This is a genomic window from uncultured Polaribacter sp. (genome assembly GCF_947497125.1).
Classification (GTDB): Bacteria; Bacteroidota; Bacteroidia; order Flavobacteriales; family Flavobacteriaceae; genus Polaribacter.
Genome location: NZ_CANMFI010000003.1, coordinates 173,015 through 351,677, shown reverse-complemented (window position 1 = coordinate 351,677; position 178,663 = coordinate 173,015). Strand labels below are relative to the sequence as shown.

Here is a 178,663-nt window from a genome sequence, read left to right as displayed (position 1 = left end):
AAGGATTGAAACGGCATCCTTTTTTTTGTAATTATAACCTGCTAAATGGAAATACATCCCTAAAACAAACTATAAATCTTAACTGATAACTTACAAATCCAACAAAAAAAAGATACAGTGGAAAGCCTGACGCAACCTTTTTGGGGGGCGGAACTCTAAAAAAACAAGATTATTTCTTGTTCTTTCTTTTCGATTTATATTTAGAAAACATTTGCTTGTACTCTTCTACGTTTATTTGTGACTTGTTATTTGTAGAGATTTCTAGAAAATCGAAATTAAGTTTTGTGTCTTGTGCTTTTAAATATCCGTCTAAAAAAGCAGTTTGTAATATTTGCTCTATTAAAAAATCTTCGTTTACAGTTGCTGGGTTGTAAGTTGTTTTAAGGGATAGCTTAAATACGTTTGCAGTGGTATTGTACCAAAAAGCTTTCCAGCCGCTTCTTAAACTCTTTATATTGTTAAAAGCTGTTTTACCTGTTTGACGGTGAATTAATTTGATAAGAATACGACCTTCGGTTGTGGTCATTTTTTTAATTTGATCTGTAAATTCTCCTTCTATGTAACTCTGAATCAACCTTGTATATTTCCTTTTCTTACTTTTAGATTGTATTTTAGCTAACCTTGTATTTAAAGAATCTAATCTTTCGGAAGCTAATTTTGCAAACGGATAGGTTTTAAACACCTTTTTTTTAAACCATAAATAGTAGCGTATATCTTCTCTTGAGTTGAATTTTGGTTTTGGCAGTAGTTTAATTTCTTGCAATTGAATTACTACAGAATCGCCAGGCTTTACAAATATATAGTCGTTTATGTTTTTTGGCAACGAATCTGTTTCTCGCTTTTGAGAAAAAGTAAGCAACGAAATAGACATTATATATAGGTATACAATTTTTCTCAAAAAAATGATTGGTTTGTTATTAAATATAGGACTTATTTATACTTTGTTTTCTTAAAAACAGCAGCTATTATTAAAATAGAACTGTCTTATTTATTGTATTTTTTCAATAAAATCTTGTTCCGTTATTATAGGTATTTCTAAATCTTGTGCTTTTGTTAGTTTTGAAGGCCCCATATTATCGCCAGCAACTATAAAATTTGTTTTTTTAGAGATTGATGAGCTTACCTTACCTCCGTTATCTTCTATGGCTTTTTTAAGTTCGTTTCTAGACATTTGATAAAACACACCCGAAACTACAAAAACTTGACCAGCCAACTTGTTGGTCTGGTTTTCTAAACTTTCTGCAGACACTTCTAATTGCAAACCGTAAGACTTTAATCTTTCTATTAATTGAATATTACTTAGATCTGAAGAAAAATCGATGATACTTTGCGCTATTCGATCGCCAATTTCATCTACATTAATTAACTCTTCGAAAGAGGCAGTCATTAATTTGTCTATTGTTTTAAAATGTTTTGCTAGCTTTTTTGCAACTGTTTCTCCTACAAAACGAATACCAAGCGCAAATAAGACTTTTTCGAACGGAATTTCTTTGGATTTTTCGATACCTGAAATTACATTCTGTGCAGATTTCTCTGCCATTCTTTCTAACGGAATTATCTGTGCCACTTTTAAATCGTACAAATCTGCATAATTTTGCACCAAACCTTCTTTACGCAATAAATCTACCGTTTCGCCACCCAAACCATCAATATCCATTGCTTTTCTGCTGATAAAATGTTGAATTCTACCCGTTATTTGAGGTGCACAACCAAATTCATTTGGGCAATAGTGTTTTGCATCGCCAGTTGTTCTTACCAGTTTGGCATTGCATTCTGGACAATTGGCAGCATATAATGTAGGTTGAGAACTGTCTGGACGTTTTGTAAAATCTACCGCAATAATTTTCGGAATAATTTCACCACCTTTTTCAACAAAAACAGTATCGTTTATTCTAATATCTAATTTTTCTATTTGATCTGCGTTGTGCAACGAAGCTCTTTTTACTGTTGTGCCTGCTAATTGTACCGGTGCCAAATTTGCAACCGGAGTTATTGCACCAGTTCTACCCACTTGATAGGTAATTTCATTTAAAACAGTAGCTACTTGTTCTGCCTTAAATTTATAAGCAATTGCCCAACGCGGCGCTTTTGCCGTATAACCTAACTCTTCTTGTTGCTGTAAATTGTTTACTTTAATAACAATTCCGTCTGTTTCGTAAGGTAAATTGTGTCGATTTGTATCCCAATAATTCACAAACTGAAAAACTTCATCAATCGATTTTGCTAATTTTATGGTTTCTGGCACTTTAAAACCAGTATTTCTAGCCGCTTCTAAACTCTTAAAATGAGTCTTGTATTTTCTTTCTGATGTTACCACCTGATACAACAAACAGTCTAAAGGACGCTTAGCAACCTCTGCACTGTCTTGTAATTTTAAACTTCCGCTTGCGGTATTTCTTGGGTTTCTATACTCTTCTTCTCCGTTTAAAACCCGCTCTTCGTTCATTTTATAAAAACCTGCCAAAGGCAAAATAATTTCTCCTCGCATTTCAAAATTTTCTAAAAAATCTTGTTTTAAAGTTAACGGAATAGACTTTATTGTTCTTATATTGTTTGTAACCTCATCGCCCTGAAAACCATCTCCTCTTGTTACAGCTTTTACAAATTGACCGTTTTCATAAGTTAAATTTATAGACGCTCCGTCGTATTTTAACTCACAGGTATACTCTATCTCTGTAGTTCCTAAAACTTTTTGAATGCGTTTTTCCCAATCTAACAAATCTTCTTTAGAATAAGAATTGTCTAAAGAATACATTCTATTTAAATGAGTAATGGTGTCAAAATTTTTGGTAATGGCACCTCCTACTCTTTGGGTTGGTGAGTTGGCATCAAAAAATAATGGATTTTCTTCTTCTAATTTTGCTAATTCTTTTAGTTTGATATCAAACTCAAAATCTGAAATTGAAGCATTGTCAAGCACATAATAATTGTAATTATGACTGTTTAATTCGTCTCTAAGATTTTGTATTTTTTGTTGAATTGTCATAGTATTAAAATAGAAAAAACTTGGTTTTGATCTTAAAATTTTGTATTTTTAATTGAACATCAAAAATGATTTAAAAAAATGAAATACGCTATAAAAATACATAAAATTTCTACAGTTGACGAACTAGAAAATTCTTGGAATATTGACGACTATAAAGAACTTTTAACTCTTTTTGAACTGCCGGATACAGAAACTACCGACATACCAGAACTAAGAGAATTACTTTTTATGGCAATAGCCGACAAAGAACCAAGTGAGGCCGCAAGAATTGTTTTAGAATATAAATTGTCTGATACGTTAAATAAAGGTCAGTTAGATTCGCTTTCGTACGAAATGTTGGTAGATAAAATTTCTGAAGAATACCCAAAAATTGAACTGCATTGCAGTCTTTTTAAAATTAATCAACTATTATACAAAGCTTTTAATGGTACTTTTCCGAGTGCAAAAGCAACAATTGTAGATTTTGAAATAACACCTTTGTTAAATTCTGATGCCAATATTACAAAAGAAATTGTTTTAAAGTCTTTTGCTAAAAACTTAGACAGTCATAATATTATACTTCGCTTGTTTAATAAACAACTAACTGCTGAAGAAGCTTTTGAAGAAGCGGATGATATTATATGGAGTTTGCAAAAAAAAGAAACAGGTTACAGGCTAATTACTTCTGATTATTTTATGAGTAAAGACGAGTTTTTACAACCAGAATTTGATGCTAAAATACTCCTTTTTGAGGAGGAATAAACTCTAAAATTCTTTCTTACTACTTAATAAAGTTGGTTTAAGACAACAATATTTTGCTCAGAACGATCGTGAGAAATCTCATAACAGTGATGAAATAAGATTACTAACTTTATGTGATTTCTCCCAAAAAGTCGAAATGACAAAAGTGTGTGGTTATTCTGGAATTAGACATTAACATTGTCACTTCGAACGATAGTGAGAAGTCTCATAGCAGTGATAAAATGAGATTACTAACTTTATGTTATTTCTCCCAAAGAGTCGAAATGACAAAAGCTAATGAATAAATTAAGTTTTACTAATAATAAGTAAACCTTCTAACTTTCGCAATGTGCTTTGCCAAACGCATTACTTGATGCGAGTATCCGTATTCATTATCATACCAAATATAAATTACAATCGTTTCTTTGTCTGTTATAGTCGCTTTACTATCAAAAATAGAAGGTGCTGTTGCACCAATAATATCCGAAGAAACAAGTTCTGAATTTAATGAATACTTAATTTGCTCTACCAAATCGCCCTCTAAAGCATGCTGTTTTATAATGTCGTTTATATTTTTTGTAGAAACAGATGTTCTTAATTGCAAGTTTAAAATTGCTAAAGAACCATTTGGTACCGGAACTCTAATTGCATTTGAAGTTAACTTGCCTTCTAATGCAGGTATGGCCTTAGAAACTGCTGCACCAGCACCTGTTTCTGTAATTACCATATTTAAAGCTGCTGCCCTACCTCGCCTATATTTAGAGTGCATGTTATCTACCAAGTTCTGATCGTTTGTGTATGCATGAATGGTTTCTAAATGTCCTTTTTTGATGCCAAAATTATCTTCTAACACTTTTAATACTGGTGTAATTGCGTTTGTGGTACAAGAGGCCGCAGAAAAAATTGACACAGTATCTGGATTGTAGTTTTTATGATTAACACCATGTACAATATTAGGTACTCCTTTTGCAGGTGCCGTTAATAAAACTTTACTAGCACCTTTAGATGTAAGGTGTCTTGCTAGCTCTTTATCATCTCTAAATGCTCCTGTATTATCGATTATCAATGCATTGTTAATGCCATATTTTGTGTAATCGATATCTTCTGGTTTGTTAGCTGATATAAGATAAACAGTTGTTCCGTTTATAATAAGCGCTTTATTTTCTACATCAATTTGTACAGTTCCTAAAAAGTCTCCGTGCACAGAATCTATCTGTAATAAAGAGGCTCTTTTTGCTAAAACAGTTGCATTAATTTCACCTCTAGTTACGATGGCTCTTAGTCTTAATTGCGAACCTTTACCCATTTTAGACATTAACTCTCTTGCCAGCAAACGGCCAATTCTACCAAAACCATACAATACAACATCTTTTGGATGAATAGGTGCTGCTTCTTGTACATTTTGAAGTTGTTTTTTTACGAAAGCTACTTTATCATCACAATTTGATACACTTAAATAGCATTCGTAAGCCAATTTACCAATGTCTAGTTTAGCGGCTGGCAAGTCTATTTGTTGAATTGCTTTTGCAATCTCTAAAGCATCTTTAATAGTGATTGGTTTGCTAACAAATTCTCTTGCATACTCAAGTAAGTTTAATACCTCACTGGCTCTTTTATCTACCAAAGGGTTTCTAAAAAAAACCAATTCTATAGATTTATCGTACCATAAATCGTTTACGATAGTAATAAACTGAACTGTTTCTCTTCTAATTTGAGCCTGAGTTAAGACTTCTTCGTTGTAATTTATTGTTGCTGACATAATTTGTAAAAATTGATTTGGCTACTAATTATTTTAAAATTTTCGGCAAAAGTATTTAATTATTTCCAAATACGAAATCGATTTCGTAAAAAGTTTTAGAAATAAGAAAATCCTGATGAAAACATCAGGATTTAATCACAAATAATATAAACTGCTTATTATCTATAAATATATTTTTCTATTTCTCCGTCTAAATTCATCATTTCTATAATAACTCTATATCTATTAGACACTAGCTTGTCTAATAACAATGCTGTATCTTTTGCTGTTTTGGCTTTTTTACCATTCACACTAAGTATTATAAAATTCTGCAAACTAGTTCCTTTTTCATCTGCTAGCGTTTTGTAAATTTTAACCCCTTCAGTAATACTTTTTTGTTTCTTTTCTTTTTTTGTTAGGTCTTTTAATTCCCAATCAAAAACAGATGAAATATATCTTTCTACTGTTTTAGAAAGTTGCACCTTTTTAACAAGAACCTCTCCATCTCTATCAATGGTAACATCAACAAACTCACCCGGTCTTTTTGCTGTTAATTGCCCTTTTAAGTCAGAAAATTTAGCAATCTTAATATTGTTTATTTTTTTGATGACATCACCAGATTTCAATCCAGATTTTTTAGCATTTTCAGTTTCTTCTAAAACGGCAGCTACTTTTACCCCTTCTTCTTTAAAACTTATGTCTACATTTATTCCTAAAATAGCCTGTTCTACTTTTCCAAATTCTAAAATATCGTCTATAATTTTTTTAGCAATATTAGATGGCACCGCAAAAGAATAGCCTATAAAAGATCCTGTTTTAGAAGAAATTGCAGTATTAATACCAATCAACTCTCCTCTTGTATTCACCAAAGCGCCACCACTATTTCCTGGGTTTACAGCCGCATCTGTTTGTATAAAAGACTCTATGTTTCTATTGCCTTCTAAATCTCTACCTTTTGCCGAAACAATACCAGCTGTAACAGTAGATGTTAAGTTGTATGGATTACCAACAGCCAAAACCCACTCGCCTATTTTAACTGCGTCTGAATTTGCAAAGGGCGTGTAAGGCAAATCTGTATCTGCATTAATTTTTAACAATGCAATATCATTTGTAGGATCTGTACCTATTAATTCTGCAGGGTATTTTTTCTGATTATTTAATGTAATTTCAATATTGGTAGCATTGTCAATTACATGGTTGTTGGTTACAATGTAACCATCCGCAGAAATTATAACACCACTACCTGTGCCAACTTGCTCGTATTGACGCTGACCATTTCCGCCTCCGAAAAAAATGTCTAACGGATTTACTTGCGTTCGAATTGCTGTATTTTTTACGTGTACAACAGCATGGACTGTTTTTTCTGCAGCTAATGTAAAATCTGTTGTAGACTCTACAGAATTCACATGCTTATAAGTAGGTGTGTAATTTGTTTGAACTGTTTCTATAGGATTTGTAACAGTTCTTTCGATGACTATCTGATCTTTAAAAAGCATTTTATAACCACCCAATGTAAGTGCTCCTCCTAAAATAGCCATTCCTAGAAAACTGATTGATTTTTTCATTTTGATATAATTTTTTCTACTCAAAGATATAATTTTAACAAATAAAAAAAATCTGTTTAACTTGTTTTTAACGATTTTTAACCCACTTTTAACAACTTTAAAATAGTCATATAATATGTATCTTTGTACTATGAATTTGAAATTTTACAAATACCAAGGCACTGGGAACGACTTTGTGATGATAGACAATAGAAACGCTATCTTTAACAAAGAAAACACCGCTGTAATCTCTAAACTTTGCGATAGAAATTTTGGAATTGGCGCAGATGGTATTATTCTTATTGAAAATGATACCAACTTTGATTTTAAAATGGTTTACCTAAATGCAGATGGTAGCGAAACATTTTGTGGAAATGGTGGCAGATGTGCTGTTGCTTTCGCAAAAAAACTAGAGATCATTTCAAATAAAACAACTTTTATTGCTTTTGATGGACCACATGTTGCTGAAATTGAAAATGATATTGTTGCCCTAAAAATGATCGATGTTAGTGAAATTGAAGTAAAACAAAATTCAGTTTTTGCTTATACAGGCACGCAACATCACGTAGAATTGGTAGATCAACTAGAAAACTACCCTGTATTTGATCACGGAAAAGAAATTAGAAATTCATATGCTGCGCCGGGTAGTAATGTAAATTTTGCACAACAAATAGGTCCTGCTACTTTTAGAGTAAGAACCTACGAAAAAGGAGTAGAAAATGAAACTCTTGCCTGCGGAACCGGTGTTACAGCAGTTGCAATTGCCATGCATAAAACAGGAAAAACAAAAAGCAATACCATCTCTTTACCTGTTGAAGGCGGAAATCTAGAAGTTTCTTTTACCGAAGAAAATGGTATGTATAAAAATGTGTTTTTAAAAGGACCTGCAACATTTGTTTTTCATGGCGAACTAACAATTTCATAAACGCCCTCTAAAAAAATAAAAATGTTATTAAGTGGTACAACTATAAACCTGAGAGCACTAGAACCGGAAGATTTAGATTTTTTATATGCTATAGAAAATAATGAGATTTTCTGGGAAGTGAGTCATACTCAAGCCCCGTTTTCTAAATACACCCTAAAAAATTATTTAGAAAATGCCCATCTAGATATTTATGAAGCCAAACAATTACGACTAATTATAGAGGAAGTATCTACCAAAAACCCTGTCGGAATGATTGATTTGTTTGATTTTAATCCGCAACACAAAAGAGCTGGTGTTGGTATTTTAATTGCTCCAGAATTTCAAGAAAAAGGTTACGCTAACAAAGCGTTGATGTTGTTGATCAAATATAGTTTTACCTACTTAAATTTACATCAACTGTATGCAAACATCTCATCTGAAAACAAAAAAAGCATTGCTTTATTCGAAAAAAACAGCTTTGTACAAGCAGGTATAAAAAAAGAATGGCTTTTTAGTGAAGAAAAGTTTAAAGATGAAATTTTGTATCAACTCATAAAATCTTAACTTTACACACTTAAACATATAAATTTGAACAAGAAAAAACTTTACATTTTAGGCTTTTTTATAATTCTTGGCGGAATTTTAGCTTTCAATTATTATCAAAAAATATTTGGAGAAAATATTACAAAAGAAACGGTACTCTATGTTTATAATGGAGATAATTTAGTAACCATAAAAGAAAAAATTAAAGACGTATCTAAAAATCCGAACACTCTTCTTTGGGTAGCAGCTAAAAAAGATTTTAATAAACCAAAAGCCGGTAGCTATGTTCTTAAAAAAGGTATGTCTAATAATGATTTGATAAACTTGCTTAGAAGCGGAAATCAGACTCCTATAAAAGTTTCTTTTAACAATCAAGATACCTTAGAAAAATTTGCAGATAGAATTGCCGAACAATTAGAAACAGATGCTACATCACTTTTAACAGCTTTTACCGATGCAACGTTTCTACTAGATAACAAATTGACAAAAAAATCTGTTTTACAAATTTTTATACCTAATAGTTATGAGTTTTACTGGACAACTTCTGCCGAAAACTTTAGAAATAAAATGCTAAAGGAATACAAGAGATTTTGGACCGAAAACAGGTTGCAAAAAGCAAAAAACTTAAAACTATCAAAAGAAGAAGTAATTACACTAGCCTCTATTGTACAAAAAGAAACTGCTAAAAACACTGAAAGACCTGTTGTAGCAGGTTTGTATTTAAACCGTCTAAAAAAAGGATGGCCTTTACAAGCAGATCCTACTGTAATTTACAGTATTAAAGAACAAAAAGGGCAAGACTATGTTGTAAAGAGAGTTTTAACAGCAGATTTAAAAATAAATTCGCCCTACAATACCTACAAAAGAAAAGGATTGCCGCCTACTTTGATTTCAATGCCCGATATTTCTGCCATTGATGCTGTTTTAAATCCTGCAAAACACGATTACTTTTATATGTGCGCCAGTATCGATAAAATTGGGTATCATGAGTTTGCTACTAACTTAGCTCAGCACAATAGAAATGCGGTAAAATACCAACAATGGATTCAGAAAAAAGGAATACATCGTTAATGAAAAAAAGACTGTTATTTTTAATTACTTTTCTTATTCCTTTCTTTTTAATTGGACAGAATTTATCAACTTTTTTAAAGAAATCAGACAGTTTACATAAGAAACGAAGAAATGCACTTATTGTATCAGAAAGCATCATAGCAACAGGCGCACTAATTGGTTTAAACGAGTTATGGTATAAAGACTATCCTAGATCAAAATTTCATTTTAAAAATGATAATAATGATTGGAAACAGATGGATAAAGTAGGTCATTTTATGACTTCTTACTATTTAGGAACCTTAGGAATAAAAACTCTAGATTGGGCTGGTGTATCTAAAAAAGAGCAACTTATCTATGGCGCAACAATTGGTGTTTCTTTTTTAACTGCTATAGAAGTATTAGACGGTTTTTCTGAACAATGGGGCGCCTCTACCGGAGATGTACTTGCAAATGCTGCTGGCGCTGGGTTTGCTATTGGTCAAGAATTACTTTGGAAAGAACAGCGTATAAGTGTAAAATATTCATTTCATCAAACAAAATATGCACAATTAAGAACGAACACGTTTGGGGATAATTACTTACAACAAAGCTTAAAAGATTACAACGGACAAACTTACTGGCTGTCTGCAAATATTTGGTCTTTTTCTAAAAAAAGTAAAATTCCTAAATGGGTGAATATTGCACTAGGTTACGGTGCAGAAGGAATGCTTTCTGGCAATGAAAACAATATAAATAATATAGACGAAAAGCCATACAGACAGTTTTATTTAAGTTTAGATGTCGATTTAACCAAAATAAAAACTTCTTCTAAATTATTAAAATCTGTGTTTTCTGTTGTTAATTTCATAAAAATACCAGCACCAACCCTAGAAATAAACACAAAAAACGGATTAAAGTTTCATTTTATCTACTTTTAAGAACTTTAACAACTAATTGCTGCTTATATTGTTTTTTTGATACTACCTTTGTAGCAGCTAAACGGAAAATCTAATTTATCAAAGAGCTATTCATATTAAATTTTGTGTTGTGTTTCTTTATCAATGACTTACCCATTGAAACAAAGAAATCTAAAAAGGTAGAGAATATTATTTCTTTTCCCAAAAACATAGATTATAACATTCCGTACCTTAAAAAGAACTTTGTTGGTTTTAAAGAAGCGCTTGCTTTTAAAGAATCGCAAGGAAAATATACAGCAGTTAACACCTTAGGCTATTTAGGTAAATATCAATTTGGACGAACTACTTTACATCGTTTTAAGATATACAATACCAATGCTTTTTTAAAAAACCCAGAATTACAAGAGAAGGCTTTTTTAGCACTATGTAAAGTAAATAAATGGATTTTAAGAAAAGACATTAAACGTAGTGTAGGAAAGACTATCAATGGTGTAAAAATTACAACTTCTGGCATTTTAGCAGCTGCACATTTAAGTGGTGCTGGTAATGTAAAAAAATACTTACGAAGTAATGGTACCGAACGTTTTTCTGATGCTTATGGCGCAACCATAAAATCTTACCTTAAAAGATTTAGCGGATACGATGTTTCTTCTATCGTAGGAGATAAAAATGCAACTATATAGTTATTTTTGAAGTATAAAAATTGCTGGTTTTTTGTGTAAATCTGGCTTTTGAAAATTCCAATCTTTAATAGAAAGCGTTTTTATATATTCTGATGGTAAAGTGATATCCGAGGCTATACAAAGGTTTGTATTTGGAGACAACAAAGCTTTTAAATCGGCAAATAATTTATCATTTCGATATGGAGTTTCGATAAAAATTTGAGATTGATCTTTATCTAACGACAACTTCTCTAACTCTTTAATTGCTTTTTTTCTAGCACTTTTTTCTATTGGTAAATATCCATTAAAGGCAAAACTTTGTCCATTCATTCCAGAACTCATCATTGCCATTAAAATAGAACTAGGACCAACTAAAGGAACAACTCTAATATTATTTTCATGTGCCATTTTAACGATACTTGCTCCTGGATCTGCAATTGCTGGAACACCTGCTTCAGAAAGCAAACCAACATTTACACCTTGTTTACAAACATCTAAATAAGTAGTAGTTTCTATTTCTTCTGCATATTTATCTAACAACATTAATTTAAGAGAAGATTGCTGTTTTTTAGGGGTGATTTTTTTTATAAATCTACGGGCAGACTTTTCATTTTCTACAATAAAATAATCAATATGTTCAATTACTTTTTTTACAGATAAAGGCATTACCTCTAAAGGTTCTGTTTCGCCTAGTGTAGTAGGTATTAAATAAAGTTTACCAATCATTTTTATAAGTTTAAATATAATTTTAAGGGGGAATACTAATAAGAAATAGGTTACTTAAGTTTACTGCAATTGTTTTGCTATTACATCACAAGCCTCGTCTAACATATTGTATACATTTTTAAAACCTTGATCTCCGCCATAATAAGGGTCTGGAACTTCTAAATTTTTATTTGGATGCAATTCGTTTAAGATCATTTTAACTTTTAAAACGTCATTTTTATCTCTTGCTAATTCTAGAACGTTTTGATAATTGCTTTTATCCATCACATAAATATGATCAAAAGTATCAAAATTTCTTACTTCAAAAGTTCTGGCTTTTTGCTTATGGATGTCTAAACCAAACTTAGCTGCAATTTCTATAGAACGTATGTCGGGCTGTTTACCAGTATGATAATCTGCTGTACCTGCAGAATCTACAACAATTTCTTTTGAATTAACTTTAGATTGTAAAATAGCTTCAGCTAATGGAGAACGACAAATGTTGCCCAAACAAACCATTAATACTTTTTTCATCCGCTAAAAATTTAAAATACTTAAAAGGTTAACTTCTTTGTCAAATCGTCTACGTATTTTCTAAATTGCTTGTCTGTCTCTGTTAAGTTATCTACTGTTTTACAAGCATGTAATACCGTAGCATGATCTCTTTGACCAATTTGATTACCAATACTTGCCAAAGAGGTTTTTGTTAACCTTTTTGCAAAAAACATGGCCAACTGTCTTGCTTGTACAATATGGCGCTTACGTGTTTTAGATTGTAAAGTAGCCACATCCATATCAAAGTATTTAGATACTTCTTTTTGTATGTAATCTATAGATACTTCTTTTTTGGTGTTTTTTACAAATTTATCAACGATCTGTTTTGCCAATTCTAAAGAAAATTCTCTTCTATTAAAAGAAGCTTGGGCTATCATAGAAATAATAACACCTTCTAATTCTCTTACATTCGACTTTATATTTTTAGCAATATACTCTACAATTTCTTCTGGCATTTCTACCCCATCTCTAAATAATTTATTTTGAAGTATAGAGATTCTTGTTTCGTAATCTGGTGCTTGTAATTCTGCAGACAATCCCCATTTAAAACGAGATAACAAACGCTGTTCTATGTCTTGCATATCTACAGGTGCTTTATCCGAAGTTAAAATTACCTGCTTACCGTTTTGATGTAAGTGATTAAAAATATGAAAGAATACATCTTGTGTACCTGCTTTACCTGATAAAAACTGTACATCGTCTATTATTAAGACGTCTATCATTTGATAAAAATGAATAAAATCATTTCTAGTATTCGACTTCACAGAATCTATAAACTGCTGTGTAAATTTCTCTGAAGAAATGTATAAAACTGTTTTGTCTGGATATTTATCTTTTATATCTACACCAATAGCATGTGCTAAGTGTGTTTTACCTAAACCAACACCACCATAAATTAATAATGGATTGAATGATGTACCACCTGGTTTATTTGCAACTGCCATACCTGCAGAGCGTGCTAAACGGTTAGAATCTCCTTCTATAAAATTTGTAAAGCTATAATTGGCATTTAATTGAGATTCTATTTTTACTTTTTGTAATCCTGGTATTACAAAAGGATTTCTTAATTCTCTTTTACCAGCATCTGATGGTACTGTAAGTTTTTGTGGTTTTAAAGGGTCTCTGTTAGAGCTAGGTATTTTTACAATTTGTGGTCTGTTACTACTATAATTATTTTCCATTTTAACATCGTAAACCAATTTGGCATCATTGCCTAATTGTCTTACTAATGCAACACGAAGTAATTTTATATAATGTTCTTCTAACCATTCATAAAAAAATTTACTAGGCACTTGTATTGTTAATGCTTCTCCTGAAATTTTTACTGGCTTAATAGGCTCGAACCATGTTTTATATGCTTGTGGCTTTATGTTGTCTTTTATAAAAGACAGACATTCATTCCAAACTGAGTCAGCAGTTAAAGTCATTATTATTTAAAAAATATATAGTTAATATTGGGGGCTAAAAATGTGGTATAATATCCTTATTTTTATTTGATACAAAAGTGTGAATAAATTTTATTATAAAAAAATGTATTTGCTATTGATTATTAACTATTTTTTACGTAACATGTAAAAATTAAATAGCATTATTAGAATTGAAAAAATCATCTACAAAAACAAGAATCAGGTATTCTGAAACTGACCAAATGGGCGTTGTATACCATGGTAATTATGCACAATTTTTTGAACTTGGACGAACAGAATGGCTAAGATCTATAGGCATTACCTACAAAAGCATGGAAAGCAGTGGCATTATGCTTCCGGTAATTTCTATCAATTTTAAATTTATTAAATCTGCTTTGTATGATGATGTTTTAACCATTACAACATTTCTTAAAAAAAAACCAATGGTTAAAATTGAATTTGATTATGAAATAACAAATCAAAATAACGAATTAATTTGTACAGGAAATTCTGTTTTAGCATTCATAAACTCTAAAACCAACAAACCCATAAAGTGCCCAGATTATTTATTAGAAAGTTTAGGGTATTAACTTACTGGCCGAATTGATACTTTGTACAAGTTTTTAAAAATGTTAAAAACAACTTCAGACTCTTTTTTTCTTACTGAAATAATATACAAACAAGCAACCTCTAATTGTTGTTTAACAATTTCTATATTTTTCTCTTTAATAATTCTTTGAACCGCATTCATTAGATCGTAATCAAATTCAAGTTTATATTGTATATTAATTGTTTTAACTAATACATTTGAAGCTTCTAATGTTATTTGTGCAGATGTTTTATAAGCAGTTATAAGACCGCCAACACCTAGTTTGGTTCCGCCAAAATAACGGACAGAAACAAGTAGAATATTTGTTACTTCGAAAGACTGTATTTGCCCATAAATAGGCAATCCTGCAGAATTATTAGGCTCTCCGTCATCATTAGCTCTAAACTGAATCTCTTCAATACCTATTTGATATGCATAGCAAAAATGCCTTGCAGAATGATGTTTTTTCTTTAAACCTTCTAAACACTCTTTTACATCACTTTCTGATAATACAGGAAAAGCATACCCAAAAAACTTAGAACCCTTTTCTTTAAAAAGAGTTTCTTTACTAGGTTTTAAAATTGTTTTATAAGTGTCTTTTAACTCCATTATTTATGCAAAAGAAACAAAAAGAATACTAATAATTGCAATAGCAATACCGATCCAATTTTTTTTAATTAATTTTTCTTTAAAAAATAGTAGCGCAAAAAAGGTTGTTAAAATTACTATTCCTACATTATTAATAGTAAACAGCGTAGAACTTTCTATATCCATTTTAAAAGCTTTTAACAAAAACTCCATCGAGTAATAGTTAGGAACCCCCAAAAGAATACCTCCTAAAATATTTTTCCATTGAAACGTAAAAGTTCCTTTTATCATTTGATAGGCAATCATAAAAAGCCCTAATACAAGAGCACAACTAAAAATGGTTGCTAAAAAAAAAGGTTCATCTCCGTTAGCAACAGAGGTAGTTTCTACATATTTTAAGCCTGCATCTAATATGCCAGAACCTAAAAAGAGTAATAACGGAAATAATAAATTTTTAAACTGTACTGGGTTAACATCACTTTTTGCCGAAGACAAATAAACAGCTATTAAAGCTAAGATTATACCTGTAATTTTAATAAACCCAACACTTTCTTGATATACTAAAATACCAAATAGAACAGGAATTACAACCGACATTTTACCTGCAACAGAAGCTACAGACAACCCGTTTTTTTGGGCAGTAATTGCCATAATATTAAAAATAGAGATGAACAAAAAGCCCAAACAAAAAGCACCAAAAAACCATTTTTGCTGTGGTACACTAGAAATTGTAACAGAAGTGTTTGATGAGAAAACACCAAAAGAAATGGCTACTACATAATTAACTAAAATTGCTTGTAAAGTATTTATATTAAAGGCATCAAAAAGCTTAAAAATCACAAAAATACTAGTTGAAAAAAGAATACTTAATACTAAATAAATCAAAATATGTTTTTGTTTTTTATGAATAAATCCGTCACATCATCTTCTCCTGGCACCAAATTCCAAGTAGAAATACCTAGCTTACTAGCGGCATCTGTATTTTCTTTTAAATCATCTACAAACAAAGTTTCATGAGCCTTTAAATTGTTTTTATCTAACACAAATTGATAAATAGCAGAATTTGGCTTACTTAAATGTATTTCATGAGACAAATAAAATTGCTCAAAACAATTTTTAAATTCATCATACAAAACTGATCCCCATTTTTCTTTAATATTTGCAATATGTAAATCATTGGTATTGCTTAATAAAAACAACCTAAATTGATTACTAGCAGCTAAATCTTTAAGAAATTTTAATCGGTGTTTTGGGAAATTTAACAAAATAGCGTTCCAAGCAAAAACTACTTCTTTTGCTGTTACCTTATAATTATACTCAAAGAAAGCAATAAAATCATCTGTAGAAATAGTGCCTTCTTCATATTGATTTAAAATTGATTTCAGTTCACTAGAAACTTCAGTAATTCCTAATTTTTGAAATTCTTTTGATGTTGCTTTTTTATCTAAATTGATAAAAATATCACCAAAATCGAAAATTATATTTTTAATCATTTGTATATTTTTTTAAAATATCATTTTTAATCGATATTTCTTGATCAGAAGTTTTATTAAAAACAGGAGCTTTTATGCCAGATAGAAATTCATTTTCTCCTGTAAAAACAACTGCTTCATCCCATAAATTTTCATCTATAAACGTCTGAAGCGTTTGAGCACCACCCTCAATTATAATTGATTGAATTTGATTTTTTTGCAATGCCTGACAAATAGCAGCTGCTAAATTTTTAGTAAAATCAATTGCAACATACTTTTTATTTAAAGTACTATCTAAGGGTACTTTCTTTGTGCAAGAATCAGCATATAAAATTATTGTAGGCTCGCTTCCGTCTAAAACAGCAGCTTCGTTAGAAATTTTTAAATCACGATCAATTACAACTCTTATCGGGCTATTACCAGACCAAGTTCTTACATTTAACCTAGGGTTATCTTTAAGAACAGTATTTGTACCTACAAGAATGGCTTGCACCTCTGAACGCATTTTATGAACTAATTGTTGTGAGTATTGATTTGAAATAAAAACAGGCGCTTGTTTTTCTTGATGCAAAGGAGCTATAAAGCCATTCTTTGTCTCTGCCCATTTTAAAATAATGTAAGGTCTCTTTTTTTCTTGTGATAAAAGAAATCGCTGATGATGTTGAAGACATTCTTTTTCTAATACCCCAACAACAACTTCTATACCTGCATTTTTAAGAGCAGCAACCCCTTTACCTGCTACCAAACTATTAGAATCTAAACAACCAATAACTACTTTTTTAAACTGATGCTTAATAATTAAATTTACACAAGGTGGTGTTTTACCAAAATGGCTACAGGGTTCTAAAGTAACATATAAGGTTGCTTGTTTAAGGCTGGCAATATCTTTTACAGCTTTAATTGCATTTACTTCTGCATGGTTACCACCAAATTTAGACGTAAAACCTTCTCCAATAATTTTACCATCAAAAACAACAACAGCACCCACAGATGGATTTGGCATTGCCAAAGAAGTTCCGTTTTTAGCTATCTGTAAACAACGTTTTATGAAAAACTGATTGGTTTCTGTCATCTATACAATAATAAAAGGTAGTTATAATTTTATTTTCTGAGTAGCATCAATTTGATAAACACTAGAAAAACCTAAAATTTTATATTCTAAAACTCCTTTAAACTGCACATCTATTGTTTTGCTTAAAATAGAGTTTAACAAACCACCTATAATTCCGTTTTTATTATTTTCGAAAACCCTTTTTGTAGGAACCACAAAAAACAAAGGAACCGTAAAATTATTTCTGGCAGGCACTTTAAATTCTGAAGATGAAACCTGCGCCAACTCTGCACCATTAAAAATAACACTTATTTTATCTGTAAATATTTTGCCGCCAATATCATTAGGATTCTTAAAAATAGCAGCTGCTTTAAAACGAATCGTATCAGACTTAAAAGAAACCACTTCTACAGTATCTAACTTTACAAAAACAGGTTTTTTATTTACTGCACAACCAGTAATTATCAAAAAAATAATGCTAAAATATAGTGTTTTTTTCATCTTAATTATTTTAAAAAAAGCTAACTTGCTGCTGCAAAAATAAGGTATTAAATGACAAAATCAGATTTTATCATTAGAGAAATTAAACCAGAAGACAATTTACAAATAGCCCAAGTAATTAGAAGTGTTTTAATAGAATTTGGTGCTCCAAAAGTAGGTACAGCATATGAAGATAAAGCAACAGATACTATGTTCGAAAATTACAACATACCCACCTCTGCTTATTATGTTGTTACCTATAAAAACAAAATTGTTGGTGGTGCAGGTTTTGCAAAATTAGACAACTACAAGGGCAATACTTGCGAGTTACAAAAAATGTACTTTTTACCTATTGCAAGAAATTTAGGCCTTGGATCTTTGTTAATAAACACTTGTTTAAATGAAGCAAAAAAAACGAACCTATAAAAATTGCTACCTAGAAACAATGCCTTATATGGAAGCTGCGCAAAAATTGTACAAAAAAAATGGTTTTACAAATCTTGAGGGTCCTATTGGAAATACAGGACATTATTCTTGTAACGTATGGATGCTAAAAAAATTATGACTTTAAAAAACTTTAAACTTTTTTTTACCGAAGCTTTATCAGAAACTTATCCGAAGACAGAAATAGACTCATTCTTTTTTATTCTGATAGAAGAAAAACTTAATTTACAAAGAATTGATACAGTTGTTCAACCTAATTTTTTAATTGAACCAAATTTAGTAATTGAGTTAAAAGAAATTACAAACAGGCTATTAAAAGAAGAACCCATACAATACCTATTAAAAAAGACTGAATTTTATGGATTACCTTTTACAGTTAATAAGCATACACTAATACCAAGACCAGAAACAGAAGAATTAGTAACATGGTGTTTAAGTGAAATTAAAGAATTAAAACTACCACAATTAAGTAGAAAATTAAGCATTTTAGATATTGGTACAGGTAGTGGTTGCATACCCATCTCAATAGCTAAAAACACAGAAAATACAGCCATTTCTGCAATAGATATTTCTACAAAAGCATTAAAAATTGCCCAAGAAAACGCAGCTCTAAATAAGGTTGTTATTAATTTTATTGAGCTAGACATTTTAAAAGCTAAAACCCTAAATTTAAACTCAAAAGAAGGTCTACAAGAGCAGTCTATTAATGTAAAAATCGATATGATAATTTCTAATCCGCCCTATGTTAGAAACTTAGAAAAAAAAGAAATACAAAACAATGTTCTACAAAACGAACCGCATTTGGCATTGTTTGTTGAAGATGACAATCCGCTAATATTTTACACAAAAATTGCAGAATTAGCAAAAAAACACCTTCACAAAAACGGACTCTTATTTTTTGAAATCAACCAATATTTAGGGGAAGAAACAGTAAGTATGTTAGCACAAAAAGGGTTTAAAAATATTGTTTTAAGAAAAGATTTTATGGGAAATGATAGAATGATAAAAGCAAATCTTTAATGTATTCTTTAAATAAAAACAGTAAACTTATTTTTTGACTCTCAGACTCCAATGAAACTGAAATTTAGAAACCACAATTCCCTCTTTATTTTTACCTTCAGAAGTTAAAACAATTACTTCTCCCTCGCCTGTTTCAATTGTTTTTTCAATTGCTTGTGCAATTTCTTTACCACTATTGCAGGTAAAATCTATGTTACCCGTTGCTTTTTTAAAAAATTGTGCTTCTTGGTGTGTAACAAGCATAGATATTTTATGTTTAGAAGCTGCTATTGCTTTCATAACCAAAACACCTGTTGCCATTTCGGCTGCCATACCTTGTGCAGCCCAAAACATGCTTTTAAATGGATTTTGATTAATCCAACGGTGCTTTATAGAAACATGTACAGAAGAATCTGATACTGAACGGACTCTTACACCAGCAAAAAAAGCCAGAGGAAGTTTTAAAAAATTAAAAAAATTGACTTTTCTCGGAGTAAATTCCATCTACTTAAAATTAAATTATTAGTACTATTTGCTGTTTAATTACAGAGCAATATATAAATAATACAAGACTTTTATACTGTATTATTCATTTTTAAAACAACTTCTCTAAATGTTAATTAAATGTTAAAACAGTACTATGTATTGCATAATACCTTTTTAAGAACATATATTTGCATAAGCAAGTAGTAAAAATCTATATAAATGAAACAAAATAACGAAAACACAAATGCGTTTTTAATACACATCTCTTCCTTTCTAGGATTTGTATTTCCTTTCGGGGGCATCATAAGTCCTTTAATAGCATGGCAAACATTAAAAGATAGAAGTGCATTTTTAGACGATCAAGGTAAAGAAGCGGTCAACTTTAATATTAGTTATTCTTTATACATTTTTATAGCATCTGCATCAATATTACCCTTTTTAATTGGTAACATTATAAACAATAGTCACTTCAATATAATAAACGATCATAGTGTTTTTAGTTTTTTTGGAATAGCTTCAATTGCAGGTTTTCTGATGATTTTAAAAATAGCACTCATATTTATAGCAGCTATAAAAGCAAAAGAAGGAGAGAATTACCACTACCCTTTTACCATAAAATTTATAAAATAAGTAGTTAAAACAACCATAAATGAAAATCGAAAATACAAAAGCACAAATGCGAAAAGGTGTTTTAGAATACTGTATTTTATCTATCCTAAAAAAAGGAGATGCTTATACTTCAGAGATTCTTAGCACTTTAAAAACCGCAGAAATGATTGTGGTAGAGGGCACTATTTATCCACTATTAACCCGTTTAAAAAATGCAGGATTATTAACATACAGATGGGAAGAATCTACTTCTGGCCCACCCAGAAAGTATTATGTTTTAACAGAAAACGGAAGCATGTTTTTAAAAGAACTAGATAAAACATGGAGTAATTTAGTAAACGCAGTAAACCAAGTAATTAGCATAAAACCAACTACAAATGAATAAGACAATTAATATAAATTTAGGCGGATTTTTCTTTCATATAGATGAAGTTGCATATCAAACATTAAAAAGATATTTAGCATCTATTTCTAAGTCTTTAAGTGATGATCCACAAGGTAAAGATGAAATTATAGCAGATATCGAAGCTAGAATAAGCGAACTTTTATCTGAGAAAATTACAGATGCTAGGCAAGTTGTAAATGAAAGTGATATCGAAAATATTATTGTAATTATGGGGCAACCCGAAGACTATGCAGAAAACGAAGAAAACTATTCGAACAGCGAATATAACTTCAAAAAAAATTCAACTACCGGAAAAAAATTGTTTAGAGATGGTGATGATAAGTTTTTAGGAGGAGTAGCTGCAGGTATTGCTCATTATGTTAACATTGATACTATTTGGGTTCGACTGACTTTATTGGCCTTGTTTTTTGGAGGCGGTTTTGGTTTTATCATTTACATAATTCTATGGATTTTATTGCCAGAAGCAAAAACAACCGCAGAAAAACTACAAATGGAGGGCGAACCCGTAAATATTGATAATATTGAAAAGAAAATTAGAGAAGAATTTAACAACGTTTCTGAAAATGTAAGTGAATTTGCCTCTAAAGCATCAGAAAAAATTAAAGATAGCGCCCAAGATTTATCTGAAAAAATGAATGCAACTTTTTCGGGAAAGGGTTCAAAAAATAACGGATTACAAGATTTTATAGACACAATTGCTCGTATTTTTCTTGTCTTTTTTAAAGTTATCGGAAAAATTATAGGAGTGTTCTTCATATTTCTTGGTGCAACCGTTATTTTATCTCTACTTATTGGAGGGTTTTCTATAGGAAGTTTAGAGTGGTTTAATATTAATGGAGAGTTTTTAACATACCCACCATTCTTTTATGAAGCTACAATTCCTAAATGGATATTAACAATACTGATGTTCTTTTTAGTGGGTATTCCTTTTTTAATTTTGCTTGTTTTAGGCTTAAGAATACTCTCTAGTAATGTCAAAAAATTTACAAAAGCAACTTCATTAACGCTTTTAGGCATCTGGATTATAGCCCTTTTAGGAATTATTTTTACTGGCATAGAGCACGGAGTTACACATGCTAAAGAAGGTAGAAATGTAATAACAGAAACAATAAATTTAACTCAAAAGGACACCTTATTTATTGCTATGAAAAATAACAACAACCTTTACTATGAGCATAATTTAAAAAGAAGCTCTAACAAACACAAAGTAGAAGTAAATAATATTGAAAAAACTTACTCTAACTATGTGCATGTAGATGTAAAAAAGAGCGCTACAAATGAAGCTTATTTTATTGTTGAAAAAGAATCTAGAGGTAAAAATATAAACCTTGCCAATAAAAATGCTAAAAGAATAGAATACAACTATAGTAAAGAAGGAAACAGGATACTTTTTAACACCTTTTTCTTATCTGACATAAAAAATATATGGAAAGATGAACAGATAAACATAACGGTATTTGTACCAGAAAATAATTATGTGTTTTTCGATAATTCTGCTAAAAACTTCTTGTATGATGTTGACAATACTGAAAACATTTTAGATAGAAAAATGGCAAATCATTATTTTATAATGACAGAAAGTGTTTTAAAATGTACCGATTGCGTTGAAAATGATATTCAATAAACAGTTCATCTATAAAATTAGACAGTTCGGTAATTAAATTCTAACCATGTAAAACAATCACGGTATTTTTAACAAAATATAAATAACTATGAAAAATAAAGCCTCGAAAATCAGCATTCTAATTGCAACTTTTTTTATACTAACTTCTTGCAGTGCAGACCTATTTAATAGTGTTACTGGCAATAGAAATGTGCTTAAACAAGTTCGAAAAACTTCAGAAAATTTTACAGGTATTAAAGTAAGTTCTGGCATCGATTTATACATCACACAAGGTTCTAGAAATAATATAATAATTGAAGCAGACGAAAATTTACACGATATAATTAAGACTGAAATTGATGATGACGTTTTAAAAATATATACCGAAAAAAATATCTGGAGATCTAAAGCTAAAAAAGTTTTTGTAACCATACAAGATCTTCAATTTATTAAAGCTTCTAGTGGTAGCGATGTAAAAAATGATGAATCCATAACTGTAGATAACATTTTAATATCTGCTTCAAGTGGCGCTAATGTTAACTTGCAGTTGGTTGCTAAAACTGTTGAAACAAATGCAAGTAGCGGAGCAGACATAAAGCTAACAGGTACATCAATAAGTCATGATAGTAATGCTTCTAGTGGTGCTGCTATCAATTCATTTAAGTTAGAAAGTACAATGGGAGTTGCAAGAGCTTCTAGTGGCGCAAACATAAAAATTTATGCTTCAAAAACAGTAAAAGCAAATGCCTCTAGTGGTGGTAATATAAATGTAAAAGGAATGCCACAAGAGATTGATAAAAATACTTCTTCTGGCGGTAACATTTCTATCAATTAGAAACAAAATAAAAAAGAAGAAACAAATAATTAGAAAGCTAACTTCTAATTTGGTTACTAATACTTGGTTTTATTAGTTTACTTTGTAAGTGTCATTTTTGTAATAAAAATGACACTTATTTTTTTTAAAATAATATCTATTTAAATTTTAACCAACTCTTTCTCTTCAATAGCATTTTCTATTTGAACAGTTATAAATTTGTGGCTATTAAAAAAATATTTATTAGACTGTAATGATAATGTTGCAACTTTTGTACCATTCGATTTCTCTTTAATTTTAGTTACAACAACTTTTTTGCCTTTTACATTTTTATAATTCGGAATGCCTCCTTTTTTAATAATAAAATTATCTTTTGGAAAATTAATATGCTGATAGCTATTGTTTTCAACCTCAGAGATTAAAAAAACATCACCAACTTTATAAGTAGATTCCTGACCAAATGACATTACAGATGTCAATAAAAACACAAACGAAATAAAAATAGCTTTTCTCATCTTTATAGAATTTTAAGTTATACAATCAAATATAATAAAAAGCATCTAAAAGTTAAAGGAGCAAAAAATAGTAAATATTTATCATTTTATAAGTTAAAATGATAGTACTAAAAGGCAGTTTAATTTTTATTTAAATGCTCTTCAATATCAGAAATATGGTGCTGCAATGCTTGTGCAGATATTTGAATTTCTTTGATTAACAATGCGAGAGAAACAATTAATAGAATTAAAGCAACACCAAAAACCCAAACAGCAATTTCATTAAAATTTATATAAATTAAAAACATCGTAAGCACACAGAACAGAAGGCTTGAAATTCCGAAAATCTGCATCCATCTTGTTAAATTTAAACGTGTTTTTAAATTTTTAATTTGCCTTAATAAAGAAGACTCTTTCTTTTCTAAATACACAGCATGTAAATTTCTAATAACTGCTGCATAAGCTAAAAAGCGATTTGTATATGCTAACATAATTAATGATATTGCAGAAAATAAAAGTGCTGGTGTGGTTAAAGTTAATTGCTCCATAAGATCACAAAGTTAAAACAAGCTATTATTGATTGGTAAAAATTAGAGATTATTTTTGTTGATATAAAAATCTTGTGTTTTATACCCCACAAAAATACTACATTTGTAAACATGCGAATAGATATTATTTCAGTAGTCCCAAATTTATTAGAAAGTCCGTTTAACCATTCTATTGTAAAACGAGCAAAAGAGAAAGGTTTGGCCCAAATTATAATTCACGATTTAAGAGCATACGGTCTTGGTAACTACAAACAAATAGACGACACTCAGTTTGGCGGTGGTGCCGGTATGGTAATGATGATAGAACCAATTTCTAATTGCATTAAAAAATTACAAAGCGAACGGTCTTATGATGAAATAATTTACATGACACCCGATGCCGAAACATTAAACCAAGGCACAGCAAATACACTTTCTTTAAAAAAGAATATCTTAATTTTAACTGGTCATTACAAAGGCGTAGACCAACGAATTAGAGACAAATACATTACTAAAGAAATTTCTATTGGAGATTACGTATTAACTGGCGGTGAATTAGCTGCAGCTGTTTTAGTAGATGCCATTGTTCGATTAATACCAGGTGTTATCGGAGATGAACAATCTGCACTAACAGACTCTTTTCAAGACAACTTATTATCTCCACCAGTATATACAAGACCTTCTGAATTTGAAGGTATGAAAGTGCCAGAAATTTTATTGTCAGGTAATTTTCCAAAAATTGAAGACTGGAGAAGTGAAAAAGCCTATGAAAGAACACAACAAATAAGACCCGACCTGCTTGATGACTAAATTGCTAAATACCCTAAAAAAAAATAAAGTTATATCTTGGATTTTAGGGTTTCAACTTTTTAGACTCTTACTACTTCCGTTTATGGGCTTAATGCCCCAAGATGCTTATTATTATTTATACGGACAAAATTTATCTCTTTCTTATTTTGACCATCCGGGAATGATAGGATACTTACTAAGAATATTTACAAGCATTTTAGGAGATACTGTTTTTGTAATAAAGCTTACAGACTTTGTTATAACCTCTTTAACAATATTCAGTTTTTACAAATTAGCGTCCTATTTTTTATCAAAGCAGAAATTACAAAGAGTAATTTTACTTTTAATATCTACAATTTTTGTTTCAATACTCTCTTTTAACTCAACACCAGATGTACCTTTATTACTTTTCTGGACTTTGAGTTTGATATGCCTTTACAAAGCTATTTTTGAAGAAAAAAAATGGTACTGGATTTTTGCAGGCATTGCAATGGGTCTTGCTTTTAATAGTAAATACACCGCTTTATTATTACAAATTGGCCTCTTTTTATTTGTTATTTTCTCTAATAAATACAGAAAACTACTAATATCTCCTTGGTTTTGGACGGCTATTGTAATTTCTGCATTAGTTACCACCCCAGTTTGGTATTGGAATTATCAGAATGATTTTGCTTCTTTTGTTTTTCAATCTTCACAAAGAACTAGTTCTATTTCAGAATTTAAGATATCTCCTACAAAATTTCTTGGCGCCGTTGGTCATCAAATGCTATTATTACTTCCTGTTTTATTTATAATTCTTATAACCTTAACCTACAAATATGTAAAAAGAGTTGTTTTAAAATTTAAATTCCCAAACGCAAAAACCCTTTTCTTGTGCGCATTCTTTATTCCTACTTTTTTAGGTTTTTTTAGCCTTACACCTATCTATTGGGTAAAACTAAACTGGATGATGCCTTCTTACATTACCGGAATTATCTTAGCTGCAATGTTTATAAATAGTAAGTTGATAAAAACTCAACTAATTTTTTCAATTGTATTTCACTTGCTAATTAGCCTTCAAATTTTATTTTACCTAGTTCCAATAAAAAGTGATGATACTTGGGTTGGATGGGAAGAATTATCTAAAAAAACAATAGAACTACAAAAAGAATACCCAAATACGTTTGTTTTTTCTAATGATAACTACAAAACCACTGCTTGCTTAAACTTTTTTATGGATCAAAAAATATATGCACAAAACATTATTGGTTTGCCTGCTTTACATTTTGATTATCTTAGAGATGATTTATCTATGCTAAAATCTAAAAACGCCTTGTTTATAGACTCTGACAAACGTTTTAAAAACAAAGACAAAAAGGGGAATTACAGACCAGAATTAGATAAGTATTTTAAGAATATAACAGAACTACAACCTTTAATAATTAAAATTAATAACAAAGAGGTCCGTAAATTTTGGGTGTTTTACTGCACCGATTATCAACCAAAAAAATAATTACTTTTAATTTTACAGATTAAAAATAATCATTACTTTTGCAAACGCTAAATTAACCTCTGACGAAAAAATCGTGAATGTTGTTTTACAAAATCAATTAAATTAAAAGATATGGAATCTTTAGTAAAATTTGTTCAAGACGAATTTGTAGCAAAAAAAGAATTTGCAGAATTTGCAGCAGGTGATACAATCACTGTTTATTACGAAATTAAAGAAGGAGAAAAAGTACGTACTCAGTTTTTTAGAGGTGTTGTTATTCAAAGAAGAGGTGTTGCCGCTTCAGAAACATTTACAATTAGAAAAATGTCTGGTACTGTAGGTGTAGAAAGAATTTTCCCTGTAAACTTACCTTCTATTCAAAAAATTGAAGTTAACAAAAGAGGTAAAGTTAGAAGAGCAAGAATCTTTTACTTTAGAGGTCTTACTGGTAAAAAAGCTAGAATTACTGAAAAAAGAAGATAATTTATCTCACATAAAGTTTTAAAAAAGCGTTGTATTTATTTACAACGCTTTTTTTATGGGCTAAAAAAAACGCTTTTACTAAAGACTTAAAAATAGTATTTACAAATTGTATTAAATGCAATAAAACCCATTAATTTATAACATTTTACCAATTAAAATATCAACTTTAATTCTTAAATTTGCTAACTTTCTAAAACAAGATTTCTATGTTTTAAAAAGTTATTTATTGATACAATTACAAAAAAACAAATTATATGAGTAAAATAGCTAAAATTATATACACTAAAACAGATGAAGCACCTGCTTTAGCAACACGTTCGTTTTTACCAATTGTAAAAGCTTTTACCAAAACATCTAACATAGAAATAGAAGTAAAAGACATCTCTTTAGCTGCTAGAATTTTAGCAAATTTTTCTGACTATCTTTCAGAAGATCAAAAAGTAGAAGATGCATTGGCTGTATTAGGTAAACTGGCAAAACAGCCAGAAGCAAACATCATAAAACTACCAAATATTAGTGCTTCTGTACCTCAATTAAAAGAAGCCATTTCTGAATTACAAGAAAAAGGTTTTGCTTTACCAAATTACCCTGAAGAAATTAACACAGAAGAAGATAAAACCATCTTAGCTTTATATAATAAAGTAAAAGGTTCTGCTGTAAACCCTGTTTTAAGAGAGGGTAATTCTGATAGAAGAGCACCAAAGGCAATTAAGAATTATGCTCGTAAAAACCCACATTCTATGGGTGTTTGGAGTGCCGATTCTAAAACTCATGTTGCTACTATGAGTGCTGGCGATTTTGCACATAATGAAAAATCTGTTACAGTAAAAAAGGCAAGCTCTGTAAGCATTCATCACATTTCTGAAAGCGGTAAAAAAACAATATTAAAAGAAGATTTATCGCTTTTAGAGGGCGAAATTATCGATGCAACTGTCATGAGTAAAAAAGCTTTAATAGCCTTTTTAGAAGAACAATATGAAGATGCTTTAGATAAAAATGTATTGTATTCTTTGCACATGAAAGCAACCATGATGAAAGTTAGTGACCCTATTATTTTTGGTCATGCTGTTCGTGTTTTCTTTAGTGATTTATTTAAAAAACACGACAAAACATTCAAAAAGATTGGAGCTGATGTTAATAACGGTCTAGGGAATCTTTTAGGGAAATTAAATGAACTTCCAAAAGAGAAAAGAGACGAAATTAGAAATGAAATTAGATACGCTTTAGACCATGGACCAGAGTTGGCAATGGTTAATTCTGATAAAGGTATTACTAATTTACACGTACCTTCTGATGTTATTATAGACGCTTCTATGCCTGCAATGATTAGAACTTCTGGTAGAATGTGGAACTCTCAAGGAAAACTACAAGATACAAAGGCAATTATTCCAGACAGCTCTTATGCTGGTATTTATGCAGCAACCATCGATTTTTGTAAGAAAAATGGCGCTTTTGATCCTACAACAATGGGAACAGTTCCTAATATTGGTTTGATGGCTCAAAAAGCAGAAGAATATGGTTCGCATGATAAAACCTTTGAAATAGCATCAAAAGGAAAAGTTGTAGTAGTAAATAATGACGGCAAGACAATAATTTCTCATGAAGTAGAAGAAGGTGACATCTGGAGAATGTGCCAAACAAAAGATTTACCAATTCAAGATTGGGTAAAATTGGCAGTAACAAGAGCAAGGGCTTCTAACACACCAGCAGTTTTTTGGTTGGATAAAAACAGATCTCATGATGCAGAAATCATTAAAAAAGTAAACACGTACTTACCAAACCATGATACGGATGGTTTAGATATCAGAATTTTATCACCTATAAAAGCTACAGAATTCACCTTAGCAAGAATTGTAAAAGGAGAAGACACTATTTCTGTTTCTGGTAATGTGTTAAGAGATTATTTAACAGATTTATTTCCTATTTTAGAAGTAGGAACTTCTGCAAAAATGCTTTCTATTGTACCATTGATGAATGGTGGTGGTTTGTTTGAAACTGGTGCAGGAGGATCTGCACCTAAACATGTACAACAATTTTTAGAAGAAAATCATTTACGATGGGATTCTTTAGGAGAATTTTTAGCATTAGCAGTATCTTTAGAACATTTAGGTACCAATAACAATAATGAAAAAGCTTTAATACTAGCTGAAACATTAGACAATGCTACCGATAAATTTTTAGAGAACGACAAATCTCCGTCTAGAAAAGTTGGCGAACTAGACAATAGAGGTAGTCATTTTTATTTGGCGATGTATTGGGCAGAAGAATTGGCCAATCAAAATAAAAACGAAGCCTTAAAAGTAGAATTTTCAAAAATATTTAAGCAGTTAAAAGAAAATGAAACACAAATAATTGGCGAGTTAAATGCAGTACAAGGAAAAAGCTTAGATATTAAAGGATACTATAAGCCAAATTCAGCACTTGCAGCCTCAGCAATGAGGCCTGTAGCAATCTTCAATAAAATTTTAAATGCATAAAAATTAAAACTTTATAAAGATATTAACATAATGAGAGTCAATTGACTCTCATTTTTATTTAGATTTGATTACTAAATCTTACTTTAAACATGACTAAGAAAAAAATAGCCATAATAATTGCTATTGCTGCTATAGTAATTTATGCAGGATACAGTTATTTATCTCCAGTATCTGACGGCAACATTTATTTAACTTCAAAAGTAGTAAAAGGTAATTTTAGAAGTGAAGTTGTAACTTCTGGAGAAGCACAATCTACTAGCTTAAAAAAAATTACGGGTCCAGAAAATTTAAGAAAATTTAGACTTAGAGAAATTAAAATACAAGATCTAGTTCCAGAAGGAACAGTTGTTAAAAAAGGAGATTACGTAGGTAAACTAGATCCTTCTGGGGTTAATGAATTAATTTTAGATGCCAGATTAAACCTAGAAGCAGAAGAATCTAAATATACGCAACAGCAACTAGACACTACCTTATCTCTAAAACAAGAGAGGAATTCTTTAAAAGATTTGCGTTTTAATATGGAAGAAACAAAAATAGAATTAAAACAATCTATATATGAACCCCCTGCAACTATTAAAAAATTAGAGAATCAACTAGAAAAATTAAATAGAGATTTTAGAGAAAAAAAAGAAAACTATAAAATAAAAAAAAGACAAGCAAATGCAAAAATGATTATTGTGGGAACAAGAGTTTCTAAAATAAAAAAAGAACTTGGCAACCTATTAGACCTATTGAATTCTTTTACAATATACTCTTCTGGAAATGGAATGATAACTTATGAAAGAGAATGGAATGGGACTAAGAAAAAAGTAGGTTCTTCTATTAGCCCTTGGCAAACTTCTATTGCTACTTTACCAGATTTAACTAAAATGGAATCTAAAACCTACGCAAATGAAGTTGATATTAGAAAAATAAAAAAAGGATTGTCTGTAAAAATTGGTTTTGATGCATTTCCTGATCTTGAATTAGATGGAATTGTTACAGATGTTGCAAATGTAGGAGAAAACAAAAGAGGTTCTGATATTAAAGTTTTTCAGGTTTTAATTCAACTAAAAGAATACAATAATAGTGTAAGGCCAGGAATGACAACTTCTAACAGAATTTTAACTTTTGAAAAAAAAGGGGTATTAAGTGTTCCTTTAGAAGCAATATTTACACAAGATTCTATTACCTACGTCTATAAGAAAAATGGATTCTCTATAGATAAAAAAGAAGTAAAACTTGGAGATACTAACAACGATGCCGTTATTATAGAAAAAGGATTGATAGAGGCAGATGAAATATATCTTAACAAACCTGATGGTTTAGAAAAAGCCAAAATATCAACTTTAAACTAATTGCTCTATGTTTGACGAAATCTACATAGAAAAATTAAAAGCTAATTTTAGTGAAGCAATTCGAGTAATTTTAACAAATAAAATTAGAACACTACTAACCTCTTTAGGAATTATTTTTGGGGTTGCTGCGGTAATTACAATGCTTGCAATTGGGAATGGTGCGGAAAAAGAAATTTTAGCACAACTAGAATTAGTCGGTGTAAACAATATTGTTATTACACCAATACCTGACAAAAAAGATAAAAATTCTAGAGAAGAAGTAGAAGATGGTGCTACAGAATCTAAACGATTCTCTAAAGGTTTAGATCTTTTAGATGTAGAAAGCATAAAAAAAACCATACCATTTATAAAAAATCTAAGTCCCGAAATCATTTTAGAAACCTTTGTCATTAAAAAAGGAAAACAAAACCCTGTTAAATTAATTGGTGTTTCAGAAAAATATTTTAGCACGGCTAACATAGAAATAGAAAGCGGAAAAAACTTTTCTATTGCACAAGAAGAAAATGCCTTGCCAGTTTGTATCATTGGAAAAAAAATAGAAAAAAAATTATTTACAGGAGAAAGTGCAATTGGTAAACGTATTAAAGTAAAAGATATTTGGCTTCAAGTTGTTGGTGTTATCGAAGAAAAATTTATCTCTGAGTCTGCGCAAGAAAACCTTGGAATAAGAGACTTAAACCAAGATATTTACATACCACTAAAAACTTTTTTAGTGCGTTTTAGAGACCGAAAAAATGTAATAGACAAACAAAATGACAACAACGGTGGAATGGTTTATTATAGTTCAGGAAATCAACAAGGTCCAAAAGAAAGGATTCCAAGAGGCAATTACCATCAACTAGACAAATTGGTCGTTCAGGTAACAAACTCTAACCAGTTAAATGCAACTGCAGATGTTTTAAGTAGAATGCTTAAAAGAAGACATAATGATGTCTTAGATTTTGAAATCTCTATACCTATTCAACTCCTAAAGCAACAACAGAAAACAAAACAAATATTTAATATCGTTTTAAGTATAATTGCTGGTATTTCTCTATTAATTGGAGGAATAGGAATTATGAATATTATGTTGGCTTCTGTTTTAGAAAGAACCAAAGAAATAGGTATTATTAGAGCTATTGGAGCCACACAGGAAGATGTAATTCTTCAATTCTTAACAGAATCTGTTTTGGTGAGTATTGGTGGTGGAATTATAGGAATTGTTTTAGGTGTTTTTGCCTCCTTTATCTTAGAAATCACAACAGGTATAGAAACCATACTCTCTTTAAGTTCTATTTTGTTATCATTTTTTGTTGCTACTTTAATTGGTTTAATTTTTGGAATAGCACCCGCAAAATCTGCAGCAAATAAAAGTCCTATTGAAGCTATTAGACATGAATAATATTATGAAAAGACATCTTACCTTTTTCTTGTTTATTATAATGGGAATTACATTTGCTCAAGAAAAACAATTTATAACCTTACAACAAGCCATTGCAACGGCTCAAGAAAAATCACCCGACTATAAAACACTTTTAAATCAAAACGAATCTAGTTATTGGCGTTTTAGAAATTTTAAAGCGAGTTTTTTACCCCAGTTAAGATTGGATGCTACTTTACCATCGTACTCAAATTCAATAAATAGAATTACAAATGACAGTGGTGAAGATATTTTTGTACAAACAAACCAATCTAGGTTAGAAGGTATACTGTCTTTAAATCAGAATGTTGCATTAACAGGTGGTACAATTTCATTAAGTTCTCAAGTAGAAAGGGTAGACTTGTATGCAAACGATGCTTCTAGATTTGCAATAATTCCGTTTTCTTTAAACTACAGACAAAACTCTTTATTTTACAATCCTTTTAAATGGGATAAAAAAATAGAACCTTTACTATATGAGGAAGCAAAAAGAGCTTTTATAGAAAGCATGGAGCAAATAGCTTTAAATACCTCTAGAAGATATTTTGCATTGTTAAAAGCACAGATGCAAACAAAAATCGCAATTCAAAATTTATCTAATCAAGATACGTTATTTCAAATATCTAAAGGAAGGTTTAAAATGGGAAAAATTGCAGAAAACGATCTCTTACAAATAGAATTGTCTGTATTAAACTCAAAAAACAATGTAACTACTAATGAAATTTCATTAAAACAGAGCTCACAGAATTTAGCAAGATATCTAGAGTTAGATACAGAAAATATTATTTTAGACATCCCAAAAGAACTATCTACCTTTACTGTTACTGTAGAAAAAGCTTTAGAAGAAGCGAATTCTAATAGAAAGGCAGTAATAGAGTTTAGAAGAAAAAGACTGCAAGCGGAACAAAATTTAGCTGAAGTAAAAGGAGACAATAGACTAAGTGTTCGTTTGAATGCAAACTTTGGTATTTCACAACAAGGTGCTGTATTTAATAATTTATTTGAAGATTACAACCAGCAACAAAGAGTAACTGTTTCTGTAGGTATACCAATACTAGATTGGGGTGTTTCTAAATCTAGAAGAAGACTTGCAGAAGCAAATAAAGATTTGGTAAATAACAATGTAGAGCAAGATGAACAAGAGTTTGAGCAAGAAATATATTTACACGTTTTAAATTGGCAAAACCAACGCAACTTTTTAGAAACTGCAAAAAAAGCACAAGAAATTGCTGTAAAGAGATATGAAATCACTAAAAAGAGATTTATTTTAGGTAAAATAACGATCACAGATCTAAACATTGCATTACAAGAACAAGACAGATCTGTTTTAACTTTCTTAAACTCATTAGAAAAATTCTGGACAGATTATTATACGTTAAGAAGATTAACTTTGTTTGATTTTGTCAAAAATAAAAAAATAGAAGTAAATGATATTTTATACGATTAAAATTAAATCCTAAATCTACATTTTTTAACATTTTCTTATCATAATTCTATTGTACTTTTGTTTCAAATAACACAAAAATAATTAAACAAAAATGCAGCATCCAAAAAGATTCCTATATTTCTTTTTTTTAATTACTATTTCTGCCTTCAGTCAAGAAAAAACTACCATTAGTGGTACAATTTATGACAATTCTAACAATGAAACCTTAATTGGAGTTTCAGTATATTTTCCGGAGTTAAATGCAGGAACCACCACAAATGAATATGGTTTTTACTCTTTAACAATTCCCGAAGGAACGTATAAAATACAGATTAGCTATCTCGGTTTTAATACAATTATAGAAACGATTAGACTTTTAGAAAAAACGACTAAAAACTACAAACTAGATGAAGTTTCAGAGAGTTTAGACGAAATTATTATTGAGAGCAACATAGAAAAACTAAGCATTAAAACGCCACAAATGAGCGTTAACAAATTAACTTCTGCTACCATTAAGCAAATACCCGTAGTTTTAGGTGAAGCAGACATTATAAAATCTTTAATTTTATTACCTGGTGTAACCAGTGCCGGCGAGGGCGCTTCTGGTTTTAATGTAAGAGGTGGTGCTGCAGATCAAAATTTAATCTTATTAGACGAAGCTATTGTTTTTAACTCCTCGCATTTGTTTGGATTTTTCTCTGTTTTTAACCCTGATGTAATTAAAGATGTAAAACTTTACAAAGGTGGAATTCCTGCAAAATATGGCGGTAGACTTTCTTCTGTATTAGATATTTATCAAAAGGAAGGAAATAGTAAAAATTTTAAAGCTACAGGTGGTATTGGTTTAATTTCTTCTAGATTGTTGTTAGAAGGACCTTTAGAGAAAGAAAAAAGCTCTTTTTTAATTGGTGGTAGATCTTCGTATGCACATTTATTCTTACCGCTTTTTAACAATGACAATACTGCATATTTTTACGATTTAAATACGAAAGTAAATTATCGCTTTAACGAAAAAAACAATGTATTCTTTTCGGGTTATTTTGGTAAAGATGTATTTGGTGTAAGTGACAATTTTGTAAACACCTACGGAAATACGGTAGCCAATCTTCGTTGGAATCACCTTTTTACTGATAAATTATTTTCTAATTTATCTTTAATCTATTCTGATTATTTTTATGGATTAACATTAGACTTTGTTGGTTTCGAATGGGATTCTGGCATTACCAACTTTAATTTTAAATACGATTTTAACCATTATGTAAATCAAAACATAAAATTAAGTTATGGTGTAAATAACATCTACACTAAGTTTAATCCTGGAAAAATTATACCGAATAGAGAAGATTCTGGTATTGTTGCAGAAAAACTGATAGACAAATACGCCAATGAATTTGGCGCATACATAGATGCAGAACACAAGCTTAATAATAATTTACGATTGCAATATGGCATGCGTTTTAGCAATTTTACGCGCTTAGGGCAAGACGAATTAAATACTTACCAAAACAACCAAGCAGTTATTTACAACAATCAATTTAAGAAATACGAATCTGCAGTAGCAACCGGAACAGAAAATTACAAAAGAAGCGATGTACTGGCAAGTTTTAACAATTTTGAACCAAGAGTATCTATGTCTTATGTTTTAGATGACCAAAGTTCTATAAAAGCAAGCTACAATAGAATGGTACAATATTTACATTTACTTTCTAATACGGCCTCTCCTACTCCTCTAGATGTTTGGGCACCAAGTGGTAAGTTTATAAAACCACAATTGCTAGACCAATATGCAGTAGGTTATTTTAGGTCTTTTAACGACGGAGATTATACTTTAGAAACAGAAGCTTTTTATAAAGACATTCAAAATAGAATAGATTATATAAACGGTGCAAATTTAGTTGCGAACAACGAAATTGAAACCGTTATTTTAAACGGACAGGCTAGAGCATATGGTTTAGAAGTTTTATTTAAAAAAAATGCAGGTGATTTTCAAGGATGGGTTTCTTACACACTTTCTAGATCTGAACAATTAACACCTGGAAGAACAGATACTGAACCAGGAATTAACAACGGAGAGTGGTACAAAACACCTTTTGATAAAACCCATGATTTCTCTATCAATGCGAGCTACAAACTAAGCAAAAAATGGAAATTTAATGGAAACTTTGTTTTTCAAACAGGGCAACCAACTAATTACCCAGTTGGCCAGTACGAAGTACAAGGCTTAAATGTACCAATTTATAATGACAATAGAAGAAATGCAGATAGATTGCCTAGCTATCATAGATTAGATATTGCCGCAACACTTACCCCAGATAAAAACAAAAATAGACAATGGCAAGGAGAATGGGTTTTTGGTATTTACAATTTATATGGCAGACAAAACGCTGCCTCTTTGGCTTTTAGACAAAACCAAGAAACACGTAGAAATGAAGCTGTACAAACCTCTATTTTTGGTATTGTACCTTCTGTAACGTATAATTTTAATTTCTAAAATTTAAAAAACACATACATACATATCTTATGAAAAATTTAAAAATATTTATCATTGCAACCGCTCTTGCTTTTTTTAGTTGTGAAAAAGTAGTCGATATAGAAGTACCATCTATAGCACCAAAATTAGTAATAGATGCAAATTTTAATGTCTTTTTTGATGAAACTCCTGTAACAGCAAATACAGATATAAAACTTAGCCTGTCTTCAGATTATTTTGATGAAGAAATACCTACTGTTGCAGATGCCACTGTCTTTATTACCAATACAACAGACAATACAGTAATAAACTACAATCATAGTAACAATGGTACTTACAGTGCAATAAACGCTTTTATACCCGAAGACAATGCGTCATATGAATTGACTGTTGTATATAATGGCGAAACCTATAAAGGCAATGCTACCAAAATAAAATCTACACCGTTTATAGATGCTTTTCAGGGTGATGAAACCTTGTTTTCTGGAGAAGAAACCGAAGTAAAAATATCTTTTAACGATGATATAAATGTAGAAAACTATTATTTATTTAATTTTACAAATAACTTATACAGTACCTTAGAAGATCGTTTTTTTAATGGTACAGAATATAATTTTTCTTTCTTTTATGGGGAAGACGATATAGAACTACCTACGAATGCTACGATACAAATGGCGGGTATTTCAAAAGATTATTATACCTATTTTAGAATACTATCTACACAAAGCGGACAAAATGGTGGTGGTCCTTTTGAGGCTGTACCGTCTGCATTACTAGGTAATATTGTTAATACCACAGATGATGCAAATTATCCTCTTGGCTATTTTCATATTTCTGAAACAGATACTTTTAATCTTGATTTAATAGAAAAATAGTTATTTAAAAATTAGGGTTTTGCGTTCGGGATTGAAGCGGCATCCTTTTTTTATTTAAAAAAAGATATAGTGAAAAGCCCTTTAAAACGCCCAAAAAAATAAAGATAGTTCTATATAATTCATTATTTTTGGTTGATGAATTTTATAAAAACTACAGAACAAGATTCTAATTACACGCATCTAGAAAAGATGTCTGCACTAGAATTACTTACCAATATTAACCAAGAAGACCAAACGGTTGCTTTGGCTGTTGAAAAATCTTTGCCACAAATTGAAAAACTTACGGTTGCTATAGTTGCAAAATTAAAAGCTGGTGGAAGACTTTTTTATATTGGAGCTGGAACTTCGGGAAGACTCGGTATTTTAGATGCCTCTGAATGTCCGCCAACCTTTGGCGTACCTCATGATTTAGTGCTAGGTTTAATTGCCGGTGGAGACATTGCGATTAGAAAAGCTGTAGAAAATGCAGAAGATTCATTAGACCAAGGCTGGCAAGATTTAGAGGCTCATGATATCTCTAATAAAGACGTAGTAGTTGGCATTGCAGCCTCTGGCACAACACCTTATGTAATTGCTGCTCTAGAAAAATGCAATGCAAAAAATATTATAACTGGTTGTATTACCTGTAACAAAATGAGTCCTTTGGCAAAGGTTGCTAAATATCCTATAGAAGTTGTGGTTGGCCCTGAGTTTGTTACTGGAAGCTCTAGAATGAAAGCTGGCACTGCACAAAAAATGGTTTTAAATATGCTTTCTACCTCCACCATGATACTATTAGGGAAAGTACAGGGTAATAAAATGGTAGATATGCAGCTCTCTAATGAAAAATTAAAAAAAAGAGCCGAAAAAATGTTAGTTTCTGAACTAAATGTAGACTTAACTATTGCCAAAGAACTTTTAAGCAAATATGGCAATGTAAGAAATGCAATTATAAATTATAAAAAATGAGTACAGACACCAACTTATTAGGCAAAGGATTAAAGCAATTAGGTATTTTAATTTTCTTATTCATACTATCGCCAGTATTACTTACTATTTCTTTTAAAGCTTTAAATAAATTTACTGAAAGCCCAAAAATACTAATAGCCTATGGTTTAATAGTTGTAAGTTTTTTATTAATACTATTTACAATCTACTTTGCTGTTAAGACATTTAAACTGCTTTTAGATGCGTTATTTTTAAACGGAAATGATAAATAATGAACTTTTCTGACGGAATAGTTGTCATACTATCTTACCCAGATACCATTGTAAGACCGGCATATTGGGAGCGTTCTAGTAAAATATGGCCAAAAATTGGTATTGGTAGTAAACACGGTGTACAAGCAGGTCATGCTGCTTTATTGTTGATTAAAAAGAACAACCCAGAAATTTTATATTTTGATTTTGGACGCTATATAACCTCTTACGGTAATGGTAGAGTTCGATCTGCTAAAACAGACCCAGAATTAAAAGTGCCCATCAAAGCAATTTTTAAAAGTGAACAATTAGTAAATATTGAAGAAATTTTACTTTGGATAGAAAATAATCCTAAAAAAACACATGGTGATGGAAGGTTAATTGCTGGTTTTAATGTGAATATAAATTATGCCAATGCTTTAAATTATATAGAATCTATTATAGAAACTAAAGAAATACCCTATGGTGCTTTTGTTAAAAATGGTAGTAATTGTGCGCGGTTTGTTACAGATACTATTATAAATTCTTGCAACAACAAAAAAACAATCTTAAAACTAAAAAGTTCTTACTTATTAACCCCAAGTCCGATTGGTAACGTACTTAAAGGAAGTTCTGAAAAGGAAATTCATCTAGTAGAAAAACAACAAATTAAGAGATATACTAATAAATCTATATTGATAGAGTATAAAAAATGTTTCTTTAACAAATGTGAAACTAACTTAAACTTAATTGGGAGTGAAACCCCAGATTTAGCTGTTTTTAATCTACAAAAAGGTACTTGGTTAGGTGGTATAGGTAGTGGTGCTTGGTTTGGTATTGATACAAATATAACTAAAAATACTTACCGTATAAAACGATATACAAGCGATGGTTTAAATGATTTTGAAGGGGATTTTAGGGTAAATAAAGAAACATTTAACATTAACAAAGAACATATATTTGTATACCCAACAAATTGTATTGAAGCATTTGTTTTGCAAAACAATACAATGTATGCGTTTAAAATTATCGATTAATTCTTATTCGAAAACGTTTTTATTGGTGTCGTCGGATTAAATCCAAAATCTGCATCTGGTAACTGAATATTTAACTGATAGATTAAAAATCCTAAACTAGCATAATGGTGAATGGCATGGGAATGCGCATAGGCCAACACGCTCTCTAAAGTATAATTTACCTCTACAACACCAGAGCCTAAATCATCTTTTACAATCATAATTTTCTGAAAATCATTGGCATCTAACTGCTTTAACTTAGTTATAATTGTATTAAAATAACTTATACCTGCTGCAGTTGTTTGCTCGCACAAAACATTCCTTTTTCTGTCTGTAAAATCTATGTAACCCTCATCTAACCCATTAAAAATAGACGAAAAAGCATCTAAAACATGCCTCATATTACAGCCTATACTAGAAAAATAAGGTGGTATGGTAGTGTTCGAATACTGTTCATCTGAAATAGAATTTAATAATTTAATTCCTCTGTATAAATTTTGCTCAATAGCATTAATCATAAAATATTTTTAATAATTGGTCGTAAAAAATTGGTTCAATTTACAAGTTCTTTTTCATTTATTAAAATTGTAATCAAAAGTTTACAATCATTTAAAAATCAACAATTTAATTCTCACAAACATAAGTAGTTTTAAAGACCTTATTTTTTTTGGCACGTTTCTTGAAATTATGTTGATAAATGCGGAAGCCGAAAAGTAATTAGAGTAGGCGAAATCCTTAAACCACAATATCATGAAAAAAGGTGTATTTATTTTATTTGCAATGTTAATTTCATTTGCTACAAGTAATGCTAAAGAAAATAACACATTATTAAACAACTCTTACACAAACTATTCTTATAACAATGCTGTTAATTTTGAAGAACGTGGAATTGAATATTTTGTTTTTACAAACGGAGAATTTGATTTTAATAGTAACTATAGCAACATTCGTATTACAAGAAATTATAAAGGTCTAATTACAAGAATTGGAAACTCGTTTATAAATTATGACCGATTTGATAATGTAACTAGAATTGGAAACGTATTTATGAACTACCATAGAGGTCGTTTAACAAATGTTGGTCAATTAAGAGTTCGTTATAATCTGTGGGGAAATCCTACTTTTTACGGATCTGTAAAAAACAATTATTTTAATTATAATGGTTTGCAAATTAACTTGAATGTTGGCACTATTTTTAATTATAACGATGCCTACTTTTATAGAAATGATTTTAGAAGAAACTATACTCAAATTAGAGAAGATGCTAATTACTATTACTACAGAGCAAACACAAAAGCAAACTCTAACAATCATAGAAATGACATTGTTAGAAGAAGAAAACAAGTTCAATCAAACAGAAATAAAACGTATAGAAAACCAACATCTTTAAATTCAAAAAAAACCATTAATAATGGAGTTCGTAAAAATTCTTATGAAAAAACCTGGCCTTACAAGGCAACCAAAAAAAGAATACAACCAGAAAACAAGAAAAAGAATATGGCTGTTTCTAAAGAAAAAAGTAAAACAAATAAAGTTGAACGCGCAACAAACAAAAGAACAGCATCAGAAAGTACAAGAAGAAGGAGTAAGTAAACTAAAAAGCCTCATTTCTTAATTGAAATGAGGCTTTTTTTTGTTTTGATAATAATACAATTATCTAATTAACTTTTTATATTTAATTCGTTTTGGCATTAAATCTCCACCCAAACGTTTTTTCTTATTTTCTTCGTAATCAGAAAAAGATCCTTCAAAGAAATAAACTTCACTATTTCCTTCAAAGGCTAAAATATGTGTACAAACTCTATCTAAAAACCATCTATCGTGACTAATTACTACAGCACAACCCGCAAAGTTTTCTAACCCTTCTTCTAGAGCTCTTAGTGTGTTAACATCTAAATCATTAGTTGGCTCATCTAATAAAAGTACGTTTCCTTCTTCTTTTAATGTCATTGCCAAATGCAAACGGTTTCTTTCTCCACCAGAAAGGGTATTTACTTTTTTATTTTGTTCGCTTCCAGAGAAATTAAATCGACTTAAATAAGCACGAGAGTTTACTTGTTTCCCTCCCATCATTACTAAATCTTGACCATCAGAAAAGTTTTCCCATATAGTTTTTTCTGGATCAATATTAGAGTGAGACTGATCTACGTAGGCTATCTGAGCTGTTTCACCAACATTAAAACTACCCGCATCTGGCTTTTCTTCGCCCATTATCATTTTAAAAATAGTAGTTTTACCAGCACCGTTTGGACCAATAATTCCCACAATACCAGCCTGTGGTAAATTAAAAGCTAGATTTTCATACAATAATTTATCATCAAAAGCTTTAGAAACGCCACTAGCTTCAATAACATTGGTTCCTAATCTTGGACCATTCGGAATGTATATTTCTAATTTTTCGTCAACCTGTTTTTGGTCCTGACTCATTAACTTATCGTAATTCTTTAAACGCGCTTTTTGTTTGGTTTGACGACCTTTTGCTCCTTGTCTTACCCAATCTAACTCTCGTTCTAAAGTTTTTTGTCTTTTAGAAGCCGTTTTGCTTTCTTGTGCCATTCTGTTAGATTTCTGATCTAACCAAGAAGAATAATTTCCTTTCCAAGGAATGCCTTCTCCTCTGTCTAACTCTAAAATCCAGCCAGCAACATTGTCTAAGAAATATCTATCATGCGTTACCGCAATTACAGTTCCTTTATATTGTGCCAAATGATGCTCTAACCAATGTACAGATTCTGCATCTAAATGGTTGGTAGGTTCATCTAACAACAAAATTTCTGGTTCTTGTAATAACAATCTACAAAGGGCAACTCTTCTTTTTTCACCACCAGAAAGCACACCAACCTTTTTGTCTGAGTCTGGTGTACGCAATGCATCCATTGCAATTTCTAATTTTGTATCTAATTCCCAGGCATTAGCAGCATCAATTTTATCTTGTAAATCAGCTTGCTGTGCCATTAATTTCTCCATCTTATCAGCATCAGAATATACTTCTTCTAGGCCGAACATGTCGTTTATTTTATTGTATTCGTCTAAGATAGCAACAGTTTCTGCAACACCTTCTTTTACAATTTCTAAAACTGTTTTTTCTGGATCTAATTGAGGCTCTTGCTCTAAATAACCTACTTTATAACCAGGTGAAAAAGTAACATCTCCTTGGTAGTTTTTTTCTACACCAGCAATAATTTTTAGCAAGGTAGATTTACCAGATCCATTCAATCCTAAAATACCAATTTTAGCTCCGTAAAAGAAACTTAAATAGATATCCTTTAACACTTGTTTGCCTGTAGATTGATAAGTTTTAGACAACTTATTCATCGAAAAGATTACTTTCTTATCGTCGCTCATTGTATGTATTTTATTTAAAAATTTATTTTTGTTGAAGTAATTTTTCTTCTAAAAGAAAAAAAATATAAATATGGACTTATACTCTACCTTTTAAGGCGTTAAAAACCCATGCAATTGCAAAAAAACCAATACCAACAGAAGCAAAACCCCAACCTGCAACTTCATTATACCTAAAAGCACCTAATGCAATTAAAGTAAAACCTACAAATATCATTATAAATGTAGCCCAAGTAAGTACTGTATTTTTATTCATTCCCATAATTAGTGTGTAGTTTGTAAAAGGCAAATATCGTTAATTTATCTGCGTTTGCAAAACTATTTTATAACATCAGCAACATAAAAAAGGGTTTAAAAACCTCTTCCTCCCATTCCTCTGCCTCCCATTCCTCCTCTTTGGTTATTCATGTTAGAAGGTGGCGCAGCATTATTTCTACTTTTAGGTCTTTCGGGTAGTAGTTTTCTTTTTTCTAATTTTTGATATTTCAACCATTTTTTAAACTGTTTCTTAGACAAAAATGTGTTTAAGCTATCGTTTAATGTTGTTTCATAAACGGCAATACTATCTCTTAGCGGAAGAATTAAAGTTTCTACTTGTTTCTGCACACGCTCTGCCAAATCTCTATTGTTAAATAATTGTTTACCCAATGTGTTAATTGTGTGCTCTAAATCTGTAAGTTCTGGTGTATTTAAAAAAGATATTATTTTAACTTTAGAGTTGTAATCTCTTAATACCTTTAAAGTTTTATTTTCTATGGCTTCTTTTTTAATCTTTATACTTTCCGGTACTTCAGATAAATTATAGTAAAATATATTGGCTGCATTTTTAGCATTATATTTAGGCATTTTAGGAGCTTCTTGCGCATTCAAATTAGCAATCCAAAAAAACACAAACAATAGGGTATAATTTTTCATCTTAAAAATTTTGAAATACAAAAATAAGGAAACTATTACAATTCTGCTGCCAATCTTGCCCCTTGATTAATGGCTCTCTTTGCATCTAATTCTCCAGCAAAGTCTGCACCACCAATTACATGTACCTTTTTTCCTAAATCTAGTAAAGGTTGGTATAATTCTTTAAACGGAGTTTGTCCGGCACAGATAACAATATTGTCAACTTTTAAAACTTTAGGCTCTTCATTCTGAATGTAATGCAAGCCTTCATCATCTATCTTTGTGTAAGAAACTTCACTTATAAATTGCACTTTTTTCTTTTTCAAAGCAGCTCTATGAATCCAACCAGTAGTTTTACCCAATTTACCACCAAATTTACCTTTGCTTCTTTTAAACATAAAAATCTCTCTAGGCGATGCATGAAACTCAGGTTTAACACCTTCTATTCCACTTCTAGCTTGCATAGATTTGTCTATACCCCATTCTTTTAACCAAGCATTAATATGCAATGAAGATGATGCTCCTTCATGAGATAAATATTCTGAAACATCAAAACCAATTCCGCCTGCACCAATAACTGCCACTCGTTTTCCTACCGGCTTTTGATGCTTTAAAACGTCAATATAACTCAATACTTTTTTATGGTTAATTCCTGTTATCTTAAGCTCACGCGGTTTTATTCCGGTAGCAATTACAATTTCATCAAAATCAGATGCTTGCAAATCATTTACAGAAACCAATGTGTTCAGTTTTAAAGTTACTTGATGCAGCTCAATTTGTTTCTTAAAATAACGTAAGGTTTCATAAAACTCTTCTTTACCAGGTATTTGTTTCGCCATGTTAAATTGACCACCTATTTCTGAAGCCGCATCAAACAAGGTTACAAAATGCCCTCTTTGGGCTGCTATAGTTGCTGCAGCCAAACCAGCGGGACCTGCACCAACGACAGCTATTTTCTTTTGATTCTTTGTTGGCGTATAATTTAATTCCGTTTCATGGCAAGCTCTCGGATTTACCAAACAACTGGCAACTTTTTGCTGAAAAACATGATCTAAACAAGCCTGATTACATCCAATACAAGTATTAATTTCATCACTTTTATCTTCAGATGCCTTCTGTACCCAATTAGGATCCGCCAAAAACGGACGTGCCATAGAAATCATATCTGCATCTCCGGCTGCCAAAATTTTCTCTGCAGTCTCTGGCATGTTTATTCGGTTAGATGTAATTAACGGAATAGACACCTCTTCTTTCATTTTTTTTGTTACCCAAGTAAAAGCGGCCCTTGGCACAGAGGTTGCAATAGTTGGTATTCTAGCTTCATGCCAACCAATACCTGTATTTATAATTGTAGCGCCGGCTTTTTCGATTGCTTTCCCTAATTGTACAACTTCTTCCCAAGAACTTCCATTTTCTACCAAATCTAACATAGAAAGTCTGTATATAATTATAAAGTTTGTACCAACTGCTTGCCTTATTTGCTGAACAATCTCTATAGGCAATCGCATTCTATTTTCATATGTTGCTCCCCAAGCATCATTTCTTTTATTGGTTTTCTTTGCAATAAATTGATTGATTAAATAACCTTCAGAACCCATAATTTCTACACCATCATAACCAGCTTCTTTAGATAATTTTGCACTGTTTACAAAATCTCTAATGGTTCTTTGTATGCCCGATTCTTTTAATTTAAAAGGAGTAAACCTGTTAATTGGTGCTTTTATTTTAGAAGGTGCAACATTAAAAGGATGGTAACCATAACGACCCGCATGCAAAATTTGCATACAAATTTTACCACCTTCTTTATGCACAGCATTGGTTATTATTGAGTGTTCTTTTACATGTTTTTTAGAAGACATTCTTGCAGAAAACGGTGCAGTCCATCCTTGTCTATTTGGCGCAATACCACCAGTAACAATTAAACCAATACCTCCTTTTGCTCTCTCTGCATAATAGGCTGCAATTCTATGGATGCCGTTTTTTTCTTCTTCTAAACCAGTATGCATAGAACCCATTAAAATTCGGTTTTTTAAGGTAGTAAACCCTAAATCTAATGGCTCAAAAATGTGCTTATATTTCATAACATTAAAATTTAATTTATTATGCATGCATAATACTTTGCAAGATATGTTTATTTTTTTAAACTAAAAAGCCAAAGAAATTACTTCTTTGGCTTTTTAATTCATGGAAATAGTGGGTTACTTATGACATCGGAACATCAATAATTAATAATTTACTATTTGTTTCTGCTTCTAAAGTTATATTTTTCACATCTTCTAAACCTATTGCATCTCTTTTTTCTAACTTTTCTCCTGCAATAGTTACTGAGCCGTCAATTAAAAAAAAGTAAGCTCCATTTTTCAGATTATAATCTATTGTAAAACCCGCGTCTAAATCAATCATAGAAATATAGCCTTGTTGGTGTATTGGCAAACTACCTGCAACCAATTTATCTTTAGGAGAAACTACTACCTGAAATTTATTTTTTCTTTCTGAAGCATCAAACTTTTTTTGATTGTAATAAGGTGTTACTTCTGTTTGTTCTGGAAGTACCCAAAGTTGTAAAAAGTTAACCTCATCGGTTTTACTATCATTAAATTCTGAATGTGTTAAACCAGTTCCTGCACTCATTACTTGCACCTCTCCTACCTCAATCGCTCGCTTATTATCCATACTATCTTTGTGAGAAAGTGCTCCTGAAATTGGAATCGAAATAATTTCCATGTTTTTATGTGGATGGGTACCAAAACCCATTTTAGGCTGCACAACATCATCATTTAAAACTCGTAACATTCCAAAATTCATTCTTTCTGAGTTTTGATAACTTGCAAAACTAAATGTATGGTACGATTTTAACCAACCATGATTGGCATATCCTCTACTTGCTGCTTTGTGAATTGTTTTTTTCATAATAAATTTGTTTGTTACCCTTACTTGTTTTAGCGTGGTTTATTTTTTTTGATTAGATAATTTAACGACTTTATTCAAAATAACAATCTGGTAAATTTTAAAACTTAAATTAATACAAATACCCCATTTTTCCTTGCTGAAAATCTCGCATTGCCTCCAAAATTTCAGTTTGTGTATTCATTACATAAGGGCCGTATTGTGTAACCTTTTCTTTAATAGGTTGGCCAGATACTATTAAAATTGTGCTCTTTTCTTTTGCTTTTAAAGTAATAGTATTTCCGTCTTGATTAAAAACAACCATTTGATCTGCTCCTTTTTCTAACACTTCTGTACCATTTACCACAATAGCTCCTTCTAACAAATAGAGTAACGATTGATGCGTTTCTGGAAGTTCAACTTTCATTTCGCCATCTTTATCTGCATAAACCGTAAAAACATTGACCGAAGTTTGTGTGGTTATTGGCCCTTGTTTTTCTTGTTGATTTCCTGCAATGATGTGTAACTCAACTTTACTGTCTTCAGAAGAAACCCTCGGAATATTTGCTGCTTCTAAATGCTGATACTTGGGTGTCATCATTTTATGCTTAGCAGGTAAATTCAGCCATAGTTGTATGCCCTCTAAATCGCCTCCTTTTTTTACAAACTCTTTTGTAGGTGCTTCTGCATGTATAATTCCTCTACCAGCAGTTGTCCATTGTACATCACCTGCTTTAACTACCATCTCATTTCCAAGAGAATCTCTATGCAACTGTTCTCCTTTAAAAAGCAACGTTATAGGTTCGAAACCTCTATGCGGATGTGCTCCTAAATCGAACGGATTGTTAAATTCGGAAATTGCATACGGACCATAATGATGTAAAAGCAAAAAAGGATCTACATTTTCTACACCCTCTGATGGTAGTGGCTGACGCAATTTTATAGCGCCCATATTTACAAACGGACTGGCTACTTTATGTTGTATTGTTTTTAGTTGTTTCATACGAACTATCTTATTTTATCTAAAATATCACTCAATACAATTGCTTCATTTTCAGATAAATTATTTAAAAATGATAAATTATTATTATCATCAATCTTATTTAAAAGCATTAGACCTTCTTCGGTTATTTTAACAAACACAACTCTTCTATCGTGCTCACAACGAGATCTTTCTATAAAATTCTTATCACATAGCTTGTCCATTAAACGCGTGGCATTAGGTGCACGTTCAATCATTCTATCTTTAACAAGTTGTACTTTTATAGCTTCTTTTGCACCTCTTAAAATTCTTAAAATATTAAACTGCTGTGGAGAAATACCATAAGGTTTAAAAAAATCATTTTCTTTACTATTTAACCAATTTGCAGTATATTTTATGTTTATCAGTGCTTTTACTTTGTTATTGATAAAATTAGAATTAATATCTTTAGAAATATCGCCCATGTTTTGAGTTATTTTATATTGTTAACTTTATTTTCAAAAAGTTGAACTTTGGTTTTAAAATCAAATAATAAATCTTGATTTATAATTTTAAACTCCTTAAAATTGTCATAAAAATTTGGGAAAGAAAAAGTAGTTATACTAGTTGCTCCTTGCCTAGGAAATCTTTGTGAGGCTGCTTCTAATACAAATTTACCACCCATTCCACCAGGACTAGCAGCCATTAATAAAAGTGGTTTATCTCTAAACACTTTTACATTTAAACGAGAAACCCAATCGAAAATATTTTTAAAAGCAGCCGTATATGTGCCGTTGTGCTCTGCTAGTGAAACTATAAAACCATCATAAGTATCTAAAGAGTTCGAAAACTGAAGAATATCTTCTGGAAAACCATTCTCCTTTTCTTCATCTTCACTATAGATTGGAAGTGTAAGGTCTTTTAAATCTATGATATCAAAAGTTGTTTGTTGCAAACTTTTAGCTGCAAAAGATGCCAATTGTTTGTTTATGGAAGTAGAACTTGTGCTTCCTGCAAATGCTAATATTTTTTTCATTTTGTGTTTATTAAAGTTTGTAAAATTACTTTTTAAGTGAGTTAAAAAGAATTAGTAGATGTTATTATCAATTTTTAACAACATTAAAAATTAGTATTAATTGATAAAAGGTACGAAACTAATCGAACTAGTTAGTTTTTATTTTTTTACTATAAAAATAAGAAACCAACACTAAAACTATTGCAATTACAGCTCCTATATGCTCTCCATCAGAAATCATGTAATGTGCAAAAAAGGCTAAAACAAAATTGAAAAAGAAACCAGCGTATGCCCATTCTTTTAAAGATCTATTAGAAATAAACCAAATGGTTACAAGCCCTGCTATTTTTAAAAATGCTAAAGGGTAAATTAAATAGGTAGGAAATCCGAAACTTATAAATCCTTTGGTAATTTCTGCATTGTTAAAAAGATACATGCCCACAGAAAAAAACATTAACAAGGTTAACAAACTGGTAGCGATGTAATAAATTATTTTATTTGTTTTCATCATATTTTATTTAAATTGAATACAAAATTACAAAATATTTATTTATTTTCCAAGGAAAATATTTCTATGGAATATGGTACCTATCAAAAATAAAATAATTGTTTGTCATAAAGAATCGGTAATAAATTAAAAAATAATTAATTTGTTAGAATTTCTTTGGTATTTTTAGCAATAAATTTTCTAATTAGGATTCTCCAATGTTTAAAAATATAATAATATTTAACAAACTCTTTTTTTTAGTGTGTTTGCTGTGTATACAAAATATAGCGGCTCAATTGAGCAAAAAACACTTCTTGCCTCCCCTAACTTATGCAGAAAATGGGAATGCGAATCCAGAAAATCAATATCTTTATATCTCTACACCCAGCAGCAGTAACATATCGTATACTATTAAACAAATTGGCAATCCTACCAATATTTCTGGAGTAGTTTCTAGCACTTCACCTCAAGAAATATTTATAGGAACTGGCGATAGTCAGTTATTTGTTGCTGCTACAACAACAAGTACAATACACAATGACAAAGGATTTATCATAGAAGCAGATAGCCCAATCTATGTATCTGTAAGAGTACTTGCCGGCGGAAACGGCAGTGGAGACAGCCCACAAGCTGGTGCACTGGTTAGCAAAGGAAGCTCTGGTTTAGGAAAAGTCTTTAGAGCAGGTATGTTTACCAATGAAAACCCGCAAAGTAATTATTTAAATTTTATTGCTGTAATGGCAACAGAAAACAATACAATTGTAAATTTTGACAACTTACCTGCAGGCATCAGTCTAAAAAATTATACAGGAAGTTTTCCGATCTCTCCCGTTCTATTAAATGAAGGAGAAAGCTATCTACTTGCAACAAATGCTGAAGAAAACGCGATTAATAGAGATGGCTTAATTGGAACTTTAATAACCTCAGACAAACCAATTGTTGTAAATGTAGGCTCTGCCAATGGTAGTTTTCATAATGGTGGTGGTAGAGATTATGGAATAGATCAAATAGTAGGTTTGGATAAAATTGGTAGTGAATATATTTTTGTAAAAGGAGATGGAGAAAACGGTTGGGAAAATGTTTTACTAGTTGCACATGAAAACAATACAACTGTAAATATTAATGGAAACGGAGTTACAAATACGATTAATGCAGGTGAATACCTTTTGATAGAAGGAAATGCTTTTAATACAAATGGAAATATGTTTGTAGAAACGTCTAAACCTGTTTTTGCATACCAAGGTATTGGTGCAACCACCAGTGAAGCAAATCAGGGTCTGTTTTTTGTACCGCCGCTAAGTTGCGAAAATAGAGGTAAAGTAGACAATATTCCTACTATAGAAAGCATAGGAAATGTTGTTTTTAGTGGTGGCGTTACCATTGTTACCAATACAGGTGCGGCAGTAACTGTTAATTCGCAACCTATCGCAAACTTTAACACTTTAGGGCCTTTTTCTGTAGATGGAAATACGAATTATGTAACGTATAAAATCACAAACTTAATAGGAAATATTTCTATAGAAAGTAGTGAAGAACTGTATTGTGCTTATTTTAATCAAAACAACGCCGCTAGTTCTGGTAGTTTTTATTCAGGCTTTCCCTCTGCACCAGAAATTAATTTTAATGCATCGGTAAGTACTTTAGGAAATTGCTTACCAAATGTTACACTAGAAGCGGCAAATACAGATTTATTTGATTCTTTTGAATGGTTTTTTGACGCGGGCTCTGGAGCTGGATTTGTACCAACAGGAATTTTAACTCCTACTTTTAAACCTACTCTACCTGGTAATTACCAGCTAAAAGCAACTATTAACTGTACCAACTCTAATTTTAATTCAGTAATTGTGCCTGTAAGTATTTGTCCTGATGATTTTGATGGAGATTTAATTATCGATAATTTAGACATCGACCTAGATAATGATGGTATTTTAAATTGTGAGGAATCTATAGGTGATGCTACTTTAAATTTTGCTAACACGAATACTCCTAGCATCATTTTTAATGACGGTAGCACTACAAATAGTATTGTAACTTCTAACTACACCACTACTATTGCTTCAAATTCTATTACTGGAACTAACAACGGAAACTTCACAAGTACAATTACTCCAGGTAAAGACTCTAAATTAAACTACAAATTAAATTTCACACAACCCATCAATTTTAAATTTATTCAAAACGAAACCACAGACCATAGTATTTCTGAAGGTGAGTTTTTTATCATTAAAATTGGTCCTAACAACAAAAATGTAACGTTGTTAGATCCAGACGACCAACTTTTAATTGATACTAATTTTGATGACATTTATGAGAGCGGAATTACACAAATATCCTCTTCAGAAATAAAATTCAAATACAAAAACAACCTGAATGGTGCAGATGCTACTTTTCAATTTGTAGCAAATCAAGTAACTCAATTAGATTTTAAACACCAATCTTCTGGTCTTACAACCAACTCAATTTTTAATGGATCGCTACAACTAACTTGTTTTTCTTTAGATTCTGATGCAGATGGAATCGAAAACATGTTTGATCTAGATTCTGATAATGATGGCATACCAGACATTATAGAAGCATTTGGGCAAGAAATTACTGTTAGCGGAATAGACAGCAATCTAGACGGTTTAGATGATGTTTTTTCATCGAACATGAATCTAGATATTGATGGTGATGGGGTTAAAAACTATATAGATTTAGACAGTGATAATGATGGCATTTTTGATACAACAGAAGCGGGACATAATTTAGATTTAAATCTAGATGGTATTATAGACAATGCAAATGCTTTAATAGGTAGTAATGGTTTGGTAGATACTTTAGAAACTATTCCAGATGCCAAAATACTCTCTTTAAACTATACAATAGCAAACACAGATAACGATTTAGATTTTAACTTTACAGAAATAGATTCTGACAATGACAATTGTTTTGATGTTAATGAGGCAGGTTTTACAGATCTAAATAGAGATGGAATTCTAGACACCAACCCTTTCGCAATAGATGCAACTGGAAAATTAATAAACAACTCAGACGGATATACCAACCCGAACGCAAATTATACAATTGCTGCACCTATAATTATAACAACTCCTTTTACAGATGTTATTTTTTGTGAAAGTGAAACCAACACCATTTCTATAGCAACCACTGCAGATGGTTTTCAATGGGAAGTTTCTACAGATAACGGAACCTCATTTACTACAATTACAAATAACGCAGTATATTCTGGAGCAACTACAAAAGAGTTACAGATTAGCAATACAACTTTAAGTTATCACAACAACCAATACAGAGTTTTGTTAACTAGAACTGGCAACAGTTGTAGTTTCACTTCTAATGAAATAACACTAACTGTTAACCCTTTACCTACAATAGTACCAAGCCCAACTTTATATCATTGTATCGCTGCTGGTACTTCTAATCCAACAGTTAATTTAACCTTGGCAGAAGGTAGTATTTCTAGTACTCCTAATGTTACATTTCTGTACTTTACAGATGCACTCGCAACCAATCAAATTACAGACCCAACTGCTTATCCTGTGCAACCCAATCTTATACAGTCTGTTTTTGTAAAAGTTGTTACAGACCAAAATTGTTCTAGAGATGTGGTAGAACTTCTAATTAATGTCGGAGAAACTCCAGACAATGCTTATGCAGATTTGCAACCTCCTGTTTGTGACGATTTTTTAGATGCTAATGGTAACAATACTCTGGGTAGTAATAGCGATACTGATGGTATTGCTAATTTTAATTTGGATAAAAACAGCATCATCAATAGCATCAATCCACCACCAAATACAAAAGTTCTTTTTTATGAAAGTGCTACAGATAGAAACAACACCTTAAACGATATTGATATTACAAACTACAGAAACGATCTCTCTAAAATTGATATTTCAACCAATGCCAACGGAATTCAGTTTCCTATTTACTATAAAATTCTTAGTACAGTAAACAACAACTGTCAAGGTTTGGGGCAGTTTTATGTGCAAGTAAACTCAGTGCCAACAGCTACTCTAGTTCCTGATTTAGAATTGTGTGATGATGTTCTAGACGGAAACAATACCAATGGCACTGTGCAGGGCTTCGATTTAGAGTCGCAAACTCCTTTTATTCTTGGCCCCAATCAATCTGCTGCAAATTTTACAGTAACCTATCATATTTCTGCTACAGATGCAAATACCGCAAACGCAGCCTTACCATCTCCTTTTACCAATACTGTAGCCAATACTCAAGAAATATTTGTAAGAGTTACAAATAATGCAACAGGATGTTTTACAGACCATACTTCTTTCAACTTGATTGTAAATCCAGTGCCAATTGCTAATTTTGTATCAGACTTAGAGGTTTGTGATGACAATTCTGACGGCTCAGCTAGAAATGGTTTTTCACAGACAATCGACTTAGAATCGCAAACAGCCACCATACTAGGAACCCAAGACCCAACTTCCTATACTGTTTCTTATCATAGAAGTTTAGCAGATGCGCAAAATGGAAATATTCCCTTAAGTTCGCCTTATTCTAATTTAACTCCCAATAGAGAAACTATTTTTGTGCGCATTGTTAACACTGCAACTGGTTGTGCAAATAACATTTCTAATTTTGATGTTCTTATCAATTCAGAACCTATTTTTGTGCCTGTTTCCAATCTTTCCTATTGTGATGATGACTTAGATGGAGACGATACCAATGGCATCATTCAAAACATCGATTTAGACAGTCAGATTCCGTCTCTTTTAGGAGCAACTCAAGATCCTGATGATTTCATAGTAACTTTTCATACTTCTAAAGCAGATGCAAGTATTGGTAATGCAGCTATTGCTTCTCCATACACCAATACAAATACTACAGAAACATTTTTTGTACGCATACAAAACAAAGCAACGGCTTGTGTAAATGATGATGCTTCTTTTCAGGTACTTGTCAATTCACTTCCTAATTTTTATACCACATCGCCACAAATTGTCTGTTTAAACAATACACCTTTAACAATTGCTGCAGAGAGTCCTGCTGAAATTTATAGTTACCAATGGACCGATGCTGCTGGAAACCTAATTAGTACTGCACAAGATGCTGCTATTTTTGTAGGTGGAAGCTATACTGTTACAGCAACCACTACAAATGGTACCAATTGCAGTAGAAGTGAAACCATTGTGGTAGAAGAATCCAACCCAGCTATTTTACAACAAGATTTTGTAACTATTGTAGACGATGGAAATGCGATTGGAGCAACAGACAAAATCTCTATCTCTATAGATACAATTCAAAATAATATAGGCATCGGAGACTATCAGTTTGCACTTCAAAATGATGATACAAATACCACAACAGCTTTTCAAGATGCACCTATTTTTGACAATTTAGAAGGTGGTATTTACACCATTATCGTAAATGATAAAAACGGATGTGCTCCAGACACAACCTTGCAAGTTTCTGTTATTCAATTCCCAAAGTTCTTTACCCCAAACGCAGATGGGGTAAATGATACTTGGATCGTAAAAGGCGCTAACAAAACTTTTTACCCAAATACCAGCATACATATCTTTAATAGATTTGGAAAGCTAGTCGCACAAATACCTGTAGATGCAAATGGATGGAACGGAACCTACAACGGAAAAATGCTGCCTTCTGATGATTATTGGTTCAACATAACACTTATTCCTGCAGATACAAACAAACAAATCATCCGAAAAAAAGGACACTTCTCGCTGATAAGGAGGTAGTTAAAAATTTACAAATATTTATAAAACTCTATAAATTGTATCAAAGAAAATAACAACTATATTTCTTAATTTAGCAGAAACTAAGAAATAAATTTCTATGGACATCAACTTCAACAAAAACGAAGATTACAACAAACTATTAGTATCCGACTTACGCAGACGTTTTGCAAAAGTAAAATTGGGTGGTGGACAAAAAAGAATCGATAAGCACAAAGCAAAAGGTAAAATGACTGCGCGAGAACGCGTAGATTATTTATTAGACACAAATGCAAAATCTATAGAAATTGGTGCTTTTGCAGGCGAAGAAATGTATGCAGAACATGGCGGCTGCCCTTCGGGAGGTGTTGTTGTAAAAATAGGTTACATAAAAGGTAAACAATGCATTGTGGTGGCAAACGACGCAACTGTTAAAGCAGGCGCTTGGTTTCCTATTACAGGTAAAAAGAATTTAAGAGCACAAGAAATATCCATAGAAAACAAATTACCAATTATTTATTTGGTAGATTCTGCAGGTGTTTACTTACCAATGCAAGATGAAATTTTTCCTGACAAAGAACACTTTGGACGTATTTTTAGAAACAATGCCGTAATGAGTGCTATGGGCATTACACAAATTTCTGCTGTCATGGGAAGCTGTGTTGCTGGTGGTGCATACCTACCAATTATGAGTGATGAAGCTCTAATTGTAGACAAAACTGCAAGTATTTTTTTAGCAGGTAGTTATTTGGTAAAAGCTGCTATTGGCGAATCTATAGACAATGAAACTTTGGGAGGTGCAACTACACATTGCGAAATTTCTGGAGTAACAGATTACAAAGCCAAAGACGATAAGGATGCACTAGACAAAATAAAATTTATTATTGATAAAATTGGTGATTATGACAAGGCCGGTTTTAGCAAAACAGCCACTTTTCCTCCGAAAGAAAAAGAAGAAGAAATTTTTGGAATTTTACCGAAAGAGAGAAACGCTCAATATGATATGTTAGAAATCATAAAACGTTTGGTAGACAATTCTGAATTTGAGCAATACAAAGAAGGTTATGGGCAAACCATACTAACAGGATATGCAAGAATAGAAGGTTGGGCAGTTGGTATTGTAGCCAATCAGCGTAAATTGGTAAAAACAACCGCCTCTAAAACCAAACCCACAGAAATGCAATTTGGAGGTGTAATTTATAATGACTCTGCAGACAAGGCAACAAGATTTATAGCCAATTGCAATCAAAAGAAAATACCTTTGGTTTTTTTACAAGATGTAACAGGATTTATGGTGGGCTCTAAATCTGAACATGGTGGTATTATAAAAGACGGTGCAAAAATGGTAAACGCAGTTAGTAATTCTGTAGTCCCTAAATTTACAATTGTAATAGGTAACTCTTATGGCGCAGGTAATTATGCGATGTGTGGTAAAGCCTATGACCCAAGATTAATTGTTGCATGGCCAAGTGCAGAATTGGCAGTAATGAGTGGTAATTCTGCCGCAAAAGTTTTATTGCAAATAGAAACTGCCTCACTTAAAAAGAAAGGTGAAGAAATTACACCTGAAAAAGAAGCCGAATTATTTGATAAAATAAAATCGCGCTATGATAAGCAAATTTCACCTTATTACGCAGCTGCCAGAATCTGGACAGACGCAGTAATTAACCCGTTAGAAACTAGAACTTGGATTTCTATGGGAATTGAAGCTGCCAACCACGCTCCTATTGAAAAACAATTTAACATGGGCGTTTTACAGGTTTAACCAGCATTAGCAGATTAATCACACAAAAATATAATCGAAAACAACAATTATGATTGTATGAAACCAAGGTGTTTTTTACATTTGTAACTCTTAAATTAAAACAGAAACTAGAAATGGGTAGAGCATTCGAATTTAGAAAAGCAAGAAAAATGAAGCGCTGGTCTGCAATGGCAAAAACATTTACCAGAATTGGTAAAGACATTGTAATGGCTGTAAAAGAAAGTGGCCCAAACCCAGAAACGAACTCTCGTTTGCGAGCTGTAATTCAGAATGCAAAAGCTGCTAACATGCCAAAAGACAATGTTGAGCGTGCTATAAAAAAAGCTACAGATAAAGATACTGCAAATTATAAAGAAGTACTTTTTGAAGGATATGCACCACACGGTGTTGCTGTTTTATTAGAAACAGCAACTGATAACAACAATAGAACTGTTGCCAACGTAAGAGCTGCATTTAACAAATGTGATGGTAATTTAGGTACCTCTGGCTCTGTGGTTTTTATGTTTGATCATACCTGTAACTTTACATTAAAGAAAGAGGATATTACGATGGATATGGAAGAGCTTGAGCTAGAGTTGATAGACTTTGAAGTTGAAGAAGTTTTTGATGATGAAGAAGGCGTTATCATCTATGCTCCTTTTGAACAATTTGGTGCGTTACAATCTTATTTTGAAACCCAAGAAATAGAAATAATTTCATCTGGTTTTGAGCGTATTCCTGCTACAACTACAAAGTTAAATGAAGAGCAACAAGCAGATGTAGAAAAGCTTTTAGAAAAATTAGAAGAAGATGATGATGTACAAAACGTGTATCATTCAATGGAAATGTAAAAAGATAACAAACAGCTTAAAGTATATATGAGTTGTGACCTTTTAAAAAAAATGGGGTCTTACATAAAGAAGTGTATTTAAAAAGTGCTTCTAACAAAAATCAAAAAAAAGCCAGTGTCTAACAACACTGGTTTTATTGTATACTCCTTTTTACAATTGCATTAAACTCATTTTCTCTATCAACAAAAGAAGTTTGAATGCCGAGATAAGAAATATTTTCTATGCTATCCTTTAAACGAACATAATCTTTTTCTGTAGTCAATAATATTTTTTTTGAAGTTTTAATGTTAGAAAACTCACTTTTAATTGCTGTAATTTCTTTTTTAGTAAAATGATGATGATCTGCATATTCTAAATGTTTGAAATTAACATTTTTTTCATTTAAAAAATTAAGAAGTGGTTTAGGGTTTGCGATACCTGTTATCAATAAAACTTCATAATTTGCCAACTCATCAACTACAAGCGTTGTATAACCTTCCGTTTTTTTGTTGTAAGAAATACTTGTAAAAAAAACCTCTTTTTTATATTTTTTTAATTTATTTAAAATACTACTTTTCTGGTCTTCGGAAATAGTATCTGGGCATTTAGTAACTATAATAACATCAGCCCTATTAGCACCAAGTTTACTCTCTCTTAAATTACCTGTCGGAAGCAGAAAATCATCTGTAAATAAAGCATCAAACTTTGTCAATAAAATGTAGAAACTTCCTTTTACTTTTCTGTGCTGATAAGCGTCATCTAATAAAATAAGATCTGATGCTGTTTGATTGATTAACTTAGAAATACCAGAAGCTCTATCTGCATCAACAGCAACATTTATATCATTAAATTTTTTAAAAAACTGCAGAGGTTCATCTCCAACATCTAAAGCGGTATGATGCTTATTTAATAATACAAATCCTTCTGATTTACGTTTATAACCTCTACTTAAAACAGCTGTTTTATAAGAATCTTTAAACAACCTTATCAAATACTCTATTTGGGGTGTTTTGCCAGTACCACCAACACTTAAATTACCAACTACTATGATGGGTGTTTTAAATGTTTGATGCCTAAAAATACCAATATCAAAAAAATAGTTTCTAACTCTTGTAACCAAGTCATAGATGATTGCAAAGGGGAATAATAAAAATCGTATAAATTTCATCAACACGAAAATAAGTCATTTTTATGAATTGATACTCGGAAAATGTTAACTTTGGGTTTTTAACAGAATTTTGATTTATGGTTATAAGAGACATTACAAATTATATTGAAGAATTGGCACCTTTAAGCTATGCCGAAAATTTTGACAACGTTGGTTTGTTAGTGGGTAATTATAACACTAACGTAACTGGTGTGTTAGTTACTTTAGACACATTAGAAGAAACTGTAGACGAAGCTATTGCTAAAAAATGCAATTTAATTGTTAGTTTTCATCCAATAATTTTTAGTGGTTTAAAAAAAATAACTGGCAACTCTTATGTAGAACGTGTGGTTTTAAAAGCCATTAAAAATGATATTGCTATTTATGCAACCCACACTGCCCTAGACAATTCTAAACAAGGGGTATCTGCAAAAATGTGTGAAGCTCTTGGGTTAAAAAACACTAAAATTCTTATTCCTAAAAAAGGAATCATAAAAAAATTAACCACTTTTGCACCTACTAAAAATGCGATATCTATAAGAAATGCTTTATTTAATGCTGGTGCTGGTAATATTGGCAATTATGAATCTTGTGCTTTTGAAACCACAGGTAAAAGTACTTTTAAGGCAACGGAAAACACAAACCCTACAATTGGTGAAAAAGGAATTTTACACACAGAAAATGAGACTAGCATTAGTGTTATTTTTGAAAGTAAAGACGAAACTAATATCTTAAAAACGTTATTTTTAGCGCATCCTTATGAAGAAGTAGCCCATCAAATAACTACTTTAGACAACCTACATCAAGATATTGGAATGGGAATGTTAGGGGAATTAGATGAAGCAATGAATGAGAAGGAATTTTTATTATTTTTAAAGAAAACAATGCAAACAGACTGCATAAGACATTCTAACTTTATCAACAAGAAAATAAAAAAAGTAGCGGTATTGGGCGGATCTGGAAGTTTTGCTATTTCAAATGCAAAAAAAGCAGGTGCTGATGCGTATGTAAGTGCAGATTTTAAATATCATGAGTTTTTTAAAGCTGAAAACAGCATTCTTTTAGCCGATATTGGGCATTATGAGAGCGAACAGTTTACAAAAAACCTTTTGGTTGATTATCTTACAAAAAAATTTAGTAATTTTGCAGTCATTTTATCAGAAAAAAGTACAAATCCTATATATTATATATAATCATGGCAAAGAAGAAAGAAATTTCGGTTGAAGAAAAACTAAGAGCGTTATACGACTTACAATTAATCGATTCTAGAATTGATGAAATTAGAAATGTTAGAGGTGAACTGCCTTTAGAAGTAGAAGATTTAGAAGATGAAGTTGCCGGATTAAATACGCGTATTTCAAACTTAAATCAAGATGCAGCAAACTTAGAAACAGATATTAGCAACAAAAAATTAGCTATTGAAGAATCTAACGGTTTGATGAAAAAATACGATGAGCAGCAAAAAAAGGTAAGAAACAACAGAGAATTTGATTCTTTATCTAAAGAAATTGAATATCAAGAGTTAGAAATTCAATTAGCTGAAAAAAGAATTAATGAGTTTAAAGCAAAAATTGCTCAAAAAACAGAAATCATTAATTCTACAAAAGAAAAGTTAGAAAAACAAGAAAAGCATTTAGGTCATAAAAAAGCTGAATTAGATGCTATTCTTAAAGAAACTGAAAAAGAAGAAGCGTTATTGCTTAAAAAATCTGATGAGTTTTCTAAGTCTTTAGATCCTCACTTATTTTCTGCATACACAAGAATTAGAACTAAGGTTAAAAATGGTTTGGCTGTAGTTGCTATAGAACGTGGTGCCTCTGGTGGGTCTTACTTTACTATACCGCCTCAGGTTCAATTAGAAATTGCAAACAGAAAAAAAATTACTATAGACGAACATAGTGGTCGAATTTTGGTTGATGCTGCTTTGGCAGATGAAGAAAAAGAGAAAATGGATAAATTTTTCTCATAATCTTTAAATCAAATCATATAAAAAAAAACTCGAAGTAAATACTTCGAGTTTTTTTATGCATCCTATTTTATAAAGAATAGGATTATTATAAGACTTTTTAGTAATCTAACTTTTTGATATAACTTAGTTTTTGTTTCCAAAGTGCTAAATCTTCTTTAAAAGCAGCAACTCGGTTTTTAACATTCAAAACTAATGGGTTATCGTCTTTTGCATTTGAAAAGAATCCTAAATTATTTTCTAATTGCTGAATTTCTTTTACAACCTCATCCATCTTTTTTCTAACAAACAATTGTTCAGAATCTAACTTTCGAACATCTTTATCAGCAAAATAACCATCTACAACATGTGTAAATTTAAGCATCGCTACTTCTTGCTTATCTAAATCTAACGTTTCTAAAAGCCTGTCTATTAATTTATGAAACTTACCATCTAAATGTCTTGCATTTCTTGGTAAAGCACCAAGGTTACGCCAATTGTTAATCGTAACTAAAACAGCTTCTTTGGTAGTGTCTGTAATTGTTTTTACAGTCTCTAACATTTCTTTTTTAGCTTCTACAACAGCTTGTTGCTCTAAATTTAAACTATTCTTTTGGTCATGATACCTATCAAAATAATGATTACATGCAGTTTTAAAACGTTTCCAGATATCATCAGAAAACTTACGTGGTACATGTCCAATTTTTTTCCAATCTGCTTGAATCTTTTTCAACGTATTGGTGGCATTTTCCCAATCTTCACTTTCTCTTAAAGACTCTGCTTGTTCTATTAAGGCAATTTTCTTTTGAAGGTTTTCTTGCTGACCGCTTTTTTCTTGTTTGTAAAAAACATTTTTAGCGCTATTAAATTTCTTGGTAGCACTTTTAAATTTTTGCCATACATCTTCACTTTTTGAATAAGGTAACTTACCGGCATTAAAATATTCTTGCCTAAGTGCCTCTACTTCTTTAATACTTTTTTGCCAATCATTATGTACTTTATTGTTAGAAGTATCATACGCATTTAACTTTGCAACTACTGCTAACTTATTTTCTATAATTTCTTGATATTTAGAGCGCATTTCTCTAAAATGATCATGCCTTTTATCATGTATTTTTTTAGTAGCAGCACTAAAATTTTCCCACACTACTTCTCTCATTTCTTGAGAAACAGGGCCAATATCTTCTTTCCAAATTTTATGCAACTCTTGCAGCTCTTTAAAAGCAACATTAATGTCTGGCTCTTTTTCTAACGCTTCTGCTTTTAAGATAATTTTTAATTTTTCTTCTAAATTATGCTTAAAATCTAAATCTCTAAAGTCATTACTTAAGTGTAATAAATCATAAAAACGCTCTACATGATGGTGATATGTTTTCCAAGTATCATTGTAATGGTTTTTAGAAACCGGACCAATTGCTCTCCATTGATCTTGCAAGTCTTTAAAAGACTTATACATAGTAGCTGTATCTGCATTTTCAATCAAGTCTTTTAATTGATCAATAACAGCATTTCGTTTTTCTAAATTTACAGATAGCTGCTTTTCTAAATCATTGTAATAAGCGTCTCTTTGCTTTTTATATTCAGATAATAATTTGTTGTATTCAGATTTTATAGGACTTGTAAATTGAAAATCGAGAGAATTTCCTCCTTCTTCTAAAAAAGCCGCTTTCTTTTCAGCTAATAAAGCACCAAATTTTTGATTGAAAGCACTTTTTAAACCATCTACTTTAATCTTAATTTTTTGAACAGGATTATTCGCTATTGTTGTTTTTAAGTCTGCAACTAATTGCTCTAAAGAATACGATGAATAATCTACCACTAAAGAATCTTCTTCTTTAGAGCCTTCATTTTTTTCTGCATCTTCTGCCATCGAATCCTCAATCTCTTTAACAGCATCATTAGCTACATCTTTCTCTAAATTGGCAACCTCTTTATTTTTAGCTGTATTTAAATCTTCTACAGCAGCTTCGTTTTTTTTATTTTCTAAAGTATCTGTAATAATTTTAACATCATCTTTTGATGAGTTATCAACGTTTTTTTCATTATTTTCTAACATATATACAATGTTTAAGGTTCCAAAAAATTAATAGTTTATAAAGATACAGACATCTTACACAATCTACAAATCATTCATATCTAAATGACTTATTTACACCAAATTCGCCAAGATTCTTCTGCTTGCAGTTCTAACATTTCGTAACCATTTTTTATAACAGCACCTTTTTCTTTTCCTTTTGATAAAAAAGTGGTTATTTCTGGGTTGTAAATTAAATCGTACAACAAATGTTTATCTGTTAAAAATTGATATGGTATGTTTGGTGACAATGCTGTTTTAGGCGAAGTACCAACGGGTGTAGAATTGATAATAATATGATATTTATCAAGTATTTCTTCTGTTAGTTGATGATAAGAAATTTGATTTTTCTTTGAAGCATTTCTGGAAACAAAAAGATATGTAATACCTCGTTGTTTTAATGCATAAGCAATTGCTTTAGAAGCACCACCTGTCCCTAAAATTAATGCTTTTTTATGATGCTTTTTTAATAAAGGAGCTATTGATTTATCAAACCCAACAACATCAGAATTATAGCCTTTTAAGTTGCCTTTTTTAGTAATCTTAATGGTATTAACAGCACCTATTTTTTTAGCAGTTTTATCTACCTTATCTAAGTATTGCATAACAGATTCTTTGTAAGGTATGGTAACATTTACACCTCCTAAATTTTCTTTTTCTTTGGTGATGATAGATAAAAAATCTTGAATATCTTGTATGTCAAAATTTACATAACGATATCGTTCTAACAGAAGTTTTTTAAATTTTTCTGTAAAATAAGCTCGTGAAAAAGAATACTCAATATCTTTCCCTAACAAACCAAAAACTTTATTCTTTTTTTCTTCCATAAAAATCGATTCCTAAAATTAAAACAATACCTAGAATAATGTAAAAAACAGCTATCCAAGTTTCTGTATGATTCATATTTGGCATAAAACGATCGTAATTTTCTACAATCTTATGTCCTTTTTTATCAATTAAAAATTGACCTTGTTCTTTTAAGTAAATTGTTCTTTTCCAAGGCCAAACAATCCCTAAAGAACCTATAATAAAGCCAATAATTACAGCATTTACTATTTGATGCCACTTTTTTAATACATACCCTAAGATGTGAGAAAACGTGACTAACCCGAAAACAGAACCTAAAGTAAAAACACTAATAATTTTTAAATACCGCATTTTTATTGGGTCTAAAAACACCTCAAAATTACCCATTATTACATTTCGAATAATAGTAGACAATTCGTTTACAGAATCTACCAACAACAATACATAATTACCTAATAAAATTAGAATAAAAGAACCCGACAAACCAGGTAAAGTCATACCAGAAACCCCAATAACACCACAAATAAAAACAAACCAAAGGTTGTCATTTTCTGTTGCAGGTTTTAAAAAGCTAATGCCTACACCGATAGCAACACCAATAATTATTGACACAATTGTTTTGGCATTCCATTCTCTAAAATCTTTACCAATAGAATAGACCGAACCTATGATCATTCCGAAAAAAGCACTCCACACATACAATTCGTAATGCAATAAAAAGTAATCTAAAACAAGTGAGACTGTAAAATAACTAAAAATACTGCCAGACATTATTAAAAATAAAAATGGACCGTTTATATAGTTATAAAAACTTTTAAAATGACCATTTATCAATAATTTAAAAGCACTTGCATTTACTTTTTTAAAAGAATAAATTAATTCTTCATAAAATTTAAAAACAAAGGCAACGGTACCACCAGAGACACCCGGAACTTTATTTGCAGCACCCATTGCAACCCCTTTAAAAAAAAGGACAACCTTATTAAAAAAGGGTGTATTTAATTGCATTTTATTTCTTTTTAGAAGCAAATTTTTCCATTCCTAAAATAAGAACAAATCCTAATACAGCCAACAAAGTAGCCACTGCTAATTGAGAATCTTGATGATAAGAAAACGGACTAACACTTTCTTGATTAAACGGCACTTTTATACCATGAGAATTTATACGCCAAGTTAAAGTTTGTTTCCAAGGCCAAATTTTATTTAAAGAACCAATAATAAAACCCGTTAATGCAGCAAGTGTATAATTTTTAAAATTATTAAAAAGCCATTTTAAAATTTTAGAAAAACTTAGTAAACCGATAATTGCACCAAGACCAACTGCTGCAATCGTTTTTATATCTCTATCATTTACCGCTGTTAAAACAGGTTTATAAGCACCTAATAAAACAAGAATAAATGCACCTGAAATTCCGGGTAATATCATTGCACAAATAGCAATTGCTCCTGCAAAAAAGAGGTACAATAAAGAGGTGTTTTCTGAAACTAACGGATTTAAAGTGGTAATATAATAAGCTAAAAAAGACGATGCCATTACAATTAAAAAAGTAACAATGTTCCATTTAGAAATTTGCTTTGCAATGTAAATAATACTTGCTAACACCAATCCAAAGAAAAAAGACCATAATAAAATTGGCTCATTTTCTAACAAATGCTTTATTAGTTTCGCTAGAGAAATAATACTTATAAAAATTCCTACAAAAAGTGCTGCTAAAAAATTACCATTTATTTTTTGCCAAGCAGCTTTAAAACCATCGTTTTTTAAAACTTTTAGCAATCCTAAATTTATATTGCTAATAGCGCCTAACAACTCTTCATAAATACCTGATATAAATGCAATTGTTCCTCCAGAAACCCCAGGAACAACATCTGCTGCACCCATAGCAACCCCTTTTAAAACTATTGATAGATATTCTTTAACTCCTCTACTCATTTAATTTTATTTTAAAAAAACGAAGATAGCAGAATTTAAATAAAGTTAATAGTTTTTATCTGAATTGAAAATGAAAGAAATAAAATAAGAATTAGAAATTATTATTTTTAAAATCAACTAAAATTTCTTGTACTTTTTTGCTCTCAAAAACTATTGGGTATAATTCTTTTAAAACAATATTGTAATCATAATCTATTTTTAAAGCGGTAACCAAGTGATTAAGACCATACTTTTCTTTGTTAAGTATACAAAATAAGCCAGCTAACCTATATTGGACTTCTGCAGAATCGTGATATTTTTTTTGAGCTTTAAAAATAATTTTCATTGCGGTATTATAATCTCCTAAAAAAGATAAAACATCAATAATACCGATATAAACTAGTAAATCATCATCTTCTAATGCTAAGCATTTTTCGAAGCCAATTAATGCCTGATCTAAGAAATTCAACTTCAAATTAATTTCAGAATATCTTTTCCAGTAAGAAGTATTTTCTTCGTCTATTTTAAGTGCTTTTGCTATAAAATATGCTGCCTTTTGATAATTATCATCTTGGTAATATGTATCTGCTAAAAGTGCCCAAGCTTTATCTAACAAAGGGTCTTCGTGAGTTGCTTTCTTATAAAAAGAAATGGCTTTATTAAAGTTTTCTAACTTTTGATAACATTCCCCTACTCTTACGTATACAAAAGCAGTTGCATCATCTAACTCTAAGGTAATTAAATAATTATCTATAGCCTCTTTGTAGCGTTTTAATGCCTCCAAAGTCTTTGCTTTTTCTAGGTAACCACCAATAAAAGATTCGTCAATTAAAACCGCATAATCAAATGCTTTTAGTGCCTCTGTATAGTTTTCTAAAATAAAATACTGCCTGCCTAATTGATGCCAAGCTACCTCACAATATGGATTTACATTTACATAATTATCTAAATATACAATTGCCTGTTTGTGCTTCTTTTCCATATCAAAACAATACACAACGTTGTATAATGCAGCATAATCTTCAAAATCTGCAGCAACACATTTTATAAAAGTTAAACGTGCATTATTATAGTCTTCTAGGTATAAATACTCCATACCCAAAAGAGACCAAACATCTACTTTATCATCTGTATATGCTAGTGCTTTTTTAAAAAATTCTATGGCTTGTTTATGGTTTCCTTTTTTAGAACTGATACTTCCTTTCTGAATAAAAACCTCATCGTTAGTTGGCTCTAATCGTTCTATTATTTTTAAAAGCACAGAAGCTTTATCTAACTCATCTTCAATAACATATACCTCTACCTGTAAAAGTTTTAAATCTACAGAGGCAGGATGTTGTTGCAACCCAAGTTTTACTGCTTTTTTTGCTAAAGCGTGCTTACCAGCATCTAAATAATGAATAATAATTTCTTCAAACTCAACCAAATCAAAAAAATAAACAGCGTTGGTTTTAAGCATTGATTCAAACTTTACTATAGACATAAATACGCGTTTACAATTAATGTAATAAAGGTACTACAACTCTATACAGCCTTTAAATTTGAAGAATTTTCTTTTTAACAATTTAGTTAACATAAAATAGAATCTTTATTTTAGTTGTAATTAAAAAGAATGTTATTACACCTCTTTTTGAGATAAATAGAATTAGAAGGTCATTTTATTTTGTGCATACATATATTTACGTTAATTTTGATTTTCAATAACTATCATGCTAAATTGATAGCTTTCTTATGAGCAAAAAAACCTTACTTAACTCTAAAGATATTGAAATAATTCTTCATCGATTAGCCTGTCAGCTAATTGAAAACCACAACGATTTTTCGAACACTGTTTTAATTGGTTTACAACCAAGAGGCAGCTACTTTGCAAATCGATTGGCAGAACTGCTTAAAAATGAATATCAAATAAAAAACTTACAATTAGGTTTTTTAGACATTACTTTTTTTAGAGATGATTTTAGAAGAAGAGATGCTCCGTTGGCTGCCACAGCTACTGAAATAGATTTTTTAGTTGAAGGTAAAAATGTGGTAATTATTGATGATGTTTTGTATTCTGGGCGAAGTATAAGAGCCGCATTAACTGCAATGCAATCCTATGGTAGACCAGAAAAAATAGAGTTACTAGTTTTAATAGATAGGCGCTTTAGCAGACACCTACCTATACAACCCAATTATAGAGGTAGACAGGTAGATGCTATTAACGAAGAAAAAGTTTTGGTTAATTGGAAAGGAATTCACAAAAAAGATGCAGTTTATATAGAATATAAGTAATTATGTCAGAATTAAGTGTAGAAAATTTATTGGGAATAAAATATCTTAAGACTGCTGATATTGATCTTATTTTTAAAACAGCAGATCACTTTAAAGAGGTTATTAACAGGCCTATTAAAAAAGTGCCTTCTTTAAGAGATATTACCATTGCAAATCTATTTTTTGAAAACAGTACAAGAACTAAACTGAGTTTTGAATTGGCAGAAAAAAGACTTTCTGCAGATGTTATTAACTTTTCTGCAGCACAATCTTCTGTTAAAAAAGGTGAAACTCTTATCGATACTGTTAACAATATTTTAGCCATGAAGGTTGATATTGTGGTACTTAGACATGCAAGTGTTGGTGCTGGTGTTTTTTTATCGAAGCATGTAAATGCTAAAATTATAAATGCCGGAGATGGAACGCACGAACATCCAACGCAAGCCTTATTAGACTCATACTCTATTCGTGAAAAATTAGGAAGTGTAAAAGGCAAAAAAATAGTAATTGTTGGAGACATATTACACTCTAGAGTTGCGTTGTCTAATATTTTTGCACTTCAACTTCAAGGAGCTGAAGTAAAAGTTTGTGGCCCTACAACTCTAATTCCTAAATACATTTCAAGTTTAGGAGTAACCGTAGAAACAAATTTAAAAAAAGCGCTAGAATGGTGCGATGTAGCAAATGTTTTAAGAGTACAAAATGAAAGAATGGATGTGAATTATTTCCCTTCTACAAGAGAGTACACACAACTTTTTGGCATCAATCAAGAAATTTTAGACAACCTTGGTAAAAAAATTGTAATCATGCATCCAGGTCCAATAAATCGTGGAGTAGAAATTACAAGTGATGTGGCTGACTCTAATAATTCTATCATATTAAATCAAGTAGAAAATGGCGTTGCTGTTAGAATGGCTGTTATTTACTTACTTGCACAACAAGTTAAAAGATAACAAATGATTATAGAAAAAAAAACCGATTTCTCTATTTTTACTTCTGATGAAAACGTATTTGAAGACTTTTTTAATTCGTTTTTAACGGAAGAAAAAAATTACGAAGAAGCACATTTAATCATTCATATCTTAAATACAATAAAAACTACTTCAAAAGATATTTTACAATTCTTAGAGTTTGCTAAAAACAGAAAAGAAAACAATACTTCTTTTGTAATTGTTAACACAGCAGTTGATGTAGATGATTTTCCAGAAGAATTAAATATCGTACCTACGCTACAAGAAGCAGTAGACATTATCGAAATGGAAAACATAGAAAGAGAATTAGGATTTTAAAATAATAAGAAGCAATCTAATGAGTATTTTACTAACAATTTTAGGTTGTCATTCTGCAACACCTCGCATCAATGCGTTTCCTACATCGCAATACTTAGAAATTAACAACAGACATTTTTTAATAGATTGCGGCGAAGGCACACAACGCCAGATGCGAAAATATAAAGTAGGGTTTAGCAAAATAAATCATATATTTATTTCTCACTTACATGGAGACCATTTTTATGGTTTGGTAGGCTTATTGGCAACTTTCGGAATTTTAAATAGAGAAAAAGAGTTGCACGTATATGGTCCAAAAGGAATTAAGGATGTTACATTACTTCAATTAAAAATTTCTCAATCTCATGTAAAATACACGATTATTTTCCATGAATTAGTATCAAAAGAAAGTGAACTAATTTTTGAAGATGACAAAGTATCTGTTAGAACTATACCATTAAATCATAGAGTTTATACCAACGGATATCTATTTACAGAAAAAGAAAAACCAAGAAAATTAAACATGCTAAATATTTCTGGATACCCAGAGATTAGCAAAGCAGACTATTTAAATTTAAAAGCAGGCAAAGATATTTTACTAGATAACGGTAAAACAATAAAAAACAGTGCTCTTACAATAGATCCGCCAAAACCATTAAGTTTTGCCTTTTGTAGTGACACTTGCTACAAACCAGATATTGTACCTATTATAAAAAAAGTAGATTTACTATACCACGAAGCCACATTTTTAGAGGACAAAAAAGAGTTGGCAAAAAAAACAAAACATGCTACGGCAAAAGAGGCTGCTTTAATTGCAAAAGAAGCCAATGCAAAACAACTTATTATTGGCCATTATTCTGGCAGATACAAAGACATTTCTCTGTTTAAAAATGAAGCTGAAACCGAATTTACAAATGTAGAATTGGCAAATCCGGGAGCTGTTTTCTCAGTGGAGTAATACCTGTTAATATTGATTTGTTGCCAATAAAACCAACGTACAAGCAACTTCACTTTGGATGTTATTTTTCTGCAATAAGTCTACAAAATCATTATTTTCTGTACCCGGATTAAAAATAACCCGTCTTGGATTCAAGCTTATGATATAATCGTAATACGCTTCTTGCCTTTTTGGGTTTAGATACAAAGTAACAGTATCAATATTCTTAAAAGCAATTCTTTCAGTTTCAATAGATACTCCGTAAGCAATTCCTGCTCGTAAGCCTAAAGCCAAAACTTCAATATCTTTTTCACTTAAACTTTTAATAGCTTTATTAGAATATCTTTCCTCTTTTAATGAGGCACCAATTACCAATGTTCTTTTATTCATTTTAAAAGTTATTTATTTTCAGTAGCATCAAAAGAAGCTCTTAAAGCAATTAATATATTTACCAAGCATAAGGCAAAAATTAATAAACCATTTACCCAAGATTTTGCAAACACAATAAAAGATACAAAAACGTTTAAAATGAATACTAACAAGAAAATATTAGAGATTAATAATAATAATTTATACTTTTTTTTCATCTTTAAATTTAAAATGCAAATATCTACAAAAAAAGTTTATCCTCTTCTTCTTCCTCTGCTATTTCTCATATCTAACATTTTTGCTTTTATAGTTTTATTATAGGCAGTCTTTGTTATCTCTAAACCTTTTTCTGGTGCTTTTATTTGTAGATTTTCATCTTTAGTAATAGAAATCTCTGTACATAAAAGTGTGGTGTTTTCTGCTCTAACCTCTAAAATAAAACCGGGCAACCCCCAAAACTCTGCTGGACCATGGGCTAATGGAATTTGAGGTGTATACCAAGCTTCTACAATTACCATTTTTTCTACTACTTCTTCACCTTCTTTAGATTCTGAAGTTCTTAAATCTGCCCAAGAAAAATTATACCAATTTAATTCTGCGTATGGCACAAAGGCTTTTGCTTTATAACACGTATAATCTCCTATTTTCTTTGTTTCAGAACCCATTACCCACCCAATTTTATACAAATTATCTTTTACTAAAAAACGTTTGCCATAAAACTCTTGACTCTGAACAATTTCTGCATTTTTTATATTTTTATATTGATCTCCTCTAGAGAAATAACCTCCCCAAGAATCTGTTGCTCCTGAAATTGCATCTATTTTTTCTTCTTCTAAAAAAGTAGCCTCTTGTTTGTTAAAGGTTAAAAAATAGGTTTTTTCTAATCTGTTTTTTAAACGTTCTGCCACTTGTTTTTTTCGAGCTTCACTAAATTTAGAACCCCAATTGCCTAAATCCATTTTTGTTTTAGAAATATACGTTGCTTTTCCACTAAAGTTTTGCGCATTTACAATTGAAGAGATAAACACGAGTATGCATAGAACCCATAATTTGTTTGTAGTAAATGTCATATAATAGTGATTTGTTTTTTTTGTTTAATTAATTTATAAAAATAATAAACAAAATGAATTAACACTGTTAATTTTAACACAATATTTAAAATTAAAAAAGAACATCAAAAAAAAAGAAAGACCCGTAAAAACGAGTCTTTCTTAATATAAAATAGCTTTAAACTATTTTACCATTTTATAATAACAGAGCCCCAAGTAAATCCGCTACCAAAAGCAGCCAAAACAACTAAATCGTTCTCTTTTATTTTACCCAATTCCCATGCTTCTGTTAATGCAATAATAACAGATGCAGCTGTTGTATTTCCGTACTTCATAATGTTGTTATACACATTATCATCAGAAAGTTGAAACTTTTTCTGTATAAACTGTGCAATACGTAAATTCGCTTGATGCGGTATCAACATATCTATGTCTTCTTTCTCTAAATTATTTGCTTTAAGACCTTCTACAATTGCCTCTGAAAAACGACCAACAGCGTGTTTAAAAACAAATTGTCCATTCATGTATGGATAATAAGAAGTATCATCTGGATCATTATTTTCTAAAATTTCTGGCACCCATCTTTGAGTAGAAGGACCTTCTAAAACCAATTCTTTAGCATGTTTTCCTTCCGAATGTAAATGAGAAGATAAGATTCCCTTCCCTTTTTCTTCTGTTCTAGACAATACTGCAGCTCCTGCACCATCACCAAAAATTACAGAAACATTTCTACCTCTAGTAGATTTTTCTAAACCTCCAGAATGATTTTCAGACCCAATCACCAGAATATTTTTATACATTCCTGTTTTTATAAATTGATCTGCAACAGACATTGCATATATAAAACCAGAACATTGGTTTCTAACATCTAAAGCGCCAATGGTTGGCATCTCTAACATATCTTGTATCTGAACACCACCGCCAGGGAAATACATATCTGGACTTAAAGTTGCAAACACAATAAAATCGATTTCATCTTTAGACAACCCTGCTCTTTCAATCGCAATTCTAGCAGCTTTTGCTCCCATAACTGCGGTAGTATCTCCTGTTTTTGGATCTATCCAACGTCTTTCTTTAATACCTGTTCGCTCTTGTATCCACTCGTCTGAGGTTTCCATAAACTCCTTTAAATCGTTGTTAGTCACAACATTTTCTGGAACATAATATCCTAAGCCTGTAATTTTTGAATTGTACATTCTGTGTGTTTTTATATTAGCAATATGCAAAGGCTAAAATAATACTTTTATTTCTCTTAAAAAGAACCAAAGCCTATAAAATAACGCCATAAATTGACGCTCTACGGCTAAATTCTGTCATCTTGTCAGAATCTTACTTTTGGTATTTTTTTTGAGTATTAGAAGTCATACTTAATACAAATCTAAATAAATATATAAATTATGAGTAAAGGAAACATTAACGTATCTGTAGAAAATATTTTTCCGCTGATTAAAAAGTTCTTGTATTCAGATCACGAAATTTTTCTACGTGAACTAATTTCTAACGGTACAGATGCTACCACAAAATTAAAACATTTAATTTCTATTGGTGAAGCTAAAACTGAATTAGGAGATGCTAAGATTGAAATTAGTATTGACGAAAAAGCAAAAACCATTACAATTAAAGATCAAGGTCTTGGTATGACTGCAGACGAGGTTGAAAAATACATCAATCAGATTGCATTTTCTGGCGCCGAAGAGTTTCTAGAAAAATACAAAGACGACAAAAATGACACCGGTGTTATTGGGCATTTTGGTCTTGGTTTTTACTCTGCTTTTATGGTTGCAGAAAAGGTAGATTTAATTACTAAATCTTTTAAAGACGAGCCTGCTGCGCATTGGTCTTGTGACGGTTCTCCGGAATATACTTTAGTTGAACATGATAAAAAAGACAGAGGAACCGAAATTATTTTACACGTTGCAGAAGATTCTTTAGACTTCTTAAAGGAAGATAAAATTAGAGGATTGTTAACCAAATACAATCGTTTTAACCAAGTGCCAATTAAATTTGGAACTAAAGAAATTAACGATCCTGAGTTTACACCAAAAACAACAAAAGATAAAGACGGTAAAGAAACTACAGAACCACATAAACAAATTACTGTAGACAACATTATAAACAACACAGATCCTGCTTGGACAAAAGCTCCTGCAGATTTAAGTGAAGAAGATTATACTAATTTTTATAGAGAATTGTATCCAATGCAATTTGAAGAGTCTCTATTTCACATTCACTTAAATGTAGATTATCCTTTTAACTTAACAGGTATTTTATTCTTTCCAAAGCTTAGCCAGTCTATGGATATGCAGAAAGATAAAATTCAACTATATCAAAATCAAGTATACGTTACAGACAATGTAGAAGGAATTGTACCAGACTTCTTACAAATGTTAAAAGGTGTAATTGATTCTCCAGACATTCCTTTAAATGTATCGCGTTCTTACTTACAGGCAGATGGCGCTGTAAAAAAGATTTCTGGATACATTACTAAAAAAGTAGGTGATAAATTGGCTTCTTTATTCAAAAAAGATAGAGCAGATTTTGAAACAAAATGGAATGATATCAAAGTAATTATCGAATACGGAATGCTTTCTGAAGACAAATTCTTTGACAAAGCTAAGAAATTTGCTTTGTACCCTACTGTAGCAGATACGTTTTTTACGTTTGATGAGCTTATTGAAAAAACAAAAGAGGCACAAACCGATAAAGATGGCAACCACGTAATTTTATACACTTCTAACAAAGAAGCGCAACACAGTTACATACAAGGTGCAACTGCAAAAGGATACGAAGTATTGGTATTAGATTCGCCAATAATTTCGCACTTGATGCAAAAGCTAGAAGGTGGTGATGCAAAAGTGAAGTTTACAAGAGTAGATGCTGACTTTATTGACAACTTAATCAAAAAAGACGATGCTGTAATTTCTAAATTGTCAGACAAAGAAAAAGAAACTTTAAAGCCAATTATAGAAGGTGCTGTAAACTCTAAATCTTACACTGTTCAACTAGAAGCTATGGATTCTGATGCTTCTCCGTTTTTAATTACAGTGCCAGAATTTATGCGTAGAATGAAAGAAATGCAAGCTTCTGGTGGTGGCGGAATGATGGGAATGGGTAATTTTCCAGATATGTACAATTTGGTTGTAAACACAAACAGCCCTTTAGTATCAGATATATTAAATTCTAAAGATGAAGCTACACAGAAACACTTAATTTCTCAGGCCTTCGATTTGGCTAAACTATCTCAAAACCTTTTACATGGTGAAGAGTTAACCAAATTCATAAAACGTTCTTACGAATTAATTAAATAGTAGTTGTAATTCTTACTAATAAAGAAAAGCCTTTTTGATTATATCAAAAAGGCTTTTTAATTATGCTGTATTTTTAAAAGTTTAAAAATCTTGATTTACATCCCAAGCTTCTAAAATATCTTTTAGGGTTTTGATAAACATTCCGCCCAAAGCACCATTTACAACCCTATGATCATAAGAATGTGAAACAAACATTTTTTGTCTAATTCCTATAAAATCTCCTTCAGAAGTTTCTATTACTGCTGGCACTTTTCTTATAGCACCAAGAGCTAAAATTGCTACCTGAGGTTGGTTTATAATTGGGGTTCCCATAATAGATCCAAAAGTACCTACATTGGTAACTGTATATGTACCACCTTGAATTTCATCTGGTTTTAAAGCATTGTTTCTTGCTCTATTTGCCAAATCATTAACTGCAGAAGTCATGCCTACTAAATTCAATTGATCTGCATTTTTAATCACAGGCACTATTAAGTTTCCATCTGGTAAAGCAGCAGCCATTCCTAAGTTAATATTTTTCTTTTTAAGAATAGTATCTCCTTGTAGTGCAATATTAATTAAAGGATATTTTTTAATTGTAGTTGCAATTGCTTGCATAAAAATAGGTGTAAAAGTTAGCTTCTCTCCTTCTCTCTTCAAAAAAGCATCTTTTACTTTATTTCTCCAATTCACAATATTGGTAACATCTATTTCTATAAAAGATTGAACATGCGCAGAGGTTTTAAGAGAATCTACCATGTGCTTGGCTACCAATTTCCCCATTCTACTCATTTCTATAATTTCATCTTCACCGCTTACAGAAATAGGTGTGGATTTTGGTACTGATTTTTCTTCCTTAATAACTGATACTTTTTCTACTTTATTAGAAGTATCAGCAGAGTTACCTCTATTTTCAATAAATGATAAAATATCGTCTTTAGTAACTCTACCATCTTTTCCAGAACCTTTAATTGCTTCTAACTCGTTCATAGAAACATTTTCTGTCTGTGCAATATTTCTAACTAAAGGTGAATAAAATTTCCCTGAATCTGAGTTTTTAACAATAGGTGCAGCTATTATTTCTTCTGCTTTTTTAATGGTAGAAACTACCTCTTCTACATCTATATTCTCTTCTACATTACTAGTATTGCTAGCTGTTTGAATCTCTTCTTGATTGGTCTCTATAATTGCTATGGTTTCTCCTACAGCAACAATATCATCTTTCTGATATAAGACTTCAATTAAAGTACCTTCTACTTCAGATGGCACTTCAGAATCAACCTTATCTGTTGCAATTTCTACAACAGCATCATCGAGTTCAACTACATCTCCAACTTCTTTTAACCATGAGGTAATGGTTGCCTCGGCAACGCTTTCACCCATCTTAGGTAACTTTAATTCAAATCTTGCCATTTGTATTTTCTTTTAACGGTTACAAAAATACATAAAAACATCTTTTTAAGTACTATTTTATAGTAAAAATGCTAAATATACATTTATAAAATTTTATATTATTTATAAAATTTTACGCAATAAAAGATAATTTGTTGTGTATAAAATAATAAATTAATTAAATAGATGAAAATAATGCAACAAGTAATGGTTTTTAAGATTTTTATGCAAAAGAAAAAATGTTTAACCATAAAAGCTAAATAGTTTACAACTTTAAAAAGGGAGTTCACAACATTCATTTTTTCAAAAAGTACTACGAGCGTAAATTGCACCAGATTTCAAAAACAATTATTAATTAAACAACTTATATCATGAAAAATTTTAAATCAGTATTCGCATTAATTTTATTACTAACAATTTTTAATGTTCAAGGTCAAAAAATGGTAATGACCAATTACTCTCACAATTTAATAGAACATTTCTTTTTTAAGAAAGCGACAGAAAATTTAAGTACACCAAATGTGCCACCTATTATTAATAACAGAAAGTATACTTATAGATACAATGGAAAAGATGTTTTAGTGCATTTTAACAGAGACAAGCACATAGAATACTTTAACAATAAAGAAAACTATATTGTTTCTAAATTAAATTATAGTTCTAATAAAGAATTTACATTAACTATAATAGAGTCTAACTTACCAAACTTCCCTTTTGGAAAAGGCACCAAACTAGACATTAAAATTACAAAAATTAAGAGAGGATGGATATATTATGAATCTACTCTAAAAGGATATACCTGGGAAGGTAAAATGAAAGAAGTTTTTTAAAACCCCCAAAAAACTAAGATTCCCCCAAAGAAGACAGCCAACTTTTAGGTGTAGATAATACCTCTAAAAGCTTGGCTTCTTCACTATTTTTACTAGGTTCGTTATTATACACCCATTGAACTGTTGGTGGCAAACTCATTAAAATACTTTCGATTCGTCCGTTTGTTTTTAAACCAAATAAAGTACCTCTGTCATGTACTAAATTGAATTCTACATAACGACCTCTTCTAATTTCTTGCCAATCTTTATGCTTTTTAGTAAACGGAATTTCTTTTCTTTTTTGAACTATGGGAACATAACTTTCTAAAAAACTATCTCCCACTTGAGTCACAAAATTATAACGATCTTCTATTGCAAACTCTTCATTTTCTTTTAAGTAATCGAAAAACAAACCACCAATTCCTCTTGCTTCATTTCTGTGGGTATTCCAAAAATATTCATCACATGCTTTTTTAAACTTCGGATAAAATTCTGGATGGTGTTTATCGCAAGCATTTTTACAAGTTTGATGAAAATGAATGGCGTCTTCATCAAACAAATAATAAGGTGTTAAATCTTGACCACCACCAAACCACTGTGTTACAATATTACCTGTAGAATCATACATTTCGAAATAACGCCAATTTGCATGCACAGTTGGTATAAAAGGATTTGTTGGATGTAATACCAAACTTAATCCGCATGCAAAAAAATTACCCTCTTTTACTCCAAATTGCTTGCGCAAAGCTTCTGGCAATTCCCCAAAAACTTTTGAAATATTTACACCGCCTTTTTCAAAAACAGCACCATTTTCAATTACTCGTGTTCTACCGCCGCCACCTTCTGCTCGCTGCCAATTGTCTTCTTTAAAAGTGGCTTTACCATCTACTTTTTCTAAAGTTGATGTGATAGTATCTTGTAATTCTTGAATGTATTTAAAAAATTGTTCTTTCATTTTTTTTGATAACGAGTGCTTGCGTTAGCGATTGAAATGGCATCCTTTTTGCTTTTTTAAGCAAAAAGATATAATGGAAAGCGCGACCTTTAGGGAACGCCCAAATTTAACTTCTTTTAATTAGGACTTTTATACTCTTTTACGGCGTCTATAAAAGCTTTGGCATTGTCTAAACCTATGTTTGGCAAAATACCATGACCTAAATTAACGATGTATTTGTCTTTTCCGAAATCATTGATCATTTGTGTGACCATTTTTTTAATTTCTGCTGGCGGAGAAAACAGTCTTGTAGGATCGAAATTACCTTGTAAAGTAATGTTACCGCCTGTTAAATAACGGGCATTTCTAGCAGAACACGTCCAATCTACACCTAAAGCTGCAGCGCCAGATTTTGCCATTGTATCTAGGGCAAACCAACATCCTTTTCCGAATGCAATTACGGGTGCATGCTCTTTTAAAGCATCTATAATTTGCTGAATATATTGCCAAGAAAACTCTTGATAATCTACCGGAGACAACATACCGCCCCAAGAATCAAAAACCTGAACTGCATTGACACCTGCTGCCACTTTTGCTTTTAAATAGGCAATCGTTGTATCGGTAATTTTTTGTAATAATTGGTGCGCTGCAATCGGATTTGTAAAACAAAACTCTTTTGCTTTGTCGAAGTTTTTAGAACCTTGCCCTTGAACACAGTAACATAAAATTGTCCACGGAGAACCTGCAAAACCGATTAACGGAATTTCATCATTTAGTTTTTCTTTGGTTGCTTTTATGGCTTGGTACACATAATCTAACGCCACATTTACATCTGGGACAATTACATTGTCTACATCTTTTTGTGTACGAACTGGGTTTGGCAAATAAGGCCCAAAATTAGGTTTCATTTCCACATCGATATTCATGGCTTGTGGGATGACCAAGATATCTGAAAACAAAATAGCAGCATCCATACCGTATCTTCGAATAGGCTGCACTGTAATTTCAGAAGCTAATTCTGGTGTTTGACAACGTGTAAAGAAATCGTACTTCTTTTTTATCTCTTGAAATTCTGGTAAATATCTACCTGCCTGACGCATCATCCAAACGGGTGGTCTGTCTACCGTTTCTCCTTTTAAGGCTCTTAAAAATAAATCGTTTTTTATCATAATATTTTATTAACCGCGAAGACACAAAAGTTCGCAAAGGTTTTATAAGTTGTTCACTATTCTTTTGATCCCATATTTAATTAGACTTACATTAAAATTTATTAACAAACCTAGTTTACAGTCTGATAATCTTAAATATGTTATCATTTGTGCAGTATGCACATCTTCTAATTTTTTAACTGATTTTAATTCTATAATAACTTTATTTTCAACCAATAAATCTATCCTATAACCTGCTTCCAATTTCAAATTATCATAAACTACTGGTAGTACTTTTTGTTTCTGAATAACCAAATTACTCTTGTCCAATTCATAAAACAAACATGCCTCGTATGTACTTTCTAATAAACCAGGCCCTAATGATTTGTGAACTTTATATGCACAGTCTACTATAATTTTAGAAATCTCATTTTCAGACATAATATGAATTCATAGTTGTTACTTCTAAAACTTTGCGCCCTTTGTTTCTTTGCGGTTATTTTATAAATAATAGCATTAAGAACTAGTAGCTACTTTTTGCATCGCTTTATCTACTGCAATACTAATTTTTTTAATATCCTTCTCTGATAGTGCTGAATTTAAAAACCATGCTTCAAACTGACTTGGCGGTAAGAAAACTCCGTTTTTAATCATTTCCCAAAAGAATACAGCAAATTTTTTGGTGTCTGAAGTTTGTGCTTCTTCAAAATTTGTCACTTTTGATTTGGTGAAAAATGGATTCATCATAGAACCAAAACGATTTACCACTACATCTACATTGTGCTTTTTTGCAGCCTCTAATAAAATGACTTCTAAAATAGCGCCAACTTCTTCAAACTTCTGATATGGATTTTGCCTCTTTAACTCTGTTAAGGTTGCAATTCCACCTGCCATTGCAATTGGATTTCCGCTTAAAGTACCTGCTTGGTACATACCGCCCAAAGGAGCAACTTGTTCCATTATTTCGTTTCTTGCTCCGTAAGCTCCTACCGGAAAACCACCACCAATTACTTTTCCTAAACAAGTTATATCTGCAGTAACACCTAATACTTCTTGTGCGCCACCAAACATAGATCTAAAACCTGTCATTACCTCATCTGCAATTAACAAAGCCCCTTTAGTTTCTAAAAATTCTTTTAGCTCTTTTAAAAAGTTGTTTTGCGGAATTACAACGCCCATATTACCACCAATTGGCTCTATAATTACACCTGCAATATCATCATGGGTTTCAAAATGCGCTTTTACACTTTCTAAATTATTGTATTCTGCAATTAAAGTATTTTTTACAGCTCCTTCTGGCACTCCTTTAGAGCCCGGTAAACTTAATGTTGCCAAACCAGAACCAGCTGCTACCAATAATGCATCTTGATGCCCGTGATAACAACCCGAAAATTTAATAATTTTATCTTTTCCAGTAAAAGCTCTTGCCAAACGAATTCCGCTTAAAACCGCTTCTGTACCTGAATTTACAAAACGAACTTTATCCATTTCTGGAAAAGCATCACAAACAATTTTTGCTAACTTTATTTCAGCTTCTGTAGATGCACCAAAAGAATAGCCTTTTTTTAATGCTTTTTTGGCTGCTTTTTCAACTGCTTTGTGTCTGTGACCTAAAATCATAGGTCCGTAAGAAACTACTAAATCTACATACTCATTGTCATCAACATCTACAATTTTACTTCCTTTTGCTTTTTTGATAAACAACGGATTTCCGCCAACAGATGAAAATGCTCTAACAGGAGAGTTTACTGCTCCTACAAGGTTTTTCAATCCTTTTTCGTATAATTCTTGTGATTTTTTAAACATCTTTATTGTATAATTGTTTAGTTTTTGAATCGTGTAATTGTTCAGTTACACAATTAAACAGTTTAACGCTTCAACAGCAATCTAGCTGCTTCCTTAGCAAAATAGGTAATAATAATATCTGCTCCTGCTCTTTTCATAGATAGCAAACTTTCTAACATTACTTTTTCGCCATCAATCCAGCCTTTTTCTGCGGCTGCTTTTACCATCGCATATTCTCCACTTACATTGTAACATGCAATCGGGCGATCGAAATTATTTTTTAAATCTCTGATAATATCTAAATAAGACAATGCTGGCTTTACCATTAAAATATCTGCTCCTTCTTGATCATCAAAAGTTGCTTCTCGCAACCCTTCATCTCTATTTGCAGGATCCATTTGATAGGTTCTTCGATCTCCAAAAGTAGGTGCAGAATCTGCTGCATCTCTAAAAGGGCCATAAAATGCTGAGGCATATTTTACAGCATACGCCATAATTGGCAAGTTTACAAAACCGGAATTGTCTAAAGATTGACGAATCATATCTATCGTGCCATCCATCATTCCTGACGGCGCTACCATATCTACACCCGCTTTTGCATGCGAAATTACTTGTTTTGCTATATTTACCAAAGTTGCATCATTATCTACATCATTGTCATGAATAATTCCGCAATGTCCGTGAGAAGTATATTCACAAAAACAAACATCTGTAATAACGTATAAACTCGGATAGTTCTTTTTGATAAAACGAATTGCTTGTTGCATAATTCCGTTATCATTCCAAGTTTCTGTTCCTTCATCATCTTTTTCAGAAGGAATACCAAATAACAATACTGCTGGAATATTTAAAGCAACAACCTCGTCTAATTCTTTAGAAATAGTATCCAAAGAAAAACGTTTGATACCAGGCATTGAAACAATTTCTTTTTCAATATTTGTACCTTCTTCAATAAAAAGTGGATATACAAAATCGTCTACCGAAAGTTTTGTTTCTTGCACCAATCTTCTAATTCCTTGGTGTTTTCTTAATCTTCTTGTTCTAAACATTTACAAAAACTTTTTATCAGTTCGAGCGCAGTCGAGAACTACTTATATCTCTTACAAGCTGCGCTGCTATTTCAATCTAAAATAATATAGACATCAATACTGCTAGAGATTACTTTTTTATTTTGAATAATATGTATTTACCAACTCTAGAAGACTTTCTACATCTGGCATATTTGCTACTTCTACTTTTTCGAAATGTTTTCTAGCAACCGCAGCAGTAGTTTCACCTATACAAAAAGCAACTTTGTTTGTATGGTTCATTTCTAAATAGCTTTCTATACCAGACGGACTATAAAATAAAACACCGTTAAAAGTATCTGCTATTGTAACCGGACTCAACATTGTTTTATAAGCCTCTACTTCATCAACAACTATATCGTTCGCTTTTAAATACGTTGGTAAAACATCCATTTTAATATTGCTACAAAAATAAGTTGCATTTTTTGTAGTCGTCTTTTTAGAGATGTATTCTGCTAATTTTAACGCATTTTTAGCAACATGTTGCACCTTACCAATCTTACGTTCTATTAATTTTTTGGTTCTTCTACCAACACAAAAAATATTTTTAAAATTCATTTCATCTTTTGTAAATGAATTTAAAAGTGACTCTACACCATTCTGACTGGTAATAATTACGTTCTCTATTTCTTTTTGAACTACTTTAGCAGAAAGCCTATTGAAACGTATTTTAATAAAATCGCTATCATCTACTCCTAAAGATTCTGATAAAACTTCTTTTTGAAGTTCAGATAATTTCTTGGTAGAATAAACAGAAGCCAACTTTGTAGCTGCCTCTTCATCTGCCAACATAAGCTCTTTACCGCCTTTATTGATAATATAATCTGCACAATCTTTTGCCAAGTAGTGATGACTTCCTAGCTTTATTGCTTTTTCTACTTTAATTTTTTTAGAGCCGTCTTTACTTAACAAAACTCCTTTAAAATTTACCTCTTCTGTTTTAGAATTCACATACGCTAACGCACCTATTGGCGCAGTACAACCACCTTCTAGCAAGCGTAAAAACTCACGTTCTACACCTACACATACTTTTGTTTCATGATGATTTAATTGCTCACAGGCATCTAAAACATAGGTGTCTTTTTCTAATGCAGCAATCATAATTGCACCTTGTCCCGGTGCAGAAACCATCCAAGAAAGATCTATTGTGCCTTCTGGCATTTTGCCCAATCTTTCTAAACCAGCAGCAGCAAAAACAGCTCCATCCCATGTTTCACTATTTTTTAGCTTTTCTAATCGAGTATTTACATTTCCTCTTAAATCTTCAATTTTATGAGTTGGATACCTGTTTAACCACATGGCTTTTCTTCGCAAACTACCTGTTGCAATTACTCCATTTGGCTGCCCAAAAAATTCTTCATTCCCTTTTAAAACAAGCACATCATTGTAATTACCACGCTTTAAAACAGCAGCCTGCACAATACCTTCTGGCAAAGCAGTTGGCACATCTTTTAAAGAATGTACAGCAATATCAATATCGCCGTTTAACATGGCAACATCTAAACTTTTTGTAAAAACACCGGTTACACCTAACTCATACAAAGGTTTGTCTAAAACAATATCTCCTAAAGATTTTATAGGCACTAAAACAGTTTCATACCCTAATGCTTCTAATTCTTTTTTTACTGTATTGGCTTGCCAAAGCGCTAATTCACTTTCACGAGTTCCTATTCTAATTACTTTCTGCATGTCTTTGGGTTATGATTGAAATACTTTCTGAATTACATCTATGCTTTCTGAGACAGCAGTGTCTTCATTTTTAAGATGCTTTACAAATTGTGTTGTAATTTTCTGAATGAATCGTGACGTTAAGATTTCTGCTTGCTGCTCATCGAAATTAGAAATTTTCTTTTTCTGAAAATTAATTTCATCATTCTTAATATTTTCTAGAGATTTTTTTAACGCTGTAATTGCAGGCGTAAATCTTCTATGGTTTAACCAATCGTTAAACTCTGATTTGTTAGCCTCTATAATTTTTTCTGCAGTGGGTACTTCTGCTAAACGAACAGCCAACGTTTCGTCTGTTATTTTTGATAATGCATCTACATTAACCAATGTTACCTTGTTGTGATCATTTACATTGTGCGCAACATTTTCTGGCATCGATAAATCTAAAATTAAAAGCTCTTTACCTTCTGCAATCTGTGCCTTTGTAACTGTTGGTTTTTCGGCTCCGGTAGAAACAATTAAAATATCTGCATTTGCAATTTCTTCTGTTAGGTTCTCTATGGAAGCGTTTCGGATAGCCTGAAAATCTTTTGCAAATTCTTCTGCCTTTTCTTCAGTTCTATTAATTAAGCAAACTTGCTTATTATTGGTATATTCAGCAAGGTTTTTACAGGTATGTTTCCCCATTTTTCCCAAACCAAAAACCACGATGTTTTTAGCATCAAAATCTACAACATTTTTTATAATGTACTGCACAGCAGCATACGAAACAGAAGTAGTTCCTGAACTTAATTTTGTCTTATTTTTTACTTTTTTACTAGCTTGTAAAACACTGTTTACCAAACGCTCTGTGTATGCATTTGTTGTTTTTACTTTTTTAGCAAGTTTAAAAGATTGTTTTAACTGACCAACAATTTCATAATCGCCTAATATCTGGCTATCTAAACCTGTACCAATTCTGTACAAGTGATTAATGGCAAGTTGATCTTGGTATATGTGAGAAAAATCTGAAAATTCTGCTGCATTTCCTTCAGAGAAATCACACAGCAACTCTATTAACAAACAAGGCCTATTTGCAAAACCAAATATTTCTGTTCTGTTGCAGGTAGAAATTATAAATGCGCCAGAAATACCTTTATTTTTTGCCGCTTTTAAAAGTGCAATTTGGTTTTCTTTAGACACAGAAAACTTACCACGCGTTTCTGCATCTGCTTTTTTATAACTTACTCCAATATTGTAAAAGCGCTCTTGCCCTAATTCTTTCATAAATTGTTAAGATGCCACAAAAATAAAAACTTCAATAAGATAAAAATGTCGCAAAAAGTATTTTTAATAACGTTAGATGTTTTTTTAATGTTTTTTTTGAGTTAAAAAACATAAAAACCCTTATTTTTGTACTTGTAAGAAGAATTTACAGATGCTTTATATAGAATAATTCTAAATAAACAAAAATTCAAAAACAAAGTTGCACATGTTTAAAAATGTCGGAGAAAGTTCTTTTGATGAAATCACCTTAGAAAAAGGGTTTTATGTTCTTCATTTTCAGAATGAAAATGACAAGGTTCAGAATTTTGTAAGAGAAATAGACAATACTTTTATACAAATGCATTTTTGTTTAAGAGGAAACTCTAAATTTCTGTTTAATGATGGCGCATATACTTTTGATGTTTTAGATAATAGATCTATTTTGTTGTACAATCCGCAGAGAGTATTGCCTATAAATTTAGAGATTCAACCCAAAACAACATTGGTTTCTCTATTAATTTCTATAGAAAAATTTCATTCTCTATTTTCAAAAGAATCAGGATACATTCCTTTTTTAAGTGATGAAAATAGCAATCGAAAGTTTTATGACGACCAAGAGATCAAACCGACAATTGCTATTGTGTTGCAGCAAATTATAAATTCTAACATTAACAGTTCTATTAGAGAACTATATGTAAAAGGAAAAATTTACGAATTGTTGAGTTTGCACTTTCAAAAAGATGAAACTACAAATGCAGAATATTGTCCTTTTTTGGTTGATGAACAAAATGTATTAAAAATTAGAAGAGCCAAAGAAATCATTATATCTAGAATGTCTGAACCACCAAGTCTGCAAGAATTGGCATCAGAAACGGGCTTAACGTTAAAAAAACTTAAAGAAGGTTTTAAACAAATTTACGGAGACACTGTGTTTAGTTTTTTGTTTGATTATAAGATGGAGCATGCCAGAAAATTACTAGAGAGTAATCTTTACAATGTAAACGAAGTCGGACTGCAAGTTGGTTACAGCACTGCAAGTCATTTTATAGCTGCTTTTAAAAAGAAGTTTGGCACCACTCCAAAAAAGTATGTAATGAGCATCAATAAATAATATTAAATTAAAAGGAATTGAAACAATTAACGCATTACGACATCGAAAACACACAAAAAGAGTTTCCTATAACAATTGTTTGTGATGCGATTAGAACCCCTGAAAATATTGGCATGTGTTTTCGGATTTCAGAGAGTTTTGGGGTAAAAAAAATATATTTTCATGAAAGCTCGCCTACTATTGAAAATAGAAAAGTAGTAAATACAGCCAGAAACACAATCAACCAAGTAGCGCATTCGTTTTATGATGATTTTGAAGTGTTAATTGCGCAATTAAAAAGTGAAGGAAATACAATTATAGGCATAGAAATTACTGATAAAAGTATCGATATTCAAGATTTTAATTTTAAAAATCATCAGAAAATCGTCTTACTTTTGGGTAGCGAAAGAAACGGAATAAAAAATATAAATACTGTTGATGCAACAATTGCAATACCGATGTATGGCAGAAATTCATCAATGAACGTAATTCATAGTTTGGCTATTACACTCTATGAAATTACAAATCAGTTGAAATAGTTAGTAGTTAGAAAAAAAAATAAAAATAGTTGTAGGTTTCAACTATAAAAATTTGAAACTTTCAATTTTGAAACTTAAATAAATGAAAGGAGTTTTATTAGTAAATTTAGGATCGCCAGCAAGTACATCTACCAAAGATGTTAGAAAGTATTTGGATGAATTTTTAATGGATGAGCGCGTTATAGACGCTCCAAAATGGTTAAGAACCATATTAGTAAGAGGAATTATCTTAAACACCAGACCAAAAAAATCTGCTAAAGCATACAAAAAAATATGGTGGGACGAAGGTTCTCCTTTAATTGTATTATCAGAAAGATTGTTGGCTAAAGTGCAAGATAAAACAGAATTACCTGTTGCTTTGGCAATGCGTTACGGAACGCCTTCTATAAAAATGGGCTTGCAAGAATTGCATGACAAAGGGGTAACAGATGTACTTATTGTACCGCTATACCCGCAACATGCAATGGCAACCACAGATACCATTTTAGTATTAGCAGAAGAATTAAGAGCTGAGTTTTTCCCGGCAATGAAGTTCAATCATATTCCTGCTTTTTATCATAAAAAAGACTATATAAAAGTTTTGGGTGATAGTATAAAAAATCACCTAGAAGGTAAAGAATGGGATAAGATTTTATTTTCGTATCACGGAATTCCAGAACGTCATGTAAGAAAATCAGACATTACAAAATCTCATTGTAAGCCAAACGATAGTGTTAATTTTGAGTGCTGTAAAACAAGTTCTGCTGCGCATGAATTTTGCTACAAACACCAATGCTACGAAACAACAAAACAAGTGGTAGAATATTTAGACTTGCAACCACACCAATACTTTGTATCGTTTCAATCTAGATTAGCTGGCGACCCATGGCTACAACCTTACACAGACAAAATGCTAGAGAAATATCCAGAAGAAGGGGTTAAAAAATTAGCTGTTGTTACACCTGCTTTTGTTTCTGATTGTCTAGAAACTTTAGAGGAGATTGCCATGGAAGGTAAAGAAGAATTTTTAGAAGCTGGCGGAGAGGCATTTTACGCAATACCTTGTATTAATGACAATGACGATTGGGTAGATGTTTTGGTTAATTGGATTGAAGAGTAGATGTTAGATGTTAGATGTTAGATGTTAGATGAAATTTCAAAAATAAATTAAAAAACGTCAAAAAACTTTTTAACTTTATAACTCTAAAACATTTTAACTTTACAACCATAAAACTTAAATAAAATATGGATTTTTTATACATAAAAGCTTTACACATTATATTTATAGTCACTTGGTTTGCTGGCTTATTCTACATTGTTCGTTTATTTATCTATCATGTAGAAGCTGAAAAAAAACCTGAGCCTGCAAAAGAAATTTTGCAGACTCAGTATAAATTAATGAGCAAGAGATTGTGGTACATTATCAGTTGGCCTTCTGCAATTTTAGCAAGTATTTTTGGCTTTTGGATGTTGGTTAAAAATCCGTATTATTTAGAAATGCCTTGGATGCATATCAAGCTAAGCTTTGTATTCGCGCTATACTTTTACCATGGGTTTTGTCATAAAATATACAGACAACTTCAAAAAGATGTTGTAAAATACTCTCCTTTTAAATTAAGAATTATTAACGAAGCACCAACAATCATACTTTTTGCTGTTGTTTTTTTAGTGGTATTACAAAACAGTATCAATTGGATTTGGGGAGTTGTAGGAATTCTACTTTTTGGTATTCTGCTAATGCTTGGCATTCGACTTTACAAAAATATTCGTGCAAAAAAATCTTGGGACAAAGCAGAAAAAGAAGCTTTAAAATAGCAGCACTTACAAATATTAACTTTTTATACTCTGTTCAAAAGGAATTCTATTTACAATACTTCGCCCTAAAGTAACCTCATCGGCATACTCTAACTCATCACCCACAGAAATTCCACGAGCAATAGTAGAAGTTGTAATATTAAATTTCTCTATCTGTTTAAAAATATAAAAGTTAGTGGTATCGCCTTCCATCGTAGAACTTAAGGCAAAAATAATCTCTTTTATTTCTCCTTTTTCAATCTTAGCTATTAAAGAATCTATTTCTAAATTTTGAGGACCAATCCCTTCTATAGGAGAAATTTTACCGCCTAAAACATGATACAATCCATTAAACTGAGAGGTACTTTCTATAGCCATTACATCTCTAATATCTTCTACCACACAAACAATTTCTGGTTTTCTTTTTGTATTACTACAAATATCACATAAATTAGTATCAGAAATATTATGACATTTCTGGCATGTTTTTACATCATTTCTTAAATGCAAAAGTGCTTCAGACAAAAAAGTAGTATTACTTGCAGGCTGTTTTAACAAATGCAACACCAAACGCAAAGCTGTTCTTTTACCAATTCCCGGCAAACGACTTACTTCATTTACTGCGTTTTCTAATAATTTTGACGAAAAATCCATGAGTGCAAAATTACTAATTATGGATTACGAATTATTAATTTTTATATAAAATTTTAAAAAGAGTATATTCGTAATTTACAACCCATAATTCTAAATAAATCCATGCAACCCATTCACATTATTTTATTAATTGTTGCTTACTTTTCTGTATTAATTTTCATTTCATACATCACCGGAAAATCTGCAGACAACAACACTTTTTTTAAAGCAAACAATTCTTCGCCTTGGTATTTAGTTGCTTTTGGTATGATTGGCGCTTCGTTATCTGGTGTTACATTTATTTCTGTTCCGGGTTGGGTAGAAGCGCAAAATATGAGTTATTTTCAAATGGTATTAGGCTATGTTTTGGGCTATGCAGTAATTGGTTTGGTATTACTACCGTTGTATTATAAATTAAACCTTACCTCTATTTACACTTATTTAGAAGACAGGTTCGGAAAATACTCATACAAAACCGGCGCAAGTTTCTTTTTACTATCTAGAACTATTGGTGCTGCTTTTAGACTGTTTTTAGTCGCAAATGTGTTACAAGCCATTTTATTTGATGCTTACGGAGTTCCGTTTTGGGTAACCGTATCAATAACCATCTTGCTAATTTGGTTGTACACCTTTAAAGGAGGAATAAAAACCATTGTTTGGACAGATACTTTGCAAACACTATTCATGTTAATTGCTGTAGGTGTTTGTATTTACAACGTAACCAACGAATTGCAAATAGAGAACTTAGCAACCTATGTATCTAAAAGTAAATTTTCAAAAATATTTTATTTTGATGACATACATACTGGAAATTATTTCTGGAAACAATTTTTATCAGGTGCTTTTATTGCAGTTGTAATGACTGGTTTAGACCAAGACATGATGCAGAAAAACCTAACCTGTAAAAACTTAAAAGATGCACAAAAAAATATGTTTTGGTTTACTATCGTGTTGGTTATAGTAAATTTTTTCTTTTTAGCATTAGGTGTTTTACTTACAGATTATGCGTATCAAAACGGAATTAATGCCAGCAAAGACCAGCTATTTCCTATCATTGCCACAAGTGGGAATTTAGGCATTGCTACTGCACTTTTCTTTTTATTAGGTTTGATAGCCGCAGCATACTCAAGTGCAGATTCTGCACTAACCTCTTTAACAACCTCTTTTAGTATCGATATTTTAGAGATTGATAAAAACAAAGATGAAAAAGAACAGGTAAAAACACGTAAGAAAATTCATGTTATTTTTTCTATTGTATTAATCATCATCATCTTAATTTTTAAGTATTTTATTGCCAACCAAAGTGTGATTGCTAATATTTTTAAAGCAGCAGGTTATACCTACGGACCTTTATTAGGCTTGTATGCTTTTGGCTTGTTTACAAAACACCAACTAAAAGACAAAATGGTGCCCATTGTTTGTTTAATAGCACCCATTGTAACATTTATAATTAGTACTTACAGTTTACAATATTTTAATTTCGATTTTGGATTTTTTGTATTGGTCTTAAATGGTTTTTTAACTTTTGTTGGTTTATATTTGTTTAAAAGATCGTCATAATGAAAAACAACTTTCTGTTATTTTTATTTTTTACTACTTGCATTGGTTTTAGCCAAATAAAAGCAACAGGATATTTTAATTCAGAAATAGGAATGAGTTATGAGTTTTCTGAAAAAATTCAGGCAGAATTAAAAATTGACGATGCTGTAGACAAATCATTTAGCAGTAAATTAAGTGTTTTGTATAAAATTAAAAACAAAGAAACTTACAACCTAAATTTAGGATTAGGTGTAAATGTTTTTCTTTTTGAAGAATTAGATCAACTAGAAAGTTTTTACATACCATTTCAATTAGAAATTTTACCTTTTAAAAATTACAAAAACATCGGTTTCGTTCTTGAAACGGCCTATCATATTGCTGAAAATGAAAACGGATTAAGAAACTCAGTTGGAATTAGATATCTATTTTAAAACATGCAAAAAGACTTAAGTAACTATCGTAAATCTTACGAAAAACAAGAACTATTAGAAAATAATTGTCCAGAAAACCCAATGGAATTATTTAGAACTTGGTTTGCAAATGCAGAAGAATCAGAATCTGTAGAAGAAACCAATGCTATGAATATTAGTACTATTGGTAAAGACGGATTTCCAAAAAACAGAATTGTATTGTTAAAGAAATTTACTTGGGAAGGTTTTGTTTTCTTTACAAATTACGCTTCAGAGAAAGGAAATGCCATCGCAAATAACAATAATATTTGTCTATCTTTTTTCTGGCCAGCTTTAGAACAACAAATAATTATAAAAGGTAGAGCAGAAAAGTTAGCTGAAAATTTATCTGATGGATATTTTGATTCTAGACCAGATGGAAGCAAGTTAGGTGCCTGGGCATCAAACCAAAGTTCAGTTATAAAATCTAGAGCAATTTTAGAGGAAAATTTAGCAAGCCTAGAAAAAGAATACGAAACCAAAGAAATACCAAGACCAGAACATTGGGGTGGTTATTTGGTTAAACCAATTTCTATAGAATTTTGGCAAGGACGTCCAAACAGATTACACGACAGAATTAGATATTCTTTAGCAGAAGATTTTTCTTGGATATTAGAAAGATTAGCTCCATAATTTTTATATTTACATTAAGATAATTTAAGAAATTGAATGAAAACAATTTACATAGTTAGACACGCAAAATCTTCTTGGGAGTACGAGGGAATAGAAGATATTGATAGGCCTTTAAAGAAAAGAGGTATCAAAGATGCGCATTTAATGTCTAAATTTTTAGCTCAAGAAATTAACAGACCAGATGTTTTTGTGTCTAGCAGTGCAAATAGAGCTTTGCATACAGGAGTTATTTTTTGTGACAATTTTGAATATCCTTTATCTAATCTGCAAATTAAAAAACAACTCTACAGTTTTAGCGATGGATATTTGGTAAAAACGGTAAAAGCACTAGATGATGGTTTTAATTCTGCCATTATTTTTAGTCATGACCACGGCATCAACTCTTTTGTAAATAAATTTGGAAGCACACCAATCTCTCATGTTACTACCTGTGGTGTGGTTGGTATTCAATTTGAAGAAAAACATTGGAAAAACATAAAAAAAGGAAAAACAATTTTAATTGAATTCCCCAAAAACCATAAATAAATTTAAGTGTTAGAAATAAAAAAATACGGTGCAATCGATATTGGTTCTAATGCCATAAGACTGCTTATTGCAAACGTAATTGTTTCCGAAGACAAAGAACCTCAATTTAAAAAATCTTCTTTAGTACGTGTGCCTATTAGACTAGGTGCAGATGCTTTTACAGGAGATGGCATCATAAGCAAAGCCAATACAAACCGAATGGTAGAAGCCATGGAGGCTTTTAAACTACTTATGAAAGTGCACAATGTAGAACGCTACAAAGCCTGCGCTACCTCTGCAATGAGAGAGGCTGTAAATGGTACAGAAGTGGCTACAGAAATTTTAAATAAAACAGGCGTACAGATAGATATTATTGGTGGTAAAGAAGAAGCTAAAATTATATCTTCTACAGATTTAAACACCTTAATTCAGGGCGATAATTCTTATCTGTATGTAGATGTAGGTGGCGGTAGTACAGAGTTTACTCTTTTTTCAAAAGGAAAAATTATTACTTCAAAATCTTTTAAAATGGGTACAGTTCGTTTATTGAACAATAAAAAAGCTGTGAATAAAGAGATTTTTGCCAATGTAGAAAAGTGGATTAAAAAAAACACAAAAGACCTAAAAAAAGTGACACTCATTGGGTCTGGCGGTAACATTAACAAGCTATTTAAAATGTCTGGGAGAACAGAAGGAAAACCGATTTCTTACATCTATTTAAATGCACAATATCAGTTTTTAAAACAGATGTCTTTTGAAGATAGAATATCAGAATTAAGCTTAAACCCAGATAGAGCAGATGTTATTATTCCAGCAACTAAAATTTACTTATCTGCAATGAAATGGAGTGGCGCAAGAAAAATCTATGTACCAAAAATTGGTTTGTCTGATGGTATTATTAAAAGTTTATTTTATAATAAAATTTAACACCTATCTTTTAAGTAATTCTAATGTTTTGTTACGTTGGATTTTTTTTGTGCCCGTTTCTATAAATTGATCCATAAAATAAATCTCTTTTGGAATTTCAAATTTAGAAAGTGTTCTTAAATTTTGTATTTCAGAGAATAATTTATTTTTATATAATTGATGATCAATAGGCGCCTCTACAACCAAAATAAGTTTGTTCCCTAACAATTCGTCTTCTATACCCGTAACAAAAAAGCGCTGTTTTATAAGTGTTGATAGCTGTTCTTCTATTTTTTCTGGATATAATTTTATACCACCAGAATTTATCACATTGTCTATACGACCTAACCACTCGAATTGAGTATCAGAAATTAACTGAACCACATCATTTGTAAATACAATTTCGTTGGCAACATTATTATTTTTAAGCACCAAACAGTTTCTTTGATCTATATAAATTGTTGTGTTTGGTAACGTTTTATAATAGGCAATCGTTACTGAATTTGAAATAGCTCCCTTAAAATGATTTAGCTTTTTTATAGCGATATGTGTAATGGTTTCTGTCATGCCATATGTAGCAAAAACGTTTGTAGAAATAGACTGCAATTTGTCTTGTAGTTTTTTTGAAACCACTCCTCCACCAATAATTAAGGTCTCTAATAAATGTATTTTATCTAAAGAATTTTCTACTTGCAAAGGTACCATTGCAGAAAAATCATATTTTTTTGAAATGGTTTTTAAAGGTGAAGCATTAGAGGATACAATATCTATATGCCACCCCAAAGTAAGCGCTCTTACCAACATCATTTTACCAGCAATATATTTTGATGGCAAACACATTAAAGCTGTAGTTTTTGGTTTTAAATTGAAAAATTGCCCAGTTGCAAGGGCAGAATTTATCATTTTTTGTTTTAATAACTGAATGTCTTTTGGAGTGCCTGTAGAGCCTGAAGTTTGCACAATAACATACTCTTTCTTTGAAAACCAGTCTTGTAGAAATTGATAAATTTCTTCAGAAAAATCTTTCGAATAAGACAAAATTTCATCGACACTTGTAAATGAAAAACCGTTCAGTTTAAAATCTTTATGTAGGTTATTTTGCAACAATATTTTTAGTGTTATAAATTGTCTTCTTGAATAGTTTTAGGAACTAAAACAGCACCTGTTAATTTTTCTTTCCAGTTTGACCAAGCATACTTTTTAGAAAAAATCTGCAACATCAAAGGATATAAAAGAAAAACAGGAATAAACATTTGCCACGTTACAGAAGGCTCTGAAGTATCTATATACAAAGCATCTGTTTGAAAAACAGTCCAATCTGTTGTTACTAAAAAAGCAGCAGTGATATTATTAACAGCATGTAAACCTAAGGCAATTTCAGTGCCTTCGTCCATTAAAGTTGTAATTCCGTATAGAAAACCTGTACCAATATAAAATACCATAGCAATCTGTCCTAGTTTTGCAACTTCTGGATTTGCGCCATGTAATAACCCAAAAACTACCGATGTAATAAGCAAAGGAACCCATCTGTTTCCTACTAAAACACCGAGACCTTGCATCAAGTAGCCTCTAAAAAGTAATTCTTCTAAACTTGTTTGAAAAGGAATGCATACCAATGAAATAGCAACTAGAATGAAAAAAGGAGTCGCATTAAAGTTCCATGTATAATTTTCTGGAGCTAGATAAATTCCGATAAACGTCATTACAACCGCCAAACTACCCCACACAAAAAACGCATAAAAAAAACGATTCCAATCTATTTTTTCTCGGCTGGTTATTAAAGAAGTAATACTTCTTTTATGAACATATTTAACACCTACAAAAAGAAAAATCAAACCTATAAAAAAAGATAAGATCATTAAAAACAGAAAAAGATTTTTATCAATACCTGCCGTCATAAAACTTGCTTGTGCAAATTCTGTAAATTGGGCTAAATTTTCTGACACATTAAATACTGCTACCACCAAAGGAATAACACCCAAAATTTGCCACCCAAAAAACACCAATAGTATCGTTACTAACCAATGGTACCATTCATTTTTACCTTTGTATGCTTGCTGTATAAAATTCATCTTAAAAGCTTATAGTTTAAAGTCCCATTGTATAGCGTTATTATAGTGTAACGCTCCATTTGCAACAGTTAACGGACTTGTAAAATTGTTTGTAAACAAACCACCAGTTCCTAATCCTTGAGGCAATTTATTTTGTAAATCATAGGTAAATTGTGCAATTACATTTAAACCAATATTGCTCTCTAATGCAGAGGTAATCCACCAGTCTATGTTGTTGTTTTCTGCAATAGAAATCCACTCTTTACTTCCTGCGATTCCACCAACCAAACTGGGTTTTAAAATAATATATTGTGGTTGTATGGTTTCTAAAAGTGTCTTTTTATCAGACTCTGTAAACACACCAATCAACTCTTCATCTAACGCAATTGGCAAAGGTGTTTTTTCGCATAAAAAAGCCATTTCTTCTAACTGACCTTGTTTAATTGGTTGCTCTATAGAATGTAAATCTAACGCTGATAAAACACTTAGTTTTTCTAAAGCATTTTCTTTGGTAAATGCACCATTTGCATCTACTCTTAATTCAATTTCATTTGAAGAAAATTCATTTCTAATCGATTTTAACAACGCTATTTCTGTATCAAAATCAATTGCACCAATTTTCATTTTTATACATGAAAAACCCGTTTTTAATTTTTCTTTAATCTGAGTTTTCATAAACTCTTTGTCTCCCATCCAAACCAAACCGTTTATAGAAATAGATTCGTTTCCTTTGGTAAATTCTGATGGAAACAACTCGAAAGAATCCTTACTTCGTAAAGATAAAAAAGCTTGCTCTAATCCAAATTGAATAGAAGGAAACTCAAAAAGCTCTTTAAGCAACAACTCTTCTCCTTTATCTATATTACTACAAACCCAAATTAATTTTTCTTCATAATTAGGAACATCATCTATACTTAAACCTCTAAACAAACCCGTTTCTCCAATACCTGATTTGCCGTTTTCTTCTAACAGAATAAACCAAGTTTCTTTAGTTCTTAAAACACCACGAGATGTTCCGCTTGGGTTTTTAAAATTGAGAATGTATTTTTTGTAAGTTGCTTTTATCAATGTTGTATGAATGGTATGTATAATTTAATTTTTGCTTTCTATAAACTCCTTAAAATTATTTAAGTAAGATTGATCTTGTGCTTTAAATGTACCCTTAAAATACGGAAAAATACACGCCATAATATAAGAATCACTTTGGCAACTTGCATTTAAAGTTACAGTTGAAACACCATCTGTCTCTGAAAAAGTATAATCGTCCTTTTTTAACATATTCTCTGCATCAAAAAACAATGTAATTTTTTCGTTTGGAATGTATGCCATAATCTTTTCTGTCATTGTTATTTCTTGTCCCTTATTTTCTATAACAATTTTATACACACTACCTGTTTTGGCTATATTTTCTTCTAAAACATCAATAGAAATAATTTCTGGAATCCAATTTTTAACATTTTTTACGTTTGTAAAGGTCTCAAATACAACTTCAAGAGGCTTATTAATTGAAACTTGAACACTATAATCAGTTTTTTTTACAAACAAGCCTGTAAGTAAAAACACCACAATTATTAATGAGATACTACTTAAAATAATTTTTATTGCTTTCATGAAATATAATGTGTTTTAATCAAGAATTAAAAAAAATGACTCACTGAAAAAAGAATTGCAAATAAAAAAGTACTTAAAGCTACTTTTTTTAATTCACCATCTAGCTCTCTTGGATTATCATTTAAAGCTACTTTTTTAACATTTTTTAGTAACGGAATAAAAGCAATTAAATAAATAAATTGATAAATTGATGAAAACCTAAAAAATGAAAATAAAATTGCACAAAAAAGCGCTCCGAATATTAAAAAGTAATGATATTTTTTTGCCTTTAAAACACCTAGTTTTACTACCAGAGTATTTTTATTATTTTTTGCATCTTCTTCTCTATCACGTAAATTGTTTAAGTTTAAAACCGCAGTACTTAAAAACCCAATAGAAATTGCTGGCAAAAACACTATTAAATCTAGTTGCTTTGTAAACAGAAAATAACTGCCAACTACACTTAACAATCCGAAAAACAAAAAAACAAATAGGTCTCCAAAACCACTGTAACCATAGGCAGAGTTACCAACTGTATATTTTATTGCGGCTATAATTGCTGTGATTCCTAAGAAAAAAAATAAGATTGAATATTTAAAGTTTTGACTACCAAAAGAAAAAAATATTAAAAATAACGCAGATATTAACGTTAAGGTCGTAGCTATAACAATAGCTCTTTTCATTTGCCTGGGTGTAATTGCACCTGATGAAACCATGCGAGCCTCACCTAACCTATTTTTATCTGTCCCTTTTACACCATCTCCGTAATCATTTGCAAAGTTAGAAATTACTTGAAAACCAATAGTCGTTAAAATTGCAAACCAAAAAATTGGAGAAGAAAAAATAGATAGTGAATCATTGCTAAGTGCAACATTATAAAAATGATAATTACCTAAAACAGCACCAACTATAACGCCTGAAATAGATAAAGGTAAAGTTCTTAATCGAGCTGCTTTTATATAATTTTGTGTCATTAAAAGGATGTAATTCTAAAATATTAAAAATTCGGAATATAAGTACTGTTATTTATTTACAAATTATTTGCTTCTGCAATCAATTCTGCAATATCTTTTACAATAACACTATCTTCTTTTTCTTTAAATTTTATACCATCAGTCATCATTGTATTGCAATAAGGACAACCTGTTGCAATAATATCTGGTTTGGTTTCTAAAGCGTCTTCTGTTCTTAATACATTTATTTCTTTGTCTCCACGCTCTGCATCTTTAAACATTTGAGCACCTCCAGCACCACAACACAAAGCTGTTTGTTTGCTACGCTTCATCTCTGTTAAATTTACACCTAATCTTCTTATTAGGTCTCTTGGAGATTCATATACATCATTTGCTCTTCCTAAATAACAAGGATCATGAAAAGTAACTCTTTTTCCTTGAAGGTTTTTATCGTCTATTTTTAAACGTCCTTCTGCGATAAGGTTTTGTATGAATTGTGTGTGATGCAACACCTCATAATTACCACCTAAATTAGTGTATTCATTTTTTAAGGTATTGAAAGAATGAGGATCGCAGGTTACAATTTTTTTAATATTGTATCCATTTAAAACCTCGATGTTCATCATTGCTTGCATCTGAAACAAGAATTCGTTTCCAGCTCTTTTAGCAGCATCTCCTGTAGAAGATTCTTCGGTACCTAAAACAGCAAAATCTACATTTGCATGCTGTAATATTTTTACAAATGCTCTTGTTATTTTTTTTGCTCTATCATCATAACTTCCTGCAGCTCCAACCCAAAATAAAACTTCTGGTTGTTTTCCTTGAGCCATCATTTCTGCCATTGTTTGTACAATCATAGTTTATAGTTTTTGTATTAGAATTTAATTTTTGGTTAGCGAAGTATTGCTAAAATTAAACACATAAAATTAATTTTATTCTTCTTTTGCCCAGTTTAAACGGTCTTGCTGGTTGTATTGCCATGGAGCACCATTGTTTTCAATATTACTCATCATCGCATTTAACTCTTGTGGTGCAGCACTTTGCTCCATTACCAAATACCTACGCATGTCTAAAATAATAGAAAGCGGATCTATATTTACAGGGCATTCTTCTACACAAGCATTACAACTTGTACAAGCCCATAATTCTTCTGGAGTTATGTAATCGTTCAAAAGCTGTTTTCCGTCATCTTTAAAAACACCTTTATTAGCATCTATATTTCTACCAACCTCTTCTAAACGATCTCTTGTATCCATCATAATTTTACGAGGAGATAGTTTTTTTCCTGTTAAGTTTGCAGGACATGCAGAAGTACATCTACCACATTCTGTACAAGTATAAGCATTCATTAACTGAACCCAGTTTAAATCTGTAACTTCAGATGCACCAAATTTTTCTGGGATAGCTTCTTCTTCTGAAGATTCTGGAGTAGCATAAGGATCTGCACTTGGATCCATCATTATTTTTACTTCATTTGTAACCGCTTCTAAATTATTAAATTGCCCTTTTGGATTTAAATTGGCATAATAAGTGTTTGGAAACGCTAATAAAATATGTAAATGTTTAGAATAGTATAAATAATTTAGAAAAACTAAAATACCTAAAATATGTATCCACCAAGCAGTTCTCTCTATTAAATGCAAGCTATCAGCAGAAAAACCATCAAATAGAGGTGTTATAAATTGACTCATTGGATTTCCTATTCCTGCTTGTTGAAATGAAGCATCCGCAGCATTCATCAATAAGAAAAGACTCATTAAAACCATTTCGAAATATAAAATAAGATTTCCGTCTTTTTTAGGCCATCCTTTCATTTCGCTACTTAAAAAACGTTTGATATTTGATAAGTTTCTTCGGATCCAAAAAATAATTACTGCGATAAAAACCAATGCTGCAAGAACCTCGAAAGTTCCTATTAAAAAACCATAGATTTGAGTGCCTAAAAAGTCCTTAAAAATTCTATGAGTACCAAATAGACCATCAATTATTATTTCTAATACCTCAATATTTATAATAATAAAGCCAACATAAACAACAATGTGTAAAAAGCCAGAAAACGGTCTTTTAATCATTTTTGATTGCCCTAAAGCAATCATTATCATATTCTTTAGCCTCTCAGATTTTTTATCATTTCTATTAAGATCTTTCCCGAGGTTTATATTTCTAGATATTTTTCTAATATTTATAGTAAAAAAACCAATACCTAATAATAATGTTAAGGCAAAAACGATGTTTGGTAAGTATTGCATATTTTTATGATTTAATTATTAGAATTTTCTTTAACATCTTCGTTTGTTGGCTGATATGCTGCTGCTTTTTTACCAAACAATGAAAAATGAACGAATCTTTTTGGGTGTAATTTTAACTCTCTAAGTAAGTTTTCTAATTCTTTAGACATTTCAGCTAAATTGGTATACAAAACATCATCGGTAACCAACTTACCTATAGTTCCTTTTCCGTTATTAATACCAGCTAACATAAAATTAGCTGAATTAAGTGTGGTTTCTGCTTTTCGCATAATCTCACCAATATTTGCATTTGCTAATGTGTCTGAAACTTTAGAAAAATTAGCTGTAATCAATTTTGTATTGGCAATACTTTCTTTTAAATCGTTTGTTGATTCATCCATAAAATCATTAACAATTACGATTGTTTTTTTCACTTCGTTTAAAGTAAACTCTAAACTTTTAACAGAAGTTTTTATACTATTTTGCGTTGGTATATCTAAAATATTATTTACGTTCTTAAATAAAGAGTCTGCACTAATAATAACATGTTCTAGTTTTGCTTGTAAAGGATCTAAACGCTCGCCAATTGAGGTAAACAAGCTAGACTCTATTTCTCCTTTTAAATAATCTCCAGAAATGGCATCTTCGCCTTCATAACTTGGTACTATGGCTAAATTTGAACCTCCTAAAGGACTAGGAGAATATATTTTAACAATACTATTTTTAGAAAAAAGAAAATCATTATTTACAACAAAACTTACAATAAGTCCGCCTTTTTTTGAAACCTCTTTATTAAATTCTATTTGAGTGATTTTACCTACTTTTAGTCCGTTAATAGTTACTAAACTCGACTTGCTTAAGCCTGCAATATTTGAATACTCTACTTTAAAATATCGAGAATTTGAATCGAAAAGGTTTTCTCCTTTTAAAAAATTATAACCCCATATAAAAATAGCTATGATAATAATAGCAACAATTCCTATTTTAAACTCTTTTGTCATTTATCTACAATTTATCACAAAATTACTAATAATATTTGGGAGAGTACTAGAATTTAGTTGGTTTTAATAACCTCTGCCACCGAGACCTTTTTACCCTCTTTAAAAGCAACCACAAATGCTGATGAAAATCCTTTCTTTTTAGCTATTTCTAGAGATTTTTTTACATCGGTATAGCTAGAAGTAATTCCATAATAATACTTGTAACTATTACCTACCTTAACTCTGTCAATATTTTTTAATCCTTTAAAATTATATGCTTTTGTAGTAACTTTACGACTACTAGATGCAATTTGCACCTTAAACTCTACATTACTATTTGATGTTTCGGGTGTTGTATTAAGCTGTACAGTATTCTTCTTTAAATTATCTACATAACTTAAAACAGCATCTGAAATTGCTGAACTCATTTGCGCTTGACCAGCTTTAGAATTTAAAAATTTCCCTTCTTTTTTATTGGTTAAAAACCCCAATTCTACCAAAACACTTGGCATAACGGTTTCTCTTAAAACCTGAAAATTATCTTGCTTTACTTTACGGTCATTTCTTTTTAACTTAAAAGCAAAGTTGTGCTGAATTAAACCTGCAATGGCCAAGCTTTTATCTAAATTTTCTTCCTGTAAAAGAGACAATCCTATGACAGACTCTGCAGAGTTTTTATCAAAACCTACATACCTTTCTTTATAATCTTCTTCAAAGAAAATAGAAGCATTTTCTCTTTTAGCTATTTCTAAGTTTTTCTTATTTCCTCTTAATCCTAATACAAAAGTACCAGCACCATAGGCATTAGATGTATGAGAGTCGCAATGAATAGAAATAAATAAGTCTGCTTTTGCATTGTTTGCAATTTCTCCTCTTTTCCATAAAGGCGGGTAAGTATCGCCTTTTCTGGTGTAAATTACTTTAATGTCTTTATTTTTATTTAACCTATCTCCAACAGCCAAAGCTACTTTTAAAGCTATATTTTTCTCTTTATAACCATTCCCTAGGTTACCAGGATCTTTACCTCCATGACCAGCATCTATAACTATTACGTATTTTTTTTGTGCCTCTGTTTTTAAAGAAGTCGCTAAAAAAGCAAATACAAAGAGAAATTTAACGATAATTTTTACTTTGGTACTAAATTTGTGATTTTGTTTAAATAGCATCAATAAATTTTAACTAATTTTGGCAATGTAAATTTTGTACTCCAAAAATAGAGCCATAATTTTACCTTAATACAAAAATAGCATTTATAGCATTGCAAACAAAAATATCATACATTCTTTTATTTTGCTGTCTTTTATTTATAAATAAAGGGTTTTCTCAAAACGAAAAACCTAAAAATGAGGCTGTAAAAAAAAGTATATCTCTCTTAAAAAACACTAAAGATTCTTTAGCGATTCAAAAAAAAGATACTACCGCTAAAGATAGTATTAAAGTTAAAGAAACCATCGAAGATATTATCATTCATGATGCCAAAGATTACACCATACAAAATACCAAAAATAAAACTGTAGAACTCTACAATGAGGCGCATATTACCTATACAGATATAGACCTAAAAGCAGGTATTATTATTGTTGATTACAAAAAAAACACCCTATTTGCTAAAGGCTTAATAGACAGTACAGGCTATGTACAAAGACCTGTTTTTATTCAAGGTAGTCAAGAATCTGAACAAGACTCTATTATTTACAACTTTAAAAGCAAACGCGCTTTAATTTATGGCTTAAAAACAAAACAAGGTGAAATGTTTACCTATGGCGAAAAAACTAAGCGTGTTAACGACTCTACAATCTATGTAAGAAATATTAGATTTACTACTTCTGATAAAAAAGTACCCGATTACTATATTGCTACCAACAAAGCTAAGTTAGTGCCTGGTAAAAAAATTATTGTAGGTACTAGTAACTTAGTATTAGCAGATATACCAACACCGCTGTTTTTACCTTTTGCTTATTTTCCGCTAAGCGAAACAAGCGTTTCTGGATTTTTAATACCTGCTTTTGATACCGGAAGTAGCACAAGAGGTATTGGTTTTCAAAATGGAGGATATTACTTCGCTTTAAGTGACTATATGGATTTAACTGTTTTGGCAGATGCATATTCTAATGGTAGTTGGGGAAGCAGAATATCATCAAACTATAGAAAAAGGTATCGCTTTAGTGGTAGTTTTAGCTTTAATTTCGAAAATAACATCAATGGCATTAGAGGTTTTGACACTTACAGCAAAGCAAATAATTTTAATATTAGATGGTCTCACAGTCAAGACTCTAAAGCTAGCCCTAACTCTAGATTTTCTGCCTCAGTAAATTTAGGAAGTAGTCGATTTTTTAGAGAATCTCAAAATCAATTTAATGTTGCACAAACTCAAACAAACACTCTAAATTCTTCTATTAATTATAGTAAAACTTTTGTTGGTACACCTTTTAATATGAATTTGACTGCCACGCATCAACAAAATACAAACACGCAAAACATAACAATGACTCTGCCGTCATTAACTGTAAATATGGATCGTATTTATCCGTTTGCAGGTAAAGGAGATATTCAAAAAACACCCATTCAAAAAATGGGATTTAATTACACCCTACAAGGTCAGTACTTAATTAATACAACAGACACAGAATTTCTTACTTCTAAAATGTTTGAAACCGCTAGAGCAGGAATGCAACATAGAACGGGTACAAACACCAATATTAAAGCATTTAAATACTTTACTTTATCGCCAAGTGTAAACTATGAAGAAACCTGGCAATTCGATTACATTCAAAAAAAATATGACATTACAGAAGATGTTGTAGTAACAGATACTTTAAGAGGATTTAAAAGCTATAGAGAATATAATGCTGGTGTTAGTTTATCTACCAATATATATGGAACTTTTAATTTTAAAAAAGGTCGATTAAAAACAATAAGACATACTTTTAGACCATCTATTTCTTACTCATACAGACCCGACTTTAAAGACAAATACACACAACAAGTACAAAGAAGTGCAGATGCCACAGACTTATTAGACTATACCCTTTATGATCAAGGTATATATGGTGCTCCTTCTGCTGGCTTAAGTAATGCAATCGGAATTACTTTAAACAATGTGCTTGAGGCTAAGGTTGCCCCTAAAAATTCGGAGAGTGAAGACGAAGAAGACGAGAAAATAACTATTTTAAATAATTTAAACTTTAGCAGCTCTTACAATATTGCTGCCGATAGCTTGCGTTGGTCTCCGGTAAGTTTTTCTGCTGGTACAAGATTGTTTAAAGACAAATTAGCTGTTAACTTAAATGGCTCTTTTGACCCTTACAAAGTGAATGCTGCAGGTGTTAGAATTAATGAATTTAACCCGAATATTTTAAGACTAACCAACGCAAACATAACTGCAAATTATAGTATTTCTAGTACAGATTTTGATAAATCTAAAAAAGACGAAGTTGACAACAGAAATGGTAATGGCGCCCAAAATGGTATTGACGTTATTGGCGCAGATATTAACCCGACCGATAGATTTGGACAAAGGAACAATGTTAACACAGAAGAAGACAATAATAAAGAAGCAAAACTTTACCATGCAGACATACCTTGGTCTATTAATTTAGCATACTCTACAAATTACAGAAATGATGGTATTAATGGCGGAGAAATTGGTGTGCATAGTTTAATGTTTAGTGGTAATATAGAATTAACACCAAAATGGCAAATGGGCTATTCTTCTGGTTATGACATTAAAAATGGAGGATTTACATTCTCTAGATTCAATTTTACAAGAGATTTAGACAGTTGGCAGTTTAATTTTAACTGGGTTCCGTTTGGCACCAACTCTTCTTACACATTTTTTATTGGTGTTAAATCTTCTGTTTTAGCCGATTTAAAATGGGATAAAAACAAGCCACCAGATAGAAGACTATTTTAAGTTTTATGTAAAAACCACAACCTTGAAACGTATCAAAAAATGAAAAAAATAATAAAAACTACAAATGCACCTGCACCGATAGGCCCATACAATCAAGCTGTATTGTCTGGTAACACACTTTATACCTCAGGTCAAATTGCGATTAATCCTAAAACAGGTGATTTAGTTTTAGACTCTATTGAAGAAGAAACAAAACAAGTTATGGAAAACATGAAGGCTGTTTTAAATGCTGCTGATATGACTTTTGAAAACGTAATTAAAACTTCTATTTTTGTTTCTGATATGAATAATTTTAGTGAAATCAACAATATTTACGCTACTTATTTTAATGAAGAAACAGCACCTGCAAGAGAAACGGTAGAAGTTGCTAATTTGCCAAAATTTGTGAATGTAGAAATTAGCGCTATTGCAGTAAAATAGTATTTTGTATTTATCTAAAATAAAAACTTAGATACCTTAAAATAAAGCATAAAAAAACCTGATAGATTTGTTTCTATCAGGTTTTTTTTTAGTTTTTAAAACTCTTTCTATAATGAAGCAGCATATTCGATTAAATCAACGATTTTAGTTGAATAACCAATTTCATTATCATACCAAGAAACAATTTTTACAAAATTATCGTTTAACGCAATACCAGCATTCGCATCAAAAATAGAAGTACGAGTATCACCAACAAAGTCTTGAGAAACTACTAAGTCTTCAGTATATCCTAAAACACCTTTCATTGGTCCGCTTTCAGAAGCAGCTTTCATTGCAGCACAAATTTCTTTATAGGTAGCTGGTTTGTCTAATTTTACAGTTAAATCTACTACAGAAACATCCATTGTAGGAACTCTAAAAGCCATACCCGTTAACTTACCGTTTAAAGCAGGTATTACTTTACCTACTGCTTTAGCTGCACCGGTAGATGAAGGAATGATGTTATGAATAGCAGAACGTCCACCTCTCCAATCTTTCATAGAAGGTCCGTCTACAGTTTTTTGAGTTGCCGTAGCTGCATGAACGGTTGTCATTAACCCTTCTGAGATACCCCAGTTGTCATTTAATACTTTCGCTATTGGTGACAAACAGTTAGTTGTACAAGAAGCGTTTGAAAATATTTTTTGATCTGCTTTTAATTCTGTGTTGTTTACACCCATTACAAACATTGGTGTATGGTCTTTAGATGGTGCAGATAATACTACTTTTTTTGCACCAGCTTCTAAATGCTTACCTGCAGTTTCTTCTGTTAAGAAAAATCCAGTAGATTCAATTACATATTCTGCAGACACTTCATTCCATTTAAGGTTTGCAGGGTCTCTTTCGGCTGTAATTCTAATTGAATTACCGTTTACAACTAACATACCGTCTTTTACATCTACAGTTCCTTCAAAATTACCATGAACAGAGTCATATTTTAACATGTAAGCTAAATAATCTACATCTAATAAATCATTAATAGCTACTACTTGTACATCTTTTCTATTTACTGTAGATCTAAAAGCTAATCTTCCTATTCTTCCAAAACCGTTAATTCCTATTTTAATCATTTTACTAATTTTAAATTAATTATTTTTATGTGGTCATTATATCAGAAACTCTTAAGAGTTCGTGGTTGATAGAATGCCCTCCTTTTATTGCTTCTAAAATACTAGAGCTTATTACTTCGTTATCTTTTAAACCTACCATTAGATTTGTTTTACCATCTAGCAGTAACTCAACAGATTTCACACCTAATCTACTTGCTAAAACACGGTCGAAACAAGAAGGTGAACCTCCTCTTTGCATGTGTCCAAGAATTGATACTCGAACATCATATTCTGGTAAATTTTCTTCTACGTACTTTGCTAATTCATAAACGTTTTTACCCGATTTATCGCCTTCTGCAACTACAACAATACTAGATGATTTACCAGTTCTTCTACTCTTTTTAAGAGATTCTAACATTCTGTCTAAACCTAAATTTTCTTCTGGTATTAAAATTTCTTCTGCACCTGCACCTACACCTGCATTAAGAGCAATAAAACCAGCATCTCGCCCCATTACTTCTACAAAGAAAAGCCTGTTATGAGAAGAGGCGGTATCTCTAATTTTATCAATTGCTTCGACAGCTGTATTTAAGGCTGTATCATACCCAATGGTATGCGAAGTACCAAAAATATCGTTATCTATAGTACCTGGTATTCCTATCACAGGAAAATTATACTCTTCATTAAAAAGAACTGCTCCTGTAAAAGAACCATCACCACCAATAACAATTAACCCTTCAATGTTTTGTTCTTTTAAATTCTCAAAAGCAATCTTTCTACCTTCTTTTGTTCTAAATTCTTTAGATCTAGCAGATTTAAGAATGGTACCTCCTTTGTTTATAATATTATTTACACTTCTAGCTGTTAACTCAATAAAGTCTGCATCTATAAGGCCTTCATAACCTCTATAAATACCAACACAACTAACTCTGTAGTAAGCACATGCTCTAACTACAGATCTTATTGCAGCGTTCATTCCTGGGGCATCGCCTCCAGATGTCATTACCGCTATTTTTTTTATTTTTTTCATATATTCTACCGTAAAATTAAGGCTTTAATGTGGTTTAAAATAATAAAACTACGAAATCGTTTTAGAGCAAAAAGAGGCTATTTACAAAGAAAAAAAGCGATTTATTTTACAGAATAAATCGACCTAAAAAAATATACATGCACTATAAAAACATCTTTAAGATTGTTTTAATTTCCTTCAAAATCTAACAACTCTTTTTGTTTTAACTTTAGAGAATCTGAAACAACTGTAGCGCTTTCTTTTTTTCTTTTTCTCTTTATTTTCTTTAATAGTTCTGACAAGCTATTAAAGTTTACTTGATATGACAACCCAACACCCTGTGTATAGCCTTCTTCTTCTGTAGAATACTGAATCTCGTTTTGTCTATTAAAAATAACCCCTCTAAAATTTCCATCTTTATTTAACAAAACTTCTACTTTTACCTCTCCTACTACACTAGATTGAGTTTGAGCACCCACTGGCACACCAACTTTACCATTAATAATAATTTTATCACCTAACTGTGTACTTACAGAAACATCTACTTGATTGTCTATATTTAAACGATCTATATCATTACCGCTATTACCTTGCTGATAATCGAGCCCTAATTGAAACTTACCCTCTGGATTATTTAACAGACTAGAAAATGCTGCCGCAACTGCACTTGATGCTGTGCTAGAAATTGTTTCACCTGCATTAAAATCTACTTTATCTGGGTTCGCAAAATTACCTAACGCCAATAACGATATAAATTGTGTGGTTTTTTCGTTTACATTATTATCGTTTAATATAAATTCTAATTCACTTGCAATAGAAGGATCTACATTAGTCAACTGAATATCTAAATCTTGCTTAGAACTAAAAAGGCCGCCAGTAATTTTGGTTACTAAATCTACCTCAATCTTTCGATTTGAATTAAAGTTTTGAAGTAAAACACCCGGATTTGCCTTTGCTTTATAAATTGCAGTTACATCTAAATTTGCTTCATAAGGACTTCCATTCCAAGAAACGCTTCCTCCTTTTTGAATTAAAAAAGGTTTGTTTACAATACCACCGTATTTAAAATCGTACACACCATTGTTAATATTATAATCGCCAAACATATTAAACTTTCCTCGGGTATTTATTTCTATACGCAAATTACCATCTCCGTTACCAGTTAACTGACTTCCGTTAACCTCATCTATAACCACTTGTGCAGTAGCATTTTTATTTACTTCTAAATCTATATTTAAAGAAAGACCTTTAAGCGCTTCTAAAGCCACTTCTTGCTGCCTTTCTTTTACTTTTTTTTCTGTTGATTTAAAATGGATTAAACTAAAACTATCAACAGTTTCAATATCTTTAAGTGGTAAAACAAAAGAAGTTCCCGGCATTGTTTTTGCGTTAATATCGATGGTTAATTGATCTGTTAAACCTGTAATACTTGCGGTACCATCAATAAAAGCTGTACCGTAATACAAAGCTTCTTCAGAATTTTCAGTATCTAAAACCAATAAATTATCGCTTTCAATCTCGATGTTTAAAAACCAGTTTTCGAAATTTAAATGAGTAATATCTCCAATTAATCTTCCATTCGTTTTGTGTTTAGTATCTCTTAGGGCTATACTTTCAAATATAAAAGATTGCTCTTGCATTGTAATTATTGAAGTTCCTAAAAAATCGTAATCTACATTTAAATAAGGAAAACTTAAACCAGCATTTTCAAGTGTTAATGTTCCTTCCATCTCAGGATTTCCCAAAAAACCTTTTAAAGAAAAATTACCAGAGGCACTACCTCTTATAGAAGAAAAAACATCTTTGCCTAAAGGACTAAAAGCGTCTAAACCAAAATTCTCTAAATACATTTCTAAGTCTATTAATGGTCTTTTTTCTGAAAAATCTAACGATCCAATTGCTGCAATACTTTTTACTTTATCGTTATTTATTGATAATTGAACCCCGTATTTTTCATAAGAATTATCTCCTTTGATATTTAAAGATAAATCTCCTTGCTTAAAATCATTAACTTCAAAATCTTTAATAAATAAAACACCTTCCGGACTGTATACACCCTCTTGCTGAACAAAATCTAAATTCCCCGAAAGAGCACCTTTTAAACTAAGACTGTCTATTTTTGGCAAAAAACTCTCTAGTTTAACATTTTTAAAATCGGCCAAAAGCACCTTTTCTGTATCTCCTTTTAAATTTCCAGAAAATGCAAGTTCTTGAACCCCAGAAACAAGTTTAAACTGACTAAAATTAAAGTCGTTTTCTTTTAAGTTAAAAGTAACCTTGTCGGTATTTAGGTTGTCTGGGGCTATATGCCAAATATTTTCTTTAAACTCAAAAGAAGATTTTTCGAACCCTATTACCGAGTTCCCTTCTGGATTAAATGTGTAATAAAAATCTAAATTAAACTTCTCATTTTCTTTTTTACCACCTGCAAAAACAGACTTAAAATAAAGAGTGTCTTTTTGATTTAAACTCAATAAGTTTAACTTAGACACTTCATAATACTTTGTTGCAACATTCGCGGCTGTTAAATGAGAGTTATATAACGGATTCTGATTATCTGTTCGTAATAACAAATCTGTTATTACGTTACCATAAAAGTCTATTTTCGGTGATGAAAAAGTAACTTTAAGCTGATTTTTATCAGACTTTATTTTTCCTTTAATTTTAGTGTTATTATCAATAGAAACTTCCGGAAAAAAAACCGTTACTATTTGATTGTAAATTGTAAAATTAAAATCTAAAAATTGATGTGGTGCAACAGTATATGGTGTATAATTTGCATAAATACTACCCAATGCATTTTGTGCTACTGGTAAAAGTTCTGAAAAAGAAAAATTACCTGTTAAACTTCCGTTTGCTATATCTTTAGAAATAACTTCGATGTTTTTAATACTATCTTTTACAGAAGAAACTAACTGAAATTCTTTAAAATTAAATACTTTTTTTTCGTTGGTATAAAAAACATCATTAAAGGTTGCTTTACCAGTAATATCGTCAAAAGTGTTGCCTGCAACATCTAATTCTATACTTCCTTTTAAAATAGCAATACTATCTCTTTTAAAAAGATTGGTTTCTTTTAGGTTTAAATAACGAATATCAGACTTAAAATCGAATCTATTTTCTGCTGATGATAAATCTGCAAGACCTTTAAAATTCATTTTAAAATTCTGATCATCAACTTTTAATTCACCATCAAACTTATTGTTTTGATATTGACCGTTTGCTGTAATATTTTTGTACGTATAATTTTTAAAACTCAACATAGACACTACGCCATCAAAAGAGGTATCTATGTTTGATAATTTAAAACCACTACCAATAACAGCTCCTTTTAAAGAGACCTCACCAAATAACGGGTCGTTAAAAAAGTTACCTAAATGAAACTTATCTAACACAATGTTTCCTTCATACTTTGCGTTATCTATGGTTACAATATTAGAAATTTGCAAATCTGTGTTCAGTGCACCAATATCAGATTTTAAATCTAAGGTTGCCTTAACTTCATCTTGGGTTACAGATACATTTCCAACAACGTCAAAATCGCCAAATTTTTCAAGCTCAGAAGGCATGGTTTTCCCTAAAACGTTAGGCAACAAGTGTTTTAGTTTTAAATAATTTGCGGTTAGTTTTCTAAAATTTCCGTTAAATTCAAATCCTCTTTCAACATTAACAGCATTTGCAAAGTTTAAATCTCCATAAATTTGTAGCCCTTTTTTTGATACTAATGAAAATTGTTTTAGAGAAAAACGATTCATCTTTCCTTTCAAATTTCCTTTCATTTTAAAAACATCAAAACCGTTTAATTCGTTGTAATATTTTTTTAAATCTGTATTCGAAATTATTGAGTTATCAAATTCTGCATTTATTAAAACTTTATCATTAAAATTAGCTAAATCTTCTCTTGTGTAACTAAAATCTATTGTTGCTTTAATATCTGACCCTTTCGTTTTTAAAACAGTATTCTTAAAATGCATAGCTGTTTTAGAGTAGGTAAAATCTGTAGTTAAATTAGCAACCTCTACCCCTCTGTTATCAGTAAAATAAAGCCCTCTAATTTTTGATGAAAAATCGGCACCATTTACCAATAAATCTTGTAAGTTCCCTCCAATATTTTTAGCAGAAAAAGAAATCGGGTTTGTTTTGTTGTAATTTTTTAAGATATAATTTAAGTTACTTACATACACGTTAGAAGTTCTTAATATAAATTTTTTATCTAACGAATCTATTGGTTTATTGCTTCTAAAACCTTCAATAAAAGCGCTTAAAGAATCATCAAACTCATCTTTATAAGTTTGCATATAAACATGGGCATCACTAATGGTAACACTTCCTAAATTAATTTCACTCTCCATTGCACTTTGCAAACTTAAAAGTGAGGTAGAAAGAGATTTCACAAATATCAAAGTATCTTTATGATGATCTTTTACCTGAACACCTTTTAGCTTTATATTCCCTAAAAAAGAAAGATCTATTTTTTGAATGCTAATATTTGTATGGTACTCTTCATTTATTTTTTGAGTAGCATAATTACCTAATTTTGTTTGTATAGCAGGTATTGAAAGCAGTATGCTAACAAGCAATAAAAAGAGTGAAAAGTACCCTAAAGACTTTAGTATTTTTTTTATCGCGTTTTTGATAATTACTGATATTTAATTGATTCGAATTGTTTAATTTATTACAACAAAAATATTGCCAAGTTGTACAAAGAACGTTCAAATTTAACAAAGAATTAAATTTCTATTCTTAAAAAAGAAATACAACCTAAAATTATCCTTAATTTTGTGCAAAATTATCAATTTTAATGAACAAAGATGTTTACATATTAGGGATAGAATCTTCTTGTGATGATACAAGCGCATCTGTAATTTACAACGGCAAAGTATTAAGCAATGTAGTTGCCAATCAAGAGATACATGCTAAATATGGTGGTGTGGTTCCTGAACTGGCTTCGAGAGCTCATCAACAAAACATTTTACCTGTAATACAGCAAGCCATCGAGCAAGCAAGTATTACTAAAGAAAACCTATCTGCCATTGCTTTTACCCGCGGTCCTGGTTTAATGGGCTCTTTATTAGTAGGTACCTCTTTTGCAAAATCTTTGGCCATTGGTTTAAAAATACCATTGATAGATGTTAACCATATGCAAGCACATATTTTAGCTCACTTTATAAAAGAAGAAAATGCTAAAATACCAAGCTTTCCATTTATTTGCCTAACAATTAGTGGTGGTCATACGCAGATTGTTAAAATTACAGACCACTTTGAAATGGAAGTTTTAGGAGAAACAATTGATGATGCTGTTGGAGAGGCTTTTGATAAATCTGCAAAAATACTTGGGCTACCTTATCCTGGCGGTCCTTTAATTGATAAGTATGCCAAACTAGGCAACCCAAAAGCGTATCCATTTACAAAACCTAAAGTTGGCGATTTAGACTTTAGTTTTAGTGGTTTAAAGACCGGAATCCTTTACTTTATTCAAAAACAAGTAAGAATAAACCCAAACTTTATAGAAGAAAATTTGCGTGATATTTGCGCATCAATTCAGTACACTATTACAGAAATATTAATGGATAAATTAAAGAATGCTGTAAAACAAACTGGTATTAAAAATATTGCGATTGCTGGTGGTGTTTCTGCAAACTCTGAAATTAGAAACAGACTAAAACAAGCAGAAAAACATTTTGGATGGACTACCTACATTCCTAAATTTGAATACACAACTGACAATGCTGCAATGGTAGCAATTACAGGCTACTTAAAATACTTAAACAACGATTATTCTGAGGTCTCAATTACTGCAAAAGCACGTTTAAAAGTAACTGACTAGAAAACTATTCATGAAAAACTTAAAAAACAAACTTCTTTTTAACTGCTTTTATTTCCTTTTATGGATTGGCTACTTTGTATTTGCCCGTTTATTTTTTTTACTTTTTTATTTTGATAAAACAACAGAATTAAACGTTACAACCTTTGTAAATACATTTGTTTATGGCCTTCGATTAGACATTTCTTTTACAGCGTATCTCAGTTTTATACCCTTTATTCTTATTTCATTAACTTTTTTTATTCAACCTAAAAAAATAACAACAATTATCATTCGATATTCTCAGTTATTAATTGCATTCTTAAGTTTATTGCTAATAATTGATGCTACTTTATATGCTTCTTGGGGCACAAGATTAGACGCTACATTTCTTAATTATTTAAATACTCCAGCTGTAATGATTGCATCTGCAACAACTTTTCAGCTCATTTCAGGCGTCTGTATTTGGTTGCTTATTTCTTATGTTTTTATACAACTGTTTACAAAACAAATTCATAAAAATAGTCTCTATTTAACGCAAAGCCATTGGTCGCATACCAGTGTATTGTTTTTAGCATCTGCTTTATTAATTGTTCCTTTAAGAGGTGGTTTACAAACAATACCTGTCAATCAAAGTAATGTTTATTTTTCGAGTAACATGTTTGCCAATCATGCTGCCATTAATTATATATGGAATTTTTTTAACGCAATAACACACTCATCAAACAGTAAAAATAACTACGTTCATTTTGATGAAATAACAGCCGAAAACATTATCAATAAAACAAAAAACAAGCTTTTAATTGCCAATACAGATCAAATTTTAAATACCGAAAAACCGAATATTATTTTAATTATTTGGGAAAGCTTAACTGCCAAAGTAGTAGGTGTTTTAGATGGAGAACCAACTGTTACAGCAAACTTAAATGAACTATCTAAAGAAGGTTTATTGTTTACCAACTTTTATGCAAACGGCGATAGAACCGACAAAGGAATACCTGCAATATTAAGCGGTTATTATCCGCAGCCAACAAAAAGCATTATGAAAATGCCTAATAAGACAAGAAGTTTACCAATGTTGCCCAAAAAAATGAACGATTTAGGTTACAAAACTTCTTTTTATTATGGTGGCGATTTAAACTTCGGAAACATGAATACCTATCTTCGAAATGCTGGGATTATCGATTTTGTAGATGGTAACGAATTTGATAAACAAGATTGGAACTCTAAATGGGGTGTTCATGACCATGTTTTTATGCAGCGTTTTTTAGAAGACATCAATAAAGAAAAAAACACACCTTTCTTTAAAATTGCACTTACACTTACTAGTCATGAGCCTTTTGAATTCCCAGACACTTATAAATTTGGCAAAAATACAGAAGAAAATAAATTTAGAAGTGCACATGCTTATACAGATAAAGCAATTGGTAATTTTATTGCTGATGCAAAAAAACAACCTTGGTATAAAAATACGTTAATTGTTATTGTATCAGACCATGGTCATCGAACACCAGAACATGAAGGCCTTTTTAATTCTCCTAAAAAATTTAAAATACCAATGTTATGGCTTGGTGGCGCACTTCAAAAAAAGGGCATTGTCAACAATATTTCTAGTCAAGTAGATTTGTCTTACACCTTATTAAGTATTTTAAAAGGTAATAATTCTGACTTTAAATTCGGTAAAAATATTTTTAACAACTCGCAAGATCAATACGCACATTATGTGTTTAATAATGGTTTTGGGTTGGTTACTAAAAATAATACTTTTGTGTTTGATAACATTCAGAAAAAACCAATTTTAACTACAGGCAACAACATTAAACAATTAGACTCTCTTAGCAAAGCTGTGATGCAAAATGCTTATCAAGACTTTTTAGATAGAAAATAGAGCAAAAAAAAGTCTTATCAATATGATAAGACTTTAACTATTTTTATAGCGCAAAATAGCGATGCTATTTACTTAAAAATATCGTTTAAAATACTTGCCAAACGAATACCGCCTTTTTGTAATTGAGTTCTTACCGTTGCCAAATGATCATAAGAATATCTGTATTTTAAATTTTCGCCAACCTTAACAGAAGCATACACCTCTTTGGTTATTTCATGAATTTCATCTACCCAAGAAACAACAGAACCTTTTTCTATTTCTTTTATTTCATTTTTAGTAAGTTGTTTTGCATTTTCTGCCAATTCAACATAACTCATATTCCACTCTTCAATCATCTTAGAATCCCATACAGCATGTAAATTGGTACCTTTACCAAACCACTGAACTTGTATGGTATTACCACCTTTATCTTCTCTTTGCCCAATGTGCATTGGCTGATGTAAATCGCCCACAAAGTGCACCAATAGTTTTAAATGAAACACTTTATCTGCCTCACTGCTATTTTTATCTTTTAAAACCTTAATACAGGTATCTATTCCGGTAACAATATCTCCTTTCGGATTTTTCTCTGTAGTTGCATACGTTTCGTTTAAACCCATATTTACGTAATGCCAAGGGTAATATTTACTAAAGCTTCTGTCCGATTTTATTTCATCTGCATACGTAGAAACAAAAGCCAAACTCTGCCCTTGTAACAATTTATCAATTTTTCTTTTTGCTTTATTTGTAAGATGCATTTCTGCAATTTTACCTGTTGTTCTATGACCTGTTGGCCCCCAAAAAAAAGTCTCTTCATTTTTTGTGTTAGCAATAAATAGAAAAGAAAGCAGTACAATTAATTTAATTTTCATTTTTAGTCTTTAAGATTAATTTTAACAAATTTATAAAAATATTAGTCATAAAATTTGTTAAAATCAAAAAAAATAATATATCTTTATGATATCAATTTAATATCACTTAAAAACACAATATGAAATCAGAAAAAATTATTAAACCTGCAAACGGTTACTTAATGTTATTAATCGTTTTAGTTCTTTTCTTTGGAGGAATTATAGCAAGTATCATCAAACAAACTCCTATCTTCTTACCTGTAAGCCTCATTGGCTTTATCGGTTTTTTTGGCTTTATCCTTGTAAATCCAAACACTTCTAAAGTAATCTTACTATTTGGTAAATACGTTGGCACCATAAAAGAGAATGGCTTGTATTGGGCGAATCCATTATTTAGAAAAAAAGCAATTTCTTTAAGAGCGAGTAATTTTGACAGCGAGCGTTTAAAAGTAAACGACAAACTAGGCAACCCAATTATGATATCTACCATTTTAGTTTGGCGAGTTACAGACACGTACAAAGCAGCTTTTGATGTAGATAATTATGAAAATTTTGTGCGTGTACAAACCGATGCAGCAGTTAGAAAGCTGGCTAGCATGTATCCTTACGACAACTTTGCAGATGAAGGACATACCGAAGACATTACACTTCGATCAAGTGTAAATGAAGTTTCTGAAGCGCTTGAAAAAGAAATTGACGAACGCTTGGCAATAGCAGGTATAGAGGTTTTAGAGGCAAGAATTGGCTATTTAGCCTATGCGCAAGAAATTGCATCTGCGATGTTAAAAAGACAACAAGCAACAGCTATAGTTGCTGCAAGACATAAAATAGTGCAAGGTGCTGTAGAAATGGTAGAGATGGCATTAGAAGAATTGAATAAAAAACAAATTGTAGCTCTAGATGAAGAACGAAAAGCTGCTATGGTAAGTAATTTATTGGTTATTTTATGTGGAGATAAAGAAGCAAGCCCTGTTGTAAATACAGGAACATTAAGTCATTAAACAAATAAAAATGAAAGAATACAAAGTAGTCACTTTAAAGTTAGGTTTTAGAAATAGAGTACAAAATTTTGAAGACTTGTTAAATCAATATGCAAGAGAAGGATGGACTCTAAAAGAAATGCCACAAAACTGGAATGCAATTGTTTTAGAAAGAGATAAAAACAGGTAAAATGAAAATCTTTATAGAAGAACAACGTTTTACACAAATTTGGCTATTTATAGTTCTAGGTTTTAGTTTAGTTGTGCCCATTTATGTTATGGGAAAAGAATTTTTAAACGAGAATTCTAAAATGTCTGTTCAAGAATTTACTATAACCTTACTTGGTATTTTAGCTTCTGTAGGTATTATTTTTATATTCAAACTAAAAACTAGAATCGATGAAATTGGCATTCATTATCAATTTTTTCCTATTCATTTTAGTTACAAAACCATTCCGTGGCAAGAAATTGAAAATGCCCATGTAAGAACCTACGACCCAATAGGAGAATATGGCGGTTGGGGTTTTAAAGGCGGAGCTTTCTGGAATAAAAAGAAAGGAAAATGCATCAATATTTCTGGTGATATTGGTATTCAATTAAAATTAAATAATGGTAAAAAATTATTAATTGGCACTCAGAAAAAAGAGGAAGCAATGCAGGTTTTAAAAAGATACACAGAGAAAGTTAATTTAAACGAACCTATCGGGTAATTGGATGCTAGTTGAAAATTTTATAAAACTTAATAACATGAATAAACTTATTACACATATTATAATTTCAATATTCGGAATTTCAATAGCAGTAGCACAAATAAATTCTGAAGAAATAACAATTTACAATCAACAAATAGAATTGCCAGGTACGTTAACCTATCAACAAGAAAAAACACCATTAATTATTTGGGTGCATGGTTCTGGTAATGTAGACAGAAATGGAAACCAAGAAGGCACACCTGTAAAAGCAAATTATATAAAACAGTTTAGAGATGCCATAAACAAAGAGAATATTGCTTTTTTTAGTTTTGATAAAAGGACTGCAAATAAAAACAATAAAGATTTTTTAAATGGTACTTTAATTACAGATTTTGCTCTAGATATTAATGAAATCGTTCATCACTTTAAAAAAGAAAATCGTTTTTCTGAAATTATTTTGGCAGGTCATAGCCAAGGTTCTTTAATTGCAATGTTAGCGATAAATGATGTAGATAAATACATTTCTATTGCTGGCGCTGGCGAGAGTGTAGACAAAGTAATTATTGATCAAATTGGTAAAAACAACCCTACTTTGGGCGAAGCTGCACAAGAACAGTTCGATTCTCTTAGAATTCATGGTAAAATTACAGCTATAAATCCGTTTTTAATAAGTGTTTTTGCAAAACAGAATCAAGCTTTTTTATATTCTTGGATGCAAATCAATCCAACAGAAGAAATTAAAAAAATTAAAGTTCCTGTTCTAATCCTTCAAGGGAATAAAGACTTACAAGTAAAAATGGAAGATGCTACAAACCTATTATCTGCAAGTAAAAATGGAGAACTGGTAAGTATTGGTGGTATGAATCATGTATTAAAAAACATAGAAAAAGAGGAAGACAATATGAAATCTTATTTTTCTGATGAATATCAAATTTCAGAAAAACTAATTGAAACCGTTGTTCAATTTGTAAAAAAATAAAATGTCAAAAAAGAAAGCTTTCGCGTTGCGAGTAAATGAAGATATGATAAAAGCTATTGAAAAGTGGGCTGCAGACGAATTTCGTTCTACAAACGGACAAATAGAATGGATGTTGATGCAATCTTTAAAAGAGGCAAAACGTGCACCTAAAAAGAAAGAAGAATAATCTTATTAAAGTTATATCTAAAAGGATGCAACTTCTCAATAAAATTTAAAGATTGCTTTGTAATTTTTCTAACAATTACAAACTCGAAAATATGTTAAAAAAACGCTCCTTATTTTGGGAGCGTTTTCTATTTTGTATCTTGTCACAGTTATACAAAAAATCAACTAATAAATACAAATGAAAAAAATAATCACCTTCGTTTTTTTATGTGCTAGTTCATTATTATTTGCACAAGAGTTTTCAATGGATTTAGTAAAAAACATGAACCCCAGAAACATAGGTCCTGGCGGTATGTCTGGCCGAGTAACTTCTATAGATGTTGTAGAAAGTAACCCCGAAATAATGTACGTAGGAACTGCTTCTGGGGGTATTTGGAAATCTACTTCTGGGGGTATTAAATGGCAACCCATATTCGAAAAAGAAGCAACGGCCTCTATTGGTGCTGTTGCCATTCAGCAATCGAATCCGAGTGTAATTTGGGCAGGAACCGGAGAAGGAAACCCAAGAAACAGTTTAAATGGTGGTTTTGGTATTTACAAATCTTTAGATGCCGGAAAAACTTGGAAATTAATGGGGCTTGAAAAAACAAGACACATACACAGAGTTGTAATAGATCCTATAAACCCGAATACTGTTTATGTAGGCGCAATAGGATCTCCATGGGGAGAACATGCAGAACGTGGTGTTTATAAAACAACAGATGGCGGAAAAACTTGGAAGCAAATTTTATTCACAAACATAAAATCTGGAACTGCAGATTTAATTATGGATCCAAAAAATCCGAACAAACTAATTGCTGCCATGTGGGAACACAAAAGGGATCCATGGTTTTTTAAATCTGGTGGCCAAGGAAGTGGTTTATACATTACACATGATGGTGGAGATAACTGGAAAAAAATTACAGAAAAAGAAGGTTTTCCGAAAGGTGAATTGGGTAGAATTGGAGTTGCAATTGCACCAAACAATCCTGATGTAATTTATGCTTTGGTAGAAGCAAAAAAGAATGCCTTGTACAAAAGTGAAGATGGAGGTTTTAAATGGAAAAAAATAAATGACAAACCTGGTATTGGAAATCGTCCTTTTTACTATTCAGAAATCTATGTAGATCCTCAGAATGAAAACAGAGTATATACAGTGTTTACCTATGTAAATGTATCGCAAGATGGTGGTAAAAATTTTACAGAATTAATGCCTGCGTATGGTGTAGATAATGGTGTGCATCCAGATCATCATGCCTGGTGGATACATCCAACCAATGGTAAATTTATGATTGACGGTAATGATGGCGGGTTAAACATCACAAAAGACGGTGGTAAATCTTGGCGTTTTATTGGCAATATTCCTGTAGCGCAATTTTATCATATCAATGTAGATAATGAGTTTCCGTACAATGTGTATGGCGGCATGCAAGACAATGGTTCTTGGAGAGGACCTGCATATGTATGGAAATCGCAAGGTATCCGAAATTCTTATTGGCAAGAAATTTCTTTTGGTGATGGTTTTGATGTAGTACCAGATAAAGATGATTCTAGATACGGATGGTCTATGAGTCAACAGGGTTCTGTAGTAAGATACGACTACATTACAGGAAACAATTACTCTGTAAAACCTACGCACAAAGATGCTAATGTTAAATTACGTTTCAATTGGAATGCTGCCATAAATATGGATCCTTTTGATAATAACACCTTGTATTTTGGAAGTCAGTTTGTTCATAAATCTACAGACAAAGGGTTAACTTGGGAAGTAATTTCGCCAGACTTATCTACCAACAATCCAGAAAAATTAAAACAAGCAGAAAGTGGTGGTTTAACTATGGATGCAACAGGTGCAGAAAATCATTGTACCATTTTAGTAATAGAACCTACCTCTTTAGAAAAAGATGTTTTATGGGCTGCTACAGATGATGGACAAGTACACATTACTAAAAACGGAGGTGAAACATGGACAAATGTTGCTAAAAACATAAAAGGCTTGCCAGAAAATAGTTGGATAACTCAAATAAAAGCATCTAACAAAAAGAAAGGAGAAGCACTATTGATAGCCAATGATTACAGACGTTTTAATTACACGCCTTATGCATACAGAACAAAAAATTATGGTAAATCTTGGGAACGTATTGTAGATGAAAAAGACGTAGCTTCTTACACATTGTGTATTCTTGAAGATCCAAAAAATGAAAACTTACTGTTTTTAGGTACAGATGATGGTTTGTACATCTCTTTAAATGCTGGAGATACTTGGACTAAATGGACCAACGGTTTCCCTACAGTGCCAGTAAAAGATTTGGTAATTCAAGAAAGAGAAGACGATCTAGTAATTGGTACATTTGGTCGTGCAGCTTGGGTGCTAGATGATATTAAACCACTAAGAGCTTTGGCTAGCAAAAATACAGCTAAAACAAAATTACAATTGTTTGAACCACCAACTGCTTATCAAGCGGCAAACCAACAACCTACAGGAAGTAGATTTGGCGCAGATGCACTATACCAGGGAGAAAACAGAAAAGGTGGTGCTATAATTTCTTATTATGTTGAAGTTGCTAAAAAAGAGGAAAATAACAAGCTGAGTAACAAAAAAGATGATGTTATTTCTAGCGATATCGCAAAAACTAAAAAGGTTAAATACGATTCTATAAAACTAGAAGTTTTTGACGGTACAAGACAAATTAGAACTTTAAAATTCAAAACTCCAGAAGAAAGTGGGGTTCATAAAACAACTTGGTATTTAAGAGAAAAAGGCGTTGAAAGAGCATCTAGAACCATAAGAAAATCTACACGTGAACCAAGTGGTGTAGAAGTAAAACCTGGAGTTTATAGACTAAAAATGTCTTATGGAGACCAAGTTGCAGAGCAAACTATAAAAGTTGATTTTGATCCTAGGCTAAAAATTTCTCAAGCAGCAATCAATCAAAAATACAATGCTGGTAAGTTGTTGGAAGGGTATCAAAAAGAAATTACAGAGATTATAAAAAAACTAGTAGAAAACAAAGAATCTGCTGTCAGAATAAAAGAACAAATAAAGGATGAAAAGGATAAGACTTATACAGATGCGATAAAAGCATCAAACAAAATAGTTAAAGAAATTGATTCTATCATCAATATTTATATGGGTAGCATTGATAAAAGGCAAGGCATCACTAGAAATACTAAACCAACTGTAAATAGTCGTTTATATACTGCTAAAAGATATATTAGTAGTAGATTTGGGCCACAAACAGAGACTGAAACAATTTTGACAAAACAATTTATAGAGGCTTTTAAAAAAGCCGAAAAACAAACGGTTGATTTTTTAAATACCAGCTGGAAAAAGTATCGTGAAAATATAGAAAAAATAACAATACCTACTTTTAGAGGCCCTATCGTATATGTTAAAAAATAATCAACCAAAAAAAATAATAAAACTTATATACCTGTTTCTATTTATTTTTTCATCTGTTCATTTGAACGCTCAAAATTCTGGAGAAAATAAAATGGGAGCATGGTATATGTACAATGGCTCACACAAATTATCTAACAAATTTGCCCTTAAAACAATGGCGCATTTTAGATATTTTGAAACAAGTTCAGAATTTCAACAAGAAATTTATAGACTTGGAGCCAACTACTCATTTAATAAAAAAACCAATCTTACGCTAGGTGTAAGCTATTCTACTGGAGATTTAGCATACAATGAACCCTCTATACATTTATATGAATTTCGCTTTTATGAAGATTTAAATACAACTTCAATTTGGGGTGATTTTACAGCAAATCATCGCTTTAGACTAGAACATCGTTTTATACATAAAAATATTTTTGAAGATGTAACACAGAATTGGTTTCGTTACAATTTAAATGTGTCCTACCCTATTTCTAAAAATTTGAGCGTATATATTTTTAACGAACTTTTTTTAAATATTGATAGAGCTAAAAGGTTTGCTCAAAACTGGACTGGCGGTGGTTTGTTATATAAAATGAACCAAAATCTAAAAATAAAAATGGGCTATTTTCAAATAAAACTACCTACTAAAGTTTATAGAAGATTGCAATTAGGGGTTATTGTAAATACCGATTTTAGAAAAAAATAATATAATTATGCGCATATCAGAAATAAATAACGACATCCCTTTATTTGCAAACGATACTATAATATTCGGATTACTATGTGCTATTTTAGCGGGAATTTTTTACACTTCTAAACATGCATCATTTCAAAAATTTTATAAAGTAGTACCTGCTTTATTACTGTGTTATTTTATTCCTTCTATTTTTAGTTCATTAGGGATTATTGCAGACAAATGGATTGATGTACAAGCAACAATTAATCATTTTAATAGTATTTACGGAAATTTAGAAAATGTAATAGATCTGCCTTCACTAAAAGCATATATAGCAACCAACAATATTGATAGTAGCCTTTATGCTCAATTTACAGGAGGTAGTAAAATTTATTATATATCTTCTCGCTTTTTACTACCTGCATCTCTGGTATTACTAACCCTAAGTATCGATTTAAAAGGCGTTTTTAAACTTGGCCCAAAGGCATTAATTATGTTTTTAACAGCCACAATAGGTGTAATGATTGGTGGCCCGTTAGCCATTTTATTTTTTAAATTTATTGCGCCAGATATATTGGTTCAGGTAGAAGGCACAGAACTTTGGAAAGGTTTATCAACCGTTGCAGGAAGTTGGATTGGCGGAGGCGCAAATCAATTAGCAATGAAAGAACAATGGCAAGTATCTGATAGCCTATTTAGTATTATGGCAGTAGTAGATGTTTTAGTTGCAGAAGTATGGATGGCTTTTCTTTTAATTGGTGTTGCAAAATCTGACGCGATAGACAAATGGTTTAAAGCAGACAACTCTTCTATTGTAACTCTAAAAAATAAGATGGAAAAATTTACATTAGAATCTGCTAGAATACCATCATTTAATGACCTAATTATACTTTTAGGAATTGCTTTCGGTGTTACTTCTATTGGGCATATTATTGGCGATAATTTAGGAAGTTATATTAAAGAAAACGTTCCTTTTTTAGTTGATTTCGGACTAGGTAGTTCTTTCTTTTGGCTAATTATTTCAGCAACAACTCTAGGAATATTTTTATCTTTTACAAAAGCAAAGAGTTATGAAGGTGCTGGCGCAAGTAAAATTGGAACTATTTTTATTTATATTTTGGTAGCATCTATTGGTATGAAAATGAATTTAAATGCTATTGTAGAAAATCTTAGTTTATTTGCAATAGGTTTCGTTTGGATGATTATACACGTTGGACTCTTATTTTTAGTAGCTAAAATAATTAAAGCTCCTTATTTCTTTTTAGCGGTCGGTTCTAAAGCAAATATTGGCGGTGCAGCTTCTGCACCTGTGGTTGCCGGTGCCTTTCATCCATCGTTAGCACCTGTAGGTGTTTTATTGGCTGTTTTAGGATATGCACTTGGCACTTATGGCGCGTTCTTTTGTGCAATAATGATGAAATGGGTAAGTTAAATTATATGTTTTTTTAGTAGCCTTTATGTCAATAAAAATGCATATTTGCAATTGAAATTTTAGAAATATGAAGAAAATTATTACACTTTTAGTGGTTGCAGTTTTAATAAGTGCATGTTCCTCTAAAAAAGAGGGAAACATGGTTGTTAAAGGTAAAATTAAAGGCCTTAAAAAAGGAACACTTTACCTTCAAAAAATGAAAGATACAGTTTTAATATCTGTAGACTCTATTACCTTGTTAGGAAACGATGATTTTAAACTTACAGATAATGTAGAATCTCCAGTTTTATATTATGTAACTTTTGATGGTAATACAACAGATAAAAGAATCTTGTTTTTTGGTGAAGCAGGAGAAATAACAATCAATGATAAGTTAGAACAATTTGGCTATAATCCAGAAATTTTAGGATCTAAAAATCAGACAATTTTAGACAAATACAATAAAGTAAAATCTAAATTTCAGGAAAATCGTTTAGATTTTATCAAAAAAGACTTTGAAGCTAAAAAAGCAAATGACAAAGAAGAAATAAGTAGGTTAGAACAAGAATATCTTAAACTTACAAAAAGAAAAGTATTGTTTACTACCAATTTTGCTATCTCTAATGCAGATACAGAAGTAGCACCTTACATTGCTCTAACAGATATGTATGATGCAAGTATAAAGATGTTAGACACAGTAAACAATTCTTTTACAGATAAAATAAAAGCCTCTGATTACGGAAAACGTTTTCAAGAGTATTTGAATAATTTAAAAAAAGAAGAATAAATTAAATTCATTATTTTTTTAAAGCAAAAAACCAAGTAATAAAATTACTTGGTTTTTTTATGAGTTTAAAAAAGCTTAATCTCTTACTAACGGCATGGTAGAACAGCGTAATAAGCCTTCTTGTTTGGCAATTTCTGCATAAGGCACTTCTTCAACTATAAAACCATTATTTCTTAACCATCCATTTAGTCTTGTAAAATTTTTCTCAGAAACAATTACATTTTCAGAAATTGAAAACACATTACTATTCATGTTATACATTTCTTCTTTAGTAATTTCGAAAACATTTTGCTCGCCAAAATAAGCAACCAACCAATTATATTCATTTTGGTTTAAAAAACCATTTTTATGAATGATTGCTTTGTCTTTACCAATGGGTTGAAAACAACAATCTAAATGGAGTGCATTTTCTTTAGCATTGGTATTTGATTTTCTTAACTCGAAAGATTTAACTTTTTTATCCGGAAAAAGTTTCTGAATCTCTTTTACTGCTGCTAAATTTGTTCTTGCAGTAATAAAATCGGCATAATCAGCACCAGAATAAGTTCCGATAAAAATGTACTCATTCCATGGCATTACATCTCCACCTTCAATATGACATTCTTCTGGAAGCACAACTACCTTAGCCGGGTTAATCTGATTGACAACCTCTTGAATAGCCTTGTACTCTAACTCTCTATCTGGCAATATATTTGCTCTAATAAGGGTATCTTCTATAACAAAAGCAATATCTCTAGAAAATATTTGATTGTAATTTTCAATGATATTTGGTCTATAAACTTGCACTTCATATTTTTTAAAAACGGTAGCTACAGCTTCCATTTCTAAAAACATATCTTCTTCTTTTGGATACGTCCCTGCTAATACATGAAGTTTACTTTTAGGATCATAACAATCTTCAACTTTTGGGACAGGTCCATTGCTTTTAGCAGTCCCTAATATAACAGCTCTAAGCCTAGAAGTTTCGTTTTGTATATTAAGTTTTAACATTTATCTATGGATAAAAAAAGCTTCATAAAAATGAAGCTTTGAATTTTAAATTTAAAAATTTTATCTTTTTTCGATACTTTTAAAATTTCTATGATTTTCACCAGTATATATTTGACGAGGACGACCTATTGGCTCTTTATTTAATCTCATCTCTTTCCATTGAGCAATCCAACCAGGTAAACGTCCTAAAGCAAACATTACTGTAAACATTTCTACAGGAATACCCATAGCTCTATAAATAATACCTGAATAAAAATCTACGTTAGGGTATAATTTTCTATCAACAAAATAAGGATCATTAAGTGCTTCTTGCTCTAAACCTCTTGCAATTTCTAAGATAGGATCTACAATACCTAAGTCTTTTAAAACTTCATCTGCAGCTAGTTTAATAATTTTAGCTCTTGGATCGAAATTTTTGTAAACTCTATGACCAAAACCCATTAATCTAAAAGGGTCATTTTTATCTTTAGCTTTAGCCATGTACTTTTTAGTATCACCACCATCTTCTTTTATTGCTTCTAGCATTTCTAAAACAGCCTGATTTGCACCACCATGTAATGGTCCCCAAAGAGCAGATATACCCGCAGAAAGAGAAGCAAACAAACCTGCATGAGAAGAACCTACTATTCTTACTGTTGATGTAGAACAATTTTGCTCATGATCTGCATGTAAAATTAATAACTTATCTAAAGCATCTTTTAAAATAGGGCTCATTACATAATCTTCATTTGGCTGCTCAAACATCATTTTTAAGATGTTTTCTACATAACCAAGAGATTTAGAACCATAATTTAAAGGCAAACCTTGTTTTTTACGCATAGTCCATGCTACTAAAACAGGGAACTTACCCATAATTTTAACAACAGACTTATACATATCTTCTTCAGAATCTACATTTACAGAACCTGGATTAAATGCTGTTAAAGCACTTGTTAATGAAGACAAAACACCCATTGGATGCGCAGACTTTGGAAAAGCATCTAAAATCTTTTTTACATCATCATCTACAACAGAATTTTCTTTAATATCTGAATGAAATTTCTCTAACTGTTCTTTTGAAGGTAAATCTCCAAAAATTAAAGCATAGGCAACTTCTAAAAAGTCTGCTTTTTCAGCTAACTCTTCAATAGAATACCCTCTATAACGTAAAATTCCTTTTTCTCCATCAAGAAAAGTTATAGCACTTTCACAAGAACCTGTATTTTTAAAACCCGGGTCTATTGTAATTACTCCATCTGTTGCACCTCTTAAGGTTTTAATATTAATTGCAACTTCATTTTCTGTTCCTTTTACAAGTGGAAATTCATATGAATTATCACCAATCTGTAATTTTGCTATATCTGACATTTGTAAATATTTTAGATCCCTGTTTATACTGGCACGAAGATACCAAATATAAAAGAAATTAGAAAACAAGAATTGATAGATTTTTGGAATTTTATAATAGTATTAACTTATTAAAATAACGGCATAAAAAAGCCTCATAATTAAATATGAGGCTTGTATTTAGTAAGAAAATTATCTTTATTATAATTTAAATGCTTTTTCTTTTGGAAAATAAGCAGTGCTTCCTAACTCTTCTTCTATACGTAATAATTGATTATACTTTGCCATTCTGTCTGAACGAGAAGCAGAACCTGTTTTTATTTGTCCGCAATTTAACGCAACCGCTAAATCTGCAATTGTATTATCTTCAGTTTCACCAGATCTATGAGACATTACAGAGGTATAACCTGCATTTTTAGCCATATTAACAGCAGCAATTGTTTCTGTTAGTGTACCAATCTGATTTACTTTAATTAAGATTGAATTCGCAATATTTTGTTCAATTCCTCTAGACAAACGCTCTACGTTAGTCACAAATAAATCATCACCAACTAATTGAACTTTATCTCCAACTTTTTCAGTTAAATATTTCCATCCTTCCCAATCATTTTCATCCATACCATCTTCTATAGAAATAATAGGATATTTAGCGGCTAAATCTGCTAAATAATCAGCTTGTTCTTGGCTAGATCTTACTTTACCAGTTTCACCTTCAAACTTAGAATAGTCATACTTACCATTTACATAAAACTCTGCAGCAGCACAATCTAAAGCAATCATAATTTCATCGCCTAATTTATAACCCGCATTTTTTACTGCTAATGCAATTGTTTCTAATGCATCTTCTGTTCCGCCCGCTAAATTTGGTGCAAAACCACCTTCATCACCTACAGCTGTAGATAAGTTTCTATCGTGTAAAACTTTCTTTAGGTTATGAAAAATTTCTGACCCCATTTGCATTGCATGAGAGAAATTAGTTGCTTTTACTGGCATTACCATAAATTCTTGAAAAGCAATAGGTGCATCTGAATGAGAACCTCCATTGATAATATTCATCATTGGTACTGGTAATGTGTTCGCAGAAACACCACCAACATATCTATATAATGGCAAACCAAGCTCATTTGCTGCAGCTTTAGCAACCGCTAAAGAAACACCTAAAATTGCATTAGCACCTAATTTAGACTTGTTAGGTGTACCATCTAAATCAATCATTAATTGATCTATAGTATTTTGTTCAAAAACAGAAGTTCCTAATAACTCTTCTGCAATTATACTGTTTACATTATTTACAGCTTTTAAAACACCTTTACCCATATAATCTTTGCCACCATCTCTTAACTCTACTGCTTCATGCTCTCCTGTTGAAGCTCCTGAAGGTACAGCTGCTCTACCTAAAAAACCACTATCTGTAGTTACATCTACTTCTACTGTTGGGTTTCCTCTTGAATCAAAAATTTGACGTGCGTGAACGCTTATTATAATGCTCATATTGTTTTATTTATTTAATTTATTACTGTAAAATATAATGCTAATTTACAAATTACAGTAGGTTTAATAATGGTTTAAAACGCTTACTTACGAAAACGTTTTCAAAAAATTAATATTTTTAATTAAGAATTAGAAACCAATTTAGCTTCTTTAATGTTTGCTATAAATTGATCAAACAGATACTCAGAATCATGAGGTCCTGGACTTGCTTCTGGATGATATTGCACAGAAAAAGTGTTTTTGTTTTTCATACGAACACCTGCAACTGTATGATCATTTAAATGTACGTGTGTAATTTCTACAGCATCATTAGCTTCTGTTTCTTCTCTATTGATTGCAAAACCATGGTTTTGTGAAGTAATTTCTCCTTTACCAGTTAATAAATTTTTAACAGGATGATTGATACCTCTATGACCATTGTGCATTTTATAGGTAGAAATACCATTTGCAAGCGCAATTACTTGATGCCCTAAACAGATACCAAATAATGGTAAATCTCTTTTAATAATTTCTGATGCAACTACTTGTGCTTCTGTTAAAGGTTCTGGATCTCCAGGCCCGTTAGAAATAAAATACCCATCTGGGTTAAAGCTTGACAAATCATTAAAAGTAGCATTGTAAGGAAATACTTTAACATAAGCACCTCTCTTTACTAAATTTCTTATAATGTTCTTTTTAATACCAATATCTAAAATAGAAATTTTAATTTCTGCATTCTCATCACCAACATAATAAGGTGCTGTAGTAGAAACTTTAGATGCTAATTCTAAACCTTCCATAGAAGGCACCTTTGACAATTGGGCTTTTAACGCATCAATATTATCTACATCTGTAGAGATGATTGCGTTCATAGCACCATTATCTCTAATATAAGAAACCAAAGCTCTGGTATCAACATCTGAGATTGCAACCAAATTATGTTTTACAAACCAATCTTTTAAATTACCAGAAGAATCTACTCTAGAATGAGTAAAACTAAAGTTTCTACAAATTAAGCCAGATATTTTAATCCCATCAGATTCTACTTCTGCATCGTTTACCCCATAATTACCAATATGTGCATTGGTTGCTACCATGAGTTGACCGAAATAAGAAGGATCTGTAAAAATCTCTTGATAACCAGTCATTCCAGTATTAAAACAAATTTCTCCTGTAGATGTTCCTTCTATTCCGACAGATTTACCGTAAAAAATGGTTCCGTCTGCTAATAAAACTAAAGCTTTTTTGCGTGTTTGATATTTCATTGGTGTGTGTTGTGTTTGCAATTGTAATTGTTGGTGTAAAAATATAAAAAAAGGGATAAACGTAAACGCTTATCCCTTTTAAATATGATTAAAAAATTTTCATTTTCTATTCTTCAGATTTTTCTTCTGTTGCCGTCGTTTCTACTTGAGGAGTTTCAACTTTTTTGCTTTTCCCTCTACGAGTAGTTTTCTTAGCTTTTTTACCATTTGGATTGTAGATTTCGTTGTAATCAACTAATTCTACCATTGCCATTGGTGCGTTATCTCCTTGACGATTACCTAATTTGATAATACGAATATAACCACCTGGTCTGTCTGCAACTTTTACAGAAATTTCTTTAAATAATTCTGTTACTGCAAACTTATCACGTAAATAAGAAAAAACAACACGTCTATTGTGAGTTGTATCTGACTTAGACTTTGTAATTAATGGCTCTACAAATACTCTTAAAGCTTTTGCTTTAGCAACTGTAGTATTAATACGTTTGTGTGTTATTAATGAACAACTCATGTTTGCTAACATGGCTTTTCTATGCGAAGTTGTTCTTCCTAAATGATTGTGTTTTTTTCCGTGTCTCATTACGTTTGTTTATGAATTTCATCTTGCATCTACTCATTTTGAGGAGCAAAATATGAAAAGTTAATCTCTATCTAATTTATATTTTGTTAAATCCATTCCAAAACTAAGGCCTTTAACAATCACTAACTCTTCTAATTCTGTTAATGATTTTTTACCAAAGTTTCTAAACTTCATTAAATCGCTCTTGTTAAAAGAAACTAAATCTCCTAATGTATCTACTTCTGCAGCCTTTAAACAATTTAAAGCTCTTACAGATAAATCCATATCTATCAATCTAGTTTTTAATAACTGACGCATGTGTAATGACTCTTCATCATAAGTTTCTGTTTGTGCAATTTCATCAGCCTCTAAAGTAATACGCTCATCAGAGAATAACATAAAGTGGTGAATTAAAATCTTTGCAGCTTCAGTTAAAGCATCTTTAGGGTTGATTGATCCATCAGTATCGATATCGAAAACTAATTTTTCATAATCTGTTTTTTGCTCTACACGAAAATTTTCGATTGCATACTTTACATTCTTAATAGGTGTGTAAATAGAGTCTGTAAAGATAGTTCCTATTGGTGCAGTCGCTTTTTTATTTTCTTCTGCAGGTACAAATCCTCTACCTTTTTCAATTGTAATTTCTGCATTTAACTTTACAGATTTATCCATGTTACAGATTACTAAATCTGGATTCAATACTTGAAAACCAGAGATAAATTTCTGTAAATCTCCTGCAGTAAACTGCTCTTGACCAGATAATGAAATTGAAACAGTTTCTCTATCAGTTTCATCTATTTGTTTCTTAAAACGTACTTGCTTTAAGTTTAAAATTATTTCTGTAACATCTTCTACAATACCAGGTACTGTTGAAAACTCGTGTTCTACACCGTCTACTCTTAAAGATGTAATTGCAAATCCCTCTAAAGAAGATAAAAGTACTCTTCTTAATGCGTTACCTACAGTTAAACCAAAACCTGGTTCTAAAGGTCTAAATTCAAATCTACCAGAAAAATCTGTAGATTCAATCATGATTACTTTATCAGGTTTTTGAAAATTTAAAATTGCCATTGTTCTTCTTTTTAATTGTTATTTAGTTGCGCGGTTTGTAAGTCTGAAGAAGTACAAACAAACCCTTTGGCTAAATGTCAATATGATTAATTTATTACTTAGAATATAATTCTACGATTAATTGTTCTTTGATGTTCTCTGGAATTTGTAATCTTTCTGGTGCTTTCACAAAAGAACCTTCTTTTTTATCAGAATTCCAAGTCAACCATTCATACACATTGCTGTTAGATGCTAATGCATGATCAATTGCTACTAAAGATTTAGATTTTTCTCTTACAGCAACCACATCACCATCTTGTAAACTATAAGAAGGAATGTTTACTATTTCTCCGTTTACTGTAATATGTCTGTGAGATACTAATTGACGAGCACCACTTCTAGAATTGGAGATTCCCATTCTATAAACTACGTTGTCTAAACGAGACTCACATAATTGTAATAAAACTTCACCTGTAATACCACCTGCTGATTGTGCTTTTTTAAATAAATTACTAAACTGACGCTCTAAAATACCATACGTATATTTAGCTTTCTGCTTCTCCATTAACTGAGTTGCATATTCAGATTTTTTTCCTCTTCTTCTAGCATTACCATGCTGTCCTGGAGGATAGTTTCTTTTTTCAAAATTTTTGTCGTCTCCAAAAATTGCTTCTCCAAACTTACGAGCAATTTTAGTTTTTGGTCCTGTATATCTTGCCATTTCTTTTTGTGTTATAGATAGGGATTATGAATTAAGGCTTACTCCTTCGATAATCTAGTTCCTATCAAGTTAAAATATTTAATTATACTCTTCTTCTCTTTGGAGGTCTACATCCGTTATGAGGAATAGGCGTAACATCGATAATTTCTGTTACTTCTATACCTGCGTTATGAATAGATCTGATAGCAGATTCTCTACCATTACCAGGTCCTTTAACATACACTTTTACTTTACGTAAACCAGCTTCTTTTGCAACATTTGCACAATCTTCTGCTGCTAATTGAGCTGCATAAGGAGTATTCTTTTTAGAACCTCTAAAACCCATTTTACCTGCAGATGACCATGATATAACATCACCTTTTTTATTTGTTAAAGATATAATGATGTTGTTAAAAGATGCAGTTACATGTGCTTCTCCTACAGCTTCAATAATTACTTTACGTTTTTTTGAACTTGCTTTTGCCATAATTTTTCAGTTTTGGTAATTTAGTTTTCTAACTTTATAGATTTCTATTGTTAGATCTTTATTACACTATCTAACTTATTTTTTCTTGTTAGCGACAGTTTTACGCTTACCTTTTCTTGTTCTAGAGTTGTTCTTAGTTCTTTGTCCTCTTAATGGAAGACCAAGTCTATGACGTATTCCTCTTTGACAACCAATATCCATCAATCGCTTGATGTTTATTTGTACTTCAGAACGTAATTCACCCTCAATTGTAAAAGAACCTGTTTGCTCTCTAATTGCTGATATTTGATCATCTGACCAATCTTGAACTTTGATGCTTTCATCTACTTTTGCGTTTGCTAAAATCTGTTTAGCTCTGCTGTTTCCTATACCAAAGATGTAAGTTAATGCGATAACACCTCTTTTATTCTTTGGAATATCTATACCTGCTATTCTTGCCATTACCCTTGTCTTTGTTTAAATCTAGGATTTTGTTTATTAATTACATATAATCTACCTTTTCTGCGTACTATCTTGCAGTCGGCACTTCTTTTTTTAACTGATGCTCTAACTTTCATCGTTTCTAGTTTTATTTAAAAATTAAAAGATTAAAGTATTTAAAAACACCATCCATCTTTTAATCTTTTAATTATTTAATCTTTTAATACCTGTAAGTAATTCTTGCTTTTGTTAAATCGTACGGACTCATTTCTAACTTTACCTTATCACCAGGTAAAAGTTTGATATAATGCATTCGCATTTTACCAGAAATGTGAGCCGTTACAATATGTCCGTTTTCTAATTCTACACGAAACATTGCATTTGATAATGCTTCTGTAATTGTTCCGTCTTGTTGAATTGCTGATTGTTTAGCCATACTATTGATTGTTCGATTTTCTATTGCTGTTTCCTGCTTTCATTAAGCCATCATAATGACGGTTTAATAAGTAAGAATTAATTTGCTGCAAGGTATCAATTGCAACACCTACCATAATTATTAATGAGGTACCACCGTAAAACATTGCCCAACTTTGTTGTACTCCAAACTGAACTACAATAGCTGGTAATATTGATAGTGCTGCTAAAAATAATGACCCTGGAAAAGTGATTCTAGATAATACAGAATCTAATCTATCTGCTGTGTCTTTACCCGGTCTAATACCTGGTATAAAACCACCACTTCTTTTTAAGTCATCTGCCATTTTGTTTGTAGGAATTGTAATTGCAGTATAAAAATAACTGAAGATTACAATCAACAAAGCAAAAATAACATTATAGCCTAAACCATTGATGTCTTGTAAACCTGCAATTGCAGGGTAACGCTGTGCTAATGCAACAGGTAAAAACATAATAGCTTGTGCAAAAATAATTGGCATAACACCTGCTGCGTTTAATTTAAGAGGTATATAATCTCTAGAACCGGCAACATTTTGTACGCTACCTGCAACAGTTCTTCTTGCATATTGCACAGCTATCTTACGAACAGCTGTAACCAATAATACAGTTAACAAAATTACAACAAACCATGCAATGATTTCAATTAGAACCATCATGATTCCACCTGCACCAGCATTTGTTGTTTTAGCAACAAACTCTTGCAAAAAGGCGGCAGGAAAATTAGCAATAATACCAACTGTAATTAATAACGATATTCCGTTACCAATACCTTTATCAGTAATACGCTCTCCTAACCACATAGCAAAGATTGTACCTGCAGTTAAAATAATTATAGATGAAACCCAAAAAGTAGCACCACTTACTAAAAAAGCTTCTGGTCCTAAACCAAATTGTGTTTTAATAGCAGTAATATACGTTGGTGCTTGCACCAATGTAATACCAATAGTTAACCATCTTGTTATTTGTGTAATTTTCTTACGTCCACTTTCTCCATCTTTTTGTAACTTCTGTAAATATGGAACCGCAATTCCCATTAACTGAACTACAATAGATGCAGAAATGTAAGGCATAATACCTAAAGCCATCACAGATGCTCTAGCAAAAGCCCCTCCTGTAAATGCATTTAATAAACCTAAAAGACCACCAGATGTACTTTCTTTTAATGCTGATAATTGTAAAGGATCGATACCAGGTAATGGTACAGATGCCATAAAACGATACACAGCGATTAAACCGATTGTAAGAAGAATTTTGTTTTTCAATTCTTCTATACTGAAAATGTCTTTTAATCTATTTATAAAATTCATCATTTACGAGTTGTTATAAAGTAACAGCTTCACCACCAGCTGCTTCGATAGCTGCTTTTGCTGTTGCTGTAAATTTATGTACAGTTATATTTAATTTAGCTTTTAACTCTCCACCACCTAATATTTTTATTAAGTCGTTTTTACGTGCTAATCTATTAGCAATTAAAATATCTAAATTAACTGTATCAGTTATTTTTCCACTCTCAACTAAAGACTGTAATTTGTCTAAGTTGATACCTTGGTACTCTACTCGATTGATGTTTGTAAAACCAAACTTTGGTACACGTCTTTGAAGTGGCATTTGCCCACCTTCAAAACCAATCTTTTTAGAATAACCAGAACGAGATTTCTGTCCATTGTGTCCTCTTGTCGCGGTACCACCTTTTCCAGATCCTTCACCTCTTGCAATTCTTTTTCCTTTTTTTACGGAACCCTCTGCTGGTGTTAAATTATGTAAACTCATTTTTTATAATATCTTATTTAATTTCTTCAAAAGAAACTAAGTGTTTAACTGTATTTACCATACCAACTATAGAAGGAGTTGCCTCATGCTCTACAGTTTGGTTCATTTTACGTAAACCTAAAGCTTCTAAAGTTCTTTTTTGACTTTGAAGACGTCCGATTTGACTTTTTACTTGTGTAACTTTTATTCTTGCCATCGTTCTTAGATTTATCCGTTAAATACTTTTTCTAAAGAAATACCTCTATGCTTTGCAATAGATGCAGCACTACGCAATTGTAATAAAGCATCAAAAGTTGCTTTTACAACATTGTGTGGGTTTGATGATCCCTGAGATTTTGATAATACATCATGTATACCAACTGCTTCTAATACTGCTCTTACAGCACCACCAGCAATAACCCCTGTACCATGAGATGCAGGCTTGATGAATACTTTTGCACCACCAAATTTACCTTTTTGCTCATGTGGCAAAGTTGCTTCAAGAATAGGAATTCTAACTAGATTTTTCTTAGCATCTTCAATTGCTTTTGCAATTGCAGAAGCAACATCTTTAGATTTCCCTAATCCATGACCAACAACACCGTTACCATCACCAACAACAACAATTGCAGAGAAACCAAATGCTCTACCACCTTTTGTAACTTTAGTAACACGTTGTACTCCTACTAATCTATCTACAAGCTCTAATCCGCTTGGTTTAACTCTTTCTACGTTTTTATATCCTTGCATAACTTCTTAAAATTTTAAACCAGCTTCTCTTGCAGCGTCTGCTAATACTTTAACTCTACCGTGATATAAATACCCGTTTCTATCAAAAGCAACAGTATCTAAACCTGCTTTAGTTGCTTTTTCTGCAATTGCTTTACCAACTGCTGTAGCCGCTTCTAACTTAGTACCTGCTTTAATTTCTTTATTTCTAGATGAAACTGAAGCTAAAGTAACTCCGTTTACATCGTCTACTAATTGAGCGTATATTTCTTTATTACTTCTGTAAACCGATAATCTTGGTTTAGTAGCTGTACCAGAAATAATTTTTCTAATTCTACGCTTAATTCTAGCTCTTCTTTGTAGCTTTGATAATGCCATAATGCTATAATGCTATATATTATGCAGATTTACCTGCTTTTCTTCTTAATATTTCACCAACAAACTTCACACCTTTTCCTTTGTAAGGTTCAGGAGCTCTAAAAGAACGAATCTTTGCAGCTATTTGACCAACTAATTGCTTGTCAAATGAAGTTAATTTAATGATCGGGTTTTTCCCTTTCTCAGATACTGTTTCAACCTTTACTTCTGGAGCAAGTTCTAAAACAATATTATGAGAGAAACCTAAAGCTAAGTCTAATTTTTGTCCTTGATTAGAGGCTCTATAACCTACACCAACCAATTCTAATTCTTTAGTCCAACCTTTACTTACACCTTCGATCATGTTACTAATCAAAGCTCTCATTAAACCATGTTGTGCTTTATGGTTTTTACTTTCAGATGCTCTATCTAAAGTGATAATACCATCTTCATTTTTTATTGTTATACCTTCTGATATAGTTTGAGACAATTCGCCCAACTTTCCTTTAACAGTAATAACATTGTCTTTTATGTTTACATCTACACCTTGTGAAATGCTAACGGGATTTTTTCCTATTCTACTCATTTCTTAAGATTTAATAAACGTAACATAAAACTTCACCTCCAACGTTCTCAGTACGAGCTTTTTTGTTTGTCATTACACCTTTCGATGTAGAAACAATAGCAATACCTAAACCGTTCAATACTCTTGGCATCTCTGTAGAGCCAACATATTTACGTAAACCAGGTGTGCTTATACGTTGAATTTTTCTAATTACTGACTCTTTTGTTTCTTTATCATACTTTAAAGCGATCTTAATAGTTCCCTGAACTTTGTTGTCAGTAAACTGATAGCTTAAAATATAACCTTGATCAAACAAAATTTTAGTCATTTCCTTCTTCAAGTTCGAAGCCGGAATTTCTACTACTCTGTGTCCTGCTGCGATAGCATTTCTTACTCTGGTAAGAAAATCCGCGATTGGATCTGTATACATATTAATATAAAATTGCGATTACGGTTTTCAAATACCTCTATTTATGCTACAGATTTCTCTGTGATAAATGAACCTATAATCAGTTAAAATTCTTGTACTCAAAAAAAATAGAGCGTGCAAAGATACACATTCTATTTTTATTATTAAGCTTTATTTTTGATTTCTACCAACTTGCCTTTTTAACGCCTGGTATTAATCCTTGATTAGCCATTTCACGAAATGTTACACGTGATATACCAAACTGACGCATATATCCTTTTGGACGACCAGTTAATTTACATCTGTTGTGTAATCTAATTGGTGATGCATTTCTTGGTAATTTCTGTAATGCATCATAATCTCCAGCTTCTTTTAAAGCTTTTCTTTTATCAGCATACTTTGCAACAATACGTTCTCTCTTGCGCTCACGCGCTTTCATTGATTCTTTAGCCATTTCTTAATTTTTTTTGAATGGTAAACCTAATTCTCCTAATAATGACTTTGCTTCCTTATCGGTATTTGCAGATGTTACAAAAGTAATATCCATACCGTTAATTTTTTTAACTTGGTCAATATTGATTTCTGGGTAAATAATTTGTTCAGTAATTCCTAAATTGTAATTACCTCTCCCATCAAATCCATTAGCTTTTATACCGTTAAAGTCTCTTACACGTGGTAAAGAAGCTGTAACTAATCTATCTAAAAACTCGTACATTTTATCTCCACGTAAAGTAACTTTAGCGCCAATTGGCATCCCTTTACGTAATTTAAATGCAGCAATATCTTTTTTAGACATTGTAGAAATAGCTTTCTGACCTGTAATTTTAGTCAACTCTTCTAAGGCATAATCTATTAATTTCTTATCTGCAATAGCAGCACCAACACCTTTAGAAACAACAATTTTTTCTAATTTTGGTACTTGCATTACATTCTTATAACTGAATTCTTCAGTAAGAGCTGTAATAACTCTTTCTTTGTATTCTGCTTTTAATCTTGGTACGTAACTCATGATTATTATTATTTTTTAGTTTTTTTAGAGATTCTTGTCTTCGTATCTCCATCAACTTTATAACCTACTCTTACAGCAACACCATCTTCTACTAACATAACATTAGAGATATGTATTGATGCTTCTTTCTTTACAATACCACCTTGAGGACTTTGTGCACTTGGCTTGGTGTGCTTAGAAACTAAGTTTACACCTTCAACAACTACTCTGTCTTTATCTTTAATGATTTGTAATACTTTACCTTCAGAATTTTTATTAGTACCTGCAATTACTTTTACAGTATCTCCTGATTTTAATTTGAACTTCTTCATCTTATTAATGATTTAAAGCACTTCAGGTGCTAATGATACTATTTTCATGAATTGTTTCTCACGAAGTTCACGTGCAACGGGTCCAAAAACACGAGTTCCTCTCATTTCCTCTGTAGGATTTAAAAGTACACATGCATTATCATCAAATCTGATGTATGATCCATCTTTACGTCTAACTTCTTTTTTCGTTCTTACAACAACTGCTCTAGATACTTGACCTTTTTTAACAGTTCCGTTAGGAGTAGCAGATTTAACAGATACTACAATCTTGTCTCCAATACTTGCGTAACGTTTTCTTGTTCCTCCTAAAACTCTAATCACTAAAACTTCTTTTGCTCCAGTGTTATCTGCGACTTTTAATCTTGATTCTGTCTGTAACATATTATTTAGCTCTTTCTAGGATTTCTACTAATCTCCAACGTTTAGATTTACTCATAGGTCTTGTTTCCATGATCCTAACAGTATCTCCTTCGTTGCAATCATTCTTTTCGTCGTGTGCAACGTACTTCTTAGTCTTTAATACGAACTTTCCGTACATTGGGTGCTTTACTCTTTTAGTTTCTGCTACAACAATAGATTTCTCCATTTTGTTGCTTGAAACAACACCAATTCTCTCTTTTCTAAGATTTCTTTTTTCCATCTTTAAAACTGACTATAGAATTATTGTAATTCTCTTTTTGTTAATTCTGTTGCAATTCTTGCTACAGTTCTTCTTAAACTTCTCAATTGCAATGGGTTCTCTAACGGAGTTATTGCATGAGCCATTTTAAGATCAGTATAATTCTTTTGCAACGCGCTTAGCTTCTCATTAAGATCTGCGATAGCTAATTCTTTAATTTCAGATTGTTTCATTTTATTTAGAATTATGCGTTAATATCAAAATCTCTTGCTACAACAAACTTCGTTTTTACTGGAAGTTTTTGTGCTGCTAAACGCAAAGCTTCTTTTGCTACATCCATTGGCACTCCACCAACTTCAAACAAAATTCTACCTGGTTTAATAACTGCAACAAAATGATCTGGTGCTCCTTTACCTTTACCCATACGAACCTCTAAAGGTTTTTTGGTAATTGGCTTATCTGGAAATACTTTTATCCATAACTGACCTTCTCTTTTCATATGACGAGTAGCTGCAATACGAGCTGCTTCTATTTGACGAGAAGTTAATAAATTCTGATCTAAAGACTTAATACCAAACATTCCATTAGAAAGTTGATTTCCTCTACCAGAAATACCAGTCATATTTCCTTTTGCCTTCTGTACCTTACGGTATTTTACTCTTTTTGGCTGTAACATTTTTAATTTCTAATTTTAAAAATTATTTTCTTCTACGAGGTTGTTGGCGCTTAGATCTATCATTACCACCTTTACCACCGCTTTGCTTTTTAGACAAACCAACTAAAGGAGACAACTCTCTCTTGCCATATACTTCACCCTTCATAATCCATACTTTAATACCAAGTCTTCCGTATTGTGTATGTGCTTCAACTAGTGCATAATCGATATCAGCTCTAAATGTAGAAAGAGGAATTCTACCTTCTTTATAATGCTCTGAACGTGCCATCTCTGCTCCGTTTAAACGACCAGAAATTTGAATTTTAATTCCTTCAGCGTTCATACGCATTGTAGCCTGAATAGCCATCTTAGTAGCTCTCTTATAAGAAATTCTATTTTCAATTTGACGTGCAACACTAACTGCAACTAATTTTGCATCTAATTCTGGACGTTTAATTTCAAAAATATTAATTTGAACTTCTTTTCCGGTAATTTTCTTAAGCTCTTCTTTTAACTTGTCTACCTCTTGACCACCTTTACCGATAATAATACCAGGTCTAGCAGTTGTGATAGTAACGGTTACAAGTTTAAGTGTACGCTCTATAATTACTCTAGAAACACTTGCTTTAGATAATCTAGCATTTACATACTCTCTTATCTTATAGTCTTCAGCTAATTTATCTCCGTAGTCATTACCACCGTACCAGTTAGATTCCCAACCTCTGATGATTCCTAAACGATTTCCTATTGGATTAGTTTTTTGTCCCATTTCTACTTTGATTAATTACTTAAATTTTTACTACCTACTTCTAAAGTTACGTGGTTAGAACGCTTACGAATTCTATGCGCACGTCCTTGTGGTGCAGGTCTTAATCTTTTTAACATTCCTGCGCTATCTACACAAATAGATTTTACAAATAAGCCAGCTTCTTCTATTGCTGCATCTTCATTTTTAGCTTGCCAGTTTGCAATTGCAGACAATAACAATTTTTCTAAATTGATAGATGCTTCTTTAGGGCTAAACTTTAAGATTTGTAAAGCTTTTTCAACTTCTACACCTCTTACTTGATCTGCAACCAAACGCATTTTTCTTGGTGACGTAGGACAGTTAGTAAGCTTTGCGAAAGCACGTTGCTTTCTCTCTGCTTTTAACTGATCTGCCATGTTTTTTTTACGAACTCCCATATCCTACTATTTTTTTCCTTTATTTTTTGCACCAGCGTGTCCTCTAAAAGAACGAGTTGGTGAAAATTCGCCTAACTTATGCCCTACCATGTTTTCTGTAACATACACTGGTACAAACTGACGTCCGTTATGAACGGCAATTGTTTGTCCAACAAAATCTGGAGTAATCATACTTGCTCTAGACCAAGTTTTAATCACAGTTTTGTTACCAGCTTCTACATTAGCCAACACTTTTTTCTCTAATTTATAGTGAACGTAAGGTCCTTTTTTTAATGATCTTGCCATAACTTATTATTTCTTTCTACGTTCTATAATATACTTATTACTAGCTTTAGTCTTAGATCTAGTCTTAAATCCTTTAGCAGGTATACCGTTTCTAGATCTTGGATGACCACCAGAAGCACGTCCTTCTCCACCTCCCATTGGGTGATCGACAGGGTTCATTCTTACTGCATTAACTCTTGGTCTTCTACCTAACCATCTTCTTCTACCTGCTTTACCAGATACTAATAATTGATGATCAGAATTAGAAACAACACCAATAGTTGCCATACAAGTTAACAAGATTAATCTTGTTTCTCCTGAAGGTAATTTTACAGTTGCATACTTACCATCTCTTGCCATTAACTGTGCAAAAGAACCTGCAGAACGCGCCATAACAGCACCTTGACCAGGACGTAATTCTATACATGATATTGTAGTTCCTAAAGGAATTTCACTTAAAGCCATTGCATTACCAATCTCTGGTGCAATACCAGTACCTGATACAATTGTTTGACCTACTTGTAAACCGTTTTGTGCAATTACATAACGTTTTTCTCCATCAGCATAACTAAGTAAAGCAATAAATGCAGTACGATTAGGATCGTACTCTATAGTTTTTACTGTTGCGGGAATACCACTCTTATCTCTTTTAAAATCGATAATACGGTATCTTTGTTTATGACCACCTCCTATATTACGAGTTGTCATTCTACCCTGACTGTTTCGACCTCCAGATCGTTTTTTCGGAAGAAGTAAACTCTTCTCCGGCTTATCAGTAGTGATGGTGTCGAACCCATTTACTACTCTAAAACGCTGACCTGGTGTTATTGGTTTTAATTTTCTAACTGACATGTTGTCTTTTTCTTAAAGATTGTTATAAAAATCAATGCTTTCTCCTTCTGCTAATTGAACGATAGCCTTCTTGTATCCACTTTTAATACCAGTTACTAAACCTTTTTTAGTGAACTTTGTATTTCTTTGTATTGGATAGTTTAAAGTTTTAACGCTTTTTATAGAAACTCCGTATGCTTTTTCAACAGCACCTTTAATTTCTAATTTGTTAGCTTTTTTATCTACTACAAATGTATAACGATTAAATAATTCACTATCGTTTGTAGCTTTTTCCGTGATAATAGGTTTTATTAAAATACTCATTTCGAATCCCTATTTGCTTAAATTTGTATTAATTCCTTCTAAAGAACCCTCAGTCATAACAACTTTATTAGCATTTAAAACACCATAAGTATTTAATTCTGAAGCTTTAACAACTTTAGACTTTTTTAAGTTACGTGATGATAAATACACATTCGCATTCTCATTACCTAAAACAAATAAAGATTTTTTAGTATCTAAATCTAAAGCTTTTAATACATCTACAAAGTTTTTTGTCTTTGGAGAATCGAAATTAAAATCTTCAATTACTACTAAATTCTTATCATTTGCTTGAATACTTAAAGCAGACTTACGTGCTAAACGCTTTAAGTTTTTATTTAATTTAAAAGAGTAATCTCTTGGTCTAGGACCAAACATACGACCACCACCTCTAAAAACACCAGACTTGATAGAACCTGCTCTTGCAGTACCAGTTCCTTTTTGTTTTTTTATCTTTCTTGTAGAACCAGAAATTTCTGCTCTTTCTTTAGCTTTATGAGTTCCTTGACGCTGATTTGCCAAGTACTGCTTTACATCTAAATAAATTGCATGATTATTAGGCTCTATACCAAATACATCTTTAGAAAGCTCAACCTTTCTACCTGTATCTTTTCCTGTAATATCTAAAACTGCTACTTTCATTATTTCTGAATAGTTACAAAAGCATTTTTGTGACCAGGAACTGCTCCCTTAACAACAAGTAGATTCTTTTCAGCAACTACTTTTAATACTTTTAAGTTTTGAACTTTTACTTTATCTCCACCCATTCTACCTGCCATACGCATTCCTTTGAATACTCTTGCAGGATAAGATGCAGCACCAATAGAACCCGGAGCTCTTAAACGGTTATGCTGACCATGCGTAGCCTGACCAACACCAGCAAATCCATGACGTTTTACAACACCCTGGAAACCTTTACCTTTAGAAACACCTGAAACATCAACAAACTCACCTTCTTCAAAGTGAGCTACCGTGATAGCATCTCCTAATTTATACTCCTCTTCAAACCCTTGAAATTCAACGACTTTTTTCTTAGCAGTGGTGCCAGCTTTTTTAAAGTGACCGTCTAACGCTTTGTTAGAACTCTTCGCCTTTTTGTCATCGAAACCAAGCTGCAACGCATTGTAGCCGTCAACCTCTTCGGTTCTGACTTGGGTAACAACGCAAGGACCTGCTTCTATAACAGTACAAGGAATATTCTTCCCGTTCTCGTCAAATAAGCTGGTCATTCCAATTTTTCTTCCTATTAACCCAGACATTTAGTTAAAATTTTAGACGATAGATATTTATCCAGCGCGTCTATTAATAATTATTTGTTTGAAACTATTGTTTCGATAGCATCCTTTAAGTTTTACTCAAAAAAAACAGCGTAAAACAAATTCAACGCTGATTTTGTTTTTTCCGTTTTTCCTTCGCGAAACGCTCTGGACATGTAACTATTTGTTAATTTTCATTAAAAAATAGCGTACCCTACTTCTATTTCGGGTTGCAAAAGTATAAAAAACTTTCGGCTTAACAAAATTAAACCGAAAGTTAAATACTTTTTGTTTGATTTAGAGATTCCGAAACAAATTCGGAATGTTCAATAAAAGTTAAAAATTAAACTTTTATCTCTACTTCAACACCACTTGGCAACTCTAATTTCATAAGAGCATCAATAGTTTTCGATGAAGAACTATAGATATCTAATAATCTTTTATAAGCAGCTAACTGAAATTGCTCTCTAGATTTTTTGTTTACGTGCGGAGAACGTAAAACTGTAAAAATCTTTTTATGTGTTGGTAAAGGTATTGGGCCATTTACAATAGCTCCTGTACTTTTAACCGTCTTTACTATTTTTTCAGCAGATTTATCTACTAAATTGTAATCGTAAGACTTTAATTTAATTCTAATTTTTTGACTCATCTTATATTATTTAGTAGATTAACCTTTAGATTTTGCAATTACCTCTTCTGATACATTAGAAGGAGTTTCTGCATAGTGTGAAAATTCCATAGTAGATGTTGCTCTACCAGAAGACATTGTTCTTAATGCTGTTACGTAACCAAACATTTCTGATAATGGCACAACTGCTTTAACAACTTTAGATCCGGCACGATCACTCATGTCATTTACCTGACCTCTTCTTCTATTTAAATCTCCTACAATATCACCCATGTTTTCTTCTGGAGTTAACACTTCTAACTTCATTAATGGCTCCATAATTTTTGCTTTTGCAGATTTTGCAGCAGCTTTATAACCCATTTTTGCAGCTAATTCAAAAGACAAGGCATCAGAATCCACTGCGTGGAAAGAACCGTCTTTTAATGTTACTTTCATAGAATCCATTTCGTATCCTGCTAAAGGACCATTTTTCATGGCTTCTTTAAATCCTTTTTCTACTGAAGGTACAAATTCTCTTGGCACGTTACCACCTTTAATGATAGAGGTAAACTGTAATCCTTGAACTCCTTCATCTGCAGGCTCAATTGTAAATACAATGTCTGCAAATTTTCCACGTCCACCAGATTGTTTCTTATAAATTTCTCTATGATCTGCAGTTGCAGTAATAGCTTCTTTATATTCAACCTGAGGTTGACCTTGGTTTACTTCTACTTTAAATTCTCTTTTTAAACGGTCTACAATTACATCTAAGTGTAACTCTCCCATTCCAGAGATAATAGTTTGTCCAGAAGCCTCATCAGAACGTACTGTAAAAGTAGGATCTTCTTCTGCTAACTTTCCTAAACCGATACCTAATCTATCAACATCTGCTTTTGTTTTAGGCTCTACTGCGATACCAATTACTGGATCTGGAAAATCCATAGATTCTAAAACTAGTGGAGATTTTTCTGCTGTTAAGGTATCACCTGTTTTAATAGATTTAAAACCTACAGCTGCACCAATATCACCCGCTTCGATATAATCAATAGCGTTTTGCTTATTTGCATGCATTTGATAGATACGTGAAATACGTTCTTTTTTACCTGAACGGTTATTTAAAACATACGAACCAGCGTCTAAACGACCAGAATATGCTCTAAAAAATGCTAAACGACCTACAAAAGGATCTGTAGCAATTTTAAATGCTAAAGCCGCAAAAGGCTCATCTACACTAGGCTTACGTAATTCTTCTTTTTCTGTATCTGGGTTTACACCTACAATTCCATCTTTATCCATAGGAGAAGGTAAATAACGACATACAGCATCTAATAAGAACTGAACCCCTTTATTTTTAAATGCAGAACCACAAATCATAGGAATGATGGCCATATCCATTACAGCAGCTCTTAATGCTTTATGCACTTCTTCTTCTGTAATAGAATCTTCATCTTCCATGAATTTCTCTAAAAGGTTCTCATCATAACTTGCTACTTCTTCGATAAGAAGAGCACGATACTTACGAGCCTCAGCTTTTAGTTCTTCAGGAATTTCGATTACATCGAAAGTAGCTCCCTGAGTTTCATCATGCCATACAATAGCACGGTTTTTAACTAAATCTATAATACCTTTAAAATCATCTTCATCACCAATGTTTAAAACGATTGGCACTGCGTTAGATTTTAACATGTCTTTTACTTGCTGACAAACACCTAAAAAGTCAGATCCTTGACGGTCCATTTTATTAACGAAACCAATTCTTGGTACTTTATAGTTGTCTGCTAATCTCCAGTTAGTTTCAGATTGAGGCTCAACACCATCAACTGCACTAAATAAAAATACCAAACCATCTAATACACGTAAAGATCTATTTACCTCTACAGTAAAATCTACGTGACCAGGAGTATCAATAATGTTAAAGTGATATCCTTTAGTTTCAGGGGTTTTCTCTGCATTCTCTAAAGGAAACTGCCATGTACAAGTTGTTGCTGCAGAAGTAATTGTAATACCTCTTTCTTGCTCTTGCTCCATCCAGTCCATTGTTGCTGCACCATCATGTACTTCTCCAATTTTATGAGAAACACCTGTATAATACAATACACGTTCTGTTGTTGTGGTTTTACCAGCATCAATATGCGCTGCAATACCAATATTTCTTGTATATCTTAAATCTCTAGCCATTTCTATTAAAATCTAAAGTGAGAGAATGCTTTGTTTGCTTCTGCCATTTTGTGAGTATCTGTACGCTTTTTAACAGCAGCACCTTCTTCTTTAGCCGCAGCTAAAATTTCAGCAGCTAAACGCTGTGCCATTGTTTTCTCGTTTCTTTTACGAGTATACAAAATCATCCATTTAATAGCCATAGACACCTTACGGTCTGGTCTAATTTGCATTGGTATTTGAAATGTTGCACCACCAACACGACGAGAACGAACCTCTACATGTGGCATTACATTAGACAAACCGTCTTTCCAAATTTCTAAAGCCGATTTTTCTTCGCCTTCACCCTTTTTTTCTTCTACTAACTCTAAAGCATCATAAAATACTTTAAACGCTACTGACTTCTTACCACTCCACATTAAATTGTTAACGAAACGAGTTACTAACTGATCGTTAAACTTTGGGTCTGGTAATAAGACTCTTTTTTTTGCTGCTCTTTTTCTCATGTCTTTTACATTAAAAAAGTTAATTAATTTGTTATTAAACTACTTAATAGCCAAAAGCACAACTTAAAATAAGCCATACTTAAAACTAAAACACTATTTAATAACGCTTACTTTTTTGGGCGTTTTGCACCGTACTTAGACCTACGTTGAGTTCTACCCTCAACACCGGCTGTATCTAATGCACCACGTACTACGTGATATTTAACACCTGGTAAATCTTTTACCCTTCCACCTCTAACTAATACTATCGAGTGCTCTTGTAAGTTGTGTCCTTCACCTGGAATGTATGCGTTTATCTCATTACCATTTGTCAATCTAACTCTGGCAACTTTACGCATTGCAGAATTAGGTTTTTTTGGCGTTGTAGTATAAACACGAGTACAAACTCCACGTCTTTGAGGACAAGACGACAAAGCAGCCGATTTACTCTTCTTAGTTATTTTGGTTCTTCCTTTACGAACTAATTGTTGAATAGTTGGCATACTAAATTATTACTGTTTTTCGTTTATAATGAAACCTTTACTCTTTTTTAAGAGTGCGCAAATGTACAATTAATTTCTAATTATTCAAGTATCAACAAGTTATTTTTTGATATTTGACTTTTTTTAGTCAACTTTTAGTTATTTATTTTACTTTTGATACCAATAGCAAAGCAACCTTGAAGCAACATAAATCTTTTTTTTCGTTTTTATTTTTTGTGTTATTTTTTTTAAATATTTCTTACACTCAAAATTTTACACTTACTCTTACTGCAAAAACAGAGAACGATAAACTAGTTTTAAGAGACATTCTGTTTCAAAAAAACCACAAAGACACTGTTTCAATATCCAAAGAACTACTTAAAATTAATGAGTACCTAAAAAACAACGGTTATTTTACATCTTATATTTATCAGAAGAAAAATGAAGACAAAAATACAACTGTTATTTATGTATTAAATAAAAAGGTTACAAAAGCAACTCTTAAAATTTTATCTAACAACAAACTGCTGTTTACGAATGATGAAATAAAAAAGAAACAACTAACTATTGAAATCAACAAACTTTCTGATAAAATTAAAAGTCTAACAGAAATATTAGAAAATGAAGGCAAATCTTTTTCAAAAATAAATTTACATAATATACAGATAAAACAAGACATTCTTTATGCTGATTTAATTATTGAAGAATCCGAAGAAAGAAACATACAGAAAGTTATTTTTAAAGGATATGAACAATTTTCGAAAGGGCATTTAAAAAATTACTTTAACATTGACAAAAATACTGTCTTTAGTAAACAAAAAATAACACAAATATCTGATGCTGTAAAAAGTTTAACTTTTGTTGAAGAAATTAAGAAACCAGAAGTATTATTTACAAAAGATTCTACCTTATTATATATATACCTAAAAAAGGCTCAAAAAAATAGCTTTGATGGTATTGTGAATTTTACATCTAAAGAAGATGGTAAGTTACTTTTTAATGGAACAATCGATCTAAAAATTAATAATATTTTTGATACTGGCGAACGTTTTGAATTATTATGGAATAGTATCGGCGAAGAAAAACAAGAATTTAAACTATCTACAGAAATACCTTATATATTTCAAACAAAAATAAGTCCACATTTGTTATTTGATATTTACAAACAAGATTCAACATTTGTAAACACAAAAATTAACACGAAAGTTTTTTACGCTCTAAACAACCAAACAAAACTTGCTTTTACTTTTACAAATGAAAACTCAGAAAGTTTAAATGCAGATAATGCAAATTCAATTGAAAAGTTTAATAGTCGCTTTTTCGGCCTTCAATTTGAATATAAAATACCAAAAAAAGATTTCTTTTACAACGACAAGTTTTATTTAGAAATAAATCCGAGTATCGGTAATAGAAAAACTTCAAGTAAAAGCATACAACAACTAAAAATTGAGGCAACAATTTCTTACCTATTAGACCTAAACCAAAGAAGTACCGTTTATTTTAAAAATAATACTGGTTATTTAAATTCAGACAATTATTTAGATAATGAGCTTTTTAGAATTGGAGGCGCAACCACAATTAGAGGCTTTAACGAGCAAAGTATTTTTACAAATAGTTTTAACTACCTTAATATAGAATACCGATACGCAACCTCTAACAAATCTTACATTTATACAATTACAGATCTTGGTAATGTAAAAACGGCATTTTCAACTGAAAAACTATTAGGCTTGGGCTTAGGATATTTATTTACTACAAAAAACGCACAGATAAATATAAGTACTGCAATAGGAAAATCTGAAAACAGCAAACTCGACTTTAAAGAAAGTAAGCTAATCATTAATTGGAAGAGTTACTTTTAAATATCATTTTCTAGCTGAATCCCTAACAAAAAGGCGATTTGATTAACATTAAAATAACATTTTTTTTAGGAAATATAGTGGTAAATCTATTTTTTTTTTCATATTTGTAACAATAAATTCAAAACCAAACAATAATGAAAACAAAATTTAAAGGAATTTTAACGCTACTATTAGCGTTTGTTGTGCAAATTAGTTTTGCTCAAGAAAAAACAGTTTCTGGTACTGTATCAGAGGCTTCTGGGGCTTTACCAGGAGTAAGTGTCTTGATAAAAGGCAGCAAAAAAGGTACAGAAACAGATTTTGATGGTAAATATTCTATCAAAGCAAAGCAAGGAGATGTTCTTCGTTTTAGCTACCTTGGATACAAAGTAGTAGAAAAAAAAGTTGGTAATTCTTCTATTATCAATGTTAATCTAGAAGAAGACGCAAATGTGTTAGATGAAATTGTTATCGGACTTGGGGTTTCTAAAAAAGAAAAAGCAATTGGTTATGCTGTTCAAAAAGTTTCAGGTGAAAGTATTGACAATGCTAAAGAACCTAACATTGTTAACTCTTTACAAGGTAGAATTGCAGGGGTACAAATACAAGGAAGTCCTTCTACATTAGGTGGATCTTCTAGAATAACTATTCGTGGTTCTAACTCTTTCTTAGGAAATAACCAGCCACTATTTATTGTAGATGGTGTACCAATTAGCAACGCAGAATATTCTTCAAACGACCAACAAACTGGTTTTGGTGATGGTGCTTATGATTATGGTAATGCTGCCTCTGAAATAGATCCATCAAACGTTGCATCTATGTCTGTGCTTAAAGGTGCAGCAGCAACAGCTGTTTATGGTTCTAGAGGAGCTAACGGTGTTATTTTAATTACTACTAAAAGTGGAAGTAGCCAAAAAGGCTTAGGTATTTCTTTTGACACTAGTGTTGCTTTTGATCAAGTTAGAAATTTAATACCTATACAATCTACTTATGGTGGTGGGTCTATCTACCCAACAGCAAGTGGTTTTAATGAATTTACACAAGATGGCGTGAGCTACTTAGCACCTAACTATGCTAAAGATGGTTCTTGGGGACCAAAATTTAACCCAAATACCTTAGTAAGACACTGGGATTCTTGGGATCCAGGATCAGATAACTACAAAGAAACTAGACCTTGGGTTGCTCCAGCAAACTCATATGATAAATTCTTTAATACTGGTGTAACTTTAATCAATACATTAGCACTATCTGGTAGTAATGATAAAGGAACCTACAGAGCTTCTTATACTAATTTAGACCAAGAGGGTGTAATGCCAGGTGGTAAATTAAAAAGAAACACAATTAACCTTAACTCTAGCTACAGATTAAGCAGCAAACTTAAATCTAGCGTTGCTTTTACCTACGTAAAAACTGAAGCAGAAAATAGAAATGCAACTGGTTACAGTAATGCAAATCCATTACAAGGTTTTACTCAATGGTGGCAAACACAGTTGGATGTAGACAGGTTAAAAAAACAACAAAACACTACAGAAGGAAACCAATATACTTGGAATACGAAAGGAATAACTACAGATAGTAATGGTGTTTTACAATCATATAATAGTGATGTTAATTATTTTGACAATCCAAGTTGGGTAAGAGAAAACAACCTACAGGAAGACACCAAAAATAGAGTGTTTGGTAACGCAAATCTTTCTTATGATATTACTGATAACTTAAAAATTACAAGTCAGTTTGGAACAGATTTTTTCCAATTTAGTATTAGAGAAGGAATCCCATTAAGATCTGTAGACGGTTCTAGATACGAAGAAACCGAAAGAAAGTTTCAAGAGACTAACATGGAAGTTCGTTTAAACTACAATAAAGACTTTACAGAAGACTTTACTTTTAATGGATTTATTGGTGCAAATAGAATGAGACAATACGCTAAAAGGATTACTGCAGAAACAAATGGTGGTCTTGTTATTGACAAATTCTTTAACATTGGTAACTCAGCTGATTCTCCAATAGTAAATACATTTGAAACTCAAAGAGGTATTAACAGTATTTTTGGCTCTGCTTCTTTAGGATGGAAAGAAATGTTATTTTTAGACTTATCTGCAAGAAATGACTGGTCTTCTACATTACCTGAAGCAAATAATAGCTATTTTTATCCTGCAGCATCTTTAAGTTTTGCAGTATCTGAGCTATCTTTCCTTAAAGAAAGTGAAGTTGTTAATTTTGCAAAAGTAAGAGCAAGTATAGCACAAGCAGGTAATGATTCTGACCCATACAGGTTAACAGATGTTTACAACCCTATTACTCCAAATTTTGGAAGTAATCCTTTGTACTCTGTGCCTAACTCTCAACAGAATCCAGACCTTGTTAACGAATTAACAACAGAAGTTGAATTTGGTTTAATGGTGAAGTTACTACAGAATAGATTAACTATTGATGCAGCGTATTATGACAGAATAACTGAAGATCAAATCTTTAATGTTCCTGTTTCTTCAACTACAGGTTATACTTCAAAATTACTAAATGCAGGTAAAATGAAAAACTCTGGTTTAGAAATTCAAATTCAAGGTACACCAATTCAAACAGAAGATTTTAGTTGGTCTCTTGGTTTAAATTTAACTAGCCAAAACAATGAAGTTGTTGAATTGCTTAAAGATGACGAAGGAAATACTGTTGTAGAAAGTATTAACGCAGGATCTACATGGGCTGCAGATTTAAGAGTTCAGGAAGGATTACCATATATGGCATTATTCGGACAAGACTATGTATATGATGGCAATGGTAATAAATTAGTTGACGCAGATGGTAATTATGAATTTACAGATGATAGAGTCTACTTAGGTTCTGCAATAGCAGATTGGACAGGTGGTTTTAGCACTGCATTTACTTACAAAGGATTAACTTTATCTGCTTTATTTGATTTTCAAGTTGGTGGTATTATACACTCAAGTTCTTTACAATGGTCTAAATACTCTGGTATGCACCCTGAAACTGTTGCTTTTAATGGTGAAAGTGATGTAAGGGCTAATGGTATGGTTTTACCTGGTGTTAAAGCAGATGGTAGTGAAAATGATATAAGAATAGACCCACAAACTTATTACCAGAATTACTGGAGAAGAGCTGCTCCGAATGTATATGACGCAAGTTTTATTAAATTTAGAGATATCAGATTAAGCTATGCAGTACCAACAAGTGTGTTAAACAAAACACCATTTACAGGACTAAACATTAGTGCTTTTGGTAGAAACTTAGGTATTTTATATTCAGAAGTACCTTACATAGATCCACAAGTAATTACTGGTGCAGGTAATGCACAAGGTTTAGAAAATGCACAAGTACCAGCTACTAGTTCATTTGGTGTTAATATTTCTGCAAAATTTTAAAATAAAAAACAATGAAAAAAATAAAAAAATACGGTTTAATGTTAATGTCTGTCGCATTGCTTACTCAGTGTGATGACAATTTAACAGATCTAAATGTAGATCCAAATTCTGCTGTAACTGTTGCACCGTCAACGTTACTAACTACTGCACAATACTATTTCTATAACACCACACAAGGCGTTACTGTAAATGCAGATTGGGGACAGTTAATGGTACAGCAATGGTCTCAAACAGAATATACCGAAGATAGTAGGTATAACCAAGACATTAATTTCTTTAACGGTACCTGGAGTAGAATGTATGCAGACGTTCTAAAAGAATTAGATGCTGCAAAAACACTGGTTGAAAGTCAAGATTTATCAGCAGACATAATCAATAATCAAAAAAATATTATTGATGTAATGTCTTCTCAAGTATTTGCATTCTTAACTGATGGCTTTGAAAAAGTACCATACACAGAAGCTATCGGAGAAAATAGTCTTCCTAAATATGATAGCCAAGAAGTTATCTATAAAGGAATTTTAGAAACTTTAGAAAATGCAGCAAACACCTTTTCTGCATCATCTCAGTCGTTTACATCAGGAGATATAATTTATAACGGTGACGTTACAAAATGGATAAAATTAACAAATTCGTTAATGTTACGTTATGCAATGAGAATTGCAGATGTAGATTTAGCTACTGCAACTAGATACATAAACTTAGCATCATCAAACTTAATTTCTAGTAACGATGAAAATGCATTGTTTACTTTTGAGACAAGTTTAGTTAGATCAAATCCGTTATATAGAAACAATACACCTCTTGAAGGTAACAGAGATGACTATGCTGTTTCTGAGTACTTAGTTAACACTTTAACAAGTTTAGGAGACCCTAGATTGGCTAAATTTGCAAACAATGCATCGTCAGGTTCTATCGTAGGTATGCCTTACGGTTTATCAGATAATGACGCTACTGTTCTAAAGCCAGATGTATCTAGACCAAATGACAATGTTAGGTCTGCTACAACACCACATGTTATTATGTCTTATGCAGAAGTACAATTATTACTAGCAGAAGCATACCAAAGAGGTATATTAACTGGTAATGCTGCTACTGCATACGCAAACGGGGTAACTGCTTCAATGAACTACTGGGGTATAACAGATGCTGCAGCAATTGCAACCTATGTTAGCAACAATGCATATGATTCAGCGAATTGGAAGATGTCTATCGGTACACAGAAATGGGTTGCTTTATACATGAATGGTTTTCAAGCTTGGAATGAATGGAGAAGATTAGACTATCCTCAGTTAAGTGCTCCGGCAGCTGCAGTAATTAACAGTATACCTGTTAGAATGCCTTATCCGTTATCAGAAACTACTTCTAACGCTTCACAATTAGATTTAGTAACCACAAATCCTAATGATATGCAAACAAAAGTTTGGTGGGATGTAAATTAAAAATTCACATTAATTATTCACTTATATAAAAGTGACAATAAGAAGAGCCGTAATTTTTACGGCTCTTTTTTTGTATTTCAAAAACTCATAATAAAAACTGATTTAAACTAAAATAAAATACTAGAATTAATATTGAAAATTCTAGTTATAAATAAAATAAAAAACATGCCTAAAACTGTTATAAAAGCTAGTAATAGCAAATAAGTAGAGAATCAAGATTAAAAATAAAAAAAGAAAAAAAATAAAGATTAATTACATTTAAATTAAACTATCTATATTTTTTTAACAAAAAACAGGCGCCATATTAAATTATCATAAAAATAAACACCTTCAAATTAATTTATAATTAACAAAAGCAACAATTAATTAACAGATTATTAACTTATTTTAAGAAATTTTATGTTAAAAACTTGCGGCTTTAAGATATATTTATGATTTTTACGGTTAATTAATTCAAATAATTATAAAATGAAGACAAAGTTTAATGGAATTTTAACGCTTTTACTAGCGTTGGTCGTGCAAATTTCGTTTGCACAACAAAAGACTGTTTCCGGTACGGTTTCTGATGAATCAGGAGAATTACCAGGAGTTAGTGTAATAATTAAAGGTACAACAAAAGGTGCTGAAACAGATTTTGATGGTAAATACACCATTAAAGCAAACTCTGGAGATGTGTTAGTGTTTAGATACCTTGGGTACAAAACTGTAGAAAAAACAGTTGGAACATCTAATACCGTAAATGTAAAATTGGCTGAAGGAGGTCAACAACTAGAAGAAGTTGTAGTTATTGGTTATACCAATAAAAAAAGAGGTGATTTATCTTCGGCAATATCTTCTGTTACATCTGCACAATTAGAAAAGCAAACAAATTCAGTTAGTATTGATAATGCTTTACAAGGTGTTGCAACGGGTGTACAAGTAACTGCACAAAATGGTAAACCAGGTAATGCTGCATTTGTTAGAATTAGAGGTATTGGTTCTATCAACGCAGGTAGCGAACCTTTATATCTTTTAGACGGTATACAAGTTGATGAAGACCAAATTATTGGTATTAATCCATCTGACATCGAAAGAATGGATGTTCTTAAAGATGCAGCAAGTACTGCAATCTATGGAGCAAGAGGAGCTAATGGTGTTGTTGTTATTACTACTAAAGGTGGTAAGAAAAACAAAAAAGCACAAATTAGATTACAAACTAGATTAGGTTTAGCAACAGAAGCGAAAAGAAATTTTCAGATGATGAATGCTAGACAAAAGTTAGAATATGAAAGAGCAGTAGGTGTTGGGCCAGGTTCTACTCAGTTGTTACAAAGTGAATGGGATCGTTTAATTTCTCAAGATCATGACTGGACTGATGATTTATTAAAAGATGCAGAAATTTCTTCTGTAAACTTATCTGTTCAAGGTGGTGATGAAAAGTTAACATACTTTATGTCTATCTCTAACGATTCTAACACAGGTATTATCGAATTAATCGAAAGCGCTTTTACAAGAACTTCTACAAGATTAAATGTAGGTTATGATGCTAATGACTGGTTAAAATTAAGTACTAACCTTTCTTTTTCTACTTCTAATGATCAAGATCCAAGAGATAGAAACAACGTACAAAACCCAATTAATGGTCGTTTTACTGCGAACCCATATGAGCCTGTATATTTAACAGATGCTAACGGAGATCGTATTCCTAACAGAAGAGGTTTAGATACTTTTAACCCAACACACAGTGGATTAAATTCTTTAGCACAAGTTAGAGCAAACCAAGATGATGATACCGACAATAGATTTTTTGGTACATTTAAAGCAGATATAAAATTATCTGATGCTTTTTCTTATCAATTTGGTTCTAATGTAAGTTACTTTAACAGAACTGCAAGAGGTGTTTTACACGCTGGTTCTGCTTTAGACTTAATATTTAATGGAGAACCTACTGGTAGTGCAGATGCATCTAATTCTAATACTTTTCAGTACTCAATCTTAAATAAATTAAACTTTAACAAAACGTTTAACGAAAAGCACTCAGTAAATGCAACAGTATTTATGGAGTATTTAGATTGGTATAATGAGAACTCATTTGCAAGGTCTCAAGGTTTTGTGATCAATGGTCCAACTACAATTAGTGCTGGTGCAACTCCTTTAACTACAACAGGTGGTAATAGTAGAAGAACATTATTCTCTGTTGCAAGTAGTGTAGATTATATTTATGATGATAAATACATTGTTAACGCAACAGTAAGAAGAGATGGTTCTTCTAGATTTGGTGCAAACAATAAATATGGTACCTTTTGGGGAGCAAGTGCTGCATGGAACATAAGTAAAGAAAACTTCTTTACAGAATCAGCCGTAGGTAAAACTGTAGATAACCTTAAATTAAGAATAAATGCAGGTACTTCTGGTAACGATCAAATAGGAACTTTCCCTTCTATTACAACGTATGGTTTTGATGCATACAACGGAGGTACTGCTGCTGCTCCTTCTAACTTTGGAGACCCTAACCTAGGATGGGAACAAAGTTTTACATATGGTGCAGGTATAGAGTTTGGTTTATTTAACAGTAGAATTACTGGTGTAGTTGATTACTACAAGAAAAATACAAAGGATTTATTATTACAAGTACCTATCAGTCTTTTTCAAGGTGGTGGTTCTATCTTTAAAAACATTGGAGAAATTGAAAACTCTGGATGGGAATTTGAATTAAGAGGAGACATTATTAGAGGAGAAAACTTTAGATGGAATGCTGGTGTAACTTTCAGTACATACGATTCTGAAGTATTAAAATTAGCTACAGATGAGGATTTAACTGTAAACTACGCAAACTACACTACCTTAAGAGTAGGAGAAGAAGTACATTCTTTCTTTTTATCTAGATATAAAGGTGTAAACCCTGCAAATGGGCAAGCGTTGTTTTTAGATGCTAATGATAATGTTACAACAAGCGATGCAGACAATGTATTATTAAGTGGTAAAACACCTTTTGCTCAGTTTGATGGTGGTTTTAACACAAGTATTTCTTACAAAGGTTTAGATGTAACTGCAGACTTTTATTTTAAAGGTGGTAACTATATCATGAACTTAGTAGAATCTCAACACTTATCAGATGGTACCTCTGCAAACGATAACCAAAGAGTAGATGCTTTTAACTACTGGAAACAACCAGGAGACGTTAATGTTTTACCAAACCCAGTAACAAATGGTTATTTAGGTAGTACTAATGCTAACAACAGAAATGTTTCTAGTAGTACAAACAGTACAAGATATTTACAAAGAGGAGATTACTTAAGATTAAGAAACCTACAGATAGGTTATTCTTTACCATCTCAGTATTTAGAGAAAGTACCATTTACTCAAATTAGAATGTATATGGCAGGTACTAACTTATGGACATATATACCTTATTACAAAGGAGATCCTGAAGTTGGTATTGGTTCTGCAGAATCTAACCCTGGTAGTTCTACAAGAAATCAAATTCCTGGTGAATACAGTTTAAATAGTTACCCAACTTTAAGAACTATTTCTTTTGGTTTAGATCTTAAATTTTAAAAAACAATAAAAATGAAAAAATATATATTATTAATTTTAGTGTTAGTTATCACGGTAACATCTTGTGATAATAGACTTGACACCTTTCCTACTTCTACTGTTGCTGCAGAAGAAGCATTTAGAAACGAAGGCGATTTTACCAACGCGATAAGAGGAGCTTATTTGCGTATGTTAACCGGTGCTTATTACAATGGAAGTATGCAGTCTCGTGATGTTTTATCAGACAACCTTATCATTAGTAGAGAAGGTAGATTAAGTCAACAACAAACACATGACTGGTTATATAACCAAAATTCAGGTTCTTACCATACTACTTCTGCGTATGCAGTTATTAGAAATGTAAATAATGTTTTACAAAACTTAGGTACTTTAGAAAATGGTTCATTTAAGAACAATATTCAAGGAGAAGCTTTGGCTATTAGAGCATTGGCACATTTTGATGTTATTAAATTTTATGGAGAAATACCTACACAAGCTGCAGGTTCTAATGCTACTTTAGCAATGCCATATATAGAAACGTCTGATATTAACGATTTACCTGCAAGAACATTAACTATTGCAGAATTTTATCAAAAAATAGTAACAGACTTAACAACTGCTGCTGCTTTAATAAATGCAGACAACGGTGTTTATCAAATGGGTAAAAACGCTGTTAACGGTATACTAGCTAATGTGTACTTACACATGGGTGAAATGGCAAACGCAGTAACTGCAGCCAATAAAGTAACAGCAAGTGTTGCTAGTAGAGCAAACTTTACAGGTGTTTGGAATGACTCAAGCAAAGATGGTGTAATTTTTGGTCTAAGAAACGATGATGTAACTAGTGTTGGTGTTGGAGTTCCTTATAGTCAAACAACTGGTGGTATTAAATCTGAGTATGTTCCAGATTTCGAATTTTACTCATTATACCAAGCAAATGATATTAGATTAAGTGCTTACTTTGAAACAAGTGACTTTGAAGGTAATTCATACAACCATGTATTAAAATGGTATGCAAGTACAATCGCTACTTCTACAGGTAATGTTGATGCTAAAATTGTAAGAGCTTCTGAAGTAATGCTTATTAAAGCAGAAGCTTTAGCTGCACAAGGTGGTAAAGATGCAGAAGCATTGGCTGCTTTAGACGCTGTTAGATCTCAAAGATACGAAGGTTTTACAAGTGGTAATGAAGCAGGACCAGCATTAAGAGATGCTATACAGTTAGAAAGAAGATTAGAATTGGCTTTCGAAGGATCTCGTTTTACAGACATTAAAAGAATGGGCTTACCTGTAGAAAGATCTAATAAAGGTCATTTAGCAGATGGTTCTGGTGTTGCAGCAGATGTTTTAACATTACCTGCAGGAGACCACCGTTTTAATTTACCAATTAGTTTGAATGAATTAAACTTAAACCCAAACATGGTACAATCACCAGGTTACGGAAACTAATTAATAATTTTAAAATTATAATAAAATGAAAAAAATACTAATAATTTTTGCAGCAATTGCATTGTTTAGTTCTTGTGATGAAAGTAAGGAGACTATACCTACTTTATCATTTCCTGCAGATGCATTTGTATCATTAGAATCAACAGCAGTTTCTGTTCTTGAATCTAATACAGACCCAATAGAAGTTGTTTTAAACTTATCTAACTCAAGAGCAGCAGCAACAAGTGCTACTGCTGTATCTTTTACTATTTCTTCAGATAATGCTGTAGAAGGTGTACACTATACCATTGTTGATGACAAATCTAGTTTTAATTTAGCTGCTGGCGTTTTTCAAGATGTATTAAAAATCAACTCGATTAACAACAATGATGAAGACGGAGATAAAGTAATTACAATTACTCTTACAGACGCTCCTGTAGGTTTAGGTTTTCCTGGGCCTGATGGTATTGGTAAAACAATGACATTAACGTTACAAGATGATGATTGTGCTTTTAGTCTTCAAGGATTAGGAGAAGCTACTTGGAGTGGTGTAGATAATGTACCAGCAAGTCAAGCAGGACCGAATGATAGTCTTATAACAACAAGTTTTGATGGTACTGACCTTTACATGGAAGGTATTGCATATGCATGGATTACAGATACAGGTTACTGGGATGAAGTAGTTGTTGTTAGTAACAAAACTTTAGTAGATTTAGACTTGGTTACAGGTGAGTTTACAATTGCTAGACAACCACTTTGTACAGCAACATGGAACGGTGATATTCAAGATGACTACGAAATAGAAGCTTCTGGTTTGTATACATCATGTTCTAAAACAATGGTTATCAATTATACATTGTACCAAAGTGGTGGAATTAGAAGACAATTCACAGAGACTATAACTAAAAACTAAAAGACAATATGAAACTAAATATGAAAAAAATTATTGGGGTATTTGTGTTGGCAACAGCATTTTACTCTTGTGATACAACAAACGAATCTGGTTATGTACCTGTAGAATATACTTCTCCAGCAGCATTTACAATTGCTGAGAATGCAGCAGCAACAACAGATAACGAATTTGTAGTAACTTATACACCTACATCTGTAGGTAAAGCTTACTATGCGGTAGTAGCAGCAGGTACACCTGCTCCGTCATCTACTGATGTTCATGGTGGAAGTGGATTTATACAAGCAGACGATTTTGATGTAGATGGTTCTACACCAGTGGATATCACTATAGATAGCAATATTTTTGGATCTTACAGCTACGATGTATATGCAATCCATAAAAGTTCAGACAACTTTATCTCAGAAACTGTAACAAAATTAACAGTTACAACACCAGATACAGCTGCTCCAGAATTTTTAAGAGATGATTCAAATCCATCTTTTCAGTCTGCAGATATTAGTCCATTTGCTCCTGTAGTTTTAAAGTTTTCTGAACCTGTAACTTATCAAGGAGGCGATGTTACTTTTACAGGATTTTTTGGAAGTAGAACTATAACAGTAAATGGTGCTGACAACTTTGCTTCTGACGGAACAACTATTGTTATTGAAAATCATGGTACTTTTGCGCCAGATGATTTTATAGTAGTAACATGGGATGAAGGAACGTTTAAAGATAATGCAGGTAAAAGTGTTGCATCTTTATCTGGTCTAAATCATTACTTTAGTACAAGGATATTTACTGCTCCTGAATCTGCAGCACTTATGGTTGGTACTTACAACTATGATACAACTTTTTGGGGTGGATTTTTAGAAGATTTCTATACAGGTAATGCTGGTTTATTTTTACCTACAAGTGGAGAATTTGAATTAAAATTAGACCCTTCAGATCCAACGGGTACTACATTATTAGGAATAAATCTTTATTCTCCTTTAAGTGATTATGGATATCCACATCCAGAAAATTTAAAAATTAAATTTGGAGAATCTGGTAATTTGGCTATTTTAGATGAAGTACAAGCTGCTGGAAGCTTTGATGAATTTAATGGAGGATTCCCTTCTAATTGGACACATTATGTTGCTGGAACGGTAAACCCTGATCCAGGTAATTATAATGTTGAAGCTGGAACAATTAATCACTATTTAAGTGTAGCTATAGCATCTACATCTGTTGCATATAGTGACATTGACTATTCGTATACTAGAATAGGTACTTATGCTAGACCATCTGCTGAAGATATAGATAAGAGAAATGCTCTTATCGGTAAAAAGATCGAGCAAAATAAAAACTACAAGAAAATATTATATAATAACAAGAAAATAAAATAATATTTAATAATATTATTTCAAACCACCTCTTTTAGAGGTGGTTTTTTTTGTTATTATATTCGATAATTAACATACATTTGCAACATGACAACAGAGAATACAACTACAACAAATATTTTTGGAATTAGAGCAATTATAGAAGCTATAGAAAGTGGCTCTAGTATTAATAAAATATACCTACAAAAAGGGTTAAGAGGAGAATTGTTTTATGAATTGAATAAATTAATTAAAACAAATAACCTAACCACAAGTATTGTACCTGTAGAAAAATTAGATCGGTTGTCTAAAAAAAGTAATCACCAAGGTGCGGTTGCACAAATTTCTCCTATCGAATTTTATGATTTAGAAGGACTTATAGAAAAAACAATTGCAAGTAATAAAACACCTTTATTTCTATTGTTAGATCAACTGTCTGATGTAAGAAACTTTGGTGCAATTATAAGAACTGCAGAATGTACGGGTGTAAACGGTATTATCATTCAAAAAAATGGAAGTGCTCCTGTAAATGCAGAAACTATTAAAACTTCTGCGGGTGCTGCTTTTAAAATACCTATTTGTAAAGTAGATCATATTAAAGATGCCTTGTTTTTACTACAAGCTAGCCATATTAAGACAGTAGCTGCCACAGAAAAAACAGAAAGTTCTTTGTATGACATCAACTTAAAACAATCCATTGCTATTGTTATGGGATCTGAACATCGAGGTGTTAACCCGTCTATACTAAAAATGGTAGATTATAAAGCGAAATTGCCTTTATTAGGTGATATTGCCTCATTAAATGTTTCTGTTGCTTGCGGAGCATTTTTATACGAAACGGTAAGACAACGTTTAAACTAATTGTTTTCTTCCACACTTTCTTCTTTTTGAGGTGGTATATAATTGCCATTTTCATCAAAAAGTAAATCGAATGCTGTTTCTTTAAATTGATGTTCTTCTTTTAGAATTCCTTTATTTCTAAAAACAATAGCAAAGCAGAGGCCAACAATAAAACCAGACAAGTGCCCTTCCCAAGAAACACCTTCTTTAATTGGTAAAACATACCAAATAATACTGCCGTATAAAAATATAATAATGAGTGATAAGGCAACTAATCTGTAATGTTTTTTTATAATACCACTAAAAAAAACAAAGCTAAAAAGTAGGTAAACAAGACCACTAGCGCCAATATGATAAGATTCTCTTGCAAATGTCCAAGTTAGAAAACCTACTAAAAGCGCACCAATAAATAACACCTTATAAGCAACTTCTTTATAGAAATAAAACAAACTTGATAAAAGCACAAATAAAGGAACCGAATTATTAAAAAGATGATTTGTGTTGCTGTGAATAAAATGAGTAAATACAACTCCTTGTAAACCTTTAAAAGACCTTGGAAAAACTCCAAATTTATTAAAGTTAAATCCATAATAAATTTCTACCCAATAAATAAACCAAATGACTAGTATAAAAACTATTGGTAAAAGAAGAAAAGATTTACTAGGTTTAAATTGATCTGCTTGTTTCATAGAATAATGAAATCAAAAATAGCACCAAATAATATTTTTACAAAAATTGACAGAAAACTTTATTATTTTTACGATATGAATGAACCTTTGGCAGAAAGAATAAGACCTAAAAAATTAGAAGACTATATAAGTCAGCAACATTTGGTTGGTAAAAATGGTATTTTAACAAATCTTATTACAAAAGGAATAATTCCGTCTTTAATATTATGGGGACCACCAGGTATTGGCAAAACAACCTTAGCAAATATTATTGCAACTACTTCTGGAAGGCCATTTTATACACTTAGCGCAATAAATTCTGGTGTAAAAGAAGTAAGAGAAGTTATCGAAAAGGCAAAAAAAAGCGGAGGTTTATTTACTACAAAAAACCCTATTTTATTTATTGACGAAATTCATAGATTTAGCAAATCTCAACAAGATTCACTTTTGGGCGCTGTAGAAAAAGGTTGGGTTACGTTAATCGGTGCTACCACAGAGAACCCAAGTTTTGAAGTAATACCTGCCCTACTCTCTAGATGCCAAGTATACATTTTAAATTCTTTTGATAAAGAAGACTTAGTAGCACTTTTAAACAGAGCTATAAAAGAAGATACTATCTTATCAAGAAAAAAAATTACGCTCAAAGAAACAGAAGCATTATTACAAGTTTCTGGTGGTGATGCTAGAAAACTATTAAATATTTTTGAGCTATTGGTTGCTGATGATCAAGAAATTACCATAACAAACGAATTTGTGTTAACTAAAATTCAAAAAAATACTGTTAGGTATGATAAAACGGGTGAACAACATTATGATATTGTATCTGCATTTATTAAATCTATAAGAGGTAGCGACCCAAATGCAGCTGTTTATTGGTTGGCTAGAATGTTAGAGGGTGGCGAAGATGTTAAATTTATTGCCAGACGTTTATTAATTGCTGCTTCTGAAGATATTGGCAATGCAAATCCGACGGCATTAATTTTAGCAAACAATACTTTTCAGGCTGTTTCAGTAGTAGGAAATCCAGAATCTAGAATCATTTTAAGTCAGTGTTCAATATACTTAGCAAATTCGCCAAAAAGTAATGCATCTTATATGGCAATAAATGAGGCTCAAGAACTGGTTAAGCAAACAGGTGATTTATCAATTCCGCTCCACTTACGCAATGCACCTACAAAATTAATGAAAGATTTAGCGTATGGTAAAGGATATAAATACGCACATAATTATGACGGTAACTTTGTAGATCAAGAATACTTACCAGAAACAATTACTGGAACAAAGTTTTATGAACCTTCTAACAATGCCAGAGAAAATAGCTTTAGAGAAATTTTAAAAAATAAATGGAAAAAATATAAGTATTAAAATTTAACTTGAAACTTTTTAACAACTAAAATATTATTTTCATAATAAGAGGCTATCCAAATATCATTTTCTTTATAAAAAACTCCATTCTTATTCTCGATTACAAAAACATCATTTAAACTTGTTTTTAATATTTTAAAAACAACTACAGGTTGTGTATTTACTAACTGATATCCATTATTAATTTGCTGGGCATACAACGTATTAGAAACTTCAATATCCTTTTTGGTTAAAGTTTCTGTCTTTTTATCATCTATAGCAACCATTTCTGTTAACACTTTGGTGGTCTTTTTAATTGGTAAAACAACACTTACTTTTTTTTCTGTTACTACTGCTGTTGTTTCTTTAGCCGTTGGATTATATTCTATGTCTGTCATAGTGTCAAAAGCTGCTCGAATTGCCTTATGATATGACTTTTTAAAATCTTTCTCTTTACTTCTACCCTCTTCTGAAGTAAACAAAACCTTACCATAACAATCTTTTAAAACAATGCTATTTTTTACAGTAAACATACTCGAGTTATCTGTAACTGAAGCATTAAGTGCCATACACCTATTTTCTTGTATAGAATTTGGCAACGCTTCTTCACTTAAAAAAACGGTAAAACCTTTTTTTTCGAATAGAAACTTAGTTAGTGAGCTTGTCTGAAATTGATCTGAAGATTTTAAAAAATCGAATCTTTGTTGCACAATAATATACTGATAGTCATTAACCGTATTTTGTGCATAAAAAGAAGGTATTATAAATAGTAAAAGAAGAAATTTTATATGTTTAAGCATCGGTATCTATGTTTAATTGAAACTAAAGTTAGTATTGCTAATATCTAAAAATGAAATGGTACTACCTATTTTTAATCAAAATAAGGGTATATTATAAGTATTGTTTAATTTCTAATAAAGAGTTTACAGTTATAAAATTCTCTGATTGAACTGACGCTGTTTCTAACTCAAAATTACAATAGATCGCTTGCATATCAATAGCCAAAGCGCCATTTATGTCCGCTTCTAAACTATCGCCAATCATTACCGAATTTTCAATTAAAGCATTGGCAATTTGTAAAGCATGCTTGAATATTTTTGAGTTTGGTTTTTTTACACCTACAGACTCAGAAGTAACAATGGTTTCAAAATAATGGTCTATGTTAGAATTTTTTATCTTTTTATGCTGAATTTCTTTAAATCCATTGGTAATAATATGAAGTTGGTATCGCTTTTTTAGATACTCTAAAATTTCTATTGCTCCATCAAAAAGGTAATTAAAATCTGCTAAAAACTCGATATAATCGTCTGCAATTTTATCAATTAAAGCATCAGAAATGGCATAGTTTATTGCATCAAAAGTTTCTTTTAATCTGCCATATCTTAACTCTTTTTTTGATACTTTTTCGTCTCTAAACAACCTCCAATAAGTAAAATTAATAGGTTTGTAAACTTTTAAAAAATCATTTAAGTTTACATTTATCTTGTTATTCTTAAATACTTTTTCGAAAGTTAAATCAGAATTTTTCTCAAAATCCCACAGGGTATGATCTAAATCAAAGAAAACATGTTTTATATTTTTCATTTACATTATATTTGAACAAATAAACTAATTGAAGACTAAAATACATAAAAAACCATTACCTTTTTTTTATAAGAACATTCTTATAATGTTTAGAGGATCTGTAATTGCACAAATTATTGCAGTAATTGGTGCCATCTTTTTAGCTAAAATTTATGGTGAAGAAGCATATGGTATTTTTGGAGTTTTTATGAGTATTCTTAGTATAATATCTATTGTAGCCACATTACAGTTAGACAAATGCATAGTAATTGCAAAAAATAAAAGAGAAAGTAATAACTGGTTTAATTTTTTAATTCTACTAACTCCTTTTTTAACAATTGGTATTTCTCTAATAGTATTTTTAATCTCTAAATATTTTTTTTTAGATAAAATTGGGATTACAATAATTATTCTTAGCTCAATTGGCTGTATTATATATACTTACAATTTAATAAACGAAAGTTTATTTACCTTTAAAAAAGAATTTTCTATTATTTCTAACACTAAGGTATTTTTAATAATTAGTAATATTATAATGCAATACCTTTTGTATTACTATTTTAGCTTACTTGGGTTAATCATTGGTTTTATAATTTCTCAATTAATAATTTTAAGTTTTTATCTGTCAAAAAACAGAAACGAAATTTTAAAAATTAATTTTAAAGAAATTAAAAGAGGAATAACAGAAAATAATACAATTGTTCAATATCTGCTACCCTCTACATCCTTAAATAGTCTTGCAAATAATTTAATGCCCATTTTAATTCTTACTTTTTTTGGACCAAAAGAAGCAGGTGTTTATTTTTTTAGTATTAAAATCTTATCCAGTCCATTGTCTTTAATTTCATCTTCTATATCAAAAGTTTTTTTTCAAAGATCATCAGAACTTTTATTAGATAACAAACAAAAATTATTTAATCTTACAAAAAATATTGTTATTACTAACCTTGGAATTATGATTATTCTATTGATAATTATAAACACAATTGGTATGCATATTTTAGAACTATATTTTTTAGAAAAGTGGAATAACTTAAGGCTTTATACCTTAATTTTATCTATTCTTATATTTGCAAGAACATCTTTTAACCCAATTAGTAGTTTAATTGTTGTTCTTAATAAAAACTTACAAGGTTTAATTTTTAATAGTTATTTATTTTTAATTAATTTAATGGCTATCTATTTTGGCTTTTTATATAATAACATTACAATTACTATACTTATTCTTGCTATTTTTGGTGGTATAGGTTATGTGTTTTTGTTATTTTATTTTTTAAATCATTTAAAAAAACTCTCTAAAAATAATGTTTAAAAAATTAGATTTTCTTTTTTTTGGTTGGATTATAAATCGTTATTACCCCAAGTATTATCGCCCTAAATATGGTTATAAGAGGTATTATATTTTATTTTTTCATTATTTAATTCCTCAAAAATTATTTAGATTGAATCCAAAAGTAAAATGGCCTGTTCATTTTACTTCAAAAGTACATTGCCCAGAAAAAATTAGTAAAGGAATATTGTGTGATCCTGGAGATAATCTAAATAATTATATTCAGGCAAACAATGGTATTGTATTTGGTTCTAATATAGAACTTGGCCCAGGTGTAGCCATTATTTCATCGAACCATGAAAGCAATAATTTAAGAAAACATATAAAAGGAAAGCCAATTACGATTGGAAATAATGTTTGGGTTGGAGCAAACAGTACTGTTTTACCAGAAGTTTCTATTGGCAACAATGTTATTATTGGTGCTAATTCTTTAGTTAACAAAGACATTCCTAGCAATAGTATTGCAGTTGGCAATCCTTGTAAAGTGATTAAGCAAAAAGAACCTTATACAGAAAAATTTTCAGAAACTGTTTTTAACAAAAAAACACCTACAAGATTTGACAGCTTTTTAGGTTTTAAAAAATAAAGTGCTACAGTTATTTTCTTTTAGTTTTATGCTTGCCTATTAATTTCTTTAATATATAGTAAATTAGTTCTCCCTTTATAATTGTTTCAGCACTATAAATAGTGTTAAATTCCATTGGAATTCTTTGATAATGAGTCTCAATTTCATCATCTTTTAACCCTGAACTACCAAAAGTTAACATTTTTTCTTTAACAATGATTTCAAAAAACTCATTTTTAACCCCATCATCAGAAAATGGAAATGCAAAAAAGTTATTTTTTAAACTAAACAGGTCGTTAATTTCTAATAAACTTTCTAAAGTTTCTTTTAACTGATCTTTTAAGTTTAGTTGAGAATACCTTGGGTGATTTTTACTATGCGCTCCAAAACCAAAACCTTTATTCTTTAATTCAAGAATTTGATTTTTAGACATATAAGGTTTTTCTTGTTCTAAAAAATCAGAAAAAGACACCTCAACAATCTCGGCAAATGTATCTAAAGTAGTTGTTTGGTGTATCGATGCGTTTCTTAAGAATTTAAAAATATCTTTTTTATTGAATTTTTTTAATTCTAATAATTTAATAATGCTTTCTTTCTTAGTTTCTGACAACTTTATTTTAAGCATAAGTTCAATTAATATATTTACCTTATACCTGTAAAATAATTCTTTATTATCAATAAAACTAGAGTTTAAAAAATTAATACAATAGACCTCTTCTTCTAATAATATTGGCGCAACAACATTGTAAAAATTAGCTAATCCATCATCAAAAGATAGTATAAATCTAAAGTTGTTTTTAGAATGTTTCTTTAACTGTAAATCATTAATTGACAAAGCTGTAAAGTGAGTTTTTAAATATTGAATATCTTCTATAAACTGTTTTTTAGTTTTGGACTGATATAGATTACGGGTTAATCTATTTTCCCCATCATTAACAAAATGATAGAAAGGTAATATCATCGATTTATTTGCCAACTTCATTAAAAAATGAACAGGTAAAAGTTTGTAGAAAAAATTAAATCTAAAACACAATTCTTTTAAACTCATCTAAAAATAATAAATAATTATTAATACTACTGTTTAAAAACTTTAAACATCATGGGTAAGTTATTATGCTTTATTAAATCATACTCTACATCTACAGCATTAAAACTTCTAGAAAATTTTGCAATACTATCAATTGATGAACCCCCAAAATCAAAAATATCAAAGTTAGTTTGATACTTATTTATGATTTTATCAATCATAAAAGTGTTTACTCCTTTATTTCTTTCTTTCAAATCTGTAGATGAAACAACTTTTGTAACAGTTTTTTTATGTTTCAGAAGAAACACAGCACCTACAAGTACCTCGTTATCATTATAAATAGATAAAATTTCACCTATATTTTTATCATTACAAATTGTAATTATTTTTAATAAACTATCATAATCTTTTTGTGGTAACTTTTTCATTTTGGTTGCCACATTATTTTTAAAAAGAGTTATTAAATTATTTGGTGTATCTCCCCATTTAGCTGTAAGGAGATTCTTGTTTGCCTTCTGTAGATCTTTTTTTCTATCTTTTCTGTAATTAGAATAAATAGTATTATACCCATCAATTAATGATAGCAACTGCATTTTCCTGGTAATTCTTTTAGTTGGATTATTCTTAAAAAAATTATTAGTATTCATCCGTAATTCTACAAATTTAAAATTTTGGAATATATAATCTAAAAAAATATCTATTTTTAAGTTTGTATCGACACTAAATATACCTAACTGCAAAGTCCATCTTGGTAAATAAACATACTTAATAAAATACTTTTTACGCCATGGTATTGGCATTACTGCTTTATAATTATCTAAAACTAAAGCATCCCAATTATCTACTGCAATATCTAAATACCAAGAAAATGCATAAATTCTAGACTGTACAGAATTTTCTACACAAGCATTGTATTTATCAATATCTAAATCTTTTCTTTTTACGTATTTAATCATTAAGAGATGGCTATTTTAATCATAGAGTCATACAATCTTTTCCAACCTTTCCAACGTAAATAATCACTTAAACTCTCGTTATGAAAAAGTGTAACAAAAGTACCATTTACTGCTTTTACTTCATTTTTTAAATCTCTAATTTTACCCAAAGACTGCCTTGGTGTTAACTTCATATAATCATTTAAAGTAGTATCCATTAAGGCAAATGGAAAAACTTTTAAAGGGGTTTGAATTTCAAAATCTAAATCATAAAAATAAAATGGTGTACAAGTACTGGCTCTAAAACCTATATTGCTCGCATACCCCATAGAATAGTCTTCTTCGATTTCTAAATCTATTAAATTTTGATATGTTTCCGGAATGCTAACTCGTAAATAATGCTGTCTAGATCTCTTGATTGGCATATTAACAATACCTTCTAATCGTTCTTTTTCTTTTTTTAATAAACTGGCATCATTCATTGTAAAATAAGAAGGGTGTAACCCTACCCTTGCATAATCTACCATTTCTTTAATTAGCAATCTAAATTTATTTTTAGAAGCAGACACATTGGTATCGAATGTGGTATAATCTGCCACTAAAAAGAAAAAAAGTGTTCTAATGTTTTTTTCTTTTTTTAATGATAATATCTGGTTAAAAGTATCGAACGGATCTTTTTTAAACCCACAGGTTACTGCAAACCGATTCCATAAATTTAAAAACTTAAATTGTACAATATCATTTATAAAACCGCCAATGTTTCTTATCAAACTTTTATGTTTGTATGCATAGGCATTGTCAATATCTATGGTTGATATATATTGATACGCTCTTTCTTTAAAAGTATAATCAGAAAACTTAATTTTTAATATCTCCAATAATTTAAAGGCCCAAATATCTACAACAGGCTTCTCTAAAAAGCGATATTTAAATGCCAAACTTTGCTCTGCAGTAAATCTACCATGGGTATCTTTTACATGCGGTAAATACTCTTCATACCTAGAAATAAGATAAAAACTAGCCGCAAAAATATCAAAAGGAATGGATGATTTTGTTCCTGTTTTAAAAAAACAAGGAACAGTATCCCAATATTGAATTGTAATATCTATGTCATTAACTCCTTGTTCAAACAAAAGGGAATTGCTTTTTACAAAAAATTCATTCCCTAAAGGAGTTTTTGTATAGCTTAATTTAGGTCCGTTATGGGCAACAAAATCTTCTATTTTTGTTGTAAAATTAACAGAAATAGATAACGTTCTTGTTAAAATATGCTTAAAAATATACTGAACTCGAGGAGTTATTTTATGTGTGTAAACTAAGATCATTTAAAGTAGTATTGCAATAACAATTGAGTAACAATGATTTAAATAAAAAATTAAATTAATTTTTCATCTGCAAAGCTAAAATACGCTTTTTCGGTTATTATTAAATGATCTAGCAACTTTATATCTAGGGTTTCTGCGGCAGTTTTTATTTTTGATGTTAAATTTTTGTCTGCAACACTAGGCAATAATTTACCTGAAGGATGATTGTGACAAATAATGATACCAACCGACAAAAGTTCTAATGCTTTTTTAAATAGCATTCTTATATCTACAATAGTAGCTGTTAAACCACCTTTACTTAATTGTAATGTATGCAGTACTTTATTAGAATTATTTAAAAATAACACCCAAAATTCTTCATGTTGTAAATTACCTATTTTTGGTTGCATCATCTCAAAAACGGCTTTACTACTAGAAATTTTTGGTTTTATCATTGCACTTTCTACTTGTAATCTTTTGCCTAAAGTAATTGCTGTAATAATAGAAATTGCTTTTGCTGGGCCAATACCATTAAAAGTTGTTAGCTGTTTAATAGTCATTTTAGCCAATTCATTTAAATTGTTATTTACACTTGCTAAAATACGTTTGCTTAAGCTAACAGCACTTTCTTGTTTATTACCAGCGCCAATAAGAATGGCAACAAGTTCGGCATCAGAAAGAGATTCTCTTCCTTTAGCAACCATCTTTTCTCTTGGTCTATCATTTAATGCCCAATGTTTTATAGTTAACTTATCCATATTCTTTTTTATAAAAATACAAAAAGGAATTATAATTTGTAAGAACCACCTTAAAACTTGGTTTTATCTTCATTAACAACAAAACTCTTTATATATTTGTACTTTATTTCTATATTTTAACATATGAAAATTATAATAGCCGGAGCTGGAGACGTAGGTTTTCACTTAGCTAAACTTCTCTCTTACGAATCTCAAGATACGTACATTATAGATTTTGATGGTGATAAGCTAGAATACATTAATAGCCATTTAGACGTTATTACCAAAAAAGGAGATGCTACTTCAATCAAACTTTTAAAAGAAATTGGAATCGAATCTGCAGATTTATTAATTGCAGTAACCGATAGTCAAAACACTAATTTTACAATTTCTGTTATCGGAAAATCTTTAGGTGTTAAAAAAACAATTGCTCGTATTGATAATTCAGAATTTTTAAATGAATGTGAGGTAGATTTTCAGCAGTTTGGGTTAGATTTTATGATTTCTCCTCAAGAACTAGCTGCTAACGAAATAAAAATGTTACTAAACCAATCTTCTTTTAATGATACTGTTGCTTTTGAAAGTGGTTTATTTAATGTTATGGGAACTCCATTAACCTACCAATCGCCTATTTTAGATTTAACAGTTAAAGAAGTAAAACAACAGTTTTCTAGTATAGATTTTACTACAATTGCCATCAAAAGACAAGGTGTTTCTCAAACAATTATCCCCAGAGGAGATACCAAATACCAATTAGACGACCAAGTATATTTCTGTGTACCTAATTATAGTATGAAAGACTTGTACCCTATTATTGGTAGAAAACAGTACCACATAAAAAATGTAATGATCCTTGGCGGAAGTAGTATTGGAGAAAAAACTGCACGAAACCTTTGTAAAGATAATTTTAAGGTTAAACTAATTGAAAAAAATAGAGAAAAAGCAGAGTTTTTAGCAGAAACACTAAATAACACTTTAGTTATCAATGGTGATGGGCGAGATTTAGAACTCTTAGAAGAAGAAAACATTAGAGATACAGATGCTTTTATAGCCGTAACTGGCAACTCGGAAACCAACATAATGTCTTGCTTGGTCGCAAAATCTAAAGGTGTAAAAAAGACCATTGCTTTGGTAGAAAATATGGATTATATTGATATTTCTCAAACCATTGGTATTGAGTCTTTAATCAATAAAAAACTAATTGCCGCTAGTAATATCTTTAGACATATAAGAAAAGGAGAAATCTTAGCCTTAGCAAATTTACACAATATTGATGCTGAAGTTTTTGAGTTTGAAGTAAAAAAAGGTGCCAAAGTAACAGCACTTCCTATTAAAGAATTACGCTTCCCAAGAGAAGCAGTTTTTGGCGGAATTATAAGAGATGAAAAAGCTATTATGCCTGCTGGTAACATACAAATAGAAACAGGTGATAAAGTAATTGTATTCTGTTTACCAGAAGCAATTAGCACAGTAGAACGCTTATTTAAATAACCTAATGACTGCTTTAAACACAAAAATAATTTTCCGCTTCTTAGGTATTACAGCAATCTTAAACGGTTTATTTATGTTTATAGCTGCTCCTTTTAGTTTTTATAATGATGAAAATGCAAAATGGGGTATTTTAAGTGCAGGAATTGTTACTGTAACCACCGGTTTATTACTTTATTTTTTTAACAAACCAGAAAGCACCTCTATTCAAAAAAAAGAAGGTTATTTAATTGTAACCTTAGGTTGGTTAACCTTATCTATTACAGGCATGTTACCTTACCTTCTTTCGGGTGCAATCCCAAATATAAGTAATGCTTTTTTTGAAACTATTTCTGGATACTCTACCACCGGATCTTCTATTTTAACAGATATTGAAATAATGCCCAAAGGCATTTTATTTTGGAGAAGTGCCACTCATTGGATTGGCGGAATGGGAATTATTGTTTTAACCATTGCTATTTTACCTTTGCTTGGTATTGGTGGTATGCAACTTTTTATGGCCGAAGCACCTGGTCCTTCTGCAGATAAATTACACCCAAGAATAACAGACACGGCCAAAAGATTGTATTTAATATACGTTGTGCTAACATTAACGCAATTTTTATTACTTAAAATAGCTGGCATGACTTGGTTTGATGCTATAAACCACGCAATGTCTACCATGAGTACTGGTGGTTTTTCTACAAAAAACAACAGTGTCGCGTTTTACAATCATCTGCCATTTGTGCAATATATTATTATACTTTTTATGCTAATTGCAGGCACCAATTTTGTACTTACTTATTTTGCTTTAAAAGGTAAAGTGAAAAAAGTATTTGAAAGTGAAGAGTTTAAATACTATTTTTTTGGTACAATCAGTGTTGCCGTAATTATAACCTTGATTATTTACTTTTTTCAAGACCCAAACTTGCAAACTACTATTGCACACCCAATGGTTTTTGGTAAGGCAGAAAGCGCCATTAGGCATGCATTATTTATGGTTAGCTCTGTAGTTACAACTACAGGTTTTGTTTCTGCAGATTTTACAATGTGGAATTTCTTTGCAACCGGTATTTTCTTTGCACTCTTTTTTACAGGTGGTTCTGCAGGCTCTACAAGTGGTGGTGTTAAGGTTGTAAGGCATATTGTAATGCTAAAAAATAGTTTTTTAGAATTTAAAAAATCATTACACCCAAACGCTATTATACCCGTAAGATATGACGGTAAAGCAGTAAATAAATCGATTGTATTTAACATTCTCTCTTTTTTTATTATCTACATGTTAATCTTTATCATATCATCTGTTACCCTTACTTTATTTGGGTTAGATTTTATGTCTGCGTTAGGTGCTGCAGCTTCATCTTTAGGTAATATTGGCCCAGCTATTGGCTCTGTAAGTCCTGTAGATAATTATGCTCATTTAACAGATGCTGCTAAATGGTTTTGCTCTTTTTTGATGTTAATAGGGCGTCTAGAACTTTTTACAGTGCTTATTTTATTTACGCCATTTTTTTGGCGCAAAAACTAAGAAATTCTTTTCTTCTAAAATTTTTATCAATATTTATTTTCTAAGCATCCTAAAATAGTTACTTTTATTTTTGATGACAAAAAAGACAGAAATACAATACAAAAAAGTAGAAAATAAAACCATAGCTTGGTTTAAAAATAAAAATCAATATCTAGTTTTAGAAAACACTACTGCGGCAATTTTAAAACAGTTAAATAACAATGTATTGGTTACTGAAATTGCAAAAGAAGTCTCTAAAACATTTTCATTACCATTAGATGAAACCATCAACTTTATTTTAGAACTAAAAAAAAACTTAACAGACACAGATGCTGATGTTTCTTCTAAAGAATCGATAAAATCTGAAGAAATAGCAAGACCAAATCTATTTGCATACACAAAACACTATCAGGTTAATAATACTGTTTTTAAAATCAACTATTTAAGCGAAAAAGAACTATCTCTTGTACATCCAAAATTTGCTCATTTAGACATTGATACTAGTTCTTCTTTTAACCATCAATTTGATGTTTTTATAGCCAATGACTTCATTTATTTATATGTTGATCATAATTTTATTGGAAGCTGGAATCATACTGAAGTCCATTATTTTCAAGGAAAGTTTTCAATGGAGTTTATTCAAAAAATTCATCAAAAGGAAGAAGATGAATGGATGGGTGTTTTTCATGCATCAGCAGTAAGTAATCATAAAAAAGCGGTGTTATTTTTAGGCGATTCTGGCAACGGAAAAAGCACTTCATTGTCTTTACTACAAGCAAATGGATATACTTGTTTGGCAGACGATTTTGTGCCTATCGATGTTAAAAATAAAGAAGTATATAGTTTTCCGGCAGCAATATCAATCAAAAAAAGCAGTTTACAAACCTTATTACCGCTCTACCCAGAGTTAGAAACAACTGCAGAATATCATTTTAAAAAATTGAATAAAATTGTTCGTTACTTAAAACCAAATAACACTAATTTCTTTGCGCATTTGCCCTGTAACGATTTGGTTTTTATCAAATATGAAAAAGATGCAGCGCTTACGTGTCATAAAATTTCTAAAATTGATGCATTTCAACAGTTAGTTCCAGATTCTTGGTTGTCTAAAAAAGAAGAAAATGCAGCCATATTTTTAGAATGGTTTTCTAACTTAAACTGCTATCAACTTACTTACTCTAATAACAACAAAATGATTGAAGCGGTTGCTAATATTTTTAAAGACTAAACCAAGGTTTTTACCTCATCAAAATCTAAGCCACCATAATTACCAGAACTCATTAATACAACTGCCGAGTTTTTTAAGTTTTCATTAAATAAAAATTCTTTAAACTCTGTTGGGTTTGTATAAATAATTAAATCGTCTCTTTCAAAAGCGGTAGCAATTTGTTTCGCTGTTACTGCTTCTAACTGTTTTATTTTTACAGCATCTGGCGAATAAAAAACCACTGCTTTATCTGCTGCATCTAAAGCGCTCTTGTATTCTTCTAAAAAAGTAGCATTTAAACTAGAATAAGTATGCAACTCTAAACAAGCCAAAACAGTTCTATTGCCATACTGCTCTTTTACCGCTTTTGTTGTAGCCGCTACTTTACTTGGGCTGTGTGCAAAATCTTTAAAAATAACAGTGTCTTTACTTTCAATAATTTTCTCTAATCTTTTACTTGCTCCTTTAAAGTCGGCAATGGCTTCATAAAAATCGTCTTCATCAATGCCCATATGCTGACAAATCCACTTTGCACCCGCTAAATTTTGAAGATTGTGTTCCCCAAAAATTTCTAACGGTAAATTACCTTCAGAAGTTTCTAAAAAAGTGGTTCCGTCTTCTATAAAGTAATTTGGTGTTTTGTAAGGATATTTTTTAATGTGATTGTTAGATGATTCTACAACCTCTTTAACAATGGTATCTTCTTCATTATAAACCATCATACCGCCGTTAATCATAGAATCTGTAAAAATTTTAAATTGTTCTACATAATTCTCAAAGGTTGGAAAAACATTGATATGATCCCAAGCAATACCACTTAATAAAGCAATATTAGGTTTGTATAGATGAAATTTCGGGCGCATGTCTATAGGCGAACTTAAATACTCATCTCCTTCTAAAACAATAAAATCGTTGTCTTTTGTTAAATGCACCATTGTTTCAAAGCCCTCTAATTGAGCGCCAACCATATAATCTACCTCTCTTTCATGATAGTTTAAAACATGTAAAATCATAGAAGTTATGGTTGTTTTTCCATGAGAACCACCAATTACAACTCTCGTTTTATCTTTAGACTGCTCATATAAAAACTCTGGATAAGAATAGATTTTTAGCCCTAAACTCTGTGCTTTTAATAATTCTGGATTGTCTTTTTTAGCATGCATCCCTAAAATGATTGCATCTAAATTTGCATCAATTTTACTAGGAAACCATCCAAACTCATCGGGTAATAACCCATATTTTTCTAAACGAGATTTAGACGGATTATGTATTGTATCATCACTACCAGAAACGTGATATCCTTTTTGGTGTAAAGCAATGGCTAAGTTGTGCATAGCACTTCCACCAATAGCTATAAAATGTATGTTCATCAAAAAAATTTATGAAAGGTAAAAATACAAAAGCTTGCTATAATAGCGACAAATGTATTTTATAATTTATTACTTTTCTTCTAACACGACTCTTGTAGGAGTATCTTTACCGCTAATAATACTTGCTGTTCCTTTGGCAACTGCCTTAATGGTTTCTGTAACTACGGCCACATCTAACGTTTCTACTTCATCAGAAACATTGTGGTAGTCTGTATCTGTATCTATTGGTGATGTAGAAAATGTATGCGAAGGAACGCCTAATCTTGCCAAAGAAGCATTGTCTGATCTAAAAAATAAATTAAATTTCTTATACGGATCTGGATGAAGTGTATAGCCAGAACCTTCTAAATTTTTCTGAACTATTTTACCAAAATCACTTCTTTCAAATCCTGTTAACCATGCTGTATTTGGACCAAAACTTGGTGTTTTACCTATCATTTCTAAATTGATTCCGGCTATAAACTTACTAACATCAATACCTTTCCCAAAGTGAGTAGAACCAATTAAACCCATTTCTTCTGCAGTAAAAGCAACAAAAAGAATCGTTCTTTCATTATTATCTTTTGCCTTAAAATATTCTGCTAGGGCCAAAACACCTGTTACTCCAGAAGCATCATCATTTGCACCATTATAAATACTATCTAATTGCCCTTCTTTTTTTGATATTCCTAAGTGATCGTAATGTGCAGAAACCACCACAATTTCATCTTTTTTAGTCTTTCCTTCTAAAACACCTATAATATTACTGGTTGTAAGTTCTTTTTTTGACCTTCTATCTGTAAACGTAAAAGTTTGTCGATAGTCAGATAAAGTATCGTATGTTTTTAAACCTATTCGTTTAAATTCATTTTCGATATAAACAGCTGCTTTTTCTATTCCTGCAGTTCCTGTTTTTCTCCCCTCCATTTCATCAGAAGCAAGTGTATACAAATGTTTTTTAACGATTACTGTATCTATTACTGCTTGGTTATTATTGGTTTTTTGAGCATTGGTATTTTCTTTACACGAAAAAAAAGACACTGCAAAAAGCACAAAAAGTAGGTTTATTTTGTTCATCTATATTTGTTTTAAGAGGCTAAATATAATCATTCATTGGCAAATAATATTTTGTACTTTTGTTAAAATTTTTTTAAGATGGATTTATCACTGATACCTAATATAAAACACACAAATTCAAACAACTTCTTCTTACTATGTGGGCCTTGTGCTATTGAAAGCGAAGAAATGGCGATGCGTATTGCTGAAAAAGTTATTACAATTACAGATAAATTAGAAATTCCTTATATTTTTAAAGGAAGTTTTAAAAAAGCAAATAGAAGTAGAATTGATAGTTTTACTGGAATTGGTGATGAAAAAGCCTTAAAAATATTACGTAAAGTCTCAGAAACTTTTCATGTGCCTACAGTTACAGACATTCACGAGGTATCTGATGCAGAAAAAGCAGCACAATACGTAGATGTTTTACAAATACCTGCCTTTTTGGTTCGTCAAACAGATTTAGTGGTTGCTGCCGCAAAAACGGGTAAGGTTGTCAACTTAAAAAAAGGACAATTTATGAGTCCGAGTGCCATGAAGCACGCAGTACAAAAAGTAAAAGATGTAGGTTCTAATAAAGCATGGATTACTGATAGAGGCACCATGTTTGGTTATCAAGATATGATTGTAGATTTTAGAGGAATTCCAGAAATGCGTGCTTTTGCTCCTACAATTCTAGATGTAACTCACTCTTTGCAACAACCCAACCAAACCGAAGGTGTAACGGGTGGAAGACCAGAAATGATTGAAACAATTGCAAGAGCGGGTATTGTTAATAATGTTGATGGTCTGTTTATAGAAACTCATTTCGATCCTGCACATGCAAAAAGTGACGGTGCAAACATGTTGCATTTAGATAATTTAGAAGGCTTACTAACCAATCTTGTTGCAATTAGAAAAACCATCAATAACTTATAATCTTCTCTAAGAATAGAAGGATTTAATAAAGTACCAATTATGAAAAATAACAATTCACTTCATTTTTCTTTTAATGGAATAACCAGTATTCTAATTGGCGCTTATTTATTTTTAGCAGGGTTTTTAATTGAAAGTATTTTAACAGGTTTTGTAACAGACAATCATCCTTTAGGAATGCTTTCTGCAGAAATTATTGAGTTTTTAATTATCGGAATTCTAATTAGTTTTTTCCTTTTTAGCTCTTTAGCTTTCTTTTTTAAAGCAAAAAGAA

General features: G+C 31.2%; 176 protein-coding genes and 1 pseudogene (1 of these 177 only partly in view). 75 read left to right on the top strand and 102 right to left on the bottom strand.

The features are described 5' to 3' along the window. Window positions 1–169: 169 nt before the first annotated feature. Window positions 170–871, bottom strand: a complete 702-nt coding sequence (locus tag Q0678_RS06995) for a DUF4294 domain-containing protein (RefSeq protein ID WP_299055804.1) — start codon at window positions 869–871, stop codon at window positions 170–172. Between the two features lie 117 nt (window positions 872–988). Next, window positions 989–2,986: an NAD-dependent DNA ligase LigA gene (gene ligA, locus Q0678_RS06990; protein ID WP_299055801.1), complete on the bottom strand. Its 1,998-nt coding sequence runs from the start codon at window positions 2,984–2,986 to the stop codon at window positions 989–991. A 78-nt stretch (window positions 2,987–3,064) separates the two neighbouring features. Here ligA and Q0678_RS06985 point away from each other — a divergent pair, with 78 nt between their 5' ends. Next, the gene (locus Q0678_RS06985; protein ID WP_299055799.1) at window positions 3,065–3,727 is read left to right on the top strand and encodes a hypothetical protein; all 663 of its coding nucleotides are present in this window, start codon (window positions 3,065–3,067) and stop codon (window positions 3,725–3,727) included. A gap of 295 nt (window positions 3,728–4,022) precedes the next feature. Here the strand turns inward: Q0678_RS06985 and Q0678_RS06980 are convergent, their stop codons facing one another. Both Q0678_RS06980 and Q0678_RS06975 read right to left on the bottom strand, forming a co-directional pair. Continuing rightward, complete coding sequence (locus tag Q0678_RS06980) at window positions 4,023–5,465, bottom strand: glyceraldehyde-3-phosphate dehydrogenase (protein ID WP_299055796.1); 1,443 nt, start codon at window positions 5,463–5,465, stop codon at window positions 4,023–4,025. Between the two features lie 158 nt (window positions 5,466–5,623). Then, complete coding sequence (locus Q0678_RS06975; RefSeq protein ID WP_299055795.1) at window positions 5,624–7,009, bottom strand: trypsin-like peptidase domain-containing protein; 1,386 nt, start codon at window positions 7,007–7,009, stop codon at window positions 5,624–5,626. A 130-nt stretch (window positions 7,010–7,139) separates the two neighbouring features. Here Q0678_RS06975 and dapF point away from each other — a divergent pair, with 130 nt between their 5' ends. The 5 genes from dapF (at window position 7,140) to Q0678_RS06950 (ending at window position 11,067) form a co-directional block, all read left to right on the top strand. Further along, complete coding sequence (gene dapF / locus Q0678_RS06970) at window positions 7,140–7,913, top strand: diaminopimelate epimerase (protein ID WP_299055793.1); 774 nt, start codon at window positions 7,140–7,142, stop codon at window positions 7,911–7,913. Window positions 7,914–7,934: 21 nt separating this feature from the next. Next, complete coding sequence (locus Q0678_RS06965) at window positions 7,935–8,456, top strand: GNAT family protein (RefSeq protein ID WP_299055790.1); 522 nt, start codon at window positions 7,935–7,937, stop codon at window positions 8,454–8,456. Between the two features lie 24 nt (window positions 8,457–8,480). Beyond that, window positions 8,481–9,506: an endolytic transglycosylase MltG gene (mltG, locus tag Q0678_RS06960; RefSeq protein WP_299055787.1), complete on the top strand. Its 1,026-nt coding sequence runs from the start codon at window positions 8,481–8,483 to the stop codon at window positions 9,504–9,506. After that, window positions 9,506–10,405 (top strand): DUF2279 domain-containing protein, encoded by a 900-nt coding sequence (locus tag Q0678_RS06955; protein WP_299055785.1) that lies wholly within the window; start codon window positions 9,506–9,508, stop codon window positions 10,403–10,405. Before mltG ends, Q0678_RS06955 begins: the two co-directional genes overlap by 1 nt. A gap of 167 nt (window positions 10,406–10,572) precedes the next feature. Then, window positions 10,573–11,067 carry a peptidoglycan-binding protein LysM gene (locus tag Q0678_RS06950; RefSeq protein WP_299055818.1) on the top strand — a complete coding sequence of 165 codons (495 nt, stop codon included), beginning with the start codon at window positions 10,573–10,575 and terminating at the stop codon, window positions 11,065–11,067. Here Q0678_RS06950 and Q0678_RS06945 read toward each other — a convergent pair whose 3' ends face one another. From Q0678_RS06945 to dnaA, 3 genes are read right to left on the bottom strand one after another with little or no spacing between them, the layout of a single operon-like run. Further along, the gene (locus Q0678_RS06945) at window positions 11,068–11,772 is read right to left on the bottom strand and encodes an SAM-dependent methyltransferase (protein ID WP_299055782.1); all 705 of its coding nucleotides are present in this window, start codon (window positions 11,770–11,772) and stop codon (window positions 11,068–11,070) included. Between the two features lie 60 nt (window positions 11,773–11,832). Further along, window positions 11,833–12,285 (bottom strand): low molecular weight protein-tyrosine-phosphatase, encoded by a 453-nt coding sequence (locus tag Q0678_RS06940; RefSeq protein WP_299055779.1) that lies wholly within the window; start codon window positions 12,283–12,285, stop codon window positions 11,833–11,835. A gap of 20 nt (window positions 12,286–12,305) precedes the next feature. Beyond that, window positions 12,306–13,733, bottom strand: a complete 1,428-nt coding sequence (dnaA, locus tag Q0678_RS06935) for a chromosomal replication initiator protein DnaA (protein WP_299055776.1) — start codon at window positions 13,731–13,733, stop codon at window positions 12,306–12,308. Between the two features lie 170 nt (window positions 13,734–13,903). On the opposite strand from dnaA, the gene Q0678_RS06930 reads away from it, so the two are divergent. Then, entirely contained in the window at window positions 13,904–14,302 is a 399-nt protein-coding gene (locus Q0678_RS06930) for a thioesterase family protein (protein ID WP_299055772.1), read from the top strand. Here the strand turns inward: Q0678_RS06930 and Q0678_RS06925 are convergent. Genes Q0678_RS06925 through Q0678_RS06905 form a run of 5 tightly spaced genes read right to left on the bottom strand, consistent with a single transcriptional unit; the run spans window position 14,299 to window position 17,913 of the window. Next, the gene (locus Q0678_RS06925; RefSeq protein WP_299055770.1) at window positions 14,299–14,910 is read right to left on the bottom strand and encodes a YigZ family protein; all 612 of its coding nucleotides are present in this window, start codon (window positions 14,908–14,910) and stop codon (window positions 14,299–14,301) included. The genes Q0678_RS06930 and Q0678_RS06925 overlap by 4 nt on opposite strands. A 3-nt stretch (window positions 14,911–14,913) precedes the next feature. Beyond that, entirely contained in the window at window positions 14,914–15,774 is an 861-nt protein-coding gene (locus Q0678_RS06920) for an EamA/RhaT family transporter (protein WP_299055767.1), read from the bottom strand. Continuing rightward, window positions 15,771–16,382 (bottom strand): HAD family phosphatase, encoded by a 612-nt coding sequence (locus tag Q0678_RS06915; protein WP_299055764.1) that lies wholly within the window; start codon window positions 16,380–16,382, stop codon window positions 15,771–15,773. Before Q0678_RS06915 ends, Q0678_RS06920 begins: the two co-directional genes overlap by 4 nt. Beyond that, the gene (gene ribD, locus Q0678_RS06910) at window positions 16,375–17,433 is read right to left on the bottom strand and encodes a bifunctional diaminohydroxyphosphoribosylaminopyrimidine deaminase/5-amino-6-(5-phosphoribosylamino)uracil reductase RibD (protein WP_299055761.1); all 1,059 of its coding nucleotides are present in this window, start codon (window positions 17,431–17,433) and stop codon (window positions 16,375–16,377) included. The genes Q0678_RS06915 and ribD overlap by 8 nt, the downstream gene beginning before the upstream one ends. A gap of 21 nt (window positions 17,434–17,454) precedes the next feature. Further along, a complete protein-coding gene (locus Q0678_RS06905) occupies window positions 17,455–17,913 on the bottom strand; it encodes an LEA type 2 family protein (RefSeq protein WP_299055758.1) in 459 nt (152 codons plus the stop codon). A gap of 51 nt (window positions 17,914–17,964) precedes the next feature. Here Q0678_RS06905 and Q0678_RS06900 point away from each other — a divergent pair. Continuing rightward, window positions 17,965–18,457, top strand: a pseudogene (locus Q0678_RS06900) (GNAT family N-acetyltransferase). Continuing rightward, on the top strand, window positions 18,454–19,356 hold the full coding sequence (gene prmC / locus Q0678_RS06895; RefSeq protein ID WP_299055755.1) for a peptide chain release factor N(5)-glutamine methyltransferase: 903 nt from the start codon (window positions 18,454–18,456) through the stop codon (window positions 19,354–19,356). Before Q0678_RS06900 ends, prmC begins: the two are co-directional and overlap by 4 nt. 27 nt (window positions 19,357–19,383) lie before the next feature. Here the strand turns inward: prmC and Q0678_RS06890 are convergent, their stop codons facing one another. Continuing rightward, window positions 19,384–19,839: a DUF4442 domain-containing protein gene (locus Q0678_RS06890; protein WP_299055753.1), complete on the bottom strand. Its 456-nt coding sequence runs from the start codon at window positions 19,837–19,839 to the stop codon at window positions 19,384–19,386. A gap of 201 nt (window positions 19,840–20,040) precedes the next feature. Here Q0678_RS06890 and Q0678_RS06885 point away from each other — a divergent pair, with 201 nt between their 5' ends. From Q0678_RS06885 to Q0678_RS06870, 4 genes are all read left to right on the top strand, one after another. Next, window positions 20,041–20,451 carry a DUF4870 domain-containing protein gene (locus Q0678_RS06885; RefSeq protein WP_299055751.1) on the top strand — a complete coding sequence of 137 codons (411 nt, stop codon included), beginning with the start codon at window positions 20,041–20,043 and terminating at the stop codon, window positions 20,449–20,451. Between the two features lie 19 nt (window positions 20,452–20,470). Beyond that, a complete protein-coding gene (locus Q0678_RS06880; protein WP_299055749.1) occupies window positions 20,471–20,815 on the top strand; it encodes a PadR family transcriptional regulator in 345 nt (114 codons plus the stop codon). Continuing rightward, window positions 20,808–22,460 (top strand): PspC domain-containing protein, encoded by a 1,653-nt coding sequence (locus Q0678_RS06875; RefSeq protein ID WP_299055746.1) that lies wholly within the window; start codon window positions 20,808–20,810, stop codon window positions 22,458–22,460. Before Q0678_RS06880 ends, Q0678_RS06875 begins: the two co-directional genes overlap by 8 nt. An 88-nt stretch (window positions 22,461–22,548) precedes the next feature. Continuing rightward, a complete protein-coding gene (locus Q0678_RS06870; RefSeq protein ID WP_299055744.1) occupies window positions 22,549–23,274 on the top strand; it encodes a head GIN domain-containing protein in 726 nt (241 codons plus the stop codon). A gap of 140 nt (window positions 23,275–23,414) precedes the next feature. Here the strand turns inward: Q0678_RS06870 and Q0678_RS06865 are convergent, their stop codons facing one another. Both Q0678_RS06865 and Q0678_RS06860 read right to left on the bottom strand, forming a co-directional pair. Next, on the bottom strand, window positions 23,415–23,768 hold the full coding sequence (locus tag Q0678_RS06865) for a dihydroorotase (protein WP_299055742.1): 354 nt from the start codon (window positions 23,766–23,768) through the stop codon (window positions 23,415–23,417). Window positions 23,769–23,887: 119 nt separating this feature from the next. Beyond that, entirely contained in the window at window positions 23,888–24,295 is a 408-nt protein-coding gene (locus Q0678_RS06860; protein WP_299055740.1) for a DUF2721 domain-containing protein, read from the bottom strand. 111 nt (window positions 24,296–24,406) lie between these two features. Here Q0678_RS06860 and trmD point away from each other — a divergent pair, with 111 nt between their 5' ends. The 12 genes from trmD (at window position 24,407) to Q0678_RS06800 (ending at window position 39,195) form a co-directional block, all read left to right on the top strand. Then, the gene (trmD, locus tag Q0678_RS06855; RefSeq protein ID WP_299055737.1) at window positions 24,407–25,084 is read left to right on the top strand and encodes a tRNA (guanosine(37)-N1)-methyltransferase TrmD; all 678 of its coding nucleotides are present in this window, start codon (window positions 24,407–24,409) and stop codon (window positions 25,082–25,084) included. Between the two features lie 82 nt (window positions 25,085–25,166). Continuing rightward, window positions 25,167–26,555 (top strand): glycosyltransferase family 39 protein, encoded by a 1,389-nt coding sequence (locus Q0678_RS06850; protein ID WP_299055735.1) that lies wholly within the window; start codon window positions 25,167–25,169, stop codon window positions 26,553–26,555. 111 nt (window positions 26,556–26,666) lie between these two features. Next, entirely contained in the window at window positions 26,667–27,017 is a 351-nt protein-coding gene (gene rplS / locus Q0678_RS06845; RefSeq protein WP_299055732.1) for a 50S ribosomal protein L19, read from the top strand. A 254-nt stretch (window positions 27,018–27,271) separates the two neighbouring features. Continuing rightward, window positions 27,272–29,494 (top strand): NADP-dependent isocitrate dehydrogenase, encoded by a 2,223-nt coding sequence (locus Q0678_RS06840; protein ID WP_299055729.1) that lies wholly within the window; start codon window positions 27,272–27,274, stop codon window positions 29,492–29,494. Window positions 29,495–29,583: 89 nt separating this feature from the next. After that, a complete protein-coding gene (locus tag Q0678_RS06835; protein WP_299055727.1) occupies window positions 29,584–30,831 on the top strand; it encodes an RND transporter in 1,248 nt (415 codons plus the stop codon). 7 nt (window positions 30,832–30,838) lie between these two features. Further along, window positions 30,839–32,212: an ABC transporter permease gene (locus Q0678_RS06830; protein ID WP_299055724.1), complete on the top strand. Its 1,374-nt coding sequence runs from the start codon at window positions 30,839–30,841 to the stop codon at window positions 32,210–32,212. Beyond that, on the top strand, window positions 32,190–33,677 hold the full coding sequence (locus Q0678_RS06825; protein WP_299055723.1) for a TolC family protein: 1,488 nt from the start codon (window positions 32,190–32,192) through the stop codon (window positions 33,675–33,677). Before Q0678_RS06830 ends, Q0678_RS06825 begins: the two co-directional genes overlap by 23 nt. 91 nt (window positions 33,678–33,768) lie before the next feature. After that, window positions 33,769–36,147 carry a TonB-dependent receptor gene (locus Q0678_RS06820; RefSeq protein ID WP_299055721.1) on the top strand — a complete coding sequence of 793 codons (2,379 nt, stop codon included), beginning with the start codon at window positions 33,769–33,771 and terminating at the stop codon, window positions 36,145–36,147. Between the two features lie 29 nt (window positions 36,148–36,176). Next, window positions 36,177–37,001 (top strand): DUF4249 family protein, encoded by an 825-nt coding sequence (locus tag Q0678_RS06815; protein ID WP_299055718.1) that lies wholly within the window; start codon window positions 36,177–36,179, stop codon window positions 36,999–37,001. Between the two features lie 135 nt (window positions 37,002–37,136). Next, window positions 37,137–37,949, top strand: coding sequence for an N-acetylmuramic acid 6-phosphate etherase (gene murQ / locus Q0678_RS06810; protein ID WP_299055714.1), 813 nt, complete (start codon window positions 37,137–37,139; stop codon window positions 37,947–37,949). Further along, window positions 37,946–38,200, top strand: a complete 255-nt coding sequence (locus tag Q0678_RS06805; protein ID WP_299055711.1) for a DUF6095 family protein — start codon at window positions 37,946–37,948, stop codon at window positions 38,198–38,200. Before murQ ends, Q0678_RS06805 begins: the two co-directional genes overlap by 4 nt. Next, on the top strand, window positions 38,200–39,195 hold the full coding sequence (locus tag Q0678_RS06800; RefSeq protein ID WP_299055708.1) for a DUF6695 family protein: 996 nt from the start codon (window positions 38,200–38,202) through the stop codon (window positions 39,193–39,195). Before Q0678_RS06805 ends, Q0678_RS06800 begins: the two co-directional genes overlap by 1 nt. Here the strand turns inward: Q0678_RS06800 and Q0678_RS06795 are convergent. Beyond that, on the bottom strand, window positions 39,192–39,692 hold the full coding sequence (locus Q0678_RS06795) for a DinB family protein (RefSeq protein ID WP_299055706.1): 501 nt from the start codon (window positions 39,690–39,692) through the stop codon (window positions 39,192–39,194). The two genes, Q0678_RS06800 and Q0678_RS06795, sit on opposite strands and share 4 nt — an antisense overlap. A gap of 232 nt (window positions 39,693–39,924) precedes the next feature. Here Q0678_RS06795 and Q0678_RS06790 point away from each other — a divergent pair, with 232 nt between their 5' ends. After that, entirely contained in the window at window positions 39,925–40,767 is an 843-nt protein-coding gene (locus tag Q0678_RS06790) for a hypothetical protein (protein ID WP_299055704.1), read from the top strand. 60 nt (window positions 40,768–40,827) lie between these two features. On the opposite strand, the gene ettA is transcribed toward Q0678_RS06790, so the two are convergent. The 9 genes from ettA to Q0678_RS06745 all read right to left on the bottom strand — a co-directional run bounded on the left by ettA (window position 40,828) and on the right by Q0678_RS06745 (window position 48,783). Then, the gene (ettA, locus tag Q0678_RS06785) at window positions 40,828–42,519 is read right to left on the bottom strand and encodes an energy-dependent translational throttle protein EttA (RefSeq protein ID WP_299055701.1); all 1,692 of its coding nucleotides are present in this window, start codon (window positions 42,517–42,519) and stop codon (window positions 40,828–40,830) included. A 76-nt stretch (window positions 42,520–42,595) separates the two neighbouring features. After that, window positions 42,596–42,778: a CAL67264 family membrane protein gene (locus Q0678_RS06780; protein WP_299055816.1), complete on the bottom strand. Its 183-nt coding sequence runs from the start codon at window positions 42,776–42,778 to the stop codon at window positions 42,596–42,598. A gap of 89 nt (window positions 42,779–42,867) precedes the next feature. Beyond that, window positions 42,868–43,431: a hypothetical protein gene (locus Q0678_RS06775; RefSeq protein WP_299055698.1), complete on the bottom strand. Its 564-nt coding sequence runs from the start codon at window positions 43,429–43,431 to the stop codon at window positions 42,868–42,870. Between the two features lie 35 nt (window positions 43,432–43,466). After that, on the bottom strand, window positions 43,467–45,491 hold the full coding sequence (locus Q0678_RS06770; protein WP_299055695.1) for an NADPH-dependent 2,4-dienoyl-CoA reductase: 2,025 nt from the start codon (window positions 45,489–45,491) through the stop codon (window positions 43,467–43,469). 121 nt (window positions 45,492–45,612) lie between these two features. Continuing rightward, window positions 45,613–46,320, bottom strand: a complete 708-nt coding sequence (locus Q0678_RS06765) for a pirin family protein (RefSeq protein WP_299055692.1) — start codon at window positions 46,318–46,320, stop codon at window positions 45,613–45,615. A gap of 109 nt (window positions 46,321–46,429) precedes the next feature. Then, on the bottom strand, window positions 46,430–47,299 hold the full coding sequence (locus tag Q0678_RS06760) for a pirin family protein (RefSeq protein ID WP_299055689.1): 870 nt from the start codon (window positions 47,297–47,299) through the stop codon (window positions 46,430–46,432). A gap of 5 nt (window positions 47,300–47,304) precedes the next feature. Next, complete coding sequence (locus tag Q0678_RS06755; RefSeq protein ID WP_299055685.1) at window positions 47,305–47,742, bottom strand: MarR family transcriptional regulator; 438 nt, start codon at window positions 47,740–47,742, stop codon at window positions 47,305–47,307. A gap of 8 nt (window positions 47,743–47,750) precedes the next feature. After that, window positions 47,751–48,293: an NADPH-dependent FMN reductase gene (locus Q0678_RS06750; protein WP_299055682.1), complete on the bottom strand. Its 543-nt coding sequence runs from the start codon at window positions 48,291–48,293 to the stop codon at window positions 47,751–47,753. A 127-nt stretch (window positions 48,294–48,420) separates the two neighbouring features. Continuing rightward, window positions 48,421–48,783, bottom strand: a complete 363-nt coding sequence (locus Q0678_RS06745) for a DoxX family protein (RefSeq protein WP_299055679.1) — start codon at window positions 48,781–48,783, stop codon at window positions 48,421–48,423. A gap of 290 nt (window positions 48,784–49,073) precedes the next feature. Here Q0678_RS06745 and Q0678_RS06740 point away from each other — a divergent pair, with 290 nt between their 5' ends. The 3 genes from Q0678_RS06740 (at window position 49,074) to Q0678_RS06730 (ending at window position 57,053) form a co-directional block, all read left to right on the top strand. After that, a complete protein-coding gene (locus tag Q0678_RS06740) occupies window positions 49,074–54,482 on the top strand; it encodes a T9SS type B sorting domain-containing protein (protein WP_299055676.1) in 5,409 nt (1,802 codons plus the stop codon). Window positions 54,483–54,579: 97 nt separating this feature from the next. Beyond that, on the top strand, window positions 54,580–56,223 hold the full coding sequence (locus Q0678_RS06735) for an acyl-CoA carboxylase subunit beta (protein WP_299055673.1): 1,644 nt from the start codon (window positions 54,580–54,582) through the stop codon (window positions 56,221–56,223). A 113-nt stretch (window positions 56,224–56,336) separates the two neighbouring features. After that, complete coding sequence (locus tag Q0678_RS06730; RefSeq protein WP_299055670.1) at window positions 56,337–57,053, top strand: YebC/PmpR family DNA-binding transcriptional regulator; 717 nt, start codon at window positions 56,337–56,339, stop codon at window positions 57,051–57,053. Window positions 57,054–57,186: 133 nt separating this feature from the next. Here the strand turns inward: Q0678_RS06730 and lpxK are convergent, their stop codons facing one another. Further along, a complete protein-coding gene (gene lpxK, locus Q0678_RS06725; protein WP_299055667.1) occupies window positions 57,187–58,200 on the bottom strand; it encodes a tetraacyldisaccharide 4'-kinase in 1,014 nt (337 codons plus the stop codon). Window positions 58,201–58,277: 77 nt separating this feature from the next. Between lpxK and Q0678_RS06720 the strand changes: the two genes are divergently transcribed. Both Q0678_RS06720 and Q0678_RS06715 read left to right on the top strand, forming a co-directional pair. Continuing rightward, complete coding sequence (locus Q0678_RS06720; RefSeq protein ID WP_299055664.1) at window positions 58,278–59,372, top strand: Nif3-like dinuclear metal center hexameric protein; 1,095 nt, start codon at window positions 58,278–58,280, stop codon at window positions 59,370–59,372. A 2-nt stretch (window positions 59,373–59,374) separates the two neighbouring features. After that, window positions 59,375–60,148: a hypothetical protein gene (locus Q0678_RS06715; RefSeq protein ID WP_299055661.1), complete on the top strand. Its 774-nt coding sequence runs from the start codon at window positions 59,375–59,377 to the stop codon at window positions 60,146–60,148. A gap of 97 nt (window positions 60,149–60,245) precedes the next feature. On the opposite strand, the gene Q0678_RS06710 is transcribed toward Q0678_RS06715, so the two are convergent. The 5 genes from Q0678_RS06710 to Q0678_RS06690 all read right to left on the bottom strand — a co-directional run bounded on the left by Q0678_RS06710 (window position 60,246) and on the right by Q0678_RS06690 (window position 66,400). Then, window positions 60,246–62,180, bottom strand: a complete 1,935-nt coding sequence (locus tag Q0678_RS06710; RefSeq protein ID WP_299055658.1) for a DUF349 domain-containing protein — start codon at window positions 62,178–62,180, stop codon at window positions 60,246–60,248. 89 nt (window positions 62,181–62,269) lie between these two features. Continuing rightward, window positions 62,270–63,025, bottom strand: coding sequence for a shikimate dehydrogenase (locus tag Q0678_RS06705; RefSeq protein WP_299055656.1), 756 nt, complete (start codon window positions 63,023–63,025; stop codon window positions 62,270–62,272). Continuing rightward, on the bottom strand, window positions 63,006–64,013 hold the full coding sequence (locus Q0678_RS06700) for a DUF368 domain-containing protein (protein WP_299055653.1): 1,008 nt from the start codon (window positions 64,011–64,013) through the stop codon (window positions 63,006–63,008). Before Q0678_RS06700 ends, Q0678_RS06705 begins: the two co-directional genes overlap by 20 nt. A 1-nt stretch (window position 64,014) precedes the next feature. After that, on the bottom strand, window positions 64,015–64,938 hold the full coding sequence (locus Q0678_RS06695; RefSeq protein WP_299055650.1) for a DUF368 domain-containing protein: 924 nt from the start codon (window positions 64,936–64,938) through the stop codon (window positions 64,015–64,017). Window positions 64,939–65,029: 91 nt separating this feature from the next. After that, window positions 65,030–66,400 carry a tetratricopeptide repeat protein gene (locus Q0678_RS06690; RefSeq protein ID WP_299055648.1) on the bottom strand — a complete coding sequence of 457 codons (1,371 nt, stop codon included), beginning with the start codon at window positions 66,398–66,400 and terminating at the stop codon, window positions 65,030–65,032. A gap of 248 nt (window positions 66,401–66,648) precedes the next feature. On the opposite strand from Q0678_RS06690, the gene pyrR reads away from it, so the two are divergent. The 4 genes from pyrR to Q0678_RS06670 are packed head-to-tail and all read left to right on the top strand — an operon-like array spanning window position 66,649 to window position 69,393. Further along, window positions 66,649–67,188: a bifunctional pyr operon transcriptional regulator/uracil phosphoribosyltransferase PyrR gene (gene pyrR / locus Q0678_RS06685; protein ID WP_299055646.1), complete on the top strand. Its 540-nt coding sequence runs from the start codon at window positions 66,649–66,651 to the stop codon at window positions 67,186–67,188. A gap of 2 nt (window positions 67,189–67,190) precedes the next feature. Continuing rightward, window positions 67,191–68,120 (top strand): aspartate carbamoyltransferase catalytic subunit, encoded by a 930-nt coding sequence (locus tag Q0678_RS06680; protein ID WP_299055643.1) that lies wholly within the window; start codon window positions 67,191–67,193, stop codon window positions 68,118–68,120. A gap of 3 nt (window positions 68,121–68,123) precedes the next feature. Continuing rightward, window positions 68,124–68,456, top strand: coding sequence for a hypothetical protein (locus Q0678_RS06675; RefSeq protein WP_299055640.1), 333 nt, complete (start codon window positions 68,124–68,126; stop codon window positions 68,454–68,456). Between the two features lie 19 nt (window positions 68,457–68,475). Continuing rightward, entirely contained in the window at window positions 68,476–69,393 is a 918-nt protein-coding gene (locus tag Q0678_RS06670) for a ribonuclease Z (RefSeq protein ID WP_299055637.1), read from the top strand. 6 nt (window positions 69,394–69,399) lie between these two features. Here the strand turns inward: Q0678_RS06670 and Q0678_RS06665 are convergent, their stop codons facing one another. The 4 genes from Q0678_RS06665 to Q0678_RS06650 all read right to left on the bottom strand — a co-directional run bounded on the left by Q0678_RS06665 (window position 69,400) and on the right by Q0678_RS06650 (window position 71,986). Beyond that, entirely contained in the window at window positions 69,400–69,762 is a 363-nt protein-coding gene (locus Q0678_RS06665; protein WP_299055634.1) for a CoA-binding protein, read from the bottom strand. Between the two features lie 8 nt (window positions 69,763–69,770). Then, window positions 69,771–69,959 carry a hypothetical protein gene (locus Q0678_RS06660; RefSeq protein ID WP_299055632.1) on the bottom strand — a complete coding sequence of 63 codons (189 nt, stop codon included), beginning with the start codon at window positions 69,957–69,959 and terminating at the stop codon, window positions 69,771–69,773. A gap of 36 nt (window positions 69,960–69,995) precedes the next feature. Next, window positions 69,996–70,811, bottom strand: a complete 816-nt coding sequence (locus Q0678_RS06655) for a GLPGLI family protein (protein WP_299055629.1) — start codon at window positions 70,809–70,811, stop codon at window positions 69,996–69,998. 167 nt (window positions 70,812–70,978) lie between these two features. Further along, a complete protein-coding gene (locus Q0678_RS06650; protein WP_299055627.1) occupies window positions 70,979–71,986 on the bottom strand; it encodes a 3-oxoacyl-ACP synthase III family protein in 1,008 nt (335 codons plus the stop codon). Window positions 71,987–72,187: 201 nt separating this feature from the next. Here Q0678_RS06650 and htpG point away from each other — a divergent pair, with 201 nt between their 5' ends. Then, the gene (gene htpG, locus Q0678_RS06645) at window positions 72,188–74,098 is read left to right on the top strand and encodes a molecular chaperone HtpG (RefSeq protein WP_299055625.1); all 1,911 of its coding nucleotides are present in this window, start codon (window positions 72,188–72,190) and stop codon (window positions 74,096–74,098) included. A gap of 81 nt (window positions 74,099–74,179) precedes the next feature. Here the strand turns inward: htpG and Q0678_RS06640 are convergent, their stop codons facing one another. After that, complete coding sequence (locus tag Q0678_RS06640; protein ID WP_299055623.1) at window positions 74,180–75,490, bottom strand: dihydrolipoamide acetyltransferase family protein; 1,311 nt, start codon at window positions 75,488–75,490, stop codon at window positions 74,180–74,182. 350 nt (window positions 75,491–75,840) lie between these two features. Between Q0678_RS06640 and Q0678_RS06635 the strand changes: the two genes are divergently transcribed. Next, window positions 75,841–76,299, top strand: coding sequence for a hypothetical protein (locus Q0678_RS06635; RefSeq protein ID WP_299055620.1), 459 nt, complete (start codon window positions 75,841–75,843; stop codon window positions 76,297–76,299). Window positions 76,300–76,312: 13 nt separating this feature from the next. On the opposite strand, the gene hemF is transcribed toward Q0678_RS06635, so the two are convergent. The 7 genes from hemF to hemA form a co-directional block, all read right to left on the bottom strand. After that, the gene (gene hemF, locus Q0678_RS06630; protein WP_299055618.1) at window positions 76,313–77,233 is read right to left on the bottom strand and encodes an oxygen-dependent coproporphyrinogen oxidase; all 921 of its coding nucleotides are present in this window, start codon (window positions 77,231–77,233) and stop codon (window positions 76,313–76,315) included. Between the two features lie 116 nt (window positions 77,234–77,349). Continuing rightward, complete coding sequence (gene hemE / locus Q0678_RS06625; protein WP_299055616.1) at window positions 77,350–78,381, bottom strand: uroporphyrinogen decarboxylase; 1,032 nt, start codon at window positions 78,379–78,381, stop codon at window positions 77,350–77,352. A gap of 42 nt (window positions 78,382–78,423) precedes the next feature. After that, on the bottom strand, window positions 78,424–78,801 hold the full coding sequence (locus Q0678_RS06620) for a GxxExxY protein (RefSeq protein ID WP_299055613.1): 378 nt from the start codon (window positions 78,799–78,801) through the stop codon (window positions 78,424–78,426). A 75-nt stretch (window positions 78,802–78,876) separates the two neighbouring features. Continuing rightward, complete coding sequence (gene hemL / locus Q0678_RS06615; RefSeq protein ID WP_299055610.1) at window positions 78,877–80,166, bottom strand: glutamate-1-semialdehyde 2,1-aminomutase; 1,290 nt, start codon at window positions 80,164–80,166, stop codon at window positions 78,877–78,879. Window positions 80,167–80,228: 62 nt separating this feature from the next. Continuing rightward, window positions 80,229–81,194 carry a porphobilinogen synthase gene (gene hemB, locus Q0678_RS06610; protein ID WP_299055608.1) on the bottom strand — a complete coding sequence of 322 codons (966 nt, stop codon included), beginning with the start codon at window positions 81,192–81,194 and terminating at the stop codon, window positions 80,229–80,231. A 117-nt stretch (window positions 81,195–81,311) separates the two neighbouring features. Next, window positions 81,312–82,901, bottom strand: coding sequence for a hydroxymethylbilane synthase (gene hemC, locus Q0678_RS06605; protein ID WP_299055605.1), 1,590 nt, complete (start codon window positions 82,899–82,901; stop codon window positions 81,312–81,314). Window positions 82,902–82,910: 9 nt separating this feature from the next. After that, a complete protein-coding gene (hemA, locus tag Q0678_RS06600; protein ID WP_299055603.1) occupies window positions 82,911–84,146 on the bottom strand; it encodes a glutamyl-tRNA reductase in 1,236 nt (411 codons plus the stop codon). Window positions 84,147–84,351: 205 nt separating this feature from the next. Here hemA and Q0678_RS06595 point away from each other — a divergent pair, with 205 nt between their 5' ends. From Q0678_RS06595 to Q0678_RS06580, 4 genes are all read left to right on the top strand, one after another. After that, a complete protein-coding gene (locus Q0678_RS06595; RefSeq protein ID WP_299055601.1) occupies window positions 84,352–85,236 on the top strand; it encodes a helix-turn-helix transcriptional regulator in 885 nt (294 codons plus the stop codon). 17 nt (window positions 85,237–85,253) lie between these two features. Then, window positions 85,254–85,754: a TrmH family RNA methyltransferase gene (locus tag Q0678_RS06590; RefSeq protein ID WP_299055599.1), complete on the top strand. Its 501-nt coding sequence runs from the start codon at window positions 85,254–85,256 to the stop codon at window positions 85,752–85,754. An 82-nt stretch (window positions 85,755–85,836) separates the two neighbouring features. Beyond that, window positions 85,837–86,853: a ferrochelatase gene (hemH, locus tag Q0678_RS06585; RefSeq protein ID WP_299055596.1), complete on the top strand. Its 1,017-nt coding sequence runs from the start codon at window positions 85,837–85,839 to the stop codon at window positions 86,851–86,853. 125 nt (window positions 86,854–86,978) lie between these two features. After that, window positions 86,979–87,548, top strand: a complete 570-nt coding sequence (locus Q0678_RS06580; protein ID WP_299055594.1) for a CopD family protein — start codon at window positions 86,979–86,981, stop codon at window positions 87,546–87,548. A 15-nt stretch (window positions 87,549–87,563) separates the two neighbouring features. Here the strand turns inward: Q0678_RS06580 and recR are convergent, their stop codons facing one another. Continuing rightward, window positions 87,564–88,181 (bottom strand): recombination mediator RecR, encoded by a 618-nt coding sequence (gene recR / locus Q0678_RS06575; RefSeq protein WP_299055592.1) that lies wholly within the window; start codon window positions 88,179–88,181, stop codon window positions 87,564–87,566. 102 nt (window positions 88,182–88,283) lie between these two features. Here recR and Q0678_RS06570 point away from each other — a divergent pair, with 102 nt between their 5' ends. The 5 genes from Q0678_RS06570 to Q0678_RS06550 are packed head-to-tail and all read left to right on the top strand — an operon-like array spanning window position 88,284 to window position 92,212. Further along, complete coding sequence (locus tag Q0678_RS06570) at window positions 88,284–89,720, top strand: sodium:solute symporter (RefSeq protein WP_299055589.1); 1,437 nt, start codon at window positions 88,284–88,286, stop codon at window positions 89,718–89,720. Continuing rightward, window positions 89,720–90,130, top strand: coding sequence for a hypothetical protein (locus Q0678_RS06565; protein WP_299055587.1), 411 nt, complete (start codon window positions 89,720–89,722; stop codon window positions 90,128–90,130). The genes Q0678_RS06570 and Q0678_RS06565 overlap by 1 nt, the downstream gene beginning before the upstream one ends. 3 nt (window positions 90,131–90,133) lie before the next feature. Further along, the gene (pdxH, locus tag Q0678_RS06560; RefSeq protein ID WP_299055585.1) at window positions 90,134–90,781 is read left to right on the top strand and encodes a pyridoxamine 5'-phosphate oxidase; all 648 of its coding nucleotides are present in this window, start codon (window positions 90,134–90,136) and stop codon (window positions 90,779–90,781) included. Between the two features lie 36 nt (window positions 90,782–90,817). Continuing rightward, entirely contained in the window at window positions 90,818–91,306 is a 489-nt protein-coding gene (locus Q0678_RS06555; RefSeq protein ID WP_299055583.1) for a histidine phosphatase family protein, read from the top strand. Window positions 91,307–91,312: 6 nt separating this feature from the next. Further along, on the top strand, window positions 91,313–92,212 hold the full coding sequence (locus tag Q0678_RS06550) for an exopolyphosphatase (RefSeq protein WP_299055580.1): 900 nt from the start codon (window positions 91,313–91,315) through the stop codon (window positions 92,210–92,212). Between the two features lie 3 nt (window positions 92,213–92,215). Here Q0678_RS06550 and Q0678_RS06545 read toward each other — a convergent pair whose 3' ends face one another. The 9 genes from Q0678_RS06545 to Q0678_RS06505 form a co-directional block, all read right to left on the bottom strand. Next, entirely contained in the window at window positions 92,216–93,295 is a 1,080-nt protein-coding gene (locus Q0678_RS06545) for an AMP-binding protein (protein ID WP_367181500.1), read from the bottom strand. 14 nt (window positions 93,296–93,309) lie between these two features. Continuing rightward, a complete protein-coding gene (locus tag Q0678_RS06540; RefSeq protein ID WP_299055574.1) occupies window positions 93,310–94,263 on the bottom strand; it encodes a CPBP family intramembrane glutamic endopeptidase in 954 nt (317 codons plus the stop codon). Between the two features lie 9 nt (window positions 94,264–94,272). Next, on the bottom strand, window positions 94,273–95,310 hold the full coding sequence (locus Q0678_RS06535; RefSeq protein WP_299055572.1) for an o-succinylbenzoate synthase: 1,038 nt from the start codon (window positions 95,308–95,310) through the stop codon (window positions 94,273–94,275). Window positions 95,311–95,334: 24 nt separating this feature from the next. Beyond that, the gene (locus tag Q0678_RS06530; protein ID WP_299055569.1) at window positions 95,335–95,853 is read right to left on the bottom strand and encodes an SRPBCC family protein; all 519 of its coding nucleotides are present in this window, start codon (window positions 95,851–95,853) and stop codon (window positions 95,335–95,337) included. Between the two features lie 26 nt (window positions 95,854–95,879). Continuing rightward, window positions 95,880–96,806: a 1,4-dihydroxy-2-naphthoate octaprenyltransferase gene (gene menA, locus Q0678_RS06525; protein ID WP_299055567.1), complete on the bottom strand. Its 927-nt coding sequence runs from the start codon at window positions 96,804–96,806 to the stop codon at window positions 95,880–95,882. Between the two features lie 56 nt (window positions 96,807–96,862). Continuing rightward, a complete protein-coding gene (locus tag Q0678_RS06520) occupies window positions 96,863–97,642 on the bottom strand; it encodes a (Fe-S)-binding protein (RefSeq protein WP_299055565.1) in 780 nt (259 codons plus the stop codon). A 75-nt stretch (window positions 97,643–97,717) separates the two neighbouring features. Beyond that, entirely contained in the window at window positions 97,718–99,034 is a 1,317-nt protein-coding gene (locus tag Q0678_RS06515; protein ID WP_299055563.1) for a (Fe-S)-binding protein, read from the bottom strand. 11 nt (window positions 99,035–99,045) lie between these two features. Next, on the bottom strand, window positions 99,046–100,014 hold the full coding sequence (locus tag Q0678_RS06510; protein WP_299055560.1) for an MlaD family protein: 969 nt from the start codon (window positions 100,012–100,014) through the stop codon (window positions 99,046–99,048). A gap of 53 nt (window positions 100,015–100,067) precedes the next feature. Continuing rightward, on the bottom strand, window positions 100,068–101,159 hold the full coding sequence (locus tag Q0678_RS06505) for an N-acetylmuramoyl-L-alanine amidase (protein ID WP_299055557.1): 1,092 nt from the start codon (window positions 101,157–101,159) through the stop codon (window positions 100,068–100,070). A 92-nt stretch (window positions 101,160–101,251) separates the two neighbouring features. On the opposite strand from Q0678_RS06505, the gene Q0678_RS06500 reads away from it, so the two are divergent. Together Q0678_RS06500 and Q0678_RS06495 are read left to right on the top strand one after the other, a co-directional pair. Continuing rightward, the gene (locus Q0678_RS06500; RefSeq protein WP_299055555.1) at window positions 101,252–103,906 is read left to right on the top strand and encodes a putative LPS assembly protein LptD; all 2,655 of its coding nucleotides are present in this window, start codon (window positions 101,252–101,254) and stop codon (window positions 103,904–103,906) included. A 39-nt stretch (window positions 103,907–103,945) separates the two neighbouring features. Beyond that, window positions 103,946–104,326, top strand: a complete 381-nt coding sequence (locus tag Q0678_RS06495; RefSeq protein ID WP_299055552.1) for a RidA family protein — start codon at window positions 103,946–103,948, stop codon at window positions 104,324–104,326. A gap of 107 nt (window positions 104,327–104,433) precedes the next feature. On the opposite strand, the gene gap is transcribed toward Q0678_RS06495, so the two are convergent. The 3 genes from gap to Q0678_RS06480 all read right to left on the bottom strand — a co-directional run bounded on the left by gap (window position 104,434) and on the right by Q0678_RS06480 (window position 111,003). After that, on the bottom strand, window positions 104,434–105,435 hold the full coding sequence (gene gap, locus Q0678_RS06490) for a type I glyceraldehyde-3-phosphate dehydrogenase (RefSeq protein WP_299055550.1): 1,002 nt from the start codon (window positions 105,433–105,435) through the stop codon (window positions 104,434–104,436). Between the two features lie 25 nt (window positions 105,436–105,460). Continuing rightward, window positions 105,461–106,444, bottom strand: coding sequence for a 6-phosphofructokinase (gene pfkA / locus Q0678_RS06485; protein ID WP_299055547.1), 984 nt, complete (start codon window positions 106,442–106,444; stop codon window positions 105,461–105,463). Window positions 106,445–106,611: 167 nt separating this feature from the next. Beyond that, a complete protein-coding gene (locus Q0678_RS06480) occupies window positions 106,612–111,003 on the bottom strand; it encodes a translocation/assembly module TamB domain-containing protein (protein WP_299055544.1) in 4,392 nt (1,463 codons plus the stop codon). A 221-nt stretch (window positions 111,004–111,224) separates the two neighbouring features. Between Q0678_RS06480 and tsaD the strand changes: the two genes are divergently transcribed. Continuing rightward, window positions 111,225–112,250 carry a tRNA (adenosine(37)-N6)-threonylcarbamoyltransferase complex transferase subunit TsaD gene (gene tsaD, locus Q0678_RS06475; protein WP_299055541.1) on the top strand — a complete coding sequence of 342 codons (1,026 nt, stop codon included), beginning with the start codon at window positions 111,225–111,227 and terminating at the stop codon, window positions 112,248–112,250. A gap of 10 nt (window positions 112,251–112,260) precedes the next feature. Next, window positions 112,261–114,114: an LTA synthase family protein gene (locus Q0678_RS06470; protein WP_299055538.1), complete on the top strand. Its 1,854-nt coding sequence runs from the start codon at window positions 112,261–112,263 to the stop codon at window positions 114,112–114,114. A 68-nt stretch (window positions 114,115–114,182) separates the two neighbouring features. Here Q0678_RS06470 and Q0678_RS06465 read toward each other — a convergent pair whose 3' ends face one another. Continuing rightward, entirely contained in the window at window positions 114,183–114,965 is a 783-nt protein-coding gene (locus tag Q0678_RS06465) for a S1/P1 nuclease (protein ID WP_299055535.1), read from the bottom strand. A 119-nt stretch (window positions 114,966–115,084) separates the two neighbouring features. On the opposite strand from Q0678_RS06465, the gene Q0678_RS06460 reads away from it, so the two are divergent. The 9 genes from Q0678_RS06460 (at window position 115,085) to Q0678_RS06420 (ending at window position 123,998) form a co-directional block, all read left to right on the top strand. Beyond that, window positions 115,085–115,945 (top strand): SPFH domain-containing protein, encoded by an 861-nt coding sequence (locus Q0678_RS06460; RefSeq protein ID WP_299055532.1) that lies wholly within the window; start codon window positions 115,085–115,087, stop codon window positions 115,943–115,945. A gap of 10 nt (window positions 115,946–115,955) precedes the next feature. After that, window positions 115,956–116,114, top strand: coding sequence for a DUF4177 domain-containing protein (locus tag Q0678_RS06455; RefSeq protein WP_299055529.1), 159 nt, complete (start codon window positions 115,956–115,958; stop codon window positions 116,112–116,114). Between the two features lies 1 nt (window position 116,115). Continuing rightward, complete coding sequence (locus tag Q0678_RS06450) at window positions 116,116–116,634, top strand: hypothetical protein (protein ID WP_299055528.1); 519 nt, start codon at window positions 116,116–116,118, stop codon at window positions 116,632–116,634. Between the two features lie 37 nt (window positions 116,635–116,671). Next, window positions 116,672–117,595, top strand: coding sequence for an alpha/beta hydrolase (locus tag Q0678_RS06445; protein ID WP_299055524.1), 924 nt, complete (start codon window positions 116,672–116,674; stop codon window positions 117,593–117,595). A gap of 1 nt (window position 117,596) precedes the next feature. Continuing rightward, entirely contained in the window at window positions 117,597–117,761 is a 165-nt protein-coding gene (locus Q0678_RS06440; RefSeq protein ID WP_299055521.1) for an Arc family DNA-binding protein, read from the top strand. A gap of 177 nt (window positions 117,762–117,938) precedes the next feature. Continuing rightward, window positions 117,939–121,142, top strand: a complete 3,204-nt coding sequence (locus Q0678_RS06435) for a hypothetical protein (protein ID WP_299055518.1) — start codon at window positions 117,939–117,941, stop codon at window positions 121,140–121,142. Between the two features lie 61 nt (window positions 121,143–121,203). Continuing rightward, window positions 121,204–121,830 carry a DUF2490 domain-containing protein gene (locus tag Q0678_RS06430; protein ID WP_299055516.1) on the top strand — a complete coding sequence of 209 codons (627 nt, stop codon included), beginning with the start codon at window positions 121,204–121,206 and terminating at the stop codon, window positions 121,828–121,830. A gap of 7 nt (window positions 121,831–121,837) precedes the next feature. Further along, window positions 121,838–123,232: a DUF819 family protein gene (locus tag Q0678_RS06425; RefSeq protein WP_299055514.1), complete on the top strand. Its 1,395-nt coding sequence runs from the start codon at window positions 121,838–121,840 to the stop codon at window positions 123,230–123,232. Window positions 123,233–123,299: 67 nt separating this feature from the next. Beyond that, on the top strand, window positions 123,300–123,998 hold the full coding sequence (locus Q0678_RS06420) for a DUF4369 domain-containing protein (RefSeq protein WP_299055511.1): 699 nt from the start codon (window positions 123,300–123,302) through the stop codon (window positions 123,996–123,998). Window positions 123,999–124,073: 75 nt separating this feature from the next. On the opposite strand, the gene Q0678_RS06415 is transcribed toward Q0678_RS06420, so the two are convergent. The 36 genes from Q0678_RS06415 to rpsL all read right to left on the bottom strand — a co-directional run bounded on the left by Q0678_RS06415 (window position 124,074) and on the right by rpsL (window position 146,736). After that, the gene (locus tag Q0678_RS06415) at window positions 124,074–124,988 is read right to left on the bottom strand and encodes a dimethylarginine dimethylaminohydrolase family protein (RefSeq protein WP_299055509.1); all 915 of its coding nucleotides are present in this window, start codon (window positions 124,986–124,988) and stop codon (window positions 124,074–124,076) included. A 60-nt stretch (window positions 124,989–125,048) separates the two neighbouring features. Next, the gene (locus Q0678_RS06410; RefSeq protein WP_299055507.1) at window positions 125,049–126,335 is read right to left on the bottom strand and encodes a citrate synthase; all 1,287 of its coding nucleotides are present in this window, start codon (window positions 126,333–126,335) and stop codon (window positions 125,049–125,051) included. A 180-nt stretch (window positions 126,336–126,515) separates the two neighbouring features. Next, entirely contained in the window at window positions 126,516–127,805 is a 1,290-nt protein-coding gene (eno, locus tag Q0678_RS06405) for a phosphopyruvate hydratase (protein ID WP_299055504.1), read from the bottom strand. 122 nt (window positions 127,806–127,927) lie between these two features. Next, window positions 127,928–129,049 (bottom strand): glutamine-hydrolyzing carbamoyl-phosphate synthase small subunit, encoded by a 1,122-nt coding sequence (carA, locus tag Q0678_RS06400; RefSeq protein ID WP_299055502.1) that lies wholly within the window; start codon window positions 129,047–129,049, stop codon window positions 127,928–127,930. 106 nt (window positions 129,050–129,155) lie between these two features. Beyond that, on the bottom strand, window positions 129,156–129,629 hold the full coding sequence (gene rplQ / locus Q0678_RS06395; RefSeq protein ID WP_299055500.1) for a 50S ribosomal protein L17: 474 nt from the start codon (window positions 129,627–129,629) through the stop codon (window positions 129,156–129,158). Window positions 129,630–129,689: 60 nt separating this feature from the next. After that, complete coding sequence (locus Q0678_RS06390) at window positions 129,690–130,682, bottom strand: DNA-directed RNA polymerase subunit alpha (protein ID WP_299055498.1); 993 nt, start codon at window positions 130,680–130,682, stop codon at window positions 129,690–129,692. 94 nt (window positions 130,683–130,776) lie between these two features. After that, the gene (rpsD, locus tag Q0678_RS06385; RefSeq protein ID WP_299055495.1) at window positions 130,777–131,382 is read right to left on the bottom strand and encodes a 30S ribosomal protein S4; all 606 of its coding nucleotides are present in this window, start codon (window positions 131,380–131,382) and stop codon (window positions 130,777–130,779) included. 82 nt (window positions 131,383–131,464) lie between these two features. Further along, a complete protein-coding gene (rpsK, locus tag Q0678_RS06380; protein ID WP_100947468.1) occupies window positions 131,465–131,848 on the bottom strand; it encodes a 30S ribosomal protein S11 in 384 nt (127 codons plus the stop codon). Between the two features lie 75 nt (window positions 131,849–131,923). Continuing rightward, the gene (rpsM, locus tag Q0678_RS06375) at window positions 131,924–132,289 is read right to left on the bottom strand and encodes a 30S ribosomal protein S13 (protein ID WP_299055485.1); all 366 of its coding nucleotides are present in this window, start codon (window positions 132,287–132,289) and stop codon (window positions 131,924–131,926) included. Then, window positions 132,289–132,405, bottom strand: coding sequence for a type B 50S ribosomal protein L36 (gene ykgO / locus Q0678_RS06370; RefSeq protein WP_004568720.1), 117 nt, complete (start codon window positions 132,403–132,405; stop codon window positions 132,289–132,291). Before ykgO ends, rpsM begins: the two co-directional genes overlap by 1 nt. Before the next feature lie 83 nt (window positions 132,406–132,488). Further along, complete coding sequence (gene infA / locus Q0678_RS06365) at window positions 132,489–132,704, bottom strand: translation initiation factor IF-1 (RefSeq protein WP_015482241.1); 216 nt, start codon at window positions 132,702–132,704, stop codon at window positions 132,489–132,491. Between the two features lies 1 nt (window position 132,705). Further along, window positions 132,706–134,031: a preprotein translocase subunit SecY gene (gene secY, locus Q0678_RS06360; protein WP_299055814.1), complete on the bottom strand. Its 1,326-nt coding sequence runs from the start codon at window positions 134,029–134,031 to the stop codon at window positions 132,706–132,708. A gap of 13 nt (window positions 134,032–134,044) precedes the next feature. Then, on the bottom strand, window positions 134,045–134,494 hold the full coding sequence (gene rplO, locus Q0678_RS06355; RefSeq protein ID WP_299055482.1) for a 50S ribosomal protein L15: 450 nt from the start codon (window positions 134,492–134,494) through the stop codon (window positions 134,045–134,047). Between the two features lie 13 nt (window positions 134,495–134,507). Further along, window positions 134,508–134,690 (bottom strand): 50S ribosomal protein L30, encoded by a 183-nt coding sequence (gene rpmD, locus Q0678_RS06350; RefSeq protein WP_036783629.1) that lies wholly within the window; start codon window positions 134,688–134,690, stop codon window positions 134,508–134,510. 11 nt (window positions 134,691–134,701) lie between these two features. Then, window positions 134,702–135,223, bottom strand: a complete 522-nt coding sequence (rpsE, locus tag Q0678_RS06345; RefSeq protein ID WP_299055479.1) for a 30S ribosomal protein S5 — start codon at window positions 135,221–135,223, stop codon at window positions 134,702–134,704. Between the two features lie 6 nt (window positions 135,224–135,229). Further along, the gene (gene rplR, locus Q0678_RS06340) at window positions 135,230–135,580 is read right to left on the bottom strand and encodes a 50S ribosomal protein L18 (protein ID WP_299055476.1); all 351 of its coding nucleotides are present in this window, start codon (window positions 135,578–135,580) and stop codon (window positions 135,230–135,232) included. 19 nt (window positions 135,581–135,599) lie between these two features. Next, window positions 135,600–136,145: a 50S ribosomal protein L6 gene (gene rplF / locus Q0678_RS06335; protein WP_299055474.1), complete on the bottom strand. Its 546-nt coding sequence runs from the start codon at window positions 136,143–136,145 to the stop codon at window positions 135,600–135,602. Window positions 136,146–136,155: 10 nt separating this feature from the next. Beyond that, window positions 136,156–136,554 (bottom strand): 30S ribosomal protein S8, encoded by a 399-nt coding sequence (gene rpsH / locus Q0678_RS06330; RefSeq protein ID WP_299055471.1) that lies wholly within the window; start codon window positions 136,552–136,554, stop codon window positions 136,156–136,158. 163 nt (window positions 136,555–136,717) lie between these two features. Continuing rightward, window positions 136,718–136,987: a 30S ribosomal protein S14 gene (gene rpsN, locus Q0678_RS06325; protein WP_299055469.1), complete on the bottom strand. Its 270-nt coding sequence runs from the start codon at window positions 136,985–136,987 to the stop codon at window positions 136,718–136,720. A gap of 3 nt (window positions 136,988–136,990) precedes the next feature. Next, a complete protein-coding gene (gene rplE, locus Q0678_RS06320) occupies window positions 136,991–137,542 on the bottom strand; it encodes a 50S ribosomal protein L5 (protein WP_299055466.1) in 552 nt (183 codons plus the stop codon). Window positions 137,543–137,550: 8 nt separating this feature from the next. Continuing rightward, on the bottom strand, window positions 137,551–137,853 hold the full coding sequence (gene rplX, locus Q0678_RS06315) for a 50S ribosomal protein L24 (protein WP_299055463.1): 303 nt from the start codon (window positions 137,851–137,853) through the stop codon (window positions 137,551–137,553). Between the two features lie 12 nt (window positions 137,854–137,865). Further along, the gene (rplN, locus tag Q0678_RS06310) at window positions 137,866–138,234 is read right to left on the bottom strand and encodes a 50S ribosomal protein L14 (protein WP_004568733.1); all 369 of its coding nucleotides are present in this window, start codon (window positions 138,232–138,234) and stop codon (window positions 137,866–137,868) included. 1 nt (window position 138,235) lies between these two features. Further along, window positions 138,236–138,493 (bottom strand): 30S ribosomal protein S17, encoded by a 258-nt coding sequence (rpsQ, locus tag Q0678_RS06305; protein ID WP_018943599.1) that lies wholly within the window; start codon window positions 138,491–138,493, stop codon window positions 138,236–138,238. Between the two features lie 20 nt (window positions 138,494–138,513). Next, window positions 138,514–138,705: a 50S ribosomal protein L29 gene (gene rpmC, locus Q0678_RS06300; protein WP_299055459.1), complete on the bottom strand. Its 192-nt coding sequence runs from the start codon at window positions 138,703–138,705 to the stop codon at window positions 138,514–138,516. A gap of 11 nt (window positions 138,706–138,716) precedes the next feature. Further along, window positions 138,717–139,148 carry a 50S ribosomal protein L16 gene (rplP, locus tag Q0678_RS06295; protein WP_299055456.1) on the bottom strand — a complete coding sequence of 144 codons (432 nt, stop codon included), beginning with the start codon at window positions 139,146–139,148 and terminating at the stop codon, window positions 138,717–138,719. A gap of 22 nt (window positions 139,149–139,170) precedes the next feature. Further along, a complete protein-coding gene (gene rpsC / locus Q0678_RS06290; RefSeq protein ID WP_299055453.1) occupies window positions 139,171–139,896 on the bottom strand; it encodes a 30S ribosomal protein S3 in 726 nt (241 codons plus the stop codon). An 11-nt stretch (window positions 139,897–139,907) separates the two neighbouring features. Further along, window positions 139,908–140,312, bottom strand: a complete 405-nt coding sequence (gene rplV / locus Q0678_RS06285) for a 50S ribosomal protein L22 (RefSeq protein ID WP_299055451.1) — start codon at window positions 140,310–140,312, stop codon at window positions 139,908–139,910. 6 nt (window positions 140,313–140,318) lie between these two features. Further along, window positions 140,319–140,597 carry a 30S ribosomal protein S19 gene (rpsS, locus tag Q0678_RS06280; protein ID WP_015482224.1) on the bottom strand — a complete coding sequence of 93 codons (279 nt, stop codon included), beginning with the start codon at window positions 140,595–140,597 and terminating at the stop codon, window positions 140,319–140,321. A gap of 6 nt (window positions 140,598–140,603) precedes the next feature. Beyond that, complete coding sequence (rplB, locus tag Q0678_RS06275; protein WP_299055447.1) at window positions 140,604–141,428, bottom strand: 50S ribosomal protein L2; 825 nt, start codon at window positions 141,426–141,428, stop codon at window positions 140,604–140,606. A gap of 12 nt (window positions 141,429–141,440) precedes the next feature. Beyond that, a complete protein-coding gene (rplW, locus tag Q0678_RS06270; RefSeq protein ID WP_299055445.1) occupies window positions 141,441–141,731 on the bottom strand; it encodes a 50S ribosomal protein L23 in 291 nt (96 codons plus the stop codon). Window positions 141,732–141,740: 9 nt separating this feature from the next. Then, window positions 141,741–142,370, bottom strand: coding sequence for a 50S ribosomal protein L4 (rplD, locus tag Q0678_RS06265; RefSeq protein ID WP_299055443.1), 630 nt, complete (start codon window positions 142,368–142,370; stop codon window positions 141,741–141,743). After that, window positions 142,370–142,987: a 50S ribosomal protein L3 gene (rplC, locus tag Q0678_RS06260; protein WP_299055441.1), complete on the bottom strand. Its 618-nt coding sequence runs from the start codon at window positions 142,985–142,987 to the stop codon at window positions 142,370–142,372. Before rplC ends, rplD begins: the two co-directional genes overlap by 1 nt. Window positions 142,988–143,327: 340 nt before the next feature. Continuing rightward, window positions 143,328–143,633, bottom strand: a complete 306-nt coding sequence (gene rpsJ, locus Q0678_RS06255) for a 30S ribosomal protein S10 (protein WP_015482219.1) — start codon at window positions 143,631–143,633, stop codon at window positions 143,328–143,330. 18 nt (window positions 143,634–143,651) lie between these two features. Next, window positions 143,652–145,769, bottom strand: a complete 2,118-nt coding sequence (gene fusA / locus Q0678_RS06250) for an elongation factor G (protein ID WP_299055438.1) — start codon at window positions 145,767–145,769, stop codon at window positions 143,652–143,654. A gap of 5 nt (window positions 145,770–145,774) precedes the next feature. After that, window positions 145,775–146,254, bottom strand: coding sequence for a 30S ribosomal protein S7 (rpsG, locus tag Q0678_RS06245; RefSeq protein ID WP_299055436.1), 480 nt, complete (start codon window positions 146,252–146,254; stop codon window positions 145,775–145,777). Window positions 146,255–146,361: 107 nt separating this feature from the next. Further along, window positions 146,362–146,736 carry a 30S ribosomal protein S12 gene (gene rpsL / locus Q0678_RS06240; RefSeq protein WP_018943587.1) on the bottom strand — a complete coding sequence of 125 codons (375 nt, stop codon included), beginning with the start codon at window positions 146,734–146,736 and terminating at the stop codon, window positions 146,362–146,364. A 176-nt stretch (window positions 146,737–146,912) separates the two neighbouring features. On the opposite strand from rpsL, the gene Q0678_RS06235 reads away from it, so the two are divergent. The 8 genes from Q0678_RS06235 (at window position 146,913) to rlmB (ending at window position 161,436) form a co-directional block, all read left to right on the top strand. Continuing rightward, window positions 146,913–148,577: a ShlB/FhaC/HecB family hemolysin secretion/activation protein gene (locus Q0678_RS06235; protein ID WP_299055434.1), complete on the top strand. Its 1,665-nt coding sequence runs from the start codon at window positions 146,913–146,915 to the stop codon at window positions 148,575–148,577. Between the two features lie 134 nt (window positions 148,578–148,711). Beyond that, window positions 148,712–151,936, top strand: a complete 3,225-nt coding sequence (locus tag Q0678_RS06230; protein WP_299055431.1) for a SusC/RagA family TonB-linked outer membrane protein — start codon at window positions 148,712–148,714, stop codon at window positions 151,934–151,936. 11 nt (window positions 151,937–151,947) lie between these two features. Then, window positions 151,948–153,378 carry a SusD/RagB family nutrient-binding outer membrane lipoprotein gene (locus Q0678_RS06225; RefSeq protein WP_299055428.1) on the top strand — a complete coding sequence of 477 codons (1,431 nt, stop codon included), beginning with the start codon at window positions 151,948–151,950 and terminating at the stop codon, window positions 153,376–153,378. A gap of 468 nt (window positions 153,379–153,846) precedes the next feature. Continuing rightward, window positions 153,847–156,915 (top strand): SusC/RagA family TonB-linked outer membrane protein, encoded by a 3,069-nt coding sequence (locus Q0678_RS06220; RefSeq protein WP_299055426.1) that lies wholly within the window; start codon window positions 153,847–153,849, stop codon window positions 156,913–156,915. Window positions 156,916–156,927: 12 nt separating this feature from the next. Beyond that, entirely contained in the window at window positions 156,928–158,343 is a 1,416-nt protein-coding gene (locus Q0678_RS06215) for a RagB/SusD family nutrient uptake outer membrane protein (protein WP_299055424.1), read from the top strand. Window positions 158,344–158,368: 25 nt separating this feature from the next. Beyond that, the gene (locus Q0678_RS06210; protein ID WP_299055421.1) at window positions 158,369–159,235 is read left to right on the top strand and encodes a hypothetical protein; all 867 of its coding nucleotides are present in this window, start codon (window positions 158,369–158,371) and stop codon (window positions 159,233–159,235) included. A 20-nt stretch (window positions 159,236–159,255) separates the two neighbouring features. Beyond that, on the top strand, window positions 159,256–160,599 hold the full coding sequence (locus Q0678_RS06205) for an Ig-like domain-containing protein (protein ID WP_299055418.1): 1,344 nt from the start codon (window positions 159,256–159,258) through the stop codon (window positions 160,597–160,599). A gap of 84 nt (window positions 160,600–160,683) precedes the next feature. Further along, on the top strand, window positions 160,684–161,436 hold the full coding sequence (gene rlmB / locus Q0678_RS06200; protein WP_299055416.1) for a 23S rRNA (guanosine(2251)-2'-O)-methyltransferase RlmB: 753 nt from the start codon (window positions 160,684–160,686) through the stop codon (window positions 161,434–161,436). Here the strand turns inward: rlmB and Q0678_RS06195 are convergent. Continuing rightward, window positions 161,433–162,104: a rhomboid family intramembrane serine protease gene (locus Q0678_RS06195; RefSeq protein WP_299055413.1), complete on the bottom strand. Its 672-nt coding sequence runs from the start codon at window positions 162,102–162,104 to the stop codon at window positions 161,433–161,435. The two genes, rlmB and Q0678_RS06195, sit on opposite strands and share 4 nt — an antisense overlap. Before the next feature lie 75 nt (window positions 162,105–162,179). Between Q0678_RS06195 and Q0678_RS06190 the strand changes: the two genes are divergently transcribed. Then, window positions 162,180–163,448, top strand: a complete 1,269-nt coding sequence (locus Q0678_RS06190; protein ID WP_299055812.1) for a replication-associated recombination protein A — start codon at window positions 162,180–162,182, stop codon at window positions 163,446–163,448. Here Q0678_RS06190 and Q0678_RS06185 read toward each other — a convergent pair. Together Q0678_RS06185 and Q0678_RS06180 are read right to left on the bottom strand one after the other, a co-directional pair. Then, window positions 163,445–164,227, bottom strand: coding sequence for a hypothetical protein (locus tag Q0678_RS06185; RefSeq protein WP_299055410.1), 783 nt, complete (start codon window positions 164,225–164,227; stop codon window positions 163,445–163,447). The genes Q0678_RS06190 and Q0678_RS06185 overlap by 4 nt on opposite strands. Window positions 164,228–164,318: 91 nt before the next feature. Beyond that, complete coding sequence (locus Q0678_RS06180) at window positions 164,319–165,011, bottom strand: YjjG family noncanonical pyrimidine nucleotidase (protein ID WP_299055407.1); 693 nt, start codon at window positions 165,009–165,011, stop codon at window positions 164,319–164,321. An 85-nt stretch (window positions 165,012–165,096) separates the two neighbouring features. Between Q0678_RS06180 and Q0678_RS06175 the strand changes: the two genes are divergently transcribed. Together Q0678_RS06175 and Q0678_RS06170 are read left to right on the top strand one after the other, a co-directional pair. Beyond that, on the top strand, window positions 165,097–166,302 hold the full coding sequence (locus Q0678_RS06175) for a lipopolysaccharide biosynthesis protein (protein ID WP_299055404.1): 1,206 nt from the start codon (window positions 165,097–165,099) through the stop codon (window positions 166,300–166,302). Window positions 166,303–166,432: 130 nt separating this feature from the next. Then, window positions 166,433–166,906, top strand: coding sequence for a DapH/DapD/GlmU-related protein (locus Q0678_RS06170; protein ID WP_299055401.1), 474 nt, complete (start codon window positions 166,433–166,435; stop codon window positions 166,904–166,906). 10 nt (window positions 166,907–166,916) lie between these two features. Here the strand turns inward: Q0678_RS06170 and Q0678_RS06165 are convergent, their stop codons facing one another. From Q0678_RS06165 to radC, 4 genes are read right to left on the bottom strand one after another with little or no spacing between them, the layout of a single operon-like run. Continuing rightward, window positions 166,917–167,933 carry a polysaccharide deacetylase family protein gene (locus Q0678_RS06165; protein ID WP_299055398.1) on the bottom strand — a complete coding sequence of 339 codons (1,017 nt, stop codon included), beginning with the start codon at window positions 167,931–167,933 and terminating at the stop codon, window positions 166,917–166,919. Window positions 167,934–167,959: 26 nt separating this feature from the next. Beyond that, window positions 167,960–168,868 carry a hypothetical protein gene (locus Q0678_RS06160; protein WP_299055396.1) on the bottom strand — a complete coding sequence of 303 codons (909 nt, stop codon included), beginning with the start codon at window positions 168,866–168,868 and terminating at the stop codon, window positions 167,960–167,962. Next, window positions 168,868–170,172 (bottom strand): polysaccharide deacetylase family protein, encoded by a 1,305-nt coding sequence (locus Q0678_RS06155; RefSeq protein ID WP_299055394.1) that lies wholly within the window; start codon window positions 170,170–170,172, stop codon window positions 168,868–168,870. Before Q0678_RS06155 ends, Q0678_RS06160 begins: the two co-directional genes overlap by 1 nt. Before the next feature lie 50 nt (window positions 170,173–170,222). Continuing rightward, window positions 170,223–170,909 (bottom strand): DNA repair protein RadC, encoded by a 687-nt coding sequence (gene radC / locus Q0678_RS06150; RefSeq protein ID WP_299055392.1) that lies wholly within the window; start codon window positions 170,907–170,909, stop codon window positions 170,223–170,225. 123 nt (window positions 170,910–171,032) lie between these two features. On the opposite strand from radC, the gene trkA reads away from it, so the two are divergent. The 3 genes from trkA (at window position 171,033) to Q0678_RS06135 (ending at window position 175,090) form a co-directional block, all read left to right on the top strand. After that, window positions 171,033–172,379 (top strand): Trk system potassium transporter TrkA, encoded by a 1,347-nt coding sequence (gene trkA, locus Q0678_RS06145; RefSeq protein ID WP_299055389.1) that lies wholly within the window; start codon window positions 171,033–171,035, stop codon window positions 172,377–172,379. 4 nt (window positions 172,380–172,383) lie between these two features. Continuing rightward, window positions 172,384–173,883, top strand: a complete 1,500-nt coding sequence (locus tag Q0678_RS06140; protein ID WP_299055387.1) for a TrkH family potassium uptake protein — start codon at window positions 172,384–172,386, stop codon at window positions 173,881–173,883. A 73-nt stretch (window positions 173,884–173,956) separates the two neighbouring features. After that, window positions 173,957–175,090: a hypothetical protein gene (locus tag Q0678_RS06135; protein ID WP_299055384.1), complete on the top strand. Its 1,134-nt coding sequence runs from the start codon at window positions 173,957–173,959 to the stop codon at window positions 175,088–175,090. Here Q0678_RS06135 and murC read toward each other — a convergent pair. Together murC and Q0678_RS06125 are read right to left on the bottom strand one after the other, a co-directional pair. After that, window positions 175,087–176,439 (bottom strand): Mur ligase family protein, encoded by a 1,353-nt coding sequence (murC, locus tag Q0678_RS06130; RefSeq protein ID WP_299055382.1) that lies wholly within the window; start codon window positions 176,437–176,439, stop codon window positions 175,087–175,089. The genes Q0678_RS06135 and murC overlap by 4 nt on opposite strands. 69 nt (window positions 176,440–176,508) lie before the next feature. After that, a complete protein-coding gene (locus tag Q0678_RS06125) occupies window positions 176,509–177,495 on the bottom strand; it encodes a M28 family peptidase (RefSeq protein WP_299055379.1) in 987 nt (328 codons plus the stop codon). A gap of 78 nt (window positions 177,496–177,573) precedes the next feature. On the opposite strand from Q0678_RS06125, the gene kdsA reads away from it, so the two are divergent. Together kdsA and Q0678_RS06115 are read left to right on the top strand one after the other, a co-directional pair. Then, window positions 177,574–178,392, top strand: a complete 819-nt coding sequence (kdsA, locus tag Q0678_RS06120; RefSeq protein ID WP_299055377.1) for a 3-deoxy-8-phosphooctulonate synthase — start codon at window positions 177,574–177,576, stop codon at window positions 178,390–178,392. A 39-nt stretch (window positions 178,393–178,431) separates the two neighbouring features. Then, window positions 178,432–178,663: the 5' end (the start) of a hypothetical protein gene (locus Q0678_RS06115; protein WP_299055375.1), read on the top strand. Its footprint extends 326 nt past the window's final position; only the first 232 of its 558 coding nucleotides appear in the window; its start codon is at window positions 178,432–178,434; the stop codon falls past the right edge of the window.

Bases quoted from the DNA above. Each gene is read 5' to 3' on its own strand.
- Q0678_RS06745 (WP_299055679.1), bottom strand. From the start codon at position 48,783: ATGATGAAAACAAATAAAATAATTTATTACATCGCTACCAGTTTGTTA.
- Q0678_RS06925 (WP_299055770.1), bottom strand. From the start codon at position 14,910: ATGGAGTTAAAAGACACTTATAAAACAATTTTAAAACCTAGTAAAGAA.
- Q0678_RS06665 (WP_299055634.1), bottom strand. From the start codon at position 69,762: ATGAATAAAAGAACATTGGTAATTGGTGCCTCATTAAAAGAGGAAAGA.
- Q0678_RS06420 (WP_299055511.1), top strand. From the start codon at position 123,300: ATGAAGAAAATTATTACACTTTTAGTGGTTGCAGTTTTAATAAGTGCA.
- Q0678_RS06390 (WP_299055498.1), bottom strand. From the start codon at position 130,682: ATGGCAATTTTAAATTTTCAAAAACCTGATAAAGTAATCATGATTGAA.
- rpsC (WP_299055453.1), bottom strand. From the start codon at position 139,896: ATGGGACAAAAAACTAATCCAATAGGAAATCGTTTAGGAATCATCAGA.
- rpsG (WP_299055436.1), bottom strand. From the start codon at position 146,254: ATGAGAAAAAGAGCAGCAAAAAAAAGAGTCTTATTACCAGACCCAAAG.
- pfkA (WP_299055547.1), bottom strand. From the start codon at position 106,444: ATGAAAAAAATAAAAAAAATAGCGGTAATGACATCTGGAGGCGATGCC.
- Q0678_RS06435 (WP_299055518.1), top strand. From the start codon at position 117,939: ATGAAAAAAATAATCACCTTCGTTTTTTTATGTGCTAGTTCATTATTA.
- rpsD (WP_299055495.1), bottom strand. From the start codon at position 131,382: ATGGCAAGATATACAGGACCAAAAACTAAAATTGCTCGTAAGTTTGGA.
- Q0678_RS06660 (WP_299055632.1), bottom strand. From the start codon at position 69,959: ATGAAAAAAAAGTATAAATTATTATTATTAATCTCTAATATTTTCTTG.
- hemE (WP_299055616.1), bottom strand. From the start codon at position 78,381: ATGATAAAAAACGATTTATTTTTAAGAGCCTTAAAAGGAGAAACGGTA.
- Q0678_RS06730 (WP_299055670.1), top strand. From the start codon at position 56,337: ATGGGTAGAGCATTCGAATTTAGAAAAGCAAGAAAAATGAAGCGCTGG.
- rplF (WP_299055474.1), bottom strand. From the start codon at position 136,145: ATGAGTAGAATAGGAAAAAATCCCGTTAGCATTTCACAAGGTGTAGAT.
- rplE (WP_299055466.1), bottom strand. From the start codon at position 137,542: ATGAGTTACGTACCAAGATTAAAAGCAGAATACAAAGAAAGAGTTATT.
- rplO (WP_299055482.1), bottom strand. From the start codon at position 134,494: ATGAGTTTACATAATTTAACACCAGCAGAGGGTTCCGTAAAAAAAGGA.
- Q0678_RS06160 (WP_299055396.1), bottom strand. From the start codon at position 168,868: ATGATTAAATACGTAAAAAGAAAAGATTTAGATATTGATAAATACAAT.
- Q0678_RS06955 (WP_299055785.1), top strand. From the start codon at position 9,506: ATGAAAAAAAGACTGTTATTTTTAATTACTTTTCTTATTCCTTTCTTT.
- Q0678_RS06765 (WP_299055692.1), bottom strand. From the start codon at position 46,320: ATGAAAAAAACAATTCACAAAGCAGCAAGTAGAGGATATGCCAATCAT.
- rplP (WP_299055456.1), bottom strand. From the start codon at position 139,148: ATGTTACAGCCAAAAAGAGTAAAATACCGTAAGGTACAGAAGGCAAAA.
- rplD (WP_299055443.1), bottom strand. From the start codon at position 142,370: ATGAAAGTAGCAGTTTTAGATATTACAGGAAAAGATACAGGTAGAAAG.
- Q0678_RS06215 (WP_299055424.1), top strand. From the start codon at position 156,928: ATGAAAAAATATATATTATTAATTTTAGTGTTAGTTATCACGGTAACA.
- Q0678_RS06195 (WP_299055413.1), bottom strand. From the start codon at position 162,104: ATGAAACAAGCAGATCAATTTAAACCTAGTAAATCTTTTCTTCTTTTA.
- secY (WP_299055814.1), bottom strand. From the start codon at position 134,031: ATGAATTTTATAAATAGATTAAAAGACATTTTCAGTATAGAAGAATTG.
- ligA (WP_299055801.1), bottom strand. From the start codon at position 2,986: ATGACAATTCAACAAAAAATACAAAATCTTAGAGACGAATTAAACAGT.
- Q0678_RS06695 (WP_299055650.1), bottom strand. From the start codon at position 64,938: ATGAGTAGAGGAGTTAAAGAATATCTATCAATAGTTTTAAAAGGGGTT.
- rplW (WP_299055445.1), bottom strand. From the start codon at position 141,731: ATGAGTATTTTAATAAAACCTATTATCACGGAAAAAGCTACAAACGAT.
- ribD (WP_299055761.1), bottom strand. From the start codon at position 17,433: ATGACAGAAACCAATCAGTTTTTCATAAAACGTTGTTTACAGATAGCT.
- Q0678_RS06555 (WP_299055583.1), top strand. From the start codon at position 90,818: ATGAAAACAATTTACATAGTTAGACACGCAAAATCTTCTTGGGAGTAC.
- Q0678_RS06720 (WP_299055664.1), top strand. From the start codon at position 58,278: ATGGTTATAAGAGACATTACAAATTATATTGAAGAATTGGCACCTTTA.
- rplV (WP_299055451.1), bottom strand. From the start codon at position 140,312: ATGGGAGTTCGTAAAAAAAACATGGCAGATCAGTTAAAAGCAGAGAGA.
- Q0678_RS06635 (WP_299055620.1), top strand. From the start codon at position 75,841: ATGAAAAATTTTAAATCAGTATTCGCATTAATTTTATTACTAACAATT.
- Q0678_RS06495 (WP_299055552.1), top strand. From the start codon at position 103,946: ATGAAAAAAATAATAAAAACTACAAATGCACCTGCACCGATAGGCCCA.
- Q0678_RS06980 (WP_299055796.1), bottom strand. From the start codon at position 5,465: ATGTCAGCAACAATAAATTACAACGAAGAAGTCTTAACTCAGGCTCAA.
- Q0678_RS06205 (WP_299055418.1), top strand. From the start codon at position 159,256: ATGAAAAAAATTATTGGGGTATTTGTGTTGGCAACAGCATTTTACTCT.
- Q0678_RS06985 (WP_299055799.1), top strand. From the start codon at position 3,065: ATGAAATACGCTATAAAAATACATAAAATTTCTACAGTTGACGAACTA.
- Q0678_RS06225 (WP_299055428.1), top strand. From the start codon at position 151,948: ATGAAAAAAATAAAAAAATACGGTTTAATGTTAATGTCTGTCGCATTG.
- Q0678_RS06705 (WP_299055656.1), bottom strand. From the start codon at position 63,025: ATGGAAGAAAAAAAGAATAAAGTTTTTGGTTTGTTAGGGAAAGATATT.
- tsaD (WP_299055541.1), top strand. From the start codon at position 111,225: ATGAACAAAGATGTTTACATATTAGGGATAGAATCTTCTTGTGATGAT.
- Q0678_RS06760 (WP_299055689.1), bottom strand. From the start codon at position 47,299: ATGAAACAACTAAAAACAATACAACATAAAGTAGCCAGTCCGTTTGTA.
- rpmC (WP_299055459.1), bottom strand. From the start codon at position 138,705: ATGAAACAATCTGAAATTAAAGAATTAGCTATCGCAGATCTTAATGAG.
- rplX (WP_299055463.1), bottom strand. From the start codon at position 137,853: ATGAAGAAGTTCAAATTAAAATCAGGAGATACTGTAAAAGTAATTGCA.
- prmC (WP_299055755.1), top strand. From the start codon at position 18,454: ATGACTTTAAAAAACTTTAAACTTTTTTTTACCGAAGCTTTATCAGAA.
- pyrR (WP_299055646.1), top strand. From the start codon at position 66,649: ATGAGCAAAAAAACCTTACTTAACTCTAAAGATATTGAAATAATTCTT.
- Q0678_RS06415 (WP_299055509.1), bottom strand. From the start codon at position 124,988: ATGTTAAAACTTAATATACAAAACGAAACTTCTAGGCTTAGAGCTGTT.
- Q0678_RS06175 (WP_299055404.1), top strand. From the start codon at position 165,097: ATGTTTAGAGGATCTGTAATTGCACAAATTATTGCAGTAATTGGTGCC.
- pdxH (WP_299055585.1), top strand. From the start codon at position 90,134: ATGCAAAAAGACTTAAGTAACTATCGTAAATCTTACGAAAAACAAGAA.
- rpmD (WP_036783629.1), bottom strand. From the start codon at position 134,690: ATGGCAAGAATAAAAGTTACACAAGTAAAAAGTCAAATCGGACGTCTT.
- Q0678_RS06815 (WP_299055718.1), top strand. From the start codon at position 36,177: ATGAAAAATTTAAAAATATTTATCATTGCAACCGCTCTTGCTTTTTTT.
- hemL (WP_299055610.1), bottom strand. From the start codon at position 80,166: ATGTTTAAAAAATCACAAGAATTATACGAAAAAGGATTGAAAAACCTT.
- murC (WP_299055382.1), bottom strand. From the start codon at position 176,439: ATGAACATACATTTTATAGCTATTGGTGGAAGTGCTATGCACAACTTA.
- Q0678_RS06755 (WP_299055685.1), bottom strand. From the start codon at position 47,742: ATGGGCGATATTTCTAAAGATATTAATTCTAATTTTATCAATAACAAA.
- menA (WP_299055567.1), bottom strand. From the start codon at position 96,806: ATGACACAAAATTATATAAAAGCAGCTCGATTAAGAACTTTACCTTTA.
- Q0678_RS06735 (WP_299055673.1), top strand. From the start codon at position 54,580: ATGGACATCAACTTCAACAAAAACGAAGATTACAACAAACTATTAGTA.
- Q0678_RS06515 (WP_299055563.1), bottom strand. From the start codon at position 99,034: ATGCAATACTTACCAAACATCGTTTTTGCCTTAACATTATTATTAGGT.
- Q0678_RS06800 (WP_299055708.1), top strand. From the start codon at position 38,200: ATGAACTTTTCTGACGGAATAGTTGTCATACTATCTTACCCAGATACC.
- recR (WP_299055592.1), bottom strand. From the start codon at position 88,181: ATGGATTTTTCGTCAAAATTATTAGAAAACGCAGTAAATGAAGTAAGT.
- Q0678_RS06820 (WP_299055721.1), top strand. From the start codon at position 33,769: ATGCAGCATCCAAAAAGATTCCTATATTTCTTTTTTTTAATTACTATT.
- Q0678_RS06680 (WP_299055643.1), top strand. From the start codon at position 67,191: ATGTCAGAATTAAGTGTAGAAAATTTATTGGGAATAAAATATCTTAAG.
- Q0678_RS06865 (WP_299055742.1), bottom strand. From the start codon at position 23,768: ATGAGAAAAGCTATTTTTATTTCGTTTGTGTTTTTATTGACATCTGTA.
- Q0678_RS06885 (WP_299055751.1), top strand. From the start codon at position 20,041: ATGAAACAAAATAACGAAAACACAAATGCGTTTTTAATACACATCTCT.
- rpsM (WP_299055485.1), bottom strand. From the start codon at position 132,289: ATGGCAAGAATAGCAGGTATAGATATTCCAAAGAATAAAAGAGGTGTT.
- lpxK (WP_299055667.1), bottom strand. From the start codon at position 58,200: ATGAAATTTATACGATTTTTATTATTCCCCTTTGCAATCATCTATGAC.
- Q0678_RS06540 (WP_299055574.1), bottom strand. From the start codon at position 94,263: ATGAATTTTATACAGCAAGCATACAAAGGTAAAAATGAATGGTACCAT.
- Q0678_RS06710 (WP_299055658.1), bottom strand. From the start codon at position 62,180: ATGTTAGAAAATAATGAAAAAAACGTTGATAACTCATCAAAAGATGAT.
- Q0678_RS06450 (WP_299055528.1), top strand. From the start codon at position 116,116: ATGAAAATCTTTATAGAAGAACAACGTTTTACACAAATTTGGCTATTT.
- Q0678_RS06470 (WP_299055538.1), top strand. From the start codon at position 112,261: ATGAAAAACTTAAAAAACAAACTTCTTTTTAACTGCTTTTATTTCCTT.
- rplQ (WP_299055500.1), bottom strand. From the start codon at position 129,629: ATGAGACACGGAAAAAAACACAATCATTTAGGAAGAACAACTTCGCAT.
- Q0678_RS06830 (WP_299055724.1), top strand. From the start codon at position 30,839: ATGTTTGACGAAATCTACATAGAAAAATTAAAAGCTAATTTTAGTGAA.
- Q0678_RS06780 (WP_299055816.1), bottom strand. From the start codon at position 42,778: ATGGGAATGAATAAAAATACAGTACTTACTTGGGCTACATTTATAATG.
- Q0678_RS06675 (WP_299055640.1), top strand. From the start codon at position 68,124: ATGATTATAGAAAAAAAAACCGATTTCTCTATTTTTACTTCTGATGAA.
- rpsJ (WP_015482219.1), bottom strand. From the start codon at position 143,633: ATGAGTCAAAAAATTAGAATTAAATTAAAGTCTTACGATTACAATTTA.
- radC (WP_299055392.1), bottom strand. From the start codon at position 170,909: ATGGATAAGTTAACTATAAAACATTGGGCATTAAATGATAGACCAAGA.
- Q0678_RS06875 (WP_299055746.1), top strand. From the start codon at position 20,808: ATGAATAAGACAATTAATATAAATTTAGGCGGATTTTTCTTTCATATA.
- rplN (WP_004568733.1), bottom strand. From the start codon at position 138,234: ATGTTACAGACAGAATCAAGATTAAAAGTCGCAGATAACACTGGAGCA.
- Q0678_RS06690 (WP_299055648.1), bottom strand. From the start codon at position 66,400: ATGTCTATAGTAAAGTTTGAATCAATGCTTAAAACCAACGCTGTTTAT.
- Q0678_RS06180 (WP_299055407.1), bottom strand. From the start codon at position 165,011: ATGAAAAATATAAAACATGTTTTCTTTGATTTAGATCATACCCTGTGG.
- Q0678_RS06850 (WP_299055735.1), top strand. From the start codon at position 25,167: ATGGGCTTAATGCCCCAAGATGCTTATTATTATTTATACGGACAAAAT.
- Q0678_RS06220 (WP_299055426.1), top strand. From the start codon at position 153,847: ATGAAGACAAAGTTTAATGGAATTTTAACGCTTTTACTAGCGTTGGTC.
- Q0678_RS06905 (WP_299055758.1), bottom strand. From the start codon at position 17,913: ATGAAAAAAACACTATATTTTAGCATTATTTTTTTGATAATTACTGGT.
- Q0678_RS06890 (WP_299055753.1), bottom strand. From the start codon at position 19,839: ATGGAATTTACTCCGAGAAAAGTCAATTTTTTTAATTTTTTAAAACTT.
- Q0678_RS06455 (WP_299055529.1), top strand. From the start codon at position 115,956: ATGAAAGAATACAAAGTAGTCACTTTAAAGTTAGGTTTTAGAAATAGA.
- Q0678_RS06165 (WP_299055398.1), bottom strand. From the start codon at position 167,933: ATGAGTTTAAAAGAATTGTGTTTTAGATTTAATTTTTTCTACAAACTT.
- rpsK (WP_100947468.1), bottom strand. From the start codon at position 131,848: ATGGCAAAAGCAAGTTCAAAAAAACGTAAAGTAATTATTGAAGCTGTA.
- Q0678_RS06440 (WP_299055521.1), top strand. From the start codon at position 117,597: ATGTCAAAAAAGAAAGCTTTCGCGTTGCGAGTAAATGAAGATATGATA.
- Q0678_RS06640 (WP_299055623.1), bottom strand. From the start codon at position 75,490: ATGGCAAGATTTGAATTAAAGTTACCTAAGATGGGTGAAAGCGTTGCC.
- Q0678_RS06775 (WP_299055698.1), bottom strand. From the start codon at position 43,431: ATGAAAAATTATACCCTATTGTTTGTGTTTTTTTGGATTGCTAATTTG.
- rplS (WP_299055732.1), top strand. From the start codon at position 26,667: ATGGAATCTTTAGTAAAATTTGTTCAAGACGAATTTGTAGCAAAAAAA.
- dnaA (WP_299055776.1), bottom strand. From the start codon at position 13,733: ATGACTTTAACTGCTGACTCAGTTTGGAATGAATGTCTGTCTTTTATA.
- htpG (WP_299055625.1), top strand. From the start codon at position 72,188: ATGAGTAAAGGAAACATTAACGTATCTGTAGAAAATATTTTTCCGCTG.
- Q0678_RS06620 (WP_299055613.1), bottom strand. From the start codon at position 78,801: ATGTCTGAAAATGAGATTTCTAAAATTATAGTAGACTGTGCATATAAA.
- ykgO (WP_004568720.1), bottom strand. From the start codon at position 132,405: ATGAAAGTTAGAGCATCAGTTAAAAAAAGAAGTGCCGACTGCAAGATA.
- Q0678_RS06125 (WP_299055379.1), bottom strand. From the start codon at position 177,495: ATGAACAAAATAAACCTACTTTTTGTGCTTTTTGCAGTGTCTTTTTTT.
- Q0678_RS06190 (WP_299055812.1), top strand. From the start codon at position 162,180: ATGAATGAACCTTTGGCAGAAAGAATAAGACCTAAAAAATTAGAAGAC.
- Q0678_RS06570 (WP_299055589.1), top strand. From the start codon at position 88,284: ATGCAACCCATTCACATTATTTTATTAATTGTTGCTTACTTTTCTGTA.
- eno (WP_299055504.1), bottom strand. From the start codon at position 127,805: ATGAGCATTATAATAAGCGTTCACGCACGTCAAATTTTTGATTCAAGA.
- Q0678_RS06505 (WP_299055557.1), bottom strand. From the start codon at position 101,159: ATGCTATTTAAACAAAATCACAAATTTAGTACCAAAGTAAAAATTATC.
- Q0678_RS06965 (WP_299055790.1), top strand. From the start codon at position 7,935: ATGTTATTAAGTGGTACAACTATAAACCTGAGAGCACTAGAACCGGAA.
- Q0678_RS06840 (WP_299055729.1), top strand. From the start codon at position 27,272: ATGAGTAAAATAGCTAAAATTATATACACTAAAACAGATGAAGCACCT.
- hemA (WP_299055603.1), bottom strand. From the start codon at position 84,146: ATGAAAGAATTAGGGCAAGAGCGCTTTTACAATATTGGAGTAAGTTAT.
- carA (WP_299055502.1), bottom strand. From the start codon at position 129,049: ATGAAATATCAAACACGCAAAAAAGCTTTAGTTTTATTAGCAGACGGA.
- Q0678_RS06520 (WP_299055565.1), bottom strand. From the start codon at position 97,642: ATGATTGTACAAACAATGGCAGAAATGATGGCTCAAGGAAAACAACCA.
- Q0678_RS06425 (WP_299055514.1), top strand. From the start codon at position 121,838: ATGCGCATATCAGAAATAAATAACGACATCCCTTTATTTGCAAACGAT.
- Q0678_RS06460 (WP_299055532.1), top strand. From the start codon at position 115,085: ATGAAATCAGAAAAAATTATTAAACCTGCAAACGGTTACTTAATGTTA.
- Q0678_RS06565 (WP_299055587.1), top strand. From the start codon at position 89,720: ATGAAAAACAACTTTCTGTTATTTTTATTTTTTACTACTTGCATTGGT.
- Q0678_RS06135 (WP_299055384.1), top strand. From the start codon at position 173,957: ATGACAAAAAAGACAGAAATACAATACAAAAAAGTAGAAAATAAAACC.
- Q0678_RS06940 (WP_299055779.1), bottom strand. From the start codon at position 12,285: ATGAAAAAAGTATTAATGGTTTGTTTGGGCAACATTTGTCGTTCTCCA.
- hemF (WP_299055618.1), bottom strand. From the start codon at position 77,233: ATGAAAGAACAATTTTTTAAATACATTCAAGAATTACAAGATACTATC.
- rplB (WP_299055447.1), bottom strand. From the start codon at position 141,428: ATGTCAGTTAGAAAATTAAAACCAATAACACCAGGTCAGCGTTTTAGA.
- murQ (WP_299055714.1), top strand. From the start codon at position 37,137: ATGAATTTTATAAAAACTACAGAACAAGATTCTAATTACACGCATCTA.
- dapF (WP_299055793.1), top strand. From the start codon at position 7,140: ATGAATTTGAAATTTTACAAATACCAAGGCACTGGGAACGACTTTGTG.
- hemC (WP_299055605.1), bottom strand. From the start codon at position 82,901: ATGCAGAAAGTAATTAGAATAGGAACTCGTGAAAGTGAATTAGCGCTT.
- hemB (WP_299055608.1), bottom strand. From the start codon at position 81,194: ATGTTTAGAACAAGAAGATTAAGAAAACACCAAGGAATTAGAAGATTG.
- rpsS (WP_015482224.1), bottom strand. From the start codon at position 140,597: ATGGCAAGATCATTAAAAAAAGGACCTTACGTTCACTATAAATTAGAG.
- trmD (WP_299055737.1), top strand. From the start codon at position 24,407: ATGCGAATAGATATTATTTCAGTAGTCCCAAATTTATTAGAAAGTCCG.
- Q0678_RS06860 (WP_299055740.1), bottom strand. From the start codon at position 24,295: ATGGAGCAATTAACTTTAACCACACCAGCACTTTTATTTTCTGCAATA.
- Q0678_RS06715 (WP_299055661.1), top strand. From the start codon at position 59,375: ATGGCAAAGAAGAAAGAAATTTCGGTTGAAGAAAAACTAAGAGCGTTA.
- Q0678_RS06595 (WP_299055601.1), top strand. From the start codon at position 84,352: ATGTTTAAAAATGTCGGAGAAAGTTCTTTTGATGAAATCACCTTAGAA.
- Q0678_RS06185 (WP_299055410.1), bottom strand. From the start codon at position 164,227: ATGCTTAAACATATAAAATTTCTTCTTTTACTATTTATAATACCTTCT.
- Q0678_RS06880 (WP_299055749.1), top strand. From the start codon at position 20,471: ATGAAAATCGAAAATACAAAAGCACAAATGCGAAAAGGTGTTTTAGAA.
- kdsA (WP_299055377.1), top strand. From the start codon at position 177,574: ATGGATTTATCACTGATACCTAATATAAAACACACAAATTCAAACAAC.
- Q0678_RS06805 (WP_299055711.1), top strand. From the start codon at position 37,946: ATGAGTACAGACACCAACTTATTAGGCAAAGGATTAAAGCAATTAGGT.
- Q0678_RS06530 (WP_299055569.1), bottom strand. From the start codon at position 95,853: ATGAAAGCAATAAAAATTATTTTAAGTAGTATCTCATTAATAATTGTG.
- Q0678_RS06700 (WP_299055653.1), bottom strand. From the start codon at position 64,013: ATGCAATTAAATACACCCTTTTTTAATAAGGTTGTCCTTTTTTTTAAA.
- Q0678_RS06510 (WP_299055560.1), bottom strand. From the start codon at position 100,014: ATGACAAAAGAGTTTAAAATAGGAATTGTTGCTATTATTATCATAGCT.
- gap (WP_299055550.1), bottom strand. From the start codon at position 105,435: ATGATTAAAATAGGAATTAACGGTTTTGGAAGAATAGGAAGATTAGCT.
- Q0678_RS06790 (WP_299055704.1), top strand. From the start codon at position 39,925: ATGAAAAAAGGTGTATTTATTTTATTTGCAATGTTAATTTCATTTGCT.
- Q0678_RS06650 (WP_299055627.1), bottom strand. From the start codon at position 71,986: ATGTACAATTCAAAAATTACAGGCTTAGGATATTATGTTCCAGAAAAT.
- Q0678_RS06445 (WP_299055524.1), top strand. From the start codon at position 116,672: ATGAATAAACTTATTACACATATTATAATTTCAATATTCGGAATTTCA.
- Q0678_RS06410 (WP_299055507.1), bottom strand. From the start codon at position 126,335: ATGTCAGATATAGCAAAATTACAGATTGGTGATAATTCATATGAATTT.
- Q0678_RS06655 (WP_299055629.1), bottom strand. From the start codon at position 70,811: ATGACATTTACTACAAACAAATTATGGGTTCTATGCATACTCGTGTTT.
- rlmB (WP_299055416.1), top strand. From the start codon at position 160,684: ATGACAACAGAGAATACAACTACAACAAATATTTTTGGAATTAGAGCA.
- rplC (WP_299055441.1), bottom strand. From the start codon at position 142,987: ATGTCTGGGTTAATAGGAAGAAAAATTGGAATGACCAGCTTATTTGAC.
- Q0678_RS06835 (WP_299055727.1), top strand. From the start codon at position 29,584: ATGACTAAGAAAAAAATAGCCATAATAATTGCTATTGCTGCTATAGTA.
- rpsE (WP_299055479.1), bottom strand. From the start codon at position 135,223: ATGCAAGGATATAAAAACGTAGAAAGAGTTAAACCAAGCGGATTAGAG.
- trkA (WP_299055389.1), top strand. From the start codon at position 171,033: ATGAAAATTATAATAGCCGGAGCTGGAGACGTAGGTTTTCACTTAGCT.
- rplR (WP_299055476.1), bottom strand. From the start codon at position 135,580: ATGGCATTATCAAAGCTACAAAGAAGAGCTAGAATTAAGCGTAGAATT.
- Q0678_RS06210 (WP_299055421.1), top strand. From the start codon at position 158,369: ATGAAAAAAATACTAATAATTTTTGCAGCAATTGCATTGTTTAGTTCT.
- ettA (WP_299055701.1), bottom strand. From the start codon at position 42,519: ATGAGCGACGATAAGAAAGTAATCTTTTCGATGAATAAGTTGTCTAAA.
- Q0678_RS06995 (WP_299055804.1), bottom strand. From the start codon at position 871: ATGTCTATTTCGTTGCTTACTTTTTCTCAAAAGCGAGAAACAGATTCG.
- infA (WP_015482241.1), bottom strand. From the start codon at position 132,704: ATGGCTAAACAATCAGCAATTCAACAAGACGGAACAATTACAGAAGCA.
- Q0678_RS06770 (WP_299055695.1), bottom strand. From the start codon at position 45,491: ATGAAATATAAGCACATTTTTGAGCCATTAGATTTAGGGTTTACTACC.
- Q0678_RS06140 (WP_299055387.1), top strand. From the start codon at position 172,384: ATGACTGCTTTAAACACAAAAATAATTTTCCGCTTCTTAGGTATTACA.
- rpsL (WP_018943587.1), bottom strand. From the start codon at position 146,736: ATGCCAACTATTCAACAATTAGTTCGTAAAGGAAGAACCAAAATAACT.
- Q0678_RS06870 (WP_299055744.1), top strand. From the start codon at position 22,549: ATGAAAAATAAAGCCTCGAAAATCAGCATTCTAATTGCAACTTTTTTT.
- rpsN (WP_299055469.1), bottom strand. From the start codon at position 136,987: ATGGCTAAAGAATCAATGAAAGCGCGTGAGCGCAAGAGAGAACGTATT.
- fusA (WP_299055438.1), bottom strand. From the start codon at position 145,769: ATGGCTAGAGATTTAAGATATACAAGAAATATTGGTATTGCAGCGCAT.
- Q0678_RS06915 (WP_299055764.1), bottom strand. From the start codon at position 16,382: ATGATTAAAAATATAATTTTCGATTTTGGTGATATTTTTATCAATTTA.
- Q0678_RS06580 (WP_299055594.1), top strand. From the start codon at position 86,979: ATGGATTTTTTATACATAAAAGCTTTACACATTATATTTATAGTCACT.
- Q0678_RS06465 (WP_299055535.1), bottom strand. From the start codon at position 114,965: ATGAAAATTAAATTAATTGTACTGCTTTCTTTTCTATTTATTGCTAAC.
- Q0678_RS06155 (WP_299055394.1), bottom strand. From the start codon at position 170,172: ATGATCTTAGTTTACACACATAAAATAACTCCTCGAGTTCAGTATATT.
- Q0678_RS06975 (WP_299055795.1), bottom strand. From the start codon at position 7,009: ATGAAAAAATCAATCAGTTTTCTAGGAATGGCTATTTTAGGAGGAGCA.
- Q0678_RS06945 (WP_299055782.1), bottom strand. From the start codon at position 11,772: ATGATTGGTAAACTTTATTTAATACCTACTACACTAGGCGAAACAGAA.
- Q0678_RS06670 (WP_299055637.1), top strand. From the start codon at position 68,476: ATGAGTATTTTACTAACAATTTTAGGTTGTCATTCTGCAACACCTCGC.
- Q0678_RS06230 (WP_299055431.1), top strand. From the start codon at position 148,712: ATGAAAACAAAATTTAAAGGAATTTTAACGCTACTATTAGCGTTTGTT.
- Q0678_RS06795 (WP_299055706.1), bottom strand. From the start codon at position 39,692: ATGATTAATGCTATTGAGCAAAATTTATACAGAGGAATTAAATTATTA.
- Q0678_RS06750 (WP_299055682.1), bottom strand. From the start codon at position 48,293: ATGAAAAAAATATTAGCATTTGCAGGAAGCACAAGTTCTACTTCCATA.
- rpsQ (WP_018943599.1), bottom strand. From the start codon at position 138,493: ATGGAAAAAAGAAATCTTAGAAAAGAGAGAATTGGTGTTGTTTCAAGC.
- rpsH (WP_299055471.1), bottom strand. From the start codon at position 136,554: ATGTATACAGATCCAATCGCGGATTTTCTTACCAGAGTAAGAAATGCT.
- hemH (WP_299055596.1), top strand. From the start codon at position 85,837: ATGAAAGGAGTTTTATTAGTAAATTTAGGATCGCCAGCAAGTACATCT.